Source organism: Lacrimispora sp. (genome assembly GCF_031982545.1).
Lineage (GTDB): Bacteria > Bacillota > Clostridia > Lachnospirales > Lachnospiraceae > Lacrimispora.
In genome coordinates this window covers 403,701-634,386 of sequence record NZ_DALYXB010000001.1, presented here as the reverse complement: position 1 = coordinate 634,386, position 230,686 = coordinate 403,701, and the positions used below count along the sequence as shown (strand labels likewise).

General features: G+C 40.2%; 233 protein-coding genes, 1 riboswitch and 1 other annotated feature (2 of these 235 only partly in view). Of the genes, 208 read left to right on the top strand and 25 right to left on the bottom strand.

The window, feature by feature from the left end; genetic code table 11:
• The 8 genes from ABS301_RS03075 to ABS301_RS03040 form a co-directional block, all read left to right on the top strand.
• On the top strand, nt 1–704 hold the 3' portion of the coding sequence (locus ABS301_RS03075; RefSeq protein WP_349670797.1) for an ABC transporter ATP-binding protein. Its footprint begins 1,009 nt before the window's first position; 704 of the gene's 1,713 nt are visible here — the last part of the coding sequence; its start codon lies beyond the left edge, outside the window; its stop codon occupies nt 702–704.
• 34 nt (nt 705–738) lie between these two features.
• Nucleotides 739–1,488 carry an NAD(+)--rifampin ADP-ribosyltransferase gene (arr, locus tag ABS301_RS03070; RefSeq protein ID WP_349670796.1) on the top strand — a complete coding sequence of 250 codons (750 nt, stop codon included), beginning with the start codon at nt 739–741 and terminating at the stop codon, nt 1,486–1,488.
• Between the two features lie 102 nt (nt 1,489–1,590).
• Nucleotides 1,591–2,499 carry a helix-turn-helix transcriptional regulator gene (locus tag ABS301_RS03065; RefSeq protein WP_349670795.1) on the top strand — a complete coding sequence of 303 codons (909 nt, stop codon included), beginning with the start codon at nt 1,591–1,593 and terminating at the stop codon, nt 2,497–2,499.
• An 82-nt stretch (nt 2,500–2,581) separates the two neighbouring features.
• Nucleotides 2,582–3,385: an SDR family oxidoreductase gene (locus ABS301_RS03060; protein WP_349670794.1), complete on the top strand. Its 804-nt coding sequence runs from the start codon at nt 2,582–2,584 to the stop codon at nt 3,383–3,385.
• A 15-nt stretch (nt 3,386–3,400) separates the two neighbouring features.
• Nucleotides 3,401–4,099: a nuclear transport factor 2 family protein gene (locus ABS301_RS03055; RefSeq protein WP_349670793.1), complete on the top strand. Its 699-nt coding sequence runs from the start codon at nt 3,401–3,403 to the stop codon at nt 4,097–4,099.
• A 114-nt stretch (nt 4,100–4,213) separates the two neighbouring features.
• A complete protein-coding gene (locus ABS301_RS03050; protein WP_349670792.1) occupies nt 4,214–4,783 on the top strand; it encodes a Crp/Fnr family transcriptional regulator in 570 nt (189 codons plus the stop codon).
• 83 nt (nt 4,784–4,866) lie between these two features.
• Nucleotides 4,867–5,670, top strand: a complete 804-nt coding sequence (locus ABS301_RS03045) for an SDR family oxidoreductase (RefSeq protein ID WP_349670900.1) — start codon at nt 4,867–4,869, stop codon at nt 5,668–5,670.
• A 96-nt stretch (nt 5,671–5,766) separates the two neighbouring features.
• On the top strand, nt 5,767–6,177 hold the full coding sequence (locus tag ABS301_RS03040) for a C-GCAxxG-C-C family protein (protein WP_349670791.1): 411 nt from the start codon (nt 5,767–5,769) through the stop codon (nt 6,175–6,177).
• Nucleotides 6,178–6,253: 76 nt separating this feature from the next.
• Here ABS301_RS03040 and ABS301_RS03035 read toward each other — a convergent pair whose 3' ends face one another.
• Nucleotides 6,254–6,892, bottom strand: a complete 639-nt coding sequence (locus ABS301_RS03035; RefSeq protein ID WP_349670790.1) for a Vat family streptogramin A O-acetyltransferase — start codon at nt 6,890–6,892, stop codon at nt 6,254–6,256.
• 181 nt (nt 6,893–7,073) lie between these two features.
• On the opposite strand from ABS301_RS03035, the gene ABS301_RS03030 reads away from it, so the two are divergent.
• The 6 genes from ABS301_RS03030 to ABS301_RS03005 all read left to right on the top strand — a co-directional run bounded on the left by ABS301_RS03030 (nt 7,074) and on the right by ABS301_RS03005 (nt 10,447).
• Nucleotides 7,074–7,652 (top strand): TetR/AcrR family transcriptional regulator, encoded by a 579-nt coding sequence (locus ABS301_RS03030; protein WP_349670789.1) that lies wholly within the window; start codon nt 7,074–7,076, stop codon nt 7,650–7,652.
• A 9-nt stretch (nt 7,653–7,661) separates the two neighbouring features.
• The gene (locus tag ABS301_RS03025) at nt 7,662–7,910 is read left to right on the top strand and encodes a hypothetical protein (RefSeq protein ID WP_349670788.1); all 249 of its coding nucleotides are present in this window, start codon (nt 7,662–7,664) and stop codon (nt 7,908–7,910) included.
• A 10-nt stretch (nt 7,911–7,920) separates the two neighbouring features.
• Complete coding sequence (locus tag ABS301_RS03020) at nt 7,921–8,304, top strand: winged helix-turn-helix transcriptional regulator (protein WP_349670787.1); 384 nt, start codon at nt 7,921–7,923, stop codon at nt 8,302–8,304.
• A 76-nt stretch (nt 8,305–8,380) separates the two neighbouring features.
• On the top strand, nt 8,381–8,932 hold the full coding sequence (locus ABS301_RS03015; protein WP_349670786.1) for a cysteine hydrolase family protein: 552 nt from the start codon (nt 8,381–8,383) through the stop codon (nt 8,930–8,932).
• Between the two features lie 86 nt (nt 8,933–9,018).
• Nucleotides 9,019–9,924, top strand: coding sequence for an AraC family transcriptional regulator (locus ABS301_RS03010; protein WP_349670785.1), 906 nt, complete (start codon nt 9,019–9,021; stop codon nt 9,922–9,924).
• Between the two features lie 31 nt (nt 9,925–9,955).
• Nucleotides 9,956–10,447, top strand: coding sequence for a pyridoxamine 5'-phosphate oxidase family protein (locus ABS301_RS03005; RefSeq protein ID WP_349670784.1), 492 nt, complete (start codon nt 9,956–9,958; stop codon nt 10,445–10,447).
• A gap of 69 nt (nt 10,448–10,516) precedes the next feature.
• Here the strand turns inward: ABS301_RS03005 and ABS301_RS03000 are convergent, their stop codons facing one another.
• On the bottom strand, nt 10,517–11,923 hold the full coding sequence (locus tag ABS301_RS03000; RefSeq protein WP_349670783.1) for an AraC family transcriptional regulator: 1,407 nt from the start codon (nt 11,921–11,923) through the stop codon (nt 10,517–10,519).
• Between the two features lie 171 nt (nt 11,924–12,094).
• On the opposite strand from ABS301_RS03000, the gene ABS301_RS02995 reads away from it, so the two are divergent.
• The 10 genes from ABS301_RS02995 to ABS301_RS02950 all read left to right on the top strand — a co-directional run bounded on the left by ABS301_RS02995 (nt 12,095) and on the right by ABS301_RS02950 (nt 23,344).
• Nucleotides 12,095–12,928: a MerR family transcriptional regulator gene (locus ABS301_RS02995; protein ID WP_349670899.1), complete on the top strand. Its 834-nt coding sequence runs from the start codon at nt 12,095–12,097 to the stop codon at nt 12,926–12,928.
• A gap of 102 nt (nt 12,929–13,030) precedes the next feature.
• Nucleotides 13,031–14,068, top strand: coding sequence for an NAD(P)H-dependent amine dehydrogenase family protein (locus tag ABS301_RS02990; protein ID WP_349670898.1), 1,038 nt, complete (start codon nt 13,031–13,033; stop codon nt 14,066–14,068).
• A gap of 185 nt (nt 14,069–14,253) precedes the next feature.
• Nucleotides 14,254–15,963, top strand: a complete 1,710-nt coding sequence (locus ABS301_RS02985) for a sensor histidine kinase (protein ID WP_349670782.1) — start codon at nt 14,254–14,256, stop codon at nt 15,961–15,963.
• Nucleotides 15,956–16,723: a response regulator transcription factor gene (locus ABS301_RS02980; protein ID WP_349670781.1), complete on the top strand. Its 768-nt coding sequence runs from the start codon at nt 15,956–15,958 to the stop codon at nt 16,721–16,723. Before ABS301_RS02985 ends, ABS301_RS02980 begins: the two co-directional genes overlap by 8 nt.
• Nucleotides 16,724–16,844: 121 nt before the next feature.
• The gene (locus ABS301_RS02975) at nt 16,845–17,930 is read left to right on the top strand and encodes an ABC transporter substrate-binding protein (RefSeq protein ID WP_349670780.1); all 1,086 of its coding nucleotides are present in this window, start codon (nt 16,845–16,847) and stop codon (nt 17,928–17,930) included.
• A gap of 107 nt (nt 17,931–18,037) precedes the next feature.
• Entirely contained in the window at nt 18,038–19,126 is a 1,089-nt protein-coding gene (locus ABS301_RS02970) for an ABC transporter ATP-binding protein (protein WP_349670779.1), read from the top strand.
• Nucleotides 19,113–20,768 carry an ABC transporter permease gene (locus tag ABS301_RS02965; RefSeq protein WP_349670778.1) on the top strand — a complete coding sequence of 552 codons (1,656 nt, stop codon included), beginning with the start codon at nt 19,113–19,115 and terminating at the stop codon, nt 20,766–20,768. The genes ABS301_RS02970 and ABS301_RS02965 overlap by 14 nt, the downstream gene beginning before the upstream one ends.
• A 147-nt stretch (nt 20,769–20,915) precedes the next feature.
• Nucleotides 20,916–21,683: a hypothetical protein gene (locus ABS301_RS02960; RefSeq protein WP_349670777.1), complete on the top strand. Its 768-nt coding sequence runs from the start codon at nt 20,916–20,918 to the stop codon at nt 21,681–21,683.
• Between the two features lie 131 nt (nt 21,684–21,814).
• The gene (locus tag ABS301_RS02955; protein ID WP_349670776.1) at nt 21,815–22,423 is read left to right on the top strand and encodes a sugar O-acetyltransferase; all 609 of its coding nucleotides are present in this window, start codon (nt 21,815–21,817) and stop codon (nt 22,421–22,423) included.
• Between the two features lie 153 nt (nt 22,424–22,576).
• Nucleotides 22,577–23,344, top strand: a complete 768-nt coding sequence (locus ABS301_RS02950; protein WP_349670775.1) for a hypothetical protein — start codon at nt 22,577–22,579, stop codon at nt 23,342–23,344.
• On the opposite strand, the gene ABS301_RS02945 is transcribed toward ABS301_RS02950, so the two are convergent.
• Together ABS301_RS02945 and ABS301_RS02940 are read right to left on the bottom strand one after the other, a co-directional pair.
• Nucleotides 23,336–23,779, bottom strand: a complete 444-nt coding sequence (locus ABS301_RS02945) for a MarR family winged helix-turn-helix transcriptional regulator (RefSeq protein ID WP_349670774.1) — start codon at nt 23,777–23,779, stop codon at nt 23,336–23,338. The two genes, ABS301_RS02950 and ABS301_RS02945, sit on opposite strands and share 9 nt — an antisense overlap.
• A 75-nt stretch (nt 23,780–23,854) precedes the next feature.
• A complete protein-coding gene (locus ABS301_RS02940; RefSeq protein ID WP_349670773.1) occupies nt 23,855–24,925 on the bottom strand; it encodes an epoxyqueuosine reductase in 1,071 nt (356 codons plus the stop codon).
• Nucleotides 24,926–25,089: 164 nt separating this feature from the next.
• On the opposite strand from ABS301_RS02940, the gene ABS301_RS02935 reads away from it, so the two are divergent.
• The 9 genes from ABS301_RS02935 (at nt 25,090) to ABS301_RS02895 (ending at nt 35,343) form a co-directional block, all read left to right on the top strand.
• Nucleotides 25,090–25,437: a cupin domain-containing protein gene (locus ABS301_RS02935; protein ID WP_349670772.1), complete on the top strand. Its 348-nt coding sequence runs from the start codon at nt 25,090–25,092 to the stop codon at nt 25,435–25,437.
• 165 nt (nt 25,438–25,602) lie between these two features.
• Entirely contained in the window at nt 25,603–25,947 is a 345-nt protein-coding gene (locus ABS301_RS02930) for a helix-turn-helix transcriptional regulator (RefSeq protein ID WP_349670771.1), read from the top strand.
• Nucleotides 25,948–26,299: 352 nt separating this feature from the next.
• Nucleotides 26,300–28,042, top strand: a complete 1,743-nt coding sequence (locus ABS301_RS02925; protein ID WP_349670770.1) for a sensor histidine kinase — start codon at nt 26,300–26,302, stop codon at nt 28,040–28,042.
• Between the two features lies 1 nt (nt 28,043).
• Nucleotides 28,044–29,747 carry a response regulator transcription factor gene (locus tag ABS301_RS02920; protein ID WP_349670769.1) on the top strand — a complete coding sequence of 568 codons (1,704 nt, stop codon included), beginning with the start codon at nt 28,044–28,046 and terminating at the stop codon, nt 29,745–29,747.
• Between the two features lie 148 nt (nt 29,748–29,895).
• Nucleotides 29,896–31,620: an extracellular solute-binding protein gene (locus tag ABS301_RS02915; RefSeq protein WP_349670768.1), complete on the top strand. Its 1,725-nt coding sequence runs from the start codon at nt 29,896–29,898 to the stop codon at nt 31,618–31,620.
• A 76-nt stretch (nt 31,621–31,696) separates the two neighbouring features.
• Nucleotides 31,697–32,596, top strand: a complete 900-nt coding sequence (locus tag ABS301_RS02910) for an ABC transporter permease (RefSeq protein WP_349670767.1) — start codon at nt 31,697–31,699, stop codon at nt 32,594–32,596.
• 14 nt (nt 32,597–32,610) lie between these two features.
• Nucleotides 32,611–33,489 (top strand): carbohydrate ABC transporter permease, encoded by an 879-nt coding sequence (locus ABS301_RS02905; protein WP_349670766.1) that lies wholly within the window; start codon nt 32,611–32,613, stop codon nt 33,487–33,489.
• Between the two features lie 141 nt (nt 33,490–33,630).
• Entirely contained in the window at nt 33,631–34,596 is a 966-nt protein-coding gene (locus ABS301_RS02900) for an alpha/beta hydrolase (protein WP_349670765.1), read from the top strand.
• A gap of 66 nt (nt 34,597–34,662) precedes the next feature.
• Nucleotides 34,663–35,343, top strand: a complete 681-nt coding sequence (locus ABS301_RS02895; RefSeq protein ID WP_349670764.1) for a M15 family metallopeptidase — start codon at nt 34,663–34,665, stop codon at nt 35,341–35,343.
• 25 nt (nt 35,344–35,368) lie between these two features.
• Here ABS301_RS02895 and ABS301_RS02890 read toward each other — a convergent pair whose 3' ends face one another.
• Together ABS301_RS02890 and ABS301_RS02885 are read right to left on the bottom strand one after the other, a co-directional pair.
• Nucleotides 35,369–36,286 carry a DMT family transporter gene (locus ABS301_RS02890; protein ID WP_349670763.1) on the bottom strand — a complete coding sequence of 306 codons (918 nt, stop codon included), beginning with the start codon at nt 36,284–36,286 and terminating at the stop codon, nt 35,369–35,371.
• 24 nt (nt 36,287–36,310) lie between these two features.
• Nucleotides 36,311–37,246 (bottom strand): alpha/beta hydrolase, encoded by a 936-nt coding sequence (locus tag ABS301_RS02885; protein WP_349670762.1) that lies wholly within the window; start codon nt 37,244–37,246, stop codon nt 36,311–36,313.
• A 345-nt stretch (nt 37,247–37,591) separates the two neighbouring features.
• On the opposite strand from ABS301_RS02885, the gene ABS301_RS02880 reads away from it, so the two are divergent.
• The 48 genes from ABS301_RS02880 to ABS301_RS02645 all read left to right on the top strand — a co-directional run bounded on the left by ABS301_RS02880 (nt 37,592) and on the right by ABS301_RS02645 (nt 84,984).
• Entirely contained in the window at nt 37,592–38,068 is a 477-nt protein-coding gene (locus tag ABS301_RS02880) for a MarR family winged helix-turn-helix transcriptional regulator (protein WP_349670897.1), read from the top strand.
• A gap of 131 nt (nt 38,069–38,199) precedes the next feature.
• Nucleotides 38,200–38,724: an MFS transporter gene (locus ABS301_RS02875; RefSeq protein ID WP_349670761.1), complete on the top strand. Its 525-nt coding sequence runs from the start codon at nt 38,200–38,202 to the stop codon at nt 38,722–38,724.
• Nucleotides 38,725–38,943: 219 nt separating this feature from the next.
• Nucleotides 38,944–39,474 (top strand): MerR family transcriptional regulator, encoded by a 531-nt coding sequence (locus ABS301_RS02870; protein WP_349670760.1) that lies wholly within the window; start codon nt 38,944–38,946, stop codon nt 39,472–39,474.
• Between the two features lie 390 nt (nt 39,475–39,864).
• Nucleotides 39,865–40,296 (top strand): GNAT family N-acetyltransferase, encoded by a 432-nt coding sequence (locus tag ABS301_RS02865; RefSeq protein ID WP_349670759.1) that lies wholly within the window; start codon nt 39,865–39,867, stop codon nt 40,294–40,296.
• Nucleotides 40,293–40,718 (top strand): hypothetical protein, encoded by a 426-nt coding sequence (locus ABS301_RS02860; protein ID WP_349670758.1) that lies wholly within the window; start codon nt 40,293–40,295, stop codon nt 40,716–40,718. The genes ABS301_RS02865 and ABS301_RS02860 overlap by 4 nt, the downstream gene beginning before the upstream one ends.
• Nucleotides 40,719–40,775: 57 nt before the next feature.
• Nucleotides 40,776–41,019: a binding site (T-box leader), on the top strand.
• Nucleotides 41,020–41,079: 60 nt separating this feature from the next.
• The gene (locus tag ABS301_RS02855) at nt 41,080–42,867 is read left to right on the top strand and encodes an alanine--tRNA ligase (protein ID WP_349670757.1); all 1,788 of its coding nucleotides are present in this window, start codon (nt 41,080–41,082) and stop codon (nt 42,865–42,867) included.
• A complete protein-coding gene (locus ABS301_RS02850; protein ID WP_349670756.1) occupies nt 42,857–43,609 on the top strand; it encodes a GNAT family N-acetyltransferase in 753 nt (250 codons plus the stop codon). Before ABS301_RS02855 ends, ABS301_RS02850 begins: the two co-directional genes overlap by 11 nt.
• 148 nt (nt 43,610–43,757) lie before the next feature.
• Nucleotides 43,758–44,597: an AraC family transcriptional regulator gene (locus tag ABS301_RS02845; RefSeq protein WP_349670755.1), complete on the top strand. Its 840-nt coding sequence runs from the start codon at nt 43,758–43,760 to the stop codon at nt 44,595–44,597.
• 28 nt (nt 44,598–44,625) lie between these two features.
• Entirely contained in the window at nt 44,626–45,021 is a 396-nt protein-coding gene (locus ABS301_RS02840) for a VOC family protein (RefSeq protein WP_349670754.1), read from the top strand.
• A gap of 43 nt (nt 45,022–45,064) precedes the next feature.
• Complete coding sequence (locus ABS301_RS02835; protein WP_349670753.1) at nt 45,065–45,526, top strand: hypothetical protein; 462 nt, start codon at nt 45,065–45,067, stop codon at nt 45,524–45,526.
• Nucleotides 45,527–45,850: 324 nt separating this feature from the next.
• The gene (gene pstB, locus ABS301_RS02830) at nt 45,851–46,648 is read left to right on the top strand and encodes a phosphate ABC transporter ATP-binding protein PstB (RefSeq protein ID WP_349670752.1); all 798 of its coding nucleotides are present in this window, start codon (nt 45,851–45,853) and stop codon (nt 46,646–46,648) included.
• A gap of 75 nt (nt 46,649–46,723) precedes the next feature.
• The gene (locus ABS301_RS02825) at nt 46,724–47,572 is read left to right on the top strand and encodes a phosphate ABC transporter substrate-binding protein (protein WP_349670751.1); all 849 of its coding nucleotides are present in this window, start codon (nt 46,724–46,726) and stop codon (nt 47,570–47,572) included.
• Nucleotides 47,569–48,414, top strand: a complete 846-nt coding sequence (pstC, locus tag ABS301_RS02820; RefSeq protein ID WP_349670750.1) for a phosphate ABC transporter permease subunit PstC — start codon at nt 47,569–47,571, stop codon at nt 48,412–48,414. The genes ABS301_RS02825 and pstC overlap by 4 nt, the downstream gene beginning before the upstream one ends.
• Before the next feature lie 7 nt (nt 48,415–48,421).
• On the top strand, nt 48,422–49,258 hold the full coding sequence (pstA, locus tag ABS301_RS02815; protein ID WP_349670749.1) for a phosphate ABC transporter permease PstA: 837 nt from the start codon (nt 48,422–48,424) through the stop codon (nt 49,256–49,258).
• Between the two features lie 10 nt (nt 49,259–49,268).
• Nucleotides 49,269–50,030 (top strand): phosphate ABC transporter ATP-binding protein PstB, encoded by a 762-nt coding sequence (pstB, locus tag ABS301_RS02810; protein WP_349670748.1) that lies wholly within the window; start codon nt 49,269–49,271, stop codon nt 50,028–50,030.
• A 16-nt stretch (nt 50,031–50,046) separates the two neighbouring features.
• On the top strand, nt 50,047–50,700 hold the full coding sequence (gene phoU, locus ABS301_RS02805) for a phosphate signaling complex protein PhoU (protein WP_349670747.1): 654 nt from the start codon (nt 50,047–50,049) through the stop codon (nt 50,698–50,700).
• Between the two features lie 344 nt (nt 50,701–51,044).
• The gene (locus ABS301_RS02800) at nt 51,045–51,299 is read left to right on the top strand and encodes a DUF3502 domain-containing protein (RefSeq protein ID WP_349670746.1); all 255 of its coding nucleotides are present in this window, start codon (nt 51,045–51,047) and stop codon (nt 51,297–51,299) included.
• Between the two features lie 41 nt (nt 51,300–51,340).
• Nucleotides 51,341–52,450 (top strand): Gfo/Idh/MocA family protein, encoded by a 1,110-nt coding sequence (locus ABS301_RS02795; RefSeq protein WP_349670745.1) that lies wholly within the window; start codon nt 51,341–51,343, stop codon nt 52,448–52,450.
• The gene (locus tag ABS301_RS02790; RefSeq protein WP_349670744.1) at nt 52,444–53,610 is read left to right on the top strand and encodes a Gfo/Idh/MocA family protein; all 1,167 of its coding nucleotides are present in this window, start codon (nt 52,444–52,446) and stop codon (nt 53,608–53,610) included. The genes ABS301_RS02795 and ABS301_RS02790 overlap by 7 nt, the downstream gene beginning before the upstream one ends.
• A 187-nt stretch (nt 53,611–53,797) precedes the next feature.
• Entirely contained in the window at nt 53,798–59,602 is a 5,805-nt protein-coding gene (locus ABS301_RS02785) for a glucoamylase family protein (RefSeq protein ID WP_349670743.1), read from the top strand.
• Between the two features lie 5 nt (nt 59,603–59,607).
• A complete protein-coding gene (locus ABS301_RS02780; protein WP_349670742.1) occupies nt 59,608–62,001 on the top strand; it encodes a glycoside hydrolase family 94 protein in 2,394 nt (797 codons plus the stop codon).
• A gap of 36 nt (nt 62,002–62,037) precedes the next feature.
• Nucleotides 62,038–62,655 (top strand): HDIG domain-containing metalloprotein, encoded by a 618-nt coding sequence (locus ABS301_RS02775; RefSeq protein ID WP_349670741.1) that lies wholly within the window; start codon nt 62,038–62,040, stop codon nt 62,653–62,655.
• Between the two features lie 24 nt (nt 62,656–62,679).
• Nucleotides 62,680–64,086, top strand: coding sequence for a zinc-binding metallopeptidase family protein (locus tag ABS301_RS02770; protein WP_349670740.1), 1,407 nt, complete (start codon nt 62,680–62,682; stop codon nt 64,084–64,086).
• Between the two features lie 53 nt (nt 64,087–64,139).
• A complete protein-coding gene (locus ABS301_RS02765; RefSeq protein ID WP_349670739.1) occupies nt 64,140–65,921 on the top strand; it encodes an ABC transporter ATP-binding protein in 1,782 nt (593 codons plus the stop codon).
• Nucleotides 65,918–67,711, top strand: coding sequence for an ABC transporter ATP-binding protein (locus tag ABS301_RS02760; protein ID WP_349670738.1), 1,794 nt, complete (start codon nt 65,918–65,920; stop codon nt 67,709–67,711). Before ABS301_RS02765 ends, ABS301_RS02760 begins: the two co-directional genes overlap by 4 nt.
• Nucleotides 67,708–68,577 carry a PhzF family phenazine biosynthesis protein gene (locus ABS301_RS02755; protein WP_349670737.1) on the top strand — a complete coding sequence of 290 codons (870 nt, stop codon included), beginning with the start codon at nt 67,708–67,710 and terminating at the stop codon, nt 68,575–68,577. Before ABS301_RS02760 ends, ABS301_RS02755 begins: the two co-directional genes overlap by 4 nt.
• 29 nt (nt 68,578–68,606) lie before the next feature.
• Nucleotides 68,607–69,125 (top strand): dihydrofolate reductase family protein, encoded by a 519-nt coding sequence (locus tag ABS301_RS02750; protein WP_349670736.1) that lies wholly within the window; start codon nt 68,607–68,609, stop codon nt 69,123–69,125.
• A 137-nt stretch (nt 69,126–69,262) separates the two neighbouring features.
• On the top strand, nt 69,263–69,733 hold the full coding sequence (locus tag ABS301_RS02745; protein WP_349670735.1) for a methylated-DNA--[protein]-cysteine S-methyltransferase: 471 nt from the start codon (nt 69,263–69,265) through the stop codon (nt 69,731–69,733).
• Nucleotides 69,720–70,370 carry a DNA-3-methyladenine glycosylase family protein gene (locus tag ABS301_RS02740; protein ID WP_349670734.1) on the top strand — a complete coding sequence of 217 codons (651 nt, stop codon included), beginning with the start codon at nt 69,720–69,722 and terminating at the stop codon, nt 70,368–70,370. The genes ABS301_RS02745 and ABS301_RS02740 overlap by 14 nt, the downstream gene beginning before the upstream one ends.
• On the top strand, nt 70,358–70,933 hold the full coding sequence (locus tag ABS301_RS02735) for a bifunctional transcriptional activator/DNA repair enzyme AdaA (RefSeq protein WP_349670733.1): 576 nt from the start codon (nt 70,358–70,360) through the stop codon (nt 70,931–70,933). The genes ABS301_RS02740 and ABS301_RS02735 overlap by 13 nt, the downstream gene beginning before the upstream one ends.
• A 147-nt stretch (nt 70,934–71,080) precedes the next feature.
• On the top strand, nt 71,081–71,902 hold the full coding sequence (locus tag ABS301_RS02730) for an amidohydrolase family protein (RefSeq protein WP_349670732.1): 822 nt from the start codon (nt 71,081–71,083) through the stop codon (nt 71,900–71,902).
• Nucleotides 71,903–71,961: 59 nt separating this feature from the next.
• Nucleotides 71,962–72,738 carry a 4,5-DOPA-extradiol-dioxygenase gene (ygiD, locus tag ABS301_RS02725; RefSeq protein WP_349670731.1) on the top strand — a complete coding sequence of 259 codons (777 nt, stop codon included), beginning with the start codon at nt 71,962–71,964 and terminating at the stop codon, nt 72,736–72,738.
• A 237-nt stretch (nt 72,739–72,975) separates the two neighbouring features.
• Complete coding sequence (locus ABS301_RS02720; RefSeq protein ID WP_349670730.1) at nt 72,976–73,515, top strand: GNAT family N-acetyltransferase; 540 nt, start codon at nt 72,976–72,978, stop codon at nt 73,513–73,515.
• A 34-nt stretch (nt 73,516–73,549) separates the two neighbouring features.
• On the top strand, nt 73,550–74,443 hold the full coding sequence (locus ABS301_RS02715; RefSeq protein ID WP_349670729.1) for an EamA family transporter: 894 nt from the start codon (nt 73,550–73,552) through the stop codon (nt 74,441–74,443).
• A 44-nt stretch (nt 74,444–74,487) separates the two neighbouring features.
• Nucleotides 74,488–74,889 (top strand): iron chaperone, encoded by a 402-nt coding sequence (locus ABS301_RS02710; protein WP_349670728.1) that lies wholly within the window; start codon nt 74,488–74,490, stop codon nt 74,887–74,889.
• Between the two features lie 135 nt (nt 74,890–75,024).
• Nucleotides 75,025–75,795 carry a flavodoxin family protein gene (locus ABS301_RS02705; protein ID WP_349670727.1) on the top strand — a complete coding sequence of 257 codons (771 nt, stop codon included), beginning with the start codon at nt 75,025–75,027 and terminating at the stop codon, nt 75,793–75,795.
• Between the two features lie 43 nt (nt 75,796–75,838).
• Nucleotides 75,839–76,417 carry a TetR/AcrR family transcriptional regulator gene (locus ABS301_RS02700; protein ID WP_349670726.1) on the top strand — a complete coding sequence of 193 codons (579 nt, stop codon included), beginning with the start codon at nt 75,839–75,841 and terminating at the stop codon, nt 76,415–76,417.
• Between the two features lie 30 nt (nt 76,418–76,447).
• Entirely contained in the window at nt 76,448–76,918 is a 471-nt protein-coding gene (locus ABS301_RS02695) for a flavodoxin domain-containing protein (RefSeq protein ID WP_349670725.1), read from the top strand.
• 9 nt (nt 76,919–76,927) lie between these two features.
• Nucleotides 76,928–77,383 carry a metallophosphoesterase family protein gene (locus ABS301_RS02690; protein ID WP_349670724.1) on the top strand — a complete coding sequence of 152 codons (456 nt, stop codon included), beginning with the start codon at nt 76,928–76,930 and terminating at the stop codon, nt 77,381–77,383.
• Between the two features lie 24 nt (nt 77,384–77,407).
• A complete protein-coding gene (locus ABS301_RS02685; protein ID WP_349670723.1) occupies nt 77,408–77,896 on the top strand; it encodes a MarR family transcriptional regulator in 489 nt (162 codons plus the stop codon).
• A 153-nt stretch (nt 77,897–78,049) separates the two neighbouring features.
• Complete coding sequence (locus ABS301_RS02680) at nt 78,050–78,616, top strand: flavodoxin family protein (protein ID WP_349670722.1); 567 nt, start codon at nt 78,050–78,052, stop codon at nt 78,614–78,616.
• Between the two features lie 73 nt (nt 78,617–78,689).
• Entirely contained in the window at nt 78,690–80,117 is a 1,428-nt protein-coding gene (locus tag ABS301_RS02675; protein ID WP_349670721.1) for a serine hydrolase domain-containing protein, read from the top strand.
• A 31-nt stretch (nt 80,118–80,148) separates the two neighbouring features.
• Nucleotides 80,149–80,346, top strand: coding sequence for a YwbE family protein (locus ABS301_RS02670; RefSeq protein WP_277408382.1), 198 nt, complete (start codon nt 80,149–80,151; stop codon nt 80,344–80,346).
• Nucleotides 80,347–80,361: 15 nt separating this feature from the next.
• Nucleotides 80,362–81,591, top strand: a complete 1,230-nt coding sequence (locus ABS301_RS02665) for an MFS transporter (RefSeq protein WP_349670720.1) — start codon at nt 80,362–80,364, stop codon at nt 81,589–81,591.
• Nucleotides 81,592–81,612: 21 nt separating this feature from the next.
• Nucleotides 81,613–82,911, top strand: a complete 1,299-nt coding sequence (locus ABS301_RS02660; RefSeq protein WP_349670719.1) for an alkaline phosphatase family protein — start codon at nt 81,613–81,615, stop codon at nt 82,909–82,911.
• A gap of 146 nt (nt 82,912–83,057) precedes the next feature.
• Nucleotides 83,058–83,561 (top strand): hypothetical protein, encoded by a 504-nt coding sequence (locus ABS301_RS02655; RefSeq protein WP_349670718.1) that lies wholly within the window; start codon nt 83,058–83,060, stop codon nt 83,559–83,561.
• Between the two features lie 98 nt (nt 83,562–83,659).
• Nucleotides 83,660–84,229 carry a hypothetical protein gene (locus tag ABS301_RS02650; RefSeq protein WP_349670717.1) on the top strand — a complete coding sequence of 190 codons (570 nt, stop codon included), beginning with the start codon at nt 83,660–83,662 and terminating at the stop codon, nt 84,227–84,229.
• Nucleotides 84,230–84,375: 146 nt separating this feature from the next.
• A complete protein-coding gene (locus ABS301_RS02645; protein WP_349670716.1) occupies nt 84,376–84,984 on the top strand; it encodes a PsbP-related protein in 609 nt (202 codons plus the stop codon).
• Nucleotides 84,985–85,068: 84 nt separating this feature from the next.
• Here ABS301_RS02645 and ABS301_RS02640 read toward each other — a convergent pair whose 3' ends face one another.
• Nucleotides 85,069–85,497, bottom strand: coding sequence for a YcbK family protein (locus ABS301_RS02640; RefSeq protein ID WP_349670715.1), 429 nt, complete (start codon nt 85,495–85,497; stop codon nt 85,069–85,071).
• Nucleotides 85,498–85,695: 198 nt separating this feature from the next.
• Between ABS301_RS02640 and ABS301_RS02635 the strand changes: the two genes are divergently transcribed.
• Both ABS301_RS02635 and ABS301_RS02630 read left to right on the top strand, forming a co-directional pair.
• Nucleotides 85,696–86,292, top strand: a complete 597-nt coding sequence (locus ABS301_RS02635; protein ID WP_349670714.1) for an acetate uptake transporter — start codon at nt 85,696–85,698, stop codon at nt 86,290–86,292.
• A gap of 79 nt (nt 86,293–86,371) precedes the next feature.
• On the top strand, nt 86,372–86,917 hold the full coding sequence (locus ABS301_RS02630) for a ferritin-like domain-containing protein (protein ID WP_349670713.1): 546 nt from the start codon (nt 86,372–86,374) through the stop codon (nt 86,915–86,917).
• A 72-nt stretch (nt 86,918–86,989) separates the two neighbouring features.
• Here ABS301_RS02630 and ABS301_RS02625 read toward each other — a convergent pair whose 3' ends face one another.
• Nucleotides 86,990–87,586, bottom strand: coding sequence for a TetR/AcrR family transcriptional regulator (locus ABS301_RS02625; RefSeq protein WP_349670712.1), 597 nt, complete (start codon nt 87,584–87,586; stop codon nt 86,990–86,992).
• A gap of 131 nt (nt 87,587–87,717) precedes the next feature.
• On the opposite strand from ABS301_RS02625, the gene ABS301_RS02620 reads away from it, so the two are divergent.
• The 5 genes from ABS301_RS02620 (at nt 87,718) to ABS301_RS02600 (ending at nt 92,518) form a co-directional block, all read left to right on the top strand.
• The gene (locus tag ABS301_RS02620) at nt 87,718–88,473 is read left to right on the top strand and encodes a hypothetical protein (protein WP_349670711.1); all 756 of its coding nucleotides are present in this window, start codon (nt 87,718–87,720) and stop codon (nt 88,471–88,473) included.
• Nucleotides 88,474–88,479: 6 nt separating this feature from the next.
• Complete coding sequence (locus tag ABS301_RS02615) at nt 88,480–88,944, top strand: YaiI/YqxD family protein (RefSeq protein WP_349670710.1); 465 nt, start codon at nt 88,480–88,482, stop codon at nt 88,942–88,944.
• Between the two features lie 99 nt (nt 88,945–89,043).
• Nucleotides 89,044–90,906, top strand: a complete 1,863-nt coding sequence (locus ABS301_RS02610) for a glycoside hydrolase family 3 protein (protein ID WP_349670709.1) — start codon at nt 89,044–89,046, stop codon at nt 90,904–90,906.
• A 181-nt stretch (nt 90,907–91,087) separates the two neighbouring features.
• Complete coding sequence (locus tag ABS301_RS02605; protein ID WP_349670708.1) at nt 91,088–92,287, top strand: hypothetical protein; 1,200 nt, start codon at nt 91,088–91,090, stop codon at nt 92,285–92,287.
• A 21-nt stretch (nt 92,288–92,308) separates the two neighbouring features.
• Nucleotides 92,309–92,518: a hypothetical protein gene (locus tag ABS301_RS02600; RefSeq protein ID WP_349670707.1), complete on the top strand. Its 210-nt coding sequence runs from the start codon at nt 92,309–92,311 to the stop codon at nt 92,516–92,518.
• A 36-nt stretch (nt 92,519–92,554) separates the two neighbouring features.
• On the opposite strand, the gene ABS301_RS02595 is transcribed toward ABS301_RS02600, so the two are convergent.
• From ABS301_RS02595 to ABS301_RS02580, 4 genes are all read right to left on the bottom strand, one after another.
• Nucleotides 92,555–93,271, bottom strand: a complete 717-nt coding sequence (locus ABS301_RS02595; protein ID WP_349670706.1) for an LbetaH domain-containing protein — start codon at nt 93,269–93,271, stop codon at nt 92,555–92,557.
• Nucleotides 93,272–93,386: 115 nt separating this feature from the next.
• Nucleotides 93,387–93,941 (bottom strand): MarR family winged helix-turn-helix transcriptional regulator, encoded by a 555-nt coding sequence (locus ABS301_RS02590; protein WP_349670705.1) that lies wholly within the window; start codon nt 93,939–93,941, stop codon nt 93,387–93,389.
• A gap of 84 nt (nt 93,942–94,025) precedes the next feature.
• Nucleotides 94,026–95,306, bottom strand: coding sequence for an acyl-CoA thioester hydrolase/BAAT C-terminal domain-containing protein (locus ABS301_RS02585; RefSeq protein WP_349670704.1), 1,281 nt, complete (start codon nt 95,304–95,306; stop codon nt 94,026–94,028).
• Between the two features lie 109 nt (nt 95,307–95,415).
• A complete protein-coding gene (locus tag ABS301_RS02580; RefSeq protein ID WP_349670703.1) occupies nt 95,416–96,060 on the bottom strand; it encodes a flavodoxin family protein in 645 nt (214 codons plus the stop codon).
• Nucleotides 96,061–96,173: 113 nt separating this feature from the next.
• Between ABS301_RS02580 and ABS301_RS02575 the strand changes: the two genes are divergently transcribed.
• Nucleotides 96,174–96,509 carry a winged helix-turn-helix transcriptional regulator gene (locus ABS301_RS02575; protein WP_349670702.1) on the top strand — a complete coding sequence of 112 codons (336 nt, stop codon included), beginning with the start codon at nt 96,174–96,176 and terminating at the stop codon, nt 96,507–96,509.
• Nucleotide 96,510: 1 nt separating this feature from the next.
• On the opposite strand, the gene ABS301_RS02570 is transcribed toward ABS301_RS02575, so the two are convergent.
• Both ABS301_RS02570 and ABS301_RS02565 read right to left on the bottom strand, forming a co-directional pair.
• A complete protein-coding gene (locus ABS301_RS02570) occupies nt 96,511–98,250 on the bottom strand; it encodes an ABC-F family ATP-binding cassette domain-containing protein (RefSeq protein WP_349670701.1) in 1,740 nt (579 codons plus the stop codon).
• Nucleotides 98,251–98,373: 123 nt separating this feature from the next.
• Nucleotides 98,374–98,649, bottom strand: a complete 276-nt coding sequence (locus ABS301_RS02565) for a winged helix-turn-helix transcriptional regulator (protein WP_349670700.1) — start codon at nt 98,647–98,649, stop codon at nt 98,374–98,376.
• 116 nt (nt 98,650–98,765) lie between these two features.
• Between ABS301_RS02565 and ABS301_RS02560 the strand changes: the two genes are divergently transcribed.
• The 19 genes from ABS301_RS02560 (at nt 98,766) to ABS301_RS02470 (ending at nt 121,481) form a co-directional block, all read left to right on the top strand.
• Complete coding sequence (locus ABS301_RS02560; protein ID WP_349670699.1) at nt 98,766–99,560, top strand: amidohydrolase family protein; 795 nt, start codon at nt 98,766–98,768, stop codon at nt 99,558–99,560.
• Between the two features lie 97 nt (nt 99,561–99,657).
• Entirely contained in the window at nt 99,658–100,596 is a 939-nt protein-coding gene (locus tag ABS301_RS02555) for a helix-turn-helix transcriptional regulator (RefSeq protein ID WP_349670698.1), read from the top strand.
• A 22-nt stretch (nt 100,597–100,618) separates the two neighbouring features.
• The gene (locus ABS301_RS02550) at nt 100,619–101,581 is read left to right on the top strand and encodes an alpha/beta hydrolase (RefSeq protein ID WP_349670697.1); all 963 of its coding nucleotides are present in this window, start codon (nt 100,619–100,621) and stop codon (nt 101,579–101,581) included.
• 117 nt (nt 101,582–101,698) lie between these two features.
• The gene (locus ABS301_RS02545) at nt 101,699–102,652 is read left to right on the top strand and encodes a phosphotriesterase family protein (protein ID WP_349670696.1); all 954 of its coding nucleotides are present in this window, start codon (nt 101,699–101,701) and stop codon (nt 102,650–102,652) included.
• 236 nt (nt 102,653–102,888) lie between these two features.
• Complete coding sequence (locus tag ABS301_RS02540) at nt 102,889–103,827, top strand: ABC transporter ATP-binding protein (RefSeq protein ID WP_349670695.1); 939 nt, start codon at nt 102,889–102,891, stop codon at nt 103,825–103,827.
• A 15-nt stretch (nt 103,828–103,842) separates the two neighbouring features.
• Nucleotides 103,843–104,583, top strand: a complete 741-nt coding sequence (locus ABS301_RS02535; RefSeq protein WP_349670694.1) for an ABC transporter permease — start codon at nt 103,843–103,845, stop codon at nt 104,581–104,583.
• Complete coding sequence (locus ABS301_RS02530) at nt 104,580–105,560, top strand: ABC transporter permease (RefSeq protein ID WP_349670693.1); 981 nt, start codon at nt 104,580–104,582, stop codon at nt 105,558–105,560. Before ABS301_RS02535 ends, ABS301_RS02530 begins: the two co-directional genes overlap by 4 nt.
• 76 nt (nt 105,561–105,636) lie before the next feature.
• A complete protein-coding gene (locus ABS301_RS02525; RefSeq protein ID WP_349670692.1) occupies nt 105,637–108,258 on the top strand; it encodes a winged helix-turn-helix domain-containing protein in 2,622 nt (873 codons plus the stop codon).
• A 286-nt stretch (nt 108,259–108,544) separates the two neighbouring features.
• On the top strand, nt 108,545–110,242 hold the full coding sequence (gene argS / locus ABS301_RS02520) for an arginine--tRNA ligase (RefSeq protein WP_349670691.1): 1,698 nt from the start codon (nt 108,545–108,547) through the stop codon (nt 110,240–110,242).
• A 99-nt stretch (nt 110,243–110,341) separates the two neighbouring features.
• Nucleotides 110,342–111,610 carry a hypothetical protein gene (locus ABS301_RS02515; protein WP_349670690.1) on the top strand — a complete coding sequence of 423 codons (1,269 nt, stop codon included), beginning with the start codon at nt 110,342–110,344 and terminating at the stop codon, nt 111,608–111,610.
• 23 nt (nt 111,611–111,633) lie between these two features.
• Entirely contained in the window at nt 111,634–112,707 is a 1,074-nt protein-coding gene (ytvI, locus tag ABS301_RS02510) for a sporulation integral membrane protein YtvI (protein WP_349670689.1), read from the top strand.
• A gap of 247 nt (nt 112,708–112,954) precedes the next feature.
• Nucleotides 112,955–113,755: an IclR family transcriptional regulator gene (locus tag ABS301_RS02505; protein WP_349670688.1), complete on the top strand. Its 801-nt coding sequence runs from the start codon at nt 112,955–112,957 to the stop codon at nt 113,753–113,755.
• 23 nt (nt 113,756–113,778) lie between these two features.
• The gene (locus ABS301_RS02500) at nt 113,779–114,624 is read left to right on the top strand and encodes an alpha/beta fold hydrolase (RefSeq protein ID WP_349670687.1); all 846 of its coding nucleotides are present in this window, start codon (nt 113,779–113,781) and stop codon (nt 114,622–114,624) included.
• Nucleotides 114,625–114,640: 16 nt separating this feature from the next.
• The gene (locus tag ABS301_RS02495; RefSeq protein WP_349670686.1) at nt 114,641–115,417 is read left to right on the top strand and encodes a 2-keto-4-pentenoate hydratase; all 777 of its coding nucleotides are present in this window, start codon (nt 114,641–114,643) and stop codon (nt 115,415–115,417) included.
• 33 nt (nt 115,418–115,450) lie between these two features.
• The gene (locus ABS301_RS02490) at nt 115,451–116,332 is read left to right on the top strand and encodes an acetaldehyde dehydrogenase (acetylating) (RefSeq protein WP_349670685.1); all 882 of its coding nucleotides are present in this window, start codon (nt 115,451–115,453) and stop codon (nt 116,330–116,332) included.
• Nucleotide 116,333: 1 nt separating this feature from the next.
• Entirely contained in the window at nt 116,334–117,341 is a 1,008-nt protein-coding gene (dmpG, locus tag ABS301_RS02485) for a 4-hydroxy-2-oxovalerate aldolase (RefSeq protein ID WP_349670684.1), read from the top strand.
• Between the two features lie 75 nt (nt 117,342–117,416).
• The gene (locus ABS301_RS02480; RefSeq protein WP_349670683.1) at nt 117,417–118,343 is read left to right on the top strand and encodes a catechol 2,3-dioxygenase; all 927 of its coding nucleotides are present in this window, start codon (nt 117,417–117,419) and stop codon (nt 118,341–118,343) included.
• A gap of 212 nt (nt 118,344–118,555) precedes the next feature.
• The gene (locus ABS301_RS02475; protein WP_349670682.1) at nt 118,556–119,656 is read left to right on the top strand and encodes a GGDEF domain-containing protein; all 1,101 of its coding nucleotides are present in this window, start codon (nt 118,556–118,558) and stop codon (nt 119,654–119,656) included.
• Between the two features lie 88 nt (nt 119,657–119,744).
• Nucleotides 119,745–121,481 carry an RICIN domain-containing protein gene (locus ABS301_RS02470; protein ID WP_349670681.1) on the top strand — a complete coding sequence of 579 codons (1,737 nt, stop codon included), beginning with the start codon at nt 119,745–119,747 and terminating at the stop codon, nt 121,479–121,481.
• A gap of 67 nt (nt 121,482–121,548) precedes the next feature.
• Here the strand turns inward: ABS301_RS02470 and ABS301_RS02465 are convergent, their stop codons facing one another.
• A complete protein-coding gene (locus ABS301_RS02465; RefSeq protein ID WP_349670680.1) occupies nt 121,549–122,484 on the bottom strand; it encodes a hypothetical protein in 936 nt (311 codons plus the stop codon).
• 224 nt (nt 122,485–122,708) lie between these two features.
• Here ABS301_RS02465 and ABS301_RS02460 point away from each other — a divergent pair, with 224 nt between their 5' ends.
• The 11 genes from ABS301_RS02460 to ABS301_RS02410 all read left to right on the top strand — a co-directional run bounded on the left by ABS301_RS02460 (nt 122,709) and on the right by ABS301_RS02410 (nt 135,830).
• Nucleotides 122,709–124,160 carry a DEAD/DEAH box helicase gene (locus tag ABS301_RS02460; protein WP_349670679.1) on the top strand — a complete coding sequence of 484 codons (1,452 nt, stop codon included), beginning with the start codon at nt 122,709–122,711 and terminating at the stop codon, nt 124,158–124,160.
• Nucleotides 124,161–124,212: 52 nt separating this feature from the next.
• Nucleotides 124,213–124,704, top strand: coding sequence for a YehS family protein (locus ABS301_RS02455; RefSeq protein WP_349670678.1), 492 nt, complete (start codon nt 124,213–124,215; stop codon nt 124,702–124,704).
• Nucleotides 124,705–124,723: 19 nt separating this feature from the next.
• Nucleotides 124,724–125,770 carry a LacI family DNA-binding transcriptional regulator gene (locus tag ABS301_RS02450; protein WP_349670677.1) on the top strand — a complete coding sequence of 349 codons (1,047 nt, stop codon included), beginning with the start codon at nt 124,724–124,726 and terminating at the stop codon, nt 125,768–125,770.
• 296 nt (nt 125,771–126,066) lie between these two features.
• Nucleotides 126,067–126,987, top strand: coding sequence for an ABC transporter permease subunit (locus ABS301_RS02445; RefSeq protein WP_349670676.1), 921 nt, complete (start codon nt 126,067–126,069; stop codon nt 126,985–126,987).
• Nucleotides 126,987–127,931, top strand: coding sequence for a carbohydrate ABC transporter permease (locus ABS301_RS02440; RefSeq protein WP_502877925.1), 945 nt, complete (start codon nt 126,987–126,989; stop codon nt 127,929–127,931). Before ABS301_RS02445 ends, ABS301_RS02440 begins: the two co-directional genes overlap by 1 nt.
• Nucleotides 127,932–127,962: 31 nt before the next feature.
• A complete protein-coding gene (locus ABS301_RS02435; RefSeq protein ID WP_349670675.1) occupies nt 127,963–129,702 on the top strand; it encodes a type 2 periplasmic-binding domain-containing protein in 1,740 nt (579 codons plus the stop codon).
• 23 nt (nt 129,703–129,725) lie between these two features.
• Nucleotides 129,726–131,678: a right-handed parallel beta-helix repeat-containing protein gene (locus ABS301_RS02430; RefSeq protein ID WP_349670674.1), complete on the top strand. Its 1,953-nt coding sequence runs from the start codon at nt 129,726–129,728 to the stop codon at nt 131,676–131,678.
• A gap of 20 nt (nt 131,679–131,698) precedes the next feature.
• Nucleotides 131,699–133,213 carry a carboxylesterase/lipase family protein gene (locus ABS301_RS02425; RefSeq protein WP_349670673.1) on the top strand — a complete coding sequence of 505 codons (1,515 nt, stop codon included), beginning with the start codon at nt 131,699–131,701 and terminating at the stop codon, nt 133,211–133,213.
• 29 nt (nt 133,214–133,242) lie between these two features.
• Complete coding sequence (locus tag ABS301_RS02420; RefSeq protein WP_349670672.1) at nt 133,243–134,628, top strand: family 43 glycosylhydrolase; 1,386 nt, start codon at nt 133,243–133,245, stop codon at nt 134,626–134,628.
• A gap of 155 nt (nt 134,629–134,783) precedes the next feature.
• Complete coding sequence (locus ABS301_RS02415) at nt 134,784–135,476, top strand: hypothetical protein (RefSeq protein ID WP_349670671.1); 693 nt, start codon at nt 134,784–134,786, stop codon at nt 135,474–135,476.
• Nucleotides 135,477–135,830 carry a DUF4367 domain-containing protein gene (locus tag ABS301_RS02410; protein ID WP_349670670.1) on the top strand — a complete coding sequence of 118 codons (354 nt, stop codon included), beginning with the start codon at nt 135,477–135,479 and terminating at the stop codon, nt 135,828–135,830. It begins immediately after the preceding gene.
• Nucleotides 135,831–135,911: 81 nt separating this feature from the next.
• Here ABS301_RS02410 and ABS301_RS02405 read toward each other — a convergent pair whose 3' ends face one another.
• Complete coding sequence (locus ABS301_RS02405; RefSeq protein WP_349670669.1) at nt 135,912–136,736, bottom strand: MerR family transcriptional regulator; 825 nt, start codon at nt 136,734–136,736, stop codon at nt 135,912–135,914.
• Between the two features lie 117 nt (nt 136,737–136,853).
• Here ABS301_RS02405 and ABS301_RS02400 point away from each other — a divergent pair, with 117 nt between their 5' ends.
• The 3 genes from ABS301_RS02400 (at nt 136,854) to ABS301_RS02390 (ending at nt 141,482) form a co-directional block, all read left to right on the top strand.
• A complete protein-coding gene (locus ABS301_RS02400; protein WP_349670668.1) occupies nt 136,854–138,611 on the top strand; it encodes an ABC transporter ATP-binding protein in 1,758 nt (585 codons plus the stop codon).
• A 2-nt stretch (nt 138,612–138,613) separates the two neighbouring features.
• The gene (locus ABS301_RS02395) at nt 138,614–140,389 is read left to right on the top strand and encodes an ABC transporter ATP-binding protein (RefSeq protein WP_349670667.1); all 1,776 of its coding nucleotides are present in this window, start codon (nt 138,614–138,616) and stop codon (nt 140,387–140,389) included.
• Nucleotides 140,390–140,507: 118 nt separating this feature from the next.
• Nucleotides 140,508–141,482 carry an SGNH/GDSL hydrolase family protein gene (locus tag ABS301_RS02390; protein ID WP_349670666.1) on the top strand — a complete coding sequence of 325 codons (975 nt, stop codon included), beginning with the start codon at nt 140,508–140,510 and terminating at the stop codon, nt 141,480–141,482.
• Here ABS301_RS02390 and ABS301_RS02385 read toward each other — a convergent pair.
• Genes ABS301_RS02385 through ABS301_RS02375 form a run of 3 tightly spaced genes read right to left on the bottom strand, consistent with a single transcriptional unit; the run spans nt 141,479 to nt 142,646 of the window.
• Nucleotides 141,479–142,147, bottom strand: a complete 669-nt coding sequence (locus ABS301_RS02385; RefSeq protein WP_349670665.1) for a CatA-like O-acetyltransferase — start codon at nt 142,145–142,147, stop codon at nt 141,479–141,481. The genes ABS301_RS02390 and ABS301_RS02385 overlap by 4 nt on opposite strands.
• 17 nt (nt 142,148–142,164) lie before the next feature.
• Nucleotides 142,165–142,302, bottom strand: coding sequence for a DUF2087 domain-containing protein (locus tag ABS301_RS02380; protein ID WP_349670664.1), 138 nt, complete (start codon nt 142,300–142,302; stop codon nt 142,165–142,167).
• Between the two features lie 2 nt (nt 142,303–142,304).
• On the bottom strand, nt 142,305–142,646 hold the full coding sequence (locus ABS301_RS02375) for a GIY-YIG nuclease family protein (RefSeq protein WP_349670663.1): 342 nt from the start codon (nt 142,644–142,646) through the stop codon (nt 142,305–142,307).
• 171 nt (nt 142,647–142,817) lie between these two features.
• Between ABS301_RS02375 and ABS301_RS02370 the strand changes: the two genes are divergently transcribed.
• From ABS301_RS02370 to ABS301_RS02310, 13 genes are all read left to right on the top strand, one after another.
• The gene (locus tag ABS301_RS02370; RefSeq protein ID WP_349670662.1) at nt 142,818–143,912 is read left to right on the top strand and encodes a DUF2974 domain-containing protein; all 1,095 of its coding nucleotides are present in this window, start codon (nt 142,818–142,820) and stop codon (nt 143,910–143,912) included.
• An 80-nt stretch (nt 143,913–143,992) separates the two neighbouring features.
• Nucleotides 143,993–145,516 (top strand): response regulator transcription factor, encoded by a 1,524-nt coding sequence (locus tag ABS301_RS02365; RefSeq protein ID WP_349670661.1) that lies wholly within the window; start codon nt 143,993–143,995, stop codon nt 145,514–145,516.
• A gap of 109 nt (nt 145,517–145,625) precedes the next feature.
• On the top strand, nt 145,626–146,525 hold the full coding sequence (locus tag ABS301_RS02360) for a carbohydrate ABC transporter permease (RefSeq protein ID WP_349670660.1): 900 nt from the start codon (nt 145,626–145,628) through the stop codon (nt 146,523–146,525).
• Entirely contained in the window at nt 146,525–147,370 is an 846-nt protein-coding gene (locus tag ABS301_RS02355) for a carbohydrate ABC transporter permease (RefSeq protein WP_349670659.1), read from the top strand. The genes ABS301_RS02360 and ABS301_RS02355 overlap by 1 nt, the downstream gene beginning before the upstream one ends.
• Before the next feature lie 25 nt (nt 147,371–147,395).
• Nucleotides 147,396–149,177, top strand: a complete 1,782-nt coding sequence (locus tag ABS301_RS02350) for a cache domain-containing sensor histidine kinase (protein WP_349670658.1) — start codon at nt 147,396–147,398, stop codon at nt 149,175–149,177.
• 96 nt (nt 149,178–149,273) lie between these two features.
• A complete protein-coding gene (locus ABS301_RS02345; protein ID WP_349670657.1) occupies nt 149,274–150,572 on the top strand; it encodes a sugar ABC transporter substrate-binding protein in 1,299 nt (432 codons plus the stop codon).
• A gap of 75 nt (nt 150,573–150,647) precedes the next feature.
• Nucleotides 150,648–152,567: a glycoside hydrolase family 127 protein gene (locus ABS301_RS02340; RefSeq protein ID WP_349670656.1), complete on the top strand. Its 1,920-nt coding sequence runs from the start codon at nt 150,648–150,650 to the stop codon at nt 152,565–152,567.
• Nucleotides 152,568–152,810: 243 nt separating this feature from the next.
• Entirely contained in the window at nt 152,811–153,638 is an 828-nt protein-coding gene (locus tag ABS301_RS02335) for an alpha/beta hydrolase (protein ID WP_349670655.1), read from the top strand.
• A 345-nt stretch (nt 153,639–153,983) separates the two neighbouring features.
• A complete protein-coding gene (locus ABS301_RS02330; protein ID WP_349670895.1) occupies nt 153,984–154,319 on the top strand; it encodes a PadR family transcriptional regulator in 336 nt (111 codons plus the stop codon).
• Nucleotides 154,306–154,923 carry a DUF2812 domain-containing protein gene (locus ABS301_RS02325; RefSeq protein WP_349670654.1) on the top strand — a complete coding sequence of 206 codons (618 nt, stop codon included), beginning with the start codon at nt 154,306–154,308 and terminating at the stop codon, nt 154,921–154,923. The genes ABS301_RS02330 and ABS301_RS02325 overlap by 14 nt, the downstream gene beginning before the upstream one ends.
• Nucleotides 154,924–154,988: 65 nt before the next feature.
• On the top strand, nt 154,989–155,219 hold the full coding sequence (locus ABS301_RS02320; protein WP_349670653.1) for a Cys-every-fifth RiPP peptide CefA: 231 nt from the start codon (nt 154,989–154,991) through the stop codon (nt 155,217–155,219).
• A gap of 261 nt (nt 155,220–155,480) precedes the next feature.
• Nucleotides 155,481–156,797 carry a radical SAM/SPASM domain-containing protein gene (locus tag ABS301_RS02315; RefSeq protein WP_349670652.1) on the top strand — a complete coding sequence of 439 codons (1,317 nt, stop codon included), beginning with the start codon at nt 155,481–155,483 and terminating at the stop codon, nt 156,795–156,797.
• A 27-nt stretch (nt 156,798–156,824) separates the two neighbouring features.
• Entirely contained in the window at nt 156,825–158,426 is a 1,602-nt protein-coding gene (locus ABS301_RS02310) for an ABC transporter ATP-binding protein (protein ID WP_349670651.1), read from the top strand.
• Nucleotides 158,427–158,649: 223 nt separating this feature from the next.
• Here ABS301_RS02310 and ABS301_RS02305 read toward each other — a convergent pair whose 3' ends face one another.
• Entirely contained in the window at nt 158,650–159,516 is an 867-nt protein-coding gene (locus ABS301_RS02305) for an AraC family transcriptional regulator (RefSeq protein WP_349670650.1), read from the bottom strand.
• Nucleotides 159,517–159,705: 189 nt separating this feature from the next.
• Between ABS301_RS02305 and ABS301_RS02300 the strand changes: the two genes are divergently transcribed.
• The 15 genes from ABS301_RS02300 (at nt 159,706) to ABS301_RS02230 (ending at nt 177,250) form a co-directional block, all read left to right on the top strand.
• Nucleotides 159,706–160,557 carry a class II fructose-bisphosphate aldolase gene (locus tag ABS301_RS02300; RefSeq protein ID WP_097004459.1) on the top strand — a complete coding sequence of 284 codons (852 nt, stop codon included), beginning with the start codon at nt 159,706–159,708 and terminating at the stop codon, nt 160,555–160,557.
• Between the two features lie 18 nt (nt 160,558–160,575).
• Nucleotides 160,576–162,102: a xylulokinase gene (locus ABS301_RS02295; RefSeq protein WP_349670649.1), complete on the top strand. Its 1,527-nt coding sequence runs from the start codon at nt 160,576–160,578 to the stop codon at nt 162,100–162,102.
• Nucleotides 162,099–163,145 (top strand): galactitol-1-phosphate 5-dehydrogenase, encoded by a 1,047-nt coding sequence (locus ABS301_RS02290; protein ID WP_349670648.1) that lies wholly within the window; start codon nt 162,099–162,101, stop codon nt 163,143–163,145. Before ABS301_RS02295 ends, ABS301_RS02290 begins: the two co-directional genes overlap by 4 nt.
• Before the next feature lie 9 nt (nt 163,146–163,154).
• Nucleotides 163,155–164,090: a 1-phosphofructokinase gene (pfkB, locus tag ABS301_RS02285; protein ID WP_349670647.1), complete on the top strand. Its 936-nt coding sequence runs from the start codon at nt 163,155–163,157 to the stop codon at nt 164,088–164,090.
• 2 nt (nt 164,091–164,092) lie between these two features.
• Nucleotides 164,093–164,974, top strand: coding sequence for an aldose 1-epimerase family protein (locus ABS301_RS02280; protein ID WP_349670646.1), 882 nt, complete (start codon nt 164,093–164,095; stop codon nt 164,972–164,974).
• A gap of 21 nt (nt 164,975–164,995) precedes the next feature.
• Nucleotides 164,996–166,003 (top strand): aldo/keto reductase, encoded by a 1,008-nt coding sequence (locus ABS301_RS02275; protein ID WP_349670645.1) that lies wholly within the window; start codon nt 164,996–164,998, stop codon nt 166,001–166,003.
• A 138-nt stretch (nt 166,004–166,141) separates the two neighbouring features.
• Nucleotides 166,142–167,734, top strand: coding sequence for a response regulator transcription factor (locus ABS301_RS02270; RefSeq protein WP_349670644.1), 1,593 nt, complete (start codon nt 166,142–166,144; stop codon nt 167,732–167,734).
• Nucleotides 167,724–169,490, top strand: a complete 1,767-nt coding sequence (locus tag ABS301_RS02265) for a sensor histidine kinase (protein ID WP_349670643.1) — start codon at nt 167,724–167,726, stop codon at nt 169,488–169,490. Before ABS301_RS02270 ends, ABS301_RS02265 begins: the two co-directional genes overlap by 11 nt.
• The gene (locus ABS301_RS02260) at nt 169,477–170,451 is read left to right on the top strand and encodes a substrate-binding domain-containing protein (protein WP_349670642.1); all 975 of its coding nucleotides are present in this window, start codon (nt 169,477–169,479) and stop codon (nt 170,449–170,451) included. The genes ABS301_RS02265 and ABS301_RS02260 overlap by 14 nt, the downstream gene beginning before the upstream one ends.
• Before the next feature lie 122 nt (nt 170,452–170,573).
• Entirely contained in the window at nt 170,574–172,097 is a 1,524-nt protein-coding gene (locus ABS301_RS02255; RefSeq protein ID WP_349670641.1) for a sugar ABC transporter ATP-binding protein, read from the top strand.
• Entirely contained in the window at nt 172,078–173,064 is a 987-nt protein-coding gene (locus tag ABS301_RS02250) for an ABC transporter permease (protein ID WP_349670640.1), read from the top strand. Before ABS301_RS02255 ends, ABS301_RS02250 begins: the two co-directional genes overlap by 20 nt.
• A gap of 51 nt (nt 173,065–173,115) precedes the next feature.
• The gene (locus tag ABS301_RS02245) at nt 173,116–174,261 is read left to right on the top strand and encodes a substrate-binding domain-containing protein (RefSeq protein WP_349670639.1); all 1,146 of its coding nucleotides are present in this window, start codon (nt 173,116–173,118) and stop codon (nt 174,259–174,261) included.
• Nucleotides 174,262–174,317: 56 nt separating this feature from the next.
• Nucleotides 174,318–174,752, top strand: coding sequence for an RbsD/FucU family protein (locus tag ABS301_RS02240; protein WP_349670638.1), 435 nt, complete (start codon nt 174,318–174,320; stop codon nt 174,750–174,752).
• Between the two features lie 232 nt (nt 174,753–174,984).
• Entirely contained in the window at nt 174,985–175,959 is a 975-nt protein-coding gene (locus ABS301_RS02235; RefSeq protein ID WP_349670637.1) for a tocopherol cyclase family protein, read from the top strand.
• A 121-nt stretch (nt 175,960–176,080) separates the two neighbouring features.
• Entirely contained in the window at nt 176,081–177,250 is a 1,170-nt protein-coding gene (locus ABS301_RS02230; RefSeq protein WP_349670636.1) for an aldo/keto reductase, read from the top strand.
• 68 nt (nt 177,251–177,318) lie between these two features.
• Here the strand turns inward: ABS301_RS02230 and ABS301_RS02225 are convergent, their stop codons facing one another.
• Nucleotides 177,319–177,537 (bottom strand): hypothetical protein, encoded by a 219-nt coding sequence (locus tag ABS301_RS02225; RefSeq protein ID WP_349670635.1) that lies wholly within the window; start codon nt 177,535–177,537, stop codon nt 177,319–177,321.
• A gap of 144 nt (nt 177,538–177,681) precedes the next feature.
• Here ABS301_RS02225 and ABS301_RS02220 point away from each other — a divergent pair, with 144 nt between their 5' ends.
• The 20 genes from ABS301_RS02220 (at nt 177,682) to ABS301_RS02125 (ending at nt 199,628) form a co-directional block, all read left to right on the top strand.
• A complete protein-coding gene (locus ABS301_RS02220; protein ID WP_349670634.1) occupies nt 177,682–180,288 on the top strand; it encodes an HD domain-containing phosphohydrolase in 2,607 nt (868 codons plus the stop codon).
• Nucleotides 180,289–180,324: 36 nt separating this feature from the next.
• A riboswitch (TPP riboswitch) is annotated at nt 180,325–180,432 on the top strand.
• Between the two features lie 68 nt (nt 180,433–180,500).
• On the top strand, nt 180,501–181,325 hold the full coding sequence (thiM, locus tag ABS301_RS02215; protein WP_349670633.1) for a hydroxyethylthiazole kinase: 825 nt from the start codon (nt 180,501–180,503) through the stop codon (nt 181,323–181,325).
• On the top strand, nt 181,312–181,950 hold the full coding sequence (gene thiE, locus ABS301_RS02210) for a thiamine phosphate synthase (RefSeq protein ID WP_349670632.1): 639 nt from the start codon (nt 181,312–181,314) through the stop codon (nt 181,948–181,950). Before thiM ends, thiE begins: the two co-directional genes overlap by 14 nt.
• Nucleotides 181,947–182,729, top strand: coding sequence for a bifunctional hydroxymethylpyrimidine kinase/phosphomethylpyrimidine kinase (gene thiD, locus ABS301_RS02205; RefSeq protein WP_349670631.1), 783 nt, complete (start codon nt 181,947–181,949; stop codon nt 182,727–182,729). The genes thiE and thiD overlap by 4 nt, the downstream gene beginning before the upstream one ends.
• 73 nt (nt 182,730–182,802) lie before the next feature.
• The gene (locus ABS301_RS02200) at nt 182,803–183,465 is read left to right on the top strand and encodes a TetR/AcrR family transcriptional regulator (protein ID WP_349670630.1); all 663 of its coding nucleotides are present in this window, start codon (nt 182,803–182,805) and stop codon (nt 183,463–183,465) included.
• Nucleotides 183,462–184,640: an Acg family FMN-binding oxidoreductase gene (locus ABS301_RS02195; protein ID WP_349670629.1), complete on the top strand. Its 1,179-nt coding sequence runs from the start codon at nt 183,462–183,464 to the stop codon at nt 184,638–184,640. The genes ABS301_RS02200 and ABS301_RS02195 overlap by 4 nt, the downstream gene beginning before the upstream one ends.
• 98 nt (nt 184,641–184,738) lie before the next feature.
• A complete protein-coding gene (locus ABS301_RS02190; RefSeq protein ID WP_349670628.1) occupies nt 184,739–186,700 on the top strand; it encodes a methyl-accepting chemotaxis protein in 1,962 nt (653 codons plus the stop codon).
• Between the two features lie 20 nt (nt 186,701–186,720).
• Nucleotides 186,721–187,332 carry a helix-turn-helix domain-containing protein gene (locus tag ABS301_RS02185; protein WP_349670627.1) on the top strand — a complete coding sequence of 204 codons (612 nt, stop codon included), beginning with the start codon at nt 186,721–186,723 and terminating at the stop codon, nt 187,330–187,332.
• A gap of 147 nt (nt 187,333–187,479) precedes the next feature.
• Nucleotides 187,480–188,313 carry an undecaprenyl-diphosphate phosphatase gene (locus ABS301_RS02180; RefSeq protein WP_349670626.1) on the top strand — a complete coding sequence of 278 codons (834 nt, stop codon included), beginning with the start codon at nt 187,480–187,482 and terminating at the stop codon, nt 188,311–188,313.
• 202 nt (nt 188,314–188,515) lie between these two features.
• On the top strand, nt 188,516–189,256 hold the full coding sequence (locus ABS301_RS02175) for a LytR/AlgR family response regulator transcription factor (RefSeq protein ID WP_349670625.1): 741 nt from the start codon (nt 188,516–188,518) through the stop codon (nt 189,254–189,256).
• Between the two features lie 13 nt (nt 189,257–189,269).
• Entirely contained in the window at nt 189,270–190,598 is a 1,329-nt protein-coding gene (locus ABS301_RS02170; RefSeq protein WP_349670624.1) for a sensor histidine kinase, read from the top strand.
• Nucleotides 190,599–190,739: 141 nt separating this feature from the next.
• Nucleotides 190,740–191,120 (top strand): response regulator transcription factor, encoded by a 381-nt coding sequence (locus tag ABS301_RS02165; RefSeq protein WP_349670623.1) that lies wholly within the window; start codon nt 190,740–190,742, stop codon nt 191,118–191,120.
• A complete protein-coding gene (locus ABS301_RS02160; RefSeq protein ID WP_349670622.1) occupies nt 191,107–191,739 on the top strand; it encodes a chemotaxis protein CheC in 633 nt (210 codons plus the stop codon). Before ABS301_RS02165 ends, ABS301_RS02160 begins: the two co-directional genes overlap by 14 nt.
• On the top strand, nt 191,732–192,670 hold the full coding sequence (locus ABS301_RS02155) for a GGDEF domain-containing protein (protein ID WP_349670621.1): 939 nt from the start codon (nt 191,732–191,734) through the stop codon (nt 192,668–192,670). The genes ABS301_RS02160 and ABS301_RS02155 overlap by 8 nt, the downstream gene beginning before the upstream one ends.
• Before the next feature lie 71 nt (nt 192,671–192,741).
• Nucleotides 192,742–193,362, top strand: coding sequence for a DUF4397 domain-containing protein (locus ABS301_RS02150; protein WP_349670620.1), 621 nt, complete (start codon nt 192,742–192,744; stop codon nt 193,360–193,362).
• A 103-nt stretch (nt 193,363–193,465) separates the two neighbouring features.
• Entirely contained in the window at nt 193,466–193,894 is a 429-nt protein-coding gene (locus tag ABS301_RS02145) for an N-acetyltransferase (protein WP_349670619.1), read from the top strand.
• A 58-nt stretch (nt 193,895–193,952) separates the two neighbouring features.
• Complete coding sequence (locus tag ABS301_RS02140) at nt 193,953–194,531, top strand: TetR/AcrR family transcriptional regulator (RefSeq protein ID WP_349670618.1); 579 nt, start codon at nt 193,953–193,955, stop codon at nt 194,529–194,531.
• Between the two features lie 88 nt (nt 194,532–194,619).
• Nucleotides 194,620–196,341: a biosynthetic-type acetolactate synthase large subunit gene (gene ilvB / locus ABS301_RS02135; RefSeq protein ID WP_349670617.1), complete on the top strand. Its 1,722-nt coding sequence runs from the start codon at nt 194,620–194,622 to the stop codon at nt 196,339–196,341.
• Nucleotides 196,342–196,356: 15 nt separating this feature from the next.
• Nucleotides 196,357–196,842 (top strand): acetolactate synthase small subunit, encoded by a 486-nt coding sequence (gene ilvN, locus ABS301_RS02130; RefSeq protein ID WP_349670616.1) that lies wholly within the window; start codon nt 196,357–196,359, stop codon nt 196,840–196,842.
• A 137-nt stretch (nt 196,843–196,979) separates the two neighbouring features.
• Nucleotides 196,980–199,628 (top strand): NYN domain-containing protein, encoded by a 2,649-nt coding sequence (locus ABS301_RS02125; RefSeq protein ID WP_349670615.1) that lies wholly within the window; start codon nt 196,980–196,982, stop codon nt 199,626–199,628.
• Between the two features lie 64 nt (nt 199,629–199,692).
• On the opposite strand, the gene ABS301_RS02120 is transcribed toward ABS301_RS02125, so the two are convergent.
• Complete coding sequence (locus tag ABS301_RS02120; protein WP_349670614.1) at nt 199,693–200,478, bottom strand: GntR family transcriptional regulator; 786 nt, start codon at nt 200,476–200,478, stop codon at nt 199,693–199,695.
• A 260-nt stretch (nt 200,479–200,738) separates the two neighbouring features.
• Here ABS301_RS02120 and ABS301_RS02115 point away from each other — a divergent pair, with 260 nt between their 5' ends.
• Both ABS301_RS02115 and ABS301_RS02110 read left to right on the top strand, forming a co-directional pair.
• Nucleotides 200,739–201,002 carry a CD3324 family protein gene (locus ABS301_RS02115; RefSeq protein ID WP_349670613.1) on the top strand — a complete coding sequence of 88 codons (264 nt, stop codon included), beginning with the start codon at nt 200,739–200,741 and terminating at the stop codon, nt 201,000–201,002.
• 125 nt (nt 201,003–201,127) lie between these two features.
• Nucleotides 201,128–202,441 carry a hypothetical protein gene (locus ABS301_RS02110; protein ID WP_349670612.1) on the top strand — a complete coding sequence of 438 codons (1,314 nt, stop codon included), beginning with the start codon at nt 201,128–201,130 and terminating at the stop codon, nt 202,439–202,441.
• 8 nt (nt 202,442–202,449) lie between these two features.
• Here the strand turns inward: ABS301_RS02110 and ABS301_RS02105 are convergent, their stop codons facing one another.
• Nucleotides 202,450–203,205, bottom strand: coding sequence for a ferric reductase-like transmembrane domain-containing protein (locus ABS301_RS02105; RefSeq protein ID WP_349670611.1), 756 nt, complete (start codon nt 203,203–203,205; stop codon nt 202,450–202,452).
• Between the two features lie 410 nt (nt 203,206–203,615).
• Here ABS301_RS02105 and ABS301_RS02100 point away from each other — a divergent pair, with 410 nt between their 5' ends.
• The 14 genes from ABS301_RS02100 to tnpC all read left to right on the top strand — a co-directional run bounded on the left by ABS301_RS02100 (nt 203,616) and on the right by tnpC (nt 213,073).
• Nucleotides 203,616–204,407 (top strand): RDD family protein, encoded by a 792-nt coding sequence (locus tag ABS301_RS02100; protein WP_349670610.1) that lies wholly within the window; start codon nt 203,616–203,618, stop codon nt 204,405–204,407.
• A 13-nt stretch (nt 204,408–204,420) separates the two neighbouring features.
• On the top strand, nt 204,421–204,867 hold the full coding sequence (locus ABS301_RS02095) for a GNAT family N-acetyltransferase (RefSeq protein WP_349670609.1): 447 nt from the start codon (nt 204,421–204,423) through the stop codon (nt 204,865–204,867).
• Nucleotides 204,868–204,894: 27 nt separating this feature from the next.
• Nucleotides 204,895–205,473 carry an AAA family ATPase gene (locus tag ABS301_RS02090; RefSeq protein ID WP_349670608.1) on the top strand — a complete coding sequence of 193 codons (579 nt, stop codon included), beginning with the start codon at nt 204,895–204,897 and terminating at the stop codon, nt 205,471–205,473.
• Between the two features lie 76 nt (nt 205,474–205,549).
• The gene (locus ABS301_RS02085; RefSeq protein ID WP_349670607.1) at nt 205,550–206,089 is read left to right on the top strand and encodes a 2'-5' RNA ligase family protein; all 540 of its coding nucleotides are present in this window, start codon (nt 205,550–205,552) and stop codon (nt 206,087–206,089) included.
• Nucleotides 206,090–206,134: 45 nt separating this feature from the next.
• A complete protein-coding gene (locus ABS301_RS02080; protein WP_349670606.1) occupies nt 206,135–206,833 on the top strand; it encodes a DUF1963 domain-containing protein in 699 nt (232 codons plus the stop codon).
• 43 nt (nt 206,834–206,876) lie between these two features.
• Nucleotides 206,877–207,146, top strand: coding sequence for a histidine phosphatase family protein (locus tag ABS301_RS02075; RefSeq protein ID WP_349670605.1), 270 nt, complete (start codon nt 206,877–206,879; stop codon nt 207,144–207,146).
• A gap of 5 nt (nt 207,147–207,151) precedes the next feature.
• On the top strand, nt 207,152–208,069 hold the full coding sequence (locus tag ABS301_RS02070) for an alpha/beta hydrolase family protein (protein WP_349670604.1): 918 nt from the start codon (nt 207,152–207,154) through the stop codon (nt 208,067–208,069).
• Between the two features lie 59 nt (nt 208,070–208,128).
• Nucleotides 208,129–208,503 carry a hypothetical protein gene (locus ABS301_RS02065; protein WP_349670603.1) on the top strand — a complete coding sequence of 125 codons (375 nt, stop codon included), beginning with the start codon at nt 208,129–208,131 and terminating at the stop codon, nt 208,501–208,503.
• Nucleotides 208,504–208,553: 50 nt separating this feature from the next.
• Nucleotides 208,554–209,030: a GNAT family N-acetyltransferase gene (locus ABS301_RS02060; RefSeq protein WP_349670602.1), complete on the top strand. Its 477-nt coding sequence runs from the start codon at nt 208,554–208,556 to the stop codon at nt 209,028–209,030.
• Nucleotides 209,031–209,621 (top strand): nitroreductase family protein, encoded by a 591-nt coding sequence (locus ABS301_RS02055; RefSeq protein WP_349670601.1) that lies wholly within the window; start codon nt 209,031–209,033, stop codon nt 209,619–209,621.
• 256 nt (nt 209,622–209,877) lie between these two features.
• On the top strand, nt 209,878–210,306 hold the full coding sequence (locus ABS301_RS02050) for a GNAT family N-acetyltransferase (RefSeq protein ID WP_349670600.1): 429 nt from the start codon (nt 209,878–209,880) through the stop codon (nt 210,304–210,306).
• Nucleotides 210,307–210,479: 173 nt separating this feature from the next.
• The gene (gene tnpA / locus ABS301_RS02045; protein WP_277405558.1) at nt 210,480–210,827 is read left to right on the top strand and encodes an IS66 family insertion sequence element accessory protein TnpA; all 348 of its coding nucleotides are present in this window, start codon (nt 210,480–210,482) and stop codon (nt 210,825–210,827) included.
• Nucleotides 210,817–211,176, top strand: a complete 360-nt coding sequence (tnpB, locus tag ABS301_RS02040) for an IS66 family insertion sequence element accessory protein TnpB (RefSeq protein ID WP_277405559.1) — start codon at nt 210,817–210,819, stop codon at nt 211,174–211,176. Before tnpA ends, tnpB begins: the two co-directional genes overlap by 11 nt.
• Nucleotides 211,177–211,462: 286 nt before the next feature.
• The gene (tnpC, locus tag ABS301_RS02035) at nt 211,463–213,073 is read left to right on the top strand and encodes an IS66 family transposase (RefSeq protein WP_349670479.1); all 1,611 of its coding nucleotides are present in this window, start codon (nt 211,463–211,465) and stop codon (nt 213,071–213,073) included.
• Nucleotides 213,074–213,532: 459 nt separating this feature from the next.
• Here tnpC and ABS301_RS02030 read toward each other — a convergent pair whose 3' ends face one another.
• Nucleotides 213,533–214,336, bottom strand: a complete 804-nt coding sequence (locus ABS301_RS02030) for a DUF4393 domain-containing protein (RefSeq protein ID WP_349670599.1) — start codon at nt 214,334–214,336, stop codon at nt 213,533–213,535.
• Nucleotides 214,337–214,584: 248 nt separating this feature from the next.
• Here ABS301_RS02030 and ABS301_RS02025 point away from each other — a divergent pair, with 248 nt between their 5' ends.
• The 9 genes from ABS301_RS02025 to ABS301_RS01985 all read left to right on the top strand — a co-directional run bounded on the left by ABS301_RS02025 (nt 214,585) and on the right by ABS301_RS01985 (nt 221,024).
• Complete coding sequence (locus tag ABS301_RS02025) at nt 214,585–215,208, top strand: nitroreductase family protein (protein ID WP_349670598.1); 624 nt, start codon at nt 214,585–214,587, stop codon at nt 215,206–215,208.
• Nucleotides 215,209–215,395: 187 nt separating this feature from the next.
• On the top strand, nt 215,396–216,328 hold the full coding sequence (locus tag ABS301_RS02020) for an N-acetyltransferase (RefSeq protein WP_349670597.1): 933 nt from the start codon (nt 215,396–215,398) through the stop codon (nt 216,326–216,328).
• Nucleotides 216,329–216,358: 30 nt separating this feature from the next.
• A complete protein-coding gene (locus tag ABS301_RS02015) occupies nt 216,359–217,006 on the top strand; it encodes a CatA-like O-acetyltransferase (RefSeq protein WP_349670596.1) in 648 nt (215 codons plus the stop codon).
• Nucleotides 217,007–217,026: 20 nt separating this feature from the next.
• Entirely contained in the window at nt 217,027–217,500 is a 474-nt protein-coding gene (locus ABS301_RS02010; RefSeq protein WP_349670595.1) for a GyrI-like domain-containing protein, read from the top strand.
• Nucleotides 217,501–217,542: 42 nt separating this feature from the next.
• Nucleotides 217,543–218,037 (top strand): hypothetical protein, encoded by a 495-nt coding sequence (locus ABS301_RS02005; RefSeq protein ID WP_349670594.1) that lies wholly within the window; start codon nt 217,543–217,545, stop codon nt 218,035–218,037.
• Between the two features lie 36 nt (nt 218,038–218,073).
• Nucleotides 218,074–218,826 (top strand): class I SAM-dependent methyltransferase, encoded by a 753-nt coding sequence (locus tag ABS301_RS02000; protein ID WP_349670593.1) that lies wholly within the window; start codon nt 218,074–218,076, stop codon nt 218,824–218,826.
• Nucleotides 218,827–218,944: 118 nt separating this feature from the next.
• Complete coding sequence (locus ABS301_RS01995) at nt 218,945–219,490, top strand: GNAT family N-acetyltransferase (protein WP_349670592.1); 546 nt, start codon at nt 218,945–218,947, stop codon at nt 219,488–219,490.
• A gap of 90 nt (nt 219,491–219,580) precedes the next feature.
• The gene (locus tag ABS301_RS01990) at nt 219,581–220,468 is read left to right on the top strand and encodes a GNAT family N-acetyltransferase (protein WP_349670591.1); all 888 of its coding nucleotides are present in this window, start codon (nt 219,581–219,583) and stop codon (nt 220,466–220,468) included.
• A gap of 43 nt (nt 220,469–220,511) precedes the next feature.
• Nucleotides 220,512–221,024 (top strand): DinB family protein, encoded by a 513-nt coding sequence (locus ABS301_RS01985; protein ID WP_349670590.1) that lies wholly within the window; start codon nt 220,512–220,514, stop codon nt 221,022–221,024.
• A gap of 7 nt (nt 221,025–221,031) precedes the next feature.
• Here the strand turns inward: ABS301_RS01985 and ABS301_RS01980 are convergent, their stop codons facing one another.
• Nucleotides 221,032–221,271 (bottom strand): hypothetical protein, encoded by a 240-nt coding sequence (locus ABS301_RS01980; protein ID WP_349670589.1) that lies wholly within the window; start codon nt 221,269–221,271, stop codon nt 221,032–221,034.
• A gap of 151 nt (nt 221,272–221,422) precedes the next feature.
• On the opposite strand from ABS301_RS01980, the gene ABS301_RS01975 reads away from it, so the two are divergent.
• From ABS301_RS01975 to ABS301_RS01915, 13 genes are all read left to right on the top strand, one after another.
• The gene (locus tag ABS301_RS01975; RefSeq protein WP_349670588.1) at nt 221,423–221,935 is read left to right on the top strand and encodes a GNAT family N-acetyltransferase; all 513 of its coding nucleotides are present in this window, start codon (nt 221,423–221,425) and stop codon (nt 221,933–221,935) included.
• A gap of 190 nt (nt 221,936–222,125) precedes the next feature.
• Entirely contained in the window at nt 222,126–222,761 is a 636-nt protein-coding gene (locus ABS301_RS01970) for a stalk domain-containing protein (RefSeq protein ID WP_349670587.1), read from the top strand.
• Nucleotides 222,762–222,853: 92 nt separating this feature from the next.
• Nucleotides 222,854–223,747: a phosphotransferase gene (locus ABS301_RS01965; protein WP_349670586.1), complete on the top strand. Its 894-nt coding sequence runs from the start codon at nt 222,854–222,856 to the stop codon at nt 223,745–223,747.
• Nucleotides 223,748–223,767: 20 nt separating this feature from the next.
• Entirely contained in the window at nt 223,768–224,541 is a 774-nt protein-coding gene (locus ABS301_RS01960) for a TraX family protein (RefSeq protein WP_349670585.1), read from the top strand.
• Nucleotides 224,542–224,592: 51 nt separating this feature from the next.
• Nucleotides 224,593–224,940 carry a hypothetical protein gene (locus tag ABS301_RS01955; RefSeq protein ID WP_349670584.1) on the top strand — a complete coding sequence of 116 codons (348 nt, stop codon included), beginning with the start codon at nt 224,593–224,595 and terminating at the stop codon, nt 224,938–224,940.
• The gene (locus ABS301_RS01950) at nt 224,937–225,761 is read left to right on the top strand and encodes a phosphorylase family protein (RefSeq protein WP_349670583.1); all 825 of its coding nucleotides are present in this window, start codon (nt 224,937–224,939) and stop codon (nt 225,759–225,761) included. Before ABS301_RS01955 ends, ABS301_RS01950 begins: the two co-directional genes overlap by 4 nt.
• Before the next feature lie 11 nt (nt 225,762–225,772).
• Nucleotides 225,773–226,417, top strand: a complete 645-nt coding sequence (locus tag ABS301_RS01945) for a Type 1 glutamine amidotransferase-like domain-containing protein (RefSeq protein WP_349670582.1) — start codon at nt 225,773–225,775, stop codon at nt 226,415–226,417.
• A 39-nt stretch (nt 226,418–226,456) separates the two neighbouring features.
• Nucleotides 226,457–226,981 (top strand): GyrI-like domain-containing protein, encoded by a 525-nt coding sequence (locus tag ABS301_RS01940; RefSeq protein ID WP_349670581.1) that lies wholly within the window; start codon nt 226,457–226,459, stop codon nt 226,979–226,981.
• Between the two features lie 37 nt (nt 226,982–227,018).
• Nucleotides 227,019–227,873 carry a CPBP family intramembrane glutamic endopeptidase gene (locus ABS301_RS01935; protein ID WP_349670580.1) on the top strand — a complete coding sequence of 285 codons (855 nt, stop codon included), beginning with the start codon at nt 227,019–227,021 and terminating at the stop codon, nt 227,871–227,873.
• Nucleotides 227,874–227,926: 53 nt separating this feature from the next.
• Nucleotides 227,927–228,466 (top strand): flavodoxin family protein, encoded by a 540-nt coding sequence (locus ABS301_RS01930; protein WP_349670579.1) that lies wholly within the window; start codon nt 227,927–227,929, stop codon nt 228,464–228,466.
• A complete protein-coding gene (locus tag ABS301_RS01925) occupies nt 228,466–228,999 on the top strand; it encodes a GNAT family N-acetyltransferase (protein WP_349670578.1) in 534 nt (177 codons plus the stop codon). The genes ABS301_RS01930 and ABS301_RS01925 overlap by 1 nt, the downstream gene beginning before the upstream one ends.
• Before the next feature lie 31 nt (nt 229,000–229,030).
• The gene (locus tag ABS301_RS01920; protein WP_349670577.1) at nt 229,031–229,852 is read left to right on the top strand and encodes a sugar nucleotide-binding protein; all 822 of its coding nucleotides are present in this window, start codon (nt 229,031–229,033) and stop codon (nt 229,850–229,852) included.
• A 46-nt stretch (nt 229,853–229,898) separates the two neighbouring features.
• Nucleotides 229,899–230,686, top strand: partial view of a hypothetical protein gene (locus ABS301_RS01915; RefSeq protein ID WP_349670576.1) — the 5' portion only. It continues 397 nt past the right edge of the window; 788 of the gene's 1,185 nt are visible here — the first part of the coding sequence; it begins with the start codon at nt 229,899–229,901; its stop codon lies off the right edge, out of view.

Here is a 230,686-nt window from a genome sequence, read left to right as displayed (position 1 = left end):
TTCAATATTCAGAAAGTTCTCAAAAGGTACTGGATGAATTAACATTCTCAATTCCAATTGGTAAAAAAGTAGCAATTGTTGGGTCCAGCGGAAGTGGAAAATCAACCGTCGCAAGACTGCTTCTTCGGTTCTATGAGCCTTCAAACGGAGCAATCCGAGTCAATGGATTGGAATTGAAAGAGATAAAGGAACATGACTACGATTCCTGTTATAATATTGCTTTTCAGGAGCCTTACTTTTTTCCGGATACCATTCGAAACAACATATTGTTTGGAAGAAGTGGGATAACAGATGAAAAAATGATGAAAATCTGTAAGCTGGTGCAGATTCATGATGATATTATGAACCTGGAGCTTGGGTATGATGCTATGATAGGGGAACGGGGAATCAGCTTGTCTGGCGGTCAGAAGCAACGACTTTCCCTTGCAAGAGCCCTGGCAGCAGACCCGGATGTATTAATTCTTGATGAGGCAACATCTGCATTGGATCTTGAGACAGAGCGTCAGATTCAACGAAATATGGATGAATTACGCCAGGGGAAAACCACAATTATTATTGCCCACCGTCTGTCCACAGTTCAGAATGCAGACAGGATCTATGTTTTTGAGAACGGAAAGGTGGCGGAAGCAGGATCTCATACGGAGCTGATGAAAAATGGTTCTGTGTATACCAGCCTTATACATGCCCAGACAGAAATAATATGATGCCGCGGTATTATTAATTTGGAGGTAAAATTAAATGAATATAAAGTTTGATCCTAACAACAACGTCATTAAACTCTGTGTAATTGGGATGAGTATAGAAGAAAGTGGAGATGTTGAAGAAGCTGACAAGATGTTTCAGCAAGCATGGGATGAGGCCGCGGATGACTATGAAAAATTTATTGCAGCGTATCATTTAGCCCATCGACAAAAGGATATCTCAGATAAATTGAAATGGCTGGAAACATCCTTACAGTATGCGCGAAATTTAAATGATGAGAATGTAAAGAGTGCATACACAGCATTATATGCAGATATTTCCGGGTGTTATGAGGAGTTGCATGATTCTGATAATGCAAAAAAACATACTGAATTAAGTGAATCTTATAAAGGAGCCCCTTCTGATAAAGGACCATTTTATCATGGAACTAAGGCAGATTTAAAAGTTGGTGATTTGCTTACAGCAGGTGGAATTTCAAATTATAAGCCTGAGCTTCAAATGAATCACATATATTTTACTGCTAATATTAATGGTGCGGGACTTGCAGCGGCATTGGCAAAAGGAGAAGCAAGAGAACGGGTTTATAGAATAGAACCGATGGGTGAATTTGAAAATGACCCCAATGTTACTGACAAAAAGTTTCCGGGTAACTTAACACGTTCCTACCGTTCAAAAGAACCTTTGAAAATTATTGGTGAGGAGACCGAGTGGAACAAAATTACTACTACGGAATTAAGTAAATGGCGTGAAAATTTAGCAAAAAGCAAAGGGGAAATTATCAACTGAGCAAATTCCTATAAATCAAATTTTTTATAAAATTTATTTAATAACCTGACATGCAGTTGTCAGGTTATTCGTCTATAATAAAGTAAGATTGGAGTAAGGAACATGCAGATAAACAGACTTTTCGAAATAATATATCTTTTACTGAACAAAAAGTTTATGACTGCCAATGAACTGGCAGAGCATTTTGAGGTATCAGTCAGAACTATATATCGTGATATTGATACGCTGTCTTTAGCAGGGATACCAATCTATGCTCTTCAGGGAAAGGGCGGAGGCATTTCCCTGCTCGAACACTATGTTCTTGATAAATCGGTTTTATCAGAGAGAGAACAAAATGAGATATTATATGCGCTGCAGAGTCTGACCGTCACACAGGTTCCTGAGGCAGATAAAGTTCTTGCAAAACTAAGCAGTCTGTTCAACAAGAGTAGAACTAATTGGATTGAGGTGGATTTTAGTCCATGGGGAAGTGATGATAAGGGATTCAGTCAATTTGCATTAATAAAGGATGCCATTCTGAGTCATAAAATTATTGAATTTAATTATTTCGGTTCCTCAGGTGAGAAAACTGCCCGAAGAGTTGAACCAATTAAACTCATATTTAAAATAAATGCCTGGTATTTACAGGCGTTCTGCCTGAATAGGAATGAATTAAGAATGTTTAAAATTGTAAGAATGGCAGATGTCCAGATAACAGAGGATCCATTCACCCAAATGATCCCCGAACCATTGCCAGGCGGCGGTCAGGTGCAGGAAACTCAGAAGTGGATTGAACTATGCTTAATTATTTCTGCTGATGGAGCCTACCGCGTATATGATGAATTTGAGGAGAAAGAAATTACTAAAAACACGGATGGCTCGTTCACCATTATGACCACTTTGCCTGAAAGTGATTGGCTGATCCGGTATATTCTGTCTTTTGGCTCCCAAGCTGAAGTAAAAAGCCCACAGCATATACGTGATATGCTTCAGTTTGAATTAAATAAAATTACCATGAGATATAAAACATAACCTGACACGATGTTGTCAGGTTATGTTTTATATAATCAACGTGTTGATAAAATCTTACAAATCAATCAAAGGAGGTTCATTCATGGAGAATTTTAGCCATATATCAATTGATCCCAAGGAATTCCAGGGAAAGCGAATTCTTGTAACTGGAGGCACGAAGGGCGGTATGGGTGAGGCTATTGTAAAACGCCTTACAAAAGCTGGGGCGACTGTCATTACAACAGCGCGAACCACTCCGGAAGAATTAACGAAGCCGGAATTATTTATACAAGCTGATATCAGCAGACCTGATGGCACTGCAAAAATTGTGGAATATATTCTGAAACGTTTTGGAGGTGTGGATATTCTCGTCAACAATGTCGGCGGTTCTTCCACTCCCACCGGCGGCGCGCTCAGGCAATCAGATGAGGACTGGCAGCGCACATTCGATACCAATCTTTTTGCAGCGGTTCGGTTGGATCGAGGATTGTTGCCTCCAATGCTGAAACAAGGCAGTGGCGTAATCCTTCATATCACTTCCATACAGCGCCGGTTTCCAGGAGAAAACACCATGGCGTACTCGGCAGCAAAAGCAGCGCTTGGTAATTACAGTAAGGCACTTGCGACAGAACTTGCACCAAAGGGAATCCGTGTTAACAGCATAGCCCCAGGGTTTACGGAAACAAAGGCAGCAGAAAGACTCATTGAGCGGATGGCACAGGAACGTAGCTGCGATTATAATGATGCAAGGCAGATTTTAATGAATTCGTTGGGAGGAATCCCCATAGGGCGAACAGCACGTCCGGAGGAGGTAGCTGAACTTGCAGCGTTTCTTGTGTCAGATCGCGCCTCCTACATTGTGGGTGCAGAACATACAATTGATGGCGGAATTGTCCGCACAGTATAAAGGAGAAGGATGACTATGACAAACAATAAATTTCAATTACCAAAAGCAGTTGAGACACATTTCCAGGCAACAAACGCGGGTGACCCAGCCGCCTTCCTTTCTATTTTTGAAGAAAATGCCGTTGTAATCGACGCAGGAAAAGAATATCATGGAAAACCAGACATTAAAGAGTGGAGTGACCACGATTATTTCGGTGTACATTTAAGACTGGAAGTCATAAATGCCGTTCAGGCTGTCAAAGAAATTGTTGTTACTGCAAAATGTGATGGTGAATACAACAAGGCTGGTCTGCCTGATCCATTGTACCTTGATTTTCATTTTACAATGGAAGGAGATAAAATCACACGGCTTTGTAATGTACTTTCCTCTAACAGCAGGGCAATTCCACTGCCGCAGCCCATTGCCGCCTATTATCATGCCTCAGATATTTTTGATGAAAACCTGCTTGCCAGCTGCTTTGCAGAGGATGCAATGCTGGTAGATGAAGGTGAGACATATCATGGACCAGTAGCGGTTAGCAGACATATTCTAGAGGCAAACAGGGGCGCAAAAGTTATGACCGAAGTCACCAATTATGCAGAAAAAAATGGTGAAACGGTTGTCACTGCTATCATTTCAGGTGATTTCGAAGGAAGCCCCATTCCATTGGATTTCTGTTTTACAGTTTATAATGGAAAAATTAAAAACTTAAATATCACAGTATCCGGTGAATGACGATTTACTTGATTTTAATCGATATTTATTATATGTTATAAAAAAGATAGTTGCATAGACTTTGATGTAGTATTTGGAATAGAAGTCTGCGGTTATCAGTATGGAGTATAATAAATGGAGAGAAAATTAAGTTTACCTCAATATCTGGAAGAGAAAGGAATCCCCAGTGATTTGATTCAGACAATAGAATCAGTGTTTACACTCAGATCGTATAAAAAAGGCTGTAACATATTGAGTATGGGGGAAAACACAAAAGTACTTTGTTTCCTTCTTCAGGGTATCGTAAGAGGAGTCTATATTGATGAAGAGGGAGTGGAAGTTACAAAGTGCTTCTCGAAAGAAGGAGAATGGTGTTGCTTTTACAATATACTCAGTGATAGTCCTTCCGAATTCTGGATAGAGGCTCTGGAAGATTGTCAGGTTGCAGAAATAGCAGTGAAACAGCTGCGGGATTTAATGAAACAGTACCAGCAGTTTCGGAATCTTTTTGACGTGCTATATAAAAATGCCTTTATACGGATCGACGAAAAGGGAGTATCCTTTCAGAGAATGCATGCAAAAGAAAGATATCTTCATTTTATTAATAAATATGCTGATATCGAAGAACGCGTGAAACAGGAATATATAGCCTCTTACATTGGAATCACCCCAAGTTCTTTAAGCAGAATAAAACGAGAACTGTAGTTGTCATTTGGCAATTACAGTTTTCGTTTTTTTTGATATGATCTGCATAATAAAAAGAATAAATGGAAAATGGAGTGAAAAACATGGATAATAAAGTCACTTTAATAACAGGCTGCTCCTCCGGTTTAGGCAGGAGATTATGTATTCTATTAGCTGAGAAAGGATACCTGGTAGCAGCCACGGCAAGAGATGTCAGTAAAATGCATGATATCCCGGCGGCTCTCAAATTGGAAATGGATGTAACTGATGAAGAATCTATAAAAATTGCAGTCGAAACAGTTATCAGACAATATGGACGAATTGATATTCTGGTAAATAATGCTGGGTATTCGGTGAGATCAGCAATTGAAGAAATAGATTTAAAAGAAATGTCCCAGATGTTTGAAGTTAATGTATATGGAGTCATCCGTATGATACAGGCAGTAGCGCCATATATGAGAAAACAAAACTCTGGAAAGATTATAAACATTGGTTCCATTTCAGGAAAATTGACTGGTTATGTAAATGGCAGTTATTGCGCATCTAAGCATGCGATAGAAGCAATCAGTGATGCAGCGAGATTGGAATTACAGAGTTTTGGAGTTCAAGTATCTGTGTTTGAGCCGGGGGCAGTAAATACGGAGTTTTTCAACACACTTTCTAAAAATTCAGATGAGAAAATGAAAAATAACAGGTCTCCTTACATGGACCGCTATCAAAATGATATGAATTATAGAAAAAAACAAAAGCGGGCGGATTTAGGAAAGGCAGCGGAAGATATCTACAATAAGCTTAATAAGAAGAAGTTGAAGGCGCGCTATTTGATTGCAGTTCCGAAAATTTATAATTTGCTGATTGTACTGCCAGGTGGCTTAAGAGAAAAAACAATGCTACTTTTTAGTCGTTAAAATAATACAAAACCTTAATCTGGTGGTATACTAGATAAAAATCATAACCCAGCAGGATAAGAGTAGAATATGATTGTATAAAAAGAGGTGGCTAAAATGGAAGTAACGATAAATGAAAGGGTACATGAATTGTATTGGAAATATGATATTAACTGTGCAAGAACGGCTTTAACCTGCTTATGTGAATTATTTCATGTTAGTCTGGAAGAACAGACGTTAAAGGCTGCCATAGGACTGCATGGAGCAGGAGGTTATAGAGCTCAATGCGGATTGGTTGAAGGTGCTTTGATGTTTATTGGAATTTATTTCAGTCAGAAAGGGATATCTGATTCTGAGATAGCCGGGATTTGCTATCAATTTGCTGAAGAATTTACAGATAGATATCATTCACTGAAATGCTTTGATTTACGTCCCAACGGCTTTAGTGAAAATGATCCACCTCATGCATGTGAGATATTGACTGCTGAAACGATTGAATTTTCAAGTGAATTTATTAAGCGTTTCTGACAAGAATGCATGGTACAAAGAAACAGCCCGGGTTTATAAAGCTGTTTCTTTAAGTTTTATCGTTATACTCATTCGTTTAATGGTTTATTTCCATAATCTTTTTTAAATCTCCACTGCACAGAACATCAAGATGTTCAAATATTTTTTCCGCAGGCCAATCCCACCATTTAATCGTGAGGAGATGTTTAATAAGTTCATCGTCAAACCTTTTTTTCAGTATTTTACACGGGTTCCCACCTGCAATGTGATAAACAGGAACATCTTTTGTCACAACAGAATTAGCGCCGATAATTGCTCCGTCTCCAATATGAATACCAGGCATTATAGTTACATTCTGGCCGATCCATACATCATTTCCAATCACAGTATCGCCTTTTAACGGCAGGTCTGCCAGTGCTGGCGTTGCTTTTTCCCAGCCGCCTCCCATAATATTAAAGGGATAGGTGGTAACGCTGTTCATTCTGTGATTCGCACCATTCATTATAAATTCAATGCCCTTTGCTATGGCACAAAATTTCCCGATGATAAGCTTGTCTCCTATAAAATCATAGTGGTGAGTCACGTGTTCTTCAAACGATTCAGCACCGTTTTTGTCGTCATAATATGTGTAATCTCCAATGATTATATTGGGGCGTGTCACCACATTTTTAATATAGCAGACACTCTTAATCGCCTCATTCGGATATATCGTATTGGGATCTGGTCCATACTGCATATAAAAATCCTCCTGTATTTGATAGAAATAGTATTACTAAATTATCAGCATACCATAGACTGCTGTATATTTCCAGTGCCTAAACAGCGTAATAACAAAATGAACCATTGACAAATAATTTTATATCAGGTATAAATATATATGACTATAAAAATAGATATAGTCACAAGGAGGAGGGAATATGCCAAAAGGATTTAGTGAACAGGAAAAAAACAATATACGTGAAAAGCTGATTGAGGCATGTAAAGAAAATTGGGAAAAGTATGGCTATAAAAAAACCAGTATTGATGAATTGTGTTTAAAAGTCGGTATCTCAAAAGGTGCATTCTATCTCTTTTTTGGATCAAAGGAAGCTATTTTTTTGGAAACTTTAAGTGTGATACAAAATAAATTATACGATCTGATTGAATCGATTTTATTAGAAGAACAAAATAAATATGGAGTAGCAAAGGCATTAAAGGCAGTTTATGCGGAATATGATAAAAGTCCGTTTTTATATGACACCTCACAAGCAGACTTTAGAAGTTTTATCAACAAACTATCTGAGGAAGAAAAGCAAAGTATATTTTTTGATAGTCTTTATGGAGCAAAGCAAATGATTGAGAAACCTTTTTTGAAACTCCGTATCAGTGAAGAGAAAGCTTTGTCTGTTATGGCGTCATTGCTATTCTTAATTACGGGTAAGGATAAGCTGGTATGTAATCATTTTGATGTCTTTGACTTTATGCTGGATCATTTAATTGACGATATATTTGAATAGGAGAATACGATGAAAAAATTGGATTTAAAGGAACACAACGCAAAAGTATTTGAGTTTTCGAAAAATGCTGCGAGAGGAGTCTATCCATCGAAACGGGTAGCAAAGACAGGTTCTGTTATTGGTTTTGTTATAGGTATTGCATTGGTGATAATTGGAATGGCAGGTTCATTTTGGGGCAGTATATGGGGGATTGGAAGCTTGCTTGCGGGTGTAAGTACTGTGATTTCCAATGTGTTGAATTTAAAGCGTATAAAATGAGGAAACGTGTATGAAAATCAGGGAGAATTATACTTGTCCACTGGAGATTGTTCATGATTTTGTAAAAGGAAAATGGAAAACCATATTGATATTTCAACTAAGAAAAGGGACACAGACATTTTCGCAATTGAAATATGGAATCCAGGGTATCTCAGAAAAAATGTTGATTCAGCAATTGAAGGAGTTACAGGAATTTGGAATTGTTCATAAGACATCTTCTGTGGGGTATCCTCTTCATGTGGAATACTCTCTGACAGACCGGGGAACGAAACTATTAGAAGCTGTTCTTATTATGCAGGAGATAGGAGTGGATTATATGATAGAACATGGACAGACAGAGCTGCTTGAGCAAAAAGGTATTATCTGTACCAATCAGATACCTACCAAAAAGTAAGTAATTTACTTTTTGTTTTGTAAGCCGTAAACTTTCAGTAAGAAACTAAATAATTATGAGAAAAGAGGCAGTTATTATGAACGTAGGTCTGATTCTGGTAGATATTCAAAATGATTATTTTAAGGGTGGAAAGTATGAACTGGTTAATCCAGAACATGCGGCATTACAGGCGAGTAAAATTCTAACATTTTTTAGAGAGCACAATTTGCCGATTTACCATGTGAGACACATCAGTATAAACCCGGGTGCAGTATTTTTTATACCAGAGACTGCTGGTGCTGAATTTTATAAAGAGTGCAGTCCTTTGAGCGGAGAAGAAATCATAATTAAGCATAAACCTGATAGTTTCCAGGGTACGGGCCTGAAAGATAAGCTGGAGGAAAAAGGGATTAATACTTTGGTTGTGTGCGGTATGATGACGCATATGTGCATTGATACAACCGTCAGATCTGCCAATAATTACGGATACTCTGTTGAATTAATTGAAGATGCCTGTGCAACAAGAGATTTGGTATGGCGAGAAGTTACAGTGCCGGCAGAATTGGCTCAGTATGCATATATGGCAGCACTGGACGGGACATTTGCCAAGGTACAAAAGGCTGATGCCTGGATCAAAGATCAAAAGTAAAAATTAAGAACATTGATAAAAAGAGCAGACATGGTTAAGCAATTTCTTCCAGTCTGTGGTAAATTGTTTGGAGAGAGGTAATCAATATGCATGCATGGGAATCCATTCAAAAAACATTGAATCATATTGAAGAAAATCTTGGGGAAGAAATTGAAATCGATACTCTGGCTGGGATTGCCGGGCTGTCACCATTTTACTATCAGAGATTATTCACACGATTGGTAAAAACTTCGGTTCGGGATTATATTAAGCTGCGCCGTCTGGCAAAATCTACAGTGATGCTGCGCAGCAGGGAAAACCGCATTATAGACATTGCGTTGAATTACGGTTTTGGAAGTCATGTAACCTATACACGTGCTTTTACAAAAACCTACGGAATTACCCCATCCCAGTACCGAAGCAACCGTATTAGCCTGCAAAATTTTGAAAAGCCTGATCTATTACTTAGTTATCTTGTAATCAATGAAGGGGTACCGCTGATCAGTGATGGATTAGTTCTTGAGATGAATCGTAAATTTCTTGATGAACCAATAGATTTTCTGGGAGTTATAGGCTATTATGCATTTCGTTCTGGTAAAATGCTTGGCGAAAAGACAGGTGTTGATATGGTTGGCGATATTTGGCGCCGATTTTATAAAGAATTTTCCAATATTCCCCGTCTTCCGGAGGGGCGTCAGATTGGTGTTTCGTTTAAGGGAGACGCGCCGGAAGGCTATTCCAGCTACTTTATCGGAACGGAAATTAAAAAGGAAGAGACCGACCATAATTTTATTCGCTGGCAGCTTCCATCACGGGAATATGTGGTATGTGGATTTGAATCAGAAAACAAGGATCAGACGGTGGCTAATATGGGGAAAGCAATGAGATACACCCGGTTCTGGCTGAAAAAACACGGTTTAACTGCCGACGGTTTCTTTCCTGAAATGTATTATAAAAGCAAATCTGATATCGTTTATACGGAGTTATGGATTCCGTTTAAAAAACGAGGATGATAGATAATTTTTAATGATGGAGGAAAAGAATATGAGTATGTATCAGGAAGGACTAAAGCTGCTGGAAGAAAAATTTGGAAACGGGAAAGACAATGCGATATCATTGGCCACCATTGCACGAGAGCCTGGCGCTGATGGAAAACCACGTCCTGTTGTCCGCAGTGTGGACGCTTATTATGAAGACCGTACATTCTATGTTGTTACCAATGGACAGTCACATAAAATGCAGCAAATCGCTGAAAACCAGGAGGTTTCGGTTGCGGGATGCCTGGAGATGTTTACTGCCAATGGAGTAGCTGAAAACCTTGGCTGGGTGCTTGACCCGAAAAATGCCGTATTAAGAACGAAATTACGCAAGGCTTTTTCTGAATGGTATGACATGGCCAATAATGAAAAGGACGAGAATTGCATCTATTTAGCAATTCATCTCACAAAGGGAACATTAAACATTAATCATTGGGAGAAATTATACCACATGGATTTTGTTAATGAGACTGATATGAAAAACGGGGGAATTAATTAAGCATTTAAGCTGGATAATAATAGATTTACAGAAACAGGGGCGAACGGTTCGCCCCTGTTTCTGGATCTGTTAAGGAATTGGGTAAAGCACTTTTATCTTTTTATAAGGAAAACTCCAATTTTCCAGATACCACTCCTCAACCCATTGATGTTTTGCTGGTTTTGTTTTTGTTTCTTTACGCCATTTTTCCATCAGCATCCAGGTTTCTTTAAGGTGTTCAAGTGATGTATAAGTTGCCATATAAGCACCCCCAGGAAACACATCAAATAGAACGGAATCCGCTGACCTGCAATTTATTTCATCAAATTCTTCAGGTAATGTAATCATAATTATATGAAAAAAGGGCGGTCGGTTATCAAAACCTTTGTTATATTGATATATTTTACATATTTTATCATCTAAATGGTTTTCATTGGCAAAAGATAATGCTTTTTTCCAGCATTCATGGGCAATGATCTCGCTGTCAGCGCCATCTGATCGAAAAATGGCAACTCTGCAGGCAGGCATTACCTCCTTGATCTTTTCCGAGTTAATGTCTTTTGGAGCCTCTTTTATTGAGATATATAAATCTACGCACCCAATGTGATTATCTTTTTCTGAAAAACCAAGATGTTCTTCCAGATACTGACTTCCGCCCCATAAATATTTGCTTTCTCCGATCCATAAAACGAACCGCTTCCAGGCAGCTATAATGTTACTGCCAATATCACCTGTATCATCACGTCTTACAGACATAACAGCATACTTACCGCCGCTTAGGATCCGGCGTTTTACTTCATCGTATGTACCTGTTACAAAATCTGCGGGAACGTCATTCAGTCTTAAAAACTGCTCATCCGATATGGTTACACAAACTTCATAACCGTAAATCTCTTGAGAATCATCTACGTTGGATGGATCTGGATGATTGTATCCAAAGATTCGATAGGACACATCATGGAAGTATACATCATTATCATTCGCCCATTTTTTCATTGTCTCAAACGCATGATGTTCGGGATCTTTCCCGTAATAAGTAAAACAAGCCACCTTCATATCATCCAGTTCTTTGATTACCTTAATATCCGGATATTTTTCTTCTAACTCTTTATTCCCTGTCTCAAAATACTTCTCCATAATATTTAACCTCGCAAATTCATTGATGCCATGTTGTGAAGTAACAGATTTTACCTTGGAAGGCAACATACCAAATTGTTTTTTAAATGCTCTGGTAAAGCTGTCAGCAGAATTGTATTCATACTTAATGGCTGCAGAAAGAACCCCTTCCTCTGTCTGTAATAAGTCGTAATATGCGGCCGTCAATCTGCGCATCCGAATATATTCTTTGGCATTGTAGCCAACCACTGACAGGAACATGCGGTAAAATCCTGAAATACTCATGCATGCTTCCTTTGCACATAATTCTATGGTAATTGCCTGGTCTAAATGATCTTCTATGAAATCAATTGCCTTTTGGATCCTTTGGTAATAATTCATGTCTGTTTACTCCTGTTCCCATAACCTGCAAGTTATATTTGTATTATAGCTTATAAATAAAAACAATACCCGACTTTTTTTCCAAACATTGGTTCCCATAAGAATTTCTTAGAAAAGCTTATTGTTACTATAAGGTTTTTGAAATATAATTGTTTCATGGAGGGGAGGTAAATCATGCAGCTTACAATCGGACAGATGGCAAAACTAAACAATGTTACAGAACAGACACTTCGGCTATATGATAAAATGGGACTTTTGGTTCCTGTGAGCCGGGATGACGAAAACGGTTATCGTTTCTATGATATTAAGCAAAGTGCCCAGCTTGATATGATTCAATATATGAAATCTCTGGGGATGCAGCTAAAAGATATTAAGGAACAGCTTGATAACCTGTACATTCCAAATATTAAAAATATTTTGAGACAAAAACAGCGCCAGATCGAGGAAGAAACTGAAAAACTTAAATATCAGAAGAGGGCGGTGGAACGTACCATTGAGAGCCTGGAGCGATACGAAAGTGCCCCTAAGGATGGAACCATACTTTTAGAATATATCGGAAGCAGAACCATGTATTATATCGATTCCCAAGTAAATATTTACGATTATGATATTGATACCTATGAAAAGATATTGAGGGAATTTAAAGAAAGTCTTATTGCGGTTCATCTGCCTCAGATTTATTTCTGTAATGCTGGTACAATATTACGGCAGGAAAATCTGATTCAGAGCCGGTTTATTTCAACCGAGGTATTTGTCTTTGTGGATCATGATGTTTTAGCAGATGAACTAACTTCAAAAATCCCGGCTAATAATTACCTTTGTATTTACTGCGACTCTTTTCAAAAAGAGAAAGAGTATGCAAAGCGTCTTTTAGAGCAGATTGAAGCAAAAGGCTACCAGATAAACGGTGATTATTTATGTGAAGTGATTACGGAGCTTCCCATCATAAGCCATGATGAGAGAGGGATGTATTTAAGGCTGCAGATCCCCATAAAATTTTGTTAATAAAGTATCAATTGGCTATTGACATTATAGTAATTATAACCTCTATACTTTTGGTATGGGATTTATATAATCCTCCAAAAAAATCATAGGAAAGAGGTTATCATTATGTATCATGAAAAAGTTCGTGTTGTTCAGTATGGCTGTGGAAAAATGTCAAAGTACATCCTGCGGTATTTGTACGAAAAGGGTGCAGAAATTGTTGGCGCAATTGATGTAAATCCAGATGTTGTGGGCATGGATGCAGGTGATTGGGCTGGACTGGGTGTTAAGCTTGGTGTACCCATTCGCAGCGATGCAGATGCAGTGCTGGATGAATGTGATGCTGATATTGCAGTGGTTACATTATTCAGTTTCATGAAAGATGTCTACCCATATTTTGAGAAATGTGTAAAACGCGGTATCAATGTAATAACCACCTGTGAAGAAGCAATTTATCCATGGACCACATCGGCTGCCCTTACCAACAAATTAGACAAACTAGCCAAAGAACACAACTGTACAGTTGTAGGTGCCGGTATGCAGGATATTTACTGGATTAATATGATTGGCTGCGTGGCTGGCGGTGTACATAATATTGAGCGGATTGAAGGAGCTGTAAGCTACAATGTAGAAGATTATGGACTTGCACTTGCAAAAGCTCATGGAGCGGGACTTACACCGGAAGAATTTGAAGCGCAGATTGCACATCCGGAAACGTTGGAGCCAAGCTATGTATGGAACTCCAATGAAGCTCTCTGCTCCAAGATGGGGTGGACCATTAAGTCACAATCACAGAAATGTGTACCTTATTTTTATGACACCGACTTATATTCTCAAACATTAGGAAAAACCATTCCTAAGGGGAATTGTATCGGTATGAGTGCGGTAGTTACAACAGAAACCTTTCAGGGACCTGTCATCGAAACACAATGTATTGGCAAAGTATATGGACCAGAAGACGGGGACATGTGTGACTGGAAGATAAAAGGAGAACCCAATACCACATTTTATGTATCAAAACCGGCCACTGTTGAGCATACCTGCGCCACCATTGTAAACCGCATTCCCAGTGTTCTAAATGCCCCATCCGGGTATGTTACCGTTGATAAATTAGATGAGTTGGAATACCTATCGTACCCAATGCAGCTCTATGTGAAATAGGAAAACCCCCTGTTTGTTTACTTGTTAAGAGTACGCAGACAGGGGGTTTTGTTTTAGTTACTTAATATTACAGTACGCAAATGAGATAATCTTTAAAAGTCAAATGACAGATATGCATAACGATGGTACAATGAAAAACGAGAACCACGATATGAAAAAAACAATTAAGTATAAAGGAAAAACTCATGGATTATAGAAATGCTGTAAAAACAGAAAAAACAAAATTTCAGAGAGAACTGGAGAAAATGGTATCCAAAAGGATCATCATCATCATTCTGATTGGCTGCCTGTTTTTTTCGGTTGCCATTATAGTCATTAATACCGTGAGCCAGGAAATAAATAGTGAAAGACATCTGGAGGTAATCAGTGCAAATTTTTCTGATGTATATCAGTCCACTGCAGATTTTTTAAAACACAATGACAATATTGAAAGTTTCCTATATTGTATTAAAAAAGAAAAAAACCCAAAGGAAATTAATTATCTAGTAAGCAAATATAATGTAGAAGCCAAGGTGGATATTAATTTAATTTTGATCAATCAGGAAAATCAGGTTGTGATGACAAACTTTTCGACAGAGGATATGAATCTTCACAGAATCGAGTTTAATCGGATTGCAGCAAACAATGCCAGGGGAAATGGAGAGGATATCTATACAACGATTTATTTTTTCAAAACAGATGAACCAGAATATCTGATGATGCTCCCGCTATACGATCAGGGAACCTATTGCGGAACAGTGGCAGCGTACTTAAAAAATACAGATTGGAATAATTGCCTGTCACAGGGGCAGTATGATACGATTATTACCAATGAAAGGAGTGATATAATCTATTGCTCCAACAACAGTCTGATCGGGAAAAACACAGCAAATAAGTACATTGGAACGGATGGCAGCAAGTATGTAACATTAAATGGAAATCGTTATTTCAGAAGAAGCAAAAATCAGGAGAATGAGAACATCTGTATCTATTCTTTTATTTATTCACCTGAAAATTCTGCCTATCTGTTAATCGGTGTTATTACGATCCTTGGATTAGGTGCTGTCTGGACCATTATGTTCTTTCATATGCTGAGTATGATGTCAAAGAAAACATCGGAATCGGTTGAACTTTTAGTCAAAGAGATCCGTATTATTCGAAAACAGGATACCAATCATGAGATCACACTGCGCACTGGGGATGAATTTGAAGAGATTGCAGAACAGATTAATAAAATGGTAAAGAGTATTAATGAATTGAATCATAAAAATGTTGAATTAATACAGATAAACGGACAAATGGAAATGCAGAATCTTCAAGAGAGAATGAATCCTCATTTTATATATAACACATTGGATAATATTAAATATCTGATTGTGTCGGACCCAATCAAAGCAGAGAACATGATTGAACGTTTTACGCATATTTTAAGATACAGTATCAACAATACGAAAAAGAAGGTACTTCTTCAGGAGGACAGGGTTTATATTGAGGATTATCTGTTTATCCAAAAGATTCGTTTTGGAAAACGGTTTGATTATACAATAGAGATTGAAAATGAGTGTGAACAGTTCTTTATTCCCAAGCTTCTGCTGCAGCCACTGTTAGAAAATTCGATTAAATATGGGTTTCAGAAGAAAACAGACATACATATTAAGATAGGCGGTTCTATGCAGAAGGAATATCTGTATCTGGTGGTAGAGGATGATGGAGCGGGACAGCCAAAAGCGACGATTGAGATGTTAAAAAGCATCACAAACAGAGAGAAAGTAGATACAAAACATAATGGCTTACAGAATATTAACCGAAGAATTTCACTGGAATATGGAAAAGAAAGCGGAATGACAATTGAGAGTCAGGAAAATGAATTTTTCCGGGTAGTATTAAAATTGTGGATGGGAGAAAATTGTGTATAGTGTATTGTTAGTGGAAGATGAGGACATTATCAGAAAAGGAATTCGTGCTTCCGTTCCTTGGGAGAGCTGTGAAAGCTATGTTGTTGGAGAAGCTTCTAATGGAATAGAAGGAAAAAAACTGATCGAAGAGTTAAAACCAGATATTGTAATCACGGATATTAATATGCCGGTTATGGATGGGCTTCAGATGATTGCCAATACAAAGAGTGTGTTTGATTATGTTGCAATCATTCTTACCGGATATTCAGATTTTGAGTATGCGATGGAGGCGATTCGGAATGGTGTATCTACTTACGTATTAAAACCCTTAAATATGGAGGAAATGAAGGAAGCTTTAGAGCAGGCAGTTTTAGAATCTAAAAATATACACTATTTACGGGAGCGCAATGAAAAAACAAAGGAACTGGAGAGCATTTCTCTGATAGAAGAAAAGGCAAGTCCGGATCCGGTCATACAGCAGATTTTACAATACATAGAAGAACATTATCAGGAAAAAATTGTATTATCTGACTTAGAAGTGGTACTGCATTATTCAGAGCGATACATTAACCAGAAATTTCGGAAAGCGTTAGGAACAACAGTGATCGAATACCTGAACCGGTTCCGGATACAGAAAGCACTGGCAATGTTAAAAAACAAGAATACAGTCATATCAGAGGTGGGGTTCCTCTGTGGAATTGGTGACTACAAATATTTTAACCACGTATTTAAAAAATATATCGGGTGCTCTGCCAAAGAATATCAAAATAGAGTGTTATAAAATACCGGACAAAACTGTTCGGTATTTTTTCCATTTGTTCGGGATAAAGAGTGTGAAACAGCTTACAGATCTTATATGATAAAGCTATCTAAAAACAATATTTTATGGGAGGAACAAAATAATGAAAAAAGGTATTGGGTTACTAATGGGATTGATTACGGCAGTCTCTCTTACAGGTTGCGCAGGCACAGGGGCTGAATCAACGACTGCCGCACAAACTGAAACAACAAAAGCGGCAGAAGAAACAACCGCAGCAAAAGTGGCACCGGGAGGCGGAAATCTGGTTATTTATTCACCTAATTCCGAAGGACTTATGAACGCCACCATTCCTTTGTTTGAAGAAAAATATGGAGTCAATGTGGAGGTAATCCAGGCAGGCACAGGTGAATTGGTAAAGAGAATTCAGTCAGAGATGAACGATCCATACGCAGATATCCTCTTTGGCGGTTCCTGGTCACTGGCATATGACAATAAGAATCTTTGGGAACCATATGTATCCGCCAATAATGACAATGTAATGGATGCCTACAAAAATACTTGTGGTTTTATTGCAGGTAACGTATTAGACGGCAGTGTATTAATTGTGAATACAGACCTGATTGGAGATATTGAAATCAATGGCTACAAAGACCTGTTAAATCCTGAGCTAAAGGGAAAGATTGCCACCGCTGATCCGGCCAATTCCTCCTCCGCTTTTGCACAGCTTACCAATATGCTGCTGGCAATGGGTGGTTATGAAGATGATGCAGCGTGGAAATACGTAGAAGACCTGTTTACCAATGTGGATGGTAAAATCTGTGAAAGCTCCTCCGCAGTTTACAAAGGAGTTGCAGATGGTGAATATGTAGTGGGGCTTTCCTATGAAGATCCGTGTGCACAGCTTGTAAGAGATGGCGCACCTGTTAAAATCGTATATCCAAAAGAGGGAACCGTATATCTCCCAGCATCAGCAACCATCATCAAGGGCGCGAAAAACATGGATAACGCCAAATTATTTATCGATTTTATTTTAAGTAATGAAGTACAGAATATATGGGGAAGTACGTTAACAAACAGACCGGTTATCAAAGATGCAAAGACAAGCGACTTTATGAAACCTATATCCGAAATAAAAGTAATAGAAGAGGATATTCCATATGTAAGCGGAAACAAACAGAAAATTGTTGACAGATACACAGAAATTTTCACTGATTTACAGAGCAAATAAAGATTAAAATAATATATGGCATAACGTCTGAAGCATGGAACAAAACCCATGCTTCAGACAATCAAAGGATTCGCTTACAGTTTTTTGGAAAGGGTAAGGTTGGGTAAATGAGCAAAATTTCAATTAAAAATGCGGTCAAAAAATATGGAGATACTACTGTAATTCCGCAGCTGAATGCTGACATAAAAGATGGGGAATTATTTACGCTCCTTGGTCCTTCCGGTTGTGGAAAGACAACATTACTCAGAATGATTGCGGGTTTTAATTCCATTGAGGGGGGAGATATTCTGTTTAATACCACCCGTATCAATGATATGGATCCAAGTAAAAGAAATATTGGTATGGTGTTTCAAAATTATGCCATCTTCCCCAATCTGTCAGTGCGGGATAATGTCGCATTTGGATTAAAAAACCGAAAAGTGGAAAAAGACACAGTAAAGGCGGAAACAGATAAGTATTTGAACCTGATGCAGATTATGCAATATGCAAACCGCATGCCAAATCAGTTATCCGGCGGGCAGCAACAGCGTATTGCCCTTGCAAGAGCGCTGGTTATATCCCCCGACGTATTACTGATGGATGAGCCTTTATCAAATCTGGATGCAAAACTTCGACTGGAGATGCGGAGCGTCATTCGCCATACACAGAAAAACGTTGGAATTACTACCGTTTATGTAACTCATGATCAGGAGGAAGCAATGGCAATCAGTGATACGATTGCCGTTATGAAAGACGGGGTGATTCAGCATGTAGGAACTCCCAGAGACATTTATCAAAGGCCATGTAACGTTTTTGTGGCGACGTTTATCGGAAGAACAAATATCATTGAGGCAAAGGCAGCTGCCGGTACGATTGTATTTAAGGATGGGTATCAGGTAGAACTTCCTGGGTTAAAAAATGCAGAAAATCAGGAGGTTTTATGTTCCATCCGTCCGGAAGAATTTGTGATCTGTAAAGATCATGAGATGGGTATCAGAGGAACGGTTAAGGAATTCACCTATTTAGGATTAAATACACATTACAGCATTGAGCTGGAGGACGGGGATACGGTGGAAATCGTAGAAGAATCTTCCATAAAAGAAGAATTGCAGCCTGGCCAGAAGGTGATGCTGCAGGTGAAGAAAGAAAAAATCAATGTATTCAATAAACAAGGTGATACGAATCTGATAAGGAGCGGGCTTTATGAAGAACAATAACAAATTCCGTATGGATGTATGGGGATTCATTACGCTTGCTACAATTGCATTGTATCTGCTGTTTCTGATTTACCCTATGGCTTATTTAATAAAACAGTCTGTAATAGACAGTGAGACAGGGGTCATCACATTGGCTAATTTTGCAAAGTTCGTATCAAAGAGTTACTATTTTGATACCCTGTTTAACAGTTTTAAGGTATCTATCGCTGCAACATTATTATCGCTGGCAATTGGAACACCGCTGGCTTATCTGTTCTCCGTATTTAAGATAAAAGGAAAATCATTATTAAATATTCTGATTATTGTTGCCTCAATGTCTGCACCATTTATAGGAGCGTATTCCTGGATCTTGTTGCTGGGCAGAAGTGGTGTTGTTACAAAATTTTTCAAAGGCATTGGAATCATTATACCGCCTATTTATGGTTTTACAGGTATTGTGCTTGTTATGACACTGCAGTTATTCCCACTTGTTTTTTTATATACCAAGGGGGCTTTGAAAAATATAGATAATTCTTTGATTGAAGCATCAGAGAATTTAGGCTGCTCAGGCATTCGGTGCTTCTTTAAGGTTGTAGTGCCGTTAATTACGCCTACATTACTGGCAGCAGGACTTTTGGTATTTATGAGATCCTTTGCTGATTTTGGTACACCGATGCTGATCGGTGAGGGGTATCGTACGTTTCCGGTAGTTCTATACACAGAGTTTATCAATGAGGTAAGTGGAAATGATGGTTTTGCAGCAGCCATTGCGGTGATTGCCATTGCAGTTACAACCGTCGTATTTCTGGCACAGAAGTATGTATCAAATAAGAAGTCATTTTCATTGAATGCGCTTCATCCAATGGAAGAAAAGAAAGCACCGAAAGGAATTTCCTGGATCCTCCATTTGTTCTCCTATCTGATTGTGGGAATTGCAGTTTTACCTCAATGCTATGTAATTTATACATCATTTAAAAAAACGGAGGGAAAGGTATTTACATCGGGATATTCTTTAAAAAGTTATGTGACGGCATTTGGAAAACTGGGTAAAAGTATTCAGAATACAATTATTATCCCATTGCTTGCATTAATTGTGATTGTAATTCTGGCAGTTGTAATCGCATATCTGGTGGTGCGCAGAAGAAATACGCTGACAAACGCAGTTGACATTTTATCAATGATCCCATACATAGTACCGGGCACTGTACTTGGTATTGCATTATTAAATGGATTTAATAAAAAACCTTTGCTAATCAGCGGAACCATGTTTATTATGGTAATTGCTTTGATTATACGAAGACTTCCGTATACGATTCGTTCATCCGTTGCAATTCTGCAGCAGATACCAATGAGTATTGAAGAGGCAGCGATTTCACTTGGTGCTTCAAAGATGAAGGCATTTTTTCGCATCACAGTTCCCATGATGTCTGCAGGAATTCTGGCAGGAGCAATTCTAAGCTGGGTGACCATGATTAGTGAATTATCCACCGCAATAATTTTGTATACCGGGAAGACAAAGACATTGACCGTTGCAGTATATACAGAAGTGGTCAGAGGGAATTATGGAACGGCAGCTGCACTGTCTACCATACTGACTGCTCTGACCGTTATATCTTTACTGGTATTTAATAGATTTAATAGAGGAAAAGATTTAAGTTTGTAGATTACGGGCGTATTGGTGTGTTACTTGACAACTCAATAAGCAGGTTTATAATACAAGGATAGGCAAGAACCAGAAAAAAACTGGAAGAACCCTGGCACTACAGCTTATACTGGAGTTGGTATAGAACAAAAATCTTAGGAGGCCGTCATGAAACACAAACACTTTCTCAGAAAACCCCTTTTCCTTTTCCTCTCAACTATATTTCTATCTTCACTAAATGCCTGCGGGCAAAAAAGTACCACCACTCTGGAAACTACGGATACACTGCCTGCATCAAGTGAGCTGATTAAGGTGAGTTCGGAACAACCCTCTGACAGTAGCTCTGCACAGATATCTGCGGTAGAACCATCTTCGAAAAGAAATGAATCATCTGCATATAATGAAGCACTTGCAGCATATAACAATTTCCTGTCAGGAAGTATGAATGCTCAGGATTTAAAACATGAGATAAGTGATGGAGTGGTTAAGATCAAAGATATCTCTTTGGAGACGGACTTTAAAACTTATTATGCATTATTTGATATGAATGGGGATGGAATACCGGAACTTCATCTGCGCCCTGCTGTTGGCGGAAGCTATCTCATTTTTACATATCTTGATGGACAGATCGTTTTATGGCATTCTGGTCCAGATTACGAATCTCCGCTAAACAACGGAGCGATCTTGTACCAACGCGATGGCGCAGCGCCCACTCACATAAATTACTATTATTTAGTTCTGGATTCCAACGGGAAGGAGACTTCAAAAGTAAATTTCTCTAAATATCACAGCGTCGATGAAAGTGTTAAGACGGAAAGTACTGATTATGATGTATTTATGATGGAAGATAAAGAAGTTTCTGAAGAAGAATGGAATTCACTGACCAAAGATTATCTTTCCAATTCATCAGACATAATTGTATGGAAAGAAATATAAGCAAATTCCCCGCCTGAAAAGACGGGGAATTTGCTTAATTGAAATTAATAAAGCCCCATTTCTACTTGACATTCTGGAAGGAGGCGTTATTATAATTAAAAATGTAATAGAACCAGGAAGGAGAATAAATTATGAACCAGAGAGAACGGATGTTAGCTGGATTACCATACAAAGCATGGTTAGATGGATTAGAGGAAGAAAGATTTGCGTGTAAGCAGAAAATTTATGACTTTAATCATCTTTCACCTAATTTAAATGAATCAGTCCCTTTCATGTTAAAAAATATTTTAGGAAAAACAGGTGAGAACCTTTGGATTGAAGCCCCTTTTCATTGTGACTACGGCTGGAATATAGAAGTGGGAGAGAATTTCTTTGCTAATTATAATCTTACGGTTCTGGATGTGGGAAAAGTTACTATCGGAAAAAATGTCCAGATTGCCCCTAATGTATCAATCTATACAGCTGGTCATCCGATTCATCCGGATACCAGGAATACTGGCTATGAGTATGGGATTCCGGTTACGATTGGAGACAATGTCTGGATTGGAGGTAATGTCGTAATTCTTCCTGGTGTAAAAATAGGGGATAATGTTGTTATTGGTGCAGGAAGTGTTGTGACAAAGGATATACCAGATAATAAAATTGCAATAGGCAATCCCTGTAAAATAGTGAGAGAAATTACAGAAGAAGACAGAACTTATTATTATAAAAATAATAAATTTGATGTACCGATCGAATAACCAGATTATTCAAGTGGACTTACAATCAAGTAATCATGACAAAAAAGGTAACGTCGGCAATGGCAGTATATGCAGAAAGGAATATGAATGCCTCTTCGAAAACTAATACCCTTTACATTTACCATACCTTCCATTGCTATAGGTGTGCTTGCAATGTACCATAACCATGTTCCAATTGCTATCTGGGGCCAGAATATTGTTTGTCTTGTTTTAATGAGCGTTATTTCTTTCCTTATAATTACTCACAGATTTATTTTTAAAGGAAATAGATACAATCAATTATTATTACCCGCCGCCATATGTGCTTTCATTCTTACGTTTGCAAACCAGGGTATGGAGGGGGTTCACCGATGGATATCAATCGGGGCAGTAAAATTAAATGTTGCTATGATTATACTGCCCGTGATTCTTTTAGAACTATATAAAGTATTAAAAATCAGAGGTTTAACGTATGCGGGTGTCAGCGCATTCATCATATTACTGGTGCTGTTTTTTCAGCCGGATGCCTCACAATTAACCGGATTTGCCATTCCTATGATGATTATGCTAAGCCTGAACACGCGTAGTAAAAAGATACGTTTCTTTATTACAGGTGTATCTGTTTTGTTCATTGTTTTATCCTGGATTCGTCTGGATCATTTGCCACCAGTTAGTTATGTAGAGAGAATCCTCATGATGGTGGCAGATATGGGAGGGATTTGGTTCGTTTCAGGCATTATTTCTTTAGCAATATTACCAGCTCCATTCCTATTGCTTCCACCGAAAAATGCAGTGTCAGTTTCAAGATATATTGGATGTTACTATATAGTCATACTGTTATCCACTTTATTAGGGAATTTTCCGGTTCCTCTGATGGGATATGGAATATCACCTATAGTTGGCTACTATTTATCACTAACCTGGTATGTTAATTTATTCTAAGTTCCTTAAGACGGAAAGTGTTTTCAGGAGTTCATCATACTGCTCCTTCCCCACAATCTGCTCTAACCTGGATTGCGCCTCCTGCCAATGTGGCATGGCTAGTGCAAGTTTTTCCTTCCCTGTTTCACTGACTGTAATACACTTTTTTCTGGAATCAGCATCCTCCGTTTTCACATCAACGTATCCTTTTTTGCGCAGAATCTCCACATTTCTTGTCACTGTTGTCTGATCCATCATTGCCTGATTTGCCAGTTCATTCACGGAGATTCCATTTTCCCTTGAGCAGATGTCAGTTAACAGAGCAAACTGGGGGGATTTAAGTCCGGAAATACGTAAGGCTTTATCGTAATACTGTGTGATTACCCGAGTGGTCATTCGGAGACTTCGGCATGCACATACCGACAGATTTAAGTTTTGTTCGTTTTGTTGTTCCATTTTTCATTTCTCCCATGCAGATGTATATGCATATAAGATAGTTGTAAAAAGAAACTTTGTCAAGTGTGCAAGGATTTAATGGGAGTATATGGATCCCAGACCATGTTTTGTGGAGATTAAGCCAGCCATCTCACGAACCTGTTCATATTTGCTTTCCTGAGCCTTTATAATGGATGGGGCGAAATGATCTTCATATCGGTTATCCATAAAGTTTAATACATTAATCTGCCATTTCCATAATTCATCTGGTGAAAGATAGAAAAATTTAGGCTGAATGTTCTGACGATAAAAGTCTTCATCCATTTCTAAAATATTCTCCATAGTCAGGTAAGGCTCAAGTTCTGAAAGTCCTGGAAATTCGTTCTGTCCAGTCCATTTGTTATGATTCATTGGACAGGCATCCTGGCACATATCGCAGCCATAAATCCAGTCACCGAAATCAGAAGCCAGAGGTTCATTGGGTAAGTTTCGTCCTCCAAAGGTTGTTAAAAAGGAAATGCAGCGAAGGGGGTTCATGGTATAAGCATCGGACAGAGAAGCTGTGGAACAGGCTTTCATGCAGCAGTTGCAATTAGGCGGACAGGGAGGAAGATTAGGTTTTTCAATCAATTCCATCTCACAATCAGTTAAAAATGCTTCCAGGCTGATCCAGGAACCGGACTCTGTATAAAAAAAGTTATTCCGCCTTATCATGCCAAGACCTGCCTGCAATGCAGCCCAGCGTACTCCTACTATTCCGAACTTACGATTGGTCGCAGTGCGTAAACCCAGCTCTTGCATATATTGTTCCAGAGCAGTGCTGTTTTGAAATTCTTTCGTATTTTCATTTATGCGGGAATCCGTTAAATAATGCTTTGCAATGTGTCCCTTTAATGATTCCGGAATATGGTATTTCGAATATCGCTTGACCAAAACCACAATGGACTTTGCCCAGTCAAAATCTTCCTGAAAACGAATAAGACGTTGCTGATTTTGATAAAAGGGCTGGGATTCCGGTACTTTTTGTGTCCGCTCATTAAATTTCTCCTCATAGCCAGTCATCATTTCAACGGGAATAATGCCGCATTTTTCATAACCTAAATCAAGAGCTTTTTGTTGGATCAGCTTAGCTATGGAGTTGTCTGAATCACTTTTTTTACTCATCATATCGATACCTCGGATTTTTTGTCTTTGCTGATTAAAATATATGTATATACATATAATATCAGGCAGGTAAACGACTGTCAAGAGTCAGATTACGTTTAAAGTAGTAAGGAAACTCAAATGGGGGTATATTAGAGTTTAAGCATAAATGAAAGGAGAATTTATCTGTGAACAAGTTTATATTCAATGATTATTATCATGTGCCTCAGGAAAAGATCGCAAAGCGTATGCTTTATAAAAGTGATAATGTAATTGCTTTTGTTCTGAATATTGCTAAAGGAGAAATACTGCCAGGGCATACACATATGGAATCCACCCTTCTCCTGCAGGTCATGGAAGGAGATGCAAAAGTTGTTACAGATGGCAATGAGACTTTGCTTCAGGTGGGGGAATTAATGCAGGTTGATGGGCAGGAAAGCTTGCAGGTGATCAATATTGGCAGCGATGTCTTACGCCTTTTTGTAACCATTTCACCAATGGGTTCCGAGGCATTTGCTACAGACGCAAATGTCTAATCACTTTTTCAGGTATATACTGAATTCTGCTAAGACAAAAATCCTCAGTGCGCTGGGGGTTTTTGTCTTAGTACGTATTATTTATGATACGACTAAATAATGCACGGATTATCGGATCTTTCCATATATCCTATGTTATTATGTTTGATGAAAGGAGGTCGTTTTATGGATTCAATCAGTAGTATGAATGAAGCATTATCATACATGGAAGATCACTTAACGGAAGATATGGATTATGGTGAGGTAGCTAAAATTGCTCATTGTTCCGAATATCATTTTAAGCGAATGTTTTCACTGCTGGCAGGGATCAGTTTATCAGAATATGTCAGGAGAAGGAGATTAACATTAGCTGCACTTGATCTGAAGGATAAAAACACCAGAATCATTGATGTTGCGGTGAAATACGGTTATAACGCAGCTGATTCTTTCTCCCGCGCTTTTCAAACCATGCATGGTATTCTGCCTTCTGAGGCAAGAGATGAACAGACAAAAAGAAAGGCTTACGGCTAAAAGCCCTGTCAGATATTGAACCGACAGGTATCATCAGTGCATCAACAAACTTTTCTGAAGAAAGAATGGAAGAAAGTGGAGAACTTGATCATTATATTGGCGTAGCAACCACAAGGAGCGTCTCTATTTTTTTTAGCATTGTAAATCAGTTTTACTTGATAAGTGTTATAAAAAATAGTATAAATAATTAGATAAGCTAACCGCCATTAGAGATATTCTTTGTAATTTCAACCAATTCCCATACATAATCACTAACTGACAGATATTTACTGCAACAAATTGTTTCGTATTTAGCCGCTTCTTTTAATTTCTTATGTACTAATTACAAGTAATACCAAATCAGGGGGGAAGTATGCATTCATTAATTCATAAACTGAACATCAGTCTTTTCAAGAAGATAATCAGTGTTTTTTTAATCGTCATAGCACCCATTTTTATACTTGGAATCTATATCCGTAACTGGGGAGCCAGTACAGTACGGGAAGAGCTGTCGAAATCATCAACTGCTCAGATTGAATTTTACTTAAACCAGCTGGAAAAGGAAATTGAACGACTTAAAATATTGCAGTACACATGCTTAAATGATGAATCTCTAAACCGTCTCGCAGTCCAGTATAGTATCATGAGTGATTACGAAATAGTGAGTAATTTAAAACAGCTGCAGTCTCGCCTTATAACAATTGCTTATAGCAGCAGCTATGTCAAAAATGTCAGCGCCCATATATTTTCCATTCATAAAACAGTCTCCTCTACCAGAGGGGTTGATCCATTGGATCCCAAGGCTTATGAGCGCACAAGGGATGCAGCTGGCTTAACAGGTGCTCAGATTATCAGATACAAAGATCGGCTATATCTGACAACCGTTTATCCCTCGGATAAAACAGGCTTGAACAGCAGCTATGTCATAGAAATTGAGTTAAATCAGGATGCATTTAAGGAGGATCTGGAACAATTTAATATTTATCCGGACAGCGGATCTTACTTGATTGATTTAACCAATGGGAAAGAAATCGCAATGGCCAATACGGGGAAAATTCTGCAGTCCGATTCAATATTAGAGGATTTCAGCACGACTCAACAAAGCGGGACCAGCTTGAGAAAAATAGATTCGTTCCGTTATTACTCCGTGTACGCCCGGTCCGACTATTTAAATATGCTTTTGCTCCGATATCTGCCGGAAAATCTGGTCTTTACCCCCATGCGTAATTTTACCAATTGGATCTGGATATTTGTCTTGGTATCAATTCTGGTAATTGCTATTTTTACATTAACCATGAACCGCTTTATAAACAAACCAATAAAAAAGCTGGTAGAAGTTTTCCGGCAGGTGGAAAATGGAAATCTGCAGATTAGTTTAAATACCGATGACGTAGAATCGAAAGAATTTGCCTATCTGTACGCCAGATTCATCAAAATGGTGGACAGTCTGAACATGCTGATCGATCAGGCTTATAAACAGAAGATCCTGACTCAGCGTGCAGAACTAAAACAACTACAGGCACAAATTAAACCCCATTTCCTTTATAACAGCTTTTTTATCATTAATACCATGGCACAGACAGGAGATGATAATTTAATCGAGTTCACCAATCATTTGGGAGAATACTACCGCTATCTTACCAGAAATGCTGCAGATATTATTCCGCTTCACGAGGAAATTGAACACGCACGTACTTACACCAGTATTTTGTCCATGCGTTTCACAAAGAATCTGACGGTGGAATTTGGTTCCTGCCCAAAGGAATATGAACAATATCCCGTTCCCCGGCTCATACTACAGCCTTTAATTGAGAATGCGTTTGAGCACGCGGCGGAAAAAAGAATGAAGGATCGGATCATCTCCATTTCATTTGAAATACGGGAGGAGAGACTACATATAACAGTTGAAGATAATGGAACCAGCCTGTCCGATGAGGAACTTATTAAGCTGCAGAAAACATTGGAATTACAGCCAGATGATGGAGAGGTTACGGCATTGATTAATATCAACAGGCGTTTGAAGCTGCAATATGATGAGTTAAGCGGAGTAGTACTATGGCGAAGTCCTTTGGGTGGACTTGGGGTTGAACTGATTTTAGGCCCCAGAAGGGAGTAATATGTATCGACTTTTAATTGTTGATGATGAGGAGATCATCGTAAATGGGTTATACGATATTTTTTCCAGTATGGAGAATCTGGATCTGGATGTTTATAAAGCGTATTCAGGAGAAGAGGCAATTCAGTGGCTGGGTCGAACAAGAATGGATATTGTATTGACTGATATTAATATGCCGGAAATAGATGGTCTGTATCTGCTGGAGGAAATAAAAAAACGCTGGCCATGGTGCCGTGTGATTTTCCTCACAGGACATAGTGAATTTAACTACGCATATAAAGCAATTCAGTTTAGCAATGTCAGATACATATTGAAGACAGAAGGATATGGTAAGATTATTAAATCAGTTGAAAACGTGATACAGGAGTTAGTAGATGAAAATCAGACAAATGAATTAATACAAAATGCAAAGAATCAGATTAATATTGCCCAGGATTTGTTTTGCCAGAAGTATTTCTATGCACTGCTTAATAACGACCATTCGTTAAAAATAAATGGGGAAGAATTCGAACGGCTCTTTATCCATTTAAACGCAGATGAACCGGTCATGCTTATTTTAGGCGAAATATTAATTTTGCCTAAGTCAGTGGACTTTTGGGAGAAGAATCAGATTATGTATTCCATTAAGCAGCTGATCGTCAGATATTTTGCAATGCATATCAATAGCCTGGTGGTTCCCCTTAAGGGTGAAAAACTTGCAGTATTTGTACAGCCCCAAAAGACACAATCTTATTCCGAAAATCCGTATGGAAGTATGAATGTATTTTTAAAAGGGACTTTGGAAATCGTTCAGTCTGCCTGCAGGGACAGACTTCAGGCTCCAGTCAGTTTTGCTTTGGCAGAAAAACCGTGTAGTTGGGGAGAAATTGCTGACAAGTATGTATCCCTCATCGATTTGTTAAATTATCATGTCAGCAATGACATGGAAACAATTATTGATGAAAGAGATTTTCGGAAACAAAGACAGACATTTATTCAGTCTTCTGCCGTTAGTTCGGATAATGCCACTACTTTATTGCAGGGACTTCTGTACCGGAAGGATTTTTGCAATCTGCAGCATTCCATTGAGACTGGGGAGGAGCAGGATTTTTATGATTTCCTGAAAGACTGGCTGGATCCACTTGGGGAGATACAGGACAAAAACAATGTAATTGCTTTGGAAGCCTATCAGACGATCCTTACTTTTTTTCTTTCCTGCATCAACCGGTTTCAGCTGAGGGGGAGGTTTACACAATCCAATTATATCAACGATCTGTACCATAGTGGAAATTACAATACCTGGAAAGAGGCAGCCAGGCATCTGTTCCAATTGTCTCAGATGCTGATTGATTTAAAAAAAGAAGAAGAGAGCAAGAGGACAAATGATACCATTGGTTTTGTCCAGCAGTATATTGAAACTCATTTGTCTGAGGATTTATCATTGACCAGCCTGTCGGAAAAAACTTATTTGAACCCCTCCTACCTTTCCAGGCTATATCATCAGACCACCGGACACAAGCTCTCCAGTTTTATCGAGAGTTCAAGAATCAGAAAAGCAAAGGAACTACTTGGAAATCCCAATGAAAAGATATATGAAATCGCAAAGAAAGTAGGGTACGATACAGCAGCCTCATTTACCCGCTTCTTTAAAAAAGCAGAGGGAACATCGCCCCAGGAATATCGTGATTTATCAATTGCAGAAAAAAGGCGGATCAGTAATACATAATATATCAATGTAAATAAAGGATAAGACAGAATTTGATAATGGTAAATAAATGCCAAGAAAATCAAAAGATGTTTATGGAAAACGACGAAAAACATCGGTATAATAGGAAAAGGAGTTGGTTATAAAGCATAAAAACAAGGAGGATCTTATGGAAAAACGTATTATTCCCACTGGTTTATCTGCCATACTGATTGGGGGCTTGCTGCTCACTGCCTGCAGCAGTCAGACTGGGGTTTCATCATCAACCAGCAGTACAGGCGAAACAGGCTCTGCTGTTGAAACAGGCAATTCTGCGGGGGCAGAAAATGCTGATCCATTCGGCAAATACGAACCATCTGTTAAGATGACGTTTGCCCGAACGGTAGATAATGATTTAAATGACAACATACTGCCGAAAACTCCGGGTGAAACAATTGACAAAAACCGGTGGCTGGATTTGTATTCAAAGGATTTAGGAATTGATATCAGCTATGCCTGGACTGTAAGGGGCGGACTCAATGATGATGCTTATACACAGAAGTTAAACGTTACAATTGCTTCCGGAGATTTGCCAGACGTACTGATTGTAAATCGTACCCAGCTGAAGCAGCTGGCTGAATCAGATATGATAGTAGATATGACAGATTATTTTGATCAGTATGCCAGTAAGCTTACAAAAGAGGTTTATAATTCTGAGGGTCCTGGTATTCTTGAATCAGCTACATTTGACGGGCGTTTAATGGCAGTGCCTTATGCAGATGCATCTGTTGAAAGTACCCAGTATCTATGGCTTCGTAAGGACTGGCTGGATAAACTTAAGCTGGAACCACCTAAAACAATGCAGGATTTAAGAAAAATAGCCAGTGCATTCACTACCCTTGATCCAGATGGAAACGGCAAAAATGATACTTATGCAATGGCAATTACAAAAAATTTATATAACGGAGCCATGGGTGTAGAAGGTTACTTTGCAGGATATCATTCTTATCCCAATATGTGGGTGAAAAAGGACGATGGTACTCTGGCCTGGGGCAGTGTACTCCCTGAAACAAAAGATGCCTTACGCGCACTGTCTGAAATGTATAAAGCAGGGGAAATCGATCCGGAATTCGGAATTAAAGACGGTGCCAAGATGGCAGAACTGATTGCAGCAGGAAAACTGGGAATCGACTTTGGTGAACAGTGGAATCCCATGTATCCACTGATCAGTAATTATCAAAATGATCCCACCGCGGACTGGGTAGGTTATCCGATTGTATCTGCTGATGATACATTACCTAAAATTCCCCAGAAATTCCGTACTCAGTGGTATTATGCCGTTCGGAAAGAATATGCCAATCCCGAAGCCGTGGTTAAATTAATTAATCTTCACCTGGAGAAAAACTGGGGCGAAAAAAACGAATTTGATCATTATTATATGCCTGCTGAAAATGAAGGAAAAGGTGTGTGGAAATTCTCACCGGTTACTCCGGCTCCTACCAATAAAAACCTTGAGGCATTTAATGAAATTCAAAAAGCCCGCAAACTGGGGGATATGAGCATTTTAAAAGGAGAACCGGCTATTATTCAAAAGAATCTGGAAGCGTTTTATGCCGGTGACACAACTCAGTGGGGATGGGAAAAGATATACGGACCTGACGGGGTTTTCAATGCTTTAAACGGATATATTGAAAATGGCCAGGTCATGAGAGAAGAATTTGTAGGTGCGCCTACGCCTACTATGGTAGATAAACAGTCCTCTCTTCGTACCATGGAGCTTGAGATGTTTGTGCGGATTATTATGGGTGATGTTCCCGTAGATGAGTTTGATAAGTTCGTTGATAACTGGAATGCGTTAGGCGGAGCCCAGATGACAAAGGAAGTAAACGAATGGTATCAGTCTGTTAAAAAATAGAAAATGATTGATGAGAGGAGAGGTTTGACAGAAACTAATCCTCTCATTTTTATTCATAGAAGAAAGGGGTCTGTTTATGAAACATAGACGTAAGCGGGAACTGCCATTGCATCTGATGATTTTGCCCAGCATGATCTTGCTGCTGTGCTTTAGCTATTTACCAATGGGAGGAATTATCATTGCGTTTCAGAAGTTTATACCGGCAAAAGGATTATTTGGAAAACAGAAATGGATTGGCTTTGATAATTTTATTTATCTGTTTCAGCTGCCGAATTTCGTAAGTGTTCTTTGGAATACTCTTTTCATTGCAATTATGAAAATTATATTAGGACTTTTAATCCCAATTGTAGTTGCGATCCTTATTAATGAAGTTAGAAACAGTGGGTTAAAGAGAAGCATTCAGACAGCAATCTATCTGCCACATTTCTTATCCTGGGTAGTATTAGGCGGTATCTTTATCGATATACTTGCTCCAGGCGACGGATTGATTAATCAGATTATAAAAGCATTTGGGGGGCAGCCCATCTTCTTTTTAGGTGATAATAAATGGTTTCCTTTAACCTTAATCGTTACGGAAAGCTGGAAATCCTTTGGATACGGTACAATTGTGTATTTAGCGGCAATCACAGGCATTGATTTAAGCTTATATGAGGCAGCCCAGGTTGACGGAGCAAACCGGTGGAATCAAATATGGCATATTACCCTTCCGGGAATGCGAATGGTAATTGTTCTGTTAATGGTATTAAGTCTTGGTAATGTATTAAATGCCGGATTTGACCAGGTATTTAACTTATATAGTCCTCCTGTGTATGCAAGCGGAGATATTATTGATACGTTTGTTTACCGGATTGGTATGTTAGAAACTCAGTTTGGAGTTGCCACTGCAGTAGGCTTGTTTAAATCAGTGATCTCGCTGACCTTGATTTCAGTCTCCTACTGGTTTGCATATAAATTCGCAGATTATCAGCTGTTTTAAGAAAGGAATCGTATATGAAAAGGAATAAGAAAATTAAGTGGTTTCCAATCATTAACACTGCCATACTGCTCATGCTGGCATTGATCTGCATTATACCGCTTATTCATGTAGCTGCTGTTTCCTTTAGCTCCAGTGCGGCGGCTTCTGCAGGAAGTGTATCTTTATGGCCCAAGGAGTTTACAACAAATTCTTATGCCTTTGTAGCGAAGCGTCCTGCATTCTGGCGTTCGATGAAAGTTTCAATTATACGGATTATCCTTGGCGGTGGTTTAAGCATCCTTCTTACGATTACGGCAGCGTATCCGTTGTCTCAGCCAAAGGAAAGCTTTCGGTTTCGGACCGTTTATGCATGGTTCTTCTTTATTACAATGATTTTTAATGCAGGGATGATCCCCTGGTATATGGTAATCCGGCAATTTGGCCTGCTGGACAGTATTTGGGCGTTGATCCTTCCAGGCGCGGTACCTGTTTTTAGTGTGATACTCTTACTTAACTTTTTCCGTGAGGTGCCCAAGGAACTTGCGGAGGCGGCATTTATTGACGGGGCAGGGCATTGGCGCACTCTATTAACAATCTATGTACCTTTGTCAAAGCCAGCCCTTGCAACACTGCTTCTTTTCTCTCTGGTAACAAATTGGAACAATTGGTTTGATGGTTTGATTCTCATGAATAATCCTGATAATTATCCGCTACAGACTTATATACAAACCATTGCCGTTCAGCGTTCCTTCAGCATGATGACGAGAGAGGAAATTCAGCAGATGGCAGCAATATCAGACCGGACGCTTCGATCCGCACAGATATTTTTAGGCTCCCTTCCCATTGTAGTGGTATATCCGTTCCTGCAGAAATACTTTGTGAAAGGTATTGTGTTAGGAGGAGTGAAGGGGTAAAATTAATTTTATTTTGAGGTGCTCTTATGAGTGCCTCTTTTTTCATTATTGTACAAAAATCTGTAATACTAAGCTGACCAGTATCCATATTGATCAAAAAGTGATATAGTAAATATATTGACTATTTGAGGAGGAAGATAAATGATAAATGTATTGTTTATATGTGTAAAGTTGTTATTTTCTATCTTTCTGGTTATCTTATTTCTGCTGCTATGTTTGGCTGCTTATCATCATTTGATGATAATGAAGGAAAGAAAAGATTTGACTCCCAATGGAAGTATGATTCATGTCGATGGAAGAAAAGTACATGTATATTCTCAAGGAAATCAAAGTAACAAGCCAATATTAGTATTTCTGTCCGGTTCAGCAACGGTAGCACCTGTGTATGACTTTAAATCGCTATACAATAAATTAACCGATCAATATAAAATAGTAGTAGTTGAAAAAAACGGTTACGGGTATTCGGATACTTCTAATGTCGATCGAGATGTAGCTTCTATCGTTATGGAGGAAAGAAGTGCGCTCCAAAATGCAGGAGAATATGGTCCATATATTCTGGTTCCTCATTCAATGGGGGGATTGGAGGCTGTTTATTGGGCCCAGAATTATCCAGATGAGGTACAGGGGCTGATTGGACTGGATATGGCAGTGCCGGAAGTATATGAGAAGATGGATATAAATCGATCTTTAAGAACAATGAAGATTTTAAAAATTGTATGCTTTTTAGGAATTCAGCGAATACCGCGAGTGTATCCATTGAATACGGAGGAACTTGACGCTGTTGAAAAAAAGCAGCAAAAATTACTTTTAAACAATTATAGTATGAATCATAATTTTCGCTTAGAATCAGAGAAAGTAAAAGCAAATGCAGAATCAGTGAAGAAGGGCGGCAATATTTATGTGCCCCTCCTTCTGTTTGTATCCAGTGGGTCTGAAATAGGAGATTTTTGGATACCATGTGAACAAAAGTTTGCTAATGAAAATCATGGTAAATTGATATTGCTTCCATGCGGCCATTATATACATCATTATGAATCAAAATTACTGGCTGATGAAATAAAGAAATTTATGATGGAGTTTATTGGCATGAAGGAAGGAATTATTTAAGTTTTGGAATAAAGGCGGAACAGCTTTCAATAGAGATTGATAAATTATAAAGAAAATGGAGCGAAGATGGAGATTATGATACTTTTAGATGATGAAAGAGTTGCAAATGTTAACTGCGTTGATAATAAAGAGCGGATGGTAATCCTGAGAAAGATACATAAAGATGTGCTGATCGATGAGTCTCGAAGCCAGATATCAAGCAAGTCTGACTTATTTTGCTATGCACGGGAAGAAGTAATAAACAGACTGAAAAAAGCTGCAGACAGTTTACCAGTCGGTTATCAGTTCTTGGTGAAAGAGGCATACAGACCCCTTTCCCGTCAAAAGAAGTCTTTTGAAGAGGCCTTTGAAAGCTATAAATCTGAATATCCATTAAAGAGCCAGGAGGAAATCTATCGTTTAACCTGCCAATATGTTGCCCCAATTGAAGTGGCAGGGCATCCTACGGGAGGGGCAATCGATATAACCTTATTTAAAGATGGAACAGAAGTTGATATGGGGACTGAGTTTAATGATATACCGTATGAACCGGAGAATTTAACCTATCTGCATTCTCCGTTTATTAGCAGCACTGCAAAAGAAAATCGTAAAATCCTGATTGAATGTATGGAGGGAGCGGGATTTATTAATTACCCAACCGAATGGTGGCACTGGTCTTATGGAGATTGTTATTGGGCTTGCTTAAATCATTGTAATGCCATATATTCTGGTGTCAAAGAGGAGGATATAACTCCTATACTTAAATAAAATAGCACAAGAAACGGAAGTGTCGTTAGAAATAAGACTGATACTTCCTTTTTGAATTAGATTTCATGAGATGGCTATTATCTTTAAAAAGCAAAGCGATAATAAGCCCTCCCAGCACCAGGCAACCGCCTATAATATGGTGGACAGTAAAGGCTTCACCCAGGACAATTACGGCAAATACAGCAGTAAGTATGGGTTGAAGCAATGTAAGTATTGATACGGTGGATGAATCAATGTAACCAAGAGCATAATTAATTGAAAAGTATCCGCCAACCTGTGTGATCAGACCCAGGCATAGCAAATAGGCCCAGGAAGGCAGGGAGAAACCATATAATGCGCTTCCTGTAGCGATACAGCAAATCAATAAAGTAATTGTGCTCCCAAGAAATGTGAAAAAGATGACCTGAATCGTGCTGTTTTTTTGTCGGACTTCTTTTACCGATAAAATGTATAGGGCGAGAAACATACTGGCTATAATGGAGAATAAAAAACCGGTATCAATTTTCATATGTATGATATTATTAATTCCAATGATTATTGCAACCCCAAGAATCGCTATCATATTTCCCGCCCAATGGAAGCGGTTCAATTTTTCCCTGAACAGGAACATTGCCCCAATCCCGACCCATACGGAAGAAAGGTTGACTATCAATGTAGGAAATGTTGTGTTGGATATAATTACAGCAGTATTCCAGAAGATCAGTTCAAATGCGAAAAATACACCTCCCAGTATTGAAAGGCAGATACTTTTTAAACTCATATTTTTATTTTTTACCTGAATATAAAAGGGTAAAATGAATAACGTTGCAAAACACACCCTGTAAAATGAAACGGATATGCCGTTAACGTTAGCCTTCTTCACGAAATATGCAGATATCGAAATACATACGATGCCAAGAAATAATATTACCCATGGCAGTTTTTTAGGGTTTCCTTCATTCATATTTTATCAACCGTTTTCCTTTCATCATATAAAGTCAAAAGCTTCTTTTAATTTTGAACATACTAAATCAAGAGCAGCCCGTGCTTCCTCAACCGTTCCCTGCATATTAAAAAAGCCATGAATAATCCCGTCATACCGCTTAAGATATACGTCAGCACCAGCTTCTGATAAGTTTTTTGCATAATGCTCCCCTTCATCTCTTAATGGATCATATTCGCATGTGATGATGCACGCATCAGGAAGATCTTTAAAACTCTCTGCAAGCAATGGGGAAGCAAGAGGATTCTTAGCTTCATGTAAGACATTTAAATATTTAGGGACATACCATCCTTCAATTGCATGTGTTTCCAGTCTATATCCCTTTGCGTTTTCTACTCTGGATAAAGGCTTTGTTACTCCAAGCAAATCAAACATGGTATTTATCAATACCTGATAAGTAATTGTAAATTCTTTTCTTTCTCTTGCCATCTGAGTAACTGCTGCCGTGAGAGTTCCGCCGACACTGTCACCGCCTACTGCAAGTTTATCTGGCTGAATATTTAAATCTTCAGCATTTTCATATACCCATTTAATTACGGAATAACATTCTTCCCCGGGATCTGGAAATTTGTATTCAGGAGACAGACCGTAATCGATGGATATTACAGTGCAGTTCACATTGTTTGTTATTTTGCGGCATATAGAATCATATACTTCCATGCTTCCAAAAATGAATCCACCCCCATGTATCCATATAAATGCAGGGTGGATTCCCTTGGATTTTGGATTATAAATTCTGATTGGAGTATCTCTTTTAGCCGTTTTAAGGGTGCGATTGATTACAGTTCCTACATCAATAATCTCTCCTTTAAAATCATCCCAGCTTTTTTCGTAATAGTCTCTCAGTTCCTCAAGGCTAAGGGAATACATATTGTCAAAATCGGTTTCCAATAATTTTTTAAATATTAAATTTAGTGGCATAATGAAAAACCTTCTTTCTAAGTTATAAAATTATATTATTGATGGTTGATGCTATTATAACAATAATAGTTGAAAAAATCTACTATTATAAACTTGGAATTATTTAAGTTTTAATTAACATTAATACCTATGGTTATAATATAACCAATCAATATTACGACAATAAGTTGACAATACGGACCAAAATACATATAATATAGTTGAAAATAACAACTAAATATTCGCTTGATATTTATTCGTAAGAATTATTATGGAGTATAAGACTAAGCGGTATAAATAGTAAAAAGAAAGGAATATATAATTCAGTCAACTTAGAAACGGTTCATAGGGTTATATGTGAAAGAAATGAATATAAGACATGATGCAAGATTTTTTGGGATTTTAAACAGACAACTTCATAATTATATTAATGTTGCTTTTAAAGCATTGGATTTAGATTACTGGGAATGTATATTTATTGTAAATTTATATGAGAATGAGGGAATTAATCAAGAGAGGCTTTCTTCCATACTTTTAATGGATAAATCAATTACAGCAAAAACGATAAATTCACTGGTGAACAAAGGCTTTGTAATAAGAAAAGTTTGTGAAACCGATAAAAGAGCTAAAAACCTTTATATATCAGATAAAGGAAAGGAACATAAAGATCATATTTTTAGCCTGATAGAAAACTGGTTTGATTATATTTCAGATGGAATAGATAAAGAAACTCAGGAATTTGTACTTAATAAGCTTCGTATTATGGCGGAAAGAGCCAGAGATGCTGATTTTGATGAATTGGTATCTAATATTAATAACGTGGGAGATAAGGGAGGCTCCTGATGAAGGATTTGTAAACAGAAAATAGGTTGGGAGTATATTCATAGTATTGAGGTGTTTAAAAATTTATTATTGACCCGTCTATTACCTAATAGTTTATATTTATATATAAACTATTAGGGGTGAATATAACTATGAAAATGTCTTATACCAATAAGAATCTACACCTGTTACTATGCGGCCAGTTCATATCACAAATCGGTGATAAATTCTATGCGTTGGCGTTGGCCTACTGGGTTCTTCAGACCACACACTCACCTTCCATAATGGGAATTGTGCTGTTTTTTTCCATGGCTCCTGGGATTGTGGCAGGCCTTCTTTCAGGAGGAATTATTGATTTTTTTAGCAGAAAAACACTTCTGGTCAATACTGATATTATTAGAGGACTTGTTGTAACTGGGGTAGCTGCATCTTATTATACAGGAGTATTAAATCTGTCTGTCATCATAAGCAAAGAAGTAGTGCTTTCCATATGCTCTGCATTTTTTGATCCTACAGTTCAGGCAGTAATTCCTCAGATTGTGGAAAAGGAAGAGCTGACCGAAGTGAATGCAAAAAGTCAGTTTTTAAACGGTATTGCACTTACTGCTGGTCCCTTGCTTGGGGGTCTTTGTGCAGCATCAGCACTTGCTATCGTGCAATTTTGCAGAAGAATGTAGAGAATGACATGGCAGGGAGGGTCTTTGGCATAATTGGATCAGTAGGCAATTTCACCTATCCTATTTCAATGCTCATATTTGGAGTGTTGTTAGATCGGTTTCAATATGGGAGATTATTGATATTGTGTGGAATGATAATAATGATTCTGGGTTCTGTTTTATCATGGCTTAACAGACAGCGTACAGTAGTACCGCTTAATGATCAGAGGTGAGGAATGTATGGAATTATCTGTAGGTAAACTTGCAGCGAAGTTTGGGATTTCCAGAAGTACGTTATTATACTATGAATCAATTAGCTTACTGAAACCATCCGCAAGGAATGAGGCAGGATATCGGTTGTACAGTGAAGCAGATGTGGAGCGACTAAGCAAGATTATGATTTTTAAGGAAGCTGGAGTACCGTTGGCTGAAATATCAAATCTTTTAAATGCAGCAAATTTGGAAGTAACAGCACTGCTCTTAAAGCGGCTGGGAGAACTAAATAAAGAAATTGAAGGAATAAAAAAGCAACAGAATATAATCATAAAGCTATTAGAAAACAGTATTGTGTATAAAAATATAAAGACAATTGATGAAGGGGCGTGGCTGGCAATCCTGAATTCGGCAGGTATAAAAAAAGAAACAGCGCAGGAATGGCATTCTCAGTTTGAAAAACATTCGCCTATGCAGCATCAAAATCTTCTGGAATCACTGGGATTTGATGAGTGTGAAATAAGCCAGCAAAGAGAGCATTACAGAAATAAGTTGTAAAGAATGTGAGAGAGGTTGTCCATGCAATGCCATACATATGAGGAATGGAAAACCTGTTTGGGCGGGAGACTGCACCTTTTGTCTAAAGTGCATTCATAACTGCAGACAATCAGCCATTCAATATGGGAAATTTACTGCTAAAAGGGATAGATATCAGTATAAAGAGCCGCTTCAGTGATAATTAACTATTTTAGTTGTGTATACAGACGCGTAATTTATTGTTGACTTCTAATATTTTATTAGATATAATTTAACAAAAATAAATAAGAGCTTATGCTTTCATCACCGGATGATTGCATTATAAGGCATCCAAAAGCCAACCGTAGGTACGGTGTGTTATCACACTATAAGGTTAGCTTTTGGGTGTCTTTTATTTTTAAGGAGGTCAAAATGATTATCAAAGAGTATAACTACTTACCAGAAGAAGCTATAAAATTAAGAAATGAGGTATTTGTAAAAGAGCAAAAATTCGTTGAAGAGTTTGATGAAATTGACGGCATAGCCAAGCATATAGTTTTGTATGAAAAAGAACAGCCAATCTCAACATGCAGAATTTATTTCAATAGTGAAAAACAATCATTTGTCATCGGAAGAATCGCTGTCGTAAAGGAATGGAGGGGGAAAAACATTGGGACTAATATAATAAATATTGCAGAAGATTATATAAAAACAGATGGTGGAAAAAGTGCAATGTTGTCAGCACAAGTACGAGTTGCAGAATTCTATGAAAAGCAAGGGTACAAAAAGCAAGGAAAAGCCTATTTGGATGAGGATTGTCCGCATATCTGGATGAAAAAGAATTTGGGAGATGTGGATAAATGAATATAAATTATCTCATGCCACTTCTTGTTGTAATCATATGTAATGTTTGCTATCACTTGATTAGTAAGAATATTTCAAGTACTACAAATACATATATGGGTCTGATTATAACATATGGAGTTGCTTGCCTAATAAGTGCTCTTGCATTTTTTATTACTTCAAAAAACTATTTTATTGAGGAAGTTACTAAAGTAAGTATATCCAATATTCTATTAGGGCTGGTTGTAGTTGGTATTGAAGGTGGTTATATTCTTATGTACCGCAGTGGTTGGGAAATCAGCAAAGGTTCATTACTATCAAACATGTGTATAGCAATCATTCTTCTGATTATTGGTGTATTAGTATTTAAAGAGGGAATCACAATAAAGAAGTTAATGGGTGTTGTTCTATACATTATGGGATTTTTTTTAATTAATAAATAGTGCCTATTTTAGTTGACATTGCAGACCCCGTATGTTAGCATTAATAAAACTTAAAACAAAAAGGCTATGATGTGAAATAGTAAGTATTAGGGATCTTACAGAGAGAAGATGGTTGGTGCGAATCTTCATTGATCTAATATGGAAGCAGTCACGGAGCTGTGGACCGAACAGAAAGATCTAAGTAGGCTTCAACGGAGTTCCACCGTTATTTGGGAAGCAATATCGGAATTAACCCGTATTGACAGAGTGCAGAGAAATCTGAAATTAGGTGGTAACACGGACATAATCGTTCGCCCTAAGTTGACAACAAGTCGGCTTAGGGCTTTTTGTTTTGGGTAAATAAATGAAAGGAGTTATATTTATGACAGCAAGTGAGTTAAGGAAGATGTACGTGGATTTTTTTAAAGAAAAGGAGCACAAATTAATTGCGTCTGCTTCACTTTTGCCAGAAAATGATCCGACAGTTTTATTTACCACAGCGGGAATGCATCCCCTGGTACCTTATTTATTAGGGGAGAGCCACCCACAGGGAAAACGTCTTACTGCCATTCAAAAATGTTTGAGGACAGGGGATATTGATGAGGTAGGTGATGATACCCATTTAACATTCTTTGAAATGATGGGAAATTGGTCCCTTGGAGATTATTTTAAAGAGGAAGCAATCTCCATGAGCTTTGATTTTTTAACAAATAGTTTAAATATACCCATTGAGAGAATTGCAGTGACCGTATTCGAAGGAGACCTGACGGTGCCTCGGGATAACGAAGCGGAAGACATTTGGAAGAACAAAGGATTAAAGCAGAGTCAGATATACGCTTATGGCCGGGAAGAGAACTGGTGGGGGCCCCCTGGCCAGACAGGACCATGCGGTCCCGATACGGAAATATTTTATGATATGGGCAAACCAAAATGCAGTGATCATTGCGGACCTGCATGCAAATGCGGAAAATACGTTGAAATATGGAACAATGTATTTATGAAATTTAATAAAGAGGCAGATGGAAGTTTCACAGAACTTAAGCAGAAAAATGTGGATACAGGCATGGGGCTGGAACGGGTCCTGACAATATTTAACGGAAAAACCAATGTTTATGATACAGAGTTATTTATTCCGGTTATGACGCAGTTAAACAACATTATTGGAGCGTTAGATGCCAAAATGTCCATAAGAGATAAACGGATTATCTGTGAGCACATCAGAGCAGTCTGTTTCATATTGGGTGATCCTCAAAAGATATGCCCATCCAATACAGAACAGGGCTATATACTAAGACGTCTGATCCGAAGAATGATCCGGCTGTTTAAAAAAGCGGGAATTAATCAGAATTATTTATGTGATCTGGCAGAAGTGATTATCCGTCAATATAAGGATGCATATCCTGAATTAGCCGATAACGAAACATTTATTAAGGAGCAATTACAAAATGAATCTGATTTGTTTTTAAAAACCCTGGATATGGGATTAAAAAAAGCAGATCAATATCTGACGAAAACAGATGAAAACACTGCTTTAAGCGGAGAGTTAGCATTTAAGTTATATGACACATACGGCTTCCCAATCGAGTTTACCTGCGAATTAGCCCGGGAAAGAGGGCGTTCTGTTGATATGGAATCATTTCGGGAAAAGTTTACAGCCCATCAAAACAAGTCCAGAGAAGGGGCAGCAGAAAAATTCAAAGGAGGGATGGCGGACCATAGTATTGAAACTGCCCGACTTCATACAGCAACCCATTTGTTAAACGCTGCGTTAAGAAAAGTGCTTGGTGACGAGATTTCCCAGCGAGGCAGCAATATAACCCCTGAGCGACTCCGGTTTGATTTTTCCTTTCATCGAAAAGTGACACCGGAAGAACTTAGAGAAGTAGAAAACATTGTTAATGAAGCAATTGATAAACAAATAGAAATATCCATGAAGGAAATGAAACTGAATGAAGCTTATGCATTAGATGCGGTTGGAGTATTCACAAATAAATACGAAGAAACTGTTAAAGTGTACTCCATACCCGATTATTCAATCGAAATCTGTGGTGGTCCACACGCTGGCAATACCGGAGAGTTAGGCTCATTTAAAATTGTTAAAGAAGAGGCCTCTTCGGCAGGCGTGAGACGAATAAAGGCGGTTTTAAAGGAGGGTAAACATGAGCAATGATTTTGTAAATCTGACAGCAGAAAACCTTGAAAAAGAGCATTTATGCTGCATTATCAGAAGTAAAAAAACTCATCCCGGAATCGAAGCAAAGAGGCAATGGCTTTCAGAACGGCTAAAGGAAGGACACGTTTTTAGAAAGTTAAATGAAAAGGCAACTGTATTTATTGAATATGCTCCTCTGGAAACAGCCTGGGTCCCCATAACTGGTGACAACTATTATTATGTGTATTGCTTATGGGTATCAGGCAGTTGTAAAGGAAAGGGGTATGGGAGAGCGCTGATGGAGTATTGCGTTGCAGATGCCAGGGAAAACGGCAAATCCGGTATTTGTATGCTTGGATCAAATAAGCAGAAAGCCTGGCTTTCTGACCAGACCTTTGCGAAAAAGTTCGGTTTTGAAGTTGTTGATACTACTGAACAGGGATATGAATTACTTGCCCTTTCTTTTGACGGAACGTCTCCCAGGTTTGCTCAAAATGTAAAAAATAAGGGAATCAAAGGGGAAGAGCTTACCATTTATTATGATATGCAATGCCCCTATATCTATCAAAACCTTGAGATGGTAAAGAAGTATTGCGATATAAAAGAAATTCCGGTATGTGTCGTTCCGGTGGATACACTGCAAAAAGCGAAAGAACTGCCCTGCGTATTCAACAACTGGGGTGTGTTCTATAAAGGTAAATTTCAGACCGTAAACCTATTAGATGAGGCCAGCTTAGCACGAATACTGAAAAAACAGTAATTGAAATAATGAAAGGCAAAAACACACGTAAGATGGTTTTTGCCTTTTTATATATGGACGTACAGTTCTGTACATGCGGACAAAATTTGATAAGAATAGTCGAGAAAAAATTCAAATAAATGCTATTATTATATGAGGAGGTGTCAGTATGGCGAAGGAACAGTCTCTTCAAAAAGCTATGGATTATATTGAAGAAAATTTGACCAAAGATATCAGCTACTATGATATAGCACGGGAAGCCGGTATTTCAGTACCGCATTTTTACCGGCTGTTTAAAAGATTAACAGGGGACACCGTTGGTGCTTACATATTAAGGCGAAGAATATCCATGGCTGCAAATGATTTGGTAGATCGTAATAAATCTATTGTAAGTATAGCATTTGAATATGGCTTCGAATCCCACGATGTATTTACCAGGGCATTTAGAAGAGTGTATGGAATGTCTCCAAGCAAGTACCGTAAAAGTATTACTTCAGTGCCTTTAAAAAGATTGACAGCCATAAGCGATCAATCTGTGATGGATGAACATCAAATGAAGTTTAGCCTGCTGCAAACGGAAGGTTTAGTCGTTGCAGGACTGGAATGCAGGGCTGTGCAGTGGGATAGTGATGGAGCCGTGGGCAAATTATGGAGTGAATTCTTGGCACGTCTGGAAAAAATCCAACTGATACAAGATAAAGTGACCATGTATGGTATTTGTGAACAGGAAACCTGCAATAATGAAAATTTCACCTATATGGCTGCCATTGGTATCGATGCTGGAACTGATATACCGTCTGGTATGACTAAAAAATTCATATCACCCCAAAACTTTTTTCAGGCAAGTGTTCCTGATTGTATCAGCACGCCGGATGCTTATGCTGGCGCAATTGGTTATGCGAGAAGTCTGGGGTATGCCTTAAAAGACAACGATATTATTGAGGTATATGATGGAATCTTTCAGAATCCGGATGTGAACAGATTCCGGTTATTGATTCCAATTATATGATATAAAAAATAAAAAGGAGAGTATTATCATGGTAAAGATATTTAAAAATATTGACTGTATTGAGCTTTATGTTTCTGATATAAATGAAGGGATACAATATTATTGTGACAGTATGGGGTTAAAACTTCTCTGGCGGAATGAGGATATGGTTGGGCTGGGAATGGAACATGATATTACCGAGATCGTTTTACAATCCCAGAGAAAACAGGTTCTTGTTGATATCAAAGTGGAGTCTGTGGATGAATCCATAGAAAAAATCAAAGAAGCAGGCGGAACAGTGGAATATGGTCCGTTTGACGTTCCTATTGGACGCTGTGCAGTAATTCTTGATAAATGGGATAACAAATATGTGATACTGGACATGACAAAGGGCAGATATGTTACAGACGAAAATGGTAATGTAACTGGTGTAAGCAAAGGATAATCACGAATCAGTTCAGTTGCGGGATATGAGGTGAAAAATATTGATGAATCAAGTGATTATAGATGTAAATGAAAAACTGAATGAGATTCCTTTGTCTTTTATAAATAAACCGATCATAATAGGCGGCATGGCTATGGAATATTATGGAATACGTAAGGCAGGCAGGGATATGGATTTAATCATTTCACAAGATGATTATCATATACTTTCTGAAAAGTATCCGGATAACAAAAAAGATCTTTATGGTGATTTAGGCTTTATCATAAATAAATTTGAGATCTGGCGAAGCATTGCACTGATTGACTATGGTTTTTTCCTTAAAGATGCTGTTGATGAAGGAAATGTTTTAGTTGTATCCATAGACAGGCTTCTATGGATGAGAGTTTGCGCTATGGAGGTTGAGAAGTACAAAAAAGATTTGGATTTAATGAAAGAATATTATAATAGACATTTTAGAAATCAATGTTACCTGGAGGAATACAGGTTAATAAATCCAACGAACTAATTATGAAGAAAGAGGGGCGCTCAGATGCTTCTCTTTTTTTACTTTTTGCTCTTTCCATACTTTATAAAATACGAAAGAAAATTAAGAAAATAAATTTTAATCTCTAAAAATGGATTGCAAAACATAAAAATATCAGGAAATTGGGCAGTATATACATTAGTAGGCTTTCTATTGGTAAATTTATGGTATTTTGAGACAGAAAAAATTTTACAAAAATTTTACGTATAATTCACATAGATAATGCTTTAACTTTTCTTAATTCATGTATAATTAATAATCGGTGTAAAGAAGTTGTAAAATCAAAGTATAGTAAAGGACAAACGTATGGATGATCTTATATTAAAGTCTGGGCAGAGAGCCAAGATAAAGACAGATGCAGTAAACCTTTTTTATGGCAGCTTCCAGGCTCTTAAAAATGTTACCATGGATATTCAGGAATGCGCGATTACAGCAATCATTGGTCCTTCAGGCTGCGGTAAATCTTCACTTCTGCGTCTGTTTAACCGTATGAATGACCCGATACCGGGAGTCAGGGTAGAAGGTAAAATTTTGCTTGATAATACTTCGATCTATGATAAAAGTATGGATGTTGTTGCGCTGAAAAAAAGAGTGGGCATGGTTTTCCAGAAGCCGAATCCATTTCCCATGTCAGTCTATGATAATATGGTTTTTGGCCCCAGACATCACGGGATAAAGCAAAAAGCCCGTCTCGATGAGATTGTGGAGAGCTACTTAAGCCAGGTGGCTTTATGGGACGAACTGAAGGACAAACTGAAGAGACCCGCTTTTGACCTCTCCCCGGGACAGCAGCAGCGGCTTTGCATTGCCCGTGCACTGGCTGTAGAGCCTGAAGTTCTGTTAATGGATGAATCCTGCAGTGCGCTGGATCCGGAATCCACCATGCAGGTTGAGGGATTAATGGAAGAGCTTGCTAAAAAATATACAATTATTATAGTAACTCATAGCATGGAACAGGCAGCGAGAGTGTCGCATATGACTGCGTTTATGATGATGGATGAGGACAGGGCAGGAACTCTGGTGGAATATGCTCCTACAGAACAGATCTTCGCTAATCCCAAGGATAAACGCACCGAAGATTATATTACAGGCAGATTTGGATGAAAACTGGTTATTTCTATATTCAGAGAAATGGAGGAAATCAGACATTGGAATTGAATGTTTGATTTTTGCGAAGATATGAAAAAAAGGATTAATACATGCAAATTAATAAAGAGAATAAAAATATCTGCCTGTGCAGTGATACTGACCCTTTCTATGGGCCTGCTGTCTGGCTGCACCCAGGAGACGGAGTCAGACACCATCGTTGCAGGATCAACTTCGGTACAGCCATATGCTGAGATTCTGGCAGAAGCATTTATGGCCAAAGATCCGGAGGCTGTGATCGATATTCAGGGAGGAGGCTCCTCCGCTGGTATAACGGCAACCCAGACTCATAGTGCTGATATTGGTATGTCTTCCCGTTCTCTGGAAGAGGGTGAGAAGGACCTTTGGAGCGTGGAAATTGCCAGGGATGGTCTGGCAATTATTGTGAACCCGGAAAATCCTGTAAAAAACCTTACCTCAGATCAGATCCGCGATATTTATGCAGCTGAAATTACCGACTGGAGTCAGGTGGGGGGCACAAAAGCCAGGATCAATATTATTGCAAGAGAAGAAGGATCCGGCACACGAAGTGCGTTTACTGAACTGCTTATGGGCAAGAAAGAGATAACTCCCAAATCCATTGTTCAGGACTCCAATGGCGCAGTACGCCAATTGGTTGCAGATGACCCCAATGCCATAGGATTTATATCGTTAGGGCTGGTTTCCAATGAAGTAAAAGCGCTTAACTTAGACGGCGTTGAAGCCACACGGGAAAATATCATGAATAACAGCTATAAGCTGTCCAGACAGTTTTTGTTTGTCACCGATGGTGAGCCAACAGGAATACAAAAGAGTTTTATTGATTTCACCCTTTCTTTGGAAGGGCAGAAATTACTGAGCAAAGAGGGACTTATCCCGTCAGCAGAGGGGGCATCAAAATGAAAAGTTTTAAGGAAAAATTAACGGAGCGTGTGTTTCTCTTAATCGCTCTTTCGACTTTATCGGTATTGGCGCTCATCACTGTTTTTATATTTATAAAAGGTATGCCCATCATTGCCAAGGTAGGTATTATCAACTTTGTTTTTGGGATGAAATGGGCACCCAGCCAGGGCTACTATGGTATTTTCCCCATGATCGTTGGATCAGTATCAGTTACCATAGGAGCAGCCATCGTAGGAGTACCCATCGCTATATGCTGCAGTATATTTTTGGCTGAGTTTGCTCCGACAAAGCTCCGGAATATATTCCGGCCTGCCATTCAGTTACTGGCTGCCATTCCTTCTGTTGTATATGGATTCTGGGGAGTTTTATTCGTTGTGCCTGCGATCCGTAAATATCTGGGAGGACCGGGCCTTAGCATACTGGCAGGTTCCATCATTCTGGGTATTATGATTTTGCCCACCATAATAAGCATTACTGAAGTGTCCCTTCTTGCACTGCCGCGCCATTATAAAGACGGCGCACTTGCACTGGGACTGACACAATGGCAGACCATCCGATCCCTGTTGCTGCCCGCTGCCAAGTCTGGTATAGTAGCTGCTGTTATTTTAGGTTTAGGAAGAGCAATTGGTGAAACAATGGCAGTAATTATGGTTCTGGGCAATGCGGTTGCACTTCCCCATTCCGTACTTGACCCAGTCAGAACACTGACCACCAATATCGGTATTGAAATGGGATATGCATCCGGTGAACATCAGCAGGCGCTTTTTGCCACGGGTATTGTATTATTTGTTATTATCATGATTTTAAATGCCACTGCCCAGTACATTACACGAAAGAGGTGAGGTCACTATGAAAATGAATGCAAACACTTCTCAAAAGATAGCCAAGTTTACGATTTGGGCGGCAGCTCTTTTTGTTATTGCCATTCTTTTTTCCATCATTGCATATATTCTGGTAAAGGGCATCCCTATGCTCAGCTGGGAGTTTTTGACGGATATTCCCAGGGACATGGGCCGTTCCGGCGGTATTTCCTCCTCCATTGTGGGGACACTGGTTGTAACTGCGGTGGCAGTGATTGTGGCAACACCATTTGGAATTGGAACAGCAATTTATCTTACGGAATACACAAGAGAGGGAAGAATTACCCGTATTATCCGTTTCAGCGCCGAATCTCTGGCGGGGATTCCTTCTATCGTATATGGACTTTTCGGATTTATCTTTTTTGTGATATACTTAAATATGGGCTGGTCAATATTGTCAGGTGGGTTAACTATGGCGATTATGATTTTGCCAACGATTATACGTACATCGGAAGAATCGATTCGTACGGTTCCCCAGCTATACAGGGAGGTAGGCTTCTCTCTGGGATTGACGAAATTACAGACAATAACCAGGACGGTACTTCCATCAGCCCTCCCTGGCATTGTAAATGGATTGATATTAAGTATCGGCAGATGTGTAGCTGAAACAGCAGCTGTCATTTTAACGGCTGGTTCCGCACTTCGTATGCCTGAGTCACTGTTTTCCCCGACCCGGACGATGGCAGTACATTTTTATATATTGGCGAGGGAGGGAATATCCATGGATAACGCTTACGGAACAGCAGCGCTACTCATTATTCTGATTCTTCTGCTTAATGTAGGGTTTAATATGCTGGTCAATCGTTTTATAGCGAAGGGCCGTTAAGAGGTGAAAAATGACGCAGAAAGCAAAAATAGATATAAAGGGATTAAATTTCTTTTTTGAACAAAAACAGGTTATTAAAGAATTAAACTTAGAAATACCCGAAAACCGGATTCTGGGTGTTTTTGGTCCGGCAGGCAGTGGTATTACCACTCTGCTTCGCACATTGAACCGTCTCAGTGATTTAACTGCAGAAGCCCGTCGGGATGGTGAGATTCTGTTAGACGGGAAGAATATCTTTGATACAGATGTTAATGTAACAGAACTGCGCCGCAGGGTAGGTATGGTCTTTGATGTTCCGACACCTCTGCCTATGTCCATTTTTGACAATGTGGCTTTGGGACCCCGTATGGGTGGAATGAAGTCAAAGACTGATCTGGAAGAAAAAGTGGAAACATCACTTCGGATGTCTGCTCTGTGGGATGATGTCAAAGACAGACTGGATACGCCTGCAGCCAGATTATCCGGCGGTCAGCAGCAGCGTCTGTGCATTGCCAGAGTGCTGGCACTTGAACCAGAGGTAATTTTACTTGACCGGCCATGTTCCGCTCTTGATCCTATATCAACAGCCAAGATTGAAGAATCTCTAGTACAGCTGAAAGAGCAGTACACCATTGTTATCGCTCCCCACACGGTTCAGCAGGCGGGACGTATTGCAGACCGGGTAGCGTTTATGCTGATGGGTGATTTAATCGAACAAGGTTACACCCAGGAAGTTTTTTCATTCCCTAAGGATAAGAGGACTAACGACTACCTCACCGGTAGATTCGGTTAAAAAGGAGACGAATATTTTGGTTAGAGAACATTTTACACAGAAGATGACTGAAGTGAAGCAAAAAGTATTAACAATGGGAGCTCTCGTTGATAATATTATTGATTCGGCAGTGACTTCCATACAGACACAGGATCTTGAACTTGCAAGGAAAGTGAATGAACAGGATGATGAAATCGATCAGTTAGAAATGGAAATTGAAAAGGAATGTATTATGCTTCTTGCCCTTCAGCAGCCTCTTGCCAAGGATTTAAGAACAATTGCATCAGTTTTAAAGATTATAACGGATCTGGAAAGAATGGGAGACAATGCAGTCAATATTGCCAAGGTCACCCTTGAGATAGGAAAAGAACCAATCATTCAATCCATTATCGACATTCCAAAGATGGCAGAGATCGGCAGAAAAATGCTGAAGATGAGTCTTGATGCGTTTGTAAATGAGGACATTTCCCTGGCGCAGAAGGCGGCGGAGAGAGACGAAGAAGTTGACAGCCTCTATGAATCAGTGATTAATGATATTTTAAATATTATTACAGAAAAAAGAGAACTTACAAAACAGGGAACGAAGCTTTTGTTCTTAGGACGTTATCTTGAGAGAATAGCGGATCATTCCACCAACATTTGTGAACGAACCATCTATATGATTACAGGTGAATTAAAGGAAATAAATTAGAGGCAGCAGAGTTAAAAAATGAGCAGGTTGAACTGCTCATTTTTTTGTGGGTATTACTAAAGCAATTTGGGAGCCTGAGGCTTTCTGTATTCTCCCGAAGTCATTGTTAATCTGGATTGGCTTGCTAACAAGGAGGGGGATTTACAATTTTCCACGGATTTGAAGGAGAACATTTCAAATATGATGATGCAGGGGTTCCCTGTGTTCTTGATGCGAGTTATAATACTAAGGACAAAGACTGGACCAGACATGATCTGTTTATAATTGGAAATCAGGGTTATTATAAGACTGCCGATGAATTCGCACTAGCCACCTCCAAGGAATGTCCTGGATATGAAAACTATGTGCTCGATAATTTTAAAAATGCTTCTGTTGGAATAATAAGACACGATCCTACGTTTACTGCACCGACCGCTACAGAGAAAAATACGGAGATCAGTGTAATCCGGGAAGAGTATTTCGTAAAATTAGTTACCTGTCAGCCGGATAAATTTGATGCCACATTACAGGAGTTTAAAGATAAACTAAAAAAAGCAGGATATGACCAGATTATCAAAGAACGAACGGATTATTATGACGGTGTATTTGCCGGGAAGTAAGTTTTGCAGGAAACAGACAGAACGTGAAAGGAGACAGGAAGATGTACAGTAGAAACGATGGTATGAATTATGCGCCAAAAGGAAAGCCAGAGCCTGTGGTTGAAAAAGGGGAGTTCTTCATAGCGGCGATTGCTTTGAACCACGGACATATTTATGGGATGTGCAATGGTTTCACTGAGGCAGGGGCGGTACTGAAATGGGTATACGATCCCGATCCGTTAAAAGTGGCTGGCTTTGTCAAAGCCTTTCCTGAGGCTAAGGTGGCGGAATCTGAGGAGCAGATCCTTAAAGATCCCATGGTGCATCTGGTCTGTTCCGCGGCAGTAACAAGCCTGCGCTGTGCACTGGGTCTTCGGGTAATGGAAGCGGGAAAAGATTATTTTACAGATAAAGCACCTCTTACCACTTTGGAGCAGCTGGCAGCCGCAAAGGAAATGGTGAAAAGAACCGGGAAGAAATATATGGTATATTACAGTGAGCGGATCCATGTGGAGGCAGCGGTTTTTGCCGGACAGCTGATTGAGCAGGGAGCAATTGGAACACCCATACATATTGACGGCTTTGGTCCACACAGAGTGGGAGATCCTAAGGGCAGACCGGACTGGTTTTTTATAAAAGAAAAATACGGCGGCATTTTGTGTGACATTGGAAGCCACCAGATTGAACAGTTTCTGTATTACTGTAAGGTAAAGGATGCAAAAGTACAGTATTCCCAGGTGGGGAATTTCGGGCATTCGGATTATCCTGAACTGGAAGACTTCGGGGATGCGGTGCTTCTGGGAGACAATGGGGCGACCCAGCATTTTCGGGTAGACTGGTTTACTCCAGAAGGGCTTTCTACCTGGGGGGACGGAAGAACCTTCATTCTTGGTACGAAGGGCTATATCGAGCTGCGCAAATACGTAAATATCGGAGCTTGCGACGGAAGCTCAAACCATGTCTTCCTGGTCAATGAGGAAGGGGAGCAGCATTTTGAAGTGACCGGAAAGGTTGGGTACCCGTTCTTCGGGCAGTTGATTTTAGACTGTATTAACCGGACGGAGAATGCCATGACTCAGGAACATGCTTTCAAGGCGGCAGAGCTGTGCGTCAGAGCTCAGAACCAGGCAATTAATATACAAGAGGAAGCAGGGAGGCAGAAACCATGTTAGATATCGCGGTTGTTGGAACGGGAAATATCGCCCCGGCGCATATCGAAGGTCTTCTTACGTTTCCTGACAGATGCCGGATCGTTGCTTTGTGCGATATTTATCCGGAGAAGGCGGAAGCTTTAAAGGAGAAGTTTCATCTTGACTGCAGGGTTTTTGATGATCATCAGAAAATGCTTGATTCCGGTCTTGATATTAATGTGGTGCACATATGCACGCCCCCTTACGTACATGGGGAAATCGCCATTCATTCCATGGATGCCGGCTGTCATGTGGTGGTGGAAAAACCTATGGCTGCCTGCCTTAAGGAGTGTGACGCCATGCTGGAGGCGGAAAAGAGAAATCATGTGACTATGGCGTGTATTGCACAAAACCGTTTTCGTAACCAGATCTACAAATTAAAAAAGGTGGTTGACAGCAAAATCGCCGGAAAGATCTGCTGTGTCAATGTAAACTCCAGCTGGTGGAGAGGACATTGCTACTATGATTTGTGGTGGAGAGGGCTTTGGGAAAAGGAAGGCGGTGGTCCTACCTTAAATCATGCGGTACACCATATTGACATGCTTAACTGGTTAGAAGGAAAACTGCCGGAGGCAGTCATGGCCATGCTGGCAAACGTGATGCATGACAATTCAGAGGTAGAAGACTTGTCTCTTGCCATGTTAGAATACCAGGACGGAAGTCTGGGGCAGGTAACAAGTTCTGTGGTACATCACGGAGAACAACAGGGGATAGAGCTGCAGTGCGCTGATGCAAAGCTTTCGGTACCGTGGGATTTAAAAGCAGAAATCTCAAAGGCCAATGGCTTCCCGGAGAAAGGGGGAAATCGGGAGCTGCTTGACAAAATCCAGGCCTTCTACGAGGAAATACCGGATCTTTTATATGAAGGGCATACTGGAGAGATAAATGATATCCTTCGTGCAGTAGAGACCGGAACCAGACCTATGATTACCGGAATAGACGGGAGAAAGACTGTGGAGCTGATTACAGCTATCTACAAAGCCGGCTGTTTAAAAGAAAGGGTAAAGCTTCCGATCATGCCGGAAGATGGTTATTATTCCTTTGAGGGAATCTTAAAAAATGCGGTCCGGTTTCATAAAAAAAGTACATCGGTTGAGAATTTTACCGACACAGTCATAACACTTGGAAATTATGAGAAATAATTAAAATCAGAGCCGGACTCAAGCAAATGCATTGAATTTAATAAAATATAATACGGTAACGATTATAAAAATCGTAAAAAATGTCACAATATTGTATTGTGACATTTTTTTTGTAAAAACAGGCAAACTATGTAAAAAGAGATGCCATCATATGGGAAGGATTCTTAAATAAGGAGGAGCGCTTCTATTGCAGATCTTAATGGAAAAAATTAATTTCAATATAAATTCACCGTTTCTTCCGGTGGCTTTAGTAATACTGAGTTTGTTAATCTGTTTTATTTTATTTATGCTGTATTACCGGTTCTATCATTTTGATAAAAAAGTATGTTTCCCCTCCTGTTTTCAGGTAACAGGAGATAAGCCGGGACCGGGTGAATGGGAAAAGCAGATGCTTGAACTGGCTAACGGGCACAGCCAGATCCGGCTTACCGGAAACAGTTTTGTTTTAAACGATTATAATCAGGCTGCATATAAAAAACTGAATTGGATCAGAGACAGAATTTCTGCGCTGTCTCCAGGCATTATTTCCCTGATTCCAGCTGCACGCTGGCTCTATGATAATTTCCAGTTAATGTACCGGGAGATGAAAAAAGTACGTACTTCCGGAACCAGCTATGCCGTGCTGCCAATTCTGAAGGCGAAAGAATACCATAATTTCCCCCGGATCTATATTGTAGCAAAAAAGATGGTGGCTCTTTCCGGCGGGCATCTAAGTGAAGAAAACATCTCGGTCATGTTAAATGCCTATCAGCAAACGATTGCGCTTACGGACAAAGAGATATGGGTTTTACCGGAAATGCTGGGCTTTTGCATTCTGGAAGAAATCATAGCAGTTGCGGATGAAATTCTTCACATGATCGATGTAAAATCAGAGGCAGAAAAATTTCTAACTAAAAAGCTGGAACGCAAACGGGGATCCGCCGATTTATCAGCGCTGCTTTGCAAAACAGAGGATAACTTAAAGCATAATTATTCATTTCACGCTCACGTGATCTATCTGATGAAGAATATGTCCTTTGATGAGGCTTCCATTCAAAAATATTTAAAATATCATTTTGCTTCAAAGGACAAACAGATAAAGACTTCTTCTGTATACCAGGAAGAAGGAAGAATACAATCCTTTCTTGAAACAAATATCAGGACGTTAATCGTCAGCTTAAGAGATATCAATGAAGTCGATGAGGAAAAGTTTTTTGAAACCTATTCTGCACTGGAACAGATTTTATCCCAGGATCCGGCAGGTGTTTATTCAAAAATGGATCTGGAGTCCAGAGGGATGTACCGTGGGATAATCGTTAAATTATCTCTCCGTTACCGGCTGCTGGAAGAAACGATTGCAAAAGAATGTCTGGAGCTGGCGGTTCGGGGGCAGGAGGGTCTCCATTGTTCTCATCACGTGGGGGCCTATCTCCTGGGGAAGGGATATCCCCTTTTAAAAGCAAAAGTATTAGGAAAACCAATTCCCCAAAAGATCAGGAAAAAATGGAATGCAGCAGGGTTTCTTTATTTCTTATGCCTGATTCTCCTGTTTCTGGGACTGGAGGCCTGTTTGCTGTATCTGTTCAGGAATATTGGCGGTTTATGGTCTGCAGGAAGGTCTGTGATTATTGTTTTGACGGCTATGCCGCTGTTAATGGGCATTTCCATGGAAATAATTAATTTTATTTTTACCAGAAGAATAACGGTGAGAAAGATACCTGCTCTTGACTATCTGGAAGAAATTCCGGAAGATGCAAGAACCTTTGTAGTCATGCCGGTTATTGTATCCTCAAGGGAGCAGGGACTTCAATATATGGAACGTCTGCAGAAGCATTATCTTGCAAACCGGCAGGCAAATCTTTTTTTTGCATTGCTCCTTGATTTTGAAGACTCTAAGGATCAGTCTGTGCCAAAGGATGACGGAATCCGAAGTGCCCTTGTGGAGTGCATGAAAGAGTTAAATGAGCGTTACCCGTCAAAGGAACAGCGTTTTTCCCTGTTCTTTCGCTGCCGTAAATGGAATCAGGCAGAAAACTGCTATATGGGCTGGGAGAGAAAACGAGGAAAACTGGAAGAGTTTAATAACCTTTTAGACGGGGCAGGAAAAGACAGTACCACATTTACAGACGTTTATTGTGATGAAAATCTTCTCGCCACCTTCCAATATGTGATTACACTGGATGCAGATACTAATCTGATTCGCGACAATGCGGCAAAACTGGTGGGATTGATTGATCACCCGTTAAACAGACCGGTTCTTGATCCGTCAGGCCGGAAGGTAGAGGAAGGCTATGTCATCATTCAGCCTTCTGTCAGAAATCATATTGCGGATAAGAATGCCAGCTGGTTTACAAAAATATTTGGCGGAGAAACCGGACTCGCTCATTACGGAACTGTAATATCAGATATCTATCAGGATATCTTCAACCAGGGAATCTATATCGGGAAAGGAATCTATGACAGGAAAGCCTTTCGTATGGTACTTCATAACAAGGTACCGGAAAACAGGATTCTCAGCCATGACCTTTTTGAAAGCTGTTATGCAAGAACGGCTTTTTCCAGTACAGCCAGGATTATGGATAATTTCCCAAACAGCGTTTTATCATTTACAAAAAGAGAACACCGCTGGCTGCGGGGAGACTGGCAGCTGGTGCCTTGGCTGTTTATCAGTAAAACGGCGGATGGCAGAAGCTTAAGCCCTCTATCCAGGTGGAAAATTTTTGACAACTTAAGAAGAAGCCTGGTTCCGTTCAGTAAAACCTTGTTGATACTCCTTAATTTTTTGTGGTTGCCAGATGCATATTATCTTTGGCTGCCTCTTGTTTTCTTCAATGACCTGTTTAATCTGATTATTTTATTATTGGCAGTGATCACTCAAAAGATCATCCGGCCAAAGCTTGCGTTTGTATATAAGGGATTTTTAAAAGAACTGTCTGTGATGTTTGTCAGAGCATTTCTGGAATTTACAATTATGCCTTACCGCGCTTATGTGGCACTGGATGCAATTGTCAGAACTCTGTACCGGTTAATGATCAGCAAGAAAAATCTGCTTTGCTGGAATACGGCCGAATCCGTGGATGCCTCCGTGATCAATACCAGAAAAGGTTATTTCCTCACGATGTGGAGTTCTCTTCTCCCGGCATTTTGCCTTTTATTACTTTTGTTATCTGGCAATCTGTCCCTGGCAGGAATATGTCTGGCAGTGCTTGTCATGGGAGACTGGTTTCTGGCTTTTGAAACTGCTTACCGGATCAGCCAGCAAAAGATCATACACCATCAAAAGGATCAGGCGGAGAATCAGGAACTTCTCATGGATACCGCCCGCAGAACCTGGCAGTTTTTTAAGGATTTTTCCACAAAGAAGACGAACTGGCTCTGTCCGGATAACTATAAAGCCTCAAAAGCTGAAAAAATCAGTGATAAAACATCGCCCACCAATATCGGGCTTCAGTTTCTGTCAATTCTTTCAGCCATGGATCTTGGATTTGAGACCTTAAGCTCCACAGTGGGAGCAATCGAAAACCTGATGGAGACAGTGCAGAAGATGGAGAAATGGAAGGGACACCTCTATAACTGGTATCACATTGAGACATTGGAGGTGCTTAATCCTGCCTATATATCTACGGTAGACAGCGGTAATTTCTGGGGGCACATGATTACACTAAAAAATGGTCTGTTAGAGCAGCTTGACAAGCCAGTAAGCCCGGATGAGATGCTGACAGCCCGAATCAGAACCATATGCAGTAAAGTAGACAGCATGTTGGCAAATGTGGATTTCCGATTTTTATTTGATGAAAAGAGAATGCTGTTTCATATCGGATATCATGTCTCCTCCCATACATTAGACGATGGCTGCTACGACCTGATGGCATCGGAATCGTCACTTACAAGTCTGCTTGCCGTGGCGATGGGTGAAGTACCATTAAAACACTGGTATAAACTGGGAAGGCCGTTAACGGTAGTAAAGGGTATTCCATGTTTCGTATCCTGGAGCGGTACCATGTTTGAGTATCTGATGCCGAATCTAGTACTGAAGGAATATGAAGGCTCTGTCTATGAACAGACCTCTAAAGCAGCAGTGCTCCAGCAGATGAAATATGCAAAAGAAGCAGAAATCCCCTGGGGAATATCAGAATCCCAATATTACCGTTTTGATTTAAATGCCAATTACCAGTATAAGGCATTCGGCGTTCCAAAGATAAGGCTTCAGCCGGTCCGTAAGGATTCCCTGGTAGTGGCACCTTATGCAACAATACTGGCACTTAATACAGCAGAAAAGGAATGTATCAGCAATTTAAAGAGGCTGAAAGAATTAGGTGCTTATGGTGAGTATGGTTTCTATGAATCCATTGATTTTGATGTGCCCAGTTCCGTGGATTTAAAGCCATACTGCATCGTGAAATCCTATATGGCCCATCATCAGGGGATGAATCTGGCTGCGATTAATAACTACCTGAATGAAGGGATTTTAAAAGAACGGTTTCACGCGGAAATGATGATAAAGGCAACGGAAGTTCTGCTGGAAGAAAAACGCCAGTCTTATTTGATTTCCATTGCAAAACAGGGGTATACCATAAAAATCGGAAAACCTCTTTTTACAGAAGATCGTTACAATAACCGGTATATCAATCGTACAGGTTTAACCACACCCATTGTAAATTATTTATCAAACGGTAAGTATTCCCTGATGATAACCTCAGACGGGGATGGGTTCAGTCAATATGAGGACCGCATGCTTTACCGCTGGAGATCCGATGTCTATGCAAATACTGGGAACTATATCTATATCAAGGACAAGAAGCAGGGTAAATACTGGAGTGCTGCCTACCACCCCACCCGGATCGAGCCGGAAGAGTATCAGGTGATTTTCAGCCCCCACCAGGCGGAATTTAAACGAAAGGATGGGGATATTTCCACTCATATGATTGTCAGCCTGAATGCAGATCGTAATTTTGAGATTCGTAAGGTCACACTGACCAATCATGGAAATGAGGAAAAGCAGCTGGAGGTAACCAGTTATATGGAAGTAGTAGACGATACTCATATGGCAGAAATCAGCCATCCGGCGTTTAATAAACTCTTTCTTGAAAGCGAGTATGTGAAAGAACAGAATATTTTCCTGGCGAAAAGACGTCAAAAGAATGAGACCGACAATCCTTATGTCATGCATATGGTAAAAACAGATGAAAAACGGTGTAAAAAGGTTGAATTTGAAAATGACAGAAAACGATTTATCGGCAGAAACAATACGTTAGAAAATCCGGATTGTGTCGTAAACAGCATTGCCTTTTTTAATGATCCTGGTTTTTGCAACGATCCCATTATGAGCATTCGGGTACAACTATGTATCGGAGCAGGAGAATCAGCCAGTTTAACTTTCATTACCGGTGTATGCGGCAGGAGAGAAGAAGCAGTAAAAATTGCAGAGGAATTAAATGTAAGTTACCGGATTGATGATCTTCTGGAGAAATTCCGGCTTCAAAGTAATCTGGAGTTAAAGTATCTGGAGATTACCAAAACACAGCTCAACTCCTTTCAGGATATGATTAGTCCTATATTTTATCCTTGCGGTATTTTCCGGGGACCTCATGAAAATATCCGGAGAAATTTTAAGAATCAGAGTTTCTTATGGAAATTCGGCATTTCCGGAGATAATCCTATTCTGCTTTTTGTAGTCCGGTCCATTGAAGAAGAGCGAATCATCAAGGATGTATTAAAGGCTTACGAATATTTAAGGGTAAATCTTGTGATGGTAGATCTGGTTATCCTGGTGGATTCCAAATATGGTTATCTTCAGGAGGTGGATCAATTAATCAATGATCTGACCAGTTCTCTGCGTATCTATGATTCCGGAAGCGGTAAGACCAGCTTCTTTACCCTGCATACGTATGAGCTTCTGCCGGCAGAGATTGATTTGCTGTATACGGTTGCCCGGGTGGTATTTTCAGAGAAAACAGGTATTTATTTTGCAAAACGGAAAGAAAATCAATTGGAGCTGCTGGAGGAATATTAGGACTTATGGAAAATTATGAGTTTTTTAATGGCTTTGGAGGATTTGTCTGTGATGGCAGAGAATATGAAATTCTGCTGGACGGAAATAACAGGCCGCCGGCACCCTGGATTAATGTGATCTCAAACAAGGACTTTGGTTTCCAGATATCAGAGTCGGGGGCAGGCTTTACCTGGAGCATTAACAGCCGTGAGAATAAGCTTACACCCTGGTCCAACGACCCGGTCAGTGACAGGGCGGGGGAGGCAATCTATATTATGGATGAAATAACCGGAGAGGTAATGACGCCTATGTCTCTGGGAAGATTTAACAGAGGCATATACCGGGTAAGGCATGGGTTTGGATACAGCCGGTTCCTTCATGAGGAATCAATGGTTGAGCAGGAGCTGACTGTATTTTGCCCTCTTCATGAATCATTAAAACTGTGGAACTTAACCCTTAAGAATCAGTCAGATAAAGTAAAGTATTTAAGCCTGACCTATTATGTAGAATGGGTGCTGGGAACCCAAAGAGAGCAGACCGATCCATATATTCTCACCTCCTATGACAATGAACATGAATATTTGTACGCAAAAAACAGTTACACCATGAACTTTCAAAATAACTATGCCTACCTGTTTTCCAATGAGACAATTGTGGGTTACACCGGAGACAGACAGGAGTTTCTGGGACAAAAGGGCAGTATCAGAGAACCCAGGGGAGCAGAAGTCAAGCTCACCTGCAATACAGGAGTGTGCTATGACTCCTGCGGTGCAATACAGGTATCCATAGCAATTCAGCCTCAGGAAAGTAAAACGGTGGTATTTGGACTGGGACAGAGCTGCAGCTTAAATGAGATCAATCAAATCAGAAACAGATACAGAGATGTGAATGTGTCAGAAAAAGAACTGGAACAGGTCAGAGCCCACTGGGACAAATTATTAGGAACCATTCAGGTTAAGACAAAGGACCGGGCAGTTGATATTCTGGTTAACGGCTGGCTGCTCTATCAGACATTATCCTGCCGGATTCAGGCGAGAGCAGGATTTTATCAATGCGGGGGAGCTTATGGATACCGGGATCAGCTTCAGGATACCCTTTCTCTGCTTTTTACCGATCCGGGTATTTTGCGCAGCCAGATACTCACTGCCTGCAGCAGACAGTTTGAGGAAGGGGATGTCCAGCATTGGTGGCATCCTCCCATGGGAATCGGGGTGAGGACACGAATCTCCGATGACTTGCTCTGGCTGCCTTATTGTACTGCTGCTTATATTTTAAACACTGGAGATTATTCTATTTTAAAGGAAACAGTGCCTTACATTAAAGGTCCGGTACTTAAAGAGGATCAGCATGATGTTATGTTTACTCCTGAAGTATCCCAGCAATCCGGAAGCGTCTATGAACATTGCAAAAAGACGATTGACCGGACATTTTTCGGAGAGCATGGACTTCCCCTCATGGGTGGAGGGGACTGGAATGACGGTATGAATGAGGTAGGAATACAGGGAAAGGGCGAAAGTGTGTGGCTTGCCTGGTTTTTGTATACCGTATTAGGAGATTTCATTCCTTTATGCAAACAGGAAGGGGATGAGGCCTACGGACAGGAACTGGAGAAGAAACGGGAAACTCTGAGGCAAAGCATCGAAGAACATGCCTGGGATGGGGAATGGTATCTGCGGGCCTTTTATGACGATGGTTCGAAGCTGGGATCAAAGGAAAATGATGAATGCAGAATAGATTCCATCAGCCAGTCCTGGAGTGTAATCTCAAAAGGAGCCCGTGCAGAGCGTGCCAGGACAGCGATGCAGTCGGCATGGCGTTATCTGGTACGGGAGGAGGATGCCCTTTCCTTACTTCTTGCACCTCCTTTTCATAAAACAAGTAAAAATCCGGGCTATATCAAAAATTATATTCCAGGCATCCGGGAAAATGGAGGTCAGTACACTCACGCAGCAGTGTGGCTTGCGATTGCAACAGCAATGGAGCACGATTATGACATGGCACAGACCCTGTTTACCATTCTGAATCCCATTTATATTACACAAAAAAAGAAAGAGGTTCTTCGTTACGAAAAAGAACCTTACGTGATGACAGCTGATATATCATTAAGCCCGCCTTATACTGGAAGGGGCGGCTGGAGCTGGTATACCGGTTCCGCAGGCTGGATGTATCAGGGGCTGTTAAACTGGTTTCTGGGGATACGAAAGGAAGGGAATGAATTGGTGATTGATCCGGCAACGCCGGCTGATTTCGGAGATTTTACCATCCAATATAAATATGGAAGCTCTTATTATGAAATCAGAGTTGAGAGCAGAAGCAAGGGGAAACTGACAACGGAATCCATTATTTTAGACGATAAGCTGATTCAGGGAAACAGAATTGTACTGGAAGATGATGGAGAAAAGCATTATATTATGGTATGATTAAAAAGGCAGTTAATAGGAAGAAAGGAAACTTTCATGTCAGATAAAGAATATAGGAAAGAGCAGTTTCTTAAGATAGACGATCACCTGCTCCATGATAACTGTCCATCCGAATATCTGGAACAAATCAGCGGAGAACCGTGGTTTTCTGAGTATCCGTTTTCCATGTTGTTTAAACTAAAGGATACACCCCAGTCAAAACGCTACCATCCGGAAGGCAGTGTGTGGGCTCATACAATGATGGTGGTAAATGAAGCAGCAAAGCGGAAACGGGAGAGTAAATCGGAACGAACCCTGATGTGGGCAGCGCTGCTTCATGATATTGGCAAACCGGGGACCACAAAAATAAAGAAAGAAAAAATCACCTCCTATAATCATGATTTTGAGGGAGAACAGCTGACAGAAGATTTTTTATCCTGTTTTACCGGCGATGTTTCCTGGATTAAGTCCGTGGCAAAGCTGGTTAAGTATCATATGCACATTTTGTATATTACGGAAAAACTTCCATTTGGAGATGCCGGAAAAATGAGACAGGAGACGGATATTAATGAAGTTGCCCTGCTGGGGCTTTGTGACCGCATTGGCAGGGGAAACAGTGATCCCGATTATGAAAAGGAAGTAGTAAGAAAATTTCAGAAAATGATGTTGAGATAAAAGCTATGATATAAGGAGTATGCCATGATACAAAAGAGCAGATTAGATTCTGAAGAGGCTATGAGGAAAGAAATAGAAATAATGAATGGGTTTGGCAGCAGGGCAACCGGCTCAAAAGGTCATCAGGAGTTTATTGCATGGCTAAAGCAGCAATTGAAAGATATGGAGCTTCCTATTTATAGCGACCTCCATTCGTTTGAGCGATGGGAAGAAAAGAGTTGTGCTTTAAAAGTAAACCAGGAAGATATTCCTGTATCGTCAGCCTATCCATATTCCGGAGAAACAGATGAAAATGGAATAACAGGAGAACTGATTCATATAAAAAACAGTGATTATAGTAAGGCAAAAGGTAAAATTGCAGTTGTAGAAATCAAACTGATAAAAAAACTTCCCATTGGACTGATTATGAACAAACGGAAGGCATTTCCGGACGGCACCAGAATTGCTGCAGGTGACGGTGATCTGGTACTTACTTCTGTGTTAAGAAATCCTGATTTAAAGAAGGCAAAGGAGAAGGGAGTAAAAGCGGTTGTATTAATCTGGAAGGGCGTGGCGGATGAAAAAGTGGAAGATCAGTATCTGCCATTTACTGACGAATATATGGGGATTCCGGCTGTATGGGTGAATGAAACAGAAGGGGAAAAGGTGATTGGGGCTGCGAAAAGACAGGAACAGGGGACTGTGATATTGGAAGCAGACAAACAGGTCAATGCTCCAACTGAAAGTTTTCATGTAATACTGGAAGGGAAAAATAAGAAAGAGACCATTCTTATTAATACACATACGGACGGAATTAATGTTGTGGAGGAGAATGGTGCAATTGGTATGCTTTCCATGATTCGGTATTTACAAAACAAACAGCTGAATCGTACCATGGTATTTTCGTTTGTCACCGGACATTTTCGTTTACCGGTATTTAAAGGAACTTCACAGGCAACCTCAACCTGGCTATTGGACCACCCGGAACTATGGGATGGAAAAAACGGTAATAAAAAAGCCGTAGCAGGAATTACGGTGGAACATCTGGGCAGCATGGAGTGGAAAGAGAATGAGGACGGACAATATAAGGCAACTGGAAACATCCAGACAGAGTACACATACGTGGGAAATGCCCGGATGGGGAAGATCTGGGAAAAGGCGGTCAAGGACAGAAGTTTAACCCGTACTGTCACACTCAGAGGCCACAACAAGTTTGAATTTGGGGAAAGCCAGCCTCTGTTTGAAGCAGGGATTCCAGTCATTGGACTAATTCAGATGCCAGATTATCTAATGGCTGACAGCAAGAACAGAGAGAGAGACAAGTTTAACGTCAGTTTAATGAGGGAACAGGTGAAATCTCTGTTAAAAGCAACAATCATGGTGGATAAAACGCCGAAAGAACAACTTGGTAAATCTGACGGGTACTCATTCTTTTATGGTAGAACATGGTGAATGGTACCGTAGTAATGAAGGAAAGATTTGATCAAAAACTGGGGGAGCTGGGTATGATTGAAATCAATAAAAATTATCGTTCATTTGACGCACTGAAGCTGGCATTGGCAGTGTCCCCTGCCTGCATGGTTTCAGATATACTTTTGTCTGTTACCCAATCCATCCTGCAGACGGGGGCTCTGGCTCTGGTAACAGCTTATTTTGTGGACACTGCATCTGCAATATTAAAGGGAGCGCGTCCCAGTAATGATATTTATCTGCCATTGGTACTGCTGTTAGTGACGCTGGGGGTGACTACCATTATTGGTTCGCTGATCCAGCTGGCCAGTTCTCGTATCCGGTTAAATCTTAAACGCAGACTGATTCCGTCTGTAGTGAAGATTTATGCAGCATTGGACTACAGGCACATAGAAAATAATACCAGCTGGGAATTGATCTCACGGGTATCCAGGGACCCGGTTAATTCCATTATGGAGGGTGTGGAGGCGTATATTGAGTTTTTGAAGATTATCATCTCCCTGGCTTCCGTTCTGATATTGATTGTAATCCGGGTATGGTGGGCGGCAATTATTATCTTAATCTTCTCTGCCCCCATGTTCTGGCTGTCGGTGCGTGCGGGGAGAAAGGTCTACCAGGCCGGTCGTGAGGCTGAGAAATTCAACCGGCGAACGGAGTATCTGGGAGAAGTGCTGACGGGGCGCGATAATGTGGACGAGCGTACCCTGTTCGGCTATAGCGATGAGATCAGTGGCAAATGGCAGAATCAGTATGAAGCCGGGCGGAAATTACAGCTTAAGGTAACGGCCAGAATGTTCCTTTTTATTAAGGGGTCCAGTCTGCTTCTGGTTCTGATTTCTCTGTTAGTGGCATTGACACTGATCAGACCTGTGTTAACCGGTCAGATGACAGCAGGTTGGTTTATGGGTATTGTAAGCGCAGTATTTGGAATGATCCAGAAACTTGGCTTCCAGATGTCCCGTTCCCTGGAAAATATATCACGTGTCGGGGAGTATATGAAGGATTTAACTGCATTCGCGGCAATGAGTCAGATGAAAGACGCATTGACTGAGCCAGATGCCGAACCCATGGAATTTGAATCACTGGAATTTCGCAATGTCTGCTTTCGGTACCCGACAAGTGAACGGCTGGTGTTGGATGGAATGTCGTTTAAGATGGAGGCAGGGCGCCATTATGCCTTCGTTGGTAAAAATGGTGCAGGCAAAACAACAATTACCAAATTGTTAACAGGTCTGTTTCCACAATACCAGGGTGAGATACTGATAAATGGGAAAGAATTAAGGGAATATCCCGCAAGTGCAGTCAAGGCACTGTTTTCTGTGGTATATCAGGATTTTGCCAGGTATTATATACGATTAAAGGATAACATAGCTCTTGGCGATTTACATAGAAAAGGGAATGAGATGAAGGCAGCGCATCTGGCTGGGTTAGATGAGACCGTGAGCAGCCTGAACCTGGGACTGGATACGCCACTGGGTAAAATTATGACTGGCGGACAGGATCTTTCCGGCGGTCAGTGGCAGAGAGTGGCCATTGCCCGCTCACTGAACAGCCGTGCTCCCGTTAAAATCCTGGATGAACCCACCTCTGCTCTTGATCCCATCAGCGAGAGTCTGTTATACAGAGATTTTGAGAAGCTGATGAGGGGCAAGACTACGGTATTTGTCAGTCACCGTCTTGGTTCAACGAAGCTGGCTGACGAGATACTGGTCATTGACAGAGGGGGGATTATAGAGCGTGGAACCCATGATGAGCTGATGGCGGCAAACGGGTCGTATGCAGGGATGTTTGAGGCTCAGAGGGGGTGGTATCTATGAACACAGAAAAGAAGAAGTATACGTTCTTTCCAGTCATTACCCGTATTATACCAATGCAGTTTCAGGCAGCACCGTTCAATTGTATCCTTGAAAATATACTGGCCATTATGCACGGGCTGTCATTTTCCCTGACAGTTGTGGCAACCCAGCATCTTTTTGATACGATTTCCAAAGCGTCTGCCAGCGAAGCGGGCATTTCGGATTGTCTGGTTTCCCTGTTTTTATTAACTGGAGCAACGTTCGGGCAGCAGCTATTAAACGGGATTCATAACTTTCACGGTACCGGCATTCTTTTTCCAAAATCATCAGGAAAACTGACTGTTTTACTTCACCAGAAACTTAAAACTATTGATCCCGCCCAATTTGAAAACACAGATTTTTTAGATGACCTTAACAAAGCCAGGGAGGGAATTCAGGCAATTCCTTTATTCTGCATGATTTTGTTTTTATGTGTCTCTTTTTATGGAGTGTATTTCCTGTCAATCGGTACCTATCTGTTTACGTTAAAGCCCATGCTGTTAATTACACTTTTGTTAGCTTTTTTTCCTGCTATACTGGCACAGACCATTCATATCCGGGTGTTCACAAGGCTGGAAGAGCAGAGCGCACCATTGCGCCGGGAGCATGAATATTACCAGAAGGCAATCTGTGACAGAGAGTACTTTAAAGAAACCCGCATATTGGGAGCGTTTTCATTTTTTAATCAGCTGTTTACTGGCACATTGGAGCTCCTTACCAGTAAGATATGGAGGGCAGAGCGAAAAACTGCACTGCTGCAGCTGGTATTAAATATAACTACATTTGCAGGTATGGGAACATCGGCTTACCTGCTCTTTACTGCAACCATGGATGGGGAAATTACGGTTGGTATGTTTGCCGCTGTATTTGCGGCTCTGGGGCAGATTTTCGATATTATGGATGAAATAGTAAGAAAACACATGGGCAGTATGAACAGGGATATCGGCAAGGTTAACAACTTTCTGCATTTGCTTGACATGCCGGAACGCACCGGTTCTTCAGGGATACCGGATTTTACCAAAGGCATAGCTGCTTACGGGATCTGTTATACCTATCCGGGAAGGGAGAAACCGGCGGTGAAAAACGTATCACTGAACCTGGCAGAGGGAGAGACCATAGCCATTGTGGGGGAAAACGGTGCGGGGAAGAGCACCCTTGTGCGTTTGCTGACCGGAATTTACCGCCCATTAGAAGGCAGGGTTATAATCGGTGGCCTTGATACCGCAAAGATTGCTCCTTTCTCTTTATATAAGGGCATATCTGGCGTATTTCAGAAATATCAGCGGTACAAAATGACGCTAGAAGAGAATGTGGCTATCAGTGACAGTCTGACCAAAGCCGGTTCGGATCAGGCGGAATCGGCCCTTCGCCAAGCCGGTTTTGAAAAGGGCAGTATCCGGATGGAGGATATGCTTTCACCAGAGTTTGGCGGAATTGATTTATCAGGAGGGCAATGGCAGAGGATTGCCATAGCCAGAGGGTTATACCGGGTGAATGACTTTATTGTACTGGATGAACCCACCTCCGCCATAGATCCCATTGAGGAGACCAGGATATATAAACAATTTCAAAGGCTGGCAGAAGGCAAATGTGCCGTCATAGTGACTCACCGCCTCGGCTCTGCAAAGCTGGCTGACCGCGTCGTAGTGCTGGAGGCTGGAGAGATTGTTGACATGGGGACACATGACGAGCTGCTTTCCCGCCCAGGCAAATACGCTGATATGTGGGCGGCGCAGGCACAGTGGTATGAAAGGGATGAGAAGCAATTATGAAAGTAAGCGTATATCAATTAAATTCATTTGCTAAAACAAATGAAGGCGGTAATCCAGCAGGCGTCGTACTTGACGCGGATTCATTATCGGAAAAGCAAATGGGGAAAATTGCTGCTATTTTGGGATTCAGCGAAACTGCTTTTGTAATGCAGTCAGGGATAGCAGATTTCAGAGTGAGATTCTTTACGCCGAAGGAAGAAGTTGATTTATGCGGTCATGCAACAATTGCAGCCTTTTATACCATGTCATACCTGGGTTTGCTAAAACCAGGCAAGTATAAACAGGAGACAAAAGCCGGAATTCTGGGAATTGAAATAAAAGAAGATCATTCCGTAATGATGAATCAGTCAGCTCCTGCGTTTTCTGAAATAATAAAGAAGAATGAACTTGCGGACTCATTAAATATTGATGCTTCGCATATGCTGGAAGATTTACCGGCACAGATCGTTTCTACAGGACTTCGGGATATTTTGATCCCTGTAAAAAGTATGGAAATATTAAATGCAATGAAACCGGATATGGAAAAAATTAAAATAATCAGTCAAAAATATGGTGTAGTTGGTTACCATGTTTTTGCCCTGGAATCCCTGTATGGCGCAAACGCTAATTGTAGAAATTTTGCTCCGTTATATGAGATTCCGGAAGAATCAGCAACGGGAACTTCAAACGGTGCTCTGGGATGCTATCTTTACCACTATGGCAAAATTAACGCCGGGCAGGAATCCAACATTGTGTTTGAACAGGGGTATTCCATGAAAAGACCCTCTGAAATTCTGGTATCTTTGACGGTTAAGGAAAACGAAATTCATGAGGTCAGAGTGGGCGGAAATGCAAGGAATCTTATTTTGTCAGAAGTTGAATTGTAAAAAAAATAATATTTGAAAGAAGGGTTAAAATGAGTGTATTTTTTTATGGCTGTATTACTCTGGATGGCTATCTGGCTGATAAAAATCATAACCTGGACTGGCTTTACCAGACTGGAGATGCAGAAGAAACAGATTATGAGAACTTCTATAATTCTATGAATATTACTATTATGGGAAAACGAACATTTAAAGAAATTGAAAAAATGGATGATGCAGACAGTATTTACTCTACGACTGAGAATTACGTAATAACACATTCAAAAAGTGTTTCAGTACGGGGATTTACTCCTGTCAGTTGTGATGTTGTAGAATTTGTGAAACAGTTTGATAAAGATAAAAACATATGGATTGTGGGAGGAGGCACAATCCTGGCTCCTTTGCTGGATAATAATATGATAGACAATATGATAATACAGATTGCTCCAGTATTATTAGGAAAAGGAATTCCGCTGTTTTCCCAGGAGGAATCATTAAAACGTTTTTATCTGAAAGAAGTAAAACAATACGGACAATTTGCTGAACTGATTTATACTAAAATACAATCCTGAGCAGATATGAAAAAACAGCGTAATTTGAAAACGCTGTTTTTTCATATTGCTATCTAAAATTATATGGTGCAAAATCGGATGATATAATGGAAAAAACAGAGTAAACTGAACTAATACCAACAAAGGAGGTTGACTTTATGAAAAATACAGTTGTATTTCAGACGATCCTGGGCTCAGTTGTTATATCGGAACAAGATGGAGCTATTACGGAACTTATCTTTGCTAAGGACTCACCGGACGGAGGAAATAACCAGATCACACCCTTGTTAAAAGAAGCTGAAAAGCAACTTTTGGAATATTTATCAGGAGACCGCACAAAATTTAATTTAAAGCTTGCAGCCCAGGGAACGGAGTTTCAGAAGACGGTTTGGGATACATTGCAGGAGATTCCGTATGGCGAGACCCGCAGTTATAAACAGGTTGCTGAAATGATTGGCCGGCCTGAGGCTTCCCGCGCTGTAGGCATGGCCAATAGCAAAAATCCCATACTTATTTTGACACCCTGCCACCGTATCGTCGGTTCAGATGGTAAATTAACAGGTTATGCCGGTGGTCTGGAAATAAAGAAAACCCTGTTAGAATTGGAAAAAGATCATGTCAGCTGTTGAATATAAGTATTTTCATTATGGAACGAAAGAAACAGCACATCTTGCCGCAGCTGATCCTGTGCTTGGTGAAGCTATGGTAAGACTTGGACACGTAAAGCGCGAGGTGATTCCCGACCCATTCGCAGCGCTGATCAATGGGATTATTGGTCAATTGATCTCAACCCGCGCTGCAAAAACTGTATGGGAACGAATGCAGGAACTCTTAGGTGAAATCACTCCGGAGAATCTTTCCGGCTTTACCCCGGAAGAGGTGAGACAAAGTGGCATTACTATGAAAAAAGCCATCTGTATCTGCGATCTGGCAAAAGAGATCGTGGAAGGAAATCTGTGTCTGGATTGTCTGCAGAAAAAGCCGGACAACGAGATTATTCGAATCCTCACGGATATCAAGGGAATAGGTCCATGGACTGCACAAATGCTGCTTATTCATATGGAACGACCTGACGTAATCAGCTTTGGTGATATTGCCATTCGCCGTGGAATGGAAAAACTCTACGGCAATCCCAAACTGACAAAAGAGCAGTTTGATTCCTATAGAAATAAATATTCGCCTTATGGCTCGGTAGCTTCTATCTATTTATGGGAACTTTACTCAATGTCAATTGAGAAAAAAGAGGTGATAAAATGCTCGAAGTGAAATTAACAGATGATGAAAAATGGCAGGCTTCCCAGACCTGTGATCCTGCTTATGACGGTAGATTTTTTTATGGTGTGAAAACAACTGGGATTTACTGCCGCCCCTCCTGTAAGTCAAAAAGTCCAAAGCGGGAAAACGTCCTCTTTTTTGACACCGCAAAGCAGGCTGCAGAAAGCGGACTGCGTCCCTGCAAACGCTGCCGCCCGGATTTGCTGGAATTTCAGCCTCTAAAAGATTTAGCGGATAAAATTAAGGAAGTATGTGACCAGTATTTTACAGATCGCAGCCGTTTAAAAGAAAAGCTTGCGGGGCTGGGGTTGAGCAGGAACCGTATGATACAGCTGTTTCAAGAACAATATCAGATAACGCCATCAGAATATTTAAACCAGCTGCGCATTGCAAGTGCAAAAGATCAGCTTGTCCATACGCAAAATAGTATTCTGCAAATTTCCCTGCAAAGCGGTTTTGAGAGCCTTTCTACATTTTATGCACAGTTTAGGAAGGTGACAGGCGTTTCACCAAAAGAATACCGTAAAAACATTGATAAACAGAGGGAGAATTAGTTATGTGTGATTTTAGAATACGAGGAAAATAACTGAGTAATCAGTTGTTATTAAAAATGCTTGACTATATGATCAGGACTGGATATATTAAGGTTAAAACTGGATATGGGAATTTCTAATTGATTAGCGTTAGGGAACAGGAAAAATATGAGAATTATAGATGGACATGCCCATGCATGTGGGATGTTTTTAAATGCAGCTGATACTGTGAGTTATATGAAATTAAATAATATCTACAAAATAATACTTACTGCAGGAGAGCCGAATAGCAGGAAGGTATATAAGCTCCCCTATTTAGCTAAATTGTTTCCGGGTTCCAGGCTGATTTATGTGAATAATGCTCTGACCTCTGTGATAATCGGAATCAGTGGAATGAACAGGCATATAGATCAGGGAAATGAAACGGTTGCATTGATGGCTCAGGAATTTCCAGATTATATTTTAAATACTTATTGGATAAATCCTATTGAAGCGGACTGTATACAAAAAATTGAACTGTTTTCTAAAAAATACTCATTCTGCATGTTAAAAATGCATCAGTGCTGGACAAAGTTTGACATCGGGGATGAAAGGATTGCTAAAGTTATTGAATGGGCAGAATTGAAACAAAAACCAATATTTATTCATTTAAAATCCAGAAGTCGGGTGAAAAAGTTTCTATCTCTGACAAAAAAGTATCCTGGAGTAACGTTTATACTTGCACATTTAATTGGAATAGAAGAGTTTGACAGCTCAATTGGTGAAAATGTATATTTTGATATTTCGTGTCCATTATTACATTCGACTAAAATGTTGATAAAAGCATGGAATAATTTTGGCGCTGAACGAATATTGCTTGGCAGTGATGCTCCTTATGGTACAGATAATCTAAATCTGGCAATTAATCAGATGCGTATAGCTGGAATGAATAATGATCAAATTGAACTCGTATGCAGTAAAAACATTCAAAAATTACTGAATGTTGATTAATTATGGTAATGATAATCAGATATTGACTGATGCATATAAAAGGGAAAGGAGTTAACGTTATGTCTAAAATGCCTATGATATTTGCAGGCCATGGATCACCGATGAACGCCATAGAAGATAATCGGTATACCAGAGAGTGGAGGGAAATGGCAAAGAAAATCCCAAGACCTGAATCAATTGTATCAATCTCGGCTCATTGGTATACGGAAGGTACAAAGATTATGAATGAGGAAAATCCAAAGACTGTTTATGATATGTATGGATTTCCTGAAGAGTTATATAAGATTTCATATAATGTACCCGGTAATCCCGGACTTGCAGGTAGTGTAAAAGATATGATCAGCAAACAAAGCGTATATGACAATACCTGGGGCATTGATCACGGCACATGGTCTGTTCTGACTCATATGTACCCCCAACGGGATATCCCGGTTTTTCAGATCAGTATCGATGCTTTTGCCCCGCCGCAGGTTCATTATCAGATAGGAAGGGAATTGAAATCCTTAAGAGATCAGGGCGTTCTTTTATTTGGCACAGGAAATATTGTACACAATTTGAGAATGCTGGACTGGGGGATGGAAGATGATGGTTTCAAATGGGCTTATTCGTTTGACGATTATATTAAAACAAACATTGAAAACAGAAATCACGATAATATCCTCCACTACATGAGTCAGGGTGAGGCGGCTAAATTAGCGGTACCTGCGCCGGATCATTTTAACCCGATCTTATATTTGCTCGGAGCATCGGATGAAGAAGATAAGATAACTGTATATAACAACAGCTGTATGCTGGGGTCCTTATCTATGACCAGCTATTTATTTGAATCATTTTAAGAGAGTATCCAAAAGAAAAGCGGAGGCACAGCTGTGGCAAAGGCACAGTATCGGATCTGTTGTTGATATAGCAGCCAGCGTAAGTAAATAAACAATTAGAAACTCAGGGTGTCAGGCGCAATGTGGGCCAGGTACCCTGAATTTTATTTTCGCAGAATACTGATAGAAATCATATCCACTTCTTAAAGCATCTGGTATAATAGCAGATATCTCATTCTGGATAATGAAAGGAAAAAAATGACAACTGATAAGACAAAGAATGGAACCGGAGTAATGCTAAAACTTCCCCAAGAGGCAGATGCCAAAGAAATAATAGAGTTTTATAAGCAGGTTGGAAAAGAAACAACATATCTGGGATTCAGTGAGGGTGAATACCAGGTATCAGAGGAACAGCAGTCAGCGATGATTAAAGAGATCAATGCATCAGGGAATAATATGATGATACTTGCAATGATAAATTCTAAAATAGCAGGCATTGGAACCATTTCATCGAATAATAAACGGTCAAAAATCAAGCACGTTGGAGTGCTGGGAATTGTTATAAGTGCAGAATATTGTAATGCAGGTCTTGGAACAATCATGATGGATTATTTAATTAAATGGTGTAAAAGTAACGGAGAAACAGCTAAAATAAGTCTGACCGTAAGAAAAGATAATTCCAGAGCGATTGCATTATATGAAAAATTTGGTTTTGAAACAGAAGGTATCCTGAAAAACGAAACGTATATTGATGGAGTTTATTATGATTCTGTAGTTATGGGATTAATGATAAAATAAAAAGTTATGAAATGGTAAAGACAGGAGAAAAACAATGTGGTTTATACTTTCACTGATAGCAATATTATTCTGGAGTGGTTCTGACCTCTTTTCAAAAATAGGTTCCAGACCAGATGATAAATACAGCCATTGGAAAATGATTATGGCAGTTGGTACAATTATGGGAATACATGCTGTAATTGAACTCAGCAGAGGTGCAGAGTTTCAAATATCAGATATTATTACATATTTGCCTGTATCATTTCTATATATTCTCGCAATGATACTTGGTTATGTGGGTTTACGGTATGTGGTCCTTTCTGTCTCTACACCCATTTGTAATTCATCAGGTGCAGTCGCGGCTCTTTTGTGTTACTTTATTTTGAAAGAGAAAATGAGCGGTTTACAGTTTTTTGCAGTCGCATTGGTATGTATCGGTATTTTCTCTCTTTCTGTTTTTGAGAAAAGACAGGAGGATGCAGAGCGTATGCAGGCCGGTATAGTTCCGGATCGGAAATATACACATAGCTTCATTGCTGTTTTCTTTCCTGTTTTTTACTGTATCATTGACGGACTTGGTACGTTTGCAGATGCATTGGTTCTTGACCGGTATATCGGAGAAGGATCAGCCAACATTGCATACGAATTTACATTTTTGCTGATGGCCATTTTTGCCTTTATTTATGTGGTGATTGTTAAAAAACAGAAAATCAGCCTTTCCGCTGAAAAACCAAAGATACTTGCAGGCGTATTTGAAACGGCAGGACAATTTGCATATATTTTCGCGTTGGGAGATAATGCAATTGTTGCAGCTCCGTTAATTTCATCTTACTGTATCTTTTCACTTGTCTGGGCAAGAATTATATTGAAGGAAAAGCTGTCATGGAAACAGTATCTTGTCATTGCCATCGCAGCTGTTGGTATTGTGATACTAGGTATGGAAGGATAAGATTAAGGATCTGGTAATCAGGGAAAGGACAAGGTGAATCTAATATGTGGCAATGCCCAAAATGTGGACGGGAATTTAAAAATCAGGATCAAAATCATTTTTGCAGTGAGGCGCCAAATACCATAGACGCCTATATTGAAGCTCAGGCAAAAGAGGTTCAGCCGCTTTTGCATCTGGTTCGGAATACAATCCGAACCGCATTGCCCGATGCAGAGGAACGTATTTCATGGAAGATGCCCACATACTGGAAAAGACATAATATCATTCATTTTGCGGCATTTAAGAAACATATGGGAGTGTATCCCGGTGAGAATGCGATGGTCCATTTTGCAGGACGGCTGACGGAGTATAAAACAAGTAAGGGTGCGATACAGCTTCCTTATGATAAAACGCTTCCGCTGGATCTAATCGCTGAGATTGCAAAATGGAGTTATGAATGGTTGTGATGAAATAACCATAACAGTCTGAGCTATGCATTAAAATGCCAGAATTTAAACTTGACGTAAGGGAGTGAAAATGCTAAGATGTGAATGAATAATATTATTTTCATTCACATCTTATTCGTTACGGAAAGGCTCTATATGAAAAAGATTACTGCATTGATAGGAAGTGCCCAGAAAAAAGCTACTTATGAAGCAGTCCGTGAATTTGAGAGAAATTTAAAATCCCATACGGAGATTGAACTGGAGTATGTTTTTTTAGCGGATTATCAAATTGAGTTTTGCAGAGGCTGCAAGCTGTGTTTCAATCAGGGAGAAAAATTCTGCCCCTTACACGACGACAGAGATCTGATTATTGATAAGTTGATCCATTCTGACGGGGTAATATTTGCTACTCCCAATTATGCTTTTCATGTTTCGGCCTCCATGAAGAATCTGTTGGATCGGACAGCTTTCTTCCTGCATCGGCCTTACTTTTTTGGAAAAGCATTTACATCCATTGTTACTCAGGGAATTTACGGGGGAAACTCTATTATAAAGTACCTCAAAAATATGGGCGAGAATCTGGGATATAGTACTTCAAAAGGCTGTGTATTAAAAACTCTGGAGCCGGTCACAAAAGATGTACAGAAAAAAAACTCACTTAAAATAAAAAAGGCCGCTGCAAGGTTCAACAAGGTACTGATGCGTCAAACGGCGCCATCCCCATCTTTTTTCAGGCTGATGATGTTTAGAATGTCCAGATCAAGCATGAAAGAAATGCTGAACGATGAATATTATGATTACCAGTACTACAGGAAAAATGGCTGGTTTGAATCGGATTATTATTACGAGGTATCCTTAAATCCCATTAAAAAGATGATGGGTCGGATTTTTGATTACATAGGACATCGAATGGCGGGGATGAATTAGAAACCAGTCGCTATTTAATATAGGATTTTCGGAGGACTTTATATTGAAAGATACAAAAACGATTTTGTTTCATTGCGGAAAGGAACTGTTCAGCCGGAACGGGTTTAAGGATACGAATGTTTCGGCTATAACGAAAACATCAGGAATAGGAACAGGCACATTCTATAATTATTATTCCTCAAAAGATGAACTTTTCATGGAACTATATCTGGAAGAAAACGAGAAGCTTAAGAAAAAAATAATGAAATCAGTTAATATGGACCAGGATCCAGGGAGTGTAGTTAAGGAATTGATGCTATTAAATTTAAAAGGTATGAAATCAAATCCGATTCTGAAAGAATGGTACAACAAGGAGGTATCTGTTAAAATTGAGAATTATTTCCGTGAACAGAAGGGGCTTAACCGGCTTGACTTCATGTATCAGGATTTTTTTGAAATCATAAAAAGATGGCAGGAAGAGGGGAAAATAAGGAACGATATTGACAGCACAATGATTATGGCCATATTTACATCTATCATTACAATTGAGATTCATAAGGAAGAAATTGGATTACAGTATTTTCCGGAGATTTTGGATTACCTCACGGATTTTACGATGAAAGGCTTGGCGGCTGGAGTGTAACATTACAATTTAATAGGAGAGGTATTAAAAATGAGAACATTAATCGTATATGCAACCAAATATGGATTTACAAAAACGTGCGCTGATATTCTTGCAAAAAGGCTGGGTGAAAACGTGGATATTTATGATTTGAACAGTAATCTTCCTGACCTGATGAAATATGATAAAGTCATCATAGGCGGTTCCATCTATGCAGGAAAGATCAGAAAGCCGGTAATGCGTTTTTGCTCAGACAATCTTAGTACTCTGAAAGGAAAAAAATTGGGGCTTTTTATATGCGGAATGGCAAAGGAAGAAGATGCACAAAAGCAGCTTGACTCCTCGTTCCCTGAGGACCTGTTGGCAGTGTGTGCTGCAAAAGGGTTCTTTGGAGGAGAATGCAATTATGAAAAAATGAATTTTCTGGAGAAGTTTATTATGAAGAAGATAACCGGTTCGAAACAGAGTCAGTCGAAGGTTGCTGAAGATAACATAACACGATTTGCTGGTATGATGAGGTAAGTAAAACCAATGAAACACATTGCAATCATATCGGATACTCATGGCATACTGAGAGAGCCTGTCATGACTGAACTGGATGCGGCCAATTGCATAATCCACGCCGGAGATATTGATACCCCATCCATTGCTGATGCTGTCCGAATGTTGGGAGAGACCTATATGGTGCGCGGCAATAACGACATGGATTGGGCGAAAGAACTGCCGGCCAGCATTTCTGTCACCATTGAAGGTGTCAGATTCTTCATCGTTCATAACAGAAAAGATGTCCCCAGACATTTGTCAGAAGTGGACGTAGTGATCTATGGGCATTCTCATAAATACTTCTCTGAAGTGATAGATGGTGTATTGTATCTCAATCCTGGCAGCTGCGGTAAGCGGCGTTTTAATATGGAGCTTACAATGAGCTGGATGACTGTGGATGGGGGGCAGTATCAATATGAAAAGGTTATAATTCCCCATGACTAAATGGAAGGGACGGAGGAACAGGCTGTGGGCAAAGAAGAACAGGTTATGTCAGAACTTTGGGATTTATTTAATAAGAAGATGTGGCTTGACAGCTTTAAAATGAAAACCAGACTGAAAGGGTTTAATCCTTCTGAAGTACATTGTATCGAATACATTGGTGGAAATGAAGATTCCAATGTGACAAAACTTGCTGAGACGTTTTATATGACAAGAAGTGCAATCAGTAAGCTGACCAGGAAGCTTATTGAAAAGGGTCTGATTGAAAGTTATCAGAAACCAGATAACAGGAAAGAAGTATATTTCAGGCTTACAAAACAGGGCGATAAGATATTCAATGTACATGAGGAATTGCATAGGGAATATATAGAGCGGGATAAAACGGTATTTGATAAAATAACAGAAGAACAGTATGACAGTATGCTTGGTTTTACGGAAAAATTTAATCAACATTTAGATGCAGAGATAAAAAAGCTGGGGGTGGATATTACGTCTGGCTGGTGTGATAAATTATAACTGATACAGAGGCAGCCCTATGGAAGAAAAAGAGGGCTGCTTTTTATTATGCCATTATTGTTGACAAGGAAACAAAAAAGTATTACCATGTAATTATGAGTCTTAGGACACAAAAAGAAACGAATGATTATTCAACTCAAAAGGAGGATTCAAATGAATATGATAGGAATTATCGCCAGTGAGCGAAAAGAGGGCAATACTGACTTTATTGTAAATAAAATGCTGGAGGGTGCAAGAGAACAGGGTGCCCAAACTCAGTCTTTTAGTTTTAACAATCTTAATATAAAACCTTGCAGGGGATGCTGGGCCTGCCATAAGGGAGATCAGGGCTGTGTTATTAATGACGATATGCAGAAAATATATGATGCCATAGAGGATGCAGAAGTTATCATCTTAGGCCTGCCAATCTACATGGGTCAGATGAGTGGGCAGGGAAAGATATTCACCGACAGGCTGTTTGCACGGTTTTCACCAAGGTTCTCCCCTTACTTTAAAGAAAATGCTGTTAAGAAACAAATGGTTCTTTCTTTTAACCAGGGCAATCCCAATGCAGATCTGTTTAAGCCATATATCGACTATACAAATCAAATGTTTCGAACCCTGGAATTTAATGTAAAGGAGGTTCCTGTTGTCACTGATTTACGAAACGGATCAATCCATGACAGAGAAGACTTATGCAGAGAATTAAAGTATTTGGGTTCCAGTTTAGCAAGTATTTAATTGTATTATTTGGCAATTTGTCATACAATGATGTTAAATGCAAAATGATATGATTAAATTTGGGAGGTAGTGTATGAGACTTGAAAAAGCCACACCGGAATCACAGGGAGTTCATTCCCGGGCGATCCTGGCATTTTTAAACAAAGTAAACCAACAGGAATTAGAGCTTCATTCATTTATGCTGCTTAAGAACGGTAAAAATATTGCTGATTGCTGGTGGAAGCCCTATGGACCCCAGTACAGACACCAATTATTTTCGTTAAGCAAAAGCTTTACATCCATCGCAATCGGCCTGGCAATAGAGGAAGGACTTCTGACAACAGATACGCTGATTGCTGATATTTTTACAGCTGAAATGAAAGAACTGGGGGAAAAGGTTGACGGTAAAATCAAGAAAATGACCGTGAAAAACCTCCTGACAATGGGAACCGGAATGACATATGAGAACTGGAACTGGGATGATGAGAATTATAATAACATTCTGGGGTTCTTAAGCTCCCATGTAAAGAATGAGCCGGGAAGCGCGTTCTATTACAATACCATGGGTACCTATATGTGTTCTGCGATTATTACAAGATTAACCGGGCAGAAGCTTGTGGACTATCTTATGCCCAGGCTGTTTGAACCACTGGGAATTGATCCCGTTTGGGAAGAAGACAATCAGGGTATCAGCTTTGGAGGCTTTGGACTGAATATTAAAACAGAGGATATCGCCGTTTTTGGACAGATGCTTCTGCAAAAAGGTGAATACAATGGGCGGCAGCTGGTACCAGCTGCATGGATTGAGGAAGCAACCTCCAAACAGATTAGCAACGGAGACGAAGCCGATAATGACTGGGCTCAGGGTTATGGATACCAGTTCTGGAGATGTGTGCCCGAAGGAGTGTACCGCGCAGATGGTATGTATGGACAATACTGTATCGTTATGCCTGAATATAACTGCGTTGTTGCAGTAACAAGCAATTTAGACATGGGTAAATTTATGAAACTGGTCTGGAGTGATCTTCTTCCAGCACTTGGAGGGGAAGGGGCTCTGCCTCAAAGTGATGATAACAGTAAACTAATTGAGTTTGAGTCAGGCCAGACACATCTGAAGGTGAACGAAAATTCAGAATCCTATCCCTTATTTCGGGCGTCCTACCGGCTTTCTTCTGGCATTGCAGAGGAGAAAGATTTCAATATAAAAAAGATCAGCTTTAATTTTGAAAATGGTGAATGTCTGCTTGCACTGTATAAGGGGGAAAACTCCCAACCTTTATCTGTGATTCGTTTTGCAGAGAAAGAATGGGTCTGGACCACAAAGCCATTCTGGGAAGCCGAATCCTTTTACAGAGCGGTCTGCTATGGGGAGTGGAATCATGAGGAGTTTGCTGCCTGCATCTGGCATTATGAGACTCCACTAAACACAAAACTTAAGTTTACGTTTAGTGAGGAAAGGAAACAGCTGGTTTTACAATTGACTGCGCAGCAGGAAATGACTCTCAATTACGTTAAAATATAAAAATTGGAATTGGTGGTATGAGGAGACAAAAATGGACGGAACAGTAAGAAAAAACATTAAAATTGGCGACCGCGTTATGGTGGTGCAAAAACAGGATCAGAGAACAGGCAAACTGACTGAGGGTGTAGTCCAGAGAATACTAACCAATTCTCCCAACCATCCAAGAGGCATTAAAGTAATGCTGGAAGGCGGAATTGTAGGGAGAGTACAGGGAGGCGTGGACCAGTAACAGGAGGATTCAATCATGAATTTAAGCAGGGAAGAGAAATCATGGATACTGGTTGACTGCGGTAATTCAGCTTATTCCATGGCTGTCACAACCGCGCTACTTCCGATTATGTTCGGAATGTTTGATAATGTGAAACGCAGCATGGACCTGGGATATTTCAACTCCATTGCCAGTATCCTGGTAGCGGCTTTAAGTCCCATTTTGGGCGCTGCAGCCGATTATAAGGACAAAAAGAAGCGTTTTTTTGTATTCTTCACCTGTCTGGGAGTCCTGTCAACAGCATCACTGGCGTTTATCCCTCCTTCCAGCGGGCAATGGCAGCTTTTAATTCTGTTTTTTATTCTGTCAGCAATTGGCTTTGCAGGATCTAATATTTTTTACGATGCATTTATTGTGGATGTCACCAGTGATGAAAGAATGGATAAGATATCCTCCCTTGGTTTTGCGTTCGGCTACATATCCAGTGTCATCCCTTTTGGTATTAGTCTGATACTGATCTTTCTTCTGGGAATGGAAAAATCCATCGGATATCAGATTGGTTTTATTATTACAGCTTTATGGTGGGGACTTTTTACCATTCCCATGATAAGAGATGTAAAACAGATTCATTATGTGGAACCCGGGAAGGATACCATAAAGAATAGTTTTAAAAGGCTGGCAGAAACATTTAAACAAATGAAACAGTATCGGGCTGTATTTATCTTTCTTGGTGCCTATTTCTTTTATATTGATGGTGTGGATACCATTATTAAGATGGTAATCCCTTATGCCACAGCAGTGATGGGAAACGATGCACTGGATACCTTCTCCCTTCTGGCGATCCTGCTGATTATTCAGATCATTGCTTTCCCATGTGCGATTTTTTATGGAAATATGGCAAAACGATTCTCTGCCAGAACCATGATTATCATAGGAATCTTCACTTATATCATTTCCTGCATTGCTGCATTTTTTATATCTTCCGTCTGGCACATCTTCATCCTTGGTGCCATGATTGGTTCTGCACAAGGTGGGATTCAGGCACTGAGCCGATCCTATTTTGCTAAGATTATTCCAAAGGAAAAATCCAACGAATTCTTTGGGTTTTATAATATCTTTGGTAAATTTTCAGCAATAATGGGCCCTACTCTGATGTCCCTTACAACCGCAGTTACAGGCAATGCAAGATGGAGTATTATTGGAATTATACCCCTCTTTTTAGTGGGATTTATTATATTTATCAAGCTTCCTGTGGAAGAAAAATAGGATGAAGGATGGGGTGATAAAATGAGCAGTGAAAAAGCAAAGCATCTGATCGTAATCTCTTATGATGCATTTTCTGAAGATAACTGGGAGAAAGCAAGCCGGCTTCCAAATCTTTCCCGTTTAATAGAAAACGGGGTTTACAGTACGAAATTAAAAAGTGTGTATCCGACTCTTACCTATGTTGTCCATACCACTATGATGACGGGAGTTTATCCGAATAAACACGGAATTTATCATAATAACCCGCTCCAGCCTTTTGTTGGAGAAGAAGAGCAGGCATGGTTCTGGTTCAGAAAAGATATCAGGGTACCCACCGTGTATGAAGCATTAAAAAAGCACAGGATGAAATCAGCCGCAATTTTATGGCCTGTCACAGGAAAGGCCTCCATTGGTTATAATATGCCTGAGATAAAAGCAATCGGACGTGAAAATCAGGCTCTTAAAATACTAAAAAACGGAAATCCCCTTTATTGTATGGGGCTTGAGAGAAAATATGGAAAAATAAGAAAAGGAATTGAGCAGCCCTACCTGGATGATTTTACGGTTATGTGCGGTACAGACACGATAATATCAAAGAAACCGGAGCTTTTAATGATTCATTTCATTGATCTGGACGATGCAAAACATCATTATGGGACAGACAGTACTGAGATTGATCAGGTTCTCCTGCGCATGGATGAACGAATCGGAACGATGATGGATGCTGTTGCTGAGGCAGATATTTCAGAGGAAACAGTCTTCATGGTACTGGGTGATCATGGTCAGAAAAATGTCAGATATAAGGTGAGGCTGAATCAATTACTCAAAGAAGACGGTCTTATTTATGAAGAACATGGGAGCCTGCATTGGAGGGCATATTTGCAGTCCACAGGCGGGTCAGCTTATTTGCACGTTAAGGAAAATGATGACGAGGCGAAGCAGCGCGCGCTGCGGATTCTTCGAAAAGCGGCAGGAGAGGAAAATTTAGGTGTAGAGAAAATCTATACCGGGGAAGAACTGGAACGGTTCCATGCCTTCCCGGTTTCTGGCTGTATGCTGGAAGCAAAACTGGGATATAGCTTTGATGACAGAATTTCTGGTTCTCTTGTAACGGATTTAAAAAAAGAGAATAAAACCTATGCCACTCATGGATATTCTCCGGAGAAGCCAGAATATGGCTGCTGCTTTGTCGTGTCAGGAAAAGGGATTAAAAAAGGATATCAGCTGGGAGAAATCCATATGGTCGATATTGCCCCAACCATAGCTTCCATTCTTGGTGTTGACTTCGGGCCTTGTGATGGTAAAGTACTGGAAGATGCATTTCTCAATATAAGAGAATAAGGCTATTTTAACAGTTATGCTGAAATGGAATATCAAATCATGAATAAAATCTTAGAAATGTCTCAAAGAAACCGATAAATATAATAAGGGATGCAGCAGGCTGGTTGCTGGAATTTTCTTACTAATTTAGAACAGGGGGCATTTTTATGAGTAGAAATAAGTGTTTAAAATTACTTTTCAGTGCTTTATTAGTTATAACAATGGCATTTACAGCAACTACCTCAGCATATGCTGCAACAGGAACCAAAAAAGTGACTTCTTCCGGCACCATGAGTCTTGCATTAAATAAGGGTCAAACCGGCAATTCCAGTGAAGTTACATTCCGTGTTTCCGGTCTTCCGGCAAATGCTGTTATTACAAAGCTTGAGGTAAATCCGGGTTCGCTGAAATATTCAGGAGCTGTACTTACCAATTACCTGACAGTGGCCAGCAGTAACAGAAGTTCAGCAGAGAAAGTGACTTGGAACGGTAAGGAAAATACAACTTTGAGAACAAGCGGTTTTTTGGCTTCCAAAGCCAATGGAACCTATACAATTTCCTTTAACGCTACCTGTATCAGCGGCGCGATTTCCCATGGTATGATATTAGACATTGGATCTAAATCATATTCCAATCCTTATATTACAATTTATTGGGATGACTCCTTTTAATTTCTAACCAGATATCTAAGTATAAATTACGGGAAGGATTTTCATATGACCAGCCCATATGGAAGTCTTTCCTGAAAAAGAAAAGGAGCAGAAAAAAGATGCGCGTAGGAAATGATAAATCCCTGGTGCAAAGCCGCCAGCTTTCCGGTACAGTAAAACGGGGGAGTGTGCCTTCCCCGGATTATACCGATTTTCATTTTAACACAAAGACAGCACCGGCAATGAGCGATGAAAAGTATAAGACAGCTATCATCGAGCAGGCAAAAAAAGATCAGGCAGACGGAAAATTCCAGTCCGATTCAGCCGGATTTAGAAATCTGGTAAAAAGTTACGTTTCTGCGGTCTCCCCTGACAGGAAAAGTATTATTTCACAGGGATTAAAAGCGATTTATAAAAATACCAGACAGGAACCGAAAACCTTTAATCTGTTGGATTATATGTTTGGCTCTGTAAAGTATAGCAAAGAAGCAGATGATGTTTCTTACGCCGAATTTTACGACAGTAATGGTGAGATGGTAGCCTCTTTTTCCAATGGCAGATGGATTTCCTATGGATCGAAAGCGGAAGATGCCCGGGAATCCCAACTGTGGGGAATATACAATCAGGCGTGGAACAGCGCGGCAAGAGCAAATGGAGGAACTACGTCTTCCATTGATGTTACGGGTTAAAAAATTACATGTCGCGTTTTGGCAGCAACAGGCTAATCAGGAAGCAGCGGCTGAAACGTTACGGATTTTTAAGTTTGTGGAGCATGTGTATAGTCAGGAATAAAATAGAAAGAAAATGGTGAATTGTGTTAAAGAGATTTATAAGAATGAATACTTCGTGTTTATTTGCACTTGCTGCAGGAGTAATGTTATTGTTATCGGCCTGCCAAAATAAAACGCAGCCAGAATATCTGAAAGAAGAATCGTCATCTCCAGCAAATGAGACATCGATACAAGCAGAAACATCGTCATCTGCAATAGCGCAGTCATTACCCCAGATAAACAGTTATACCAATAAAGTAATAAAATTCAATTATCCGGCAGATTGGACATCTGAGGAAAACCCTGGGGAAGATATATCTTATGTTAATTTTTTTGATTCAAAATCAGGGAGTGATCCTGTTTTTTGGTATTCCAGAGGGGAAGCCTGGCTCACGGATTTCAATCGAACAGAAGAAGATTACAAAGCACTTTTATCAGAAAGCTATAAAGACGTGGTTATAACAGATTTAACAAAAACAACCATTGATGGCAATGAAGCGATTAAGTTTGTATTTCAATATAAGGCCGATGATGTGGAATATACTATGACACAGTATGAAACCATAGTTGGACCTGTTTCTTTTCAATTTAACTGTACCTATAAATTCGATTTAAGCAATGATTATGAAGACATATTGAATTCAATTATATCATCCATTGAATTTACCGGCTGATGTAATCTGACAGTACTTTACGTTATTTGGCGCCCTGGTTCAGGAACATGAAGCAGGGCGCTATAATTATGTTTGTATCTATTCTCAATCAAAGGTGGATACAGAAGTGGTTGTCCCGTTTTGTACTTTAGCAAAATATTTTGATGTTCTCGTATCTACATGGACAAAACCGCTTGTAATATACTGCATGATTCCCTTCATACCAAGGTCTTCTGCTTTTCTGGCTACATTTAAAGTGGTTTTACCGCTGACTACAATATCAGCAGCCTGTCCTTTCACATGATAAGAATTGGTTGCGCCGCCAATGGATTCGTTGTAACTTTTTGTCCGGTAGCCGCTGTTAATTGTTACAGCGGTTCCGGCCCAGTCTCTGATCTTCTGTAAATAGGCAACCAAATCTCCGTCAATCAGAATCTTATCACTTCCATCCTTACATGCAAATTCCTTAACCTTAAAATTGGTGCTCAGACGAGTCTCGCCGTCTTTGGAAAGCGAATAGGTTTTCACTGCCATATTTCATCCTTCTTTCTTATAGGTTTGAGGCGTTTATAAGATACCGCGGCCATCTTATGTGTGCCTCTGAATATAAAAAAGTAACAATCCTCCATTTTGTAAACGGAAGATAAGATTTTTGTTGTGTTTTTCTAAAATAGATGATATTATATGCCAGGTGCGTTTTCGCATATACAACAACGAAAGGATTTTCAACTAATGTCAACCAAAACAGCTTCAGTAATTCAATCAACACCAACAGCCCCATCCACTCCCTCCATTGCCAATCCGGCTCCTCTTGGACTTTTAGGATTTGGAATGACTACCTGCCTGCTAAATATCCATAATGCAGGATTGATTCCTTTATCCATTGTGATTGTAGCAATGGGATTTGGATTAGGTGGTGCCGCACAGATCATAGCTGGTATCATGGAATTCAAGAAAAACAACACGTTTGGTGCAACAGCATTTACAGCCTATGGTTTCTTTTGGTGGTCTTTGATTTTAATCTGGATTAACCCGTTTAAAGGAATCGAAGCTGCTGATCCCAAAAGCATGGGATTTTATTTAGGCTTATGGTGTGTGTTCACACTTTTTATGTTTATTGGAACTTTAAAACATAATCGCGCCAGCCAGGTTGTTTTTGGCTCTCTGACCGTTTTATTCTTCCTGCTGTCACTGGCTAATTTTACAGGAGCCGAATCCATACATACAATTGCCGGATATGTGGGGATTTTCTGTGGTGTATCTGCTATCTATAATTCAGTGGGACAGGTTTTAAACCAGGAATTTAAAAAGACGGTATTACCTTTATAATTAAAAATCAGACGGAGTACAGACACCGGTTTTGTATTGCTTCATATACTATTCAGAGTATCTTCTTAGGAGAGAAATAATGAGTAATTATGAATACGGTGGCTACGCTCCCTATAATTATGGTTATGCAACTCCATATATGTCCGCAATGAACGCATCAAACATGCAGGGAGGACAACAAACTGCTGATATATTTACATTTCCGCAAAACCTGCCCAATGCACTGGATTTGATTCAGCAGGCACTTGCAGGTGAAACCGAAGACAGACTATTTTATTCTTGGTTAATAGAAAATGCCCCATCGGATGAAGACAAACAAATTATATCTGGAATTCGTGATAATGAGATCGGTCATTATGCTTTGTTTAAGCAGTTATTTACCGAAATCACCGGAATAATGCCTCAACAGGTTCAGGAAGAGCAGTTCGTTATTCCGGAAAGTTATTGTGCGGGGTTATCACGTGCTCTTTTAGGAGAGCAGAATGCTGTGGTAAGATATCGTAACATTCTCTACGCTATGGAATTTCGTGAGCATATTAATATGATGATTGAAATCATAACGGATGAACTCAGACATGGGATTTTATATAGTTATCTTTATACCAAAAATGGTTGTAGAGGTTAAAACAAAACGGGCGGTTGATTTTTCTTACATTTCTAAGAAAAACAGCCGCCTTATTTTTATGTCTGTTCACGGCTAAATATCGCTGTTGCTGATATCAACTTTGTATTTCAAAGATTCTGAAAGATGTTTCATTACCTGAATGCTCAATGTATCGGGAGCCATATTTTTATCGTTTAATATCCAGACTTCCAGGATTCCCATAATGATATTGGAACGTATGGTTAAACTATATTCATAAAAGGGGTCTTTGTCAGGATTTGATTTTACTCTGTCTATTAATTTCTTAACCAGGTCTGATATATTACTATATAATATTTCTTTGTTGCTGATCCTGATTAATAATTCAATGATACCTGAATCTAAATACCAGAATCTTAAAAAAGGTTTTAGCAGGTCCAGTGGATGGGTATTTCTTTCCGAATTCTGATTTAGATAATATCCAGCAATATATTCTTTTAATGCAATAAACTTTTGATCACATTCGTATCTTAAAATATCTTCCAGTGTATCGTAATTTCTGTAAAAGGTCGCCCGGCTGACTTGAGCCCGTTCTATAACCTCTGTTATTTTAATATCGGAGTAATTTTTCTCATAAAGCAGAGATTGAAACGCATTGAAAATCAGGTTTGATGATTGTTTGGAACGTTTGTCTTCTTTTATATGATACAAAATAAGGCCTCCTGTCTCTTATCTTTGAACATCATTTACTTTCATTCGATTATATCATATAATGAGTTACGATACAAATGTATATTAAAATATTTTTATAAAAACAATGTATATTAAAAGGAGGAAAAACAATGATTCAATCAAAGACTTGGAAAATAATAATATTGGCATTACTGATAATTGCCATTGCATTGATTTATTTGTTTTGCGGCAATATGAAAGAATTTGAAGACAGAATACCTTCTGTTGAAAAAACACAGTTTATGGATCCTGGCGATGATTGGAGAGATCACCGCTACGGGGAAATTATAGCTGTTTACCGAAAAGGGGCTAAGCTTTCTATGGAAGTGTACAATACCGTCAATTCCAATGAACTTCCCGAGGATCTCTGGGAGAAGATTGATACAGATGCCCTGGCAAAAGAGTATGGTGCAATGGCAGTACTGGCAAATGGACCAAGGCATTGGGTGGTAAATAAAATAGAAGCGGGTCCCATGTCAAAGGATGGGAAAATTGCAAATTTTGGTGGTATTGAAATGACTCAGAGGGCAAAGCTTCATACAACAATATTTCAAGGTTCCCTGGGAAGTAAAAAGTATACCGAAAATGTAGTAAACAGAGAAACAACGTACTATTACCTGAGAGGAAATATGGTATATGAATTAACCTCCCCCGCTGGTGATGTGTATCGAATGCAGTCCTATTCCCAACAAGTAGATCCAGGCTTAACTATCGATGATCTGGAAACCTTAGGTGATAAACTGGATCTTCCTGCGGGCTGGACCTATCGGGCACGGGTATTAGACGAAGATTCCAAATTGACTGCAGATGGTAAGGCATATATAATTAATGATGAGTTACTAAATACCTATCAAAAAATGAGGTAGAAACCAATGACAATTTATGTAGATGCAGATGCCTGCCCAGTGGTTCGAATTGTGGAAAAAACAGCTAAAGATAATAAAACAGCTGTTTGCCTCCTCTGTGATACCAATCATGTATTACAGTCTGATTACAGTGAGATCAGGATCATTGGTGCAGGAGCGGATGCTGTTGATTTTGCGTTAATAAACCTGTGCAAAGCCGGTGATATTGTGGTGACACAGGATTATGGAGTAGCAGCTATGGCACTTTCAAAAGGTGCATATGGAATTCATCAGTCGGGAAAGTGGTATACCAATGATAATATTGATCAGCTCCTGATGGAACGGCATATCGCAAAAGAAGCAAGGAGAGCAAAGGCAAAAAATCATCTTAGTGGACCTTCAAAAAGAACAAAAGAAGATGACAGACATTTTGAAGAATCGTTTCGTAAGCTGATTACTTATGCCAGTGAAAGGGATGATTTGAAAAAGTAAGTTCTATGCCCCGGGGATAGATAAATATTGCATATCGTGATTAACAAGAGTAAACTTGTTGATAACGGTATGCAAATTTATTATAAGGGGGATTTAGTGATGAGAAGTGGCGTGACAGGGGCATGTCTGGTTTTCATGATGGTATTGTCAGGATGCGTGGGTAATCAGACCAGTAACGTAAGCCGAACGGAAGTAAGTACTTCTGCTGAAACAGAAAGCAAGACTGACAGCAAATCGGTGGAAAATATCCTGAACAGATTGACACTTGATCAAAAGGCGGCTCAGATGGTACAGGGAGCGGTATATAATATGCCGGATAATCTGATGAAGGAGAACTGCTACGGAAGCATTCTATCCACATTTGGTGAGAATTTCTTAAGCGCATCGCAGTGGAAGAATATGATCCTGAAATATCAGAAGGAAGCCATAAGTTCTGAGGCAGGCGTGCCCTATATCTATGGAAATGATCAGGTTCATGGCCTTGCTGGCTGCAGAGGTGCCGTTATATTTCCCCATAATATAGGGATCGGAGCCGCCAATGATAAAGAACTAACTTATCAGATGGGATTGGCAGTGGCAGACGAGGCAAAACTCACAGGGATGCTCTGGAGCTTTTCGCCGTGTTTATCTGCAGCGCAGGACCCAAGATGGGGACGTACCTATGAGAGCTTTTCTTCTGAAACCGGTATGGTTGCAGAACTGGGAGCAGCGTATACCAGGGGATTAATTGATGGAGGACTTCTCCCTTGTGCAAAGCACTTTTTTGCAGACGGTAATGTTTTATACGGAACTGGTGAAAATTCAGAGGGAGAAAAGCGGTTGATTGACCGTGGTGATGCCAGGCTTTCAGAGGCGGAAATTCAGGATCTATTAAAGGTTTATCAGGCACAAATCGATGCTGGTGTTAAGACTATTATGATCAGTCACAGCAGCGTAAATGGTATAAAAATGCATGCCAATGAAAAATACATATCCATACTAAAAAAAGATATGGGCTTTCAGGGTTTCATAGTAAGCGATTGGAATTCCATACATAACATACCGGGGGACAACTTAAAAGATCAGACAATTACAGCAGTCAATGCAGGGATCGATATGCTGATGGAAGACTCCAATTTTGAAAATTGCCGGAAATATATTGTTGATGCAGTCAATGAAGGCAAAATTTCTATGGACCGTGTAAACGATGCAGTCAGCCGGATTCTTACGGTTAAAAAGGAAATGGGAATTATAGATGATCCTATGATGGAGAAGGTAACCACGAAAGAGAGCAGTATGGGATCACAAGAATACAGAGATTTAGCCAGAACATTGGTAGAAGAGAGTCTTGTATTATTAAAAAATGACAATAACATACTGCCAATTAAGAAGGGAACCAAAATATATGTTACAGGGCCTGCCGCAAATGATGTAGGGGCTCAGTGCGGTGGCTGGACGTTTACCTGGCTGGGAAGTACAGATGCAGACAATCATGGACGCAAATGGATCCCGGAAGGTAAAACAATTCTGGATGGATTGAAGGAACTTGCAGATGAATATGATCTGACCATTATTACTGATCCGGCGAAAGCGGCTGATGCTGATCTGACCTTATTGTGTCTGGGAGAAAAGACATACACAGAATGGAAAGGTGACAGTGCAGACATCAATATAACCGGCAGTCTGGGTCTGACCGATAATAAAAAGGCAATTGACCAGGCAAAAAGTCTGGGGAACCCCACAGTAGCGTTAATTGTATCTGGCAGAAATGTTATCATCAGCGACTATATGGAACAGTGGGGCGGAATTGTTATGTGTTATCTTCCAGGAAGTGAAGGTGATGGTATTGCCAATGTGCTGACAGGGAAGAAAGCCTTTAAAGGGACTCTGCCAATGCCTTACTACTCAAGGGTTGAGGATATCAGAACAGATCAGGTTCTGTATCCAGTGGGTTATGGATTAACATATTCCCCGGGAAAGTAAAGGATTAATCTGTTTCCCCAGAAAGTAACTGAAACACTTTCGTAATTAGATGGAAAATTATGTAAAATGCTAATATTTTATATATTTATTTCTCAATATATATGATATAATTTTTGTGATTATTCCATAATAAGACACAATAATGTAAAATTTTTAGAAATTTGTGGAAGGGAAGTGTTTCATGGCAAATATTTTTAATCAAAGCATAGATTTTGCATATGATCGCAGAATTGATCAGATTACGGCGGAATGTAAAGCCCAGAATATCGAATTATTAGATGTAAAAAGTATTACTCTTCAAGAGGTCAACGCTGTAAAGGCCTCCATCGGTTCAACTGTTACCTCATTCATAGGAGGAAAAGCAGGATATGATTTGCTTCAGATTTATACGATGCGTCATAGAGGTGAGCTTCAGTATTTCATTCAGCCGTTTGGAGGATTGACTGCGCTTCCAGGGCAGCATTTTAAGGTAATTCCTGGTTCGTTGAGACATCCTGTCCAGTATGGAATAAAAAGAAAAAAAAGTTTTTCAGATGGTATGTATGAACTTATCATGGACAGTATCCCGGTTATTAGTTTAAAAAAGATTCGGGCCTGTGAATGGATTTGTGAGGTGGACAGTGAAGCGGCCAATCTAAAAAATCTTAAACTGCCATTATTGAAAGAGTTATCCCATGTTTGGCAGACGGGAACAACCCTGATTAATTTAGATTGGACGCTTCAGGCGTGTGCAGTAAATAAAGATTTTACTTTAGTATGTATGCAGACTGGAAGATATGGGACTATTTCAGAAAGATCGGGCTTAAATCAGTTTATGCAATTTACCGGTTTTATTTCGAAATATGCGGAGCGAATGGCTGGTGATGGATCAAATAATGCTCTGATATCCAATTCCTTTTTAAGCTTCTTATTTAGGAAAAATTATATGAGCGGGCCAAGGGATGGCCAATGGGTTCCGGATGTTGAATGGTTACATACCAATAAAGTCAGGTTAGTGATAAACAATTTAAAAAAGTTCAATCATTTTAAAAAGCTTTGTCTGGTTGGGGAAATTGATGAAAAAAAGATGGCCAATTTAAAAGCGTGTGTTTTGGACAGGCAGGGGATTGAGGAGAATGAAGTGATTGCCGCCATACCCATGGATCTTTTAAACAATATGAAATCGGCAGCTGTATTAACTGCTGATAAACTTTGTATTTCTTATCTTGATGAATACGAATGCTGTATTAATTTAGATGAAATCTCCGGCTTTAATGGAACAAAAGGATTTACTGAAAGTATCGTGGAACTTGTTATGGCAGATGGAACTACAACGGAAGTTCGCGTTGAGGCTGCCAGCGAGGTCTTGAAGGCTTTCTTTGAACAGTACTGTTATATTTAAAATCAGAAATGGAGTATGTCTATGATTGATAAGATTATTACGGGAAGTGCCTGCTTTTTCCTAATAGGAATTATGTCAATTGCTCTTTCTACATTGAACCTTCAGTTTAAATTCATGAGCTTTTTAGGAGATTATAAAAGTATTTTTGACTATACTGCAATGGTGGGTGGTCTTTTCGTATGTGCAGTGGCTTCACGGATCAAGAAGAGAAATAAGGATCTTGACAAGTAAATAGCTCTCCATGATATGGAATCAGGAGAGCTTAATTTAGTCTAATATAGCTTTTACGCTATGACAGTCACAAGCAAGTCCGCAGCTGCATCTGGTGGAACCGAAGTGAAGGGAATAGGCAGGTGGGAATTGCTGATTGATGTGTTGAACTTCTTCGGCAAATTCTTCCTGATCTGCAGGTACTGGTCCCAGTGCGTCAGCCTGTTCCTGCGTTTCTATAATGGCTCCTGGTGGAACAAAACGATTTGGAGCAATCCGGATTCCTCCGGTTACAAGGGCGTTGATAGAAATATAACTTCCTTCTCCCACAATTGCGTTTAGTACAATTGCGTGGAAGCCTACGAAAACCCGGTTCTCCAATTTGCATGGTCCGTGGATGATGCAGCCGTGTGTGCAGCTGACTTCATTTGCAATATAAATAGAGTATTCTTTTCCGTCGTGCAGGACTCTTCCGTGTTCCAAACCATGCAGAATTACGCCATCCTGTATATTTGTATTGGAACCGATATGAAACGGAGTCCCCTCATCAGCTCGTATGCTCACATTAGGTGCGATGAAAACATTTTCCCCGATTGAGACATCTCCGATAATTGATGAGAATGGTCCTACATAAGCAGTTTTGTGTATGCGGGGGTAGATGCTTCTGGGGTTAAAGGAGGTAGGCGGATTCGACGCGATGAAGTGGGCGTTTATGTTAAAAGTACGAATGGGCCTGCCTGAAAAATCATTGAGGTTATGATACGCATTCTGCATTTGTTTTCCTCCTGGCGTTACAGTCGCTAACAATGCCGTTATGATCATAAATAAACAAGCCTCAATATAGTATATGAAACAGGGACAAAATGGTGTTGGAGATAATCTCCGTGTTCTAAAGAGTATTTCTTCTGCTGGAGAATCTGTCTATTGCGGATTTTATCTCCTCTTCGCTAAACGCATTTGGCACATTTACATTCTCTTCCAGCCCATCAAGTTCCACGCCGTCAAAACGGTATAATTTTTTCAGCAGCTTCCATAGGGTCTTAAGTTCTTCTTCATCAAAAGCTTTAAAAGTGTCTGCCATAAAATCAATGGATACGCTGACGCCACAGTCTGTTAAGGTTTTGAGACCCGATTCAGTTAAATGCACGTTCACGGCTCTTTTGTCTTTGGGACTGGGGATAATCTCGGCAAAGCCCTTTTTACAAAGGCTGTTTACCAGCTGGGTCATATTTTGTTTGGTCGCCCCTAATTTACCGGCAATATTATTGATTGTTGTTTCATTCTCCGGCAAATGAAGGATAGCAAGCGCAGTCATATATTGTCTGGATGTTAACGGCTCGCTATATTTATCACCGGTTGCCTGCAGCTTGTTTGAAACAGAAATCAAACAGGAATAAACCTGTTCCATCAGATATAATAGATTAAATTCTTTCTCGTAATCCATGGCAGTTATCATAACCTCACTAACATTTTTTATGGTATATAATCAATATGTTGTCTATTATTATATAGCCATGGGAGACAGCGGTCAAGAATTCTGGTGAAAGAACTCAATTGTTCTTTGAAAGGACGCATATTGGCCTTCGGCATTTCCTTCCAGAGTTCCCCCAGAAGTAAAAACGCCGCCATCCATTGGTATACTTAAAGTGAAGTTTAATGGAATGATATAAGGGATGGGCAGGGGATGCCCCATATTTTCAAAGGACATTATTTCGTAATGATGAAAGTAATCACTGTTTTCTAAATGATTGATAATTTCCCTGCATGCTTCATGGCTGTTCCAGATATTATCTTTTTCTCCGCAGATCAAAAGAATATCTGCCTGTGAATTTTCCACTTTTATACGTGCTTCCCAGCGGTTTTTTGCTTTTTCAATACTTTTTCTGTAAGTGCTGGTAAAACCGAACGGAATTCCTTTTTCCATGTCTTTTTTTCGGTCCTCAAAGAAGATATCATTATCTACCTGAATAAATGGAATTGATTTTCCGTGATAGGACCAGGAAGATACATTTTTTCCGTTGGTTAATCCGTCAAGAGCCTGAAAACAATAGGTATGAGGCTCCACTGCAACGACTTTTTTAATCTGTTTATACCTGGAAGCCAATAGAAGAGCCAGTTCTCCCCCCTTGGAAGTACCGTGAATATAAATATCTTTTGTATCAGTAATTTTACTGGTTGCTAACCAGTTAAAAATCTTCTCGAAATATTCCAGCGGAACTTCCTCCAGTTTTTCCGGCAATCCCTCAGAATTAAAATAGGATACAGTCAGTACATTAAATCCTTTTGAGGCAAGGGGAGCCGCCATAAGATACAGGCTTTCCATATGTCCGTCAGATCCGCCAAGCATTAAAATAGTTTTATTACCCGAGTTCTGTTTATAAAAGAGCTGACCCGTAAAATCGCCGTGAATCGGTTTAATCTGAATATCATCTGTTTTAAAACATCTTTTTAACTGTATCTCTTTCTTTTCAGCAGAAGCTTCAAATAGCAGGTTCATAAGAATGGGATTGTCTACCGAGATATGTTCACCAATATTCTTTCCTTCGGATTTATTTTGTTCTAATGAATAGATAAGTCCCATACTGTCAGCCGTCTTGTAGGTTCCTTCTATAGGAATTGCAGTATCCAGGTCAATTTCTCCAGATTCGCCAGCAATAAAAACAGCATACGAAGAGAATTCTTCCCCACTGCACCAGGGGAGTTCCATTTTTAAACTTACCCTTAACTGACTGTATGGGAGTAAATCGAAAATTCTGATCCTGACTTTTTCATCTACCAATGCTTCCTGATTCTCTACTTCTACTTTCATGATGAATCCTCCTTATGATGAATAGACAATATACTGTCTAATAATAGAATACTCCAGTCATGGAATAAAGTCAATATAATGTCTAATAAAACAAGAGGACACCGAATATTTACTGTATGGTAAAACGCGTTCCCATATCATAGGCCATAGCACAGTCATTTGGAAACTGGTTCTCCCTGACCATAGATTTATGATGCTCATCAAAAATGGGAGCAACGTATTTCTCATAGTCATCGAACTGGTATGTATCATAGGAGAACAGTGATTCACTATACCCGAAGGTCCTGTTAAGAAAACTTTCAATACCGTCTAATGTTGGGTGAAAGCCCCGTTCTTCCATCTGTTCGGCAGTCATATTCATGGTATAAATAAATCCGGTCTTGATTTTTCGTTCAAAAAGGCTTCTGTATCCCTCTGTATAAGTGATATAAGGAAAAATAAGGCGTTCCAAAAAGGCATGCATTTGTCCGGTTACATCGCAAAGATAGATGGGTGATCCCAGGATAATGGCGTCAGCCTCTTTGATTTTCAAAAGAATGGGACTTAAATCATCCTGATAGGCACATGTTCCGTAGCATGGTCCCTCTTTTCTCTTACAGGCAAAACAACTGATACAGCCCTTATAGTTTAGATCGTACAAATGAATGAGCTCCGTTTCCGCGCCATTTGCCTGGGCACCCTCAAGTGCTTTTTTTAGAAGAGCAGCCGTATTGTGATTTTTCCGGGGACTTCCGTTGATTGCGATCACTTTCATAGTAATATCCTCCTACTTGATTTTTACAGATAAATTATATATCCTTATACTCAGTAAGAGAAGTATGCACATTGTTGTTAGATACTAACTTTTTTGTTAGCAGGGAGGAACGAATGTCGGATTTTAAAGGAAATTACAGCAGCTGTCCCATGTATTACACGATGTCGGCTGTAGAAGGAAAGTGGAAATGGATCATTTTGTGGAAGATTTATGAGGCGGGAATAATCCGATATAATAAATTGTGGGGAGAACTGCACCCGATTGCACATAAAACATTAAGCGCGCAGCTAAAAGAACTGGAAGCCAGCAGTATAATCCACAGGGAGCAATACAACGAAGTACCGCCCCGCGTGGAATATTCTCTGACTGAAGAAGGCCGCACCCTGATCCCAATTGGAGCTGATGTATCAATGGGGGCAGGAGCATATGAAATAAAAGCGTGGCAGTAATTTATAGGAGCTCAATAATAGCTTCCAATTCTTCGGATAAGCCCTTTGCCAGTTCAAAATCGGTGTTTTTTAAGGCCAGCTCTATTTTTGTCTCCACTGCCTTTTTCTTTTGCTCTAATTCTAAATAGTCTTTATCAAAATGTCTGGCATAAATCATTTGTCTGAATTTACGCATGCTCATTTTCCGGATTGTCTTATCCTCAATGATTAAAACATAGTCCGCACAGTTTACGATGGTATAAAAATCGTGAGAGATCATCAAAACTGCACCCTTGTAGTTTGCAATAGCTTGTTCCAATGCTATCTGTGAGTAGGTGTCCAGATGGCTGGTAGGCTCATCAAGCAGCAGCAGGTCTGCTTTACCCGCAGAAATTTTAGCTAATTGAAGTATATTTTTTTCGCCGCCGGACAGGGCACCAATTTTTTGATGAAGGACCGATTCATCAAATGTATAGTTGGAAAGATAGGAGCTGATTTCATCGTATGTCTGAAACCCAAGGCTGAAAAAATCATCCAATACTGTTTCAGACTCATTTAACATTTCACCCTGAAGCTGGGACAAAAAGGCTGTCTGAATGGTTTCATTGATCTCTATGGAATCCTTGCTGTTTTTATAGATATCGCGGAGTAATGTAGTTTTTCCGGTTCCATTGGGGCCGATCAGGGCAACTTTATCAGTGGATTTGATTTCAAAGTTAACATTGTTCAGAAGCATTTCATCAAATGACACACTGTAATCATTCACAGTTAATACGATTGCATCTTTAAGCTCATTGGCAACGGTGAAGTGAATATCCGGCTGTTTGATCTCCACAAATGGTGCCTGAATTCTTCGGGCGATTAACCGTTCCTGGATTTTCTTTCTCGCTTTTAAGGATTTTCCTCTGGCTGCTTCTGTGTGTGTGGTAGCCAGTGATCTTAAATTGTTAATGATAAACTGATTTCTCTGGATTTCTTCTGTGTCAGCCACTGCCAGTTCCTGTAATTCAATCTTCTTTTGCAGCAAAGTGAAGTTATAATCAATATACCGTCCGTCAAACTCCTGAAGCAGTTTATTTTCCAGGTGAATAATTTTGTTAAAACAATGATTTAATAAATACCGGTTATGGGTAATAACCAGCAAAGTGCCCTTATGTGAATTGATCAGGTTTTTAAGAGAATTTAAATTTTCAAAATCCAGAAAAACATCGGGTTCATCCATAATAATTAAATTAGGCTGAGTCAGCATCTCCTTTATTACCTGAACCAGCTTGAACTCGCCCCCGCTAAGCTGAGAGACAGGCAGGTTTTCCAGCTTACCTAAGTCTGCCAGACCTAACTGCTTATTCATGTTGGTTTCAAAATTATCTCCGTCAATTGCCTGGAAGGCATCCAGAGCCTGCTGGTATTTTTCCAGAAGTTTATCGATGTCTGATGAAGTTTCCATCTCAGTACAGATGGATGTTATTTCGTTTTGCAGTTTTGTAAATTCCGCGCCTATATATTGGGCAACCGTTATATCCTCTGCATCGTCTCGTTCATAGAACTGGCTTACATATCCAATTCTGCAATTGGGAGATATGTCCAGTTTTCCATCAAACATATATTTATCAGGATCCATTAGGATATGAATCAGCGTACTTTTTCCACTTCCGCTGGTTCCGATAAAGGCGCAGTGCTGGCCGTCTTCTAAATTGAACGAGATGTTATGATACAAATCCTTCTGCGGAAATGAGTAAGACAGGTTATCAAATTTTATCATGTAAGTCCTCCATGTGTGAATTTACCTTTGGTAGCATACCATCTTTTATTAATTATTTCAATTAATTCGTTTATCTGGTTATATTTTCTTTTCCCCATTCGCACATAGAGCGTACGATGGGAATCAGGCTTTCCCCTTTTTTGTCAGATAGTATTCAACCTTGGGTGGAACCTGGGGATATTCTTTTCGTTCAATTATATTCTCTTTCTCCAGTTCCTTTAACTGTGTACTCAGCATTTTGTGCGTAATACCGGATATACTCCTTTTTAATTCTCCGTATCTGACCGGTGTGGTACAGGCCAAAAGGTATATGATTTTTAATTTCCATTTGCCGCTTACAATGGAAAGTGTGTATTCAAATGGCTCTTTATTGCCTACGAAACACATTTTTTCGGTCATTGAGTACTCTCCTTTTCGTAAGTATACTACAAATAAGTGCATACTTTTCTTATTATATAAACTCATTATAATAGGAGCTGATGATAACATCAAGTATAAGGAAAGAGGTTGAAACTATGATTATTGATGGACATTCCCATGTAACTTTACCGGTTGAGGAGCATATTAATGCGATGAATAAGGCAGGAGTTGATAAAACGGTTTTATTTTCTACTACATTTCATCCGGAAACGTCTAAAAATTTCGATGAGGTGGGTACTTCAATAAAATTTTTAAATGATTTACTGGCTGGTAAAAAAGGTTCTATGATAGAAGCAAGAAAAAGGGCCGCATCTGAGCTTGCAGCAGCAATCACCCGGTATCCGGACAGATACATCGGTTTTGGTGCTGTTCCCATTGGTCTGGATTTGCAGGAGACACTGCAATATGTGAACGATGTAATCTGTAAGAACAGTTTGGCCGGAATGGGAGAATTTACTCCGGGCAGCGGGCAGATTCATTTAATGAGGAATATTTTCCGTGCCTCATTGGAATTTAATAACCTGCCAGTGTGGATTCATGGATTTTTTCCGTTGACTTTTCAGGATATTAATGAAATTGCAGCCCTTGCCCTTGAATATCCAAAGACTCCGGTGATTCTGGGACATCTGGGCGGGTGCAACTGGCTTGAAACCATAAATCTGGTAAAAGAAATACCTAATTTATATCTTGATACATCTGCCTACTATTCTACATTTGTTTTAGGCGCTGTTATTAATGAAGTGCCAGACAAATGCCTTTTCGGTGTGGACCGTCCATTTGGAGATTTACAAATATCAAAAGATACAATCTTACGCTTTGCAAATTCGACTGAGATTTCGGATGCTGTTTTAGGCGGAAATATAGCAAGACTTTTGCAGATTACAGAATAACGTATTTGACATTTCCTGCATCTGTAATATACTGTTTGAAGTGATACGTATGTATTATTCCACTGATTCAATTAAATTAATAGAAAGAATATATTGAATGAAAAAAACAGAAAGACAGAATGGAATTATTCATTTGTTACGAATGCGTAGAAAAATGAAGGCCAAAGAGCTGGCTGATTATTTTGATGTGAGTGAGCGGACAATTTACAGAGATATTGATGCGCTCAGTCAGCTTCGTGTCCCCATTATTTCCTATGAGGGACTGGGAGGGGGGTATGAAATAGATTCCTCCTATTTTATGCCAAGTATTAAACTTAGTGAGCAGGAAATATTAATGCTTTTGATGGTGTTAAAGGCAGGGGAAGAGTTTCGTATCCCAAACATGGCAGCCGATTATAACCTGCTAAGCGGCAAGCTGCTGAATGTTTTGCCGGATGATGAAAGGCAAAAGGCTTCCCAGGCTATATCACACATAAATTTTGATATATTGCGGATAATACCCAAAGGCTACGCAGACGATGTTCTAAAGCCCATATTAGAGGCATTGTGGAAATCCTGTGATCTGCAGCTTAGTTATTATCATCCAGAGCGGAACACCACACAGTCCAGGCGTTTTTCACCCATAGAGCTGCAGTTTGGAGATGGAGGGTGGTATATAAACGGCTACTGTCATTTGAGAAAAGAAAAGCGAACGTTCCGGCTTGACCGAATCGTATCAATTACATGCGTGGATGAAGAAAATCATTTTATAAACAGGGAATTGCCTGTACCAGAGCACGATAAGTTTCGGTGGAATACGTATGAACTGCTTATAGATCCGGCTCTTTACAGGATTATCAAGGATGATGTTTATCTCCAGAATGCCGTGACCCAATCCATGGACAGCAAAATACATCTGACGGTCACAACTCCTTATAAGGATGAAATATGTAAACTGGTTCTATGCCATCCGGAAAAGGTGACTGCTTTAAAGCCGGAAGAATTCATGGAAGAAATAAAGCAGTTAAGTAATGCGTTATCCGAAAAGTATCAGTAGGTATCACAGAGGAGCTTATCAGATGAAGAAAGCTATTAGAATAACCGGGAAGATAATACTATGGTTCTTTATAATCATCGCTGGCCTTTTAATCATCTCAGCGTTAACTCACAATATTCTTACATCAATGGAAAAAAAGAAATACACAATCGGAAAAACCATTGATATAGATGGAAAGCATATGCAGGCATATGTGACCGGCCAGGGAGAAAAAACCATTGTTTTATTAAGCGGATTGGGAACTGCATCACCGATCGCAGATTTTATGCCCCTGGCAGATCGATTGAGTACGGATTACAAAGTTGTAATTCTTGAATACTTTGGTTATGGTTTCAGTGATACAACAAAAGCAGAGCGTTCCAATGAAAATATTGTAACTGAAATACGGACTGCGCTGAACCAATTAGAAATAAAGGGACCATATATTTTAATGCCTCACTCAATATCCGGGATTTATTCTATGTATTATGCGATGAAATACCCTGATGAAGTGGAGGCAATCATTGGAATTGATGAGTCAGTGCCAAATCAGACAAAAATTAGTAAAGATCCCGATATGTCTCACAGCTTAACTTTGCTTAACACATTTGGCATCATAAGGGACGTCACATATCTTTTGCCGGAGGCTGAGGATACAAAGAATAAAAATAAGGATTACACGGAAGATCAGATTAAAATAAAAAAAATGGCCACAGCGTGGAACAGTGTAAATGTATCTGTAATAAATGAATTTAACAGTGTAAATAAAAACACAGAAGAATTATATGATGTAAAATATCCGGATAATCTCCCTGTTCTTGCTATTTTAGCCAAGGATTCCGAAGATACCGATCAAAACTGGCTCCCGCTTCATCAACAGTTAATAACCAATCCTTCCATACAAAAAGTAGAAACCCTTGCCGGGGAACATTATCTGCACTGGTCCAATGCTGATAAAATAGCTGAATTGTCAAAAGAATTTATATCAACTCATTTAAAAAAATAAGAAAAACACAAAATATTGAACTATCTTTTTAAACTCTGACACTCTTATGTCAGAGTTTATTTGTTATGCTGACGTAACAAAAAGAAATGCCGATACAGGCAAGCGGGAGGTATCTATATGATTTTTACGGCAAGAGGACCTATTTATAAAGAAGAACTTGGAATCACTTTGGGGCATGAACATATTAAGTGGGAGGCAGATGAGTTTTTAGCAAACACCATGTATTTTGACAAAAAGTATCCGGAGGAAAACATGGAATCAGACAGGAACTATATTGTACCTGTTATGCTTGATATTAAAGCAAGAGGCGGAAAGAGTATTGTGGAAACGTCACCTCCAATTGGAGGGCAGAATGTCAGATTGTTAAAAATGTTATCAGAACAGACAGATATGCATATCATTCCGTGCACGGGCTGGAATATGACAAAACAGCTTTACGATGTGTTCCCAGATCATTTTGAAGAACAGCTGGCAAACCGATGGATCAAGGATTTTAAAGAAGGTCTGGATACCATAGATGGCATTGTGATACGTCCGGGACATATCAAACTGCTGCTTGACAAGGGGGAATTGTCTGGCGCAGATAAGGCTATGCTGATTGCGGCGGTGAAAGCCAGCAGAGTGACAGGTATCCCTGTTCACTGCCATATCCTGGAGGCAGAGATGGTTCATGAAGTGATACAGGTCCTGGATGGGGTAAATGCAGATTACAATAAATTTCTTTGGGCGCATGCAGATCGGGATGCGAACAGAGAAACGGTGGAACTGGCAGCAAAAAAGGGTATGTGGATCGGCATTGACAATATAAGAAAAGGAACAAGTGCCCGGGAGTTTGAGCTGTTAAACGATATTATTTCACTTAATTACAGTCATAAGGTGCTTCTATCCCAGGATTACGACTTCCATTCAGAAGGGAAAGAGTCCCTGGATCATCATCCCTGTACATCCATCTTTGACGAATTTATTCCCTATTGCACTGCCAACGGAATGAGCCGGCAGGAAATAATCCGTATGATGACAGAGAACCCTGCAAATTTCTACGATGTGGATATGATGTGTAATGATAAGTGAGGATGTTTTAATGTATAAGGTATTTATATTAACAGGGAAGATTGTTCTTTTGGCTGTAGTAGCTATCCTTTCATTATGTTTCATATCTGGAATTTGCCAGGCTCTCATCATGGTATGAGTCATATAAGAGTTACACAACAATAAAAAATCAACCGGTACAATCAGCCAAACGGTTGATTTTTTTATTGCAGCAATCCCGTATGATTTCCATAGCAAATAAAAAGGAGATAAATGCTATGGATCATCTAATGACAGTCAGCAATTTAAAAAAGAGTTTTAAAGATCATATTGTTTTAAAAGGAATCAGTTTTGAGATACACCGGGGAGAGGTGCTGTGTTTTTTAGGTCCCAATGGTGCGGGCAAAAGTACTACCATTAACATTCTCACCGCTGTACTTGGAAGTGATGAGGGGGATATTCGCTTTAAAGGTGATAGAATCAGTAAGAAACTGCGCAGCTACAAACAGTCCATCGGTATTGTCCCTCAGGATATAGCGCTTTACGAAGAATTAAGCGCAGAAAGCAATTTAAGGTTCTTTGCTTCTCTTTATGGACTTTATGGCAGCAGACTAAACGATGCGGTAGAGGAGGCACTTCTCTTTGCTGGTTTGCAGGATCGCAGAAAGGATAAGGTGAAGACATTCTCAGGGGGAATGAAGAGGCGTCTTAATATTGCATGTGCCATCGCCCACCACCCGGAGCTGGTCATTATGGATGAACCCACAGTTGGAATCGATCCACAAAGCCGGAATCATATTCTTTCTTCCATTAAAAAGCTTCAGAATCAGGGAATGACAGTTATTTATACGACTCATTACATGGAAGAAGTGGAAGTGATCTCTTCCAGGATCATCATTATGGATCATGGAACCATTCTTGCTGAAGGAACCAAAGAGAGTTTAAAAGAGGAGATTCAGAATGAAAAGAGATACATCATAGAGGTGGAGGAGAACGGAACCATGGGACATGATGATTTTTTTTCTGTGGAAGGTGTTAAGTCTGTAAAAATAGATGGTAATACGTTTGAGATCACATCTCTAAAAGGGGTAGAAAATCTTGACCGGATCATCGCCCTGTTAAGTGATCACGGTGAAAAAATACGCAATATTACAAGCGAAGCAGCAAGTCTTGAGACGGTTTTCTTAAAACTGACAGGACGCAAGCTGCGGGACTGAGAGAGGAGAGTTTCCATGCGTCGTTTTATAACAATTTTAAAAATGGATCTGGTCAATTTATTTAAAAATCCGGTTCTGGTCGGGTATAACACTGTTTTTGCAGGTTTGTTAATATTGATTCTCGGTTATTTGTGCGGAGGGGATTATTCTGAGAGTAAGACTGCCTATCAGTACTATACAGTCTCTCTTATTGTCTATGGCATGCTAAATGGGGCAATGACTGCCTCCAACTGTTTCATGGAACGGGATATCAAGCGGGCCAACCTTCGGATTATTTATTCCCCAGTGGGGAGTTTCCTGGTTTATTTTTCTAAAATGGCAGCGTCCTTTCTTTTTAATTATGCCCTGCATACATTGCTGCTGTTGGTTTTGTGCCCGATTGTCCATGTGAGCCTTGGAAGTAATCCGGTATTTTTTGTTCTCTTAATGGCGCCGGTAGAATTAGCGGCATCTGCCTTTGGAATCTTTTTCTGCTGTGTGTTCCATTGTGAAGAAACTACCAGCACATTGCTGAGTACCGTAATCAACCTGCTTTGTTTTTTGGGAGGTACGTTCTTCTCGCTTGACGGAATGGGAAGTCTGATGGCCTTTATTACGAAAATATCACCGGTAAGATGGCTCAATGAAGCTTTCTTTACCTTGTCCTGTGACAGCAGTCTTAAATATTTCTGGCCGGTCTTTATTACTTCGCTGGTGCTCTCTGCACTGCTGACAGCAGGCTGTAAACTATGTTTCAGAACGGAGGATTATATATGAAAACCTTTTTCACCACCATTAAAAATATTTATGAGCGGACAATTCCCCGCCTGTCTATGTTTGTTTTATTAACAGCATTTACTCTTGCCTCCATGGTGCTGGCAGTTCATCTGACGGATGTACAACAGGTGAAAGGTCATATTGTTCTGGTAACGGACAAATCTGACTGGGATTTGCCTAAAGGTTCTAAAGAATTTGATATGGTCGTTTCGGCAGTAAAGCCCCCTGTTTCCGCACTGGTAGAGAAGAAATATGATGCTTATGTGACAATTGGCAAAGATGGTGATTATGAGATCGAGACACTTCGAAGTGATGATTATAAAAATATGGTTGAAGCAATGCTGCGTAATCCGGACGCCCCCTTAAAAGGGAGTAAACCCGCCCGTGGTGTTGGCGCTAATATAATTGGATTTATGATGATGTTTCTTTTAATGGAGGTTTTTGCCAATCTGTTTGCGTTTGCAGATGATAAAGAGCAGGGACAGTTGCGCCGGATCACAGCAGCGCCCGTTTCTTTTAGCGGTTATCTCGTGGCTCACTGCATTTTCTGCCTGTCCATGTTTCTGCCTGAATATTTTCTGCTTGTTTTATTAAAATTCGGGGGATTTAACATTGGTTTTACCCTTTTGCAGTACGCAGGTCTGATTTTGGTAATGAGCTTTTTCGGTATTTCCTTCGCCCTGCTATTAAATACACTGATCAGTAAACCAGATAATGCTTCCATGCTTGGCAGATCCATTGTCGTCTTATCATCCATGCTTGCAGGAACTTTTTATTTCTTCGGTAAAAAGAATATAATATTGGATACAATCATTAAATTACTGCCTCAGAAGCAGCTGATGGATTTTGTTGAATACCTGGAACGGGGGGAGGCATGGCGTCACGGCTTTAGTATTGTATATGTAATTGCTTTTTCTATGGTTTTATTTGTGATTTCCTGTGTCAGTTTACGGATGAAATATATAAAAAGGGTATGATTGCAAGACATTTCTTGTCAAAGCGGACGACCTGGATTACAATAATAGAAACAAATACATGACAGGTGAATAATCAATGGAGCATTCCTCAGACATATTACTTCTTACTACAAAAATAAAAATACCCGCCCCCCGGAAAAATTACATCCTGCGTCAGGGGTTACTTGAACAGCTTTCTAAGTGTGGGGATATGAGTATTATTTTTTTGAGCGGCGGTGCCGGTACAGGCAAAACAACTCTGCTTTCATCCTTTATACAAGAGAAGAAACTGAAAAATATATGCTGGCTGTCACTGGATTCTACCAACACCAATGTGTATTCCTTCTGGCTATATTTTACAGCTGCAATCAATCCTTTTTTAAAAGATGAAGGAAGTCTTTTCAATCTGTTAAGAACAAATCCGGATACCAAGTATATGGAGAATCTGCTGATTCCCATGATCAACCAGCTGTGGGGTGATGAGGAATATTACATGGTGCTTGATGATGTCCAATGCATTGGTGATGAGGCCCTTGTTAAAACATTTGAGTTTTTTATTGAAGCAATGCCAGCCAATTTTCATTTTTTCATGCTGTCACGGGAGGACCCGCCTGTCTATTTAGGTCCGCTGGCGGTATCCGGCCGTTTGCTGTTTATTGATGGGAAACAAATGCAGCTGACCATGGAAGAGGGGATGGCTTTTCTGAAAGATACGATGAAGCTGGCAGGCAGCGAGGAAGAGCTGAATCAGTTAAATCATTATGCGGAAGGCTGGATCGGAGGTTTGCAGCTTGCGGCTGCAGCAAAGGCAGCCGGTAAATATTCCGGGCAGCTGCTGCGTGCGGGAGGAGGAATTGCTTCTCAGTATCTGACTCATGAAATTATCGGTGCTCTGACGAAACAGGAGCAGGAGTTTTTAATTAAAACGGGATATCTTTCCTATTTTGATGCGGAGATTTGCCAAAAGCTGTTTCAAAACCTTACAAAACAGGATTTTAACCAGCTTATGGAACGATTCATGGAAAAAAATCTGTTTATCATCTGCCTGGACGAGCAGAATGGAATCTATCGTTACCACAACATTTTATCGGAATACTTAAAGCAGCAGTTTTTATGTCTCCCAGATGAGCAGAGAGCAGAATGTTACAAAATAACGGCAGAAGCATTTGAAAAAAGAAACGATTATGAGGAAGCTTTACAGGAACACTGTGAGGCAGGCAATTATAATGAAGTCCTTCGTATCACCAAATTGATGGAAGGAAGGATAGAAGCATGGAGTTATCTTGACCGTGTTCCCATAGAGCTGTTATTCCAGGATGCAGATCTTGCTGCCCAGTGCTTTCTTTATAATCTGGGAAATATCAATACCAAACGATGCAATGATATTTACGATAAATTCAAAGAACTGTATCAGGATTCTGACTTATTTCGTTTTGTTGACTTCGCTCAAATCTATTTTACCACCAAAGACGGGATTTTGCCTCAGTGTCCTGCGCTGACGGATGAGCAAATGGAACAAATTCCGTTTGGGCCCGTTATGAAAGCGGTGCTGCTCATTGAAAATGCTGGTGCATTATTGGATCGAATGAAATATGAGGAGGCGGAAGCCTGCATCTTAAAAGGGATTAAAATTGCTGCCGGATTAAATTCATTTATTATCTTCTTTGCTTATAATCAGCTGAGTCAGGTTTATGAAGAAATGGGACGTCTGAATGACAGCTTTTCCTGCTATGCCAAATCCAAAGAGATAATGAAAACAGTCAGTGGTTTAATGGGAATTGATACCAACTATTATTTCGGACTGGCAGGAGTTTATATTCGTAGAATGGAGCTGGATCAGGCAAAGGACGTATTGGAACAAACCGGGAAGATCCTGACTGAACGCCATATTCATGCGGGGATTACCGATATGACACTGGCCTATCATCTGGCGGAAATGAAGTTTTTGTGCGGTGAAAATGATACAGCGGTTTCTTATGTAGAGGGGATTTTATCGGAATATCCCAACTATAGTGTACTCTCGCTGGGACGTTTGCTCTATGAGCTTGCCTGTATTAACAAGCTATCGGAAGATCTGTCTGAACGCTTTTTAAATGAGCTGGAAGTTTCAAAGAAATACAGGCAGCAGCCGTTTATGAAACTGCTCCGTGCCCGAATCCTGTTTCAGCGCGGCGAAACTGAAGTGGCTTTCAAAGAAACCGAGGACATACTGGCTGCTTCCCGTCTCCATCATAATAAGCTTCGCCTGGCAGAAGCTGACATTCTGAAAATAGTGATGCTTTCCCAAATGCCGAAGAAAGAGGGGGTCCAGCGGGAAACCAATAATCTTCTGGTTGAAGCGATTCATTATTCTCACAAAGACCGGATCCTTATGCCGTTTTACTTAGACCGAGTTACACTGCTGCCTTTGATGAAGGAATTATATGAGAAAACAGCGGGAAACCAATTTTTAAGTCCTGAGGAAGCCTCATTCTTAAGTGACATCATAGTGATCTGCGGAGGGCAGACTCTTAAGGAAAGTAGTACGGAGATGCTGTCCGCCCGTGAACAAGAGGTATTAAGCCAGCTGTCTCTTGGTATTACCAATCGGGAGATTGCAGAGAATCTCTGTATATCCCAGGCCACGGTGAAGACCCATGTACTCAGTATATTTGGAAAACTTGGAGTTTCCTCCCGTATGATGGCTGTAGAAAAGGCGAGGAAAGACGGGTTAATATAATCGTTATATTAGTACTTGCAAAAAAAGATTTTTTAAAGTAGAATGAAAACAACATTTTTGAGAGGAATTTAACTATGAAGACATTTTACATGAACAGCTTAAGACGCAGAGAAAGACGTAAATTCTTGTAACTGATGCAAAGAATACTCGCATGGTTGCAGGATTGATACGTCTTGTTTCTGTGCGGTTCATAGTTAATAGCAGAACCGTAATTATTTCAGCATATGCTGATCTGTTGCGGTTCTTTTTTTATTCTTTTATAAAAATGAAAAAAAGGAGGTTAATTATGAAAGAAGAAATCTGCAAATGGATTGCAAAAAGTCTGGAGAATGTAAGTGAACAGGAGGTGATCGCAATTATGGAAATTCCTCCTGAGGAAAATATGGGAGATTTCGCACTACCATGTTTTTCTTTTGCGAAAGTAATGCATAAAAGTCCTGTCTGGATTGCACAAGAGCTGAAAGCTTTCATGGAGGAAGTACAGGAAGAACTGGGGATTGAAAAATCAGAGGCGGTAAACGGGTATTTAAATCTGTTTATGAAACGTGATCAATACGTAAAGCACTGGATTAATAAATTGAAAAGTCCGGATTTCGGACTTACAAAGACCGGAACAGGCAAAACCATCTGTATGGATTATTCATCACCCAATATAGCAAAGAATTTTCATGTGGGACATTTACGCACCACAGTCATTGGCAATTCCCTGTACCGAATTTATGAAAAACTGGGATTTGACGTTGTGCGCATCAATCATCTGGGCGATTGGGGAACCCAGTTTGGAAAGCTGATTGTGGCATATAAAAAATGGAGCAATGAAGAAGTTGTAAAAGAAAAGGGGATAGAGGAATTACTGCGAATTTATGTGAAGTTTAATGCAGAGGCAGAAGAAGATCCGGAATTGCTTTCTCAGGCAAGAAACTGGTTTGTAAAGATGGAACACAACGATGAGGAAGCAATGGGAATATGGAACTGGTTTAAGGAGATCAGTTTAAAGGAATATTCCCGTGTGTATGATCTGCTGGGAATCACCTTTGATTCTTATGCCGGCGAAAGCTTTTACCGGGATAAAGTACCTGCTTTAGTAGAAGAACTGAAGCTCAAAGGGCTGTTGAAAAAGAGCCAGGGAGCAGATATCATTGAACTGTCAGAATATGACATGCCCCCATGTCTCATAACCAAAAGTGATGGCAGTTCCATCTATCATTCCAGGGATATCGCTGCTGTTTTATACAGGAAAGAAACGTATCACTTTGACCGTTGTGTGTATGTGACCGGATTGGAGCAAAGTTTACATTTTAAACAGGTATTTAAAGCAATTGAATTGATGGGATACAACTGGGCGGATACTCTCGTTCATGTTCCTTACGGATTAGTAAGCCTGGAAGGAGCAAAGTTATCAACCCGAAGCGGCAATATTATTTACGCAGAGGATATCCTGAATGAATCCATGGAACGTGCATTACAGGCAATTCAGGATAAAAATCCGGATTTACAAGAGAAAGAGCAGGCAGCTGAGAAAATAGGAATTGGCGCAGTTATTTTTCATGACTTGTTTAATCAGCGGATAAAAAATGTTGATTTTTCCTGGGAAGCCGTATTGAGCTTTGATGGAACGACCGGCCCTTACGTTCAGTATACCTATGCACGCGCCAAAAGCATAATAAGAAAGAACAAGAAAGAAGCTGATTATGAGAATATGGATTTTCATGCACTGACGGAAGATAAGGGATACGCCCTGATAAAAGCACTTTCCGGCTATGAGGATGCTGTGTTAAAGGCGGCAGAGCGTTATGAACCTTCTGTTATTGCAAGGTATTTAATAACTGTTGCAGTGGCATTTAATCAATTTTATCACGAATGTCCTATTTTACAGGCAGAAGAAAACACAAGGCAGGCAAGGATTGTTCTGGCAGATCTGACTCAGCGCGTCATATTGGATGCCTGCGGTCTGCTTGGTATGACATGTCCAGAAGAAATGTAGAAATTAAGGAACAGAACTCAAATTACGTGGTATAATCAGGAAAAAGAGCATATACAAATATAGGAAGTCCGATGAAAGGGAAATTACGAGGTAACGTCAATGAGGGAAGCGCATGTCCGGTATAAAGTTGAAGCGTGGGACAGCTTACAGCATCTGTTCCAGATAAAGAAGATAAATGACCATATATTACATTTTCTCGTATCGTTTGAAGGTAAATTAGATATGAACCGGCTGCGTAAATCCGTCGCTGTATCAGTAGAAGCGTTCCCTTTGCTCAAATGTGGTTTTAATGAAGAAGAAAGACGCCCATATTGGGAAAGCCGCAGCAATACTACAAATGAAATGCTGACTTTAATTGAAACGGCAGATGCTGAAACGGCAGTAAACCAGTTCCTTGTTTCAGAAATCAATACATCCACAGGGCCTCAGATAAAGCTGTGGGTGATCCGGAATGGAAAAGCGGATACTCTTGTCATACTAATGAACCATATGCTGTGTGATGCAGCAGGATTTAAGGACTATCTGTATTTGTTAAGCAGCATTTACAATAAAGTCAGGGAAGATGCAAATTATCATCCACCGGCATTGGGAAGCAGAAGATTATCCCAGATCACTAAGATGTTTTCATGGAAAGAAAAAATTAAAATTCTATTTTGTAAGAATGATATGTCCACTCATGATCCTGCACAATTAAAACTGGAGGGAGACTTAAAGAGTCCATTTATCGAGATCAGAAGTATTACCAAAGAGACTTTTTTGAATCTGAAAGAATATGCCAGGAATCATGATGCTACCATAAATGACATGATACTTACTGCATATATCCGCACTCTTTATGAAATTTTTGGTTATATTTTTGCAATTCCCAGCACTGTGGATTTAAGGAAATATTTACCCGGTCATAAAGCCGAAGGGATCTGTAATCTCTGTACCAATCTTAACTGTGACATCGGATCCGATATTGGAGCATCATTTGAAGATACTCTTTTAAAAGTAAGGGAAAGTATGAAGAAAGAAAAATCCAGTATTGCCTGTATAAAAAGTATGTTCATTCTGGAGAACGTATATGACCGATTGCCTTATCAACTGGCAGAACGTATGGTAAATAAAAGTTTTGATAATGCGCTGATTGCATTCACCAATATTGGAATCATTGATAAAACACAGTTCTGCTTCGATGAGCTGCAGATCACAAAAGCTTTTATGACCGGTTCCATAAAGTACAGCCCCTATTTCCAGCTTGCGGTTTCAACATTTGATGATAATCCTGTGTTAAGTGTCAATCTTTATGGTTCGCAGGCTGATCGGGATACGATTTCTGCTTTTCTTGATAAGGTTGTTCTGCAATTGAACCTTAACTATAACTGATTTGCAATGGGAAAAGGAAACATATGGACTACGAAAAACAAAAACGATTTATAGTGAACCTGATTTACTGTGGATTGATTCTTTTGTCAGTAACCATTACCATCCGATATGCATTGGGGCTTGTTTCTCCCTTTTTAGCAGCATTTTTAATTGCTTACCTCTTAAAAAGACCGGCGGAATTAATCGCTGAGAAAACAAATCTTCCTTATAAAATGACTGCCATGCTGTTAGTTCTTCTGTTTTACAGTACTGCAGGTATTTTGATTGCCCTGCTTGGGATTAAGCTGGTGATGGTTACCGTTGATATGGTAATGGCATTGCCGTCAATCTATACCAATCAGATAGAACCTGCTTTTGGTTATATATTTAAAGGGATTGAGCGGACTGTTTCCCATATGGATGCTGCGCTTGTAAAAACGATTAATGGCTTGTTTTCCCAGTTTGTCCAGTCTGTGGGCGAACTTGTTACCAGCTTATCCGTAAGGATAGTGGGGGAACTTACCGGCTACGCTTCCCTGTTGCCTGGAATGTTTCTCAAAATCCTGCTAATGATTATTTCAACCTTTTTTATTGCAGGAGATTATGATCTTATGGTTGAATTTATTACCCGCCAGTTACCCCATAAGACAGTGGAAATGTTGTGGCAAATAAAGGAATTTATGGTAGATACATTGTTTGTATATATCCGTTCCTACGCCCTCATTATGGCAATTACATTTGTGGAGCTGTCCATTGGACTTACAATGATACGGGTGTCAAATGCAATCTTAATTGCTCTTGCAATCTCAGTTTTTGACATTCTTCCGGTGCTTGGAACCGGCGGGATTATGCTCCCGTGGATGATGATTGCTGCTATTCAGGGGAATGGACCGTTAGCAATGGGACTTCTTTTGGTGTATCTGGTTATTACCGTGATTCGTAACATTCTGGAGCCTAAAATTGTAGGCAGCCAAATCGGTCTGCATCCCATTGTAGCACTGCTCAGTATGTTTGTAGGTGCTGAGCTGTTTGGTATTATGGGAATGATCAGCTTTCCTATCTTTTTTTCCCTGCTCCGTCATTTAAATGATACCAATACAATAAAGTTGTACAAATAAATAAAATTATCAGGAACAGTTGCAAAACCAGTGTGGTTCGTTGAGCAACTGTTCCTTTTTTGTGCGTTATTTCATGTCTGGATTATGGTCAATTTAAAATTTGTTCGGTATATGGGAATTACTATTCGGTATATGGGAACAAAATAGTTGAATTGTATTTGTCATAATGTTATTATAAAAGCATGAAAAACAACATTAATTTGATCATAATAAACAAAAAAACAATAAAGAAAGGCATTGATGAGCAATGGAGAACAGTAAACCTTCGGAAAAGAAATCTTCACATGTACAATCGGTAGAGCGGGCACTTCTCTTAATCGAATTACTGGCGAAAGAAGACAGTGAGATGACGCTGACAGAAATTGCAACCCGGTTAAACTGGCCGAAAAGCACGGTTTACGGATTGATTTCCACTCTTCGTGATTACCGGTATGTGGATCAGTCGGAGGAGACCGGCTGCTATCGTCTGGGAATCCGTTTCTTTGAACTGGGGAATCAGATTGGTCATTCCTGGGATATCCGTTCCATTGCAAAGCCGTTTATGCAAAAGCTGAATAATCAGCTGGGTGACATGATACAGCTTGCCACAGAGGATCAGGGGGAAGTGCTCTATCTGGATAAAATTGATTCCCATCACCTGATACGAATTGTATCGGAAATCGGCAGACGTCTTCCCATGCATTGCAGCGGCTTGGGAAAATCCATACTGGCCTATTTACCGGCAGGTAAAGTCAGGCAGATTATACGTCAGCATGGAATGCATTCCTTTACGGAACGAACCATAACCACGCTGCCAGCTCTTTTAAAGGAACTGGAGCAGATCCGCAGCCAGGGTTACGCAGTGGATGATCAGGAAGTTATGATGGGGCTTCGTTGTGTGGCAGCACCTATCTTTGACAGCAGGGGACAGGTAAAATATGCAGTCAGCGTATCCGGCTTATGCAGCCAGATGAACGGGGAACGAATGGAACGAGTAATTGTTCTGGTAAAAGAAACCGCAGATTCCATATCATCTGCCATGGGCTACAGGAAACTGAAACAGGATTAATTCAAAAAGGAGAGTGGATTGAAATGATGGAAAAAAGACCTGAGATAGCAAATTCAATTATCACCGGAGGATTTCAAACAAATTACCATGATGTAGGAGCGGGATTTCCCCTTGTGATGCTTCATGGTTCCGGACCAGGAGTATCTGCCTGGGCAAACTGGAATAAAGTATTTCCTCTTCTTGCACCAAATCATCGGATTCTGGCACCGGATATGGTTGGTTTTGGATATACGGACCGGCCGGAGGGAGTTCATTACGGTATGGATGTGTGGGTAAAACAGACCATTGATTTTTTGGATGCCCTTGAAATTGAACAGGCGGATTTAGTGGGGAATTCCTTTGGGGGAGCACTGGCTCTTGCCGTTGCAATCACCAATCCGAAGCGGGTCCGCAAGCTGGTGCTCATGGGGAGCATGGGAGTTACATTCCCTATTACTTACGGTCTTGACCGGGTTTGGGGATACCAGCCCTCACTGGAAAATATGCAGGAGCTGATTGGCATATTTGCCTATAATCAGGGGATGATGCCAAAGGAACTGGCGGGAGCACGGTATGAGGGGAGTATCCAGCCGGGATTTCAGGAAAGTTTTTCTTCCATGTTTCCGGAGCCCAGGCAAAAGGGTGTGGAAGCAATGGCAAAATATGAAATATACCTCAGGGAAGTGCGCCACCAGACCTTGATTATTCATGGCAGGGAAGACCGGGTGATTCCAATTGAAACATCCATGAAGCTGACCCAGTGTCTGGAGAATAGCCAGCTTCATGTGTTTGGCAAATGCGGTCACTGGACCCAGATTGAACGGACAGAGGAATTTGCTGCTCTGGTACATAATTTCCTGACCATTGATCCTCTTTATTCCAGACAGTGATGCGAGGAGGAATGATATGGAAGAGAAAATAAAGAAATTTGCAGATGACCTGTTTCAGGCTCAGGAGGCTGGGATTCCCATTTTGCCTCTTACACAGGCAGATCCCACATTAAGTGTTTCCGATGCATATGCCATACAGCTTGAGAATGTGAAGCGGCAATTAAGCCTTGGTCAGATTGTTTCGGGTAAAAAAATAGGATTAACCTCTGAGGGAATTCAAAAACAGCTGGGGGTGAATGAACCGGATTACGGACATCTGTTTGAAAGCATGGAGTATTTGCTGGAAGTACCCATTGACCGGCTGCTGCAGCCTAAAATAGAAGCAGAGGTAGCATTTATATTAAAAAATGATTTAGAAGGCGGCGAGGTCACACCAGAAGATGTTGTTCGGGCAACCGATTATGTGGTATGTGCCTTTGAAATCGTGGACAGCCGTGTTGCAGACTGGAAAATCAAACTGCCAGATACCATTGCGGATAATGCCTCTTCTGGCTGCTACGTACTGGGTAAGAAAAAGGTCCTTTTAAATCAGGTTGATCTATCAGCCGTTAAGATGGAACTGTATAAAAATGGAGAGGAACTTGTAGGAGAGGGAACCGGAGCAGCGGTTCTTGGTAACCCCATTCATTCCGTGGCCTGGCTTGCCAATTGTCTGTGGAATTATGGTGTTACCTTAAAAAAAGGAGAGGTGATTTTATCCGGAGCCTTCAGCGCAGCTCCGGAGGCAAAACGGGGAGATGTTTTTGAAGCCCATTTTTCAACCCTTGGATCAGTGAAAGCCAGCTTTATCTGATTTGATAAAATGCCAAAAGAAAGGAGGAAGGCCTTGGATAAGATTAAAGTTGCGGTGATCGGACCGGGAAACATCGGCAGTGATCTCATGTATAAAATATTTCGCAGCAGGAATTTAGAGATGGCGATGATGGCTGGTATTGTGGAATCGGAAGGAATAAAAAGAGCACGTGCCCTTGGAATACCGGTTACGACAGAAGGAGTAACCAGGGTAGCCGAACAAACAGATATCAGAATTGTATTTGATGCCACCAGCGCGGCTGCCCACGCCAATACAAACAGTGGCTTATTAAAAGCGGCAGGTAAAATTGCCATTGATCTGACACCTGCCGCAGTTGGCCCCTACTGCGTACCCAGTGTGAATCTGGAGCAGCTAAAGCACGAAACCAACATTAATATGGTGACCTGCGGAGGTCAGGCAACAATTCCCATCGTCCATGCAGTGGCGAGCACTGCGGGAGTGGCTTATGCGGAAATTATTGCAGCCATATCATCAAAAAGTGCAGGCCCTGGCACAAGAGCCAATATGGATGAGTTTACTGAGACAACCAAAAAGGCCATTGAGACTGTGGGGGGCGCCGATGAAGGGAAGGCGATCATCGTTCTCAATCCAGCTGTTCCACCCATTATGATGACCGATACCATTATGATGAGAGTGAAGGATACCAGTGTCACGATGGATAAAATCCAGCAGTCCATTTATGATATGGTGGAGAAAATGAAGCAATATGTACCGGGATACCAGCTTCTGGTTCCTCCAATCCAGCAGGGAGACAAAGTAACAGTGGTTGTGCAGATTGAAGGCCAGGGAGATTTTCTTCCCAAATACTCAGGGAACTTAGACATCATTAATGCGGCTGCCATAGCGGCTGCCGAAGAAATTGCCGGGGATATGCTGATGAAAGGAGGCGGTTGATATGGAACAGAAGATACAGATTGTAGATACCACGTTAAGAGATGGAAGCCATGCAGTCAGGCACAGCTTCACGGAAGAACAGGTTTCTGCAATTGCAGCCGGACTTGACCGCTGTCATGTTCCCCTCATCGAGTTATCCCATGGAGATGGGTTAGGTGGTTCCAGTTATACCTATGGATTTTCAAAAAGAGATGAATTTCTCCTATTAAAAGCGGCGGCAAAGCAGATAAAAAACGGAAAACTGACGGTGCTGCTGCTTCCGGGAATCGGAACCATCGAGGATTTAAAAAAGGCTCATGACAGTGGGGCAAAGGCTGTCCGTGTGGCAACTCATGTAACAGAGGCAGATGTAAGCGCCCAGCATATCGAAGCAGCCAGAAAGCTTGGTATGATGACAGTGGGATTTCTGATGATGACTCATATGGCAGAACCAGAGGTCATAGCAGAGGAAGCCAAAAAGATGGAAGGCTATGGGGCGGACTATATCAATCTGGCAGATTCAGCCGGGTTTCTTCTTCCGGAAGATGTGGCAGCCCGGGTTAAGGCAGTAAAAGAGGCAGTCCGTATTCCAGTAGGCTTTCACGCCCACAACAATTTAAATCTGGCAATCGCCAATTCACTGGCTGCCGTGGAGGCAGGAGCTCAGTACATTGACGCCACCCTCAGGGGGTTGGGGGCAGGTGCCGGAAACACTCAGATTGAAGTGCTGGCCGGGGTACTAAAGCGCAAGGGTCTGGATACCGGTCTGGATTTTTATGGATTAATGGATCTGGCAGAACGCAGTGTGGAACCATTGATGCAGCGACCGCAGACAGTGGATAACGGATCTCTCATGCTGGGCTATGCAGGAGTCTATTCCAGCTTTCTGCTTCATGTTTACGATGCAGCAAAAAAGTACGATTTAGATCCAAGAGACATTATGATTGAACTGGGAAAAAGAAGGATGGTAGGTGGACAGGAGGATATGATCTTAAGTGTGGCCTATCAGCTGAAAAAACAGGCAGGCTGAAAATAAAAAGCCGGAAAGAACGGATTGGGGAACGTGTAGCAAACAACAAACAATGTATGAAAGGAAGGTATGAATATGGCACTGAATAAAACTTTAAGACCAGGTTTAATACAACTTCGGGTATTGGATTTAGACCAGACGCTGAATTTCTACAAAAATATTCTCGGGCTTAATGAAGTATGCCGTACGGAAGACGGACGTGTATGTCTGAAGGCATACGACGAATTTGATCACCACTCTGTTACACTGAGACTGGCAGAGGAACCCGGCTTTGATTATGCCGCATTTAAGGTGGATTCTGAGGAAACTCTGGAAAAAATGGCAGAGGCAGTGGAAGCTTTTGGCTATAAAACAGATGTGGTTCCTGCGAATACCAATCAGCCGGGATTTGGAAAGCGGATCGGTTTTACCATCAGCACCGGACACCGTCTGGAAATCTATGCAGATGTGGAACTGGCGCCCCAGATTCCAGAGACACGCAACCCTAATATCTGGACGGAAGAACCCAGGGGAATGCGGGCTCAGAGACTGGATCATTTCCTCCTTTACGGTCCCAATATTGCAGAAGCAGAGCGTTTCTGCAAGGAAGTGTTTGGAATGTTCGTGCCGGAGGTTTGCAATACGCCTGACGGAAAACGGCTTGCAGCCTGGGTAACCAGCTCAAACAAACCTCATGATCTGGCTTTCGTGGAATACGATAAACCGGGAAAGATGCACCATGTAGGTTTCCTGCTTCAGGACTGGAATGATGTTGGTCATGCGGCAGATATTATGGCAATCCATCATTTAAAACAGGATATCGGACCGACCCGTCACGCGATTACCCGCGGTCAGACTATATATTTCTGGGAACCATCAGGCAACCGGATTGAAGTTTACGCAGGCGGATATACGGCTTATCCGGATAACCCCCAGAGAGTTTGGGATTCCGAACAACTGGGAAGGGGATTATTCTATTATGAGGGAGAGATGATACCCAGCTTCTTACAGATTATTACATAATAATGGCTTTGAAACCAGGAGAGTCCGGTTTATTAATGGCTCTCCTGGTTTTTCTTTGGTTTTGAGGGCTGAAAAAAGAATTTAAACTATTTGTATTATTTTAGAAATTTTTGTTGAAACATTTCCTTTGCTAACATACAATAATAAGAAAATATACTTACTTACAGTAAACCCAGTAAATGAGAAAAGCAGACAACCTGAGGGGAATACTTATGGACAAATTTGGCACATTGTATGAAAAATGGAGAAAGTCATTTATTCAGATAGCGTTTTTTATTACTTCTGTAAATTTGGTAATAGAAATCGTGATGTCGTATCTACTTATGGTAAAGTATCCAGGGATGATAAAACTGGATTCTGTACCATACCTGCTGCTGTATATCGTATTGCCCTCTTCCCTGAACTTTGCCATATGTATGTTTGGTAAATTAAAAATAGAATCCGATCATATTTCGGAACAGTCTAAAAACTATATTTCAGTTTTGACGCTTACTGGAATTTGTTTTGTTATGTCCAGTGCACATAATGTTTACGCAGTTCTTTCCTGCAGTCTTTGTTTCCCTGTTTACATAACCATCATGTTTTCGGATAAAAAAATGACAAGAAATATTACGGTCATATCTTTTTTCCTCATATGCATCAGCACTTATTTTGGCTCCATTGACGGCAGAGCAGATGATAAACTGCTCTATGTTGATCTATTTATCACCCTGGATCTGCTTATCAGCTCTTATTTTATAGCAAGATATCTATTCCGGCTGGAATATGAAAAAAACATGCTGATAAAAGAAAGCTTTATCAAGCAGTCCCAGCTTGAGGAACAGTTAAAATATGATCCGTTGACAAATTTATATAACATGAGTACTTTTTTCAATCTGTTATCTATGGCAATCGAAAAAGAACAATTTCCGCTGGCAGTGGCAGTGATCGATATTGATAATTTCAAACGGGTCAATGACACGTGGGGTCATGACAATGGAAATATAGTTCTGATTTATTTGTCCCAGCTTCTTCGGGCTCACTGCTCGGCCATGGGACAGGTATGCCGCTATGGCGGAGAGGAATTTTCTATTATTTTTCCAAACAAATCATCGAAAGAGGCCAAACTCTTAGTGGAAGATATACAGCGTATATTTGAAAATCATCAGTTTGAGTTTTTTGAAAATGGAAGCATTACATTCAGCTGTGGTATTGCAGAGACTTCTCAGAGCGAATGCAAACCCAGGGATTTATTTCATATCGCTGACCAGGCAATGTATCAGGCCAAGTCTACCGGTAAGAACAAAACAGTTATTTATGGAGATGGTATGTAAAATCAAAATAATTTCAGTTTACATTTTCAACATATTTCACTTTCTATAGAGCGAATGCATTCAAGCAGAAAATGAAGGAGGAGTATTTATGTTGAAAATGAAAAGAGTGCTGGCCTTTGTACTCAGTGTTATGCTGGTATTATCCATGATGCCGGAAATACCGGCACTGGCAGCAAATTCAATGACAGTAGACTGTGCCAATGTACTCAGAGAAGTAACTCATTGTGCCAATGGCTCTCTGTATGGGATGACAGAGAGTATTCCGGCAGATGTAAATGGTCTTGTAGCACCATTAAACCCCTATGTTTTACGAAATCCCGCCAGGGGCGGAAACGGGAACCAGCATCCCTTCGGAGATGCAATTCTGGTTTCCCAGAAGCTTTCATCTGTGCCCAGCGCCAGAGTATCCATTGATCTGGCAGATATGCTTCCAGGCTGGCCTTACCGGTGGCCGGGAATGACCAGCTGGCTCAATCAGGTAAAATCATTTATTAAGGATAAGAAAGCATCCGGCCGCAATAATTATTATGGTTATGAAATCTGGAATGAGCCGGGAGGAACCTGGAATACGTCTAACGGCAGCTTTAATGACATGTGGAAGCAGACCTATGATGTAATCCGCGCCAATGATCCAGGCTCCAAAATTATAGGTCCCTGTGAGAGCTATTACAACAATTCCCGCATGAAAGAGTTCCTGACCTATTGCAAAGCAAATAATTGCATTCCGGATATCATGAGCTGGCATGAACTGTCTGGCGGACCGAAGACAATTGCACCCAATATCAGAACATACCGGGCATTAGAGTCTTCCCTTGGTATCGCGCCGCTGCCAATCAGCATCAATGAATACTGCGATCCGGACCATAATCTGGAAGGTCAGCCAGGTTCTTCAGCCCGTTTTATCGCAAAATTTGAGCGTTACAAGATTGAAAGTGCCTGTATTACCTGGTGGTTTGTACCCACTCCCGGAAGACTTGGCAGTCTCCTTGCAACTAATACGGAAAAAGGTGCAGGCTGGTATTTTTATAAATGGTACGGAGATATGACCGGAAACATGGTTTATGTTACACCCCCAAACGATGACAGCGATCTGGTGGATGGAGCAGCCTGCGTTGATTCCAATGCAAAATACGTAAGCTTTATTTTTGGAGGTCCCGGTGACGGAACTGTTAATACAACCTTTAAAAATATTCCTTCCTTTATTGGCTCCTCTGCAACTGTAAAAGTAGAGAAGATCGACTGGGTGAGCAAAGATACTGTATCCAGAGGGCCGGAGGTTCTGTCTACAACCAATTATCCTGTGGTAAACGGGCAGATTTCCGTTACTGTATCGGGCTGTAACAATAGCTCCGGTTATCGGATCTATATTACTCCTGGTACCGGAACCAATACGGGAATTGTTTCTGGTGGGACTTATAAACTGATCAACAGGGGCAGCGGGAAAGCCCTGGATGTGACCAACGGATCAACCGCAGACGGAGCAGATGTGATTCAGTGGGGCTATAGCGGTCAGAGTAATCAGAAATGGATTATAACCAATACCGGAAATGGATATAAGCTGAGCAATGCAAAGAGCGGTAAGGTTCTGGATGTTTATAAGAGTTCCACTGCAGACGGGGCAGACGTGATCCAGTGGACGGACAACGGACAGAATAACCAGAGATGGAATTTAATCGATCTGGGAAATGGCTATTACAATCTTGTAAATGGTAACAGCGGAAAGCTTCTGGATGTGGAGAAAGGCTCTGCAGATGATGGCGGAAATGTAATTCAGTGGAGCAACAACAACGGGTATAATCAGCAGTGGCAGATTACAGCTCCATAAGAGACAAATTTAATAAGCACCCTGTTCCGGATGATGGCAGGGTGCTTATTTCTTATGGCGTTCCTATTTAATTATTGATGGCATAAATTCTAAATCCCTGATCATTAAACTTATCAAACCATATTTCTCCATTCCCAAGCATTACTCCCATACTATTGCTAAAAAGATATTTCGTATAGCTGTTTGATAACTTATTTTTAAAATCGGATGTAATAATTTCGTTATAGTGTTGAATCAATTCCTCAGAAGAATTGATGCTTGTTTTCTTATTATTTATGGTTACGTTGATTGGATAATTGATGAGATCTGCAAGCTCCTGTCTTTTATCTTCCATTATGTTCAACTTTATTTGTTTTGCGAAATTTTCAACGTCAGATGCATCTGCATCAACCAGGGGATAACGTCCCTCTAAGGGACTGCCAACTGAATGAGACAGAGTTAAGTGGAATTCAGTTTCTGATTGATCCTTAGCTTTTTTAAACAAGCCTGTCAATCGGTCGCCTTTTGACGTATCTGGGCTTAAAGACCCTTCAAAGGTGATACCGCCGTTTTCGCTGGTCAACAGAAAAGAGGAAGTATTCCTATTTAGTGTACCAAGTAATTTGGTTTCAGGATCTTCTTCATTCGCTGTAAAAAGAGCAGCTGTTAATTCGCTGCCGTTTCTATAGATGGCCATCCCAATATTCTGTTCGCCAACCGCCCCGTCAAATATGCTTGTAGTCTGGTCACTAATGATATCCTGAATCTTTGACGCATCGCCAGTCGCTTTTTCGGTAGATTCCACAGGTACTCCGGTAGTGGATTCCGGCACGGCAGAATCTGACGCAGCAGATTCTGGAGCAGAAGGAACCTCTTCCAGTTCAGTTGTTGTGCTGGCAGATTCTTCTGCAGGTACAGAATTATGATTGAAAGTTATAAATTTTGTTGTTATGACGTAACTGGCGCAAATAAGACATAAAACTAATAAAGGTACAATAATAAACATCTTTTTCTTTGAATTCAAATTTAAATTCCTGCTTTCATTTTTACTCTATAGGAATTGTACCATATAAAAGACTGTAAATACAGATTTTTTATTAAGGCTTTCTCTTTTAAGTAGAACGAAAACTAGAAAAACAGCTATGGAATCAAGTTGCAGTTGTTAGTTTCCCTTTAAGATGATAGAATGTTACATGCAGTCCTGAACCTATGTGACTGCACCGTATTAACGGAATGAGAGGAACAATCATGATTCATAACAATTTCAGCAGTTTTTCTTTGAGCGACGATATTCAAAAGGCACTTTGCGTTTTGGATTATAAAATACCCACGGAAGTTCAGGAACGTGTGATTCCACAGGCGTTAGAAAAAAAAGACCTTATTGTGAAAGCAAAGACAGGCAGCGGGAAAACCGCTGCCTATGCAATTCCCATCTGCGAGATGATTGACTGGCTGGAAAATAAACCCCAGGCACTGATTCTCACACCTACCAGGGAGCTGGCGGTTCAGGTGAAGGAGGATTTCACCAACATTGGCAGATTCAAACGGATAAAGGCAGCAGCAATCTATGGCGGTCATCCATTTGCCATTGAAAAAACAGAATTAAAGCAAAAGACCCACGTGGCAGTGGGAACGCCGGGCCGGGTGATGGATCACATCAGAAAAGGGACTCTGCCATTAAGCCGAATCAGCTGTCTGGTGATCGATGAGGCTGACCGGATGTTAGATATGGGATTTATCGATCAGGTGGAAGAAATTATAAAAGAACTGCCAGAAGACAGAGTCACCATGCTGTTTTCTGCCACAATGCCTCAGAAGATAAAAGAGATATCACTAAGTGAGCACAAGACGCCGGTTCAGATTGATATTGATGAGGACAATAACGCAGCGGCAGATATTGATCACTCTCTTTTTCTAACGTCTGAGGAAGAAAAATTTGAACTGCTTACGGATATTACAATTATGGAAAATCCCGACAGCTGTATCATCTTTTGCAGCACAAAAGACCGGGTAGATCTTGTATGGGAGCGGCTAAAACAGATGGATTACCACCCCCGGAAGCTTCACGGCGGTATGGAACAGACAGACCGGATCTCTGCAATAAGGCGGTTTAAAAGAGGGCAGTACCGGTATCTGGTGGCTACGGATGTTGCAGCCAGGGGGATTGATGTGGATGACATATCCCTGGTAATTAACTATGATATTCCTTTGGAAGCGGAAACCTATGTCCACCGGACAGGGAGGACAGGCCGGGCCGGGCGGAACGGAAATGCGGTTTCGCTGGTAACTTCCTCACAGGCGCGATTCGTAAGGCAGATTGAAGAATTCATCGGATTTCCCATTCGGGAGAGGGCAGGATATGAAAAAGCAGAGGTATCCCAGGCAAGGCTTAATTTTGATAAAAAAATAAAAGCAGCTCCTGAGATAAAACAGTTAAAAAGCGATCAGTTAAACAAAGGAATTATGAAACTCAGGTTTAATGGTGGTAAGAAGAAGAAATTAAGGGCAACCAACTTCGTAGGAGTACTGTCCAATTTAGAAAACATGTCGGCGGAAGATATCGGAATCATAACAATTCAGGATACCCTTACCTATGTGGAGATATTAAATGGGAAAGGTCCCATGGTGCTGGAAACCATGAGCCACACTCCGATCAACGGGAAACAATTAAAGGTAACAAAAGCATTGGATAAATATTAACGGCGTGTTATAGTAAAGCTAAAATATAAAATGAAACACAAAAGGGGCTCCTATGGAAAATATTGATATATTGAAGAGATTAAGATATGCACTGGATATCAAGGACAGTGATATGATGGAAATTTTTAAACTGGGCGGAGTAGTTCTTACAAAAACCAATATACAGGATATGCTGAAAGCCAATGAGGGCAATGATGGCAATAATCAGATATGTAATTATCGTATGCTGGAATCATTTTTAAATGGCTTCATTATCTTTAAACGGGGAGCAAAGGATGAAAAACCAGGGGAATCCGGGGATAATAAGAATTTTATGATCAATGATTATAGAAATGTAAACAACATTTTTCTGAAGAAGGTCAAAATAGCACTGGCTTTTACCGGTGATGATATGCTTGCAATTTTTAAAGCCGGAGGAGCAGAACTGTCAAACGGAGAATTAAGTGCACTGTTAAGGAGAGAAGGCCAACGCAATTATAAGGTTTGCGGGGACCGTTATGTCAGAGTTTTCTTAAAGGGTCTTGCAGAACGCTCCAGGAAGTAATAATAGAAGGTAAAATGCCATGGTGACATTAAAGGAAATAGCAAAAAGATGTGACGTATCCGTATCCACGGTATCCAACATTTTAAATGGGATACCAAAAGTAAGTGAGGATACAAGGCAGAGAGTATTACAGGTGATAAAGGAAACCGGTTATCAACCCAACTATATTGCTCAGGGTCTGCGAAAGAAAAAGACCAAATTAATTGGGATTATTGCTGAAGATATCTCGCTTTTTTCTGCTCCGATTATTATTGAAAGCATCATGTCTTATTGTGAGTCGAAAAATTACAGAACAATTATGGTAAATCTACGTTTGTATGCCAGATGGAATGAACAATGGTATCAGGATGAAGAGGAATATTATTCTGTCTTAAATCCGGCAATTCAGGAGCTTTTGTCAATTAAAGTGGATGGGATTATTTATGTACCGGGGCACGCTAGAAATATGCGATGTTTTGATGACGATTTTAGTATTCCGGCAGTCATGACCTACGGGTATCCCCATACCCCCCGCTTCCCATCCGTCGTAATTGATGATGAGAAGGGTGGATATGATATGACAGATTATCTTCTGAAAATGGGGCACGAAAAGATCGGAGTGATCGGTGGAAGAAAAGATAACATCCATATGGATAAACGGCTTCTTGGATACCAGAGAGCCTTATATGACAGAAAAATCTTTTACAATCCAGATCTTGTATGCTATGGAAACTGGGACCGGGAGAGTGGTTATGAAGGGACTGACACACTGATCAGGAAGAACGTTACAGCCATATTCTGCTTTTCGGATGTGATCGCAGGCGGAGTCTATGATTATCTGGAAGAGAATGGACTGGAAGCACCGGAGGATGTATCCGTGGTGGGATTTGATGATCAGGTGATAGCCGAATATTTCCGCCCTTCATTGACCACGGCAGCCCTTCCCCTGAAAGAGATTGGGAAAAAGGCGGCGGAGTTATTAATCCAGACATTAGACAAAGAAGAGGGAGAGACAGAGCAGCAGATGAGTCAGATAGCGCTGCCATGTACTATGGTTCTCAGAAAATCAGTGAAAAAATTAATATAAGATAGATATCATCACAGATAAAAAGCAGATGCCAGGTCATACAGACCGCATCTGCTTTTTTGATTTAATGTAAAACGTTTTATACATAAATAAAAAAGAAAAAACATAGTAATTAAGTATAAATATATGAACTAATAGTTGTTTAAAACATACAAATGACACAAAATAAAACCGATATTAGTTGACTATATCCAGGGGTTGGAATATAATTTTATTCAATAGGTAAAACGTTTTACAAAGGGGGATACAAATCCTTAACATGTTAAGAAACTGTAAGAACAGGAAAGGATGATTTCATGAGAATGTTTAATGACAGGAAGAAAGCAAGGGCATTCAGAGAATTTATGTACGTGTTACCGTTTCTTATTTTAGTTGCTGTGTTTTCGTATTATCCGTTATATGGCTGGGTCTATGCATTTTTTGATTATAAGCCGCCGTTTCCACTTAGTATGAATCAGTTTGTAGGCTTCAAATGGTTTACGTCTCTTTTAACCAATGATGTAAAGCTAAAACAGCTGCTGGCTGTTTTAAGAAATACCTTTGCCATCAGCGGACTCAGCCTTTTGTTTTCCTGGTTCCCCATGATTTTTGCAGTTTTTCTCAATGAAATTAAATGGAAACCATTTAAAGTATTTGTCCAGACTGCGACGACTTTGCCGAATTTCATCAGCTGGGTTCTGGTGTATTCCATTGCATACTGCGTATTTAACAGTACCGGTGTTTTAAACAGCCTGCTGTTGAATCTGGGAATATTAAAGACGCCCCAGCTGTTTCTCCAGTCTGCAAATCATATCTGGTTTAAAATGTGGCTGTGGCTTACCTGGAAAAACGCAGGGTGGGCAGCGATTATGTATATTGCAGCCATATCCGGAATCGATGAACAGCTGAAGGAAGCCGCCAGAGTAGATGGAGCCAGCAGAATGCAGGTGATCTGGCATATCACAATTCCTGGTTTAATTCCCACATTTTTTGTGCTTGTTATGCTCAATCTCGCTAATTTTCTGACAAACGGATTGGAACAATACTACGTTTTTCAAAATGCCTTTAATAAAGATTACATTCAGGTATTGGATTTGTATGTTTACAATATTGCTATGGGAAGCGGGGGATATTCCCTGTCAACTGCCATCAGTATGTTCAAAAGTATTGTAAGTGTACTGCTGCTGTGTGCGACAAACCAGATTTCCAAGATGGTAAGAGGGGAAGGGTTTGTTTAATGAAGCAGAAAGGGGAAGAAATGAGAGAAATCGTTAAAAAGCATAAAAGAAAACAAAGTTTAGAAGATTATGTTATCGATACCATTACCTGTATTGTCTATTTATTTTTTACATTTATATGTGTTTATCCCTTTTACTACATATTTATTAATACCATCAGTGCCAATAACTTAAGCGAAAGAGGGAAGGTTCTTTTCTGGCCCATTGGAATCCATTTTAACAATTATGTTTCTGTTCTTAAGATTCCCGGATTGTTTTCGGCTCTTAAGATTTCTGTTGCCAGGACGGTGATCGGGACAATTGTCACGGTATTTATTGCTGCGTTTCTGGGATATATGTTTACAAAGGAATCCATGTGGAAAAGGAAATTCTGGTATCGCTTTGTGGTAGCAACCATGTATTTTAATGCAGGTATTATTCCCTGGTATATTACAATGAGGAATCTTCATTTAACCAATAATTTCTGGGGTTATATTCTGCCGCTTGCAGTATCACCCTTTTACATTGTCTTATGCAAAACCTTTGTGGAATCCATTCCCCGGGAATTGCAGGATGCGGCGGAGATTGACGGGGCCGGTACGCTTAAAATATTCTTTCAGATCATTACCCCATTAATAAAACCCATCCTTGCAACCGTGGCAATCTTTACCGCAGTTAACCAATGGAATGCATTTCAGGATACACTGCTTCTGGTAACGGATAAACGCCTGTATACGCTTCAGTTTACCCTTTACCAGTACATTAATCAGGCAAGTTCTTTGAAGTCACTTGCCAATAGTAATGCTTCTTCGGCACAGATGGCGGCAAGCCTGGCTCACTCCCAGACTTCAACCTCCATCCGTATGACCGTTACGATTGTAGTAGTGGCACCGATTATATTAATTTATCCGGTTTTCCAGAAATTTTTTGTAAAAGGAATTATGATCGGAGCTGTAAAAGGATAATAACAATGCAAATAAAAGAAGGGAGCAGTGTATGAGAGTAAAAAAGAGAGCGTTTCAGGTGCTGTCAGCAGCTATGGCGGCAGTTATGGTGGCAGGATGTGCGGGGCCGACAGCGACGGAGGCAACAAAAACAGCAGCGGCAGCTGGAACAGGAACAGGGAACTATGACGAGCCAATGACATTTGATTTTTATGATGTTGCTGCAAATTATCAGGGAACCCAGGCTGGGTGGTTTGCAAAGGTGGTAAAGGATAAGTTTAACATCGAACTGAACATGATATCGCCTCAGGTGGCCGGTAATGGAATTTACCAGACCCGCTGCAGTACGGGGAATTTAGGTGATATTGTTTTGCTGGAACGCACGGATTTTACTGACTGTGTAAAAGCAGGATTAATTAAAGATATTTCGGCAGATATCAAAAATTATCCTGATTTAATGACATATAACGATCAGATTACTGTATTAAATAAGGCTCTGCCGGAAAATAAAGATGGTAAAATCTATGGAATTCCATGCCAGATGACCAATACATCCCCCACATCCTATTCTCAGGATGTAATTAAATCAAGCCCCCTTTTAAGATGGGATCTTTACTCAGAACTGGGGCGCCCGGATATAAAGAATACGGATGATCTCTTAGATATCCTGGAAAAGATGATGAAGGCACACCCCACCAACAGTGCCGGAGATCCGGCCTATCCCCTGTCTTTGTGGAAAGACTGGGATGGCGGAGACGGGATGTTGGGAATTGCTAATGTTACACAGCTGACAACCTGGTATGGTGAAATAATAAAAGGTTCCAATATTTTAAAACCAGACAATACATTTATCCCTGTAAACAGCAAAGATGGTGCCTATTATAAGATGCTTCATTTCTTAAATGACGCAAACAGGAGAGGAATCGTGGATCCTGATTCCGGTACCCAGGACTGGAATACGGCCTGTGATAAGATGAAGACCGGAAGAGTCTATCTCATGTGGTATAACTGGCAGGTTGGATTCTGGAATACCCAGGACCGGTTAAAGGATGGCACAGCATTTATTTATACACCGATTAAGGATCAGATCTATTATGCAGATGCAGATACCTATTATGGAAGCGGACGTGTTTTTGCCGTCGGTTCCCAGGTAGATGGCGCCAAGTATCAGAGAATTATGGATTTCCTCAATTGGTATGCAAGTCCGGAAGGGTTAAACTATCAGCACATAGGTTTGAAGGGATTTAACTATACGGTAGGCAGTGACGGAAAATATACATATATCAATGACAATGCCTTAATGGATAATGTCACCGTACCAGACGAATTCGGCGGCGGCGGATTCAACGACGGAAATAATGCAATTAATCAGTGGATACTGGATGCCATCAGTACAAATCCGGCTACAGGAGAACCCTATAACAAAGATTACTGGAGTACCTATAAGGCAGCCACAATGACGCAGATGAAGAAAGACTGGGCAGCTAAATTCGGTGCAGCAGAACCCGTTGATTATATGAAGAATAATAATATTCTGTTAATCAGCCCCAATGTCAGCGTATCCCTGCCAAGTGATCCGGCTGATATATCCATAATCCGCAAACAGTGCAGTGATTTGTTCAGTGATTATTCCTGGAGAATGATCTATGCAAAGGATGATGGAGAGTTTGATTCTCTGTGGAGTGAGATGTGTACCCAGATGGATGGAATGGGATTCCAGGAACTGTCTCAGTTTGACAAAGAAAAGTACCAGATTGAGTTAGACGCCAAACTGGCAGTCAATAAAAAATAAAGACTCATGAAAGAGGAGAAATTATGGATATTACGTCAATACTTCCGGAGGGCAAAAGCTTCGCGTTCTGGGAGCAGGAACAAAGATATGGGCAGGAGCTGCATGTCGACTGCAATCAGGACGGGGAGTCAGGAGAACAGGACGGAAGTATCCAGAAACCTTTTCTGACGATAAATGAAGCAGCAGCTGTTGCAGTTCCGGGAACCAGGGTATGGATTCATGGCGGTGTGTACAGGGAATGTGTACACCCTGCCATGGGCGGAACCGGTCCGGATCAGATGATCTGCTATGAGGCGTGGCAGAAGGAACCGGTATGGATTAAAGCTTCTGTGGAGGTAAGGAATTTTACCCGGAGCCAGGGCTGGAGGCTAAACCATTTTTCCAGTGATGCGTTAGCGGAAGGAATTTCCATCTGGGAGTTAAAACTGAATCCGGAGGATTTTAAGGGATACAATCCGTTCTGTGCAGTAAATATTCTTCATGACAGACTGTTTCTGGAATATGATAAAACCGATATGACTACGTATTTAAACAGGCGGGGAATGGTATTTTGTGACGGAAAGCCTCTGTTACAGGTACAGCTTTATGGCCAGCTGGGAACACAGGAGAATGCATATTGGGTGGAGGCCAATGGCCAGACTGTTCATTTTCGGTTAAGGGGTGACCAGGATCCGGGAAAACATCTGATAGAGATTACATGCAGGGAGCAGTGCTTTGCACCTGAGATTCCATTTTTATCCTATATAAAGGTGAAGGGAATTACCTGTGCACATGCAGCTGGCGGTGCGCCGGTTCCACAAAGAGGTTCGATCTCCTGTTTCAGAGGACATCACTGGATCATTGAAGACTGCCAAGTGGACTGGGCCAATGGTGTGGGAATTGATATGGGAAATGAATGCTGGCATCACTGTGTGCCAGAGGATCAGATCATCGGAAACACCATTATCCGTCGCTGCAGGATTAAAGATGCAGGAGTCTGCGGCATTGCCGGATTATTTGCCCAGAATCTTCTGATCGAAGACAATGTCATCGAAGGAACAGGCTGGCAGAAGATGGAGCTGTCCTGGGAAGCCGGAGGCATGAAAATACATAATTGCAGGAACGGCCTGATCAGAAGGAACATTTTCACAAGGACATTTCGGGCAGATCATCTGTGGCTGGACTGTAACAATGAAAACAACCGGATTACACAAAATTTATTCCTAGACGGAATTGAACAGCGGGAAGCTGTTTTTATTGAATGCACCAGAGATGGCGTTAATTTCATTGATAATAATATATTCTGGAACGTAGAAGGCAGGTTTGAAGCGGGGAAAGTCCAGGAAGAGACTGGCTCTTCGGGATGGTATAAGATGGAAGAAGACGAAATTGTGAATGGATACGCAATTTACGCCGAGGGAACGGATCATTTATACATCGCCAATAATTTAATTGCAAAATGCCGGAGTGCCGGATATTTTGCCAAGGCGGTTCCATTCCGCATGCATAACAATCTCAGGGGAGGAACTTCGAGAGACGCTCATTTCATAAATAATATCTTTTATGAATGCGGGGAAGCAGCCATTAAAATGCCCACGGAAAAGAATGAGGCGGAGGGAAATCTCTATGTTTCCATGAACGGGGGGTATTTAAGAATTCTATATCCGGCTCCTCCCTGCTGTCTTGACCTTCCTGCATGGCAGGAATTTTATGGGTTTGATAAAGAGGGGCAGGAGGGAGTCTTTCAGATCGATGTGGATACGGAGCAGTATACACTTCAGTTCCATTCTGCAGATAAGTATCCATGGGATACCATGAGGGGTAGACAACGGCATCAATATGTGATGAAAATAGAGGATATTAAAACGGTGAAAAAAGATCCACAGGTTTCCAGTGATTTCTTCGGAATGCTGCTGGAGGGTGATCAATGCAATCCTGGTCCGTTTGGGGATTTAGTACCCGAAAAGATCTATCACATTGATCCAAGAAAACTGTAAAACCAGGAAGGGGGGCTATTATGATTCGCATAGCAGAAACGGAAAATGGACTGGTAAGAGGAATTGAGGCAGCAGATCCCAGAATCACTGCATTTAAAGGAATTCCATTTGCAGCACCGCCGGTAGGAGAAAACAGATGGAGGGAGCCTAAGCCATGTGAGAACTGGGAAGGAGTCCGGGACTGTTTCCGGTTTGGGCCCATATCCATGCAGGGAGTGCCAGGGCTTAGTGATAATATCTATGACAGAGAATGGCATGTGGATCCGGAAATAGCAATGAGTGAAGACTGCCTGTATCTGAATATCTGGACCGGAGCAAAGAAAGCAGATGAGAAACTTCCTGTTCTGGTATGGTATTTTGGAGGCGGGCTGCAATGCGGATATACCGCAGAGATGGAATTTGACGGAGAGCGACTGGCCAGGAGAGGGGTCATTGTGGTTTCCGTTAATTACCGGGTGAATTTGTTTGGATTCCTGTCCCATCCGGAACTGACTGCCACACAGCCAGAGGCTCCGGCTAATTTTGGCCATCTGGATCAGCTGGCAGGATTAAAATGGGTTGTCAGAAATATTGAGGCATTTGGAGGCGATTCCCAAAATATAACCATAGCAGGGCAGTCAGCGGGGGGCGGCAGTGTAATGACCCATCTGACTACGCCAAAAAGTGAAGGTCTGTATCAAAAAGCAATCGTGTTAAGCGGAGTTTTCTGCCGCCCATACGACCAAAATTCCGATCCGTTCAGCCATTCACTTACCGATGCAGAAAAAACTGGTGAGAAATTCTTTGAATTTATCGGTGTAAAAGATCTGGCTCAGGCAAGGGACATGGACGGAAAGCTGCTGCATGAAAAGTATGAACAGTTTGGCGGCTTTATGGGAACTGTCATAGACGAAGTATTTTGTTTTGGTAATTCCTATCAGCGTTTTATGGAAAATAAGAGAGCCATGGTTCCCGTTATGGCGGGTAACACCTCGGATGAATTTTTTGATTCCATTCATTTAGATTCCGATGAGGAGTTAATGGAAATGATAAAAACGCTGTTTCCTGGACGGGAAGAGGAATTTCTTCGTCTGCTGGGAAATGAAAAGAAGGATGAACAAGGAAATACCGGTTCCGTAAGCAGTATTGAGTTTGCCGTAAAGGGATTATTTCATAAAAATGCCCAAAGTGGCAATCCGGTTAATTGCTATTATTATACCTTTGATGCGGATATTCCAGGCTGGGATCATCCGGGGAATTTTCATTCCGTGGATTTATGGTTCTTTTTTGAAACACTTGCAAAATGCTGGAGGCCTTTTAAAGGAAAGCATTACGATCTGGCGAGATGTATGGCAAATTACTGGACGAATTTTATAAAGACTGGCGATCCAAACGGAGACGATGCAGATGGAACGCCGATGCCAGTGTGGCAGCCGTTTACAAATGAAAACCCAGATGGAATTTTGTTTTCCACAGAGAAAATTGCTATGAATCAGCAGAATGAGCAGGAACTGATGAAATTTTTATTAGACAGGCTGAAGGAAAAATTCGTATAGCAACAGGTGATTGCAGAAATGGAGATAAGATGAAAAAATATGCAGTGAATCCCTATTTGCCCTCGTGGGAATATATTCCCGACGGGGAACCATATGTGTTTGGGGACAGAGTGTATGTTTATGGTTCCCATGATTTTTTTAATGGTTACGTTTTCTGCCTGGGAGATTACGTCTGCTGGTCTGCGCCAGTGGATGATCTTGGAAACTGGCGGTATGAAGGTGTGATTTATCCAAAAACAAGTGATCCCATGAACAAAGAGGGAAAGATGTGTCTGTATGCGCCGGATGTGGTCGTGGGATCTGACGGCAGATATTATCTTTACTATGTCCTTGATAAGGTTCCGGTAGTATCGGTTGCAGTTTGTGATACTCCGGCAGGCAGATATGAGTTTTACGGATATGTGAAGGATCGCAGTGGGGGGCGTCTGGGAGAGCGGCCGGGTGACCAGCCCCAGTTCGACCCGGGAGTATTAAGAGAAGATAATAAAATCTATCTCTACTGCGGTTTCTGCGGTCCCCAGGATGATACCAGATATGGCGCCATGGTGACAGTGCTTGCAGATGATATGGTAACTATTTTAGAAGAACCTGTTGTGATCGCACCAAGTAAGCCTTATAGTGCAGGTACCGGTTTTGAGGGTCATGAGTTCTTTGAAGCACCTTCCATCAGAAAAAAAGGCAATACCTATTATTTCATCTATTCCTCCGTAGCCATGCACGAACTGTGCTACGCAGTCAGTGACAGTCCGGTAGGCGGATTCACTTATGGGGGAGTGATTGTCAGCAATTGTGATGAGGGAATTGATACATATAAACCAGCCAGGATGCACACGGCATTTGCAGCTAACAATCACGGAAGTCTGGTAGAAATTCTGGGTAGATGGTATATTTTTTATCACAGGCATACCAATGGAACCTGGTACAGCCGCCAGGGATGCGCAGAGCCGGTTACGATTCTGGAAGACGGAAAGATCCCACAGGTGGAGATTACAACCAGCGGTATGGGAGGGGTTCTGCCGGGGTCGGGAAATTACGGTGCCTATCTGGCGTGCAATCTATTTCAGACGGAGCAAAAATCGGAAGTCCCCATTCCAAAGATCATGCAGGATGGCAGGGATGGAGACGAAGAGCCAGGATACATTGCCAATATAACAGATGGAGTTACAGCTGGATTTAAATATTTTGAATGTGGAGATTGTAAGCGTATCACCATTACAACGAGAGGTTATGCAGCTGGGTATTTTGAAGTAAAACATGCATGGGATGGAAGAATTCTTGCCACGATACAGATAAAGTACACCAATGTGTGGGAAGACTACTCTGCTGAGTTGGAACTGGAAGAAGGGAAACAGGCAATTTATCTGACTTACAGGGGAAATGGAAATGCAAGTTTATTATCCTTCTCATTGGTGTGATTAAAATTATTAATTAAATAACGAAAACGGCTGCAGAACGGTACTTAACTGCAGCCGTTTTTTTCTGTAAGGCTATTTATAAAACCTTTGTTAATTAGTGGGAATAACGGGTACAATAAGTGGAAAAAGAACTTAACTGATTGAAAGGAGTAGCAATGAAAGCATTAATAAAAATAACCGTTATTACCGGTTTTATGGTATTATGTGTGGGTGCATTGAGCGGCTGCGGAAAGAACAGAGTAAAATCACCAGATGAGACAACTGCTCCCGCAAAAGTATCAGTCAGTACCGAAACCGAAATCAAAACCGAATCCACAAAAGCTCCCTCCACAGCAGCCCAATCCACTGTTATGGGTGATTCTGAAAATGCAACAAAAGAATCGTTAAAGGAGCTGGGTTTCATTTACAATGGAAAAACAATCGCCCTTCTGGACTTTACAGATGACCAAAAGATGGAAGGCATGCTTGGAAAAGCGGAAGACACAAAAACCCATACGTATTCTTCTTCAGATGGATTAAACATGGATCAGCTCACAGGTAAGACAGAGAAGCAGTACCTTTATCCAGGCCTTGTGATTAAAACCATTGATGCAGGAGAAAATAACAAGTCATATATTTATCAGATTGAAATAAACGGTTCCCAATATACGACCGTGAGAAACGTCAAAGTGGGAGACAGCTTTGAAACATTGAAAGAAGCTTATCCGGAAGGTAATTTAATAGGTGGAGAATTAAGCAATGAGGAAGACGATTTCCGCTTTGAGGAAGAAGATTACGCAAATGTAATGAACTTTCATATAAAAAATAAGAAAGTGTCAAGTATCCAGATCTATTCTCTCATTGATTAATTGACTAGTTATACAGCACCGGATAAAATTCCAGAAGGCTATACAGAGAGTTTAATTCAGGCGATTAAGGGCGATTTGGTTCAGATTATATATAAGAATGGTGAGAATGAAATAATTTTCCGTCAGGCGAAGAAAGGCAAAGAAATCCAAGACATCAGCGGTGACTACAACGTATACGACGAAAAAAACACAATCATGATTGATGACCTGGAGGTTGTAATTAAGGGGAATGGCGGCATGGTAAGCAATGCACTCTGGACCAACGGGGATTTTATATTTTCCATTACGGTAACTCCTGGAGAAAACGGTATTGAGAAAACAGATATGATTCATATGATCGAAAGTATCAGGTAATAAAATAAGTGATTATTACACAGAGGGAACTATTAAAGAAGGTGGTGCCGCAAAATTAACAATTAAGCGGCACCTTTCCTTTTAGTCCTGTGATACAACTTTGATGGCAATCTGTATGATATACTCGGAAGGATCTTCTGCAGCCAGATAACTAAGTATTTCCTGTTCGTAGGCATTTCCCGCAATCTGCAGATTAGAATTGTTAATATAGTCTGCCAGAGTTTCATAGGATCTGGGCAGCATATCATATGCACCCTTATGATTAATAACAGCATATTTGCCTCTGGGTTTTATGTGTACTTTTTCTCCGATACATTTTTTCCCTAATTTATTATAAAAGTATGCAGGCCTGTCATATATCTGTTTTTCTAGATCAGATTTTCTGGTGATTGTACCAAATGGATAAGTGAGCTCAATCTGATGAGCGGCACAATATTCATAATGCTCCCCCATTTTTTTCACATCTTCATTTTCGGCACCGTTGCTGGACAAAGGTACTACAATATAATAATCCTCTTCCTGATTTTCTGTATAAGGGACATTGCAGATAACACTTAACGCATTTTTCGTCATATCATAGGTGGTTTGAAGCAGCTTCTCCATCCTTTTCAGCTTCTTTTGTTCTAATATCAGTTGTTTCCTTTTTTCTTCCACAACCGAAAGAAACCGTGCCGGACTTTTATGTTCTAAATATTCTTTGATTTCGCTCAGGGGCGTCCCTGCTTTTTGCAGTACTTCAATGATGTCAAATGTTGCAAATTGTTTTAAAGAATAGAAGCGGTAGCCTTTCTCATTCACATATTCCGGTTTCAAAATGCCGATTTCATCATAATGAAACAGCGTATGTTTCGTTACTCCGCACGCTTTGGCGAATTCACTGGTCGTAAGATATTGCTCATGAATCATTTTTATTTCTCCTATTGACTATCGGGTTACACTATACGTTATAATGTCACACGATAAGGAATTTGTCAATGACGTGAGCGTTAGATGATGAAAGTTTAAGGGAAAGCAGGAGTTTATATGAAAAAAATATTACATTTGATGAAGCCTTATAAGTGGACAGCGGTGTGTGCTGTACTTTTTACAGTGATGAACAATATTTGTGTGTTGTATCTTCCGGGCGTCTTTGCAAAGATTATAAATGATGGAGCTTTAAAGGGTGATATGCCCTATGTTTACAAAATGGGAGGGCTGATGCTGCTGGTCGCCGTCTTAAGTGGTGTAACCTATATTGCGTCAGCAGTATATGCATCAAAGGTCACCTCCAGTTTTGCCAGAGATTTACGCCGTTCAGTTTTTGTAAAGGCGCAGGAGTATTCCATGAGCGATTATCAGAAATTTGGATCCGCTTCCCTGATCACCCGCTGTACCAACGATATTACCATAATTCAGCGGTCTTTCATGATGATATTGCAGATGCTTCTTCCTGCACCCATCATGGCTGCGGTAGGTCTGGTACTGGCGTTTCGAACCAATGCAACTATGGGATTGGTAATGGCGGCAATCATTGGAATTACAGGCGGAATTGCTTATTCCATAGGAAGTAAGGCGATCCCTCTGTTTCGCCAGCTGCAGGTTAAAATGGATAATCTGACAAGGATTCTTCGGGAAATAATCTCTGGTGTACGGGTGATCCGGGCATTCCACAAGGAGAAATATGAGGAAGAGCGTTTTGGCAGTTCCTGTAAGGATTATTGTGATATTGCAATTGAGACCAATAAAATTTTTGCTGTTCTTTTACCCACTCTGACATTGTTAACAAACCTTGGAATTATCTGTATTCTGTTATTTGGCGGAGTGAAGGTCTCTGAAGGGATGATGCAAATCGGCAGCATTTTCGCGCTGATTGAATATCTGACCATCATTTTATTTACAGTAACAATGGCAATACTGGTGTTCATGGAAATACCACGGGCACAGTCCTGCTGGGAAAGACTTCAAGAAGTATTGGATTTAGAGCCGGAGATACAGGATAAGGAGAACGCTTTGCCCCAGGGCGGCGCCTTGACCCCGATTCGGGCACAGCTTGAATTCCGTAATGTATCATTTCGTTACACCAATGCAGAAGAGGCTGTATTAAATAAGATTTCCTTTACCTCAAAGGCAGGAGAAACCACTGCCATAATCGGAGGCACAGGATCGGGAAAATCAACCATTGCAAATTTAATCCCCCGGTTTTTTGATGTAGATGAGGGTGAGATCTTAATTGACGGTGTTGATATCAGGAACTTGTCTCAAAAGGAGTTAAGATCCAGGATTGGTTTTATTCCTCAGAAAACCTTTCTTTTCCGTGGAACAATTGCAAGTAATATCCGTTACGGAAAAGAAGATGCCTCTGATACAGAAATAATTCAGGCTGCAAAAACAGCCCAGGCTCATACCTTTATATCTTCCATGGAAAAGGGATATGATTCTTTTGTAGCCCAGGGAGGAACCAACCTCTCAGGAGGCCAGAAGCAGCGTATTGCAATTGCCAGAGCGCTGGTACGAAAGCCAGAAATTTATGTATTTGATGACAGTTTTTCTGCGCTTGACTATAAAACTGATGCATTACTCAGGAAAGCTCTCCGGCAGGAAATTAAAAATAAAGAGGCTTCACTTATCATTGTTGCACAGCGGATCAGCACCATTCTTGATGCAGACAGAATTATTGTTCTTGATCAGGGAGAAATTGCAGGAATTGGTACCCATCAGGAGCTGATGAAGAATTGCCTCGCTTATAAACAGATTGCGGCCTCCCAGTTAAGTGAGTCGCAGCTTAAAAAGGAAGTGGTATAATTATGAAAAAGAATACTGGAAAACGGCTGATATTGTATTTATTTGGGGGGCAGAAAGGAAGAATGAGTGCTGTAATGGCTTCCATCATTCTCAGTACGCTGGCAGCCCTTGCTGCACCGTTTGTACTGGCAAAAGCAATTGATTCTATTTTTATGGGAATTCAGGAAGCGGCTGCACATGGAACACGGTTCCACGTCAATGTTCAGACAGTGGGCAGTTATGTTGGTAGTTTAATGGTCCTTTATCTGATAAATTTTATTATGAAATATGTAGAGCAGTACGTGATGTCCTCCGTATCTGAGACCGCAGGACTTCAGATGAGAAATGATTTAAGTAGTAAGCTTGGCCGTGTTCCGCTGGGATTTTATGATGCCACCGAAAAGGGGGAGGTGCTAAGCCGGACAACCAATGATATTGAAAAGGTGGTGGAAGTACTCAGGGAGGGAGCAGGGCAGTTAATCACCGCGCTTCTGACCGTTGCAGGAGCAGTTATCATGATGCTTCTGATCAGTCCGCTGCTTACCATTGTCTCCCTTGCCGTTGCAGGCGCTGCAGCAATTCTGACATCATGGATCACTACCAGATCCAGAAACAATTTTGCAAAATATCAGGCATCATTGGGGCATATGAACGCCAACATAGAAGAGTCTTTTACAGGTCAGCTGGTCATTAAAGCGTTTGGGTATGAGAAAACAGCAATTGGGGATTTTGATATCATAAACAGCGAACTGTGTGAGGACAGTCATAGGGCTCAGGTATCCACCTATATTGTCGCACCTGTGGTACGTTTTATCAGCAGCTTCGGATATATTTTCATTGCTGTAATGAGTGGTCTGTATCTTATTCAGGGAAAGCTTTCCATTGGTACTGTCCAGGCATTTGTCCAGTACTTTGATCGTTCCTCTGAGCCGATTATCGAATGTGCCCATATCATGAATGTGATGCAGTCCGCCATTGCCTCCTCAGAACGTTTTTTTGAGATCATGGACATGGAAGAAGAAATTCCTGATAAAGCAGGGCAGGAAAAAACAGAGGATATTAAGGGTGACATTGATTTTAACCATGTGAGATTCGGCTATCAGGAAGATTCAATTCTGATGCAGGATGTAAATCTTCACTTAAAGGCGGGAGATAAGGTGGCAATTGTGGGCCCGACTGGTGCGGGTAAGACGACTCTGGTCAATCTTCTGATGCGTTTCTATGAGACTAATGGCGGTACGATTACACTGGATGGGATCAATATTATGGACTTTAGCCGTTCAGAATTAAGAAAACAGTTTGGCATGGTGCTTCAGGATACCTGGCTGTTTGGAGGTACGATCAGGGACAACATCGCTTACAGTGTTCTTGATGCAGAAAAAGAAGAAATAATTGCGGCTGCCAAAGCGGCCAGAGTGGATCATTTTATCCGGACTATGCCAGATGGATATGATACGATTCTGGAAGAAGAGGGAAGTAATTTATCTCAGGGGCAGAGGCAGCTTTTAACCATAGCCAGAGTGATTCTGGCCAATCCCCCTCTTCTTATCCTGGACGAAGCGACTTCCAGTGTTGATACCCTGACAGAGCTGGAGATACAAAAAGCGATGGATCATCTGATGAAAGGAAGAACCAGTTTTATTATTGCTCATCGGCTTTCCACAATTCGCGATGCTGACTGCATACTGGTGATGAATCAGGGTACAATTATCGAACAGGGAACTCATGAAGAACTGCTGTTAAAAAAAGGATTTTACCAACAATTATATAACAGTCAGTTTGCAGATCAGTGCGGTTGATATAATAATCTTCAGAAATGTTAAGATTTATTTAGCTGATTTTTTTTGCAAAGTTAGTATAATGAAGTTTGGGATGATTGTTCATCTATTTTAGTTATTAAAGAAAAGTGGAGCTAAAATGAGAAACTTTGGAAAAATTGTCGGATTCTGGGGGATTCTTCTCCTATTATTAATTCTGTGTTCAATTTTGTTTGTACCGAAACGGAATACAGTGAAAGATGGAATTGCAAACAGGGATAGTCATGCATATGGTGTCCTGGCAGAACCTGCAAATTCGCTGGATGTGATTGTTGTGGGCGATAGTGAAGGATATTCCGGAATCTCGCCCATGGTAATGTGGAAAGAGCGTGGAATTACATCCTTTGTCTGCAGCCAGTCCGGGCAGCGTTCTGCGGAAGCCTATTATATGCTTAAGAAGGCGTTAAAACGGCAAAATCCCAAGCTTGTAATTTTGGAAACGGATTTATTTTATCACAACCGGAATGTTCCAACGGAAATAAATCACGCACTGGAATATATGTCACAGTATTATCTGCCAGTCTTTAAGTATCATGACAGGTGGAAATCACTCACAGCCCGTGATTTCAGTCCGAAGCAGGACTTTAACCAAAAAGATGTTATGAAAGGGTATTTTCATAGTAAAAAGGTAGCGCCTTATCAGGGCGGAGAATACATGAATCAATCAGAGGGGCGGGAGTCAGTAGACCAGACCGTGACATTTTGGACAGACAGAATTGTAAATCTGTGCAGAGAAAAAAACATAAGTCTGCTGTTAGTAGGGGTTACTTCCCCAAAAAACTGGGACTATAGCCGTCATAATACAGTCAATGATTATGCCGTAAAAAATAAAGTTCCGTTTCTTGATTTAAACCTCTTTACAAAGGACATAAAGATAGACTGGAATAAGGACAGCAGAGACGGAGGCGATCACTTAAATACAAGCGGAGCCGAAAAGTTAAGCCAGTATCTAGGCACTTATCTGGCTGCCCACTATCCACTCACAGATCATCGAAGTGATAAAAACTACAGTGAGTGGAACAAAGAACTGGAGCAATATTTTAACAATATATCTCAGAAAGAAGCTTCCAGTTAATCCATCCACTTTTCAGGGGCAGCCATACCTGATTGAAATTTATCCAGAAATAAGCCCACATGATAGCCGTCTGATACAGCATGGTGAACGGTAATGGATAACGGCATCCGTTTTCTGCCGTCTCTGTCAATAAATTTTCCTGCTTCCAGAACAGGGAAAAAGGAGCTGCTGTTTGCATAAGGAACCGGCGTATAGCTTGTAAACTCAATCCATGGAAGCATTCCTATCATAAAACTGTTCTGAGGGGGCATATCCGGCTTTGCTAAGATCCCATGGCTATTGGCAAAACGATTCTGGTCCGTAATGTAATTATTATAAAAAGTATGAAAGTCGGAATCATACTCCGTCCACATATTAGACATGGTCTTGTCATCCGGGTGAAAGCTTGCATAAGAAGGGTGTAAGACCTCATAACAACCAAGTTTTCCATCTATAGAGGCAATCCGAAACTCCTGTTGTTCTGTTATCAGCTTAGAAGCCAGATACAAATAAGCAGGGAAAAACTTTTTGTTTTGCTCTTTTACCATGTTGTAGGTATTAGTGATATCCGCCTCAATGGTAATGGAAAATCCGGTAGGCAGCATTTTTGTAAAGTAATAAAAATACTGTTTTCTGTCCCAGCTGTCAAAATCAATGGGAGTAAAGGCAGTGTTTATGTCTGACATTTGTAATCTCCTTTGTTTTATTCTGATTCTGGTTTCCAATACCTGGAACCATCGGGTTCCCGGCATAGAAAGCCGCTGTCTATCAGTTCTCTTCGGAGCAGGAAGTAATCTTCAAATGTATGCCATTCCTCACAGATGGAGTTTACTTCTTTCATGTTCATTGTTCTCCTTCCATTCTCTTTTCATTCCACAGCTCCAGTAGTGTGTTTAAATCATCTGAAAACTGTCGTTGTGTCTGCGTCTCTTTTTTCTCGATTTCCTCCACAATTTCAAAGGAAAAGGAATCTGCCCCATATTGCTTCCAGGTTTTCAGCATACATAGTTCGGGACAGGAGTCGGTTGCCCTGGAAAATGCAAACCGGTTTTTTGAACCCTGTATATCAAAACTGGTTCGTAACCAGTATGACCCGTCTTTGCTGCATTGTATGCGGTAGATACCTCCAGTCATAATTCTGTTTTTGTACTGGTCTTTTAACGCTTTTTTCGCTGAACTTTCCATTTTATTCACCTCCTTTTTGTGTCAGGCTGCCAGATGCCTTTTTCCACATCATTGTAGCTCCTGGTCAACATCTTTTCAATAAACGCTTCGTAGAGTTATAAGCATAAAATGGAAACAGAGGCAAATACTAATGAAATAATCGGCCTATGACAGAACAAGGAGATTCTTTAAATGGTAAATATCATTAACTATGCAGAAAGCGAATTATCAGATTTTAGCAGGAAACCATTTCACTCTGTAGACAGTCTTATTTTTTCCAAATTTTCCTATATTGGTCTTTCTTCGTTTGTGCCGGGATTTGTGCCGGATAAGAATCTTCCCACCATTGGCTCCCTTCTGAAAGCAGAGCATTTTAGAGAGATGTTTTGCCGTGTCTGGGATGAGGAAAACAGTTTAAGGCTATTATTTGCCATGGCTGCCAGTCCCCGCTACCGGAATCTGACACTTGGCTTTTACAGGGAAGAACAGGACTGTATTCTGGAAAAACAGTTTAGCGCTGTTACCATTTTTCTGAATGAAGATACGGCTTATATTGCATTTCGGGGAACAGATGCGACTCTGGTCGGGTGGAAAGAAGATTTTAACATGGCGTTTAAATACCCGGTTCCGTCTCAGGAGGAGGCAGTCCGCTATGTAGAAGAAGTGGCTGCAAATTTTAAAGGAAAGCTTTTATTAGGCGGCCATTCCAAGGGTGGGAATCTGGCTGTTTATGTTTATGCAAAATTAAACAGGCAGTTAAAGGATCGGATTGTAAAGGTTTATTCCCACGACGGTCCGGGTTTTAAGGAAAATGCCATAGACGCCCTTGAACTGGAAAGCAGTCAAAAAATTGTGGAAAAGACCGTACCTCAGTCCTCTGTAATTGGCATGCTGTTAGAGAGCCAGGAACAATTTTCAATTGTAAAAAGTAACAGAACCGGCCTTTTGCAGCATGATCCCTTCTCCTGGATTATCGAAGGGGATCATTTCGTTTATGTAGAACGACTGACTAAAAATGCCAAATACATGGACAAATCACTGCATAACTGGCTGGAAGCAGTCTCCGATGAAGAGCGGGAACATTTTGTCAATGCGCTGTATTCCGTTCTGGATACGGGAGATACACAAAATATCAAGCAGATCGGATCAGAATGGCAGAGAAACATTCCGCTGATGATGGGCCGGGTAAGAAATCTTGATGAGGATTCCAGGTTTTTAATTCATAAAATGTTGAAAACCATGGCCTCTTCTGCATTAAAAAGCATCACAGAAAAGGGGGAGGATTGACAGTTTTATTGGATTAAAGTAATATGAAATCAACAGATGAATGGGAAAAACTGGAAGCAGTTTTAAAAGGGGAATAAAGCATGAGGTTACTGATTGTTGAGGACGAGATACGAATCAGAGAAGGGATCCAGAAGCTTTTAGGAAAAATGAGACAGGATTATGATATCGTGGGAGAAGCGGAGAATGGGGAAGAAGGACTTCGGATGTTAAAAGAGTTAAAGCCTGATATTGTAATAACAGATATCAGAATGCCGAAGATGGATGGTTTGGAAATGATGAACAATGCGGTGAAAGAAGGAATCACTTCAAAAGCCATTGTTTTAAGCGCCTACTCCGAGTTTGAATATGCCCGTCAGGCGATGAAGCTTGGAGTGACAGAATATTTGCTAAAACCCATATCCCTCAATGATTTCTCACAGGCACTGGAGCATGTGGAACTGCAGGTGGAAAAGGACAGGCAGGAAAAGCCGGCAAAGATCGGAACGCTGGAGCAGATACTCTATGATTTCATGAACGGCCGCATGGAGATGGACGCAGATATCAACACTTATCTGCAGCGCAGTTATCAGATGGAAGAAGCTGAGAAGCTGATTTTAATTTATGTGTATCTGGGGAGCCGCCATGAGGAAGAGCGGGAAAGCGCGGTGAAACAGTTACGGCATGTTTTCTCCATGTATCCGGATCTGTCATTTTGTATTCTGGACCTGATGTACAGAAAATCCCTGGTGGTGGTTCTTTATCATTACAAGGATGCCCATGACCTGGAGCGGTGGCTGCAGCAGCAGATTTTAAAACAAAGACCCAGGTATATGACCTTTGGCTGGACAGAGGTTGGGGGAGTGGCACAATTAAAAAAAGGGCTCGACAGTCTGAATCCCTATATGGACTGGAATCTGTCCTTTGATGAGGAAATTCTCATTTCCTACCCGAAGATTACCCATGTTCAGACGGTGCCCTGCATCTATCCAATTGAACTGGAAACAAGAATAAAAGTTGCGATATGCTCCGATAACTGGGATAAGGCAAAAGCCCTTATGGCTGAATTCCATAACAGTTTTCTTGACGGTAAGATTTATGCTCCCAAGGAGATTAAGGAATGTTATGTCCGCTTTTTATGGGCGGTCATGGGGATTGCCAAGGAACTGGGCTGTATCGATTTTGAGTCTTTGAAGCAGCAAAAGCTCCTGGAGATGATTATGGAGGCAAAGAGGAGAGAAGAGCTGGAGGGAGCGGCGGATTTCCTGTTTGACTATATAAAACCACGGGAGGAAGAAAAAGAGGTTACACATCTGACTGTACGGCGGGTCAGAAGCATGATACAGGAATTCTATCAAAGCGGTATTACACTGGATGAAATTGCGTCCAAGCTCAATGTCACTCCTGAGTATCTGGGAACCCAGTTTCATAAGGAGATGGGACTGACCTTTAGTACATATATGAAAAATTTCAGAATTAATAAGGCCAAAGAACTGCTTTGCGGGACCCACATGAAGCTGTATGAAATAGCAGCAAAGGTAGGCTATTCCGATCCAAAATACTTTAGCAAGGTATTTAAGGAGATGACAGGCCAGCTTCCGGCGGATTACAGAAAGACTTTAAAATAGGGAAAGCGTTTAGGTTTTTCCTCCTTTTCAAGGTTTCCCGTATTTTGAGAAGCGGTGATACAGTGTAAGATAATTTCAGTGGAAATAAATAAAAGGAGGACTATTTTCAGTGAAACAAATCAAAAGCTTTTTCCGATATGATAATATCGGGCTGCTGTATGCGCTTCCGGCGTTTCTTTATATGCTGTTTTTTGTGGGCTATCCCATTGTCAGCAATCTTATTCTAAGTCTTCAGAATGTTACGGTCAGGAATCTGGTCCGTGGATCCAGAGACTTTATTGGTTTTGATAATTACATAAAACTGATGCACGATCCCGTATTTTTAAGGGCCATGTTCAACACGCTGCTGTTTACGGTCAGCTGCCTGGTTGTTCAATTTGTCATTGGCTTCGCACTGGCACTTCTGTTTCAAAATGATTTTTCCTTCGCCAGACCGGTGAGAGGGCTTCTTATGATACCGTGGATGATTCCCATGACTGTGACTGCTTTGATTTTTAAGTTTATGTTTTCTACTGATGTAGGAATTATTAATTATTTCCTGAAAAGCGCAGGGCTGATTACAGAGAACATTCAGTGGCTTACCAGCCCGTCAACAGCCATGACCGCAGTGATTACAGCCAATATCTGGATTGGAATTCCATTTAATACAATTCTGATATCAACAGGACTTACCACCATTCCCCTGGAGCTTTATGAAAGTGCAGCCATCGACGGTGCAAACGGAAGGCAGAAATTCTTTAAAATCACTCTTCCTCTGATGAGAACTACCATCGAATCACTTCTTGTTCTTGGATTTATCTATACCTTTAAGGTGTATGATATGGTCTATGTAATGACTGGGGGAGGACCGGTAAATTCCACTCATTTACTGTCCACCTATTCCTATAAGTTATCCTTTGAGATGTTCCAGTACAGCCTTGGATCTTCCGCTGCCAATGTACTGCTTGTAATTTTACTTCTGGTAGGCGTAGTCTATTTGAAAATTACGATGAAAGGGGAGATGGAGTGATGGAGAAAGGAAATAAAAAGGGAAAAAAGGAATTCCTGTTATGTCTGGTATCGGTGGTTATCCTGTGTCTGCTTCTGTTTCCTCTTTTCTGGATTTTCATCACCTCATTGAAAACGGAAAAGGAAATCTTTCAGATTCCACCCACCTTTTATCCCCATGTTTTAAATACAAAATCCTATGCTGCCCAGGTTGGAAACGGGGATTTTAATATGTTCCGTTCCTTTGCAAACAGCCTGCTTATCTCAGCGGGTGCCATGTTAATCGCGGTAATTCTGGCTGTTCCTGCTTCCTATGCGGTAGCCAGATATCGCTTTAAAGGGAGAAATGGTATGCTTTTGTGCTTTCTGGTAACCCAGATGCTTCCGGTTTCCGTCCTCTTAACACCTATGTTCATTATGTTTAAGGGAATGCATATATACAATACCAGGCTGTCTGCTATTTTATCCGATGCGACCCTTGGAATCCCATTTTCCGTTCTTATTTTGAAAAATTATTTTGCTTCCGTTCCAAGAGATCTGGAGGAAGCCGCCTACATAGACGGATGCACCCGCTTTCTGGCGTTTTTAAGAATTCTGCTTCCGGTTGCCAAGCCCGGAGTGGTGGTCTGTGCCATCTTTTCGTTCCTGTACGGCTGGGGGGATTTAGCCTATGGAATGACGTTTATTCTGGACCAGAAGAAACGGCCCATCACAGCGGGAATCTTTAATTTTATGGGGCAGTACGGCACAAAGTGGAGCTATTTAACAGCCTTTGCCATTGTAACGATTATACCCGTGGCGCTGATTTTTTTGTTTATGCAAAAGTACATTATATCGGGAATGACAAGCGGTGCAGTGAAGGGATAATCTGTTTTTATTGAGAGGGAGCCTTATGAAAAAAGTGAGTCTGAAGAAAAAATTAATCCGTCTTTTCTGGGCGACCTCTACAATCCCCATTCTTGTATTAAGCTTTTACTATTTTTACAACATTTCAGTTACTTTAAAGAAGAATACCCAGGAGCTGACCAGTGTAAGCCTGATGCAGATGGATAATAATCTGACCATCAGGCTGAAATCCTATGAGGATCTGTTGTTCCAGATTTATACCAATGATGATGTGGTGGAATGGGTGGACCGGCTGGATCAGAAACAGAATGCATCGGTTGCAAAAAACCAGCTTCGAAGATATTTAAGGGGACTTCTCAATACAAAAGAGTACATAAAGTCCATAACAATCATTACCCCTAAGGGACTTAGCATTACGTACAACCAGCTGTCTGCGTCTACCTATGAGAATTCGTGGATGAACAGCTTCAGCCTTTCCCAGGAGGAACTGTATGGGAAGGTTTCTTCGGATAATCAGACCCATATTTTCCCCACGGAATACGGAACCAGATTTGCAAATGAGGATTACTATCTCCTGCATCTGGCTCACCGGATTATCGATTACAGAAATCTAAACAGAGAAAATGGAATCGTGCTTGTCAGTCTTGATAAGGAATTTCTTCAAAGCGTATGCAAAGTTCAGGCCCAGAATCAGGAGAAAAGTTTTAATTTCATCATTGATGAGGCGGGGCGTATTATTGCTTACCGCCAGCCAGAAAAGATAGGAAAAGTTCTTTATGGGAAAGGGACATCCTTAGAGGCAAAAGTGGAAGCCTGCAAAAAGTTTATCCGGGAAGAGAACCTGTACGAGGAACGATATACCTCGGTCTGGCTTTACCACGATGATTCCCTGGGCTGGGATCTGGTGAATGTAATGGATCAGGGCAGCTTAATGAAGAATTTAAACAATCAGATTTATCTGATTATAGCCTTAAGTCTCCTCCTTCTTATGGTCACTGTACTGCTGACACTGGGGGTACTGGACCGTCTCATTGACTCAGTAAAGATGGTGGTGGCCTCCATGCAGAAGGCACGGGAGGGGGATTTGAAGGTCCGGGTGGAGACAGACAGAAAAATGCCTGTGGAAATCGAAACCATAGCGGTCCAGTTTAATGACATGCTGGAGAAGCTGGAAACTGCACTTAAAAAAGAAAAGAAGGCGGGGCAGATGCAGCGCCAGGCGGAGCTTAAGGCAATGGAGGCGCAGATTAATCCCCATTTTCTCTATAACACACTGGACACCATCAACTGGATGGCAATCGATCAGGATGAATTTGATATCAGCAATGCCATTAACTCCCTCGCTACCATACTCCGTTACGCCATTGCGGACAGCAGCGGGGAGGTTTTTGTGCGGGATGAGATTGACTGGCTGAAAAAGTACATTTATTTACAGCAGTTTCGGCTTAAAAATAATTTTACCTGCAGCCTCAATGTAGATCCTGATGTGATGGATCTGAGGATTCACAAACTGCTGCTTCAGCCATTTGTTGAAAACTCCATTCTTCATGGTTTTGAAGGAACAAAGAACAATCACGTTCTGGAAGTAAGTATGTGCAGGGAGGGGAAAGAATTACGGATTCTGATTCGTGACAATGGAAAAGGTATGGAACGTCATAAACTGGAACTGATCAGAAGGGGGATCTTTGGGGAGTCAGATGCTGCGTCTCACATTGGTATGGAAAATGCCATTACCAGACTTCAGATGTATTACGGAGAAGAGGTGAAAATTGAGATTACCAGCGCAGAAGGTTCAGGAACTGAAGTTGTTTTACGAATTCCTACATAAGAAAATTTACCCTTTCTAAGATTTGTTGAGTTTTTTCCCGGTTTCATTGCCGTTATAATGAAGTCGTTGAAACAAAAAAATAAAAGGAGGAAAAACATGAAAAAGTTAATGACAGCCTTACTTTTTGCGGCGATGCTTGGGGGAGCAGTGACTGGATGCAGTTCTGGCAGCGGAGCGGTGTCAGCGACGGAAAGTAAAACGGAAACAGCAAAAAGCAGTGAGAAAGCGGCAGCAACCGCAGGTGAAAAAGCTTCGGAGACAGAAAAGAGCGAAGCCGCAGGTGATGTGACAATCTGGTACTACTGGGAGACAGAAGGCCATCAGAAAGCACTGAATCATATCATTGAAGAATTTAACGGATCACAAAAAGAAGTCAAGGTACAGGCAAAGTACGTACCATTTGCTGATTTTAAAAAGCAGCTTTCCATTGGTGCATCGGCTGATGAACTTCCGGATCTGGTAATTCTTGATAATCCGGATCATGCTTCTTATGCAGCCATGGGAATCTTTGCAGATTTAACCGGAAGATTTGATGTAAGCACCTATTATCCCGGTCCTGTCAATTCCTGTACGTTAGACGGCAAATTGTATGGAGTTCCCTTCGGAAGCAACTGTCTGCTCCTTTTCTATAATGAGGATATGTTAAAGGCAGCAGGAAGCAAGGTTCCCACCACATGGGATGAACTGCTTACCACGGCGAAAGCCTGTACAACCGGCCAGGTTTCAGGATTTGCACACTGCAGCCTGCAAAACGAGGAGGGCACCTTTAACTTCCTTCCCTGGGTATGGTCAACCGGTGCAACATCCTACGAAATGAACTCAGAAGGCGGAATCAAAGCACTGACCATGGTAAAAAAACTGGTTGATTCCGGCGCCATGACCAAGGAAGCAATCAACTGGACACAGGGAGATACCATGAATCAGTTTATCTCCGGGAACTTAGCCATGATGATTAACGGAACCTGGCAGGTTCCTACCATGCGCCAGGAAGCTCCTGATTTAAAATGGAACGTTGCTCCGATTCCAATGGATAAAAAACAGGCTTCTGGTCTGGGCGGAGAAAACTATGCAGTAATTAAAGGCGGCAACGAGGAAGGCGCTGTTCAGTTCCTCAAATATGCCACCAGCGAAGAGACCTGCCTCTATATGATGAATGCAATGGGATATATCTCTTCTGATTCCGTTATTGCTAAAAAGCAGTTTAAGGGAGATCCGGTATATGACGCATTTGTTGAGGAAATGCAGTATGCAAATGCAAGAGGTCCGTTACCGGAATGGCCGGACATCTCGGATGCCATATCCCTGGCATTTAATGAGGTAATGACAGATACAAGCACGCCAGAGGAAGCTGCAGCAAAAGCCCAGGCTGTGATTGATGGTATTATTAAAAAATAAAAATACATATAATAAAGAAGTGGCGCCGGCTGATAATGCCGACGTCACTTTGCAGGGTAAATCAGGAGGTGCAGTATGAATCAGGTAGAAATTCAGGACAGATTTTTCAGCAGATACAAGGAATTAATCCGGAAAGAGATGATTCCGTATCAATGGAGTGTTTTAAATGACGAAATAGTAATCAACATTGAGCGGGAGCGCAACGACGATTCCATTCCCAATGAAAAGAGCCATGTGATTGAAAATTTCCGGATTGCGGCCGGAAGAAAAAAAGGGAACCACTATGGCTGGGTATTTCAGGACAGCGATCTTTATAAATGGCTGGAGGCGGCTGCCTATACCTTACGGGAGAAGATGGATAAAGAATTAAAGTGTCTGGCTGATGATGTTGTGGACTTAATCAGTAATGCCCAGGAAGAAGACGGATATCTGGATACATACTTCACCATTGAGGAACCTGATCAGAAATACAAACGCCTGTGGGAGAGCCACGAGTTATATTGTGCCGGACATTTTATGGAGGCAGCTGTGGCTTATTATGAAGCAGTGGGAAATAAAAAAGTTTTGGAAACTGCATGCAAACTGGCTGACCACATCGATTCTGTGTTTGGAGATGAGGAAGGAAAGATTCATGGCTATGACGGTCATGAGGAGGTTGAGATTGGTCTGATGCGGTTATACCGGCTGACAAAAAATGAAAGATATCTAAAACTGGCTCAGTACTTTTTACTGGTGCGGGGAACAGAATGTGATGGGATGAATTCCAAGCATCTTCCTCTGACCTATTATCAGGCTCATCTTCCTGTGCTGAAGCAGGATACTGCTGAGGGACACGCAGTAAGACTGGTCTATCTTTGCACTGCAATGGCGGATGCTGCGGGCGAGACAGGAGATGAAAAGCTTCTTTTGGCGTGCAGGCGGTTATGGAAGAACATTGTAACCCGGCGCATGTATATTACCGGGGGAATCGGTTCCACAGTTTCCGGGGAAGCATTTACTCTGGACTACGATTTGCCCAATGATACCATGTACTGTGAGACCTGTGCATCGGTAGGTCTGGTGTTCTTTGCATACCGGATGCTGATGTCAGAAGAAAAAGGAGAATACGGGGATGTAATGGAGCGTGCACTTTATAATACAGTGCTGGGCGGAGTGGCTCTTGATGGTAAACATTTCTTTTACGTGAATCCTCTGGAGGTGGTTCCTGGTAAATCATCAAAGGATCCCGGAAAGAGCCATGTTAAATGCGTTCGTCCCCAGTGGCTTGGCTGTGCGTGCTGTCCTCCCAATCTTGCAAGGCTGTTAGCTTCTGTGGAGCAGTATGTTTTTGTACAAAAGAAAGATAAGCTTTTAGTCAACCTCTTTGTGGAATGCAAGGGAAGATTTGAAATAGGGGATGGCATTCTGGAGATAGAATTAAAGACCGGATATCCATGGGAGGGCTGTGTGGACATAAAATTAAATTACAACGGAACCGCCAGTGTCTGTCTGGGACTCCGGGTACCGTCATGGTCCGATACTTTTGATGTGGAGATCAATCAGGAACGTGCAGTTTTTGAGGCAGAGGACGGATTTATCTATGTGAATCAGGTATTTAAAGAAGATACGATTCGATTGAAACTGGATATGCAGGCAAAGCGCTGGTATGCTAATCCCCTGGTGGAAAACGATCTGAGGAAATTTGCAGTCTCCAGAGGCCCCCTTGTGTATTGTATGGAACAAGCGGATAATGGAACGAATCTGCACCTGTTGTCCGTGGAAAAACAGGAGGAGTTTAAGTACGAATTTGATGCAGCCATGCTTGGAGGCGTGGGAATACTCACTGCCTCCGGCTGGAAGACAGAAGCAGAATGTGAGCCAGAAGGGCTATATAGAAAGAGTAATGCAGCAGAAAAGAAAACGAAGACGAAAATCAAATGGATTCCTTATTACAGCTGGGCCAACAGAGGCGAAAATGAAATGCGTGTGTGGGTCAGAGAAGATAGTCAATGTTAAAAGTAAGCACAGCCGCCCTTGCCGGATAGAATCCGATAGGGGGCGGCTGTTAAATATCTGTAGAATGGGGAATGTTTGGATTTGGCTCTCTGAGCTATGGACGAACCTGTTTCGGAGCTATAAAATTCACTGGGCTGGAGGGGTAAAATCATATGATCTTGCCATGAAGCAGTCCTTGTAGTATGATGAAATTACTGATATACAACCGTTAAAATCCATGGAAATTTGAAAGGAGAAGGTATTATGAATGGGGAAAACAGAATACAGGAGGAAAGAATGATTATTTCCTTCGACGGCACGAAACTGAGATTTAAAAAAGATGCAGTGGAGAATCCCAAAGCACTGATTGTCATTGCTCATGGCTTATGTGAGCATTTAAACCGGTACGATTATTTCACGGAAAAGCTTAACGAAAATGGCTACAGCGTTTACCGGTATGATCAGAGGGGACATGGAAAATCAGAGGGGAAAAAGGTTTATTTTAAAGATTTTAATGAGATGCCTGACGATCTGGGGGAGATCCTTGCTCTTGCCAGAGAGGAGAGCGAGGATAAAAAAGTTTTCCTGTTTGGTCACAGCATGGGCGGGGAGACAGTAACACTGTTTGGTGCAAAGAATCCGGGAATGGCAGATGGAATTATTACTTCTGGTGCGCTGACCCATTACAATCACCCTGTTATGGGAGATCAGTTTCCAATTGAGGCACCGGATGATACCTATTTGCCCAATCAGCTTGGAGATGGAGTGTGCAGTGATAAAAAGGTGATTGAGGCGTATGTTTCGGATCCGCTGGTGGAAAAGGAGATCAGCACCGGACTGATTAACCAGATATATGCAGGCGTCCAGTGGCTGAAGGCTAATATAAAAAGCTTCTCCGATCCGGTTCTGATTCTTCATGGAGCTGATGATGGCCTGGTTGCAGCAAAAGATTCCCTGGATTTATTTGAAGAAATAAGTTCTAAGGATAAGAGCCTTCATATCTATGCAAACCTGTTTCATGAGATCTTAAATGAGCCGTGCAGAGATGAGATTATTGCGGATATTTTACTGTGGCTTGGCAAACATATTTGATGGATTTGATTATAATTAGAAAAGGCACTCTGCGTTTTACATTGGCAGGGTGCCTTGTAGCTTGTAAGGACTCTGTTAAGTTCACAACACAACAGAGAATTGTGAACTCACTCTTACAAAGTAAGGAGAAGGCTGTCTGACATTGCAAAGCCGATTTCAGGCAGCCATGATGCACAGATCCGTGTAGGATGAAGTTAGCGTAAAACCAGATTTTCTGTTAAATAACGAAAACTTCACATGGTAATGAGCATGTGATTAGAAGAGGAGGGTAAAAAACAGAAAGGACTTGACTGATATTACAGTAAATGATATACTACAGTAAACGTACTAAATGAGGTGAGTTAAATAAGAGACAACATAGCAGGAGGCGCACAAACAGAAACAACTCTACTGATATTACTTGCGCTGTATACTACAAACCATGGATATGGAATTATGCAATTCGTGAAAGAGAAAACAAATGGTAGAGTAGATTTAGGAGCTGGAACATTATATGGAGCAATTAACACTTTGGAAAAAAAACAGTGGATTGAAAAGGTACAGACTACTGAAGAAGGTAAGAAAATATTTATCATAACAGAGAAGGGTAAAACAATTGTAAATAAAGAGTTAGAGCGTTTGAGAGAGATAATAACATTAGCTTATAATATAATAGGAGATGGAGATTTTGAAAAAAATTAGGTTTTTCGGAGGCTTTTTGATTTTACAGGAAAGATGGCTTAACTTGATGGTAAAGAAAGGATGGCGTTTAAATAAAGTTCAGGGGCATAGGTATAGTTTTATTAAATGTAAACCGGAAGAATTTGATTATTGTGTAGATTGCATTATAAAAAGAAGTACTCTTGATGCTAAAGAATATATTAATTTTTTAAACGAGATTGGATATAAAACATTTCAAACAGGTATTAATTTTAATATATCAGCGGGTAAAATGAAATGGAGAATAGGCGGAAGTAAATTAGGTCATATAGACACCAACCCCGGAAAGTATAACAAAGAAATTCTAATTGTAGAAAAAAGAAAAGATGAGAAGCCTTTTAGGCTGCATACGTCAAAAGAAGATACATTAGATTATTACAGATCTTTAAGAAATTCCTATTTACCAGTTGCACTATTAAGTATAGTAGTTCTTATAGATAGATTTTTTTTACGTTTTATGTTTGAATCTTTAAATAGCATAACTACTGTATTTCTATTTGTTTTAATACTTGTGTTCATTATCCCGATACTATTATGTGAATGTAGAATAATTAAGATATATAAGAACAGATATCTTGAAGAATGAGATTGTATCATATTAAGCTTTTTTTGCTTAATAAAGATAAAATAAGAGTGAAAGGAGAAGTATTTATGAGTAGTTATTTGGGAAATGCTTACGGACAAGGAAATCAGCCAATGGCTTGTGGCGCAGATGTCTGCGCAGGAAATGCCTGCGGTGGAAACGCGTGTGTAGGAGATGGATGCGCAGGAAAATTATGTGGAGGAAATGCTTGCGGAGGAAATGCTTGTGGAATTGAGGCATGTGCAGTTGATGTCTGTCCTGTAGATGGTTGTGTAATTGATGTATTTTCAAATAAATAGGGGGATTAAAATGGAAAAATATTTAGGAAATGTGTACGGAAAAGAGATAAAAGGCCAGGAAGACAATATCTCACCGATGTGCTTCTGCATAGTGGAAGGCTGTTTTGGTGATGCTTGTGGTGTAAATTAGAATATCAAAGGGTGTTTCAAGAGTAAATAAATTAGGAAGACTTTTGAGACACCCTTTTTATTAATTAGTGAACATAATAATCATTTTATTAAATAAAAATCAAATTATATTTATAAGGGGGATTTGATGTTATGAAATTTTCGAAATTTAATCTTATTATTTTTGATGAGCAAAAAAAACAAAATATACTTTTTAATACCCTGTATGGAGAATGCTTTGTAGCTGATGAAAATATATTGGAGAGTATTGAAAAGGATGATATCTATATTCTTGGAGATGAGATGATTGAAACTTTTAAAGATAAATCTATTATAATTGATGATGAAATTGATGAAAATTATTACATAGAATATTTTCATAACAAAGCAAAATTCAATACTGATACTCTTTCCTTTACAATATTATTAACTTGGGCATGTAATTTACGCTGTGTGTATTGCTATGAGGGGGCAGGTGAGGTAAGAAACAAATCACTTAATGATAGTGAGTGTGAATCAATTATTTCTTATATTAAAAATTATATTGATAATATAAGACCCAAAAATGTGAGTATTATGCTATTTGGCGGAGAACCATTAATGAATATGAAAGCAGCAGATAGTATTCTATCCCAAATAGATCAATACTGCATTGAAAATAATATTCAATTATATACTAGTATTATAACAAATGGAGTATTGTTTGATGAAGATAAAATAGAGTTTCTTAAAAGATATAGATGTCAATATGTGCAAATTACATTAGATGGAATTAAAGAGATACATGATAGACGTAGGGTGAGTAAGGATGGAAGTAGTAGTTTTGATAAAGTTATTTCGACTTTGAAAATGCTTAATAAAAGATCGGACTTTGTTAAACCTCTCATTCGTATTAATGTTGATAAAAACAATATTGAATCTACAGAAATCCTTCTACGATATTTAAAGGACGAAGGGTTGAATACTTGTGGCATTGATTTTGGAATTGTTAGAAGTGGAACCGAAGCATGTGCAGGATATGCAAGCTCGTGCTTTATAGAATCAGAATTAGGACAGGTATTAGATAAATTGTGGAATTCAGCTCGAAATGAGGGATTTAAAGTTAAGCCCAGACCCATGAGAAAATTTCTATATTGTGGGCTAAATAAAGAAAACTCTTATACTATAGCGCCAACTTTAGATGTTTATAAATGTTGGGAACAGGTTGGAGAAGAAAAACATAAAATAGGACATATAAATAAAGATGGTAGTTTCAGTGAAAACACATACCGTATAATAGACTGGATGAGTATCAATCCTAATATGGTTAGAGAGTGTAAAGAATGTGTCTATCTACCTTCCTGCGGTGGTGGCTGTGCAGCACAAGCATATAATGAAGCACAAACTTACCATAATAAAGGGTGCTTTCGCGTGAAAGGAGTATTAGAAAAAGAATTAATATATAATTTAAGAGAAAAAGGAGTTATATAAAGCATAATACTTGAAAGGGAAAATAAAATGAATTTTATAAAACGAGTTAAACAATTTGTTTTGCCTTTCTTAGGAGAATTCATTTGTGCTTACATATTCATTATAATATTTTGTTTAACTACTTTGTTAAAACCTAAAATAACAAATTTTATTCTTGATAATGCAATAGGGCGTAGAAACATAGAAAATTTGCAAAAATATATTTTGCTATTTTGTATGATATTTATAATTTCAGAATTATGTAGAATTTGTCAAAGTATTATGCTCTTAATTATTGGAGAAAATATGACATTATCATTACGTAAAAAAATTTATATTGCAGCCACAAGAAATTCACTAGTAGATATTAGAAAAGTAGAATCTGGTGACATTATAAATAGGATAGTTAATGAGATACCTCAAATAGCAGATTATTATACGAAAACAATCCCTAATTTTATGACAAACATTATAGCGTTATTTACAGGCATATTTATGATGTTGAATTTAGATCTTTATAGTACAATTGTTACCATAATTTTTTTACCACTAATTTATATAGTCACTAAGTGTTTTTCTCCCAAAATAAAAAAAATTTCAAAAGAAAGTACAGAAAAAAATGCAAAGTTTATGTCAATATTAGAACAGATATTGAATAATATTACAATAATTAAACATAACTATGATTATTCATATATTGACAAACATGCATTTGGCAATATGCAGGACATAAAAAAGAATAAATACAGGTTAGCAAAGATGAATTTTATTATGACTGTATTACTTACTATAATAACTTTTATACCTAATGTCTTTATTCTATTGTGGGGAGGAATTCGATGTATTGAAGGAAAAATAACAATTGGTACTTTGGTTGCTCTTAATTCCTATGTTGGATATCTAATATCACCAGTGATTTTTTTTGCTCAATCTGCAATTGGTTTCCAACAGAATGAAATTGTTGTTTGCAGATATGAAAATATTATAGACTCCTATCACGAAGAAAAAAAGAATAAAAAGAAGGTCACAGATTTTAATTCTATATGTTTTAGTCATGTTGATTTTGGCTATGAGATGAATACGATGTTGCAAGATTTAAATTTTGTAATTAATAAAGGAGATATAGTTCAGATTGTTGGACGGAATGGAGTTGGAAAGACTACAATTGTTAATTTATTATGCGGGTTAATAAGACCAGTTAAAGGAGAAGTTTGTATTAATGATTTATCATTGGTTGAGATTGATCTTGAAGGATTAATAAGTGTTGTAACACAAGATTACCATTTTTTTGATGATAGTATAAAAAATAATATTTTATTGGGAAAAAATTTTCCGGATCAAAAAATAAAAATCTTAGCTCAAGAGTTGAATTTTGATGATATTATCAATACAGAGAAATTAAATCTTGGTAGTATTATTATGGGAAAAGGTGGAAATATATCTGGAGGACAAGCTCAAAAAATCAATATTTTAAGAGCATTAGTATCAGATGCACCAATAATAATTTTTGATGAAGTAGATACTTTTTTAGATATAGAATCAAAGAAATCCGTAGAAAAATATATTTTAAATCATCAAGAAAAAACATTTATATTAATTACCCATCAAAACTTTATCGATATTAATATCACAAAAAGAATAAATTTATAGTGTATTAGGGATATGTTTTTAAAATTAGTTCTTATGTTTTGTGAGTTGTAAATAAAGCAAAAACCACCGAGATCATATGATCTGACCCCAGAAAGATAGATAAAAATTAAATCAAACAGCTAATGAGGATTGAAGCCTATATTTTACAGGGCTCAGTCCTTTTAGTTTGCTATTAATCCATCCCATTACCTGATTGAGTATTGGGCGTCATAGATAAGGTAGCTTACGGTATCATATTCTTCTTCCTATAATTACTTGGCGAGATCCCGTAATATTGCTTAAATGCATAGGAAAAGTGCTGAATGGAAGAGTAGTTCAGCCTGTCAGAAATCTCCGATATATTAATCGTTTCATCATTTAAATAAATCTTTGCCATGGACATCTTGGCTTCTGTTTTTTTCTGAAGAAAGGTTCTGCCGTAATAATCCTTTAAAAACCGTTCCGTCTGTCGTACACTTAAACCAAGCCTTTCCGCCAGATTTTCCAGTGTTATGGTTTCATATTCATAAAGAAAGCACTCTTCCACAATAATATATTTACTATCCACCAGATTGGAGGGAGAAAAATGAACCTTGGACTGGGCCTTATATTCATAATTCCGTACAATCTTAACTACGCATTGCTGGAGAAGGGCCTCCACTAAAATCATATACCCCGTATAACGGTGTTCCAGTTCAAAAAAGATCTGCTGCATCAGCGGATACAGCTCCTGGGTATCCTGTCCAAACCAGAAATGGGTTTTCTCGAACTTATAACCTACCGTATCCACCTCAGGCTGGATGTGGGTATTATTTTTTTGCAGCTTAAAATAAATACAATATTCCGCCATGGGATCATTCTTTAAAGGTATTTGTTCATGCTCCACATGAGGGCCTGTCATGTACAGGGTATTGGGCGTAATATTATAAATCTGGTCATCAATATTTACTTTGCCATGACCGTAGGGAATATAGTGGATTTCATAACTGTTATTCCCGTGGCTGTGTCTTGGCATGGAACGGAGAAAACGCTCAAAAACGATGTTTAAGACTAAAAACGTGGTATCATCGATCCCTATTTTTATATTTAAATCTTTATATCCCGTCCTCATGGTATCCCCTCCGATCTCTATCCTATATTTTACTTTATCAGCATGATTGATGCAAGTCAAGGAATGTTCGATAACACGACATACAGCCCTGGCTTCTGTCTGGTTCCCCTCTAATTTTCCGAAACAGAAACGGTATAATGGTAAGTGTAAAGAACCAAATGATCGTAAAATTGTTAGGAGGAAACTATTATGTCACTGGTTACATCGGAACAAATGCTTTTGGATGCTCAAAAAGGCGGATACGCAGTAGGAGCTTTTAATGTTGAGAATATGGAAATGCTGAAGGCTGTGGTAGCTGCAGCTGAGGAGCTTCGGGCTCCGGTTATGCTTCAGACCACACCGTCAACGGTGAAATACGGAACACTGGAAACATATTACGCCATGGCAGCAGCCGAGGCTGAGAAGGCAACCGTACCGGTATGTCTCCACTTAGATCACGGCAGCAGCTACGAGCTTGTTCTTCAGGCAATCCGTGCCGGATATACATCTGTTATGATTGATGGCTCCCACTTGGACTTTGAGAGCAACATCGCATTGACCAAGCGGGCTGCAGATGCGGCAAGGGCCTGCAATATCACAGTAGAAGGCGAGCTCGGTAAGGTTGGCGGCAAAGAAGATGATCTGGAAGCAGAAGCGGACAACAACACAGATCCCATGCAGGCAAAGGAATTCGTAGAACGGACAGGAGTTCATTCCCTGGCAATCGGAATCGGAACTGCCCACGGCTTTTATGCAACCACTCCTGTTTTAGACAAAGAGCGGATCAGTGAAGTCAAAAAGTTAGTATCTGTTCCCCTTGTTCTTCACGGTGCCTCTGGCTTAAGCGACGAAGATGTGAGAGAATGTGTGAGCAGAGGAATGTGTAAGGTCAATTTTGCAACAGAGTTAAGAGTGGCTTATACTGATGCAGGAAAGAAGCTTTTAAAAGAGCATCCGGACACCTTTGATCCAAAGAAATTGGGCACAGTGGGAATGGAAGCGGTGAAGCAGTTTGTTAAGAACCGAATTCTGGTCTGCGGATGTGACCATAAAGCGGACTGATTGGTTCAGGAGGAAAACATGAAACCATATTTATTAGGGATTGATGTAGGAACCAGCGCCTGTAAGATCGCCGTTTTTGATAGAAATGGAACCGTATTAGAGACTGCAACCGGGGAATATGAGGTTTATTATCCTCAGACAGGCTGGGCAGAGCAGGATCCGGATGAATGGTGGCGGGTGATCTGCAGCACCATGAAATACATATTTTCCAAATCCCAGATAAGGCCGGAAGAAATCGCAGGAATCGGAATCGACGGACAGAGCTGGTCAGCCATAGCGGTAGACAAAAAGGGCAGCGTGTTAACCAACACGCCTATCTGGATGGATACCAGGGCCGATGACATTTGCAGGGAGCTCAGTGAGAAGGTGGGGGAACATCGGATATTTGAAGTGGCCGGTAATTCCCTGCAGCCTTCCTACAGCACGGCTAAGATCATCTGGTACCAGCGAAATATGCCCCATGTGTATGAGAATATTGATAAGGTACTGCAATCCAACAGCTACATTGCTTACAGACTTACCGGTCAGATGACCCAGGATCTTTCCCAGGGATATGGTTTTCACTGCTTTGACATGCATACCGGAACCTGGGATCTGGCAATGTGCGAAGCGCTTGGAATTCCGGCTCACATTCTTCCGGATATCCACTCCTGCCATGAAGTGATTGGCACAGTGACAAAAGCGGCAGCTGCCCAGTCCGGACTGGCAGAGGGAACCCCTGTAGTAGCCGGTGGTCTTGACGCAGCATGCGGGACACTTGGCGCCGGGGTGATTCATGCCGGGGAAACCCAGGAACAGGGAGGCCAGGCTGGCGGAATGAGTATCTGCATCGACAGCTACAAAGCCGATCCCAGACTGATTTTAAGCTGTCATGTAGTACCTGGCAAATGGCTTTTACAGGGCGGAACTACTGGAGGCGGCGGAGCCATGCGGTGGCTGGAGAAGGAGTTTGGCACATTTGAAAGAGAAGAGGGAAGAAGAATAGGGAAAAGCTCTCTGGATCTGTTCAATGAAGCAGCCGGGAATGTTGCTCCAGGGAGTGATGGACTGATCTTCCTTCCTTATATGGCAGGGGAGCGTTCTCCCTTGTGGAATCCCTATGCAAAAGGCGTATATTACGGAATGGATTTTGGAAAGACCAAAGGTCATTTCATACGTGCGGTCATGGAGGGGGTTGCCATGTCTTTAAGGCATAATCTGGAAGTGGCGGCAGAGGCAGGCGCAACCGTCGATGTATTAAGGGCCATGGGAGGATCTGCAAATTCTCTTTTATGGACCCAGATTAAATCCGATGTGACAGGCAAGCCTGTGATTGTTCCGTCTTCCGATACAGCCACTACCTTAGGGGCAGCGATCCTGGCGGGAGTGGGAGTTGGAATCTATGAAGATTTTGAAGAGGCAGTAAAACTGACTGTGGAAAATAAGCGGTATCATGTTCCCAACCAGGCAGACCGTAACATCTATGACCGGAATTACCGGAAATATTTAAGCTTATATGAGCATTTAAAAGATATGATGGTTCAGGAAGGAGAAAATGAGTCATGAAAGCAGCAGTTGTTTGTGCAAATGAGGACGTAAGGTATATGGATTATGAGGAGCCGAAAGCAGGTCCCGGACTGGTGAAAATCAGAGTAAAGGCATCTGGTATCTGCGGATCTGATATTCCAAGAGTACTGCATAACGGAGTACATTTTTATCCCATTGTACTGGGACATGAATTTTCCGGAGATGTAGTAGAAGTGGGAGAAGGAGTTACTTCAGTAAAACCGGGAGACCGGGTTTCCGGAGCACCTTTGATCCCATGTATGAAATGCGATGACTGTCAGAATGGAAACTTTTCTCTTTGCAGACACTATAGCTTTATCGGTTCCAGACAGCAGGGAAGCAACGCAGACTATGTGGTGATTCCAGAGCAGAATGCGGTTGTATTTGATAAAAGCATTTCCTATGAGCAGGGAGCAATGTTTGAGCCTTCTACCGTTGCCCTTCACGGTCTGTTCCAGAATGACTACCGGGGCGGTGAGTATACGGCCGTTTTAGGAGGCGGAACCATCGGCATGTTTACCATGCAGTGGGCAAAGATCTTCGGAGCAAAAAAAGTGGTTGTATTTGATATCAGTGAAGAGCGTCTGGAGCTGGCAAAACGACTGGGAGCAGATGAAGCAATTAATACTACCGAGGAAGGCTTTAAGGAAAAAGCAATGGCTCTGACAGAAGAAAATGGCTTTTCCTATGTATTTGAGACAGCGGGACAGGTGCCGACCATGCAGATGGCATTTGAACTGGCAGCCAATAAAGCCAGCGTCTGCTTCATCGGAACACCCCATGTTGATTTATCCTTTACTCCTTCCATGTGGGAAAATATGAACCGGAAAGAATTTAAGTTAACCGGATCCTGGATGTCTTACAGTTCCCCGTTTCCGGGTAAAGAGTGGAAACTGACCGCCCATTACTTTGCAACAGGACAGCTGAAATTTGATCCTGGATTCGTCTATAAAAAAATACCCATGAGCCAGGCGCAGGAGGCGTTCCAGCTGTTTAAGACACCGGGTCTGGTAAAAGGAAAGATCCTTTTGGTAAACGAATAGGAGGTACCTATGATACTGACCGTAACATTAAATGCCGCCATTGACAAACGGTATGTAGTTGATGGATTTTCACAGGGAGAAGTAAACCGTGTGAAATCATGTTCCTATACGCCGGGTGGAAAAGGTTTAAATGTCTCGAAGCCTGCAGTGATTGCAGGAGGCAGCGTAGTGGCAACCGGTTTTGTGGGAGGCCACGCAGGTAACTACATTGAAGAAGCCTTAAGCACCTTTGGGATCACCAGCGCATTTTACCATTTAAAGGGAGAGAGCCGTTCCTGTATTAATATCTGGGATGAAAAAAATAAGATCCAGACAGAATTTCTGGAACCTGGCTTCGAAGTGGGGGAAGAAGACTTCCTATCGTTCCTGGAACATTTTAAAAAGCTTGCATATGAAGCAGAAGTGATTGCCATATCAGGAAGCGTGCCAAGGGGACTTGACGGAACTGCTTATCAGAGAATGGTAAAGATCGGAAAGGAAGCGGGGAAAAAGGTGATTTTGGATACCAGCGGGAATCTGCTTAAAATGGGCATCGAAGCCGCTCCCTCCATGATTAAGCCCAATCTGGATGAGATCCGTATGCTGACAGGAAAAAGCTGTGACAGCCTGGAAGAGATGATCGAAGCGGCAGAGGACATTCATAAACGGGGTGTGGAGATTGTAGCAGTTTCCCTTGGTTCAGAGGGTTCTTTCGTGGTATGCAGCTCCGGTATTTACAGAGCCAGAGTACCTAAAATAGATGCAGTGAACACGGTGGGATGCGGTGACTCCATGATAGCAGGTTTTGCTCTTGGTCTTTCCAGACAGCTTCCCATGGAAGAGATATTAAGAAATGCAAGTGCTGTCTCAGCAGCTTCTGCATTAAGAGAGGAAACAGGCTTTTTCCTGATGGAAGACATGCAAAGACTGCAGCCACAGATAGAAATCACAAGAATTGGGGGTTGAACATGAAATATTTATTAAAGAATAACCGGCTGGAAGTGGGGTTCACTTCACTTGGTGGAGCTCTCACTTCCATAAAGAACGAAGATGGTACGGAATATCTATGGCAGGGAGATCCTGAGTATTGGAGCGGGCAGGCACCTGTTCTGTTCCCCATCTGCGGCAGTTTAAGGGACAACAAGGCAGCCACAAAAGACGGAAAGCAGATTCAGATGCCAAGGCATGGGATTGTCCGAAAGGAAGAATTTAAGCTGGAGTCAGAAAAAGAGGACAGCATCTGTTTTTCCATTTCAGAAAATGAAGAGATGATGGGAAAATATCCTTATCCATTTACCCTCACCATGGAATACAGTCTGAAAGAGAACAGCATTCTTGTAACCTATGGAGTTAAAAACACAGGCACAGAGGATATGCCTTTCTTCATAGGAGGTCATCCGGCGTTTCGATGCCCTCTTTTACCAACAGAGAATTTTGAGGATTATCAGGTTGTCTTTGATGCAGAAGAAGAAAAAACCGCTCCCATACCGGATTTGAAAACAGGACTGGTGGATATGGGACACCGGAAAGAAAATTCACTGGCAGGTACTGTTTTACCCCTTGCCCACTCCCTGTTTTACGAAGACGGAATCATCTTCGACCGACTGAAATCAAAAAAAGTAACACTTTGCCATAAAGAGACCGGACATGGAGTGGAGCTGGAGGTGGGATCGTTTCCCTATCTGGTCATCTGGTCAGCGGCCAATGACGGACCATTTCTTGCTTTGGAGCCCTGGACAGGGTTATCCACCTGCAGCGATGAGAGCAATATATTTGAAGAGAAACGAAATGCAGCAATTGTAAAGCCAGGGGAAGAAAAACGGCTGAGCTATCAAGTGACAATTCTATAAAAAGAGAAGGAGAATATGACAATGAAAGAATCTGTAAATCCGGCATTGGTACCAAAAGTGAAATTATACACAGGAGAGGAGATTCCCTGTGTGGGTATGGGAACCTTTGGTTCCGACCGCTTTACTCCTGATGAAGTATCGGCAGCTGTAGGAGGTGCAATCCGCTGTGGATACCGTATGTTCGACTGTGCGGCCTGCTATGGAAATGAGGATCAGATCGGAGAGGTATTCCATCATGCATTTGAAGAGGGAGTCGTGGAGCGGAAAGACCTTTTCATTATGACAAAGGTATGGAATGACATGCATGACAAAGTAGAGGAATCCTGCAGAAAGAGCATTGCTGACTTACAGTGTGAATATATGGATATGTTCTTCATTCACTGGCCATTTCCAAATTACCACGCACCTCACTGCGATGTAGATTCCCGCAATCCGGATTCCAGACCATTTTCTCCGGAAGAATTTTTAAAAACCTATCATCAGTGTGAAAAACTGGTGGAAAAAGGACTGATCCGCAACATCGGCATTTCCAATATGACCATTCCAAAGCTGGAGGCAGTCCTGCCTCATATGAACATAAAGCCGGCTGCCTGTGAGATGGAGCTTCACCCCTGCTTCCAGCAGCAGAAATTGTTTGATTATCTGGTTGCCCACAATATTCAGCCAATCGGCTTCATGCCATTAGGCTCACCACAGAGACCGGAAAGAGATATGTGTCCGGAGGATGTGGCAGATTTACAGACACCGGAAATGAAGGAAATTGCAGCGGCTCACGGCGTACACCCTGCAGTTGTCGCTCTTAAATGGGCCCGTCAGAGAGGACAGATCCCCATTCCTTTCTCCATTCATGAAATGGAATACGTAAGCAATTTAAGGGCAATGACAGAAGATCCGCTTACAGAAGAGGAGATGAGCCGGATCGCAACCCTGGAAAGGAATAACCGTCTGGTGAAAGGGCAGGTATTTCTTTGGGAGAGTGCGAATGACTGGCACGATCTCTGGGATGAGGATGGGTTTATTGTAAAATAACCGGGTACTTATGAAACAGCCGGAATTTTTGAAGCACAGGCAAATAACTTCAGAAATTCCGGCCTTATTGCTATTTTCTTTTCTGGAAACTGCGCATACTGACTGTAGTGCTTATTGGAGATATGAGGGGATAGTTCTATGTATAAGGTATTGTTGGTTGATGATGAAATTTTGATAAGAGAACGGATTTCACAGAGAATACCATGGGGATCACTGGGGTTTGAACTGGCAGGAACCTGCGAAAACGGAAAAGAAGCTATCGGCTTTATGGAGAAAGAGCCGGTGGATCTTGTGCTTACGGATATCTGCATGCCTTATGTAGATGGTCTTGAACTGGCGAAGTATTTATATGAAAACAGGAAATGTACAAAAGCGGTAATTATAACCGGTTACGATGAATTTGAATATGCCAAAAGAGCGGTGGAATACCATGTACTTTCCTATGTGCTGAAGCCGGTTACTGCAGGGGAACTGATTGAAAAGCTGAAGGAGGCAAAAAGGATCCTGGATGGAGAAGCGGAGAATCTCCAGGTCAGGACCTATTATGAAGGGAGTTACCCCCTTTTAAAAAACCAGTTTCTGCTTCAGCTTGGGCAGGGACGGATTCATGAGGATCAGATTGGGGAAAAACTAAAAGAATTTCACATTGATTTTACCGGAGAATGTTATTGCGCAGCCATCCTTTGTCCAAGGAATCAGGCAGAAAAAAAGGAAATTTCCCAGATGGCAGATTTACTCCGGAAGGAATGGAGTGAAGATGTGCTTGTGACAGAAGATGATGACGGTCAGCTTCTTCTTTACGTGAAAAAGATAAACAGCTCCCAGATGAAAAAGGAAATACCAGTGATCTGCAATGAGTCTGCAGACATAATTCTTAAGAAAATGGGAAAAACGGTTTACTGTCTGGTGGGAACCTGTGTATTTAATTTAAGCGGACTCAGCTTTTCTTATGAAAAGGCCATGGAGATGAAAGAGTATCTTTATCTGGAGCGGGAGCCAGGAATCTATGAATGGGACAGGTTTCAAAAGTACAGACTCAGCGCCCGGGGTTTACTGAGTGAAGGAGAACGGGAAAAAAGGATTGTACTTGCAGTCAGAAGTAATCTGGCAGAAGAAGTTAAGACGGAGATTGCACAGATCAGAATGGAATGCCAGGTCAACTGGGTTACCAGAAATAAAGTTGTGGTGATCTACCAGAGTCTGATTCTTGCAGTCATGAATTTTCTGGAACGGCTCAATCTTGTAGAGGACGAATTTTTCTTAAAAGAGCAGGAGATTATATCCGGACTGTTTGGCTGTACTTACATTTCCCAGATGGAAAAAAAAGTGCTGGACTTTTTTCATACGGCACTGGAGATTGTAAACAGCAACCGGGGCAATTACGGGGATCATCAGGCAGTAGCAGCACTGGAATACATCAACAGCCATTATTCGGACTGCAGCCTGTCTCTCCAGGAGATATGTGAAAAGCTGGCCATCAGCGTCAGCTATTTCAGTTCTGCCTTTAAAAACTATACTGGGATGACCTTTGTGGAAGCATTGACAAAAAAGCGGATGGAAAAAGCGAAGGAACTTTTGGAAAATACATCCTTAAAAACCTATGAGGTTGCAGAAAAATGCGGATACAACGATGCCAATTATTTCAGCGCCATTTTTAAAAAGGCAACGGAAAAGACACCGAAAGAATATGCGGGCTTAAGAAGGAACCGGAAAGGCAGTTATGAGAATTGAAGTCAGGTTTAAAAGTATACGGACCAATATGATCATTTATTTCTCTCTTCTGGTCCTTTTAACCGTAACGGTGTTCCTGTTCTTCTCCATACGGTTTACCAAAAGCAATCTGATGGACAATTCGGAAAAAAACAGCAGGCAGCTGATTGAGCAGGTCAATTTTAACATTGAAAATTACATTGACTACATGGAAAATATCTCTCAGGTGATTATGAACAACCGGGATATAACAGGATATTTGTTCGATGACGGGACAGAAACGGGAGAGGACTTAAAAGAAGCCTTTCAGACGATCCTCCATGCCAGGACAGATATTTATAACATTGCCGTTCTTGGAGACAATGGGAAATATTTTATCAACAATGGAAGTGACAGCTTAAATTTACGGGCACGGCTTAAGGACAAAGAATGGTATCAGGATGCAAAAATGGCGGAAAGTAAGATCCTTATTTCCTCTTCACACGTACAGAATCTGGTAAAGAACGATTATAAATGGGTGGTAACCCTAAGCCGGGGCATTACCAATCCGGCTACAGGACGTGTGGAAGGGCTGTTGGTCATTGATTTAAATTATGACGTTATTAACGATTTATGTGAATCCATCAGCCTGGGAAATAAGGGGTATGTGTATATCCTTGACAGGAAAGGAGAAATCGTCTATCACCCTCAGCAGCAGCTGATTTTAAGCGGGGTAAAAAAAGAACTTTTAAAAGAAGTATCAGCCAGCAAAACCAGTCTTACCCACATTGATGAAAACGGAGAGAATAAGATTTATACCCCGTTTCATTCGAAAAAAACAGGTTGGACCATAGTTGGCGTGAATTACACCTCAGAGCTGGCAGGCAACGAAGTGGCCATGAAAACCATGTACACGGGAGCCGCATTTCTGCTGATTTTGCTGGCATGCCTGTTTGCAGTCTTTCTGTCGGCTAAAATTACAAGGCCCATCAAACAGCTTCAGGCAGCCATGAAGGAGGTGCAGGAAGGAAAATTCCAACCGGTGAGTATTGAAACGGCAGGAGAGGATGAGATTTCCAGCCTGACCCATTCCTTTAACAGCATGACGGAGCGAATCGATGAGCTGTTGAAGAAAAACAGCAAGGAGCAGGCGGAAAAAAGAAAGAGCGAATTGAAAGCGCTGCAGTCTCAGATCAACCCCCATTTCCTCTACAATACATTAGATTCCATTATCTGGCTCATCGAAACGGAGGATTCCGAACAGGCTATCAATATGACCTCTGTTCTTGCCAGATTTTTCCGCCAGGCTATTGGCAATTCCAACATCTATGTGACGGTGTGGCAGGAGCTTGAATATACCAGAAACTATTTGCTGATCCAGCAGATGAGGTATAAAGATAAGGTGGCTTTCGATATCCGGGTTGACACAGAGGTTATGGAGTGCGCCATTGTCAAGCTGGTTTTACAGCCATTGGTGGAAAACGCCCTGTACCATGGATTAAAGTACAAAGCAGAGCAGGGCAATATTCTCATCTTCGGATACAGGCAGGATGAAACCGTGATATTAAAGGTCATGGATGATGGTGTTGGCATGACAAGGGAAGCTCTTAACTGCATTTTTCAAAAGAAAACAGATCAGAAGCATAACGGTGTGGGAATGAAAAATATTCAGGACCGCCTTAACATGCATTACGGACCCGGATATGGTTTAAGCGTGGACAGCAGCGAAGGGGAGGGAACGACTGTGACCATCACCATCCCTTACCGGCGGATGGAGGATGTCAATGAAGAAACATAAAACTGCATTATTAGGAATTCTGTTCTTAACTCTGACTGTTTCGTTCCTGTCAGGTGTTTTTTTGCTGGATGAGTTCGGTGAAAAGAAAACGGTTAAAATCGTCTTTATACCCAAGGTCCAGGACAAGACAAACGACTTCTGGATGTCCATGATATCCGGCGCAAAAAGTGCAGGTAAGGAATATCAGGCCAATCTGGTGATTCTGGCACCCGATGAGGAAAATGATTATGAGACCCAGAAAAAATATATTGAAGAGGCAGTAAAGATGAAGCCGGATGCCATCGCCCTTTCTCCCATACGGTATTCGGAGATGACGGACTGCGTGAAGCAGGTGACAGATGCAGGAATTAAACTTATTTTGATCGACTCCAAACTGGATCAGAACCTGGAGGAAAGCTGCATTGGTACAGACAATCGAAACGCAGGTGTACAAATGGGTCAAAAAATGCGGGAATATGTGGGATCGGATACAAAAATCGCTGTTGTTTCTTATGTAAAAGGTTCTTCCACCGCAATGGAACGGGAGGAAGGGCTTCGGGAGGGGCTTTCGGAGGACGAGAGCAAGATTAAAATGGTCCTGTACAGCAATTCTGATTATAATCAGGCATACGAAGAAACAAGAGAACTGATGAGGACAAACCCGGACATCACACTGATAGCAGGGCTTAACCTGTATTCCACGGTAGGGGTTGCCAGAGCCATCCGGGAGATGAATTTAAGCCGGAAGGTGCATGTGGTAGGCTTCGATAATGACATTGAAGGAATTCAGTATTTAGAAGAAGGGATTATAGATACCCTGATTGTACAAAAGCCCTTTAATATGGGATATATCGGGATCCAGACAGCGGTAGAATCCGTTAGGGGGAAAAAGCCTGATAAAAATATATACTGCGACATAGAGGTGATCACTGCAGACAACATTTATACCGATGAGAATCAAAAGCTGCTCTTCCCATTTTAAGAAAGTAAAATCTTCTTCTTTTTTTGTAAGATCCTCTATATTAGAAATTTTTTATTCAGATATAATGGACTCATGAGAACAAAACAAAGTGTTCCAGACAAAAAGAAGCGGAGAGTGAGAATGTGGGCAGGGTTATGCTGAGAATGAAGGGAATTGACAAGTCCTTTCCAGGGGTACATGCTTTGGATCACGTAGATCTGGAGGTAGAGGCAGGAGAGGTTCATGCACTGATGGGGGAGAACGGAGCGGGGAAATCCACTCTGATGAAAATCCTTACAGGCATCTATTCCAAAGATTCCGGTACCATTGAATTTGAGGGTCAGGAAGTGAATTTTACCACTCCAGCCAAGGCCCAGGAAGCCGGAATTGCGATTGTCCATCAGGAACTGAATATGATGAATCACTTAACAGTGGCCCAGAATCTGTTTATTGGCCGGGAAATAATGAAAAGTGGATTTATCAGCGATTCCATGATGAATAAAGAGGCAAAGAAGTTGTTTGGGCGTCTCAATATTGAGATCGACCCCTCCAAGACAATGGGGAATTTAACCGTGGGGCGGCAGCAGATGTGTGAAATAGCGAAAGCAATTTCCAGAGATGCCAGGCTGATTGTATTTGATGAGCCGTCCGCAGCACTGACGGAAACAGAGATAGAGGAGCTGTTTAAAATTATCCGGGATCTGCGGTCTAAGGGGATGGGAATCATCTACATATCCCACCGGATGGATGAAATTAAAGTGATTACAGACCGGGTGACTGTCATGCGTGACGGAACCTATGTGGGCACATTGACAACAAAAGACTGTACCAAGGATGACATCATCAATATGATGGTAGGCCGGGTAATTTACGAAGAGCCGAAACAGACTGCCAGTGTAAAAGGGGATGCCCCGGTGGTTTTAAAAGTGGAACATCTAAGCGCCGGTAAAATGGTGAAAGATGTGAGCTTTGAGCTGAAAAAAGGTGAAATCCTGGGTTTTTCCGGATTAATGGGAGCGGGCAGAACAGAAACAGCCAGAGCTATTTTCGGAGCGGATAGAAAAGATGGGGGAGAGATCTTCATCAACGGCAGGAAAGCAGAGATAAAGACAACAGAGGATGCGGTCAATCAGGGAATCGGATATCTGTCAGAGGACCGGAAACGCTTTGGACTTGTGGTGTTTAAATCCGTTTCGGAAAACTCCACCATGGCTTCCCTCTCGTCATTCATGAAAGGCGCATTCATCGATAAGAAGAAAGAGCATCAGCAGGCAGAGCATTATGTTCATCTGTTAAATACCAGGACTCCGAACGTAGACAAGATGGTGGTGAATCTGTCGGGAGGAAACCAGCAGAAGGTGGTAATTGCCAAATGGCTGATTAAAAACTGCGATATTCTTATTTTTGACGAACCCACAAGAGGAATTGACGTCGGAGCAAAAAGCGAGATCTATCAACTGATGAATGAGCTGGTAAAACAGGGGAAATCCATCATTATGATCTCGTCGGAAATGACTGAAATTTTGCGTATGAGTGACAGGGTCATCGTAATGTGTGAAGGACGTATTACCGATGAAATCCCAATCGAGGAGGTGTCGCAGGAGCGGATCATGGCTTCTGCTACCATGAGAAATCAGGAGGTCAGCAATGGAAAAACTGAAAAATAACCCGCTTATAAAGGCGATCGGAACCCAGAGGCTGGTAGCATTGCTGGCGCTCATCGTAATCTACCTGGTATTTGGAATCATGAATCCCAGATTTGCAACCTATAACACCATGGTGAACATTTTTGATGCCTCCTATTATATTGGATTCATGGCAATCGGCATCTGCTTTGTAATTGCAACCGGCGGAATTGATTTATCCATCGGAACCGTGCTGACCATGTCTGGTCTTGTGGCAGGATACTTAAGCGTAAATATGGGATTTCCCATATGGCTGGTGATCATTATCTGTATATTAATCGGAACTGCCTTTGGTGTTGTAAATGGTCTGCTGGTGGCAAAACTTGGACTTCCACCATTTATTGCAACACTTGGAACCATGATGCTTTCGAAAGGAATCGGCTCCATCATTACAGGTGCCCAGTCCGTCACCTGGAAATCAGGTTCCGATCCGGAAGGCTGGTACCGCGCCATATTTAAAATTAAAACAGAGAGCGGGCTTTTAATTCCAACCGGATTTTTGTTCCTCATTGCAGCTGCCATTGTCATGGCAGTGGTTATGAACAAAACCAAAGCCGGACGCTATATTTTATCACTTGGAAGCAACAAAGAAGCAACCCGGTTATCCGGAGTCAATGTGGATAAATATTTAATCATTGCCTATATCATCAGCGGTACCTTTGCCGGGATTGCAGGCCTTGCCTATTCCACCATTTATTCCACGCTGCTGCCGGGAGGCGGAGCCGGATTTGAAATGGATGCCATAGCCGGAGTCGTAATTGGCGGAACTTCCATGTCAGGCGGAATCGGAACCATAGCCGGAACCATGATCGGTGTATTTATAATTTCTGTATTAAAGACAGGGCTGCCCTTTGTGGGACTTCAGACCCACTACCAGCAGGTTGCCACAGGTCTGGTCATCATCGTTGCTGTATTTGCCGATGTGTACCGTAACAGGAGAAAGAGCTGAGCGCAGTGTAATTCGCAAGAATTTACATAAAAAAATCAGGAGGAAGCAAAAATGAAGAAAAATGTATGGGGCGTTTTAATCACAGCAGCTATGATGGCATCACTGACTGCCGGCTGCGCAAGCAGTTCTTCTACCACTGATGTGAAAACCACAGCAGCGGCAGAAAGCAAAACAAAAGAGGCAGGTACCCAGGCAGCTGCTGAAGCAGCTAAAGGCAAGGAAGACATGACCGTTTACATGGTGGCAAAGGGCTTTCAGTCCCAGTACTGGCAGGCGGTTTATAAGGGAGCGCAGAAGGCAGCCGGAGAACTGGGCGTTCATCTGGAATTTCAGGGACCGGATTCAGAATCTGATATAGCACAACAGGTTCAGATGATGAACAATGCAGTTCAGATGAAACCGGCGGCAATCGGACTGGCAGCTCTTGATGTTTCAGCCCTTAACGACAGCATTAAATCTTCCCAGGATGCAAAAATACCGATTATCGGATTTGACTCCGGTGTTCCGGATGCACCAAAGGGTGCTGTTGTTGCCAATGCAGCTACGGATAATTACAAGGCAGGTGAAGTTGCGGCAGAAAACACCTATCCGCTCATAAAAGACTTAATTGCAAAGTCATCAAAAAGCGTCCGCATCGGCGTACTGAACCAGGATGCAACCTCAGAGTCTATTATCAGCCGTGGTCTTGGTTTTATTGACAAAATTACAGAATTAATAAAGGCAGACGGAAAAACCGTATGCATCACCGGCAATGATAAGTTTGTAACGGATTCTAAGACAGACAAAGGAAACTCAGCAGATGTCATACTTGATGTTGCCGTTCCTTCCAAGGTAGAAGCTTCCTTAATGACGACCGATGCACAGACTATTTTAAACAAAGAAGATACCATCTGTATCTTTGCTTCCAACCAAAAGACCGGCGAAGGTCTGATTACCGGCGACGAGAATTTAGGAAGATTAGGAAAAGATGTTATCGGAGTTGCATTTGACTCAGGAACCATGATTAAAGATGCAATCAAATCCGGTAAACTGGCAGGCGCTGTTACCCAGGCACCGGTAGAAATCGGTTATCAGACTGTAAAACTGGCAGTTGCAGCTGCAAAGGGAGAATCCGTTGCAGATGTTGATACAGGAAGCCAGTGGTACAACAAAGACAACATGGACAGCAGTGATATTTCACAAAACTTATACGATTAATGATGCAGCGCTCTCCTGGATAGGAGAGCGCTCTTTGAAAAAAGGAGAAAAATATTATGTTAAAAGGAATACCATCAATTATCAGCCCCGAGTTATTAAAGATTTTATGTGAAATGGGTCATACCGATGAGCTTACCATTGGAGACGGAAACTTTCCAGGCCATACATACGGCAAAAAGGTGATCCGTCTGGATGGCCACGGAGTGCCGGAAATACTGGATGCAATTTTACAGCTGTTTCCCCTTGATACCTATGTGGATCATCCGGTTACGCTGATGGGAGTAGTTCCCGGTGATGACGTTAAGACTCCGATCTGGGACAAATATAAGGAAATTGTGGCAAAGCATGATGAGAGAGGGGCTGCCTGCTTTGAAGAAATTGACAAGTGGGAATTTTACGACCGGACAAAGAATCATTCTTCCGTTGTCATTATGACGGGAGAAAAAGAACTGTATGCAAATATCATTTTGAAAAAAGGGGTAGTAAAATAATATCTTAATAAAGAATATAACAAGAAGTACGGGGCATGTGAAATCATCCCCGTACTTCTTTTGTTCAGATCATTTCATTTCCGGTATAAATTCTGTTATGATGACCTTAATTACATGATTGTGAAAGGTCTGGTAAGACTAAGAATAAATGATAAAAGGAGTGAACGTTTATGAACAAAAGTGATCGGAGCAGAGATCTTTTTTTATTGAATATTTTATATGCAATCCACTTATGGGGGGAAATCAGGTTATTCTGGGACAGCTTCCAGAGAACCAGTCATTGGGGGTTCGTCCCTCCTATGCAATGATTAAGGCGGGGACATGGGGAGAAGGGGCAAAACAGATGAATAATTTCTACCCGGTTTCTGAATTTTTGCATGCAGACAGACAGCTGAATATTAGAATAGGAGAATCCGTACTTACTGAGCACTACATGGAGGGCTTCTGTGCCGTGACTGAAGAACAGTCTGTCAATCATCCGGAATACATGTCTGATGCAGGAAAAATGAGCTGGAAGATTAACATTAATAAGAAGATCGCCTACCATGCAGGGTATGGTGCTTCCCGGTTTTTCCGGTCTGTCAATGCATTTGATATGTTCTGGCATGCAGAAGGAATAAAGACAGAATATTCAGGAGAAGTAATATTAGATGGAGAAGTGTATGATATCATAGGGGAGAAATCCTATGGGTATGCGGATAAAAACTGGGGATCAGATTTTACCTCTCCCTGGCTCTGGATCAGCAGCTGTAATATGAAAAGCCTTATTACAGGTAAGCATCTTGATGACAGTGCAGTAGAATTTGGGGGAGGCAGACCGAAGGTTTTTGGAGTTTCACTGGGGCGAAGGCTGCTGGGAGGGCTCTATTATGAAGGAAGAATGTATAACTACAATTTTTCTTATTTCTGGACTAAGTCAAAGGTTGTTTACCAATTTAAGGAAGGGAAAGGGGTCAATGTATGGAAGATAAAAGCTGAGAACAAAGAATCCCTTTTGAAACTGGTTTTAAAATGCCCGGCTGAAGAGATGTTATTTATTAATTATGAGGCACCAAACGGTAAGAAGCTTCATAACCGCCTCTGGAATGGAGGCACAGGAAGCGGTATTATACTTTTGTATCATAAGTACGGAAACAAAATGCGTCTGGCTGATCGGATTGAAATAAAAAATACAGGCTGCGAATATGGAGAATATGGAGTACAATGATAAAGCCCTGTTCTTATTACAGATGATTATGTCTCAATTACTGATTGTGTGATTTTGCTATTTGATATAACATCATAAATAGGTATAATAAGAATAAAAAATAAAATCAGGAGGGTCAATCATGAAGTATCGGATCAATCCCCAAAATCACAAGGAGCTTTCAGCGCTGGGTTTTGGCTGTATGAGATTTAACCGGGATGAAAAAGAAGTAGAAAAACAGATTATATATGCCATAGAGAATGGCGTTAATTATTTTGATACGGCATATATCTATCCAAACAGCGAAGTGATTTTAGGCAGGGTACTTTCCAAGGGATACAGAGATCGGGTAAACATTGCCACCAAGATGCCTCCCCATGCCATTAAAAAGTATGAAGACTTTGACAAGATCTTTTTAACTGAATTAGAACGGCTTCAGACAGATTATATTGATTATTATTTAATTCATATGCTGCCTGATACAACAGTATGGAACCGGCTGATTAAGCTGGGGATCAATGAATGGATCGAAGACAAGAAGAAAAAAGGTCAGATCCGAAACATTGGCTTTTCCTATCACGGAGGAAGGGATGAATTTATCCAGCTGGTGGATATCTATCCATGGGAGTTTTGTCTGCTCCAGTATAACTATCTGGATGAAAACAGACAGGCTGGTAAGGAAGGAATCAAATATGCTGCCAGCAAGGGGCTCCCGGTTATGGTTATGGAGCCGCTGCGGGGCGGAAAGCTTGTGACCAATCTTCCCAAAGAAGCCGAGTCTGTCTGGAACAACGCATATGTGAAACGGTCACCGGCAGAATGGGCATTTCGGTGGCTCTGGAACCAGCCGGAGATTACTGTTGTGCTTTCAGGAATGAATTCCATGGAGATGATAAAGGAAAATATCAAAGTAGCATCTGAAACGGAAGTAAATGCTTTTACAGAAGAAGATTTTAAGCTGTTTGGGAAGGTGAGAGAAATTCTTGATAAGACAATTAAGGTTCCCTGTACCGGTTGTAACTACTGTATGCCATGCCCGAAAGGAGTGGATATCCCGACCTGTTTTTCCTGTTACAATGACATGGAGATAGAAGGGAAATTGGCTTCCATCGGAAAATATGTCATGCAGACCGGCATTAAGAACCAGCCCCACAATGCTTCTCTTTGTGTGAAATGTAAAAAATGCGAATCCCATTGCCCCCAGCATATTAAAATCAGTGAAGAATTAACTCAGGTAAGCAAATCAATGGAAGGATTCTATTATAAACCACTCCGGTTCTTTATAAAAAGGTTCATGAAGTTTGATCAATAAATAAACATATAAAATCCGTCTTCAGATGTAAAGCAGTATCTGCAGACGGATTTTGTTTTACTTTTTTATTACATGCGGTTTAATAATTCTTTTAAAGTTTCAAGAGGATAAAGTTCCTGCATTCTGGCCATTTCTATTGTGCGGAAGATGTGAGCTGCAAGCTTATCCACTTCTTTCTTAGAAATGTGAACCTCTTCCAGTGTGACAGGAGCTCCAATGCTTACAATCCAGTTTTTAAATGCGTCCAGACACCTGTCAGAAGTAAGCCATAGATGAAGAACGATCATTTATGGCTTACTTTTTTTTATTTCAGACAACTTTAATTCAGCTTGACAACCTGACGATAATATATTTAAACTATTTGAAAGATAGCTGGAGTGGAAGGACAGAATATAGTTTGATCAAAGAATACGTATGATAGAGGCGATGGTATGCTTAGTCATATTCGAATGAAAATGCTTCTGATCGTTATTCCCATATTATGTGTGGTCCTCATGCTGAGCTATCATGCCAGTGTAAAGACAGCAAAAAGGCTGGTTGATCATGAAACCAGTGAACGAATATCTGCAGAGAAAGAGATTCAGAAAAACATCATCGAAAAGAACATGAATGATGCAGCTGAAATTTCCAGGGTTCTGGCCGTGTTTGCAGGAAATGGCTGCAAAGATTATTCACCAGATTATTTCATTAAGATTTTGAAACCAGTTGTCCAGGATAATCGGTTTATACTGGGAGCAGGAATCTGGTATGAACCATATGCATATGACAAGTCTCAAAAATATATGGGACCCTATGTGTACCGGGATGGCGACCGGATCATATCAACATTTGATTACAGCAACGCTGACTATGATTACTTTTCTCAGGATTACTATGCACTTGCGAAGAAAACAAATAACATTGTGTGGACGGATATGTACTATGATCAGACCAGTAATCTATATATGATAACCTGTTCCCAGCCTGTCTATGATGGTAACGGCAAATTTACAGGTTGTGTAACTGTGGATGTAGGACTGTCTTCCATGCAGAAATTTATCTCCGATTACATAGCCAGTCATGATGGTACTACCTATATTATCAATAGGGAAGGAACTTACCTTGCTGCGGAAAGCGAAGCTGCAGTGAAAGCAAAAGGTAGTGTATACGGTTCCAATAATCAGTCCTATCTTACTGCTGTTTCAGAAGTTATTTCCAATGACAATGGGAGAACATCTTATATTAAAAATAAACAGGAGATTACTCTGTATTATAAGACACTGAATGATCTGGGCTGGAAAATTGTCTTTGAAATACCGGAGAACTCCATTAATAAACCCATAGGGCAGCTGTCAAATACATTCATATGGATATTCGGACTTTCCCTTTTGTTTATGTTCATCACCGTTTTTATTCTCACCGGCAGAATCATTGACCATCCGGTAAAAGCTATTTTAAGAGAAATAAAAGAGATAGGAGATCGCAGCTTTGACCAGGAAGTCAGCAGGGAACTGGTAAAAAGAAGGGATGAATTTGGATTAATTGGAAAATCTCTCGATGAAATGAAGCAGCAGTTAAAACAAAGCAATGAAAAGCTGGAGCATTCTCTGAGAGAAAATGTGGAATCCCAGAAACAATTAATCTTGCAGAATCAGATTTTAACAGAGCGGGAGACCCAGATGTATCACAGCCTTAAATATGCCCATTCGCTGATGGAAGCGATTCCAGACACAGTATTTGTTATTTCCCGGGATGGGGTATTTTTAGACTGCATTGGAGATCTGGATCATCTGTTTTTTAAAAGGGAACGTTTTATTGGTAAAAATATTGCCGATGTAATGCCACAATCGATTGCTGCAAAGGGCAGGGAACTGATCGATCAGGTTTTTCTCACTGGTGAAAACCAGAAAATCGAGTATGAGTGGACCAGTGCACGGATTACAGAATATCATGAACTGCGGATTGTAAAATGGTTTGATGACAAAGCCATTGCAATTGCCAGAAACATTACAGAAACTCATAATTATATTAAGGAAATTGAAGAGATCAGTTATCATGATCATATAACAGGACTGCACAACAGAAGGTATTTTGACCAGGTATCAAAGGAACTGAATCAGTCAGAAAATTATCCCATCAGTGTGATTTTCGCGGATCTGAATGGACTGAAGGTGGTAAACGATTCGTTCGGTCACGAATACGGAGATTATATGCTGAAGCGGTTTGCCGAAATCCTGGCGGATTCAGGAAAGAAAGGGGAGCTAATCAGCCGTGTAGGCGGAGACGAGTTTGCGATTATTTTAAGAAGGACCGAAAGAGGGGAGACAGACCGGTATATCCGGGAATTAAAAGAAAAATGTACAAGGGAGACCATCAACGGAATCGAGCTTTCGGTTTCGTTCGGATATCACATTATTGAGGAATCCGGGATGCCGACTCAAAAAGCGGTAAAGCTGGCAGAAGATAAGATGTATCAGAATAAATTATATGAGGCCAGTAGCAGAAGAAGCAAAACCATTGATATTATATTAAATACCCTTCATGAAAAGAATCAGGGAGAGGAGCAGCATTCCCAGAGAGTGGCAGAAATCTGTGAGACAATGGCAAAACAGATGGGGTTGCCTGACAGCGATGTAAATAAGATTAAGGCAGCCGGTCTCCTTCATGATATTGGGAAAATTGGAATTCAGGAAGCGGTGCTAAATAAACCAGGAATTTTAACAGATGATGAATATCAGGAGGTTAAAAAGCATTCAGAGATCGGATACCGTATCTTAAACACTTCCCCTAATATGTCGGAGATAGCGGAGATTGTTTTATGCCATCATGAGCGGTGGGATGGGAAGGGATATCCCAAAGGAAGGAGTAAAACAGACATTCCGCTGTTTGCAAGAATTATCACTATAGCGGATGCTTACGACGCCATGACAAGTGACAGAAGCTACCGGAAGGCACTGCCTGCTGCCTTTGCAAAAAACGAACTGATTCGTGGTTCAGGAGAGCAGTTTGACCCGGAGCTGGTTGATTTTTTTGTGAACCATATGAAGGGATTGAATTGACAGCATCTGCCCCTTGTGTTAAAATCGAGAAAATTCAATAATGTTTTGGGGAGCTGGTGACCCGGCTGAGAGGAAGTAAAGAACTTCGACCCTTATAACCTGATTTGGGTAATGCCAACGTAGGGACAGCCACTCTTACGAACTATCATGAGATATGTCTTTATGGGCATATCTCATTTTTTTCCCTCAAAACAGGAAAAGGAGTAAGGAAAATGTTTGAACAAATTATTACCAACGTAAGAAACAATGTTCCACTGGTCCATGCAATTACAAATTATGTAACTGTAAACGACTGCGCCAACATCATTCTGGCAAGCGGAGGATCTCCGATTATGGCAGATGATATCAATGAAGTTACTGATATCACCGCTATTTCTTCCGCTCTTGTACTCAATATGGGAACCCTGAATGAACGTACCGCCATATCTATGCTGGCAGCAGGAAAGAAGGCAAATCAGTGCGGTCTGCCTGTTGTTTTTGATCCTGTGGGAGCCGGTGCATCGGCATTTCGGAAAAAAATAGCATATCAGCTTCTGGAAGAGATCCAGTTTTCCGTAATAAAAGGCAATATATCAGAAATTAAATTTCTGGCAGCAGGAGAAGGAAAGACTGCAGGTGTGGATGCCTGTGAAGCGGATAAAGTGACGGAGGACAATTTAAAAAGTGTGGCAGACTTTGCTAAAGAGTTCTCAAATAGAACCGGTTCCGTCATCGCGATTACAGGAGCCATTGATGTGGTTGCTGATGAGAATCATGGGTATGCAATCAGAACCGGTCATATCATGATGAGCAGAATCACTGGAACCGGCTGCATGCTCGCTGCTGTTACCGGAAGCTATGTGGGAGCTAATCCCGGCAGTATTTTAAAGGCCTCTGCAGCTGCCGTATGCGGGATGGGACTGTGTGGGGAATTGGCATATAGGAAGCTTTGCGAGCTTCATGGAGGCACCGGTACATACCGTATGCTGCTGATTGATGAAATGAGCAGACTGAATGAACAAATGCTGGAAGAGGGTGGAAATTATGAATGTATCTAAAGAAAATATGCTTTTATATGTGGTGACCGACCGGACCTGGCTTAACGGGAACAAACTTCATGAACAGGTGGAGGAAATTATTAAATCAGGTGCTACGTTTATTCAGCTTCGGGAAAAAAATCTTGATCACGACAGCTTTGTCGCAGAGGGAAAAGAGATCAGAAGAATCACTGAAACATATAAAATACCCTTTGTAATAAATGATAATATTCAGGTAGCTCTCGCTGTAGGAGCAGATGGTGTTCACGTAGGGCAGAAAGATCTGGAGGCAAAAAAATGCAGAGAGCTGATCGGAGAAGACAAGATACTTGGAGTATCGGCCCAGACAAAAGAGCAGGCACTTCTGGCCGAGAAAAACGGTGCAGATTATATTGGGGTGGGTGCCGTCTTTGAGACCTCCACCAAAACGGATGCCAATCCTGTTACCTTTGAGGCTTTAAAAGAAATCTGTAGCTGCGTATCCATTCCCGTAATAGCCATAGGCGGAATCAATGAGGATAATATTTTAAAACTTAAAGGGTGCGGGATTGACGGAGTAGCAGTTATTTCTGCAATATTTGCTGCCAAAGATAAGGAAAAAGCAGTAAAGACTCTTTTATCATTGGTGAAGGAGGCGGTTTCATGAAAAAAGTATTGACGATTGCAGGCTCTGACTGCAGCGGCGGCGCTGGTATTCAGGCAGATTTGAAGACAATGACTGCACATAAGGTATATGGAATGAGTGTAATTACAGCGCTTACCGCCCAGAATACCACAGGTGTCACATCGATTATGGATGTGACACCTGAATTTGCAGGGCAACAGATGGATTGTATTTTTACTGACATTTTTCCCGATGCGGTGAAAATCGGAATGGTATCAAACAGCGGAATTATAGAAGTTATTGCCACGAAACTGAAGGAATATAAGGTAAAAAATCTGGTTGTCGATCCGGTTATGATATCAACCAGCGGTTCTAAGCTGCTTTCTGAAACTGCAATGGATGCGCTGATTGGCAGACTGCTGCCTGCAGCACTTCTTGCCACGCCCAATATCCCGGAAGCAGAGGCCCTTTGCAATATAAAAATCACCAGCAAAGACCACATGGAAAAGGCGGCAGAGGCAATCTTTCAAAAGTCAGGCTGCGCAGTTTTAATAAAAGGAGGTCACCTGACAGAGACTTCTGATGATCTTCTCTATACCAAAGAAAACATGGTATGGATTACAGGAAAACGCATTGATAATCCCAACACCCATGGGACTGGCTGTACGCTATCCTCCGCTATTGCCTGCAGTCTGGCCAATGGCTGCACTCTGGAAGAGAGCGTTAAGAATGCCAAAGCGTATATTACAGGAGCTTTATATGATCAGTTAAACATCGGGAAAGGCAGCGGTCCATTAAATCATATGTGGGGATTGACATAATCTGTAAACTGTTATAAAATAAGTAAACTACCAGTTTACTTATTAAAATGATGGGATACAGGAGGTATTACAATTGGGAGCGGAAGAACGAAAACAACAGGAAAAGGAAATTAAGAGAAAGGATATCATAGACGCAGCAGAAAAAGTTTTCTTTGCAAACGGTTATGAGAATTCTTCCATGGATGCAGTTGCAAAAAAGGCGGAATTCAGCAAACGGACCGTTTATGTATATTTTAACAGTAAGGAACAGATTTATTTTGAAATAATGATCAGAGGTTACAGACAGCTGTTAAAAATGATGGAGGAAAGGTTTGGAAAAGAAAAACCGGCCAGTGCACTGGATGAGCTTCATTGCATTTTTTACACCTTATTCTCTTTTCGGGAAAAACATCTCGATTACTTTAAGGCAATCATGGAGTATGAAACGAAGGATGATGGGTATCAATGCGGCGTCACAGATGACTCCAAAGAAGAGTGTTACCGCCTGGGTGAGGAAGTTCTTTCCTTTCTGTTAGAGGCGCTGAAAAAAGGGAAAAACGATGGAAGTTTTAAACGGGATATGAACTGTGAGAAAACTGCATTGATTTTATGGGCATTTACAATCGGAGTTTTTAATGCAGGAGGAAGGAAAAAGGAATATCTGGAGAATTATCACCATACTTCCGTGGAGGATTTCTTAGAGGAGTCCTTTCAGTTGATGATACAGCTGGTTTCGGCAAAGGAGACTGGTGTATGAAAGTCTTTTTAAAGATAATTGCCTGTGCAGGCAGTTTCATTATTTTCCTGTTGTTTGTATTATTTATTCTGGGCGGAGGATTTATGAAGCAGTCATATTTAGAACCGTGGAACAAAAATTATGCATCGAAGTTTACAGATCCCCGGCTGCGTCTGACTGCTGCCGGACTGCTGGCGGCAAACAACCACAATATGCAGCCGTGGAAAGTGAAACTGGATAAAGAAGATCCCAGGGTATTTTACTTATTTGCAGACAGCTTAAGGACAACCAAAGAGGTAGATCCTCTTTACCGGCAGATGATGATCACCCAGGGGACATTCTTAGAGTATGTAAGAGTGGCGGGAGAAAAGGAAGGATTTCAAACAGAGATTGTTATCTTTCCAGAAGGTGAATATGAAGAAAATGATATCTTAAGCAGCATGGATAAAAAGCCGGTAGCTAAGATAACTCTTTTACCTTCCAAACAGGAAGAAGGTCCACTTTACAGTGGGATATATCTGGCAGATACAAACCGGGGAAATTATAAGATGGAAGCTCCTGATTCTTCCCAGATCTCCCAAATATTAAAATTACCGGATCAGGAAAGTCTGTCCATAAAGCTATATACCGATCATGATGATCTTAATAAAATCGGCAATTACGTTATGGAAAGTGCAACAATCGAAGCCGGGGTTACCAGGGCGATGGATGAATCCAATGCAATCTTCCGTGCAAACGAAAAGGAAAAAAACAAATACCGATGGGGCTTTTCGGTGGAAGGACAGGGAGCTTCCGGCTTTAAACGGTATCTGCTTCAGGGATTAATCACCATGTTTCCCTCTGTTAATGAAGGAAAAGGTGCATCTGAAAACTTCATTCATTATACGAAAACAGCTGTTGATCATACTGCCGCCTATGCGGTCATAACAACCAGCGCAAACACACGGACAGATCAGGTGCTCAGCGGTATGCTATACAGCAGGTTGATTCTTACGGGCCATACCATGGGGCTTGCCATGCAGCCTCTCAGCCAGGTGCTTGAGGAATATCCGGAGATGAAAGAGCCCTATGATAATTTCAGAAACGATTATGCCGGCAAGGACCAGACCGTACAGATGCTTTTACGAATTGGGAAACCGGAAACACCTGCTCCAAATTCCATGAGAAGAGATGTAATGAGTTTCATAAAGGAATAAATTGTAAAATTTCGTCGTTTTTTGAAATAGATATTTGTAAAATAAACAATCCCAATGTATAATAGATTTAACTACTATGACAAGGGGGATATGTTTCTATGAAGACAATAAAAAGCAAACTGTTTTTTGTTATATTTCTTTTGTTATTTGCGACCTCAGCGGTTAACGTGATTACAGGGATCAGCGCCAGTTATTACAGTATTACCGAGAACACTAAAAGTGATATGAATGCTATGGGAGAGATTGCCAACACCGCATTGGCTGCGGAAATTAGTCTGTTAAAGGAACAGGCAGAAAGTCTTGCCAGCCAGCTGGGAACGGTGCAGTCAGGGGATAAGGGGAATAAACTGAATGTTCTGGATATGGCTATGAAAAACACAAAATTTAAAGCACTGGCATTTGCAGGTCCGGACGGAAAGCTGTCCAGTACGGATCAAACCCTGAATGGACAGGATTTTTCATCCAAAACGTTTTTCTCTGACAGCTTAAAAGGAAATACTACAATCTCCTCAACGGAAGCATTGGACAGTCAGATGGTATTTTATGTCTGTTCTCCTTTGCCCTCTCAATCAGGTGTGGTGATCGGTGTACTGGACAGCCTTTACTTCAGCCATATTATCGAAAAAATTGTAATTGGTAAGACAGGCAATGTATTTATGCTTGACAGTACCGGTACCTTTGTAGCCAATAAGAGACCCAATCTGGTGGAAGAACGACAGAATTTTATTGAAAAGGCGAAAACAGATCCTTCCCTTGTTAATGCGTCAAAGGTATATGGCAAGATGATAAAAGGGGATAAGGGAGTAGATACATATGAATATGAGACAGGTGCCAGAATCTGTGCCTTTGGCCCTGTGAGCAATTCCGATGGCTGGTCCTACGGAGTGGTGGCGCCTGTTAAGGAGATGACCTCCTCCATTATATACACAATTGTATTGCTCCTGGTTTCCTCTGGTGTATTAATCATTGTTGGTATTGCTGCAAGCGTTATGCTGGCAAACGGCCTGTCGAACCCAATTAAGAAAATTACCAGACGTATGGAGCTTCTGGCTGAAGGAGATTTGGAAAGTGAAGTTTATATTCATAACAGCAAGGATGAGATTGGCATACTGACTAGAAGTATCGCCGATATGGTAAGTTCCCTTAAATCCTATATTCAGGAAATTGCCTATATTTTGCAGCAGGTATCTGCAGGGAACTTAAGCGTGTCATCGGATATTGAATATAAAGGCGAATTTATAGAAATACAGACATCATTAAACCAGATCACAGATCAGTTGAACAAAGCATTTGGTGAAATTATAATCTCAGCCAGACAGGTAAACAGCAGTTCAGAACAGGTAGCGGAATCCTCCCAGCAGTTATCCCAGGGCGCCACAAGGCAGGCAAGTTCTGTGGAAGAAATAGCCGCAACCATCTCCGATATTTCACATCACATCAGTTCCAACGCCGATAATGCGGAACTGGCCGGAACCAAATCGCTGCAGGCGGTAGATCAGGTCAGCAGCGGTCAGCAGGAGATGGATAAACTGGTAACTGCTATGAATGAGATCGATGAAACGTCAACGGAAATCGGGAAGATTATAAAAGTAGTGGAGGACATTGCTTTTCAGACCAATATTCTGGCTCTGAATGCAGCTGTGGAAGCTGCAAGAGTTGGTGAGGCCGGAAAAGGGTTTGCTGTAGTGGCAGACGAAGTACGAAATCTGGCTGGAAAAAGTGCAGATGCAGCCAGGGATACGGCTGCTTTGATTCAAAAATCCATAGAGGCAGTGAAAAACGGAAATGAAATTGCCATAGAAACCTCCCATTCTCTGGAACAGATTGTGACAAGTACGAGAGAGGTTTCCCAATTGGTCAACCAGATCTCCAATCGTTCTTTAGAGCAGTCGGAGGCCGTTTCCCAATTAAAGATCGGCATAGAGCAGGTTTCCGGAGTGGTTCAGTCCAATGCTGCCACAGCAGAAGAAAGTGCAGCGTATGCACAGGAGCTGTCCGGGCAATCCTTAATTATGACCAGTCTGGTTTCCAAATTTGAATTGGCCAGGAGAAATAAATAAAATGATCAGGGGGTAAGGGTTTGGAGTTTGGTGAAAAACTGCAGTTACTGCGAAAACAGAACAATCTGACCCAGGAACAGCTTGCAGCCCAGCTGTATGTTTCAAGAACTGCAGTATCAAAATGGGAAAGCGGCAAGGGCTATCCCAATATTGATTCCCTTAAATGCATCTCAAAGCTGTTTGGTGTATCCATTGATGAGCTGTTAATGGGAGAGGAGCTCATTACCCTTGCTGAAGATGAGAACCGCAGAAATCTGGAGCAGATTTTTAATCTGGCTTATGGGATTTTTGATTTCATGGCAGTATCATTCCTGGTACTTCCACTTTTTACACAGGAAGAAGGGGGACATTTTTTCTCAGTGCCATTCTTTAAATTTACAAATAATCCCATATGGGGGATACTGCTGTCTGCCTGTTTTATTCTGTGCCTGACACTGATTGGCGTGATAGAACTGATTGTACAGAGGAAGGACCACGAGACATTAAGAAAGAGGATGAACCAGTTTTCCCTGTTGGTCCATTCCATGGCAGTCCTCTTTTTTATCGCATTCCGCCAGTTGTATGTGGCTGCATTTCTCTTCCTCTTACTCATGGGGAAAGTGGTGCTGTTAATAAAAGGCCCTGCCAGATAAAGTAGTATAAACCAGGTTTCAGGCCTGTGACACCATTCGTGTCACGGGCTTTTCTTTTAAGTTACGTCAGGTGTCTTGCTTTTTTCTGCATAAAAGAGGAAGATTGGGGATAGAAATAAAAAAGGTAAAGCAGGAGGAATGAGACCAATGGGTTCCATAGTAACAGAGTTTTTAAAGGTTGTATTTTTAGGGATTGTAGAAGGAATTACGGAATGGCTGCCAATCAGCAGTACCGGACATATGCTTCTTGTGGATCAGTTTTTGCAGATCAGTGGGAGCGAGGGGTTTAAGGAAATGTTTTTTGTTGTGATTCAGCTGGGGGCAATCCTTGCCGTAGTGATCCTGTTTTGGAATAAAATGTTTCCATTTCAGTGGAGTGATAAAAACAGCCCTTTTCTTATAAAAGAAACATTTCTTATCTGGATCAAGGTAGTAATTGCTTGTGTGCCTGGAGCAATTGTAACCATTCTTTTTGATGATTATATTGACGCCCGGTTTCAGACACCACAGGTAATTGCAGCAGCTTTGATTTTTTATGGAGTTGCTTTTATCCTGATTGAAAACTGGAATAAGAGTCGAACACCAGCTATAACTAAAATAGCAGATATTAATTACCAGACAGCATTTATTATCGGATTATTCCAGGTGCTTTCCATTGTTCCTGGCACCTCACGTTCTGGTGCAACCATAATCGGTGCTTTGCTCATCGGAGTATCCCGGACAGCGGCAGCGGAATTTACGTTTTTTATGGCAGTTCCTGTGATGTTTGGCTTAAGTGCGATCAAGATACTTAAATTCGGATTGACCTTTTCCGGGGAAGAACTATTTATTCTGGTAACAGGAATGGCTGTTGCGTTTGCTGTTTCCATACTGGTTATAAAATTTCTGATGAGTTATATAAAGAAACACGATTTTAAAATTTTTGGTTGGTATCGCATAATACTTGGCATGATTGTTCTGCTTTATTTTTTCCTGAAATAATTTTTTTCAATTACATGTTTATTTTTTGCAGCCCCTGACGTTGTGTCAGGGGTTTTTGCCGGTTTAAAATCAATTTTGATTACACCTTTTTTATTTTTAAAAGAATTTCTTGTAATTGTTGCATTCATTTATTAAAATGGAAGGAGAAATACAACGGGATCAGGACATAAGATATTTAGATATATAAGAAGGGGAATCATTTATGTATACCATATTCCTGTGTGACGATATTCAAGAAACCCTTGATGAGTACGCAAACCTTATTAAATCAATTGCAGAAAAAAATCAAATCCAAGTCACAATCTCATCGTTTAGTTCTGGAGAACAGCTCTTATTTCATCTTTCTGACAGTCCGGGTCAGGCGGATATCATTTATATGGATATACTCATGCATCAGTTAAATGGGATTGAGACTGCGAGAAGATTAAGGGATTCAGGCTGCCAGTCAGAAATTATTTTTCTGACTACTAGTGACGAATATGTATTTGAAGCATTTGATGTCACTCCTGTGCAGTATTTACTAAAAGGAGAAACAACACCGGAGCGATTTGAGAGGGTATTTCTTAAGGCCATTTCCAGAATTCAAAAGAAAGGCAGCGATATATTTTTGTGTGAATCACAGGGAGTGCAGAAAGTGCTGTCTGTAAGCAGTATTTCTTTTTTTGAAATAACAAAACGAATTGTAACGGTTCAATATAACGGTTCAGAGGAATTCAGCTTTTACTCTTCTATGGAGAATATAGAAAATCAGCTGTCAGGAAAGGGCTTTGTACGCGTACACCGGTCCTATCTTGTAAATCTATCTTATATTGTAATGTTTCAACAAAATGCTGTTTACTTAAAGACAGGAACAGTAATCCCCCTGGGGGTTACGTACATAAAGCAGGTAAGGAAGGCTTTTTCTGATTATATCAGCCGGATCAGCCTCCATGTACCAAAGTAGAGGATAAAAGTACATGCAATATTTTATTTATATTTTATTGATGATGCTATATGATATTTATATTTTACATTATTTCAGGCGGATGTTTCATGCCAGACACGAAGGATTTGGTTATTATTTTGTAGCAGCTGCATTCAACCTGACCGTTACAATTTTTGCTTATCGCTATCTGGATCATCGGATTGCAATCTTTTTGATGATGTTATCGGTTAATATAATTTTCTGCGTCCTGTTTTACGTGAATTGGCTTCAGATGACGTATGCGGGAAGTTTATATATATTTTCTTTGTATAGCAGCAGAGGAATTGTTTGTTCCTTGTATTCGATTTTTTTAAAACAAAGTATTATTCAGGTTTTGTCTAATCCTGTATATTACATGTGGATATTTGTTTTATCCATATTTCTTTCCTTACTTATCTTTCAGATTACAAGAAAGGTTTCTGTACCGGATTCTAAAGCCAGACCAGCACTTTATAACATGGGACAGCTTCAGTTTGTGGTTGTTTATATTATTTTTCAGCTGTTATTTCTTATGTTGGTTAACGATGGACGTTCTTATGAAACGGTTCAGCTATGGTTTACGTATTTGTATCTGGGGGCGTGTGTCATTGGCAAGCTGTATCTGGAATTTGCATTTCACCATACTGCCAGGGTATCGGAGCTGCTTGAGCATGAGCTAAACACCAATAAGATGAAAGAGCAGCTTTCCCGTCAGCTCCGTCATTACCAGTCCTACAGCAGGTTTACGGAAAGTTTTAAAATATTTCGCCACGACTATGAAAAATTAATGGGATCCGTTAAATTTTTGCTGAACCAAAAAGAGTACGACAAAGCAGCAAAAATGCTTGATGATATACATGTAACCATGAAAAAAGAAGTTCTGGTTCATAAAACATATTCAGATCATATACTTTTGGATGCTATTTTACAAGATGTAGCCAATTCCTGCGAAGATCTGGAGATTCAATTTACGGCCTGTGCCTGTCTCCCTTCCGATATTTCAGCTTCTGACATGGATGTTGTCTGTATTTTTTCTAATATCGTAGATAATGCCATAGAGGCCTGCAGTCAATTAAAGGAGGAAAAACGATTTATTGAAATAACCAGCCGGGGAACCAGGGAATGGGCAATCATAGAAATTGTAAATTCTTTTGATGGAAAACTGATTGAATCTGCAGGAGAATTAAAGACAAGAAAAGATAATAAAATTTCTCACGGATTTGGTCTGCAGATTATAAGACGTACAACCGAAAGTCTGGGAGGACTGCTTTACCTGGAACCGGAGGCAGAAAATAGGATTTTTAAAATAAAGGTTTGTATACCCAGATTGCTCCAATCATAACGGATTTTCCTGTATTGGGAACGAAAAAAATAGTATTGAGTACAAACTACAACAACCTGGGAATGATATATTTTATATTTAAGTACAGAGTATGAATGGGACACGCTGCCAAAACCAGTTTGTCTGGAAAGAAGGGATTATATGATTAAAATACTAATTGTGGATGATTCTGTTTTTTCACAGAAAATCACTGCCAATATTTTAAGAAAGCATGTAGAACAGTCAGAGATCTATTTTTCTGCTGACGGATGGGAGGGACTTAAGAAGTATCAGGAGCTGAAACCAGACTATGTTTTTGTGGATCTTCTGATGCCCGGACTGGATGGGCAGAGCCTGATTAAGCTGATTAAAGAATCTGATTCCACTGCAAATATTATTGTAGTTACCGCTGATGTTCAGAATCATGTCAGGGAAGAAATTGAAAATCTTCATATCATGTCATTTATTAATAAACCATTTACCGATGAAAAAGCCCAGATTATCTGCAATATAATGAAGGAGAAGGACAATGGGAAGCAATGATATGACACAGGATATACTAAAGGAGCTGTTTAACATCAGTGTTGGTCGTGCAGCTGGTATTTTATCCGATATTGTGGGACAAAAGATACATCTGAACGTACCTAATGTTAAAATTTTGAAAGCTTCTTCCGAATCCTATGCAATTGACGAGTATATTTCCATGAAGAAAAACGGTACACTTATGGTCTCCACACTTTCATTTAAAGAAAATTATACAGGAAAAGCAAGCCTTATTTTTTCAGCGGAAAAGATGAAAACATTTATCAGTCTCTGTCTGCAGGAAGAGCAAAGCGACAGTGACGATATGGATTTTAATGATGTTGATTTTGATATTATTAAAGAAATTGGCAATATTATATTAAACTGTATTATAGGAGAGACGGGTAATCTTTTAAATATCAGCTTTAAATATACGCTGCCAGAGGTCAGGCTTTTTAATGCCATGGAATTTAAGTATGACTATCTTAATACAGACAATGTATATGTGTTGATTTTATATATAACCTTTGTTATTGGGGATACAGAGATTGAAGGAGCAATTATTGTTGACTTATCCCTTCATTCAATCAATGATTTATTAACGAGGATTCACAAGCTAGAGGAATCACTATATGAATAAATTATTATATCAGGTACTGGACAACCTTAATGAGGGGATTGTTCTGTTAAATGAGGAACTGCAGATTATTTACTGGAATTATTATATGGAAGATATAACAAGTCTGAAACGGTATGACATTCTCAACCAGCCGATTGTGGATGTCCTGCCTAATTTAAGTATGAGATATTATCTGGATGCCTTTTATGATGTGATAGAGCAGGGAACGATCCGTTTCTTTTCCGGTGCAATCCATAAGCAGATGTTAAATAATTCCGATCATTTTAATCTGAAAATGAGCAGAATTGAAAATGAAGATAAACATTTTATACAGTTGGAATTTATGAATGTTACCAGCCAGTTTAATCAGATTAAGCAGTTAAAATCCTATGTAAATAAATTATGGGATACCAACAGGGAACTGAAGGAAAAGGAAAAGATAATACAAAAGCTGGCATATCATGATAAATTAACGGGCGCTGCAAACCGCAGTTTATTCTATGAAGTCTCCTCCAGCTTACTTCTCCAGGCCAAAAGGAATAAGACTCTTTTGGGGCTGATTTTTTGTGATGTCAATAAATTTAAATCCATTAATGATACCTACGGTCATGAATTTGGGGATAAGGTACTGATTCATATATCCCAGCTGCTTGAGAAGTCTGCACGAGAAAGTGATATGGTATGCCGGTATGGAGGAGATGAATTTGTTATTCTTCTGCCTGATATGAAAGATGTTGACAATTACAAAGTTGTTGCTTCCAGAATCGTTAAACTTACCAAAAAACCGGTGAAGATCCAGAATATAACCATCTCTCTGTCCATAAGCGGAGGAATCAGCTTTTATCCAATTGATGCAGAAACCATAGACCAGCTGCTTGTAAAAGCGGATGCCGCCATGTATACGGCAAAGCAGCAGAAGGGAACAGAAACATATTTTTACCGCATGGATTAAAAAAGGAAATCCGGTCACATCCCATCCTGTGAGCATATATTATACCGTATATATAAATCGTGAGGTATGATATGGATCAGTACACAACCAGACCGTCAGATGAAGTACAAGTAGGCTATGTGCGCGTCATGCACACAGTTCCCAATGCACCCAATGTTGACATATACGTGGACGATGAGATGATAATTGATAATCTTGCCTACGGAGATTTTACAAATTACTTACCCGTACAGGAGGGAACCTATAAAGTAACTCTTTATGTGACGGGAACTGAGGATAATCCGATTGTTGCTAATATGCTTCCTGTTGAGGCAAATGAAATGCTCACTGTAGCAGCAGTAGGAACTCCTGATAATATCAGCCTGCTTTCCATTACCGATGCTGGTAGTGACATCGTTCCTGGAACAGTCATGGTACGTTTTATACATCTTTCTCCGGATGCACCGGCTGTTGACATCACACTCCCGGATGGAACTGTGATCTTCCCGAATGTTGCATTTAAGCAGGTTACCCCTTATATCGCTGTAAATCCCTTTGAACTCACATTACAGGTCAGGCCGGCAGGGTCATCAGACATTGTGCTGGAAATTCCCAATATCCCCTTATCGGAGGGGTTTAATACAATTTATGCAGTCGGGTTGCTCCAGGGAGATCCTCAGCTGGAGGTTCTCTTGACAATGGATGAAATTTAAGGTATAACTTTGAATTAGTAAGGGAAAACAGATAACTCTTTGTGAGGCACACATCAGAGTTATCTGTTTTTTTAATAAATTGAAGAACAAAGGAGTTAGGAAAATGGTAAGAGACTTTCAGGCGGAAGATTTAAACCGGATCATGGAGTTATGGCTTGAAACAAACATACAGGCCCATGATTTTATTAAAAAAAACTATTGGCAGGATCACTTTGATGAAGTAATGGAGATACTCCCAAAGGCTTCTGTTTATGTGTATGAAGACAATGGAAGCATAGAAGGTTTTATTGGTCTGATGAACAATTACATTGCTGGTATTTTTATTTCGAAAGACAACCAGTCCAGGGGAATCGGAAGACAGCTGCTTCATCATGTAAAAGAAAATCACAATGAATTATCGTTAAAGGTGTATGAAAAAAATCAACGTGCGGTGAATTTTTATTTAAGAGAAGGTTTTCTTGTGACTGAAAAACAGGAGGACAGGGAAAACGGGGAAGTAGAGTATGAGATGGTCTGGAAGAGGACCTGTTGACAAAAACAGTCTGATACGTTAGAATGCAAGTATATACTTGCATATGGAGGAATCCGGATTGGATGAGACAAGTCAGAAAATCATTGATGCTGCCATGGAACTGATTAAAGAGAAGGGATATGTTGCTACTACCACGAAAGACATAGCAGGCCGGGCCGATATCAATGAATGTACCATATTTCGAAAATTTAAGGGAAAAAAAGAGATTGTTCTTTCAGGAATGGAGCAGGAAAAGTGGCGGGGAAATATATCGCCGGCCATTTTTCAAAATATAACCTGGCAGCTTCAACCGGATCTGGAGATGTTTATGCGCAACTATCTGGACCGTATCACGCCAGATTTTGTTAAATTATCTATTGGCCTGCGTGCGCCCCAGATTTACGAGGATACCAGACCTCAGATATTAAAAATACCAAAAGTATTTCTAGAGACCTTAATCCAGTATTTTGAGAAAATGCATGAAATGGGCAAACTGCCACTTCTGGATTACGAATGCCTGGCAATGACTGTTTTTTCCTCAACATTTGGTTTTACCTTTTTAAAAGCTTCTTTTGATGACCAGCTTACAACGGTCAGGCAGGAAGAATATATTAAAAACAGTGTGTCTTTGTTTGTGAAAGGGATTGAGCAGCGATGACAGATTAGATGGTATCATCATTAATTGGTGATGCCATTTATAATAAATAATGTGCAAGTGAGTACTTGCATAAAGAGGAGGTTCAGCCATGGAGATAACAGGTGCCCAGCTTTTTGTTAAAGCCTTAAGAAAGGAAGGAGTAGATATTCTGTTTGGATACCCTGGAGGTCAGGCAATTGACCTTTTTGATGCGTTGTATGGTCAGAGTGATATTGAGGTTATTTTACCCCGCCATGAACAGGGACTAATACACGCTGCAGATGGATATGCACGGTCATTAAAAAAGATCGGGGTCTGCCTGGTGACCAGCGGACCTGGTGCAACCAATCTGGTAACAGGCATAGCAACTGCCAATTATGACAGTGTTCCGCTTGTTTGTTTTACCGGACAGGTGCCCACCCACCTCATTGGTAATGATGCATTTCAGGAAGTTGATATCGTAGGTATCACAAGAAATATCTGTAAATATGCGGTGACAGTCCGAAGCAGGCAGGAACTTGGATCAATTATAAAAAAAGCATTTTATATTGCTGCTACCGGAAAACCCGGAGTGGTAGTGGTAGATATTCCAAAAGATATTCAGCAGGAATATGGCATTGACACGTATCCGAATACAGTGGAAATCAGGGGATATAAACCCAGTGTATCAGTCCATGAGGGACAGATTAAAAAAGCTCTGGCTGCGCTAAAACAGGCAGAAAAACCTCTGTTTCTGGCAGGGGGAGGTGTACTGGCAGCAGGAGCGGGGAAAGAAATGGAAAAGCTTGTGGATATTACCGGGATTCCGGTGGTGTCAACGATAATGGGGAAAGGTGCGATACCTACAAACCATCCACTTTACATAGGAAACATTGGTATCCATGCCAGTTATGCAGCCAATAAGGCGATCAGTGAATGCGATGTACTTTGTTCCATTGGAACAAGGTTTAACGATCGAATAACAGGAAAAGCGGGTACTTTTGCCAGTAAGGCAACACTGATTCATATTGATATAGATCCGGCTTCCATATCAAGGAATATCGCAGTTGATATCCCCATTGTGGCAGATGCAAAAAAAGCAATCTGTCGTCTGCTTCAAAAGACAGAGTCCAGTCATTGTGATGACTGGAAAAAACAGCTGGAAGAATTAAAAAAGTCGTATTCTCTTGCAATGAAGCAGACCGGTCTGACACCCCAGTTTATTATTGAAAAGATCAATAAAATGTTTGACAAACTTATTGTAGTGACGGACGTGGGGCAGAATCAGCTTTGGACGACACAGTTTCTGGAGTTAAATGAAGAGAAACAACTGCTGACATCAGGAGGTCTTGGAACTATGGGATATGGTCTCCCTGCCGCACTGGGAGCAAAGCTTGGCAATCCGGAGAAATACGTAGTCGCTGTCTGTGGAGATGGCGGGATTCAGATGAATATTCAGGAGCTGGCAACAGCAGTCGTACAGGAACTGCCGGTAATTGTCTGTGTTCTGAATAATGGCTATCTTGGTAATGTAAGGCAGTGGCAGCAGATGTTTTATAATAACCGGTATTCTTCCACCTGCCTGAAGTATAGAAAACGATGCAAAAAGGGCTGCACCGGTCCTGGAAAAACCTGCCCTGTCTATATTCCGGATTTTGTGAAGCTGGCGGAAAGTTATGGGGCACTCGGGATTCGTGTCACCAGCAGGGAAGAAGTTGAGGCAGCATTTAATCAAGCCGCTCAAAATGAATTTGCTCCTACATTAATAGAGTTTATTATTGAACCGGAAGAAAACGTTCTTCCCATTGTTCCGCCTGGAAGTCAGTTAAGTGAAATGATTATGGAATACTAAAAAGGAGATAAAAGTATGAAAAAAAGGTGGCTTTGTCTGTTTGTAGAAAATGAAGTGGGCGTACTGGCAAAAATTACCGGGCTTTTTTCTGCAAAAGCTTATAATCTTAACAGCCTTACGGTAGGGATTACACAGGATGAGACGGTGTCTCGGGTTACCATCAGCCTGTTTAGTAATGATCAGATATTCGAACAAATAAAAAAACAGTTAAACCGCATGGTGGAAGTGATTAAAGTAATCGATTATACGGATATTGACATTTACAGAAAAGAGATTATGTTTTTAAAAATATTGAAATGCACAGAACATGACCGCGCTTTCCTCTTTCAGTTTTCAGAAATATATGGAACCAGAATTCTTGATTTTAACAAAGACTGCGTATTGATGGAAAGCATAAAAGCGGAAGAAGAAAATAATATTATGCTGCAGTTATTATACAAAAAGCTGAATAATACGTTTGAAATAGTCAGAGGTGGAAGTGTAGCAGTGGAAGCCGTTTAGAAACCAGCTGACAAAAAACTTTGTGTCAGAATCTAATTGAATTATGATCTTCCCGTATACAAAATTACGGGAAACTGGTATGATAATAAAGACAAATCAGACAAGAAATGAATGGCACAAAGGATTCGTAAAATATTATGAAACAATTAACCATAGGAATACTGGCTCATGTCGATGCAGGTAAGACCACGCTGTCAGAAGGAATTCTTTATGCAAGCGGGAAGATCGGAAAGCCAGGAAGAGTTGACAATAAAAATACATTTTTAGACACCTACGAGCTGGAAAAAGCCAGAGGGATCACCATATTTTCCAAACAGGCAGTTTTTGAAATGGGAGATCTTAAAATCACCCTTTTAGATACTCCGGGGCATGTGGATTTCAGTGCGGAGATGGAGCGGACCCTTCGCGTGCTGGACTATGCCATACTGGTAATCAGCGGCGCAGACGGAGTACAGGGACACACCAGAACTTTATGGCGTCTTTTATCCATGTATCAGATCCCTGTTTACCTTTTTATTAATAAGATGGATCAGCCGGCCGCCGATCGGGACAGATTGATGAGAGAGGTCAAAAAGCAGCTTCATGACAGCTGTATCGATTTTTCTCTGAATGATACAGATGTGTTTTATGATCAGCTTGCCATGTGCAGCGAAAGCATGATGGATGAATATTTAGAGACCGGCCTGGTAAGCGGGGGCAGGATCCGGCAGGGAATTAAAAGCCGGACTGTATTTCCCTGCTTTTTCGGTTCTGCTCTGAAATTACAGGGAATAGAAGCACTGCTGAAAGGAATCAGCGATTATGCCCTGATTCCGGAGTATCCCAGAGAATTCGGAGCAAAAATATTTAAAATAACAAGAGATGACCAGGGAAACCGGCTGACGCACTTAAAGCTTACCGGCGGATCCCTCAGTGTAAAGAATACCCTGACCAACGGAGTCTGGGAGGAAAAAATCAACCAGATCCGCATCTATTCCGGAGAAAAATACGAGGCAGTGAATGAAGTTACTCCCGGCTGCATCTGTGCAGTAACCGGGCTTACCCAGACCAGACCAGGTGAGGGTCTGGGTTTTGAGGCAGCCTATGAATCACCGGTATTGGAACCGGTTCTGTCATATCAGATTGCATTACCGGAAGGCTGTGACCCAAGACAGATGCTTCCAAAACTCCGCCAGTTGGAAGAAGAGGAGCCGGAGCTTCATATTGTATGGGATGAACACGTACAGGAGATTCAGGCACAGATCATGGGGGAAATACAGATTGAGATATTAAAAACTCTGATTTCAGAGCGGTTTGGAGTGGAGGTATCCTTTGATACCGGAAGGATTGTGTACAAAGAGACCATTGAAAACCCTGTGGAAGGTGTGGGACATTTTGAACCCCTGAGACACTATGCAGAGGTTCATCTTTTGCTTGAACCTGGGGAACAAGGCAGTGGTATGGAATTTTGTTTCGCATGCAGTGAGGATCTGCTGGCCAAAAACTACCAGAAGCTTGTACTGACTCATCTGGAGGAAAAAAGTCATAAAGGCGTCCTCACCGGATCTGCAATTACAGATATGAGAATTACCCTTGTGTCGGGGAAAGCTCATCAAAAACATACAGAAGGCGGAGATTTCAGGGAAGCCACATACCGTGCGGTGCGACAGGGCTTAAAAGAAGCACAATCGGTACTGCTGGAGCCCTATTATGGTTTTACCCTGGAACTACCCGAAAATTTGGTTGGAAGAGCGATGACAGACATCGAAAAGATGTCTGGAACCTGTGAGATCACCCATGCAGACGGTGTAACCGCAGTTCTTACCGGCAGTGCTCCGGTATTTACCATGAGAAACTACCAGAAAGAGGTATCTGCATATTCCAGAGGTATGGGAAGGCTTTTTTGTACATTAAAAGGCTATGAGCCATGCCATAATCCGGAAGCTGTTATAAAGGAATCCGGTTATAATTCAGAAACCGATCCGTACAATCCCTCTGGGTCCGTATTCTGCTCCCATGGTGCTGGATTTGTAGTTCCCTGGGATCAGGTGAAAAACCACATGCATCTGGAACCATTTTTAAAACTGACCCAGTCAGCTGTGAATGAGGAGACAGGAGACAGCCATACAGCAAGCCGGGAAGCACCACTTATGAGTCTGGAAGAAATCGACCGGATTATTGAAAGCACCTTTTATGCAAACAGAGGGAAGCGGACAGAATGGAAGAGAAAACGGCCTGTGTATGAGATGCGGCGGGAACCTGTCTATCATGAACCAAGGCAGACAGAGCATCGGGAAGAATACCTTCTTGTAGATGGTTATAACATTGTATTTGCCTGGCCGGAACTTGCCGAACTGGCAAAAGATAATATGGCTGGTGCAAGAATGAAGCTTCTGGATCAGCTGTGTAATTATCAGGCGATCCGCAAATGCCGAATCATAGCCGTATTTGATGCATACCGGGTAAAAGAACACAGGGAAGAAATGATTGCCTATCACAATATCCATCTGGTATATACGAAAGAGGCACAGACAGCCGATCATTATATTGAAAGATTTGCTCATGATAACAATGGAAAATACCGGATCACGGTAGCTACCTCCGATGGTCTGCAGCAGATGATCGTAAGAGGTGCCGGATGTGCCCTGTTATCTGCCAGAGAATTAAAGATTGAGATGGAAGCGGCAAATAAGAGGGTGGCAGAAGATTTTCAGGAATCCAGACAAAGTCAGCGCAATTATCTGCTTGATTCTCTGTCAGATGAAACAAAAGAACAGTTAAAAGAAGCGGGTAAGAAAGAATCGTAATTGCACTGGCCCTTTCTGCAGATAAAAATGCATGGCTGCAGGAAGGACCCAATGGAATTTATTTTTATCGGCCTTTGGATGAGATAGAAAGTTCATATTGATCGCCCAGAATGCATACATCATCAGAAAAGATCGGTACCTCTGCCTTGTAGCAGATCCGCTGGATACACAAAAGAGCAGTACCCGGCAAGACTGCCAGCATCTCTGATTCTGCAAAGTCAGCAGATTTTGCAAAGATTTTGTCGTCAGCAGATTCGATCTCCAAATGATATTGCTGCTCCAAAAATTCATAGAGACCGTTGAATTTGTTTGTAAACTGCTCTATATTGGGAACCAGAGCATAGGGTAAGTAATCTTTAATGATGGCTATTGGTTTTTCATTAATCAGTTGAATCCTCTGTATTCTGGCTATTGGGGTACCTATAGGCTGATTAAGTTCCTTTCCCAGCCTTTCTGTGGCGTGAATAATATCAATATACATGCTTTTGGTTCGGACTTCAAATCCCCTGTTGCGAAGACATTCAGTGACTGAGGTGACTTTGTTTAAAGATTGAATAGCTCTGGAGTCCAGTACGATTGTACCCCTCCCCTGCCTGATTTCAACAAGACCTTCATCCTTCAGGATTTCCATGGCAGTTCTGATAGTAGTGCGGCTCACTTTGTATATCTTTTCAAGCTCTGGTTCTGTAGGAAGGAATTCTGAAACAGGATAGGTTCCATCTTTAATCTTCAATTTAATTAAATCATGAACAACCATATAAGCCGGAACTTTCCCCATAGTAAAGTAATTATGAAAATCATAGGGCAGCAATTGATTTTCATAATTCCTCCTTTCTTTTAACATATTCATTTAACTGACACTAATTATATCATATGTTTGATCTATAGGAAATAAATGTAAAAAAAATTAGTATATTAATTACTATTTTATGAATAAAAAGTAATTGATCCTATTTTAAAGGAGAATTTATGTGTATCAATAAGAAAAGAAAAAACGATGGTTGGCTCCATGCAAAAACGGCAGTTTCAGTGACAATTGCATGGAGAGAGTTCCGTCACTGAAATAATGCCGGTTTTGCCTTCTGACTTAAAAAATAGGAGGAAGCCAGCATGAAATATGTAAGTGCAAAAACAATTCTCCCCGAAGAACTGATCAGAGAATTGCAGCAGTATATTCAGGGAGAGTATCTCTATATCCCTGCTCCCTGTGAACAGAGAAAGCAATGGGGAGAGAAGACAGGGTACAGAAACGAGTTAAAACAGAGAAATAGTGAAATCAGAACCCAGTATCAAACGGGCAGTTCCATGGAAGTCCTGGCAATGCAATACTGTCTCTCACTTTCCGCAATCAGAAAAATTATATATGAGCAATAAATGGACGGGGCTGCGGTTGCAGCTCCGTTATTTTATATAGAATAATACAGAAACAAACGGTACATTGAATTCTTCAGATGACGCGGATACAATAACTTTAAAAGCCGTAAGGGGAGGGAATAAAAATGGATCCAACATATATGGGATATCAAGAACGAATCATAACGCCGGAAAAACCGGTACAGATGGCAGGATATGACGCACGGATTGACAACTGCTCAAGGGGAGTCATGAAGGATTTAAAGGCCCAGATTCTTGTAATTAAAAAAAACGAAGAACGATTCTGCCTTATAACAATCGACAGCCTGGGTTTTACCGTTGAGCTGACCAGTTTTTTAAGAATAAAGACAGCCGAGATTCTGCCAGTTAAAATGGAGCAGGTCATGATTTGTTTTTCCCATACACACGCTGCTCCCAATGCTGCAGTGGAAAAAGAATATTATGAGTTTGTGTGCCAGTCAATTCTTTCAGGGGTAAAGAAGGCGGATGAATCCATGGTACCTGTATACGCAGGATGGGGAATTGCGGAAAACACGGTTGGAATTAACCGAAGAGAGAGTGATCAGCCAATTGATCCACGGTTGGGAATCCTAAAGATATGCGAGGAGGATCAGGAAAAAATAAAAGTTCTTGTAGTCAGGGTAACTGCTCATTGTAATGTTCTAATGCCTGATAATTACCTGATTTCACCGGATTATTTTGGCGATGCAAGAGAAGCTCTGGAGAGAAGATATGGCTGTAATGTAATGATGGTGCAGGGGGCTTCCGGAGATGTAAGACCCAGATACCGCCAGGAAAATGCAGATTATCTGGAAATCCATCCAGCAGAGGAACATTTTATGAACAACAGTGCTCAGATGAAAGAGAGATCTGACGCACAGAGCCAGAAGGCATTGAAGAATATGGCGGAAGCCATCTGTGAATCCCTTCAACCGGTCGTATATCTGATAAAACCAGGGCCTGTCTCCAGAATATCCATGTTTTCGGTAAAGGAGTCTTTTTTTGCTGATGTTCCGGAATTGAAAAGGGCAGGGGAAATCGCAGCCGAGGCATGGGAAATGGGGAGAATTGATGGGAAAGGGTGGTTAATGGAAGTGGAGAGATTACAGAACAAGGGAGAGAAAAAGCAGAGGGCCGAGATTGAAATACAGTTTTTCGCAATCAATGACGGCTGCTTCTGCGGTGTTCCAAATGAAGCCATGTCTGATATTGCAGTTGAAATCTGGAAGAAAAGCAATAATCCCATGTTATTTTTCAATGGTTATACAAACGGATGCTCCAGTTATCTGCCGACAGCTGCTGAATATGACAAGGGTGGGTTTGAAGTTCTCTGGTCAAACCTCCTTTACTATCAGTACCATGGCAGAGTGATGCCCTTAAACCGGGATACTGCACACCGGCTGGAGGATGAGGTGGTAAAGGCATGGAAGGAGTATTAGGAGTCTGATCAGACAGCAACTGCAGACTTTTGAAGATTCTGTCTTCGTCTTAGCTGACCTTTTTTGTATTTTCTGACTCTCAGAATCAGATAAACACCAAACACAACCGTGTATACCAATACGGATAAAACATAGTTCACCTGATAGAGCATTTCCACACCAGAAGCCGGGTTCAGGGATTCCAGCATGCCGGGAATTAATAGCACCATCAAGTAAACGTAAAGGATGGCAAACCAGGGGTAGGAAAGTCGCTGTACATTTTTCCAAACCCTGGGTTTCATCTTTTTTCTCACAGCCTTAAAAGATGTGACCATTAAAACAATCATAATTAAAAAGAGCGGTACTGTCAGAATTAATGCCAGGATCTGTCGAAGATCCAGTTCTTCTGGGGTTTTGAAAACAGCTGCTATGTAATAGATCCCGTAAGCAAAGGAATGTGCTAATGTAATCAGGCAGGCGATAATGGACAAATAACCTCTGATGGGCATCAGCGCCCGTACTATCTTTCCTTTTGGATTTAAAGCGCCGATATACATAACGATGACGAATAGTGCAGTGGAGAAGGCACCTCTGTAAAAGACAGAAATGATATAGAGGTAGGTCCATTCCGGAAATACTTCGTATAGGTTTAGTTTCGTGTAACATACGATAAATCCGATGACTGCTACAGATAGTACATAGAATACTGACGGGTGTTTGCGGATGGCATTTTTGAAAAAGAATACAAATAGGATGGCTTCCAGTAACGCAATTAAGAAAATCATGTAAATGTGCCGTTTAACCTTTCTTGGTAGTGTTGGAGGTGGGGGGAGATGGTTGCATGAAGGTTAGCAAAAACTAACCATCACGAACTATATCATAGGAAATAATAGGGTGTCAAGATTGCTTTATGGCGTTTTTTTCTCAAAGTTTTGGTTGGAGGAGTTAATGATAAATAATTGCGTTTAAGGGAGAAGCGTGGTTAAGATTCTTGGACTATTTGTTTTAATAGTAGTATTATTAATACAGTAGATAAATGGTAAGAGACATGTTGTATCAAATTAATAAAATCTGATTAATTGATTGAATTATCTTACCATTTGTCATAAAATAGGAATAAGTGTTTGAAAACAATTGAAATCTAAATTAGTTACGGATTTTTTATTGTTATATTACGAATTGGAGATAAATGTTTATGGATAATTCCTACCAAATAGAAACAAATAATCAGGAAGCTGGTCAAGTTGAACTTGAGGTAGCTGGTATTGAAATGAGGATTGGCGCATTTATAATTGACCATTTAATAATAGTTGCGGTTTTACTGTATCCATCCATGTTATTTATGTTTAGCCATTTTCAAAGCGATCCTGCAAAAGCATGGACAAAGTTTCCCGTATTAATGTTAATGGCATTTTTAGTTTACTGTATAAAAGATATTATGAATGGGAAAAGCCTGGGAAAGCGTGCATTGGGATTGGCAGTAAGAAGTAATGTAGATACATCGGATATACCATCTCTTCCAAAGCTTTTATTGAGGAATATCCTTACGTTTGTATGGCCTATTGAATTTCTCGTTCTTGTATGCAGTGCGAAGAGAACGAAACTGGGCGACCAGATAGCCGGTACAAATGTTTACAGGGTATCTAAGAGACCCCCAATCGTTATTATTGTTGTCCCAGCCATTTTGACCATAGTAATATTCGCAACTTCACTTTTAATCGGAATATCATCAATAATTAAAAATGATGACTCTTATAAAATGGCAGTAAGCTACATAGAAGCAAGTCCCGAAGTTACAAATATAGTTGGAAACATTGAAGGTTATGGTTATATGCCTAAAGGAAGTCTTACTTATTCCGGAGATTACGGAAAAGCGCTTTACTCGATTAAGGTCATAGGCAGTGAGAACACTGCTTATGTTCATATAAAATTGGAAAAAGAGTTTAATAAAAATTGGGAAATAGTTAACCTGGATTACAGTAAATAAGAGGGAGTAATTTATGATAGAGATAAAACGAGCTTTATTAAAAGACGCAGAGGCAATAACAGAAATAAAGATAAAGGCTTTTAATAAAGAAATAAATACATACTTAGGTAGAAATGGAGGCCCTCCTGGTTATGATAAAGTAGAATCTGAGAACAAAATTATAGCTGATTTTATAGCGTACAAAATTGTCTTAGATAATAACATTATTGGTGGACTATTCTTAATTCCAATAGAAGGAAATAAAATGAGATTTGAGGATTTCGTAATTGATCCAATATATCAAGGGAATGGCTACGGATATAAAGTGATGCAGTTAATTGAGAAAATGCACCCGGACATTAAGGAGTGGAAATTATCAACACCAGTATTTAGTCTAGGAAATCAGCATTTATACACCAAGTTTGGTTATAGAGAAATTACAAGAAATGATGATGAGATAGAATATGTAAAACTAATGTAAAGTTTCCAAATATGTGGGGGATAAAGGATGATTCAAGGAATTGCTGTTTTCGGGCTGAATGGAGGGGGAAAATCAACACTAACACATGCGTTAGCAAAACAAACAGGTTATTTTGAGATGGATGTAGAAGATTATTATTTTCCTCAGCAAAGAGAATCAAGAAAATGGGCGTTAGAAAATAACAGTGTAATTCATACTGACCAGTCAGATGAATTGCCTTTTTCCAACCCTAGAACAAAGGGTGAAGTACAAACGGCAATGATGGAGAATATAAAGACTCATCCCAGGTTTATTATTTCAGGGGTTACAATGAATTGGAGTAATGAAATTCTTTCTCGCATTGATATCGCTTTCTGGGTTCAAACGCCACTTGAAGAAAGATTAAAGAGAATTCAATCGAGGGAAGAAAAAAGGTTCGGACCAAGAGTTCTTGATGGTGGTGATATGTTCGCACAGCAAATGGAATTCCGAGAAATAGTAATAAATCGCGATTTAAAGAAAGTTGAAGAATGTGCAGTGAAACTTGGTTGTCCTGTTATTGTAATTGATGGAACATTATCTGTGATGCATAATCTAGAGAAAATAATAGATAATATTAATGGTTAAAGATCTGACAGAAACACGATATAATTCTTGAATTTGGTATTTTAAGTGATCTCGATAATTTGTGGAGGTATGTTATATGCAATATGCAATAGAATTATATTATGATATAAAAACTGAACAGAAACTTTACCATTTGGCTAAACGAGTGGCGGATGAAAAACTAAGCTCAAAGTTTTTAGAATGGAAAACAAGACCACATCTAACATTAGCTTGCTTTAATAACGTGGAAGAAGAGAAATGTATAAAAAAATTAATGGAATTCGCTCAAAGTCATAAGCAATTACCTGTACATATTGGGTCAGTAGGGATGTTTAATGATACTAAAACTATTTTTGTATCACCTGTAATGAATAGTAGTATGTATCAATTTCAGCGGGAATTACACGAATATCTAAATGCTTTTGATAATAAAGGTTGGGAATGGTATTGTCCAGATCATTGGGTTCCACATTGTACTGTTGCTCTCACTGGTGAGGATGATGATAGTGCTTTTTATCATGCCAGTGATTTAATATTACATGAATTTGAAAAAATAAGTGGTGAGTTTGTTTCGATAGGATTAGTAAAAATAACATTTCCTGTGGAAGAAATTTATACAATTCAATTAGATAGATAAAGCATGTATTTTAGAATGTCAGATTCCTAAAGAGGTGTGATAATTATGACTGTGAATGAAATAAAGAAAAAACTCTCAAAAAAAGCTATTATCTTTAAGACTGGAGGGAAAAGGCCTACAGGTGAATTACTGGAAAGCTGGATTGGCAGTGTTCGCTGGCAGCGCGAAGGCGAAAATTCCCCTAAAGATAAAAGAGAAAATGATATGGTTCCCATGGCAACAATTTTCTTGAAGAATCTGCCCTTTATTCCCGCAGAATTGTATGGTACTGAACTTGTTACAATCTTCATGTCCAACGATGTTTGGGATAACCTCGTAGCAGAAGATTTGAGTCCATGGTTTTGCATTCGTACATATGGTTCATTAGAACAGCTAGTCCCTTGCAATTATCAAACTGATATCATAAAACCATTTCCTCTTACGCCTGATTTAGTGGAGAATGATTTTCCCTGTTGGGATGGTGGTGGAATTCCAGAAGATATTGAAGATATAATACTTCATTTAGAAACAACGGATGGAATCGAATATTTTGATGATATATGCGAAGAAATATATACAGGACACAAGATTGGTGGTTATCCTGCCTTTTGTCAGCCAGGTTTTTCTTTTGGTAATGGGTATGAGTTCGTCATGCAAATTTCTTCAGATGAGAAAGCTAAGTTCAATATTGTAGACAGTGGAAAGTTCTATTTTTTCTACAACACTCAATTGTCTGACTGGAAAGTATATTGTGACTTCTATTAATATTGCTTAATAATGAGATTATAGCCTTGCATTGGAGGAAATTATGACGATTGTATATTTTATACGACATGCCCAACCAGACCATACCTGGTCTGCTGATGACTGTACCAGACCTTTGACTTTAGAAGGTCAGCAGGATTCAAAAATTGTATATGAGTTTTTGAAAGATAAGAACGTAGATGTCTTTTACTGTAGTCCATATAAAAGAAGTGTTGAAACTATTAAGGATTCAGCGGCGTTTCACAAAAAAGAGATTACATTGGATGAACGGCTTCGTGAAAGAAAAAAAGGTACTGATGGTACCCTGAGGTGAGTTATATGGTAAATTTAAAAAATGAAATAGCAAAAGCAATTGGAATTTCAGTTCCCATTACAATACCTCATGTTGAGTATAAACTGTTGGATTCCACTAAGGCAGATGGATATACAAGACAATTGATTGAGTATGATTCTAACGGGGACAAAGTCATTGCTTTTCTATTAATTCCGGAAATAATTGACAAAAATCCGGCTATTCTCATTCATCACCAGCATAACAGAGAACATCATTTGGGAAAGAGTGAGGTTTGTGGTTTGGCCGGAAATCCTTTGCAAGCTTTTGGACCAGAATTGGCAAAAAAGGGATTTGTTGTGTTAGCTCCCGACTCGATATGTTTTGAGGAAAGACGTCAGGATCCACTAGCGGAGGGGTTTGACTTTTGGCAGCATTTTAATGAAATGTGCTATCGTATATTAAAAGGCGAATATTTGATGAAAAAAGTGCTGAATGATGCCATGAATGGGATAACATTGCTTTCTAATCTTACATATGTTAATAACAAAAAAATTGGCACACTGGGACATTCTTACGGAGGTAATACTGTCTTATTTCTTTCTGCGTTAGATGAACGAATCGCTTTTAGTTGTGCAAGTGGTAGTGCTTGTACTTATGAGAACCGCATGATAAATAATATTGGAATTGAAATGGCAAGCGTAATTCCGAACTTTCATGGTAAATATGATATATATGATTTGGTATCTTGCATTGCGCCAAGACAATTGCTTATTGTTTCTGCGGATGATGATAAATATTCAAAGGATGCGTCATATATCGTAGGAAAAGCCAGCCAAACCTATTTAGAATATGATGCTTTACAAAACCTGTATCACAAGAGATATCCAGGTGGCCATGAATTGACGAAAGAGCGATTCGATTTTATTATAGAGTGGATAGTTTCAAATGCGAAACATTTGTAGTATAAGTGAAACGAAGAATTAGATATTGCTCTATTTATAATTTTATAGGAGAACAAACTATGAATCAAATCAAAAATTATAATGCAAACAAATATGACAATGCTATATATTCTGAAATAGAAAATGGAATATATGAAGTAAAAGAAGATGATGAGATTTTTTATGTAACTTCACTCTCTTTTGTTCAAGAGCAGGAGTTTAATGAGGGTTCTAATGCAAGTAATATAACACAATATCCTTTGGAAGATGTACTTGATAAATTCTATTGCTACATTTCCGATTTTTACAATGATCTTAATACAATTGATTCCCTACAATGTTATCAGGAATTTGCAAGTCCAGATTTAACGGATATTAGAAACCTGCGTTCTTTAATAGGAAAACACGTATATAACATAGAAATTGATGGATACATAAAATTAATAATTGAATAAAATAAAGATGAATGATAATTATTTAAATGTGAAATACGGAGGAGCTTAATATGGCATGGGATCATGCAGAAATTTATTCTGACAATAGAAGGATAAGGAAAATTACAGGCAACAAAAAGGATTATATAGACTTGCTTCTGCTGGCCGACGAGCAGGAAAATATGATAGATAAATATCTTGAGCGTGGTGAAATGTTCGTTTTGGATGATGACGGTATAAAAGCTGAATGTGTGATTACAAAAGAAGGTGATGGTGTTTATGAACTTAAAAACATAGCTGTTTCACCTGATAGTCAACGAAAAGGTTATGGAAAAAGTCTGATAGAGTTCCTGTTTTCCGCTTATACGGATTGTAACACTATGTTTGTTGGGACAGGAGATGTTCCCTCTTCGCTTACTTTTTATAAAAAATGTGGTTTTACAGAATCACACCGAATAATAAAATTTTTTGTAGATAACTACGATCACCCAATGTTTGAAGATGGAAAACAACTGGTTGATATGGTTTATCTGAGGAGGGAGCGGTAAATGTTATCAGCCATTATAAACAGACGTAGTATACGTAATTATAAAAGAGTAGATGTACCCAGACACATGATAGAGGAAATTTTACAGTCAGGGATCCTTGCACCATCTTCTAAAAACCGACAGCCATGGAAATTCATTGTAGTAACTGGCAATGCTAAGAAGGATATGCTTGCAGCTATGGGTAAAGGATTAATGAGAGAGAAGGAGTTTCCGCTTCTTCCGGAAAGCGCACAGTATCTCAGTAGTGCAGAATATACTTTGAAAATTATGGAACAGGCGCCTGTTGTCATTTTTATTATCAATACGCTTGGATTAGATATTTATTCTTCTTTAAAACCGGAAGAACGTATTTACGAAATCTGTAATGCTCAGTCAATCGGTGCAGCAATCGAGAACATGGCGCTCACAGCTTCTGAACTTGGATTGGGTAGCTTATGGATTTGCGATACATATTTTGCATACAAGGAATTAAGCGATTGGCTAAATGTTGAAGGAGAGCTTATCGCTGCAATGACAGTAGGATATGCAGAGGAAGATCCTCATGCGAGACCCAGAAATAGGTTAGAGGATATTGTTGAATGGCGTGATTAAATCTGATTATAAAAATAAGGTGTTATTGCCAGAGTGCCAACATACTTTATCAGTGAGGGACTGGCAAAAAAAACTTGGGGTGATTCCTGCTGGAGTTATAAAGGGAGTGAACTCTCGTTTACGCCAGAGTATTGTGATCAAAGATAATGGATTAGTATTAACTAAATGTACAATGAGAACTTAATATTGATAGTTAGCAGATTTAATGATATTCTACTTTAAAAGATTATTACATAAGTATTTTGGAGGCGACAAAATGTCTATAACTATTTATAATGATTGTGATGAACAAGAGTTTTTTAATTCAGTTCGTATCAATGGATTGCTTGAACACAATATGAAAAAAACAAACGGTAAATTAAAAGTGCCAAATATCGAGTATACGAATATAGCACGAAATGAAAAGGGAGTTATTGTGGGAGGTGTATCGGGATCTACTTATCTCTCCTCCTTAGAAATAGAGGTTCTATGGGTGCAGGAAGCTTATAGAGGTCAAAAAATAGCATCACGTTTATTGGAAGTAATTGAACATCAGGCAATAGCCGCTGGATGCAAGATCGCTCATCTGACAACATATTCTTTTCAGGCTCCCCTTTTTTATCAAAAACAAGGATATGTTATTTGTGGGGAAGTCAACGGTTTTCCAGATGATATCAGACTATATACATTAAAGAAACAGTTTTAATTTTAACTATCAGTATAAGCTGGTAGTATTTTATTGTAGTTAATCCAGAAAACCCGAATTTACCGGAGGAAGCATGTAAACGGTAAAACATTAGTACCTAGTTCCTGGTTAGTTTTTTTGAGATAATGTCTATAGCTTTAAAAAACTACATGCTTTTGGGAGGTACTTAATCTATGGATAAAATCTCACATGAAATGCGGCTTGCCCAATGGACTTCCATTATCCGCGAATGTAACAGCAGCGGATTATCTAAGAAATCCTGGATAACTGCAAATGGAATTGACGAGAAACAATTCTATTATTGGCAGCGTCGTGTCAGGGAAGAAGTCTTTCAGGAACTGCAACCGTCCCTTTCTCCTGCACAAACCTTTGTTGAACTAAATGTACCCTCATCAACTATCTCTCATATACAACGGCCGGAGGCAATCCTTCGTATTGGGAATTGCGTTCTTGAATTCCAAAATACATTATCACCGATACTTCTTCAGACGATTATGCAGGTAATGATTCATGCTGAATAATGCTACCGGATTTAGTAAGATCTACATCGCCTGTGGCTACACAAATCTACGGCTTGGCATAGATGGTCTTTCCTTAATCGTTAAGGAACATTTTAAGCTGGATCCATTCGTTCCGGGTATCCTTTTCCTGTTTTGTGGGAGACGCTCCGACCGGATTAAAGGTTTGCTTTGGGAGGAAGACGGATTTCTGCTGCTTTATAAACGATTGGAGGCAGGGCGCTTTCAGTGGCCAAGAACCAGTGATGATGTAGCGGATATCACTCCTGAGCAGTATATCTGGCTGATGCAGGGACTTACAATTGATCCTCAAAAGGTAATTCCTAAAGTTACACCCTCATCTCCCTTATGATTTTTATGCAATTCGTAGAAAATTAAAAATATTTCATGGGGCTTACCGCCTTTCACATCGGAGGTTATCCACAGCCCTCTTCACAGCCGGGGAATAATCACCCAATACATTTTTGAGTGTTCCTGTGGCGGTGGATAACGTTCCGGAAATCCTTTGATTTTACTTCATTTTTATCTCTTTTCTAAGCTGGCATCTTTCGTCATTATGACGAAGTCTCTTTTCCGTGCTATTCGCTTTTTAACCCGCTTTTGTGTATAATAGAATCATCACAAAAGCGGAGGTTCCCATGGCATCCAAATATACAGAAGACGAATTGAATAAATGCAGTAAGAAGGTTCTTATTAATCTCTTTCTTGCCATGCAGGAACAGATGGAGCAGTTAAACCGAAATATGGAGCTTCTGACGGAGCAGGTGGCTATTGCTAATCAGAAACGCTTCGGACGATCCTCCGAAAAACTGGAAATCGATGGTCAGCTTTCCATGAAAGAATGTTTTAATGAAGCTGAATTGACTGCCGATACTGCTCTCATCATTTCAGAGCCTGAAATGGAAGAGGTCTGTCCTCACCCCTACAGACGCAAAAAACACAAAGGAAAACGTGAGGAAGATTTACATGACATTGAAACAGAAGCTGTGCCTCATGAACTTTCCGAAGATCAGCTTACCGAGCTCTTTGGAAAAGATGGCTGGAAGCGTCTCCCGGATGAGGTCTATAAACGGCTCACATTCACTCCTGCATCTTTTAAAGTAGAAGAACATCATGTGGCAGTTTATGCAGGGAAAGATGATCAGACTATTATAAGGGCAGACCGTCCTATGGACTTACTCCGTAACAGCATCGTAACCCCCTCCCTTGAGGCAGCTATTATGAATTCTAAATATGTGAATGCAATTCCGCTGTATCGTCTGGAACAGGAATTTGCGAGAAACGATGTTCACATCCCACGTCAGACCATGGCTAACTGGACGATTTTATGCGCAGAAAAATATCTCTCCCTACTATGGGATTATCTCCACAGCGAATTGCATAAATGTCCGGTAATTCAGGCAGATGAAACGCCAGTTTTGGTTAACAAAGATGGAAGAGGTGCTGGATCCAAAAGCTATATGTGGGTTTACCGTACTGGAAAAATGTACGGATCCCCTCCCATTGTACTCTATGAATACCAGAAAACCCGTAACACCAGTCATCCCCGGGAATTTCTGAAGAATTACAAGGGAATCTGTGTTACGGATGGGTATCAGGTCTACCATACACTAGAGAAAGAACGGGAAGATCTGATTATAGCGGGGTGCTGGTCTCATTCTCGGCGTAAATTTGCCGATGTAGTAAAGGCCGTCGGGAAGGATAAGGCCAAGGATACCCTTGCCTATCAAGCTCTAAAACAGATCAGTGCCATTTACAAGATTGAAGAAGATCTTGCAGAACTCTCACCCGAGGAACGTGTAAAAAGGCGTCAACTCAGTGTTAAACCACTGGTGGAGGCTTTCTTTGCATGGATAAATGAAAACCGTGATAAAGTACCACCAAAATCGGAGACAGGTAAGGGTTTTACTTATTGCCTGAATCAGGAGAAATATCTAAAAGTATTTTTGAAAGACGGTATGGTTCCTGCAGATAACAATGCTGCAGAGCAGGCAATTCGTGGATTCTGTATTGGAAAAGCCAACTGGCACATGATTGATACCATCAACGGAGCAAAGGCAAGTGCAGTTATCTATAGCATTGCTGAAACTGCAAAAGCCAACAACTTAAAGCCTTACAATTATTTCGAATATTTGCTGACAGAAATCCCGAAACATCAGGAAGATACCAGCCTGGATTTCATGAAAGAATTACTTCCATGGTCAGAATCACTTCCAAAAGAATGCCTTAAAACAGTAGTTAATAAATAATAAAGTACGTGCCGCCAGTAATGGCGGCATTATTGTAAAGGTACGAATGGTTTACCGTTTACGGAAGCATGCCGTGTTGACCATTATAAATAGGATTGAACTTTTACATATCTTTTCTTAGGTAATGCGAAAAAGAACAAAAAACTTACCTATATGATGGAGCAGGACAGCATGATGGGGGGTCATATTAATGAACGTGACAGGTCCAATGAGCTTTAGGATAACAAAGAATATGAATCAAATGGATTATTCATTTTGAGGGCAGAGAATTTAATTCTTCCATGGCATGACCCAAGGAAACAGATTAAGAAAGGCATATGGGTTAATCTCTCCGGCAGGAAAGCCTGATATCTATGTGATTGATACCAGGCGGAGGCAGAAGAAAATAAGGCAAATATAACGTAGGTCTAATATAGGACTCAGCTAGGCTTACATTTTTACTGAGTTCCTCTAACCCAGTTAATCATCAACGCATATTTCTTTAAATGCAATTCCTAAAGAGGTTTTCTGAATATAATTTAGCTGCATTTTTATTTTCTTTCCTATGCCTTTGGCGATTAACTTTTGTAAGCGGATTTTAGCTTTTTTAAAATGTATACTATTGCGTACAGAGTCGTATTGAGTAATATCTGTTATTTTTCTTTTATAAGGTATTTCAATGAGTCCAAGGCGTAATAAATTATCAATACTTATACTTATTAGCTTATAATCTTCTGAGAACGTAAAATCTGTAATGTTCTTAATCCAATTATTTCTAGAATTATCACTGTCGTTAGTAGAAAGCGATAAATTGATTACTGGTGTACGCATTTTTGTAGAGATATGATTAAAGATCAATGAATCTAAAGGAGTCAATTGTTTGATTATTTCAACAAATGACGGATGTACGAAATCTTTAGTATCGGAATTCATTGATTTAGCAAGAATATTGGCATAAAGGTTTCTTAATTCTTTACTATCCATTGAATAGGAAATAGCTTGAATTGCAGGTATAGCAACATATGGTTCTGGTGTAACTATTTTATTTTCATCAACGTGTTCCAACTTTTTAGCTAATAGCTTTTCTAATTCTGTAAGATTGTATTCTTTTTTTGCAATCCACATACGTAGAGGAATTAGAGCAGCATTAATGGTACGAGGTAATAAAGCAAGGGTTTTTCCTGATTCTTGTGTAGCAGGTTTAAGACCATCATTGTAAAATTCAGGAACAGTTTCAATAGTTTTTCCAACACCCTCAGCAAATTTGTCAAATCCAATAGGCATAATAACACGACCTCCCTTTTGTATTACATTTATTTTATCAGGTTACTAAAAAATTTCAAGAACTGGAGACAAAAAGCATGGAATATTGATTTGTATAAATAGAATAATTAAATTAGAATTTAACGTATTAATGCACATTGAAAACTTAATATTGATAGTTAATAAGTTTGGTGGTATTCTGTACCTAAATGCAAAGATACGGCGATATGTGATCCAAATTCAAACCAATAATTTAGAGAGGTGGCATTATGAAAGATTTTTATGATGTAATCGAATCAAGACAGACTATTAGAGATTTTGAATACGCATCCATAAATGATGAGGTTATAGAAAGAATTATTTCAGCGGGAATGAAAGCGCCTACAAATGACCACATGAGAGATTGGCATTTCATTGTTATTAAGGATAAGAATACTGTAGTTAAATTAATTAATAAAATACCAAAGCAGATATCTGATGGCGAAGTCAATTCCATATTGCGAGACTGGAACTTAAATGATACTTGCCAACAAAATGCCTACAAAGATGCAATTCCAAAACAGTATCAAATGTTAGCAGAGTCAGCTTGTTTGATTGTTCCATTGTTTAAACAAAAGACGGATATATTGCATCCTAAAAATCTTTCTCACTTAAATGGTTATGCCTCTATTTGGTGTTGTATTGAAAATATGTTTCTGGCAATAACTGCTGAGGGATTTGCGTCTGCTTTACGCATTCCTTTAGGTGATGAAGGAGACTGGGCAAGAAAAGTCTTAAATTTTCCAGAGGATTACCTTATGCCGTGTTTTATAGCTGTTGGAAAAGAGCATGCTTCATGCGTAAAACAAAAAGAATACTCTGTAACCGAGAGAATACATAAGAATGTCTGGTAAGTTCTGAATATAATAAATTCCATACGTGGCGATTATGGGTAAAAAGTAAAATTATTAAAAGTGAACATGAAAAAAACTACTAACTATCAGTATTAAGCTGGTAGTTTTTTTATTTAGCAATTTACTCAAGAAAACTAAAATTTGGAATGCCGAATTCTTATTATAATATTGGCAGGGGGAAAAAGAAATGAAAGAATACTGTAGAAATATTAATACAAAGCAATTTCAGATATTAACAGACATTAATTTAATCTGGGATTTTATGGTGGAAATCTATGGACGAAATTTCAGCAATGGTGTGGCGGCTCCTTTCTATGAATATGCCATCACATCAACATGGATGGACATTTCATATCAGTACCTGAATCGCATTTGGTTTGATGGAGATAAAGTTGTAGCATTTGTTTTTACAGAATCACCTGTTACTAATATATTTTTTAATCTACGTCCGGGCTATGAAGAATTAGTGGAGGAACTATTAGATTACGCTGAAGAATATATGCCGAATTTTGATAAGCAGAGACAATTCATTTTATTTAAAGGACAGGATTCTCTGATTGATGCAGTAGCAAAGAGAGGATATCGTAAGGTACATGAAGAGCACAACTTCATTTTCGATTTTCAAAATGAACTTACCTATCAGCTGCCGGAAGGTTTCCATTTCGTGAAGGAGAGTGAGGTTGATCCCGTAAAACTGGCTAAATGTTGCTGGAAAGGATTTGACCATGAGCAGGATAAAGGTCCGTTTGAAAACTGGGAAGAGGCAGATTGCGGAACGAGCTGGAATCCACAAAAGGGATATAATGGTGTGCGGAAAGGTGTGATGTGTCCGGCCCCCCATGCAACTCCCCAATTTGATATAATCATTGCGAACGATGAAGAAGAGTATGTTTGTTACTCTGGAATGTGGTGGGTTAAGGAAAATAAATTAGCTTATATGGAACCCTTATGCACAATACCAGAATATAGAAACCGGGGATTGGCAGCGGTTGCATTATCGAAACATTATGAACGAATGAAGAAGCTTGATGCAACTCATATGACTGGCGGAGGGAACGAATTTTATAAGAAAATTGGTTACTCTGACGGGATTGTATGGACGCATTGGAAGAAGCTTTGACGGAGATTTTAAGAAAGGGGTACAGATAATATGGCAAATCCATATAAGATAATTGATGAAACCAATTGGAAAAGAGCTTTACATTGCCAGGTATTTAGAAACAGTATAGAACCATCGTATTGTGTCACTTTTGAATTGGATATTACAAATTTTTTAAAGAAAGTTCGGAAAGAATATCGATCCTTTACCCTATCTCTCATCTATATTGTTTCAAGATGTGCAAATGACATTGAAGAATTTCGATATCGCTTTCTTGATGGCAAAATAGTGCTATATGACAAAATTAACACAGCCTTTACCTATTTGGATAAAGAAACCGAGTTATTTAAAGTTGTCAATGTTGAGATGCAGGACACACTGGAACAATATAATTCGGTAGCAGCCCGGAAAGCTGAAGATCAAAAGGACTATTTCACCGGACCGCTGGGAAATGATGTATTTCAGTTTTCTCCAATGCCATGGGTATCGTACACTCATATTTCCCATACAAACTCCGGTAAAAAAGATAATGCAACTCCATTATTTGATTGGGGAAAATATTTTGACAGAGATGGAAAGAAGATACTTCCCTTTTCCGTTCAGGTTCATCACTCTTTTGTAGATGGAATACATATTGGGAAATTGGTGGATTCGTTACAAAATTATTTAAACGGAATACAGGACTCAACCTTAAATTAATTAAACGAAGAGGAGGCACTATGGAATTCAGGATAATCTCTTTACCCCCATTTAAAGCAGCATCTTCTGGGGTAGATAAAAATTTTGATTTTACTTCTGAAGGAGTGTTAGGCAAATTTGATTTATATTTTTCTGCTATGAACCTGTCGGACAGAGACAGGTTTTTACCAAGAGATTTTCTTTACTATGATGAAGAACAACAAGGTATGGTATGGATATGGGCGTTGAGTGATGACATGGATGATGGTGGAAATGAAGTGATTCATTTTGATGGTGGTTATTATTTGACGTATTCTTACAAAGATGGAGATGAAGAAACCAACGGAAAGCTGTATAAGGAAGCTCTAAAATATATTGAAAGCTCGAATTTTTTAGAATTAGATATCCGTTCAAATCATTATCCAATGGGACATATCATAACGCCTGCAGAAATAATACAAGCTCAAGGCTGGGCTCAGATGGAAACATTTATTCCAATCAAGTTGAAAAGTTAATAATAATCAATTTATAATAATGTATTATAGGGGGTTAGTTGCATGAAAGCGTGGGAAAAACATATTGAAGCATTCTACTCGATGATAAGTGCCGAAGAGAAACTGGTCTATCAGCCAATCATTAACCTGTTGATTGAACGGGGGTACACCCCTATGAAAAAGCAGACAAAGGGTTACATTCTTTCCTTTTCAAACCTTTCTCATAACAGAGTCATAGCCCGGTTTGGCGTTCGGGAGGACGGAGCAGATGCTTTCTTTGGGCTGCGTTTTTCTTCTTGCACCAATTACTCCGATAAATTTTCAAAGGTTATAAGGGACAGGATTTTATCGAGCAACAATCGCCTGGCGAAATGTGGCGAATGTGGGTTCTGTAAAGGTGATAAGTTTGTTTATGCATACACATTTCCTGATGGAGAAATAAAAGCAGCATGCGGAGCGTTTGTATTAGAAATACCTGATGTTACAACGGATGACATGGATGAAATTAAAAGGCTCATTGACGAGCAGCACGCATATTTTATGGAATATGCAGTATAAGCATTACAGCTTCATTTGGAGACGGGAAAGGATTACATGGAAGATTATTGTCAACAAAATAAGAAAGCATGGGAATATAATGCATATGATTTTTGGATAAATAATTCAGGTGAACCGAAAGACAGGGCAAAGAAAGACTTGGAAGACCCAAAGGGAATGCTGAAACGGTATACGGATTATTTTGAAACTTATAAAGATATAAAAGTGGCCAATATATGTGGGTCATGTGGGAAGAAAGCAATCCCTCTTGCAATTCTGGGGTCAGAAGTAACAATTTTTGATATTTCAGAAGACAATAAAAGATACGCACTTGAGGTAGCAGATGCCGCAAATGTAAAAATCGATTTTGTTGTTGGGGATGTTTTGGAAATTGAAATAGACAAATACGGAGATTCTTTTGATGTGTTATTCATGGAGGGCGGAATTCTTCATTATTTTCATGATCTTGATCAATTTATGAAACTAATGTATCAGCTCCTTAAGCCAAATGGAAAGCTTATATGCAGTGACTTCCACCCTTTTCAAAAAATAGCGGATATGTTAGGGCTTGAGCAGCCTGCAATGAATTATTTTTCAAGTGATGTAATTGAAGGTGAGATGGCTCATGCAAGATTTTTCCCTGATGAAATTCGTAACCAGATGCCATTATGCAGTTATAGAAAATACACCATCAGTGAAATAATTAATGCAGTTATAACGGCGGGATTCACATTGTCCCGGTTTGATGAGCACCCTGCATGGATAAATAAAAGTGTACCAGGAGAATTTACACTGGTAGCAAGACGGTGATTTTTATGGAATATGATAGATAGGCAAAACAGGGGAAAAGTTAATTCCTTTATTTAAAGAACACTGGTTTTAGACAGATATAATATTTTGTAGGTGCTATTTGTGAAAGGAAGAGATAATGACGAAATATATTATAGAAACAGATCAGATTGCATTAAGAGAGCTGACAGTGGCGGACTTTAATGCCTGGCATCAGATATTATCCGATAAAGAGACGATGCAATATTATCCAAGAGAATTTGATGAGGATCAGACCAGAAAATGGATCAACTGGAACCTAGATAATTATAACAGATACGGCTTTGGATTATGGGCAGTTATTTTAAAGAAAACCAATGAGTTCATTGGTGATTGCGGTATTACCATGCAAAATATCTATCGTGATGGCAATTTGTTTCCTGAAATCGGCTATCATATTAATAAAAACTTTTGGAATAAAGGATATGCCTCCCAGGCATCAAGAGCATGTTTGGGTTATGTCTTTAAGAACACTGATTTTAACGAGGTCTTCTCGTATCAGAAGTCGACCAATATCCCATCAAGAAAAGTAGCCGAAAAGATGGGGATGTCATTGCGTGAGGAATATCCCGATCAGATCAACATAAAAACAAGTGTATATTCCATTACCAGAGCAGAATTTTATACCGGTGAACCTCGTATATAAAAAGTAAAATCCCATTGTGATGATACAAGAGGTAACGGAAAACGAGAATCCTTTTAAGGAAAAAAGCAGTGATGCGGGGGAGGATTAGTAATGCAATGTAACATAAAAGGACAAGCATATCATTATATTGATCGTGTTATGGAAGATGAATTTACAAGAGACCGTTACTTTCAGCTTTCAAAAGATATATACAAACTAAAATATGAAAAGTGGTATGAATCCGGTTATATGGATAACCGTTATATCCCATATGTTATTATGCATGGGGATACGGCAGTTTCAAGTGTGGCAGTATGTGTGAATGATATAAACTGGAAAGGCCAGCAAAAGAGATATGTACAAATCAGCACAGTTATGACTCTGCCTGAGTATAGAAAAAAAGGATTAAACCGCTATCTGATGGAAAATGTTTTAGCCGATTGGGTGAATAATTGTGATGCAGTTTATTTACTATCAAATGATTCTGTCGTTGATTTTTATCCTAAGTTTAATTTTGAGGAATACAAAGAATTTGAATATAGTAAGCCCATCTTAAAATCAGAGGGTACATATAGAAAGCTTAATATAGAAGATCCGGAAGACTGGGAATTATTAATGAAAAGCTATAGAAAAGGAAATCCATTTTCCCAACTAAAAGTGGATAATCTGAGTCAGTTTGTATTTCATTGTATACAATTCAGAGCGAATGATATTTATTATATCCCACAATATGGTGCTGTTGCAGTGGTTAAACATGAGAAGAACAGGCTTATTTGTTATGATGTTTTTGCCGATGCCAATAACAGGCTGGATGATATTTTAGGTATTGTGGCTAATGATGATACAGATCATGTGTGTCTGGGATTTACACCGGAATTAAAATATGGCTATACAATTGAAGAATCACAGGAGGAAGACAATCACCTATTTGTGCTAAATGGAAAAGAGAATATATTTAGGGACAATAAGGTGATGTTTCCCATGTTGTCACGTGCATGAAAAGGCAATCTATTAAATTATAAATCATACAGGGGGTAATATAATGAGTAAGTTAGTAACAGAGGCATTGCGTAATCAGTTTGATTCTACATTTCATATGGCAGTTGTTCTTGTTGATATTTGTCCGGAAAAAATATGGGCTTCATCATATAATGAAGTGCCCTTTTGGCAGCAGGTTTTCCATTATGTTTATTATATTGATTTCTGGATGCGTGAGAAGTATGACGACAGTGAATGGCGTACAATGGTTTTTGATGATGCCTATACGACTGACTTATATGCAGACAATTATGATGGATTACTTATATCGAAAGCAAAAATGCGAGAGTATCTTGATGCAATTCAAATAAAGTCCACAGGAGTATTTGATCATCTGAATGATGAAAAACTGGGGACTTCCGTTTTTGGCAACAACCCGCAATACACTTATGCAGATGTTATTATTGGGCAAATAAGACATATCATGTATAATATCGGCTACCTGAATGGCATTTTGCGTGAAATGGGGTTGCCGGAATCGGATTGGTATGCCTATAACGAGCCAGAAGGTTCATAAATAAAAATTACTTTATCAGGTGCAGTGCAAATTCAATCTCTTTTTTCTTTACGTAAAATGTATAGGATAATTTTAGTTTGTTAGTACCGATTCCGGCATAAGGCAGATCGAACGTATTTTTAATGGATAAGTCCTTTACACTTAATTTAAAAGGTATATTGTTTTCGTAAAGCGTTTCCTGAATCCGATTTTTATCATCTGTAGTATATACACAAGTCAATGAAGACCAACGAAAGTAGTTAATCATATTTACAGAAACCTCCTTTTAAAAATAAGTATATAATACATGGCTTCACATTCATAGTAGATTGATTATTAATGTTTTATTACAAAAATATTGATGTTTAGCAAATTTTGTTGTATTATTGTTTGAAAATTAAAGGTGTGAGGTTTTGAAAATGAAACTGCGTTTAGTAAAATTAAATGAAAATTATAAATTGCATTTAACTGATATGATGGAAGAATGGTATGCTTCGGGTGAAAAAATCGTTCCTGGTGCAATTGCAAGATATAATTATCAAGATTTTGATAATTATATTGACTGTTTAGATAATAATGTAGAAAAAGATGGATATGTACCATATTCTACGTTATTTTGCCTGGATGAAGAAAGAGATTTGTTTGTTGGAGCTGTTAATGTCAGGCATTATTTAAATGAATCTTTGCAATTAAATGGTGGACACATCGGGGATGGGGTTCGGCCTTCGGAAAGAAGAAAAGGAGTTGCTACCAGGATGATTGGTCTTGCCCTTGATGAGTGCAAAAAAATTGGACTGGATAAAGTTTTAATGGTATGTGATAAAAAGAATATAGGTTCTGCAAAAAGTATAGTGAACAATGGTGGTGTACTTGAAAATGAAATTTTGGTTGAGGGTATTATGGAGCAAAGATATTGGATTAGCATCAGCTAAAATAGAATTTGATGAATTGATGTAAATTGACAACTTAATATTGATATTAAGTAGTTACCGTTGTATGATTAATTTACAATATAAGATTTACATGGGTTTTGCCGGGGGATAAAAATATTAATATGCCGCCAGGGTGTTGGTTGTAGTCGCATAGGAGCATTTCAAATTCTAAAAATGGGGAGAAGTATATATGAAAAAGTTTGATGTAAAAAGTTTGGTAGCAGGGATAATTATTGGAACCATGGGCATAACAACGGTTTATGCTGCATCGGGTATTAAGTCAGCGGCTTTGAGCAATACGAAAATTACGCTAAATGGGGAATCGTTGCCCCTTAGCAAGTCACTAATCTCGGTAACTATGGACAATGAACAAAACGAGAGTTTATATATACCGGCAAATGAATTATTTGAAAAACTTGGATATACCGTTAATTATGACGGCGCGAATAATACAGTTAATTTAATACTCGATAAAAAACGTTCACAAGAAATTATTGGTGACATCGTTACAGAGGGAAATGTCGCTATGAATTTTACCAATAATGCTAATCAGACAAACATAGCTGAATCAGGCGCATTCCGAGCGGAAAATAATCAAACATTAACCATAAATATTACCTCCAATATAAAAGGTGGATCGGTAGATTTATTCTTATTTGACCCAAATGGTAAAGAACAGAAAATCACGATCGGCTCAGCTAATATAACAAAAGAGATAGCCTTGGAAAAGGGAGTTTGGAAGTATAATTGTTCCGGTGTGTTTAAGGATGGAGGGAACATAAAAGTCTTAGGTGAAATCAAGTTAAACTCCTCCAAATTCAATTAATAATGTTATCTAAACTACTAACTTTCAATTTTGTTAGTAGTTTTTTGATGCATTTTTCTTAAAGACAGTAAAGAAAGATAAGGTATTAACAGATGGAGTTGCTAAATAGATCCCTGGAAAATTTGTTTCATACAAACATTAAAAATATAAGTATGAATCTATGCAGTAAAGGAGATGTTAATTCATCTTACATAGCAAGCTACAAAGAACAAAAGTATTTCATTAAAATTCAGAACAAGAAAAATCTTCCGGAACTGTATGAAAATCAGATAGAACGGGAGATCATAGGTACTGCTTTATGTGAAAAGGAGGGGATCCCCTGTCCACGGGTCTTTGATTATAATCTGGAAGAGAAATTTATAATAACAGAATTTATGGATTACAAGTTATTGGGAGACCTATGGAGATTCTTAGATGATGAGGAACGCAAGGATATAAAAGGACAGGCGTTAAGTGTGCTTGAAAAGATGAATCACATTAAGTCTGACTCATTTGGAGGAATATACAAGAAAGGCAGGATAAGACAATTCAGTCTATGGACCGATTCTTACAAGAATATAGTAGAAACGGCATTGGATGACTGTTGCCGTTATGGAAGCATAACAGAGATTGAACGTAGAGCCATAACGGATAAAGTGAACGAAAATTGCAAAAACTTAAACCAGAAGAAGCAGACCTCTGCAGTGTTCGCACACCTCGATTTACATTGGAATAATATTTTTATTGACAAAAGCACCAGGCAGATAAAGGGTATTTTTGATTTTGGAAGTTCTTTATTTACACCTGAATATATGGGGTATTTTCGTCTGAATGGTGGCTTCCTCTATGGAACGGATAGTTTTTACAATCAGGAAATTATTTGTCCGGTTCAAATAGATAATCATGAATATCAATGCGCGGAAATACTTAATACTTTGGATTATTTTACATTTCTTTCTTTTAAAAGATTAGATTATGAGAGAGAAAAACAGATATTATTAAAATAAAATGAAAGAAGAATAAACTCATGACAAGTACAATGCTAAAAATACTGGCACTCATATTTATGTTTTTGGATCATGTCGCAGAATTTATTCCGGGAGCTCCAATCTGGTTACACTGGATAGGAAGGATCTCTGCCCCAATTTTCTTTTTTTGCATGGCATGGGGATTTTACTATACTTCTAACAGGAAAGTCTATTTATCCAGAATGTACGGATTTGGACTTATAATGGCGTTAATAAATTACATATGTAATAATATATATCAGGATCCTTATTGTTATATTAGTAATAATATATTTGTCACTTTATTTCTGACCGGTGTTGTTTCATGGATATTAGATATTCGTAAGAATGATAAAAAGAAAGGGAATAAGTATATAATCTTCTTTTGCCTGTATCAGATTTTCAGTACGATAATCTGTATTCTTACAAAAAAGATCATAGTTGGTTATGGAGTTTTTGAGCTGGCAGGGGCATTAATGGGAAATATCATTTTTACGGAAGGAAGTATTTTGTTTGTATTTCTGGGTGTATTAATGTATTTCACGAAAGAAAGTAAAAAGAGTCTGGCAACTGCTTACATAATATTTTGTTTAATCTTTTTTGCATTGGCATCAGTAAATAACTTTAGTATTGAAGGACTATTTTATGAAAATTATCAATGGATGATGATTGGAACTCTACCATTCATGTACTTGTATAATGGTAAAAAAGGTAAGGGTTATAAATATCTGTTCTATTTATTCTATCCAATCCATATTGTGGCTTTATTCTGGATTGGAAATTTATGTTTTTAGAAATTCAGAACAGAGGGTAAGGGAAATAAAAAATAAGTTTAGGGGGGAAATATGGTAGGAAAATACAAAGTAGTTACTCTTTGTGGAAGTACAAAATTTAAAGATGAATTTCTAAAAATACAGAAGGAACTTACCTTAAAAGGGTGTATCGTGATTTCTGTGGGGTTCTTTGAATTCAGTGAAAAAGATGAGATTTGGACAAAGGAAACAAAGGTATTGCTTGATGATATGCATAAAAGAAAAATTGATATGGCAGATGCTATATTTGTTATTAATAAAGATGGATATATTGGTAAAAGTACAGAATCCGAAATAGAATATGCAAAAAGTCAAGGTAAAAATATTGCTTATCTGGAAGGTTACGAGGGACAATCTTTAGAAAGAGGGGGGTACTTATGAATTATCAGGATTTAATAGGAAGTATGGAACGGTTTGGGTCAACAAAACGTGATATCTGTATTCACAGCATAGGAGTAAATCCAGACCAGATACATGAAAATGTAATTATCGCTCCGTGGTGGGAACCATCTACTTTCCCAAATTTCGGAAATTTTGAATACTTAAGTGAATCAAATTATTCATCAATAAAAGTATGGAATCTTAGGATTCAAGACTTGAAGATTAGTTATATAAAAACAGGAATAGGTGCACCTGTATTAATGGATGTTATTTTGGCATTAGGCGTCACTGTATGTAAAAAAATTATTTTTATTGGGTCTGTCGGAGCATTGGATAATAAAATGGGTATTGGAGATATTGTGATCCCAAACTATTCAGTTTGTGGTGACGGCGCAAGTCGGTACTTAGCTTCGGAGAAACTTGCAGATGGAGATGTATTCGGAGAAAAACAATATCCAGATAAAATCATGTTTGATCGACTTAAAGAAGCCACCAGCCATATATGTGAAGAAAACCACGTAAAATGGCATGTTGGGAATAATTTTAGCACTGATACAGTATTTGCACAGTTTGTGCATATAGACGAAATTATTGGGATGGGCTGTGATGTTATTGAGATGGAAACTGCAGCGGCTTTTCGAGCAGCTACTTTTACTGGCATACCAATGGCAGCGCTCTTTAGTGTTTCAGACAATACTGTGGTCAACAAATCTTTAGTAAGTGGTCGCACATCAGAAGAGATGGAATATCGGAAAAAGGTACGTAGTGAGCTTTTCCCTCAAATAATTACAGCGCTCTTTCATAGCAGAGTAGAGAGGTAAGTGGCACGTTTATGGCAATCAGTATTTTGACAAGTATGTTCCATAATGATTTTCCCATAAAGTTTACAGAACGGCTGAATGAAATTATTGTGAATCGGAAGAAATTTGTATTTATCGCATCAGAATTTCATGATTTTCAGGAGATTAATGATAGATATTTCAAGCTGTTTTTAAGTAAGTTTCATAATGCCGGTATAAGGTTTTCTGACTGCTGCATTGTTGATGACAGGATGACAAAAGAGGAATCACAGCGAGCGGTTAAAGATGCGGATGTTATTTGGATTTCTGGTGGAGACACACCGACTCAGTTCAAATATCTTAAAGAATACGGATTGGATAAGATACTAAAAAATCACAATGGGGTAATTATAGGTATGAGTGCAGGTGCAATTAACATGGCTAAAATTGCCATTTGCACCGCTACCTGTGAACATCACGAGCAGAAAATATATAGAGCACTGGGTCTTGTGGATATTTCAGTAGAGCCGCATTTTGATTGTATTCATGTAGCGGATGAATTATTAGACTTATCAAATGATTATTATATATATAGATTATGTGATGATGCGGTAATAATATGTAAAGATGGAACTGTTGAACTTTTAGGAGATGTTTTTATATTAGATAAGCATGCGGTTAAGCAGATATCATCTTAGGAGCGAATAATAAAAGAGTATAGTAAGGAGGAACAAAATATGTCAGCAAAAATTATAAAGGTCACAAAAGAGCACTTACCATCCCTTCGTTTTATCGGAAAGCGATATACAAATGCGGACAGAATCGGTGGATTCGGACACAAATGGGGTGAGTGGTTTGAAAAGGGCTGGTTTGCTTCCCTTGAGAAGCTGGGAGAACTTCAAGACATTGAAAATGGTTATATTGGTTTCATGCGCTGCAACTTTTCCAGTATTGAAAATACCTTTGAATACTGGATTGGTATGTTCCTCCCGGAAAACACAGTAGCTCCAGAGGGATTTGCTTTTATAGACCTCCCGGAAAGTGATGTTGCCGTTTGCTGGATAAGCGGTAAGGAAAATGATGGGATCTACGATATGCATGGGGATTGTATATCCAAATTCCAGGAAGAAGGTATGGGAAACTTCAGAAGTGATTATGAAAACAGAGCCTGTTTCTTTGAACGGTATAATTGTCCACGTTTTACAGAACAAGATGCTGAGGGAAATATAATATTGGATTATGGTATCTATTTAGCAGATTAGGATTTTGACCCCAACATTTCATTATTGGAGGATTTACATGAAGAAAGATAATTATATTCATCCTGTGTTATTTGTTTTAATTATTTATTTAATATGCTTCTCGTTCAGGGCTCTAGAATATCTGCTTTTCCGAACGGATCAGTCAATGTTTGGAGAAGCATTTATTCATAAACTGCTGGGGATTCTTGTGCTTGGGATAGCATTACAATATGTATCATTTAGATGGTCAGAAATTGGATTTACGAAACATGCAGTTGTAAAAAACATACTCTATGGTTTACTGCTTGGAGCGACCGTGTACCTGATCGCCTATGGTGCCGAATTTTTTATGCAGATATGGAGAAATGGCAGTCCTTCTTTGAAAATATATGCGACCAGCTATGCGATTGATGGCAATCAGGGTATGCAGACCGGTATCCTGTTTTTCCTGTTTTGCATTGTTGGGAACATTATAAATGTGGTTATGGAAGAGGGAGTCTTCCGTGGACTGTTCGTCAGACTTCTGGAGGCAAAGAAATCTTTTATAAAAGCAATGGTAGTTTCTTCTGTTCTCTTTGGTTTCTGGCATATTGCAGCACCTGTGCGGAGTTTGCTGGATGGAGAAATAAGCCCCATGGGGACGCTTTTGACTGCTACTATTCTTGTTCTAACCACTGGAATCACTGGCGCAAAATTTTGTCTACTGACTAAAATTACCGGGTCGCTTTGGATGTCCATGGCAGATCATTTTTTAAATAATACCATCATTAATCTTTTACATATCACAACAATATCAGGTGCAGATCAATTACAGGTAATTCGCATTTCCGTTGCTCAGACTCTCTCATTTTTGATTGTTCTCTTTATCTACTTTAAAAGTGGTGCTGGCAAAAAAAAGACATTTCGTAATTAACTATAAATACGTTTCCAGTGTAGCGGGTGGGATCTGAAAATGGAGGAACCAAGATGGCAAAGATTGCAGTATTAATAGGCAGTCCCAGAAGAAATGGTAATACAGAAATTCTTGCAAATGCGTTAATTGATGGAATTGATAAACAGGAGAACAGCGTAGAAGTGATTTCTGTAATTGGAAAAAGGGTTAACGGCTGCACCGGCTGCGATTTTTGCTACAGAGACGGCAGTCATAATTGCATACAAAAAGATGATATGCAGGATATCTACGAGAGACTTGCTGGTGCGGATGTTATTGTAATTGCAACTCCCGTTTATTTTTACGGTGTCAGTTCCCAATTAAAGTGTATGATTGATCGGCTGCATAATCCTATACGCAATACGTTCAGAGTGAAAAAACTTATGTTGCTAGCTGTTTGTGCAGATGAAATACCAGCCGTTTTTGACTCTCTGATCACTATGTATCATTCTGTACTAAGCTATTTTTCTCTGGAAAATGGGGGAGTAATTACAGTTCCGGGCTTATCCGGAAAGGGAGATATTTTAGGACATGCTGCACTTTTGGAGGCACGTAAACTGGGAGGAAAAATTTGATGGAAGAATATTATTTGGAAAAGCCCTGTAATACTGATGAAGAGGCCGTAAGACTTTTGACTGATAAATGGCGGTTGTTTGGCGGTAGAATGAATCCGGGGCTACTTAGACAATTTACCGGAAACTATACGGAATGGATGGAATATATTGATGACCAGAGTGCCGGTAGAAATATTGGAGATGAAGTGCAACAAACATTGTTCTTTCTCAAAAATAGCAATGGAACGATTTTGGGGGCAGTGTCTTTAAGGCATTTTCTAAATCACACAAATATTGTAGATGGCGGTCATATTGGATATGGGATATGCCCGGAATACCGGGGAAATGGATATGGCAGTCTGATTCTTAGTCTGGCTTTAAAGAAATTAAAGGAGATGGGGATCACTAAGGTACTTGTAACCTGTGATAGTGATAATATCCCTTCGCAAAGGGTTATTTTGCATCATAATGGAGTTTTAGAAAATCAGACCTTAGATGAAGATGGGATTGAGATTAACCGGTACTGGATAGACAATATAGCAGGTGGCTTGTAATGAGGAAACAGTATAACAAAGGAGTAGGTAAATGAGAATTCTAATTTTGGGTGCAAGCAGTTATGCTGGTCAGGCAATTGCGAAAGCACTTATTAATAAATATGAGGTATATGGAACCTATTACACACAAAAAACCAGCTGCCTGGATGAAAATAAAATGTTTCAAATGCAGCTTGAGGATACTGATTCCATAAAAAAAATATTGGATCAGATTCAGCCGCAAATAATAATTTCCAGTTTGAGAGGAGATTTTCAATTACAGCTGGGGTTACATACTATAGCAGCTGATTATTTATTGTCAATGAAAGGTGGAAAAATGATTTTTATATCCAGCTCCAATGTGTTTGATGGAGCTATGGAAAAACCTCATTATGAATCGGACAAAACCTATTCACAATCAGATTATGGAAATTTTAAAATTAAATGCGAACAACTGCTTCAAGGCAAATTAAATGAAAGATGTGTGATTGTCCGAATACCTCAGATATATGGAAAAAATTCTCCCAGGATTTTAAAGCTGGCAGAAGATACGAAGGACGATAGACCAATTGACACCTACCCTCAATTTTATGTAAATTATACAACTGATATTCAAATCGCAGAATGGATTGCCTATATCATAAAAGAAGATCTTGGTGGAGTATTCCACATTGGAACAAAGGATACTTGCGATTATATGTGGTTTCAATTGGAACTTTCTAAAATACTGGAATTAAAGGAACCTATTTTTCAGAAAGAAGAAAGTTTAGAGAAGTGTTTTCAGGCAGTGATACCGGGCAGAGCGGAAATACCGGATGATCTGCAACGCAGCGTAACTGACGTGTTGGAATATCTGGGGCATGTGCAGGAATAATGCCTTTTAAGGTGATTACCATTCTTTGCAAAGAAAAGAGGCAAATATGGAAAGAAAAGAGAGTAATATAGATTTAGCTAAATTGATTGCCCATGGTAAGGTTGAAACAAAATCTGACGGAGAAATAGTTAATGTATGGACGACAAATTCGATTACTTCGGTGGCCTTTAACCTGATCGGTGACTCTTATAAAAGACATTCAATAAGATTACCTGATAAATATCATATTCCTTTTCGCTTAGACATGACCATCATGATTGACTTTCCAGCACTTATATTACTTGTTGGCGATGGCCATATAGCCTTTGCCACACCCGATAACCACAAAATTGAAGATATCGCTAAACCCACTGGCAAGCCAAATCAGGATCATTGTCTATTTGATAATAAGCTGCCGTTTGGTGAATTCGTTGATATTTCTGTAATTATGAATTTTAATGAAATGCAAATCCTTGTTGGTGGTGAAGAGCGTTTTTATTCATATAAGTTACCATATGTGAAAGTCGCAAATTTAAATGAGTTAAATTTGAAAGGCTTTGGAATTGGGTTAACTGTGTCCAAACAATCCACACTCTGCATAAAATCAATATCGGTAACGGAATATGACGACAAGGTACCTGTTAATCACGATGTTTCAAAACAAACACCACCTAAAAAGGAGATAGCCGAAAGTCTTAAACCTACTTTTGAGTCCATTATAATGGATTTACCGTTGGAATATAAAAATGAATTACAGAAAATGGATGAATTTTTGAAAACGTTAAAACTAATGAAATTCAAGCGTACGATTGATAAAAGAGGCGGGAAAATTACCTACGTTTCCTCGGATTTCGG

What these genes read in the sequence shown, in the direction of transcription:
- ABS301_RS02370 (WP_349670662.1), top strand. Translation starts at nt 142,818, where the DNA reads ATGGTAAATATCATTAACTATGCAGAAAGCGAATTATCAGATTTTAGC.
- ABS301_RS02765 (WP_349670739.1), top strand. Translation starts at nt 64,140, where the DNA reads ATGATTGAAATCAATAAAAATTATCGTTCATTTGACGCACTGAAGCTG.
- ABS301_RS02310 (WP_349670651.1), top strand. Translation starts at nt 156,825, where the DNA reads ATGAATTTTATAAAACGAGTTAAACAATTTGTTTTGCCTTTCTTAGGA.
- ABS301_RS02575 (WP_349670702.1), top strand. Translation starts at nt 96,174, where the DNA reads ATGTCGGATTTTAAAGGAAATTACAGCAGCTGTCCCATGTATTACACG.
- ABS301_RS02250 (WP_349670640.1), top strand. Translation starts at nt 172,078, where the DNA reads ATGGAAAAACTGAAAAATAACCCGCTTATAAAGGCGATCGGAACCCAG.
- ABS301_RS02630 (WP_349670713.1), top strand. Translation starts at nt 86,372, where the DNA reads ATGAGTAATTATGAATACGGTGGCTACGCTCCCTATAATTATGGTTAT.
- ABS301_RS02115 (WP_349670613.1), top strand. Translation starts at nt 200,739, where the DNA reads ATGAAATATGTAAGTGCAAAAACAATTCTCCCCGAAGAACTGATCAGA.
- ABS301_RS02030 (WP_349670599.1), bottom strand. Translation starts at nt 214,336, where the DNA reads ATGCCTATTGGATTTGACAAATTTGCTGAGGGTGTTGGAAAAACTATT.
- ABS301_RS03005 (WP_349670784.1), top strand. Translation starts at nt 9,956, where the DNA reads ATGAGTATGTATCAGGAAGGACTAAAGCTGCTGGAAGAAAAATTTGGA.
- ABS301_RS02665 (WP_349670720.1), top strand. Translation starts at nt 80,362, where the DNA reads ATGAATTTAAGCAGGGAAGAGAAATCATGGATACTGGTTGACTGCGGT.
- ABS301_RS02640 (WP_349670715.1), bottom strand. Translation starts at nt 85,497, where the DNA reads ATGGCAGTGAAAACCTATTCGCTTTCCAAAGACGGCGAGACTCGTCTG.
- ABS301_RS03025 (WP_349670788.1), top strand. Translation starts at nt 7,662, where the DNA reads ATGAAAAAATTGGATTTAAAGGAACACAACGCAAAAGTATTTGAGTTT.
- ABS301_RS02530 (WP_349670693.1), top strand. Translation starts at nt 104,580, where the DNA reads ATGAAAACCTTTTTCACCACCATTAAAAATATTTATGAGCGGACAATT.
- tnpA (WP_277405558.1), top strand. Translation starts at nt 210,480, where the DNA reads ATGGATAAAATCTCACATGAAATGCGGCTTGCCCAATGGACTTCCATT.
- ABS301_RS02960 (WP_349670777.1), top strand. Translation starts at nt 20,916, where the DNA reads ATGAAACACAAACACTTTCTCAGAAAACCCCTTTTCCTTTTCCTCTCA.
- ABS301_RS02390 (WP_349670666.1), top strand. Translation starts at nt 140,508, where the DNA reads ATGAGAAACTTTGGAAAAATTGTCGGATTCTGGGGGATTCTTCTCCTA.
- ABS301_RS02755 (WP_349670737.1), top strand. Translation starts at nt 67,708, where the DNA reads ATGAAAGTAAGCGTATATCAATTAAATTCATTTGCTAAAACAAATGAA.
- ABS301_RS02505 (WP_349670688.1), top strand. Translation starts at nt 112,955, where the DNA reads ATGGAGAACAGTAAACCTTCGGAAAAGAAATCTTCACATGTACAATCG.
- ABS301_RS02855 (WP_349670757.1), top strand. Translation starts at nt 41,080, where the DNA reads ATGACAGCAAGTGAGTTAAGGAAGATGTACGTGGATTTTTTTAAAGAA.
- ABS301_RS02225 (WP_349670635.1), bottom strand. Translation starts at nt 177,537, where the DNA reads ATGATCGTTCTTCATCTATGGCTTACTTCTGACAGGTGTCTGGACGCA.
- ABS301_RS02455 (WP_349670678.1), top strand. Translation starts at nt 124,213, where the DNA reads ATGGAAAATATTGATATATTGAAGAGATTAAGATATGCACTGGATATC.
- ABS301_RS02435 (WP_349670675.1), top strand. Translation starts at nt 127,963, where the DNA reads ATGAGAGTAAAAAAGAGAGCGTTTCAGGTGCTGTCAGCAGCTATGGCG.
- ABS301_RS02075 (WP_349670605.1), top strand. Translation starts at nt 206,877, where the DNA reads ATGACGATTGTATATTTTATACGACATGCCCAACCAGACCATACCTGG.
- ABS301_RS02535 (WP_349670694.1), top strand. Translation starts at nt 103,843, where the DNA reads ATGCGTCGTTTTATAACAATTTTAAAAATGGATCTGGTCAATTTATTT.
- ABS301_RS02415 (WP_349670671.1), top strand. Translation starts at nt 134,784, where the DNA reads ATGAAAGCATTAATAAAAATAACCGTTATTACCGGTTTTATGGTATTA.
- tnpC (WP_349670479.1), top strand. Translation starts at nt 211,463, where the DNA reads ATGGCATCCAAATATACAGAAGACGAATTGAATAAATGCAGTAAGAAG.
- ABS301_RS01965 (WP_349670586.1), top strand. Translation starts at nt 222,854, where the DNA reads ATGGAGTTGCTAAATAGATCCCTGGAAAATTTGTTTCATACAAACATT.
- ABS301_RS02050 (WP_349670600.1), top strand. Translation starts at nt 209,878, where the DNA reads ATGTCTATAACTATTTATAATGATTGTGATGAACAAGAGTTTTTTAAT.
- ABS301_RS01925 (WP_349670578.1), top strand. Translation starts at nt 228,466, where the DNA reads ATGGAAGAATATTATTTGGAAAAGCCCTGTAATACTGATGAAGAGGCC.
- ABS301_RS02010 (WP_349670595.1), top strand. Translation starts at nt 217,027, where the DNA reads ATGGAATTCAGGATAATCTCTTTACCCCCATTTAAAGCAGCATCTTCT.
- ABS301_RS02865 (WP_349670759.1), top strand. Translation starts at nt 39,865, where the DNA reads ATGATTATCAAAGAGTATAACTACTTACCAGAAGAAGCTATAAAATTA.
- ABS301_RS02400 (WP_349670668.1), top strand. Translation starts at nt 136,854, where the DNA reads ATGAAAAAAATATTACATTTGATGAAGCCTTATAAGTGGACAGCGGTG.
- ABS301_RS02420 (WP_349670672.1), top strand. Translation starts at nt 133,243, where the DNA reads ATGAAAAAATATGCAGTGAATCCCTATTTGCCCTCGTGGGAATATATT.
- ABS301_RS02235 (WP_349670637.1), top strand. Translation starts at nt 174,985, where the DNA reads ATGGGGGGAAATCAGGTTATTCTGGGACAGCTTCCAGAGAACCAGTCA.
- ABS301_RS02385 (WP_349670665.1), bottom strand. Translation starts at nt 142,147, where the DNA reads ATGTCAGACATAAACACTGCCTTTACTCCCATTGATTTTGACAGCTGG.
- ABS301_RS02525 (WP_349670692.1), top strand. Translation starts at nt 105,637, where the DNA reads ATGGAGCATTCCTCAGACATATTACTTCTTACTACAAAAATAAAAATA.
- ABS301_RS02770 (WP_349670740.1), top strand. Translation starts at nt 62,680, where the DNA reads ATGATACAAAAGAGCAGATTAGATTCTGAAGAGGCTATGAGGAAAGAA.
- ABS301_RS02605 (WP_349670708.1), top strand. Translation starts at nt 91,088, where the DNA reads ATGGCAAATATTTTTAATCAAAGCATAGATTTTGCATATGATCGCAGA.
- ABS301_RS01990 (WP_349670591.1), top strand. Translation starts at nt 219,581, where the DNA reads ATGCAATGTAACATAAAAGGACAAGCATATCATTATATTGATCGTGTT.
- ABS301_RS02695 (WP_349670725.1), top strand. Translation starts at nt 76,448, where the DNA reads ATGAGAACATTAATCGTATATGCAACCAAATATGGATTTACAAAAACG.
- ilvN (WP_349670616.1), top strand. Translation starts at nt 196,357, where the DNA reads ATGAAAAAAAGGTGGCTTTGTCTGTTTGTAGAAAATGAAGTGGGCGTA.
- thiE (WP_349670632.1), top strand. Translation starts at nt 181,312, where the DNA reads ATGAATGTATCTAAAGAAAATATGCTTTTATATGTGGTGACCGACCGG.
- ABS301_RS02550 (WP_349670697.1), top strand. Translation starts at nt 100,619, where the DNA reads ATGAAGAAAGCTATTAGAATAACCGGGAAGATAATACTATGGTTCTTT.
- ABS301_RS02745 (WP_349670735.1), top strand. Translation starts at nt 69,263, where the DNA reads ATGAAAAATACAGTTGTATTTCAGACGATCCTGGGCTCAGTTGTTATA.
- ABS301_RS02110 (WP_349670612.1), top strand. Translation starts at nt 201,128, where the DNA reads ATGGATCCAACATATATGGGATATCAAGAACGAATCATAACGCCGGAA.
- ytvI (WP_349670689.1), top strand. Translation starts at nt 111,634, where the DNA reads ATGGACTACGAAAAACAAAAACGATTTATAGTGAACCTGATTTACTGT.
- ABS301_RS02015 (WP_349670596.1), top strand. Translation starts at nt 216,359, where the DNA reads ATGGCAAATCCATATAAGATAATTGATGAAACCAATTGGAAAAGAGCT.
- ABS301_RS02860 (WP_349670758.1), top strand. Translation starts at nt 40,293, where the DNA reads ATGAATATAAATTATCTCATGCCACTTCTTGTTGTAATCATATGTAAT.
- ABS301_RS02945 (WP_349670774.1), bottom strand. Translation starts at nt 23,779, where the DNA reads ATGGAACAACAAAACGAACAAAACTTAAATCTGTCGGTATGTGCATGC.
- ABS301_RS02735 (WP_349670733.1), top strand. Translation starts at nt 70,358, where the DNA reads ATGCTCGAAGTGAAATTAACAGATGATGAAAAATGGCAGGCTTCCCAG.
- ABS301_RS02165 (WP_349670623.1), top strand. Translation starts at nt 190,740, where the DNA reads ATGATTAAAATACTAATTGTGGATGATTCTGTTTTTTCACAGAAAATC.
- ABS301_RS02660 (WP_349670719.1), top strand. Translation starts at nt 81,613, where the DNA reads ATGAGCAGTGAAAAAGCAAAGCATCTGATCGTAATCTCTTATGATGCA.
- ABS301_RS02750 (WP_349670736.1), top strand. Translation starts at nt 68,607, where the DNA reads ATGAGTGTATTTTTTTATGGCTGTATTACTCTGGATGGCTATCTGGCT.
- ABS301_RS02315 (WP_349670652.1), top strand. Translation starts at nt 155,481, where the DNA reads ATGAAATTTTCGAAATTTAATCTTATTATTTTTGATGAGCAAAAAAAA.
- ABS301_RS02680 (WP_349670722.1), top strand. Translation starts at nt 78,050, where the DNA reads ATGAATATGATAGGAATTATCGCCAGTGAGCGAAAAGAGGGCAATACT.
- ABS301_RS02170 (WP_349670624.1), top strand. Translation starts at nt 189,270, where the DNA reads ATGCAATATTTTATTTATATTTTATTGATGATGCTATATGATATTTAT.
- ABS301_RS02705 (WP_349670727.1), top strand. Translation starts at nt 75,025, where the DNA reads ATGAAAAAGATTACTGCATTGATAGGAAGTGCCCAGAAAAAAGCTACT.
- ABS301_RS02375 (WP_349670663.1), bottom strand. Translation starts at nt 142,646, where the DNA reads ATGGAAAGTTCAGCGAAAAAAGCGTTAAAAGACCAGTACAAAAACAGA.
- ABS301_RS02025 (WP_349670598.1), top strand. Translation starts at nt 214,585, where the DNA reads ATGAAAGATTTTTATGATGTAATCGAATCAAGACAGACTATTAGAGAT.
- ABS301_RS02620 (WP_349670711.1), top strand. Translation starts at nt 87,718, where the DNA reads ATGATTCAATCAAAGACTTGGAAAATAATAATATTGGCATTACTGATA.
- ABS301_RS02095 (WP_349670609.1), top strand. Translation starts at nt 204,421, where the DNA reads ATGATAGAGATAAAACGAGCTTTATTAAAAGACGCAGAGGCAATAACA.
- ABS301_RS02825 (WP_349670751.1), top strand. Translation starts at nt 46,724, where the DNA reads ATGAAAAAAAGGATTAATACATGCAAATTAATAAAGAGAATAAAAATA.
- ABS301_RS02230 (WP_349670636.1), top strand. Translation starts at nt 176,081, where the DNA reads ATGAAGTATCGGATCAATCCCCAAAATCACAAGGAGCTTTCAGCGCTG.
- ABS301_RS02845 (WP_349670755.1), top strand. Translation starts at nt 43,758, where the DNA reads ATGGCGAAGGAACAGTCTCTTCAAAAAGCTATGGATTATATTGAAGAA.
- ABS301_RS02545 (WP_349670696.1), top strand. Translation starts at nt 101,699, where the DNA reads ATGATTTTTACGGCAAGAGGACCTATTTATAAAGAAGAACTTGGAATC.
- ABS301_RS02885 (WP_349670762.1), bottom strand. Translation starts at nt 37,246, where the DNA reads ATGCCACTAAATTTAATATTTAAAAAATTATTGGAAACCGATTTTGAC.
- ABS301_RS02850 (WP_349670756.1), top strand. Translation starts at nt 42,857, where the DNA reads ATGAGCAATGATTTTGTAAATCTGACAGCAGAAAACCTTGAAAAAGAG.
- ABS301_RS02280 (WP_349670646.1), top strand. Translation starts at nt 164,093, where the DNA reads ATGAAATATTTATTAAAGAATAACCGGCTGGAAGTGGGGTTCACTTCA.
- ABS301_RS02965 (WP_349670778.1), top strand. Translation starts at nt 19,113, where the DNA reads ATGAAGAACAATAACAAATTCCGTATGGATGTATGGGGATTCATTACG.
- ABS301_RS02000 (WP_349670593.1), top strand. Translation starts at nt 218,074, where the DNA reads ATGGAAGATTATTGTCAACAAAATAAGAAAGCATGGGAATATAATGCA.
- ABS301_RS01955 (WP_349670584.1), top strand. Translation starts at nt 224,593, where the DNA reads ATGGTAGGAAAATACAAAGTAGTTACTCTTTGTGGAAGTACAAAATTT.
- ABS301_RS02430 (WP_349670674.1), top strand. Translation starts at nt 129,726, where the DNA reads ATGGATATTACGTCAATACTTCCGGAGGGCAAAAGCTTCGCGTTCTGG.
- ABS301_RS02305 (WP_349670650.1), bottom strand. Translation starts at nt 159,516, where the DNA reads ATGAGGACGGGATATAAAGATTTAAATATAAAAATAGGGATCGATGAT.
- ABS301_RS02715 (WP_349670729.1), top strand. Translation starts at nt 73,550, where the DNA reads ATGTGGTTTATACTTTCACTGATAGCAATATTATTCTGGAGTGGTTCT.
- ABS301_RS02650 (WP_349670717.1), top strand. Translation starts at nt 83,660, where the DNA reads ATGCGCGTAGGAAATGATAAATCCCTGGTGCAAAGCCGCCAGCTTTCC.
- ABS301_RS02380 (WP_349670664.1), bottom strand. Translation starts at nt 142,302, where the DNA reads ATGAAAGAAGTAAACTCCATCTGTGAGGAATGGCATACATTTGAAGAT.
- ABS301_RS01950 (WP_349670583.1), top strand. Translation starts at nt 224,937, where the DNA reads ATGAATTATCAGGATTTAATAGGAAGTATGGAACGGTTTGGGTCAACA.
- pfkB (WP_349670647.1), top strand. Translation starts at nt 163,155, where the DNA reads ATGATACTGACCGTAACATTAAATGCCGCCATTGACAAACGGTATGTA.
- dmpG (WP_349670684.1), top strand. Translation starts at nt 116,334, where the DNA reads ATGGAACAGAAGATACAGATTGTAGATACCACGTTAAGAGATGGAAGC.
- ABS301_RS02900 (WP_349670765.1), top strand. Translation starts at nt 33,631, where the DNA reads ATGATAAATGTATTGTTTATATGTGTAAAGTTGTTATTTTCTATCTTT.
- ABS301_RS02895 (WP_349670764.1), top strand. Translation starts at nt 34,663, where the DNA reads ATGGAGATTATGATACTTTTAGATGATGAAAGAGTTGCAAATGTTAAC.
- ABS301_RS02020 (WP_349670597.1), top strand. Translation starts at nt 215,396, where the DNA reads ATGAAAGAATACTGTAGAAATATTAATACAAAGCAATTTCAGATATTA.
- ABS301_RS02780 (WP_349670742.1), top strand. Translation starts at nt 59,608, where the DNA reads ATGGAAAATTATGAGTTTTTTAATGGCTTTGGAGGATTTGTCTGTGAT.
- ABS301_RS02555 (WP_349670698.1), top strand. Translation starts at nt 99,658, where the DNA reads ATGAAAAAAACAGAAAGACAGAATGGAATTATTCATTTGTTACGAATG.
- ABS301_RS02970 (WP_349670779.1), top strand. Translation starts at nt 18,038, where the DNA reads ATGAGCAAAATTTCAATTAAAAATGCGGTCAAAAAATATGGAGATACT.
- ABS301_RS02500 (WP_349670687.1), top strand. Translation starts at nt 113,779, where the DNA reads ATGATGGAAAAAAGACCTGAGATAGCAAATTCAATTATCACCGGAGGA.
- ABS301_RS02270 (WP_349670644.1), top strand. Translation starts at nt 166,142, where the DNA reads ATGTATAAGGTATTGTTGGTTGATGATGAAATTTTGATAAGAGAACGG.
- ABS301_RS02070 (WP_349670604.1), top strand. Translation starts at nt 207,152, where the DNA reads ATGGTAAATTTAAAAAATGAAATAGCAAAAGCAATTGGAATTTCAGTT.
- ABS301_RS02335 (WP_349670655.1), top strand. Translation starts at nt 152,811, where the DNA reads ATGAATGGGGAAAACAGAATACAGGAGGAAAGAATGATTATTTCCTTC.
- ABS301_RS01940 (WP_349670581.1), top strand. Translation starts at nt 226,457, where the DNA reads ATGTCAGCAAAAATTATAAAGGTCACAAAAGAGCACTTACCATCCCTT.
- ABS301_RS02940 (WP_349670773.1), bottom strand. Translation starts at nt 24,925, where the DNA reads ATGATGAGTAAAAAAAGTGATTCAGACAACTCCATAGCTAAGCTGATC.
- ABS301_RS02795 (WP_349670745.1), top strand. Translation starts at nt 51,341, where the DNA reads ATGTACAGTAGAAACGATGGTATGAATTATGCGCCAAAAGGAAAGCCA.
- ABS301_RS02175 (WP_349670625.1), top strand. Translation starts at nt 188,516, where the DNA reads ATGTATACCATATTCCTGTGTGACGATATTCAAGAAACCCTTGATGAG.
- ABS301_RS02720 (WP_349670730.1), top strand. Translation starts at nt 72,976, where the DNA reads ATGACAACTGATAAGACAAAGAATGGAACCGGAGTAATGCTAAAACTT.
- ABS301_RS03050 (WP_349670792.1), top strand. Translation starts at nt 4,214, where the DNA reads ATGGAGAGAAAATTAAGTTTACCTCAATATCTGGAAGAGAAAGGAATC.
- ABS301_RS01935 (WP_349670580.1), top strand. Translation starts at nt 227,019, where the DNA reads ATGAAGAAAGATAATTATATTCATCCTGTGTTATTTGTTTTAATTATT.
- ABS301_RS02355 (WP_349670659.1), top strand. Translation starts at nt 146,525, where the DNA reads ATGGAGAAAGGAAATAAAAAGGGAAAAAAGGAATTCCTGTTATGTCTG.
- ABS301_RS02610 (WP_349670709.1), top strand. Translation starts at nt 89,044, where the DNA reads ATGAGAAGTGGCGTGACAGGGGCATGTCTGGTTTTCATGATGGTATTG.
- pstC (WP_349670750.1), top strand. Translation starts at nt 47,569, where the DNA reads ATGAAAAGTTTTAAGGAAAAATTAACGGAGCGTGTGTTTCTCTTAATC.
- ABS301_RS02065 (WP_349670603.1), top strand. Translation starts at nt 208,129, where the DNA reads ATGAATCAAATCAAAAATTATAATGCAAACAAATATGACAATGCTATA.
- ABS301_RS03045 (WP_349670900.1), top strand. Translation starts at nt 4,867, where the DNA reads ATGGATAATAAAGTCACTTTAATAACAGGCTGCTCCTCCGGTTTAGGC.
- ABS301_RS02460 (WP_349670679.1), top strand. Translation starts at nt 122,709, where the DNA reads ATGATTCATAACAATTTCAGCAGTTTTTCTTTGAGCGACGATATTCAA.
- ABS301_RS02220 (WP_349670634.1), top strand. Translation starts at nt 177,682, where the DNA reads ATGCTTAGTCATATTCGAATGAAAATGCTTCTGATCGTTATTCCCATA.
- ABS301_RS02055 (WP_349670601.1), top strand. Translation starts at nt 209,031, where the DNA reads ATGTTATCAGCCATTATAAACAGACGTAGTATACGTAATTATAAAAGA.
- ABS301_RS02930 (WP_349670771.1), top strand. Translation starts at nt 25,603, where the DNA reads ATGGATTCAATCAGTAGTATGAATGAAGCATTATCATACATGGAAGAT.
- ABS301_RS02275 (WP_349670645.1), top strand. Translation starts at nt 164,996, where the DNA reads ATGAAAGAATCTGTAAATCCGGCATTGGTACCAAAAGTGAAATTATAC.
- ABS301_RS02290 (WP_349670648.1), top strand. Translation starts at nt 162,099, where the DNA reads ATGAAAGCAGCAGTTGTTTGTGCAAATGAGGACGTAAGGTATATGGAT.
- ABS301_RS02100 (WP_349670610.1), top strand. Translation starts at nt 203,616, where the DNA reads ATGGATAATTCCTACCAAATAGAAACAAATAATCAGGAAGCTGGTCAA.
- ABS301_RS02060 (WP_349670602.1), top strand. Translation starts at nt 208,554, where the DNA reads ATGGCATGGGATCATGCAGAAATTTATTCTGACAATAGAAGGATAAGG.
- ABS301_RS02350 (WP_349670658.1), top strand. Translation starts at nt 147,396, where the DNA reads ATGAAAAAAGTGAGTCTGAAGAAAAAATTAATCCGTCTTTTCTGGGCG.
- ABS301_RS02565 (WP_349670700.1), bottom strand. Translation starts at nt 98,649, where the DNA reads ATGACCGAAAAAATGTGTTTCGTAGGCAATAAAGAGCCATTTGAATAC.
- ABS301_RS01945 (WP_349670582.1), top strand. Translation starts at nt 225,773, where the DNA reads ATGGCAATCAGTATTTTGACAAGTATGTTCCATAATGATTTTCCCATA.
- ABS301_RS01930 (WP_349670579.1), top strand. Translation starts at nt 227,927, where the DNA reads ATGGCAAAGATTGCAGTATTAATAGGCAGTCCCAGAAGAAATGGTAAT.
- ABS301_RS02585 (WP_349670704.1), bottom strand. Translation starts at nt 95,306, where the DNA reads ATGAAAGTAGAAGTAGAGAATCAGGAAGCATTGGTAGATGAAAAAGTC.
- ABS301_RS02985 (WP_349670782.1), top strand. Translation starts at nt 14,254, where the DNA reads ATGGATTATAGAAATGCTGTAAAAACAGAAAAAACAAAATTTCAGAGA.
- ABS301_RS03000 (WP_349670783.1), bottom strand. Translation starts at nt 11,923, where the DNA reads ATGAATTATTACCAAAGGATCCAAAAGGCAATTGATTTCATAGAAGAT.
- ABS301_RS02190 (WP_349670628.1), top strand. Translation starts at nt 184,739, where the DNA reads ATGAAGACAATAAAAAGCAAACTGTTTTTTGTTATATTTCTTTTGTTA.
- ABS301_RS02740 (WP_349670734.1), top strand. Translation starts at nt 69,720, where the DNA reads ATGTCAGCTGTTGAATATAAGTATTTTCATTATGGAACGAAAGAAACA.
- ABS301_RS03065 (WP_349670795.1), top strand. Translation starts at nt 1,591, where the DNA reads ATGCAGATAAACAGACTTTTCGAAATAATATATCTTTTACTGAACAAA.
- ABS301_RS02915 (WP_349670768.1), top strand. Translation starts at nt 29,896, where the DNA reads ATGGAAAAACGTATTATTCCCACTGGTTTATCTGCCATACTGATTGGG.
- ABS301_RS02470 (WP_349670681.1), top strand. Translation starts at nt 119,745, where the DNA reads ATGTTGAAAATGAAAAGAGTGCTGGCCTTTGTACTCAGTGTTATGCTG.
- ABS301_RS02150 (WP_349670620.1), top strand. Translation starts at nt 192,742, where the DNA reads ATGGATCAGTACACAACCAGACCGTCAGATGAAGTACAAGTAGGCTAT.
- ABS301_RS01985 (WP_349670590.1), top strand. Translation starts at nt 220,512, where the DNA reads ATGAGTAAGTTAGTAACAGAGGCATTGCGTAATCAGTTTGATTCTACA.
- ABS301_RS02395 (WP_349670667.1), top strand. Translation starts at nt 138,614, where the DNA reads ATGAAAAAGAATACTGGAAAACGGCTGATATTGTATTTATTTGGGGGG.
- ABS301_RS02145 (WP_349670619.1), top strand. Translation starts at nt 193,466, where the DNA reads ATGGTAAGAGACTTTCAGGCGGAAGATTTAAACCGGATCATGGAGTTA.
- ABS301_RS02590 (WP_349670705.1), bottom strand. Translation starts at nt 93,941, where the DNA reads ATGGATTACGAGAAAGAATTTAATCTATTATATCTGATGGAACAGGTT.
- ABS301_RS02730 (WP_349670732.1), top strand. Translation starts at nt 71,081, where the DNA reads ATGAGAATTATAGATGGACATGCCCATGCATGTGGGATGTTTTTAAAT.
- ABS301_RS01970 (WP_349670587.1), top strand. Translation starts at nt 222,126, where the DNA reads ATGAAAAAGTTTGATGTAAAAAGTTTGGTAGCAGGGATAATTATTGGA.
- ABS301_RS02265 (WP_349670643.1), top strand. Translation starts at nt 167,724, where the DNA reads ATGAGAATTGAAGTCAGGTTTAAAAGTATACGGACCAATATGATCATT.
- ABS301_RS02905 (WP_349670766.1), top strand. Translation starts at nt 32,611, where the DNA reads ATGAAAAGGAATAAGAAAATTAAGTGGTTTCCAATCATTAACACTGCC.
- ABS301_RS02450 (WP_349670677.1), top strand. Translation starts at nt 124,724, where the DNA reads ATGGTGACATTAAAGGAAATAGCAAAAAGATGTGACGTATCCGTATCC.
- ABS301_RS02580 (WP_349670703.1), bottom strand. Translation starts at nt 96,060, where the DNA reads ATGAAAGTGATCGCAATCAACGGAAGTCCCCGGAAAAATCACAATACG.
- ABS301_RS01975 (WP_349670588.1), top strand. Translation starts at nt 221,423, where the DNA reads ATGAAACTGCGTTTAGTAAAATTAAATGAAAATTATAAATTGCATTTA.
- ABS301_RS03015 (WP_349670786.1), top strand. Translation starts at nt 8,381, where the DNA reads ATGAACGTAGGTCTGATTCTGGTAGATATTCAAAATGATTATTTTAAG.
- ABS301_RS02570 (WP_349670701.1), bottom strand. Translation starts at nt 98,250, where the DNA reads ATGATAAAATTTGATAACCTGTCTTACTCATTTCCGCAGAAGGATTTG.
- ABS301_RS02950 (WP_349670775.1), top strand. Translation starts at nt 22,577, where the DNA reads ATGTACCATAACCATGTTCCAATTGCTATCTGGGGCCAGAATATTGTT.
- ABS301_RS03055 (WP_349670793.1), top strand. Translation starts at nt 3,401, where the DNA reads ATGACAAACAATAAATTTCAATTACCAAAAGCAGTTGAGACACATTTC.
- ABS301_RS02560 (WP_349670699.1), top strand. Translation starts at nt 98,766, where the DNA reads ATGATTATTGATGGACATTCCCATGTAACTTTACCGGTTGAGGAGCAT.
- ABS301_RS02925 (WP_349670770.1), top strand. Translation starts at nt 26,300, where the DNA reads ATGCATTCATTAATTCATAAACTGAACATCAGTCTTTTCAAGAAGATA.
- ABS301_RS02300 (WP_097004459.1), top strand. Translation starts at nt 159,706, where the DNA reads ATGTCACTGGTTACATCGGAACAAATGCTTTTGGATGCTCAAAAAGGC.
- ABS301_RS02295 (WP_349670649.1), top strand. Translation starts at nt 160,576, where the DNA reads ATGAAACCATATTTATTAGGGATTGATGTAGGAACCAGCGCCTGTAAG.
- arr (WP_349670796.1), top strand. Translation starts at nt 739, where the DNA reads ATGAATATAAAGTTTGATCCTAACAACAACGTCATTAAACTCTGTGTA.
- ABS301_RS03035 (WP_349670790.1), bottom strand. Translation starts at nt 6,892, where the DNA reads ATGCAGTATGGACCAGATCCCAATACGATATATCCGAATGAGGCGATT.
- ABS301_RS02870 (WP_349670760.1), top strand. Translation starts at nt 38,944, where the DNA reads ATGGAATTATCTGTAGGTAAACTTGCAGCGAAGTTTGGGATTTCCAGA.
- pstB (WP_349670748.1), top strand. Translation starts at nt 49,269, where the DNA reads ATGACGCAGAAAGCAAAAATAGATATAAAGGGATTAAATTTCTTTTTT.
- ABS301_RS02085 (WP_349670607.1), top strand. Translation starts at nt 205,550, where the DNA reads ATGCAATATGCAATAGAATTATATTATGATATAAAAACTGAACAGAAA.
- ABS301_RS02155 (WP_349670621.1), top strand. Translation starts at nt 191,732, where the DNA reads ATGAATAAATTATTATATCAGGTACTGGACAACCTTAATGAGGGGATT.
- ABS301_RS02910 (WP_349670767.1), top strand. Translation starts at nt 31,697, where the DNA reads ATGAAACATAGACGTAAGCGGGAACTGCCATTGCATCTGATGATTTTG.
- ABS301_RS01995 (WP_349670592.1), top strand. Translation starts at nt 218,945, where the DNA reads ATGACGAAATATATTATAGAAACAGATCAGATTGCATTAAGAGAGCTG.
- ABS301_RS02670 (WP_277408382.1), top strand. Translation starts at nt 80,149, where the DNA reads ATGGACGGAACAGTAAGAAAAAACATTAAAATTGGCGACCGCGTTATG.
- ABS301_RS02125 (WP_349670615.1), top strand. Translation starts at nt 196,980, where the DNA reads ATGAAACAATTAACCATAGGAATACTGGCTCATGTCGATGCAGGTAAG.
- ABS301_RS02790 (WP_349670744.1), top strand. Translation starts at nt 52,444, where the DNA reads ATGTTAGATATCGCGGTTGTTGGAACGGGAAATATCGCCCCGGCGCAT.
- thiM (WP_349670633.1), top strand. Translation starts at nt 180,501, where the DNA reads ATGTTTGAACAAATTATTACCAACGTAAGAAACAATGTTCCACTGGTC.
- ABS301_RS02690 (WP_349670724.1), top strand. Translation starts at nt 76,928, where the DNA reads ATGAAACACATTGCAATCATATCGGATACTCATGGCATACTGAGAGAG.
- ABS301_RS02875 (WP_349670761.1), top strand. Translation starts at nt 38,200, where the DNA reads ATGAAAATGTCTTATACCAATAAGAATCTACACCTGTTACTATGCGGC.
- ABS301_RS02105 (WP_349670611.1), bottom strand. Translation starts at nt 203,205, where the DNA reads ATGATTTTCTTAATTGCGTTACTGGAAGCCATCCTATTTGTATTCTTT.
- ABS301_RS02515 (WP_349670690.1), top strand. Translation starts at nt 110,342, where the DNA reads ATGAGGGAAGCGCATGTCCGGTATAAAGTTGAAGCGTGGGACAGCTTA.
- ABS301_RS02595 (WP_349670706.1), bottom strand. Translation starts at nt 93,271, where the DNA reads ATGCAGAATGCGTATCATAACCTCAATGATTTTTCAGGCAGGCCCATT.
- ABS301_RS02440 (WP_502877925.1), top strand. Translation starts at nt 126,987, where the DNA reads ATGAAGCAGAAAGGGGAAGAAATGAGAGAAATCGTTAAAAAGCATAAA.
- tnpB (WP_277405559.1), top strand. Translation starts at nt 210,817, where the DNA reads ATGCTGAATAATGCTACCGGATTTAGTAAGATCTACATCGCCTGTGGC.
- ABS301_RS02635 (WP_349670714.1), top strand. Translation starts at nt 85,696, where the DNA reads ATGTCAACCAAAACAGCTTCAGTAATTCAATCAACACCAACAGCCCCA.
- ABS301_RS01920 (WP_349670577.1), top strand. Translation starts at nt 229,031, where the DNA reads ATGAGAATTCTAATTTTGGGTGCAAGCAGTTATGCTGGTCAGGCAATT.
- ABS301_RS02835 (WP_349670753.1), top strand. Translation starts at nt 45,065, where the DNA reads ATGAATCAAGTGATTATAGATGTAAATGAAAAACTGAATGAGATTCCT.
- ABS301_RS02495 (WP_349670686.1), top strand. Translation starts at nt 114,641, where the DNA reads ATGGAAGAGAAAATAAAGAAATTTGCAGATGACCTGTTTCAGGCTCAG.
- ABS301_RS02675 (WP_349670721.1), top strand. Translation starts at nt 78,690, where the DNA reads ATGAGACTTGAAAAAGCCACACCGGAATCACAGGGAGTTCATTCCCGG.
- ABS301_RS02425 (WP_349670673.1), top strand. Translation starts at nt 131,699, where the DNA reads ATGATTCGCATAGCAGAAACGGAAAATGGACTGGTAAGAGGAATTGAG.
- ABS301_RS02180 (WP_349670626.1), top strand. Translation starts at nt 187,480, where the DNA reads ATGGGTTCCATAGTAACAGAGTTTTTAAAGGTTGTATTTTTAGGGATT.
- ABS301_RS02840 (WP_349670754.1), top strand. Translation starts at nt 44,626, where the DNA reads ATGGTAAAGATATTTAAAAATATTGACTGTATTGAGCTTTATGTTTCT.
- ABS301_RS01960 (WP_349670585.1), top strand. Translation starts at nt 223,768, where the DNA reads ATGACAAGTACAATGCTAAAAATACTGGCACTCATATTTATGTTTTTG.
- ABS301_RS02615 (WP_349670710.1), top strand. Translation starts at nt 88,480, where the DNA reads ATGACAATTTATGTAGATGCAGATGCCTGCCCAGTGGTTCGAATTGTG.
- argS (WP_349670691.1), top strand. Translation starts at nt 108,545, where the DNA reads ATGAAAGAAGAAATCTGCAAATGGATTGCAAAAAGTCTGGAGAATGTA.
- ABS301_RS02245 (WP_349670639.1), top strand. Translation starts at nt 173,116, where the DNA reads ATGAAGAAAAATGTATGGGGCGTTTTAATCACAGCAGCTATGATGGCA.
- ygiD (WP_349670731.1), top strand. Translation starts at nt 71,962, where the DNA reads ATGTCTAAAATGCCTATGATATTTGCAGGCCATGGATCACCGATGAAC.
- ABS301_RS02645 (WP_349670716.1), top strand. Translation starts at nt 84,376, where the DNA reads ATGAATACTTCGTGTTTATTTGCACTTGCTGCAGGAGTAATGTTATTG.
- thiD (WP_349670631.1), top strand. Translation starts at nt 181,947, where the DNA reads ATGAAAAAAGTATTGACGATTGCAGGCTCTGACTGCAGCGGCGGCGCT.
- ABS301_RS02890 (WP_349670763.1), bottom strand. Translation starts at nt 36,286, where the DNA reads ATGAATGAAGGAAACCCTAAAAAACTGCCATGGGTAATATTATTTCTT.
- pstA (WP_349670749.1), top strand. Translation starts at nt 48,422, where the DNA reads ATGAAAATGAATGCAAACACTTCTCAAAAGATAGCCAAGTTTACGATT.
- ABS301_RS03020 (WP_349670787.1), top strand. Translation starts at nt 7,921, where the DNA reads ATGAAAATCAGGGAGAATTATACTTGTCCACTGGAGATTGTTCATGAT.
- ABS301_RS02345 (WP_349670657.1), top strand. Translation starts at nt 149,274, where the DNA reads ATGAAAAAGTTAATGACAGCCTTACTTTTTGCGGCGATGCTTGGGGGA.
- ABS301_RS02480 (WP_349670683.1), top strand. Translation starts at nt 117,417, where the DNA reads ATGGCACTGAATAAAACTTTAAGACCAGGTTTAATACAACTTCGGGTA.
- ABS301_RS02955 (WP_349670776.1), top strand. Translation starts at nt 21,815, where the DNA reads ATGAACCAGAGAGAACGGATGTTAGCTGGATTACCATACAAAGCATGG.
- ABS301_RS02760 (WP_349670738.1), top strand. Translation starts at nt 65,918, where the DNA reads ATGAACACAGAAAAGAAGAAGTATACGTTCTTTCCAGTCATTACCCGT.
- ABS301_RS02120 (WP_349670614.1), bottom strand. Translation starts at nt 200,478, where the DNA reads ATGAATATGTTAAAAGAAAGGAGGAATTATGAAAATCAATTGCTGCCC.
- ABS301_RS02090 (WP_349670608.1), top strand. Translation starts at nt 204,895, where the DNA reads ATGATTCAAGGAATTGCTGTTTTCGGGCTGAATGGAGGGGGAAAATCA.
- ABS301_RS03030 (WP_349670789.1), top strand. Translation starts at nt 7,074, where the DNA reads ATGCCAAAAGGATTTAGTGAACAGGAAAAAAACAATATACGTGAAAAG.
- ABS301_RS02320 (WP_349670653.1), top strand. Translation starts at nt 154,989, where the DNA reads ATGAGTAGTTATTTGGGAAATGCTTACGGACAAGGAAATCAGCCAATG.
- ABS301_RS02775 (WP_349670741.1), top strand. Translation starts at nt 62,038, where the DNA reads ATGTCAGATAAAGAATATAGGAAAGAGCAGTTTCTTAAGATAGACGAT.
- ABS301_RS02195 (WP_349670629.1), top strand. Translation starts at nt 183,462, where the DNA reads ATGAAAGTCTTTTTAAAGATAATTGCCTGTGCAGGCAGTTTCATTATT.
- ABS301_RS02600 (WP_349670707.1), top strand. Translation starts at nt 92,309, where the DNA reads ATGATTGATAAGATTATTACGGGAAGTGCCTGCTTTTTCCTAATAGGA.
- ABS301_RS01980 (WP_349670589.1), bottom strand. Translation starts at nt 221,271, where the DNA reads ATGATTAACTACTTTCGTTGGTCTTCATTGACTTGTGTATATACTACA.
- ABS301_RS02975 (WP_349670780.1), top strand. Translation starts at nt 16,845, where the DNA reads ATGAAAAAAGGTATTGGGTTACTAATGGGATTGATTACGGCAGTCTCT.
- ABS301_RS02710 (WP_349670728.1), top strand. Translation starts at nt 74,488, where the DNA reads ATGTGGCAATGCCCAAAATGTGGACGGGAATTTAAAAATCAGGATCAA.
- ABS301_RS02340 (WP_349670656.1), top strand. Translation starts at nt 150,648, where the DNA reads ATGAATCAGGTAGAAATTCAGGACAGATTTTTCAGCAGATACAAGGAA.
- ABS301_RS02405 (WP_349670669.1), bottom strand. Translation starts at nt 136,736, where the DNA reads ATGATTCATGAGCAATATCTTACGACCAGTGAATTCGCCAAAGCGTGC.
- ABS301_RS02160 (WP_349670622.1), top strand. Translation starts at nt 191,107, where the DNA reads ATGGGAAGCAATGATATGACACAGGATATACTAAAGGAGCTGTTTAAC.
- ABS301_RS02080 (WP_349670606.1), top strand. Translation starts at nt 206,135, where the DNA reads ATGACTGTGAATGAAATAAAGAAAAAACTCTCAAAAAAAGCTATTATC.
- ABS301_RS03040 (WP_349670791.1), top strand. Translation starts at nt 5,767, where the DNA reads ATGGAAGTAACGATAAATGAAAGGGTACATGAATTGTATTGGAAATAT.
- ABS301_RS02005 (WP_349670594.1), top strand. Translation starts at nt 217,543, where the DNA reads ATGAAAGCGTGGGAAAAACATATTGAAGCATTCTACTCGATGATAAGT.
- ilvB (WP_349670617.1), top strand. Translation starts at nt 194,620, where the DNA reads ATGGAGATAACAGGTGCCCAGCTTTTTGTTAAAGCCTTAAGAAAGGAA.
- ABS301_RS02540 (WP_349670695.1), top strand. Translation starts at nt 102,889, where the DNA reads ATGGATCATCTAATGACAGTCAGCAATTTAAAAAAGAGTTTTAAAGAT.
- pstB (WP_349670752.1), top strand. Translation starts at nt 45,851, where the DNA reads ATGGATGATCTTATATTAAAGTCTGGGCAGAGAGCCAAGATAAAGACA.
- ABS301_RS02240 (WP_349670638.1), top strand. Translation starts at nt 174,318, where the DNA reads ATGTTAAAAGGAATACCATCAATTATCAGCCCCGAGTTATTAAAGATT.
- ABS301_RS02260 (WP_349670642.1), top strand. Translation starts at nt 169,477, where the DNA reads ATGAAGAAACATAAAACTGCATTATTAGGAATTCTGTTCTTAACTCTG.
- ABS301_RS02880 (WP_349670897.1), top strand. Translation starts at nt 37,592, where the DNA reads ATGAATATAAGACATGATGCAAGATTTTTTGGGATTTTAAACAGACAA.
- ABS301_RS02445 (WP_349670676.1), top strand. Translation starts at nt 126,067, where the DNA reads ATGAGAATGTTTAATGACAGGAAGAAAGCAAGGGCATTCAGAGAATTT.
- ABS301_RS02655 (WP_349670718.1), top strand. Translation starts at nt 83,058, where the DNA reads ATGAGTAGAAATAAGTGTTTAAAATTACTTTTCAGTGCTTTATTAGTT.
- ABS301_RS02920 (WP_349670769.1), top strand. Translation starts at nt 28,044, where the DNA reads ATGTATCGACTTTTAATTGTTGATGATGAGGAGATCATCGTAAATGGG.
- ABS301_RS02365 (WP_349670661.1), top strand. Translation starts at nt 143,993, where the DNA reads ATGAGGTTACTGATTGTTGAGGACGAGATACGAATCAGAGAAGGGATC.
- ABS301_RS02475 (WP_349670682.1), top strand. Translation starts at nt 118,556, where the DNA reads ATGGACAAATTTGGCACATTGTATGAAAAATGGAGAAAGTCATTTATT.
- ABS301_RS03060 (WP_349670794.1), top strand. Translation starts at nt 2,582, where the DNA reads ATGGAGAATTTTAGCCATATATCAATTGATCCCAAGGAATTCCAGGGA.
- ABS301_RS03010 (WP_349670785.1), top strand. Translation starts at nt 9,019, where the DNA reads ATGCATGCATGGGAATCCATTCAAAAAACATTGAATCATATTGAAGAA.